203 protein-coding genes, 3 tRNA genes, 1 rRNA gene, 2 pseudogenes and 1 riboswitch are annotated in these 230,686 nt (G+C 61.5%); of the genes and pseudogenes, 100 read left to right on the forward strand and 109 right to left on the reverse strand.

All coding sequences use genetic code 11. From position 1 onward, the window contains the following. Window positions 1-57 precede the first annotated feature (57 nt). The 9 genes from KI617_RS16305 to KI617_RS16345 all read right to left on the reverse strand — a co-directional run bounded on the left by KI617_RS16305 (window position 58) and on the right by KI617_RS16345 (window position 6,367). Window positions 58-133, reverse strand: a tRNA-Ala gene (locus tag KI617_RS16305). Between the two features lie 74 nt (window positions 134-207). Further along, window positions 208-284: transfer RNA gene (locus tag KI617_RS16310), tRNA-Ile, on the reverse strand. Window positions 285-343: 59 nt separating this feature from the next. Next, a 16S ribosomal RNA gene (locus tag KI617_RS16315) occupies window positions 344-1,881 on the reverse strand. Window positions 1,882-2,016: 135 nt separating this feature from the next. Next, entirely contained in the window at window positions 2,017-2,199 is a 183-nt protein-coding gene (locus KI617_RS16320) for a hypothetical protein (protein WP_226448049.1), read from the reverse strand. 288 nt (window positions 2,200-2,487) lie between these two features. Further along, on the reverse strand, window positions 2,488-3,564 hold the full coding sequence (locus KI617_RS16325) for a porin (protein ID WP_226448051.1): 1,077 nt from the start codon (window positions 3,562-3,564) through the stop codon (window positions 2,488-2,490). Between the two features lie 182 nt (window positions 3,565-3,746). Then, window positions 3,747-4,016, reverse strand: a complete 270-nt coding sequence (locus tag KI617_RS16330) for a nucleotidyltransferase substrate binding protein (protein WP_226448053.1) — start codon at window positions 4,014-4,016, stop codon at window positions 3,747-3,749. Beyond that, complete coding sequence (gene trpC, locus KI617_RS16335; protein WP_226448055.1) at window positions 3,991-4,779, reverse strand: indole-3-glycerol phosphate synthase TrpC; 789 nt, start codon at window positions 4,777-4,779, stop codon at window positions 3,991-3,993. Before trpC ends, KI617_RS16330 begins: the two co-directional genes overlap by 26 nt. Continuing rightward, on the reverse strand, window positions 4,776-5,798 hold the full coding sequence (trpD, locus tag KI617_RS16340; RefSeq protein ID WP_226448057.1) for an anthranilate phosphoribosyltransferase: 1,023 nt from the start codon (window positions 5,796-5,798) through the stop codon (window positions 4,776-4,778). The genes trpC and trpD overlap by 4 nt, the downstream gene beginning before the upstream one ends. Next, on the reverse strand, window positions 5,795-6,367 hold the full coding sequence (locus KI617_RS16345) for an aminodeoxychorismate/anthranilate synthase component II (protein WP_226448059.1): 573 nt from the start codon (window positions 6,365-6,367) through the stop codon (window positions 5,795-5,797). Before KI617_RS16345 ends, trpD begins: the two co-directional genes overlap by 4 nt. Before the next feature lie 167 nt (window positions 6,368-6,534). Between KI617_RS16345 and KI617_RS16350 the strand changes: the two genes are divergently transcribed. The 3 genes from KI617_RS16350 to KI617_RS16360 all read left to right on the forward strand — a co-directional run bounded on the left by KI617_RS16350 (window position 6,535) and on the right by KI617_RS16360 (window position 9,844). After that, entirely contained in the window at window positions 6,535-7,995 is a 1,461-nt protein-coding gene (locus tag KI617_RS16350; protein ID WP_226448061.1) for a glycosyltransferase family 39 protein, read from the forward strand. 40 nt (window positions 7,996-8,035) lie between these two features. Then, window positions 8,036-8,743: a phosphatase PAP2 family protein gene (locus KI617_RS16355; RefSeq protein WP_226448062.1), complete on the forward strand. Its 708-nt coding sequence runs from the start codon at window positions 8,036-8,038 to the stop codon at window positions 8,741-8,743. A 90-nt stretch (window positions 8,744-8,833) separates the two neighbouring features. Then, window positions 8,834-9,844 (forward strand): glycosyltransferase family 2 protein, encoded by a 1,011-nt coding sequence (locus KI617_RS16360; RefSeq protein WP_226448064.1) that lies wholly within the window; start codon window positions 8,834-8,836, stop codon window positions 9,842-9,844. 66 nt (window positions 9,845-9,910) lie between these two features. Here the strand turns inward: KI617_RS16360 and trpE are convergent, their stop codons facing one another. The 4 genes from trpE to rpe (KI617_RS16380) all read right to left on the reverse strand — a co-directional run bounded on the left by trpE (window position 9,911) and on the right by rpe (KI617_RS16380) (window position 13,797). Beyond that, window positions 9,911-11,386: an anthranilate synthase component I gene (gene trpE / locus KI617_RS16365; protein ID WP_226448066.1), complete on the reverse strand. Its 1,476-nt coding sequence runs from the start codon at window positions 11,384-11,386 to the stop codon at window positions 9,911-9,913. Window positions 11,387-11,508: 122 nt separating this feature from the next. Next, on the reverse strand, window positions 11,509-12,201 hold the full coding sequence (locus KI617_RS16370; protein ID WP_226448068.1) for a phosphoglycolate phosphatase: 693 nt from the start codon (window positions 12,199-12,201) through the stop codon (window positions 11,509-11,511). 45 nt (window positions 12,202-12,246) lie between these two features. Then, a protein-coding gene (locus tag KI617_RS16375) for an IS5 family transposase (RefSeq protein WP_226445962.1) occupies window positions 12,247-12,998 on the reverse strand; the annotation gives its coding sequence in 2 pieces (ribosomal slippage) (window positions 12,247-12,671 and window positions 12,671-12,998; 753 coding nt in all). A gap of 91 nt (window positions 12,999-13,089) precedes the next feature. After that, a complete protein-coding gene (gene rpe, locus KI617_RS16380; RefSeq protein ID WP_226448070.1) occupies window positions 13,090-13,797 on the reverse strand; it encodes a ribulose-phosphate 3-epimerase in 708 nt (235 codons plus the stop codon). 36 nt (window positions 13,798-13,833) lie between these two features. Here rpe (KI617_RS16380) and apaG point away from each other — a divergent pair, with 36 nt between their 5' ends. Both apaG and KI617_RS16390 read left to right on the forward strand, forming a co-directional pair. Beyond that, window positions 13,834-14,217, forward strand: coding sequence for a Co2+/Mg2+ efflux protein ApaG (gene apaG, locus KI617_RS16385; protein WP_226448072.1), 384 nt, complete (start codon window positions 13,834-13,836; stop codon window positions 14,215-14,217). 7 nt (window positions 14,218-14,224) lie between these two features. After that, window positions 14,225-14,818 carry a class I SAM-dependent methyltransferase gene (locus KI617_RS16390; protein ID WP_226448074.1) on the forward strand — a complete coding sequence of 198 codons (594 nt, stop codon included), beginning with the start codon at window positions 14,225-14,227 and terminating at the stop codon, window positions 14,816-14,818. On the opposite strand, the gene ydiK is transcribed toward KI617_RS16390, so the two are convergent. The 4 genes from ydiK to KI617_RS16410 all read right to left on the reverse strand — a co-directional run bounded on the left by ydiK (window position 14,774) and on the right by KI617_RS16410 (window position 20,956). Next, on the reverse strand, window positions 14,774-15,904 hold the full coding sequence (gene ydiK / locus KI617_RS16395) for an AI-2E family transporter YdiK (RefSeq protein WP_226448076.1): 1,131 nt from the start codon (window positions 15,902-15,904) through the stop codon (window positions 14,774-14,776). The genes KI617_RS16390 and ydiK overlap by 45 nt on opposite strands. Next, window positions 15,904-17,130 carry a bifunctional glutamate N-acetyltransferase/amino-acid acetyltransferase ArgJ gene (argJ, locus tag KI617_RS16400; protein WP_226448078.1) on the reverse strand — a complete coding sequence of 409 codons (1,227 nt, stop codon included), beginning with the start codon at window positions 17,128-17,130 and terminating at the stop codon, window positions 15,904-15,906. The genes ydiK and argJ overlap by 1 nt, the downstream gene beginning before the upstream one ends. Window positions 17,131-17,220: 90 nt before the next feature. Further along, a complete protein-coding gene (secA, locus tag KI617_RS16405; RefSeq protein WP_226448080.1) occupies window positions 17,221-19,935 on the reverse strand; it encodes a preprotein translocase subunit SecA in 2,715 nt (904 codons plus the stop codon). 100 nt (window positions 19,936-20,035) lie between these two features. Next, a complete protein-coding gene (locus KI617_RS16410) occupies window positions 20,036-20,956 on the reverse strand; it encodes a M23 family metallopeptidase (protein WP_226448082.1) in 921 nt (306 codons plus the stop codon). A gap of 12 nt (window positions 20,957-20,968) precedes the next feature. Between KI617_RS16410 and KI617_RS16415 the strand changes: the two genes are divergently transcribed. Next, window positions 20,969-21,403 carry a DciA family protein gene (locus KI617_RS16415; RefSeq protein WP_226448084.1) on the forward strand — a complete coding sequence of 145 codons (435 nt, stop codon included), beginning with the start codon at window positions 20,969-20,971 and terminating at the stop codon, window positions 21,401-21,403. Here KI617_RS16415 and KI617_RS16420 read toward each other — a convergent pair. From KI617_RS16420 to KI617_RS16545, 26 genes are all read right to left on the reverse strand, one after another. Beyond that, complete coding sequence (locus KI617_RS16420; protein ID WP_226448086.1) at window positions 21,390-21,578, reverse strand: hypothetical protein; 189 nt, start codon at window positions 21,576-21,578, stop codon at window positions 21,390-21,392. The genes KI617_RS16415 and KI617_RS16420 overlap by 14 nt on opposite strands. 6 nt (window positions 21,579-21,584) lie before the next feature. After that, complete coding sequence (gene lpxC / locus KI617_RS16425) at window positions 21,585-22,499, reverse strand: UDP-3-O-acyl-N-acetylglucosamine deacetylase (RefSeq protein ID WP_226448088.1); 915 nt, start codon at window positions 22,497-22,499, stop codon at window positions 21,585-21,587. An 83-nt stretch (window positions 22,500-22,582) separates the two neighbouring features. Next, a complete protein-coding gene (gene ftsZ / locus KI617_RS16430; RefSeq protein WP_226448090.1) occupies window positions 22,583-23,779 on the reverse strand; it encodes a cell division protein FtsZ in 1,197 nt (398 codons plus the stop codon). A 35-nt stretch (window positions 23,780-23,814) separates the two neighbouring features. Further along, window positions 23,815-25,044 (reverse strand): cell division protein FtsA, encoded by a 1,230-nt coding sequence (gene ftsA / locus KI617_RS16435; RefSeq protein WP_226448092.1) that lies wholly within the window; start codon window positions 25,042-25,044, stop codon window positions 23,815-23,817. Between the two features lie 4 nt (window positions 25,045-25,048). Continuing rightward, window positions 25,049-25,789 (reverse strand): cell division protein FtsQ/DivIB, encoded by a 741-nt coding sequence (locus KI617_RS16440; protein ID WP_226448094.1) that lies wholly within the window; start codon window positions 25,787-25,789, stop codon window positions 25,049-25,051. Between the two features lie 12 nt (window positions 25,790-25,801). After that, window positions 25,802-26,707: a D-alanine--D-alanine ligase gene (locus tag KI617_RS16445; protein ID WP_226448096.1), complete on the reverse strand. Its 906-nt coding sequence runs from the start codon at window positions 26,705-26,707 to the stop codon at window positions 25,802-25,804. Then, window positions 26,704-28,095, reverse strand: coding sequence for a UDP-N-acetylmuramate--L-alanine ligase (murC, locus tag KI617_RS16450; RefSeq protein ID WP_226448098.1), 1,392 nt, complete (start codon window positions 28,093-28,095; stop codon window positions 26,704-26,706). The genes KI617_RS16445 and murC overlap by 4 nt, the downstream gene beginning before the upstream one ends. 109 nt (window positions 28,096-28,204) lie before the next feature. Beyond that, a complete protein-coding gene (murG, locus tag KI617_RS16455) occupies window positions 28,205-29,263 on the reverse strand; it encodes an undecaprenyldiphospho-muramoylpentapeptide beta-N-acetylglucosaminyltransferase (RefSeq protein WP_226448100.1) in 1,059 nt (352 codons plus the stop codon). After that, complete coding sequence (gene ftsW / locus KI617_RS16460) at window positions 29,260-30,423, reverse strand: putative lipid II flippase FtsW (RefSeq protein WP_226448102.1); 1,164 nt, start codon at window positions 30,421-30,423, stop codon at window positions 29,260-29,262. The genes murG and ftsW overlap by 4 nt, the downstream gene beginning before the upstream one ends. Continuing rightward, window positions 30,420-31,772 (reverse strand): UDP-N-acetylmuramoyl-L-alanine--D-glutamate ligase, encoded by a 1,353-nt coding sequence (murD, locus tag KI617_RS16465; RefSeq protein WP_226448104.1) that lies wholly within the window; start codon window positions 31,770-31,772, stop codon window positions 30,420-30,422. The genes ftsW and murD overlap by 4 nt, the downstream gene beginning before the upstream one ends. Then, window positions 31,772-32,875 carry a phospho-N-acetylmuramoyl-pentapeptide-transferase gene (mraY, locus tag KI617_RS16470; protein ID WP_226448106.1) on the reverse strand — a complete coding sequence of 368 codons (1,104 nt, stop codon included), beginning with the start codon at window positions 32,873-32,875 and terminating at the stop codon, window positions 31,772-31,774. The genes murD and mraY overlap by 1 nt, the downstream gene beginning before the upstream one ends. Beyond that, window positions 32,875-34,245 carry a UDP-N-acetylmuramoyl-tripeptide--D-alanyl-D-alanine ligase gene (locus tag KI617_RS16475; protein ID WP_226448108.1) on the reverse strand — a complete coding sequence of 457 codons (1,371 nt, stop codon included), beginning with the start codon at window positions 34,243-34,245 and terminating at the stop codon, window positions 32,875-32,877. The genes mraY and KI617_RS16475 overlap by 1 nt, the downstream gene beginning before the upstream one ends. Further along, a complete protein-coding gene (locus KI617_RS16480) occupies window positions 34,242-35,720 on the reverse strand; it encodes a UDP-N-acetylmuramoyl-L-alanyl-D-glutamate--2,6-diaminopimelate ligase (protein WP_226451902.1) in 1,479 nt (492 codons plus the stop codon). Before KI617_RS16480 ends, KI617_RS16475 begins: the two co-directional genes overlap by 4 nt. A 70-nt stretch (window positions 35,721-35,790) precedes the next feature. Beyond that, on the reverse strand, window positions 35,791-37,539 hold the full coding sequence (locus KI617_RS16485; RefSeq protein ID WP_226448110.1) for a peptidoglycan D,D-transpeptidase FtsI family protein: 1,749 nt from the start codon (window positions 37,537-37,539) through the stop codon (window positions 35,791-35,793). Continuing rightward, a complete protein-coding gene (gene ftsL, locus KI617_RS16490) occupies window positions 37,539-37,823 on the reverse strand; it encodes a cell division protein FtsL (protein ID WP_226448112.1) in 285 nt (94 codons plus the stop codon). The genes KI617_RS16485 and ftsL overlap by 1 nt, the downstream gene beginning before the upstream one ends. Continuing rightward, window positions 37,824-38,750, reverse strand: coding sequence for a 16S rRNA (cytosine(1402)-N(4))-methyltransferase RsmH (rsmH, locus tag KI617_RS16495; RefSeq protein ID WP_226448113.1), 927 nt, complete (start codon window positions 38,748-38,750; stop codon window positions 37,824-37,826). Further along, on the reverse strand, window positions 38,747-39,193 hold the full coding sequence (gene mraZ / locus KI617_RS16500; RefSeq protein ID WP_226448115.1) for a division/cell wall cluster transcriptional repressor MraZ: 447 nt from the start codon (window positions 39,191-39,193) through the stop codon (window positions 38,747-38,749). Before mraZ ends, rsmH begins: the two co-directional genes overlap by 4 nt. A gap of 307 nt (window positions 39,194-39,500) precedes the next feature. Then, entirely contained in the window at window positions 39,501-41,411 is a 1,911-nt protein-coding gene (locus KI617_RS16505) for a diguanylate cyclase (protein ID WP_226448117.1), read from the reverse strand. A gap of 134 nt (window positions 41,412-41,545) precedes the next feature. Continuing rightward, window positions 41,546-42,247, reverse strand: a complete 702-nt coding sequence (locus KI617_RS16510; RefSeq protein WP_226448119.1) for a DsbC family protein — start codon at window positions 42,245-42,247, stop codon at window positions 41,546-41,548. A 9-nt stretch (window positions 42,248-42,256) separates the two neighbouring features. After that, window positions 42,257-43,420 (reverse strand): UbiH/UbiF family hydroxylase, encoded by a 1,164-nt coding sequence (locus KI617_RS16515; protein WP_226448121.1) that lies wholly within the window; start codon window positions 43,418-43,420, stop codon window positions 42,257-42,259. A 39-nt stretch (window positions 43,421-43,459) separates the two neighbouring features. Next, entirely contained in the window at window positions 43,460-43,837 is a 378-nt protein-coding gene (locus tag KI617_RS16520) for a hypothetical protein (RefSeq protein ID WP_226448123.1), read from the reverse strand. A 57-nt stretch (window positions 43,838-43,894) separates the two neighbouring features. After that, window positions 43,895-44,194: an HU family DNA-binding protein gene (locus KI617_RS16525; RefSeq protein WP_226448125.1), complete on the reverse strand. Its 300-nt coding sequence runs from the start codon at window positions 44,192-44,194 to the stop codon at window positions 43,895-43,897. Window positions 44,195-44,415: 221 nt separating this feature from the next. Continuing rightward, window positions 44,416-45,045 (reverse strand): NapC/NirT family cytochrome c, encoded by a 630-nt coding sequence (locus KI617_RS16530; protein WP_226448127.1) that lies wholly within the window; start codon window positions 45,043-45,045, stop codon window positions 44,416-44,418. Between the two features lie 17 nt (window positions 45,046-45,062). Further along, a complete protein-coding gene (locus tag KI617_RS16535) occupies window positions 45,063-45,503 on the reverse strand; it encodes a nitrate reductase cytochrome c-type subunit (RefSeq protein ID WP_226448129.1) in 441 nt (146 codons plus the stop codon). 62 nt (window positions 45,504-45,565) lie between these two features. Further along, the gene (gene napA / locus KI617_RS16540; protein WP_226448131.1) at window positions 45,566-48,079 is read right to left on the reverse strand and encodes a nitrate reductase catalytic subunit NapA; all 2,514 of its coding nucleotides are present in this window, start codon (window positions 48,077-48,079) and stop codon (window positions 45,566-45,568) included. Continuing rightward, complete coding sequence (locus KI617_RS16545; RefSeq protein WP_226448133.1) at window positions 48,076-48,336, reverse strand: chaperone NapD; 261 nt, start codon at window positions 48,334-48,336, stop codon at window positions 48,076-48,078. The genes napA and KI617_RS16545 overlap by 4 nt, the downstream gene beginning before the upstream one ends. A gap of 306 nt (window positions 48,337-48,642) precedes the next feature. Between KI617_RS16545 and ahpC the strand changes: the two genes are divergently transcribed. Then, window positions 48,643-49,206 carry an alkyl hydroperoxide reductase subunit C gene (ahpC, locus tag KI617_RS16550; protein ID WP_226448135.1) on the forward strand — a complete coding sequence of 188 codons (564 nt, stop codon included), beginning with the start codon at window positions 48,643-48,645 and terminating at the stop codon, window positions 49,204-49,206. Window positions 49,207-49,339: 133 nt separating this feature from the next. After that, window positions 49,340-50,905 (forward strand): alkyl hydroperoxide reductase subunit F, encoded by a 1,566-nt coding sequence (ahpF, locus tag KI617_RS16555; protein ID WP_226448137.1) that lies wholly within the window; start codon window positions 49,340-49,342, stop codon window positions 50,903-50,905. 63 nt (window positions 50,906-50,968) lie between these two features. Here ahpF and KI617_RS16560 read toward each other — a convergent pair. After that, a tRNA-Met gene (locus KI617_RS16560) sits at window positions 50,969-51,045 on the reverse strand. A gap of 135 nt (window positions 51,046-51,180) precedes the next feature. Here KI617_RS16560 and miaB point away from each other — a divergent pair. Genes miaB through lnt form a run of 5 tightly spaced genes read left to right on the forward strand, consistent with a single transcriptional unit; the run spans window position 51,181 to window position 56,210 of the window. Further along, window positions 51,181-52,518: a tRNA (N6-isopentenyl adenosine(37)-C2)-methylthiotransferase MiaB gene (gene miaB / locus KI617_RS16565; RefSeq protein WP_226448139.1), complete on the forward strand. Its 1,338-nt coding sequence runs from the start codon at window positions 51,181-51,183 to the stop codon at window positions 52,516-52,518. Next, window positions 52,499-53,494: a PhoH family protein gene (locus KI617_RS16570; RefSeq protein WP_226448141.1), complete on the forward strand. Its 996-nt coding sequence runs from the start codon at window positions 52,499-52,501 to the stop codon at window positions 53,492-53,494. The genes miaB and KI617_RS16570 overlap by 20 nt, the downstream gene beginning before the upstream one ends. Further along, the gene (gene ybeY / locus KI617_RS16575) at window positions 53,466-53,915 is read left to right on the forward strand and encodes an rRNA maturation RNase YbeY (protein WP_226448143.1); all 450 of its coding nucleotides are present in this window, start codon (window positions 53,466-53,468) and stop codon (window positions 53,913-53,915) included. Before KI617_RS16570 ends, ybeY begins: the two co-directional genes overlap by 29 nt. Before the next feature lie 5 nt (window positions 53,916-53,920). Then, the gene (locus tag KI617_RS16580) at window positions 53,921-54,769 is read left to right on the forward strand and encodes an HlyC/CorC family transporter (RefSeq protein ID WP_226448145.1); all 849 of its coding nucleotides are present in this window, start codon (window positions 53,921-53,923) and stop codon (window positions 54,767-54,769) included. After that, window positions 54,747-56,210 carry an apolipoprotein N-acyltransferase gene (lnt, locus tag KI617_RS16585; protein ID WP_226448147.1) on the forward strand — a complete coding sequence of 488 codons (1,464 nt, stop codon included), beginning with the start codon at window positions 54,747-54,749 and terminating at the stop codon, window positions 56,208-56,210. Before KI617_RS16580 ends, lnt begins: the two co-directional genes overlap by 23 nt. Window positions 56,211-56,258: 48 nt before the next feature. On the opposite strand, the gene msrA is transcribed toward lnt, so the two are convergent. Next, window positions 56,259-56,807, reverse strand: a complete 549-nt coding sequence (msrA, locus tag KI617_RS16590; protein WP_226448149.1) for a peptide-methionine (S)-S-oxide reductase MsrA — start codon at window positions 56,805-56,807, stop codon at window positions 56,259-56,261. An 89-nt stretch (window positions 56,808-56,896) separates the two neighbouring features. Continuing rightward, window positions 56,897-57,577 (reverse strand): transglycosylase SLT domain-containing protein, encoded by a 681-nt coding sequence (locus KI617_RS16595; RefSeq protein ID WP_226448151.1) that lies wholly within the window; start codon window positions 57,575-57,577, stop codon window positions 56,897-56,899. A 373-nt stretch (window positions 57,578-57,950) separates the two neighbouring features. On the opposite strand from KI617_RS16595, the gene glyQ reads away from it, so the two are divergent. The 13 genes from glyQ (at window position 57,951) to KI617_RS16660 (ending at window position 72,090) form a co-directional block, all read left to right on the forward strand. Beyond that, entirely contained in the window at window positions 57,951-58,883 is a 933-nt protein-coding gene (gene glyQ, locus KI617_RS16600) for a glycine--tRNA ligase subunit alpha (protein WP_226448153.1), read from the forward strand. Between the two features lie 121 nt (window positions 58,884-59,004). Next, on the forward strand, window positions 59,005-61,116 hold the full coding sequence (gene glyS, locus KI617_RS16605; protein ID WP_226448155.1) for a glycine--tRNA ligase subunit beta: 2,112 nt from the start codon (window positions 59,005-59,007) through the stop codon (window positions 61,114-61,116). A gap of 16 nt (window positions 61,117-61,132) precedes the next feature. Continuing rightward, complete coding sequence (gmhB, locus tag KI617_RS16610) at window positions 61,133-61,684, forward strand: D-glycero-beta-D-manno-heptose 1,7-bisphosphate 7-phosphatase (RefSeq protein ID WP_226448157.1); 552 nt, start codon at window positions 61,133-61,135, stop codon at window positions 61,682-61,684. Next, window positions 61,681-62,433 (forward strand): lysophospholipid acyltransferase family protein, encoded by a 753-nt coding sequence (locus KI617_RS16615; RefSeq protein WP_226448159.1) that lies wholly within the window; start codon window positions 61,681-61,683, stop codon window positions 62,431-62,433. The genes gmhB and KI617_RS16615 overlap by 4 nt, the downstream gene beginning before the upstream one ends. Continuing rightward, on the forward strand, window positions 62,411-63,130 hold the full coding sequence (locus KI617_RS16620) for a M48 family metallopeptidase (RefSeq protein WP_226448161.1): 720 nt from the start codon (window positions 62,411-62,413) through the stop codon (window positions 63,128-63,130). The genes KI617_RS16615 and KI617_RS16620 overlap by 23 nt, the downstream gene beginning before the upstream one ends. Before the next feature lie 87 nt (window positions 63,131-63,217). After that, window positions 63,218-63,610, forward strand: coding sequence for a lactoylglutathione lyase (gene gloA / locus KI617_RS16625; protein ID WP_226448163.1), 393 nt, complete (start codon window positions 63,218-63,220; stop codon window positions 63,608-63,610). A 521-nt stretch (window positions 63,611-64,131) separates the two neighbouring features. Continuing rightward, window positions 64,132-65,808, forward strand: coding sequence for a PHA/PHB synthase family protein (locus KI617_RS16630; protein WP_404826819.1), 1,677 nt, complete (start codon window positions 64,132-64,134; stop codon window positions 65,806-65,808). Window positions 65,809-65,849: 41 nt separating this feature from the next. Next, on the forward strand, window positions 65,850-66,020 hold the full coding sequence (locus KI617_RS16635; protein ID WP_226448165.1) for a hypothetical protein: 171 nt from the start codon (window positions 65,850-65,852) through the stop codon (window positions 66,018-66,020). Between the two features lie 160 nt (window positions 66,021-66,180). Then, a complete protein-coding gene (locus KI617_RS16640; RefSeq protein WP_226448167.1) occupies window positions 66,181-66,495 on the forward strand; it encodes a DUF2934 domain-containing protein in 315 nt (104 codons plus the stop codon). A gap of 1 nt (window position 66,496) precedes the next feature. Then, complete coding sequence (locus tag KI617_RS16645; protein ID WP_226448169.1) at window positions 66,497-68,434, forward strand: pyruvate kinase; 1,938 nt, start codon at window positions 66,497-66,499, stop codon at window positions 68,432-68,434. Beyond that, window positions 68,415-69,812 carry a sensor histidine kinase gene (locus KI617_RS16650; RefSeq protein ID WP_226448171.1) on the forward strand — a complete coding sequence of 466 codons (1,398 nt, stop codon included), beginning with the start codon at window positions 68,415-68,417 and terminating at the stop codon, window positions 69,810-69,812. The genes KI617_RS16645 and KI617_RS16650 overlap by 20 nt, the downstream gene beginning before the upstream one ends. Beyond that, window positions 69,809-71,416, forward strand: a complete 1,608-nt coding sequence (locus tag KI617_RS16655; protein WP_226448172.1) for an HD domain-containing phosphohydrolase — start codon at window positions 69,809-69,811, stop codon at window positions 71,414-71,416. The genes KI617_RS16650 and KI617_RS16655 overlap by 4 nt, the downstream gene beginning before the upstream one ends. A gap of 59 nt (window positions 71,417-71,475) precedes the next feature. Beyond that, window positions 71,476-72,090, forward strand: coding sequence for an FmdE family protein (locus tag KI617_RS16660; RefSeq protein ID WP_226448173.1), 615 nt, complete (start codon window positions 71,476-71,478; stop codon window positions 72,088-72,090). Between the two features lie 83 nt (window positions 72,091-72,173). On the opposite strand, the gene KI617_RS16665 is transcribed toward KI617_RS16660, so the two are convergent. Beyond that, window positions 72,174-73,295 (reverse strand): glycosyltransferase family 4 protein, encoded by a 1,122-nt coding sequence (locus KI617_RS16665; RefSeq protein WP_226448174.1) that lies wholly within the window; start codon window positions 73,293-73,295, stop codon window positions 72,174-72,176. Then, window positions 73,295-73,711, reverse strand: coding sequence for a diacylglycerol kinase (locus KI617_RS16670; RefSeq protein ID WP_319004122.1), 417 nt, complete (start codon window positions 73,709-73,711; stop codon window positions 73,295-73,297). The genes KI617_RS16665 and KI617_RS16670 overlap by 1 nt, the downstream gene beginning before the upstream one ends. A gap of 113 nt (window positions 73,712-73,824) precedes the next feature. On the opposite strand from KI617_RS16670, the gene KI617_RS16675 reads away from it, so the two are divergent. Both KI617_RS16675 and KI617_RS16680 read left to right on the forward strand, forming a co-directional pair. Then, window positions 73,825-74,508, forward strand: coding sequence for a hypothetical protein (locus KI617_RS16675; protein WP_226448175.1), 684 nt, complete (start codon window positions 73,825-73,827; stop codon window positions 74,506-74,508). Window positions 74,509-74,601: 93 nt separating this feature from the next. Then, on the forward strand, window positions 74,602-74,976 hold the full coding sequence (locus KI617_RS16680; protein WP_226448176.1) for a Crp/Fnr family transcriptional regulator: 375 nt from the start codon (window positions 74,602-74,604) through the stop codon (window positions 74,974-74,976). A 3-nt stretch (window positions 74,977-74,979) separates the two neighbouring features. On the opposite strand, the gene KI617_RS16685 is transcribed toward KI617_RS16680, so the two are convergent. The 7 genes from KI617_RS16685 to KI617_RS16715 all read right to left on the reverse strand — a co-directional run bounded on the left by KI617_RS16685 (window position 74,980) and on the right by KI617_RS16715 (window position 85,403). Then, window positions 74,980-75,174 (reverse strand): hypothetical protein, encoded by a 195-nt coding sequence (locus KI617_RS16685; protein WP_226448177.1) that lies wholly within the window; start codon window positions 75,172-75,174, stop codon window positions 74,980-74,982. A gap of 11 nt (window positions 75,175-75,185) precedes the next feature. Continuing rightward, window positions 75,186-76,367, reverse strand: a complete 1,182-nt coding sequence (locus KI617_RS16690) for a glycosyltransferase (protein ID WP_226448178.1) — start codon at window positions 76,365-76,367, stop codon at window positions 75,186-75,188. 1 nt (window position 76,368) lies between these two features. Next, window positions 76,369-77,172, reverse strand: a complete 804-nt coding sequence (locus KI617_RS16695) for a UDP-2,3-diacylglucosamine diphosphatase (protein WP_226448179.1) — start codon at window positions 77,170-77,172, stop codon at window positions 76,369-76,371. Between the two features lie 237 nt (window positions 77,173-77,409). Then, window positions 77,410-80,559 carry a type I restriction endonuclease subunit R gene (locus KI617_RS16700; protein WP_226448180.1) on the reverse strand — a complete coding sequence of 1,050 codons (3,150 nt, stop codon included), beginning with the start codon at window positions 80,557-80,559 and terminating at the stop codon, window positions 77,410-77,412. 202 nt (window positions 80,560-80,761) lie between these two features. Beyond that, window positions 80,762-82,120: a restriction endonuclease subunit S gene (locus KI617_RS16705; protein ID WP_226448181.1), complete on the reverse strand. Its 1,359-nt coding sequence runs from the start codon at window positions 82,118-82,120 to the stop codon at window positions 80,762-80,764. Further along, on the reverse strand, window positions 82,117-83,211 hold the full coding sequence (locus KI617_RS16710) for a PDDEXK nuclease domain-containing protein (RefSeq protein WP_226448183.1): 1,095 nt from the start codon (window positions 83,209-83,211) through the stop codon (window positions 82,117-82,119). Before KI617_RS16710 ends, KI617_RS16705 begins: the two co-directional genes overlap by 4 nt. Continuing rightward, entirely contained in the window at window positions 83,208-85,403 is a 2,196-nt protein-coding gene (locus tag KI617_RS16715; protein ID WP_226448185.1) for a type I restriction-modification system subunit M, read from the reverse strand. Before KI617_RS16715 ends, KI617_RS16710 begins: the two co-directional genes overlap by 4 nt. A 552-nt stretch (window positions 85,404-85,955) precedes the next feature. Between KI617_RS16715 and KI617_RS16720 the strand changes: the two genes are divergently transcribed. Next, window positions 85,956-86,918: an IS110 family RNA-guided transposase gene (locus KI617_RS16720; protein ID WP_226448186.1), complete on the forward strand. Its 963-nt coding sequence runs from the start codon at window positions 85,956-85,958 to the stop codon at window positions 86,916-86,918. A gap of 134 nt (window positions 86,919-87,052) precedes the next feature. On the opposite strand, the gene KI617_RS16725 is transcribed toward KI617_RS16720, so the two are convergent. Continuing rightward, window positions 87,053-87,880 carry a phosphatase PAP2 family protein gene (locus KI617_RS16725; protein ID WP_226448188.1) on the reverse strand — a complete coding sequence of 276 codons (828 nt, stop codon included), beginning with the start codon at window positions 87,878-87,880 and terminating at the stop codon, window positions 87,053-87,055. Then, on the reverse strand, window positions 87,880-89,520 hold the full coding sequence (locus tag KI617_RS16730) for an ArnT family glycosyltransferase (RefSeq protein ID WP_226448190.1): 1,641 nt from the start codon (window positions 89,518-89,520) through the stop codon (window positions 87,880-87,882). Before KI617_RS16730 ends, KI617_RS16725 begins: the two co-directional genes overlap by 1 nt. A gap of 130 nt (window positions 89,521-89,650) precedes the next feature. On the opposite strand from KI617_RS16730, the gene purT reads away from it, so the two are divergent. Continuing rightward, entirely contained in the window at window positions 89,651-90,850 is a 1,200-nt protein-coding gene (gene purT / locus KI617_RS16735) for a formate-dependent phosphoribosylglycinamide formyltransferase (protein ID WP_226448192.1), read from the forward strand. Between the two features lie 57 nt (window positions 90,851-90,907). Here the strand turns inward: purT and KI617_RS16740 are convergent, their stop codons facing one another. Both KI617_RS16740 and KI617_RS16745 read right to left on the reverse strand, forming a co-directional pair. Then, a complete protein-coding gene (locus KI617_RS16740) occupies window positions 90,908-92,050 on the reverse strand; it encodes a response regulator (protein ID WP_226448194.1) in 1,143 nt (380 codons plus the stop codon). Window positions 92,051-92,185: 135 nt separating this feature from the next. Further along, window positions 92,186-92,962, reverse strand: coding sequence for a bestrophin-like domain (locus KI617_RS16745; protein ID WP_226448195.1), 777 nt, complete (start codon window positions 92,960-92,962; stop codon window positions 92,186-92,188). Between the two features lie 220 nt (window positions 92,963-93,182). Here KI617_RS16745 and chrA point away from each other — a divergent pair, with 220 nt between their 5' ends. Then, window positions 93,183-94,547: a chromate efflux transporter gene (chrA, locus tag KI617_RS16750; RefSeq protein ID WP_226448197.1), complete on the forward strand. Its 1,365-nt coding sequence runs from the start codon at window positions 93,183-93,185 to the stop codon at window positions 94,545-94,547. A gap of 216 nt (window positions 94,548-94,763) precedes the next feature. Here the strand turns inward: chrA and KI617_RS16755 are convergent, their stop codons facing one another. Next, window positions 94,764-95,336 carry a hypothetical protein gene (locus KI617_RS16755; RefSeq protein ID WP_226448199.1) on the reverse strand — a complete coding sequence of 191 codons (573 nt, stop codon included), beginning with the start codon at window positions 95,334-95,336 and terminating at the stop codon, window positions 94,764-94,766. Between the two features lie 59 nt (window positions 95,337-95,395). Beyond that, window positions 95,396-96,064, reverse strand: a complete 669-nt coding sequence (gene rpiA, locus KI617_RS16760) for a ribose-5-phosphate isomerase RpiA (protein ID WP_226448201.1) — start codon at window positions 96,062-96,064, stop codon at window positions 95,396-95,398. Window positions 96,065-96,194: 130 nt separating this feature from the next. Between rpiA and KI617_RS16765 the strand changes: the two genes are divergently transcribed. From KI617_RS16765 to KI617_RS16805, 9 genes are all read left to right on the forward strand, one after another. Continuing rightward, a complete protein-coding gene (locus tag KI617_RS16765; RefSeq protein WP_226448203.1) occupies window positions 96,195-96,767 on the forward strand; it encodes a hypothetical protein in 573 nt (190 codons plus the stop codon). Window positions 96,768-96,875: 108 nt separating this feature from the next. Then, window positions 96,876-97,877 (forward strand): PstS family phosphate ABC transporter substrate-binding protein, encoded by a 1,002-nt coding sequence (locus KI617_RS16770; protein WP_226448205.1) that lies wholly within the window; start codon window positions 96,876-96,878, stop codon window positions 97,875-97,877. An 84-nt stretch (window positions 97,878-97,961) separates the two neighbouring features. Continuing rightward, a complete protein-coding gene (pstC, locus tag KI617_RS16775) occupies window positions 97,962-98,897 on the forward strand; it encodes a phosphate ABC transporter permease subunit PstC (protein WP_226448207.1) in 936 nt (311 codons plus the stop codon). After that, window positions 98,897-99,835: a phosphate ABC transporter permease PstA gene (gene pstA, locus KI617_RS16780; protein ID WP_226448209.1), complete on the forward strand. Its 939-nt coding sequence runs from the start codon at window positions 98,897-98,899 to the stop codon at window positions 99,833-99,835. Before pstC ends, pstA begins: the two co-directional genes overlap by 1 nt. Window positions 99,836-99,891: 56 nt before the next feature. Further along, complete coding sequence (gene pstB, locus KI617_RS16785; RefSeq protein WP_226448211.1) at window positions 99,892-100,671, forward strand: phosphate ABC transporter ATP-binding protein PstB; 780 nt, start codon at window positions 99,892-99,894, stop codon at window positions 100,669-100,671. Between the two features lie 126 nt (window positions 100,672-100,797). Further along, a complete protein-coding gene (gene phoU / locus KI617_RS16790; protein ID WP_226448212.1) occupies window positions 100,798-101,487 on the forward strand; it encodes a phosphate signaling complex protein PhoU in 690 nt (229 codons plus the stop codon). Then, a complete protein-coding gene (gene phoB / locus KI617_RS16795; RefSeq protein ID WP_226448214.1) occupies window positions 101,484-102,170 on the forward strand; it encodes a phosphate regulon transcriptional regulator PhoB in 687 nt (228 codons plus the stop codon). Before phoU ends, phoB begins: the two co-directional genes overlap by 4 nt. Window positions 102,171-102,175: 5 nt before the next feature. Next, window positions 102,176-103,468 carry a phosphate regulon sensor histidine kinase PhoR gene (gene phoR, locus KI617_RS16800; RefSeq protein WP_226448216.1) on the forward strand — a complete coding sequence of 431 codons (1,293 nt, stop codon included), beginning with the start codon at window positions 102,176-102,178 and terminating at the stop codon, window positions 103,466-103,468. Between the two features lie 335 nt (window positions 103,469-103,803). Then, a riboswitch (glycine riboswitch) is annotated at window positions 103,804-103,898 on the forward strand. A gap of 157 nt (window positions 103,899-104,055) precedes the next feature. Continuing rightward, window positions 104,056-104,724 carry a trimeric intracellular cation channel family protein gene (locus KI617_RS16805; protein WP_226448218.1) on the forward strand — a complete coding sequence of 223 codons (669 nt, stop codon included), beginning with the start codon at window positions 104,056-104,058 and terminating at the stop codon, window positions 104,722-104,724. Between the two features lie 72 nt (window positions 104,725-104,796). On the opposite strand, the gene KI617_RS16810 is transcribed toward KI617_RS16805, so the two are convergent. After that, window positions 104,797-106,620, reverse strand: a complete 1,824-nt coding sequence (locus tag KI617_RS16810; RefSeq protein ID WP_226448220.1) for a GGDEF domain-containing protein — start codon at window positions 106,618-106,620, stop codon at window positions 104,797-104,799. 149 nt (window positions 106,621-106,769) lie between these two features. Here KI617_RS16810 and KI617_RS16815 point away from each other — a divergent pair, with 149 nt between their 5' ends. From KI617_RS16815 to KI617_RS16845, 7 genes are all read left to right on the forward strand, one after another. Then, window positions 106,770-108,833 carry an ATP-binding protein gene (locus KI617_RS16815; protein WP_226448222.1) on the forward strand — a complete coding sequence of 688 codons (2,064 nt, stop codon included), beginning with the start codon at window positions 106,770-106,772 and terminating at the stop codon, window positions 108,831-108,833. Further along, complete coding sequence (locus tag KI617_RS16820) at window positions 108,830-109,216, forward strand: response regulator transcription factor (protein ID WP_226448224.1); 387 nt, start codon at window positions 108,830-108,832, stop codon at window positions 109,214-109,216. The genes KI617_RS16815 and KI617_RS16820 overlap by 4 nt, the downstream gene beginning before the upstream one ends. 2 nt (window positions 109,217-109,218) lie before the next feature. Continuing rightward, on the forward strand, window positions 109,219-109,689 hold the full coding sequence (locus tag KI617_RS16825) for a chemotaxis protein CheX (RefSeq protein WP_226448226.1): 471 nt from the start codon (window positions 109,219-109,221) through the stop codon (window positions 109,687-109,689). Window positions 109,690-109,761: 72 nt separating this feature from the next. After that, complete coding sequence (locus KI617_RS16830; RefSeq protein ID WP_226448228.1) at window positions 109,762-110,001, forward strand: hypothetical protein; 240 nt, start codon at window positions 109,762-109,764, stop codon at window positions 109,999-110,001. A 6-nt stretch (window positions 110,002-110,007) separates the two neighbouring features. Continuing rightward, the gene (locus tag KI617_RS16835; RefSeq protein WP_226448230.1) at window positions 110,008-110,457 is read left to right on the forward strand and encodes a GNAT family N-acetyltransferase; all 450 of its coding nucleotides are present in this window, start codon (window positions 110,008-110,010) and stop codon (window positions 110,455-110,457) included. Between the two features lie 126 nt (window positions 110,458-110,583). Beyond that, entirely contained in the window at window positions 110,584-110,754 is a 171-nt protein-coding gene (locus tag KI617_RS16840) for a hypothetical protein (RefSeq protein WP_226448232.1), read from the forward strand. 26 nt (window positions 110,755-110,780) lie between these two features. Beyond that, complete coding sequence (locus tag KI617_RS16845) at window positions 110,781-111,443, forward strand: BON domain-containing protein (protein WP_226448234.1); 663 nt, start codon at window positions 110,781-110,783, stop codon at window positions 111,441-111,443. 148 nt (window positions 111,444-111,591) lie between these two features. Here KI617_RS16845 and KI617_RS16850 read toward each other — a convergent pair. The 12 genes and pseudogenes from KI617_RS16850 to KI617_RS16905 form a co-directional block, all read right to left on the reverse strand. Continuing rightward, window positions 111,592-111,786 (reverse strand): annotated as a pseudogene (locus KI617_RS16850) (IS630 family transposase); the annotation flags it as partial. Further along, a complete protein-coding gene (locus KI617_RS20600) occupies window positions 111,787-112,347 on the reverse strand; it encodes a hypothetical protein (protein ID WP_264180024.1) in 561 nt (186 codons plus the stop codon). Window positions 112,348-112,724: 377 nt separating this feature from the next. Then, window positions 112,725-116,402, reverse strand: coding sequence for an RHS repeat-associated core domain-containing protein (locus tag KI617_RS16860; RefSeq protein ID WP_226451906.1), 3,678 nt, complete (start codon window positions 116,400-116,402; stop codon window positions 112,725-112,727). A gap of 96 nt (window positions 116,403-116,498) precedes the next feature. Further along, window positions 116,499-117,311: pseudogene (locus KI617_RS20575) on the reverse strand (hypothetical protein); the annotation flags it as partial. 318 nt (window positions 117,312-117,629) lie between these two features. Then, window positions 117,630-119,465 carry a TRAP transporter large permease subunit gene (locus KI617_RS16870; protein WP_226448236.1) on the reverse strand — a complete coding sequence of 612 codons (1,836 nt, stop codon included), beginning with the start codon at window positions 119,463-119,465 and terminating at the stop codon, window positions 117,630-117,632. A 3-nt stretch (window positions 119,466-119,468) separates the two neighbouring features. Further along, on the reverse strand, window positions 119,469-120,479 hold the full coding sequence (locus tag KI617_RS16875; RefSeq protein ID WP_226448238.1) for a TRAP transporter substrate-binding protein: 1,011 nt from the start codon (window positions 120,477-120,479) through the stop codon (window positions 119,469-119,471). 25 nt (window positions 120,480-120,504) lie between these two features. After that, complete coding sequence (locus tag KI617_RS16880) at window positions 120,505-121,407, reverse strand: TRAP transporter TatT component family protein (RefSeq protein ID WP_226448239.1); 903 nt, start codon at window positions 121,405-121,407, stop codon at window positions 120,505-120,507. An 81-nt stretch (window positions 121,408-121,488) separates the two neighbouring features. After that, window positions 121,489-123,153, reverse strand: coding sequence for a methyl-accepting chemotaxis protein (locus tag KI617_RS16885; RefSeq protein WP_226448241.1), 1,665 nt, complete (start codon window positions 123,151-123,153; stop codon window positions 121,489-121,491). A 122-nt stretch (window positions 123,154-123,275) separates the two neighbouring features. Continuing rightward, window positions 123,276-123,548, reverse strand: a complete 273-nt coding sequence (locus KI617_RS16890) for an oxidative damage protection protein (RefSeq protein ID WP_226448243.1) — start codon at window positions 123,546-123,548, stop codon at window positions 123,276-123,278. A gap of 31 nt (window positions 123,549-123,579) precedes the next feature. Then, a complete protein-coding gene (gene argA, locus KI617_RS16895; protein WP_226448245.1) occupies window positions 123,580-124,899 on the reverse strand; it encodes an amino-acid N-acetyltransferase in 1,320 nt (439 codons plus the stop codon). Beyond that, complete coding sequence (gene pap, locus KI617_RS16900) at window positions 124,896-126,401, reverse strand: polyphosphate:AMP phosphotransferase (RefSeq protein WP_226448247.1); 1,506 nt, start codon at window positions 126,399-126,401, stop codon at window positions 124,896-124,898. The genes argA and pap overlap by 4 nt, the downstream gene beginning before the upstream one ends. 3 nt (window positions 126,402-126,404) lie before the next feature. Further along, the gene (locus tag KI617_RS16905; RefSeq protein ID WP_226448249.1) at window positions 126,405-127,142 is read right to left on the reverse strand and encodes a 16S rRNA (uracil(1498)-N(3))-methyltransferase; all 738 of its coding nucleotides are present in this window, start codon (window positions 127,140-127,142) and stop codon (window positions 126,405-126,407) included. Window positions 127,143-127,183: 41 nt separating this feature from the next. Between KI617_RS16905 and KI617_RS16910 the strand changes: the two genes are divergently transcribed. The 11 genes from KI617_RS16910 to fba (KI617_RS16960) all read left to right on the forward strand — a co-directional run bounded on the left by KI617_RS16910 (window position 127,184) and on the right by fba (KI617_RS16960) (window position 140,625). Beyond that, window positions 127,184-127,738, forward strand: coding sequence for a thioredoxin family protein (locus KI617_RS16910; protein WP_226448251.1), 555 nt, complete (start codon window positions 127,184-127,186; stop codon window positions 127,736-127,738). Window positions 127,739-127,835: 97 nt separating this feature from the next. Continuing rightward, the gene (locus KI617_RS16915) at window positions 127,836-130,319 is read left to right on the forward strand and encodes an EAL domain-containing protein (RefSeq protein WP_226448253.1); all 2,484 of its coding nucleotides are present in this window, start codon (window positions 127,836-127,838) and stop codon (window positions 130,317-130,319) included. A gap of 33 nt (window positions 130,320-130,352) precedes the next feature. After that, window positions 130,353-131,366 carry a class 1 fructose-bisphosphatase gene (locus KI617_RS16920; RefSeq protein ID WP_226448255.1) on the forward strand — a complete coding sequence of 338 codons (1,014 nt, stop codon included), beginning with the start codon at window positions 130,353-130,355 and terminating at the stop codon, window positions 131,364-131,366. A gap of 43 nt (window positions 131,367-131,409) precedes the next feature. Continuing rightward, window positions 131,410-132,054, forward strand: a complete 645-nt coding sequence (locus KI617_RS16925) for a hypothetical protein (RefSeq protein WP_226448257.1) — start codon at window positions 131,410-131,412, stop codon at window positions 132,052-132,054. A 119-nt stretch (window positions 132,055-132,173) separates the two neighbouring features. Further along, window positions 132,174-134,180: a transketolase gene (gene tkt, locus KI617_RS16930; RefSeq protein WP_226448259.1), complete on the forward strand. Its 2,007-nt coding sequence runs from the start codon at window positions 132,174-132,176 to the stop codon at window positions 134,178-134,180. Window positions 134,181-134,201: 21 nt separating this feature from the next. Further along, a complete protein-coding gene (gap, locus tag KI617_RS16935) occupies window positions 134,202-135,230 on the forward strand; it encodes a type I glyceraldehyde-3-phosphate dehydrogenase (RefSeq protein WP_226448261.1) in 1,029 nt (342 codons plus the stop codon). A 71-nt stretch (window positions 135,231-135,301) separates the two neighbouring features. Beyond that, a complete protein-coding gene (locus KI617_RS16940) occupies window positions 135,302-135,724 on the forward strand; it encodes a hypothetical protein (RefSeq protein WP_226448263.1) in 423 nt (140 codons plus the stop codon). Window positions 135,725-135,751: 27 nt separating this feature from the next. After that, window positions 135,752-136,783: a type I glyceraldehyde-3-phosphate dehydrogenase gene (locus KI617_RS16945; protein ID WP_226448264.1), complete on the forward strand. Its 1,032-nt coding sequence runs from the start codon at window positions 135,752-135,754 to the stop codon at window positions 136,781-136,783. Between the two features lie 20 nt (window positions 136,784-136,803). Further along, the gene (locus tag KI617_RS16950) at window positions 136,804-137,988 is read left to right on the forward strand and encodes a phosphoglycerate kinase (protein WP_226448266.1); all 1,185 of its coding nucleotides are present in this window, start codon (window positions 136,804-136,806) and stop codon (window positions 137,986-137,988) included. Window positions 137,989-138,076: 88 nt separating this feature from the next. After that, complete coding sequence (gene pyk, locus KI617_RS16955; protein WP_226448268.1) at window positions 138,077-139,510, forward strand: pyruvate kinase; 1,434 nt, start codon at window positions 138,077-138,079, stop codon at window positions 139,508-139,510. 50 nt (window positions 139,511-139,560) lie between these two features. Then, window positions 139,561-140,625, forward strand: a complete 1,065-nt coding sequence (fba, locus tag KI617_RS16960) for a class II fructose-bisphosphate aldolase (protein ID WP_226448270.1) — start codon at window positions 139,561-139,563, stop codon at window positions 140,623-140,625. 63 nt (window positions 140,626-140,688) lie between these two features. On the opposite strand, the gene KI617_RS16965 is transcribed toward fba (KI617_RS16960), so the two are convergent. Then, window positions 140,689-141,243, reverse strand: a complete 555-nt coding sequence (locus KI617_RS16965) for an ankyrin repeat domain-containing protein (RefSeq protein ID WP_226448272.1) — start codon at window positions 141,241-141,243, stop codon at window positions 140,689-140,691. Window positions 141,244-141,415: 172 nt separating this feature from the next. Here KI617_RS16965 and hflX point away from each other — a divergent pair, with 172 nt between their 5' ends. Beyond that, window positions 141,416-142,729 (forward strand): GTPase HflX, encoded by a 1,314-nt coding sequence (gene hflX / locus KI617_RS16970; protein ID WP_226448274.1) that lies wholly within the window; start codon window positions 141,416-141,418, stop codon window positions 142,727-142,729. Window positions 142,730-142,747: 18 nt separating this feature from the next. On the opposite strand, the gene KI617_RS16975 is transcribed toward hflX, so the two are convergent. The 16 genes from KI617_RS16975 to KI617_RS17050 all read right to left on the reverse strand — a co-directional run bounded on the left by KI617_RS16975 (window position 142,748) and on the right by KI617_RS17050 (window position 166,078). After that, window positions 142,748-145,924 carry an eCIS core domain-containing protein gene (locus KI617_RS16975; protein WP_226448276.1) on the reverse strand — a complete coding sequence of 1,059 codons (3,177 nt, stop codon included), beginning with the start codon at window positions 145,922-145,924 and terminating at the stop codon, window positions 142,748-142,750. An 80-nt stretch (window positions 145,925-146,004) separates the two neighbouring features. After that, window positions 146,005-147,351, reverse strand: coding sequence for an ATP-binding protein (locus KI617_RS16980; protein ID WP_226448278.1), 1,347 nt, complete (start codon window positions 147,349-147,351; stop codon window positions 146,005-146,007). Beyond that, window positions 147,336-148,814 (reverse strand): contractile injection system tape measure protein, encoded by a 1,479-nt coding sequence (locus tag KI617_RS16985; protein WP_226448280.1) that lies wholly within the window; start codon window positions 148,812-148,814, stop codon window positions 147,336-147,338. Before KI617_RS16985 ends, KI617_RS16980 begins: the two co-directional genes overlap by 16 nt. Window positions 148,815-148,827: 13 nt before the next feature. Continuing rightward, the gene (locus tag KI617_RS16990; RefSeq protein WP_226448281.1) at window positions 148,828-151,656 is read right to left on the reverse strand and encodes a hypothetical protein; all 2,829 of its coding nucleotides are present in this window, start codon (window positions 151,654-151,656) and stop codon (window positions 148,828-148,830) included. Window positions 151,657-151,674: 18 nt separating this feature from the next. Further along, entirely contained in the window at window positions 151,675-154,266 is a 2,592-nt protein-coding gene (locus KI617_RS16995) for a YegP family protein (RefSeq protein WP_226448283.1), read from the reverse strand. A gap of 13 nt (window positions 154,267-154,279) precedes the next feature. Beyond that, window positions 154,280-157,303, reverse strand: coding sequence for a baseplate J/gp47 family protein (locus KI617_RS17000; RefSeq protein ID WP_226448285.1), 3,024 nt, complete (start codon window positions 157,301-157,303; stop codon window positions 154,280-154,282). Window positions 157,304-157,309: 6 nt separating this feature from the next. Beyond that, complete coding sequence (locus tag KI617_RS17005; protein ID WP_226448287.1) at window positions 157,310-157,756, reverse strand: GPW/gp25 family protein; 447 nt, start codon at window positions 157,754-157,756, stop codon at window positions 157,310-157,312. 42 nt (window positions 157,757-157,798) lie between these two features. Then, on the reverse strand, window positions 157,799-158,077 hold the full coding sequence (locus KI617_RS17010; protein WP_226448289.1) for a PAAR domain-containing protein: 279 nt from the start codon (window positions 158,075-158,077) through the stop codon (window positions 157,799-157,801). Window positions 158,078-158,948: 871 nt separating this feature from the next. Then, window positions 158,949-160,673: a type VI secretion system tip protein VgrG gene (vgrG, locus tag KI617_RS17015; RefSeq protein WP_226448291.1), complete on the reverse strand. Its 1,725-nt coding sequence runs from the start codon at window positions 160,671-160,673 to the stop codon at window positions 158,949-158,951. A gap of 3 nt (window positions 160,674-160,676) precedes the next feature. Continuing rightward, window positions 160,677-161,423 (reverse strand): CIS tube protein, encoded by a 747-nt coding sequence (locus KI617_RS17020; RefSeq protein ID WP_226448293.1) that lies wholly within the window; start codon window positions 161,421-161,423, stop codon window positions 160,677-160,679. A 1-nt stretch (window position 161,424) separates the two neighbouring features. Further along, complete coding sequence (locus KI617_RS17025; protein ID WP_226448295.1) at window positions 161,425-161,595, reverse strand: DUF5908 family protein; 171 nt, start codon at window positions 161,593-161,595, stop codon at window positions 161,425-161,427. 13 nt (window positions 161,596-161,608) lie between these two features. Beyond that, entirely contained in the window at window positions 161,609-162,052 is a 444-nt protein-coding gene (locus KI617_RS17030) for a phage tail protein (protein WP_226448297.1), read from the reverse strand. Between the two features lie 23 nt (window positions 162,053-162,075). Beyond that, window positions 162,076-162,516 (reverse strand): phage tail protein, encoded by a 441-nt coding sequence (locus KI617_RS17035; RefSeq protein WP_226448299.1) that lies wholly within the window; start codon window positions 162,514-162,516, stop codon window positions 162,076-162,078. A 30-nt stretch (window positions 162,517-162,546) separates the two neighbouring features. Next, window positions 162,547-164,496: a phage tail sheath family protein gene (locus KI617_RS17040; RefSeq protein WP_226448301.1), complete on the reverse strand. Its 1,950-nt coding sequence runs from the start codon at window positions 164,494-164,496 to the stop codon at window positions 162,547-162,549. A gap of 14 nt (window positions 164,497-164,510) precedes the next feature. After that, entirely contained in the window at window positions 164,511-165,509 is a 999-nt protein-coding gene (locus KI617_RS17045) for a hypothetical protein (protein ID WP_226448303.1), read from the reverse strand. After that, window positions 165,506-166,078 carry a DUF4255 domain-containing protein gene (locus KI617_RS17050; protein ID WP_226448305.1) on the reverse strand — a complete coding sequence of 191 codons (573 nt, stop codon included), beginning with the start codon at window positions 166,076-166,078 and terminating at the stop codon, window positions 165,506-165,508. Before KI617_RS17050 ends, KI617_RS17045 begins: the two co-directional genes overlap by 4 nt. Before the next feature lie 663 nt (window positions 166,079-166,741). Here KI617_RS17050 and KI617_RS17055 point away from each other — a divergent pair. The 7 genes from KI617_RS17055 to KI617_RS17085 all read left to right on the forward strand — a co-directional run bounded on the left by KI617_RS17055 (window position 166,742) and on the right by KI617_RS17085 (window position 180,733). Next, window positions 166,742-167,575, forward strand: coding sequence for a caspase family protein (locus tag KI617_RS17055; protein WP_226448307.1), 834 nt, complete (start codon window positions 166,742-166,744; stop codon window positions 167,573-167,575). Window positions 167,576-167,731: 156 nt separating this feature from the next. Then, window positions 167,732-173,197, forward strand: a complete 5,466-nt coding sequence (locus tag KI617_RS17060) for a CHAT domain-containing protein (protein ID WP_226448309.1) — start codon at window positions 167,732-167,734, stop codon at window positions 173,195-173,197. Next, window positions 173,194-173,871, forward strand: a complete 678-nt coding sequence (locus KI617_RS17065; RefSeq protein ID WP_226448311.1) for a D-Ala-D-Ala carboxypeptidase family metallohydrolase — start codon at window positions 173,194-173,196, stop codon at window positions 173,869-173,871. The genes KI617_RS17060 and KI617_RS17065 overlap by 4 nt, the downstream gene beginning before the upstream one ends. A 7-nt stretch (window positions 173,872-173,878) precedes the next feature. After that, complete coding sequence (locus KI617_RS17070; RefSeq protein ID WP_226448312.1) at window positions 173,879-175,438, forward strand: DUF2339 domain-containing protein; 1,560 nt, start codon at window positions 173,879-173,881, stop codon at window positions 175,436-175,438. A gap of 353 nt (window positions 175,439-175,791) precedes the next feature. Further along, window positions 175,792-177,006 carry a GGDEF domain-containing protein gene (locus KI617_RS17075; protein ID WP_226448314.1) on the forward strand — a complete coding sequence of 405 codons (1,215 nt, stop codon included), beginning with the start codon at window positions 175,792-175,794 and terminating at the stop codon, window positions 177,004-177,006. A 145-nt stretch (window positions 177,007-177,151) separates the two neighbouring features. Beyond that, window positions 177,152-177,538 (forward strand): hypothetical protein, encoded by a 387-nt coding sequence (locus KI617_RS17080; protein WP_226448316.1) that lies wholly within the window; start codon window positions 177,152-177,154, stop codon window positions 177,536-177,538. A 315-nt stretch (window positions 177,539-177,853) separates the two neighbouring features. Further along, window positions 177,854-180,733, forward strand: a complete 2,880-nt coding sequence (locus KI617_RS17085) for a PAS domain S-box protein (protein ID WP_226448318.1) — start codon at window positions 177,854-177,856, stop codon at window positions 180,731-180,733. A gap of 119 nt (window positions 180,734-180,852) precedes the next feature. Here the strand turns inward: KI617_RS17085 and KI617_RS17090 are convergent, their stop codons facing one another. Beyond that, window positions 180,853-181,035: a hypothetical protein gene (locus KI617_RS17090; RefSeq protein ID WP_226451924.1), complete on the reverse strand. Its 183-nt coding sequence runs from the start codon at window positions 181,033-181,035 to the stop codon at window positions 180,853-180,855. Here KI617_RS17090 and nhaA point away from each other — a divergent pair. From nhaA to KI617_RS17110, 4 genes are all read left to right on the forward strand, one after another. Then, window positions 181,019-182,122, forward strand: coding sequence for a Na+/H+ antiporter NhaA (gene nhaA / locus KI617_RS17095; protein ID WP_264180025.1), 1,104 nt, complete (start codon window positions 181,019-181,021; stop codon window positions 182,120-182,122). The two genes, KI617_RS17090 and nhaA, sit on opposite strands and share 17 nt — an antisense overlap. Before the next feature lie 190 nt (window positions 182,123-182,312). Continuing rightward, entirely contained in the window at window positions 182,313-182,618 is a 306-nt protein-coding gene (locus tag KI617_RS17100; RefSeq protein WP_226448320.1) for a type II toxin-antitoxin system RelE/ParE family toxin, read from the forward strand. Continuing rightward, window positions 182,615-182,914, forward strand: coding sequence for an addiction module antidote protein (locus tag KI617_RS17105; RefSeq protein WP_226448322.1), 300 nt, complete (start codon window positions 182,615-182,617; stop codon window positions 182,912-182,914). The genes KI617_RS17100 and KI617_RS17105 overlap by 4 nt, the downstream gene beginning before the upstream one ends. A 146-nt stretch (window positions 182,915-183,060) precedes the next feature. Further along, window positions 183,061-183,720, forward strand: a complete 660-nt coding sequence (locus KI617_RS17110) for a hypothetical protein (RefSeq protein ID WP_226448324.1) — start codon at window positions 183,061-183,063, stop codon at window positions 183,718-183,720. Between the two features lie 95 nt (window positions 183,721-183,815). Here KI617_RS17110 and rpe (KI617_RS17115) read toward each other — a convergent pair whose 3' ends face one another. From rpe (KI617_RS17115) to KI617_RS17140, 6 genes are all read right to left on the reverse strand, one after another. Next, window positions 183,816-184,520, reverse strand: coding sequence for a ribulose-phosphate 3-epimerase (rpe, locus tag KI617_RS17115; RefSeq protein WP_226448326.1), 705 nt, complete (start codon window positions 184,518-184,520; stop codon window positions 183,816-183,818). A 222-nt stretch (window positions 184,521-184,742) separates the two neighbouring features. Beyond that, the gene (gene fba, locus KI617_RS17120; RefSeq protein WP_226448328.1) at window positions 184,743-185,780 is read right to left on the reverse strand and encodes a class II fructose-bisphosphate aldolase; all 1,038 of its coding nucleotides are present in this window, start codon (window positions 185,778-185,780) and stop codon (window positions 184,743-184,745) included. Window positions 185,781-185,896: 116 nt separating this feature from the next. Further along, the gene (gene gap, locus KI617_RS17125; RefSeq protein ID WP_226448330.1) at window positions 185,897-186,916 is read right to left on the reverse strand and encodes a type I glyceraldehyde-3-phosphate dehydrogenase; all 1,020 of its coding nucleotides are present in this window, start codon (window positions 186,914-186,916) and stop codon (window positions 185,897-185,899) included. 108 nt (window positions 186,917-187,024) lie between these two features. Beyond that, window positions 187,025-189,097: a transketolase gene (tkt, locus tag KI617_RS17130; RefSeq protein ID WP_226448332.1), complete on the reverse strand. Its 2,073-nt coding sequence runs from the start codon at window positions 189,095-189,097 to the stop codon at window positions 187,025-187,027. Between the two features lie 112 nt (window positions 189,098-189,209). After that, on the reverse strand, window positions 189,210-190,082 hold the full coding sequence (locus tag KI617_RS17135) for a phosphoribulokinase (protein WP_226448334.1): 873 nt from the start codon (window positions 190,080-190,082) through the stop codon (window positions 189,210-189,212). A gap of 23 nt (window positions 190,083-190,105) precedes the next feature. Beyond that, window positions 190,106-191,179 carry a class 1 fructose-bisphosphatase gene (locus tag KI617_RS17140; RefSeq protein WP_226448336.1) on the reverse strand — a complete coding sequence of 358 codons (1,074 nt, stop codon included), beginning with the start codon at window positions 191,177-191,179 and terminating at the stop codon, window positions 190,106-190,108. 146 nt (window positions 191,180-191,325) lie between these two features. Here KI617_RS17140 and KI617_RS17145 point away from each other — a divergent pair, with 146 nt between their 5' ends. Beyond that, a complete protein-coding gene (locus KI617_RS17145; RefSeq protein ID WP_226448338.1) occupies window positions 191,326-192,090 on the forward strand; it encodes an HAD family hydrolase in 765 nt (254 codons plus the stop codon). 79 nt (window positions 192,091-192,169) lie between these two features. Here KI617_RS17145 and KI617_RS17150 read toward each other — a convergent pair whose 3' ends face one another. Further along, entirely contained in the window at window positions 192,170-193,072 is a 903-nt protein-coding gene (locus KI617_RS17150; RefSeq protein ID WP_226448340.1) for a LysR family transcriptional regulator, read from the reverse strand. 120 nt (window positions 193,073-193,192) lie between these two features. On the opposite strand from KI617_RS17150, the gene KI617_RS17155 reads away from it, so the two are divergent. The 5 genes from KI617_RS17155 to KI617_RS17175 all read left to right on the forward strand — a co-directional run bounded on the left by KI617_RS17155 (window position 193,193) and on the right by KI617_RS17175 (window position 196,292). Beyond that, window positions 193,193-193,690 (forward strand): hypothetical protein, encoded by a 498-nt coding sequence (locus KI617_RS17155; protein WP_226448342.1) that lies wholly within the window; start codon window positions 193,193-193,195, stop codon window positions 193,688-193,690. Next, on the forward strand, window positions 193,674-193,949 hold the full coding sequence (locus KI617_RS17160; RefSeq protein WP_226448344.1) for a hypothetical protein: 276 nt from the start codon (window positions 193,674-193,676) through the stop codon (window positions 193,947-193,949). The genes KI617_RS17155 and KI617_RS17160 overlap by 17 nt, the downstream gene beginning before the upstream one ends. 150 nt (window positions 193,950-194,099) lie before the next feature. Beyond that, complete coding sequence (locus KI617_RS17165) at window positions 194,100-194,561, forward strand: TerB family tellurite resistance protein (RefSeq protein WP_226448346.1); 462 nt, start codon at window positions 194,100-194,102, stop codon at window positions 194,559-194,561. 225 nt (window positions 194,562-194,786) lie between these two features. Further along, window positions 194,787-195,752, forward strand: coding sequence for a TerC family protein (locus tag KI617_RS17170; protein ID WP_226448347.1), 966 nt, complete (start codon window positions 194,787-194,789; stop codon window positions 195,750-195,752). A 174-nt stretch (window positions 195,753-195,926) separates the two neighbouring features. Then, window positions 195,927-196,292 (forward strand): hypothetical protein, encoded by a 366-nt coding sequence (locus tag KI617_RS17175; RefSeq protein WP_226448349.1) that lies wholly within the window; start codon window positions 195,927-195,929, stop codon window positions 196,290-196,292. A 182-nt stretch (window positions 196,293-196,474) separates the two neighbouring features. Here KI617_RS17175 and KI617_RS17180 read toward each other — a convergent pair whose 3' ends face one another. The 4 genes from KI617_RS17180 to KI617_RS17195 form a co-directional block, all read right to left on the reverse strand. Next, window positions 196,475-196,687, reverse strand: a complete 213-nt coding sequence (locus tag KI617_RS17180; RefSeq protein ID WP_226451908.1) for a Txe/YoeB family addiction module toxin — start codon at window positions 196,685-196,687, stop codon at window positions 196,475-196,477. Between the two features lie 47 nt (window positions 196,688-196,734). Then, window positions 196,735-196,968: a type II toxin-antitoxin system Phd/YefM family antitoxin gene (locus tag KI617_RS17185; RefSeq protein ID WP_264180026.1), complete on the reverse strand. Its 234-nt coding sequence runs from the start codon at window positions 196,966-196,968 to the stop codon at window positions 196,735-196,737. A 191-nt stretch (window positions 196,969-197,159) separates the two neighbouring features. Next, window positions 197,160-197,384: a BrnA antitoxin family protein gene (locus KI617_RS17190; RefSeq protein WP_226448352.1), complete on the reverse strand. Its 225-nt coding sequence runs from the start codon at window positions 197,382-197,384 to the stop codon at window positions 197,160-197,162. Further along, window positions 197,381-197,668, reverse strand: coding sequence for a BrnT family toxin (locus KI617_RS17195; RefSeq protein ID WP_226448354.1), 288 nt, complete (start codon window positions 197,666-197,668; stop codon window positions 197,381-197,383). Before KI617_RS17195 ends, KI617_RS17190 begins: the two co-directional genes overlap by 4 nt. Before the next feature lie 67 nt (window positions 197,669-197,735). On the opposite strand from KI617_RS17195, the gene KI617_RS17200 reads away from it, so the two are divergent. Next, window positions 197,736-198,458 (forward strand): trimeric intracellular cation channel family protein, encoded by a 723-nt coding sequence (locus KI617_RS17200; protein ID WP_319004123.1) that lies wholly within the window; start codon window positions 197,736-197,738, stop codon window positions 198,456-198,458. A 146-nt stretch (window positions 198,459-198,604) separates the two neighbouring features. Here KI617_RS17200 and KI617_RS17205 read toward each other — a convergent pair whose 3' ends face one another. Then, on the reverse strand, window positions 198,605-199,141 hold the full coding sequence (locus KI617_RS17205; RefSeq protein WP_226448355.1) for a DUF2242 domain-containing protein: 537 nt from the start codon (window positions 199,139-199,141) through the stop codon (window positions 198,605-198,607). Between the two features lie 213 nt (window positions 199,142-199,354). Here KI617_RS17205 and KI617_RS17210 point away from each other — a divergent pair, with 213 nt between their 5' ends. The 4 genes from KI617_RS17210 (at window position 199,355) to KI617_RS17225 (ending at window position 205,386) form a co-directional block, all read left to right on the forward strand. Beyond that, on the forward strand, window positions 199,355-200,734 hold the full coding sequence (locus tag KI617_RS17210; protein WP_226448356.1) for a ribulose-bisphosphate carboxylase: 1,380 nt from the start codon (window positions 199,355-199,357) through the stop codon (window positions 200,732-200,734). A 706-nt stretch (window positions 200,735-201,440) separates the two neighbouring features. Further along, on the forward strand, window positions 201,441-202,391 hold the full coding sequence (locus tag KI617_RS17215) for a LysR family transcriptional regulator (RefSeq protein WP_226448357.1): 951 nt from the start codon (window positions 201,441-201,443) through the stop codon (window positions 202,389-202,391). Between the two features lie 53 nt (window positions 202,392-202,444). Next, on the forward strand, window positions 202,445-203,758 hold the full coding sequence (locus tag KI617_RS17220; RefSeq protein ID WP_226448359.1) for a DUF3422 family protein: 1,314 nt from the start codon (window positions 202,445-202,447) through the stop codon (window positions 203,756-203,758). Window positions 203,759-204,453: 695 nt separating this feature from the next. Beyond that, entirely contained in the window at window positions 204,454-205,386 is a 933-nt protein-coding gene (locus KI617_RS17225; RefSeq protein WP_226448361.1) for a phosphoribosylaminoimidazolesuccinocarboxamide synthase, read from the forward strand. 236 nt (window positions 205,387-205,622) lie between these two features. On the opposite strand, the gene KI617_RS17230 is transcribed toward KI617_RS17225, so the two are convergent. Beyond that, a complete protein-coding gene (locus tag KI617_RS17230; RefSeq protein ID WP_226448363.1) occupies window positions 205,623-206,336 on the reverse strand; it encodes a tetratricopeptide repeat protein in 714 nt (237 codons plus the stop codon). A gap of 202 nt (window positions 206,337-206,538) precedes the next feature. Here KI617_RS17230 and KI617_RS17235 point away from each other — a divergent pair, with 202 nt between their 5' ends. The 6 genes from KI617_RS17235 to KI617_RS17260 all read left to right on the forward strand — a co-directional run bounded on the left by KI617_RS17235 (window position 206,539) and on the right by KI617_RS17260 (window position 211,643). Continuing rightward, complete coding sequence (locus tag KI617_RS17235; protein WP_226448365.1) at window positions 206,539-207,312, forward strand: DUF2189 domain-containing protein; 774 nt, start codon at window positions 206,539-206,541, stop codon at window positions 207,310-207,312. A gap of 63 nt (window positions 207,313-207,375) precedes the next feature. Next, window positions 207,376-209,430 carry a M3 family metallopeptidase gene (locus tag KI617_RS17240; protein WP_226448366.1) on the forward strand — a complete coding sequence of 685 codons (2,055 nt, stop codon included), beginning with the start codon at window positions 207,376-207,378 and terminating at the stop codon, window positions 209,428-209,430. Between the two features lie 24 nt (window positions 209,431-209,454). Then, a complete protein-coding gene (locus KI617_RS17245; protein ID WP_226448368.1) occupies window positions 209,455-209,943 on the forward strand; it encodes a glutaredoxin family protein in 489 nt (162 codons plus the stop codon). Further along, on the forward strand, window positions 209,940-210,704 hold the full coding sequence (gene xth, locus KI617_RS17250; protein ID WP_226448370.1) for an exodeoxyribonuclease III: 765 nt from the start codon (window positions 209,940-209,942) through the stop codon (window positions 210,702-210,704). Before KI617_RS17245 ends, xth begins: the two co-directional genes overlap by 4 nt. A gap of 6 nt (window positions 210,705-210,710) precedes the next feature. After that, window positions 210,711-211,379 carry a Crp/Fnr family transcriptional regulator gene (locus KI617_RS17255; RefSeq protein WP_226448372.1) on the forward strand — a complete coding sequence of 223 codons (669 nt, stop codon included), beginning with the start codon at window positions 210,711-210,713 and terminating at the stop codon, window positions 211,377-211,379. Window positions 211,380-211,451: 72 nt separating this feature from the next. Next, a complete protein-coding gene (locus tag KI617_RS17260; RefSeq protein ID WP_226448374.1) occupies window positions 211,452-211,643 on the forward strand; it encodes a YgaP family membrane protein in 192 nt (63 codons plus the stop codon). A 66-nt stretch (window positions 211,644-211,709) separates the two neighbouring features. On the opposite strand, the gene rsmA is transcribed toward KI617_RS17260, so the two are convergent. From rsmA to KI617_RS17280, 4 genes are read right to left on the reverse strand one after another with little or no spacing between them, the layout of a single operon-like run. Beyond that, a complete protein-coding gene (gene rsmA, locus KI617_RS17265; RefSeq protein ID WP_226448375.1) occupies window positions 211,710-212,477 on the reverse strand; it encodes a 16S rRNA (adenine(1518)-N(6)/adenine(1519)-N(6))-dimethyltransferase RsmA in 768 nt (255 codons plus the stop codon). Beyond that, entirely contained in the window at window positions 212,474-213,463 is a 990-nt protein-coding gene (pdxA, locus tag KI617_RS17270) for a 4-hydroxythreonine-4-phosphate dehydrogenase PdxA (protein WP_226448377.1), read from the reverse strand. The genes rsmA and pdxA overlap by 4 nt, the downstream gene beginning before the upstream one ends. Next, the gene (locus KI617_RS17275) at window positions 213,463-214,779 is read right to left on the reverse strand and encodes a peptidylprolyl isomerase (RefSeq protein ID WP_226448379.1); all 1,317 of its coding nucleotides are present in this window, start codon (window positions 214,777-214,779) and stop codon (window positions 213,463-213,465) included. The genes pdxA and KI617_RS17275 overlap by 1 nt, the downstream gene beginning before the upstream one ends. Next, complete coding sequence (locus KI617_RS17280) at window positions 214,776-217,322, reverse strand: LPS-assembly protein LptD (protein WP_226448381.1); 2,547 nt, start codon at window positions 217,320-217,322, stop codon at window positions 214,776-214,778. The genes KI617_RS17275 and KI617_RS17280 overlap by 4 nt, the downstream gene beginning before the upstream one ends. A 91-nt stretch (window positions 217,323-217,413) precedes the next feature. On the opposite strand from KI617_RS17280, the gene KI617_RS17285 reads away from it, so the two are divergent. From KI617_RS17285 to hemF, 13 genes are all read left to right on the forward strand, one after another. Beyond that, window positions 217,414-218,439: an aminoglycoside phosphotransferase family protein gene (locus KI617_RS17285; protein ID WP_226448383.1), complete on the forward strand. Its 1,026-nt coding sequence runs from the start codon at window positions 217,414-217,416 to the stop codon at window positions 218,437-218,439. 1 nt (window position 218,440) lies between these two features. Beyond that, window positions 218,441-218,797 carry a hypothetical protein gene (locus tag KI617_RS17290; protein ID WP_226448385.1) on the forward strand — a complete coding sequence of 119 codons (357 nt, stop codon included), beginning with the start codon at window positions 218,441-218,443 and terminating at the stop codon, window positions 218,795-218,797. Further along, the gene (gene murU, locus KI617_RS17295) at window positions 218,794-219,507 is read left to right on the forward strand and encodes an N-acetylmuramate alpha-1-phosphate uridylyltransferase MurU (RefSeq protein ID WP_226448387.1); all 714 of its coding nucleotides are present in this window, start codon (window positions 218,794-218,796) and stop codon (window positions 219,505-219,507) included. The genes KI617_RS17290 and murU overlap by 4 nt, the downstream gene beginning before the upstream one ends. A gap of 13 nt (window positions 219,508-219,520) precedes the next feature. Further along, window positions 219,521-221,614 (forward strand): O-linked N-acetylglucosamine transferase, SPINDLY family protein, encoded by a 2,094-nt coding sequence (locus KI617_RS17300; RefSeq protein WP_226448389.1) that lies wholly within the window; start codon window positions 219,521-219,523, stop codon window positions 221,612-221,614. A 1-nt stretch (window position 221,615) separates the two neighbouring features. Continuing rightward, window positions 221,616-222,914, forward strand: a complete 1,299-nt coding sequence (locus KI617_RS17305; protein WP_226448391.1) for an aminopeptidase P N-terminal domain-containing protein — start codon at window positions 221,616-221,618, stop codon at window positions 222,912-222,914. Then, window positions 222,907-224,097, forward strand: a complete 1,191-nt coding sequence (locus tag KI617_RS17310; protein ID WP_226448393.1) for an FAD-dependent monooxygenase — start codon at window positions 222,907-222,909, stop codon at window positions 224,095-224,097. The genes KI617_RS17305 and KI617_RS17310 overlap by 8 nt, the downstream gene beginning before the upstream one ends. Window positions 224,098-224,164: 67 nt before the next feature. Then, window positions 224,165-225,037 carry a 1,4-dihydroxy-2-naphthoate polyprenyltransferase gene (locus tag KI617_RS17315; protein WP_226448395.1) on the forward strand — a complete coding sequence of 291 codons (873 nt, stop codon included), beginning with the start codon at window positions 224,165-224,167 and terminating at the stop codon, window positions 225,035-225,037. Window positions 225,038-225,105: 68 nt separating this feature from the next. Next, the gene (dusB, locus tag KI617_RS17320; RefSeq protein ID WP_226448397.1) at window positions 225,106-226,119 is read left to right on the forward strand and encodes a tRNA dihydrouridine synthase DusB; all 1,014 of its coding nucleotides are present in this window, start codon (window positions 225,106-225,108) and stop codon (window positions 226,117-226,119) included. After that, window positions 226,116-226,349 carry a Fis family transcriptional regulator gene (locus tag KI617_RS17325; protein WP_011289391.1) on the forward strand — a complete coding sequence of 78 codons (234 nt, stop codon included), beginning with the start codon at window positions 226,116-226,118 and terminating at the stop codon, window positions 226,347-226,349. Before dusB ends, KI617_RS17325 begins: the two co-directional genes overlap by 4 nt. 88 nt (window positions 226,350-226,437) lie before the next feature. Next, entirely contained in the window at window positions 226,438-228,030 is a 1,593-nt protein-coding gene (gene purH, locus KI617_RS17330) for a bifunctional phosphoribosylaminoimidazolecarboxamide formyltransferase/IMP cyclohydrolase (RefSeq protein ID WP_226448399.1), read from the forward strand. 3 nt (window positions 228,031-228,033) lie between these two features. Next, on the forward strand, window positions 228,034-228,333 hold the full coding sequence (locus tag KI617_RS17335; protein WP_226448401.1) for an excalibur calcium-binding domain-containing protein: 300 nt from the start codon (window positions 228,034-228,036) through the stop codon (window positions 228,331-228,333). A gap of 25 nt (window positions 228,334-228,358) precedes the next feature. After that, complete coding sequence (gene purD / locus KI617_RS17340; protein WP_226448403.1) at window positions 228,359-229,636, forward strand: phosphoribosylamine--glycine ligase; 1,278 nt, start codon at window positions 228,359-228,361, stop codon at window positions 229,634-229,636. 69 nt (window positions 229,637-229,705) lie between these two features. Further along, entirely contained in the window at window positions 229,706-230,614 is a 909-nt protein-coding gene (gene hemF / locus KI617_RS17345; protein WP_226448405.1) for an oxygen-dependent coproporphyrinogen oxidase, read from the forward strand. The last annotated feature ends 72 nt before the right edge of the window (window positions 230,615-230,686 follow it).

Here is a 230,686-nt window from a genome sequence, read left to right on the forward strand (position 1 = left end):
CGTAGCAATTGATTGCTCAAAAGCCAAAGATAAACACCACTGCTTATCTTTGGGTTTTGGTGGAGGATAACGGGATCGAACCGTTGACCCCCTGCTTGCAAAGCAGGTGCTCTCCCAGCTGAGCTAATCCCCCGTTTAGTTATTAGTTGTTAGTTATTAGCTGCTAGCAAAAGCTAACGACTATTGACTACCGACTAACCACTGACTTGGTGGGTCTGGTTGGAATCGAACCAACGACCCCCGCCTTATCAAGACGGTGCTCTAACCGACTGAGCTACAGACCCTCGTCTGTTTGCTACTCATGAACAACCGATAAGTTGTGGGTGCCAGGATGCTTCTCTAGAAAGGAGGTGATCCAGCCGCAGGTTCCCCTACGGCTACCTTGTTACGACTTCACCCCAGTCACGAACCCCGCCGTGGTAAGCGCCCCCCTTGCGGTTAGGCTACCTACTTCTGGCGGAACCCGCTCCCATGGTGTGACGGGCGGTGTGTACAAGACCCGGGAACGTATTCACCGTGACATGCTGATCCACGATTACTAGCGATTCCGACTTCACGCAGGCGAGTTGCAGCCTACGATCCGGACTACGATCGGCTTTCTGGGATTGGCTCCCCCTCGCGGGTTGGCGACCCTTTGTACCGACCATTGTATGACGTGTGAAGCCCTACCCATAAGGGCCATGAGGACTTGACGTCATCCCCACCTTCCTCCGGTTTGTCACCGGCAGTCTCGTTAAAGTGCCCAACTAAATGATGGCAATTAACGACAAGGGTTGCGCTCGTTGCGGGACTTAACCCAACATCTCACGACACGAGCTGACGACAGCCATGCAGCACCTGTGTTCCAGCTCCCTTTCGGGCACACCCAAATCTCTAAGGGCTTCTGGACATGTCAAGGGTAGGTAAGGTTTTTCGCGTTGCATCGAATTAATCCACATCATCCACCGCTTGTGCGGGTCCCCGTCAATTCCTTTGAGTTTTAACCTTGCGGCCGTACTCCCCAGGCGGTCAACTTCACGCGTTAGCTCCGGTACTAAATGGTTTTACCCACCCAACACCTAGTTGACATCGTTTAGGGCGTGGACTACCAGGGTATCTAATCCTGTTTGCTACCCACGCTTTCGTGCATGAGCGTCAGTATTGGCCCAGGGGGCTGCCTTCGCCATCGGTGTTCCTCCACATCTCTACGCATTTCACTGCTACACGTGGAATTCCACCCCCCTCTGCCATACTCTAGCCTTGCAGTCACAAACGCAGTTCCCAGGTTGAGCCCGGGGATTTCACGCCTGTCTTACAAAACCGCCTGCGCACGCTTTACGCCCAGTAATTCCGATTAACGCTCGCACCCTACGTATTACCGCGGCTGCTGGCACGTAGTTAGCCGGTGCTTCTTATTCCGGTACCGTCATCCACACAGGGTATTAACCCATGCGTTTTCTTCCCGGCTGAAAGAGCTTTACAACCCGAAGGCCTTCTTCACTCACGCGGCATGGCTGGATCAGGGTTGCCCCCATTGTCCAAAATTCCCCACTGCTGCCTCCCGTAGGAGTCTGGACCGTGTCTCAGTTCCAGTGTGGCGGATCATCCTCTCAGACCCGCTACAGATCGTCGCCTTGGTGAGCCTTTACCTCACCAACTAGCTAATCTGATATCGGCCGCTCAATCAGCGCAAGGTCCTAAGATCCCCTGCTTTCCTGCTCACAGAATATGCGGTATTAGCGTAACTTTCGCTACGTTATCCCCCACTGAAAGGTACGTTCCGATATATTACTCACCCGTTCGCCACTCGCCACCAGGATTGCTCCCGTGCTGCCGTTCGACTTGCATGTGTAAGGCATGCCGCCAGCGTTCAATCTGAGCCAGGATCAAACTCTTCAGTTTAATCCAACAATATAACTCGCATTCTCACTGACGGTAGATTGCTCTACCTGAATGGATTTCTCCATCCTTACTTCAGTGCGTTTGCCTTTAATGCTTTTTTGTGACCAAAGTCACTTCGCATCAAGACACCCACACTTATCGGTTGTCCAATTTGTTAAAGATCAATTCCACCGCGCCAAACCAGAAGTCCGTCAGCAGCAGAGAGGCAAGATTATGAAGCAAACCCCTCACCCCGTCAAGCACTTCAGCAAAATTTCTTGCTTCGCCTGACTCTTCCACACCGCCGAAAAACCCCGGCACTGCAGAAGAGGTGCGCATTATATAGAACCAAAACCCGCCGTCAACACCTTTACAAAAATAACCACAAAAAAACAGCAACCCAACGAAATCAGGCGACCATCATCTTGGCAAATTTTCGCTCACCCACCTGCAGCACCACTTCTTCACCAGCCACGACGGGGAGCACACTATCGGACACCTTGTCACCCCCAAAAAAAGCAATCCTTCATCGCAGACCCGCCGGATTTACGCAACCTTGCCCGGGCACACAAAAGAAAACGGGAGCCGAAGCTCCCGTTTTTGTTTCTAAATCTGGTTTAAGCCAGATTAGAAGGTGTGACGCAGACCGAAGGAAACGCCGGTGTAGTTGGAACCAGCACCAGTGGCAACACCATTGTTAACCGGCATGTTGTAGAACGTGTAGTTAACATTGTCGTTGTTGCTCAGGCGGCTCAGGCGAGCGTGCAGCATGGTGCGCTTGCTGAGCGTGTAACCGTACTGGAGGGTCCAGAGGTTAGCTGCAGTCTTATCCAGGGAACCGGTTTCGTCCTTGGTCTTGAAGGCGTGAGCGTACTGCAGACCAACGGTGTTCTTACCGAAGGACTGGGCAACACCCAGGGACAGAGCCTGGCGCTTATCGTAGGCGCTACCGTTTTCAACCTTGGTGTTGTCGTACAGAGCGGTCAGCTTGGTGTTGGACGGCAGGGTGTAGGTACCAGCCAGACGCCAGACGCGAGCTTCAGCATCAGCAACGCCACTGATGTTGTCAGCCTTGTGGTAGCCAACGCCAGCAAAGGCCGGGCCGTTTTCGTACTGACCAGCCAACTGGTAAGCACGAGCTTCGCCAGTGTTAGCACCGTTCGGCTGGGTTTCGCCATTGATGTAAGCAGCAGTACCAGAGAAGCCACCGAAGGACGGGGAAACGTAGGCAACAGCATTGGAAGCACGGTCGTCAGCACCGGTCTTGGTGCCAGCGATTTCGCCGGTCAGGGAAGCGGTGGTACCGAAACCGGCAGCACCCGGCAGCAGATCAACCTTGGCGCCGAAAGCGCGCAGCGGGTGGGTCAGGTTACCAGCAACTACAGTACCGAAACCGCCGGTCAGGCCGACGTAGGCATCACGACCACCAGCCAGACCGCCGCCGTTGTCGGCGTACAGAGCGGACTCGTACAGGAAAACAGCCTTCAGGCCGTTGCCCAGATCTTCAACACCCTTGAAACCGATGTAGTTGCCATGGGCATCCAGACGGCTAACGGTAGACTGGTTGACACCGTTGGTGGCGCCAGAAGACTTGACGAAAGCTTCTTGAACGTCGATGACACCGTAGATGGTGACGTTGGTTTGGGCGAAAGCGGCGGAAGAGGCCAGAGCGGCAACTGCCAGAGCAATAATCTTCTTTTGCATCAGAAAAATCTCCTTAGTGGTTAGTTTTTAATCCGTCCCGTAGGCCGGACTAAGCTTTACCTCTCGGATCGAGAAGTTGCAACGATTGTCGCAAAGAGCAAAACGCCCTAGCAACCTGTGTTTGCGTTAGTGCGACGCTTTTGGCTGGTTTTGTTGTTTCGGCGCAACAGCAACCGAGTGGTCTAGTTAACGTTCTGCGAACCGGCAATGGCGGCATTACCCGGACAGTAGAAATAGTCCTTCATGACATTCCAGGCCAGTTCGTGGGTGAACTTGGGGGGCTGAATCAGCCCTTGTTGCTCCAGCGGCGTCAGGGGACGCAGCCTCGACAGTTCGACGGTATCTGTCAGATGGCGCAAGGCAAGCGTGTAGATATTGAGGCGCTGCCGCCAGCGAGCATCCTGACCGGGAATGCTCGCGCTCGCTTCAGGCGAATAACCTGCCGAGTTCAAGACCGGGCTCCGGGGCGCGCATGAAGGCTTCGCCGACCAGGAAGGCATTGACCTTGCTGGCACGCATCAAAGCAACGTCTTCCGGCTTAAGAATGCCGCTTTCGGTGACCACGATACGGTCGGCCGGGATACGCGACAACAGACCGAGCGTCGTATCGAGCGTCACATCGAAGGTGCGCAGGTTGCGGTTGTTGATGCCGAGCAGCGGGGTTTTGAGCTGCAGGGCGGCGTCGAGCTCTTCACCGTTGTGCACTTCGACCAGCACGGCCATGCCGTAGGCGTTGGCCTGAGCTTCGAGGGCTTGCATTTCTGGCAGGCTCAGCGCGGCGGCGATGAGCAGGATGGCGTCGGCGCCCATGGCGCGGGCTTCGGCGACCTGGTAGGCATCGACCATGAAGTCCTTGCGGAGTACGGGCAAGGCGCAGGCGGCTCGGGCGGCTTGCAGGCATTCCGGGCAGCCCTGGAAGTAGTGGCGGTCGGTGAGCACCGACAGGCAGGCGGCACCGTGTTGCTCGTAGCTGCGGGCGATGTCGGCCGGGTGGAAGTCCGGGCGGATGACGCCTTTGGACGGGCTGGCCTTCTTGATCTCGGCAATCACTGCGGCTTGAGCATTGGCGATCTTGCTGCGGATGGCGCCGACGAAATCACGCGGGGCGGCTTGCGCGGCGGCTTCGGCCTCAACGACGGCCAACGGTTTGATGAGCAGCGCCGCTGCGACTTCTTCGCGCTTGGTGGCGATGATCTTGTTGAGAATGTCGCTCATGCGAATTGCTTTGTGGCGTTGATGAATTGATCGAGTTTGGCCCGTGCGGCACCGCTGGCGATGGCCTCGCGGGCCTTGGCGATGCCATCGCCAATACTGTCGGCCACATTGGCGACATAGAGCGCAGCACCGGCGTTGAGGCAGACGATTTCGCGGGCCGGGCCGGGCTGGTTGGCGAGCACGCCGAGCAGCATTTCCCGGGACTCTGCGGCGCTACCGACGCGCAGCTTGCGCAGCGACTGCATCTGCAGGCCGTAGTCTTCCGGGTGAATTTCGTATTCGCGGATTTCGCCGTTGTTCAATTCACCGACCATCGTGGCGGCACCGAGGGAAATTTCATCCAGGCAATCCTTGCCGTGCACAACTAGCACGCGCTCGGCGCCGAGGCGTTGCATGACGCGCACCAGGATGCCGACGAGGTCGGGATGGAATACGCCCATCAGCGTATTCGGCGCGCCGGCCGGGTTGGTCAGCGGGCCGAGGATATTGAAGATGGTGCGCACCCCCATCTCGCGGCGCACCGGGGCGACGTGCTTCATGGCGGTGTGATGATTCGGGGCGAACATGAAGCCGAAGCCGGTTTCATCGATACAGGCAGCTACTTGCTCAGGCGACAGCATGATGTTGGCCCCCAGCGCCTCCAGCACGTCAGCCGCACCGGAACTTGAGGAAACGCTGCGCCCTCCATGTTTGGCAACCTTGCCGCCGGCCGCGGCGACGACGAAGGCCGCGGTCGAGGAAATATTGAAGGTGTGCGCCGCATCACCACCAGTGCCGACGATGTCGACGAAATGCCTGTCGTAGGGAATCTTGACCGGCGTTGCCAGTTCTCGCATGACGCTGGCGGCCGCAGCGATTTCGCCGATGGTTTCCTTCTTGACACGGAGGCCGGTGATGATGGCGGCAATCATGACCGGCGTGACTTCGCCGCCCATGATCTGGCGCATCAGGGAGACCATTTCGTCATGGAAGATTTCGCGGTGTTCGATGACACGCTGCAGCGCGGCTTGCGGGGTCATTGCTTGTGTTCCTCGAGGAAGTTCTTGAGCAGGTCGTGACCGCATTCGGTCAGGATGGATTCCGGGTGGAATTGCACGCCTTCGACGGCCAGGGTCTTGTGGCGGACGCCCATGATTTCGCCATCGTCGGTCCAGGCAGTGATCTCGAGGCAGTCAGGCAGCGTGGCGCGCTCGATGGCCAGCGAGTGGTAGCGGGTACAGGTCAACGGGTTGGGCAAGCCTCTGAAAACGCCGATATCCTTGTGATGGACCGGGGAGACCTTGCCATGCATCAGCTGCTTGGCGTGCACGATCCTGCCGCCGAAGGCTTCGCCGATCGACTGGTGACCGAGGCAAACGCCGAGCAAGGGAATCTTGCCGGAAAACTCCTTGATCGCCGCCAGCGAAATACCGGCCTGAGCCGGGGCGCAGGGGCCGGGAGAAATGACCAGATAATCGGGCTTCATCTGGGTGATTTCGGCTAGCGAAATCGCGTCATTGCGGAAGACCTTGACATCCTGACCCAGCTCACCGAAGTACTGGACGAGGTTGTAGGTAAAACTGTCGTAGTTGTCGATCATCAGCAGCATGCTGGCGATTCCTTGATGGCGTGGATTTGCAGGCCTGAAATTTTACCTGTAAAGGCAGCGAAACACTCGGCATTCAGAATTCGGGAAATTTCTCCGAAAGTCCTGATGTCCGCCACCTCACGCTCCTTCCAATCCGGCGCCTTGCTTAGTCTCGAAAGGCAAGCAGAATGAGCCTGTCGACCAGGCCGCTTGGCCAAATCGGCACGCTGCTGGTTCTGTCCGTTGTCGTGCTTGCCTGGCGCTCGCTGGCCTTTTCGCTGTCGAGTGCGACGCTGTACGTGGATGAGGCGCAATACTGGTTCTGGGCGCAGCATCTGGAGTGGGGATATTTTTCCAAACCGCCTGGCATTGCTGCACTGATTCGCCTGTCGACGTCACTGTTTGGCGACGGCCCGCTCGGCGTCAAGGCGCTGACCATGCTCTGCTATCCGCTGGCAGCCCTTGCCTGCTGGCTGATCGCCCGGCGCCTGTACGACCATGGCGTCGCCCTCTGGTCGGCCATCGCTGTCCTGACGCTACCGATCTTTTCCTGGCTGGGCCTGTTCGCCTCGACCGATGCGCCTTTGACGCTGTTCTGGCTGCTCGGCCTGTGGCTCTACCTGCGCGCTCTCGACCGCGGGCACTGGATAGACTGGCTGATGCTTGGCGCCGTGTGCGGATTGGGCCTGCTCTCGAAATACACGATGGCGGTGTTCATCGGTGCGCTTTTCGTGCACCTGCTTTGTTTCCACCGTAGCCGCCTGGCCGGCGCCAAGCCCTGGGCCGCTGCCGGCCTGAGCCTGGCGCTGCTCGCCCCCAACCTGCTCTGGAACATCGCCAACGATTTCCCGACGCTTCGCCACACCGCCGACATCACGGTAAATCGGCACAGTGCCGGCGGCTTGAAATCGCTGGCGGAATTCTGGGCGGCCCAATGGATCGCCTTCGGGCCGGTACTCGGCAGTGTTGCCGCGCTGATCCTGTTCCGGGTGCGCGAGAATTGGCGCGACACGCCGGCCCGCCTGCTGCTCTGGATTTCACTGCCGCTATGGGCCGTCGTTTCGGCCCAGGCGTTCCAAGGCAGCGCCAACGCCAACTGGGCTGCCCCGGCATTCGGGCCAATGACCATTCTGGTTGTTGCCTGGCTGCGGCAACGCGATAAACAAAAATTGTTATTGGCCGGACTGGCGAGCAACCTGCTGCTCATCGGCACGCTCTACCACGCACCCAGCCTGCTGGCTGCGGCCAATGCGACAAGCCAGGCCAAGCTGAACCCGTTCATCCGCGCCACCGGCTGGGACGACCTTGGGCTGCAGCTTCGCCCCCACGTTCAGGCCCACCCCGATGCGGTGCTGATCGCCAACAACCGCACCCTGCTTGCGCACATGGCTTACGAACTGCACGACCTGCGCCCGGCCATCGCCAGCTGGAACCCGGAAGGGGTGGCCGGTGACCACTTCAAATTGACGACGAACCTCGGTGCCCACCGTGGCGCCGATGCGCTGTTGCTGGCCGAGGAAGCCCCGGGTCCGGAATTCACTCAAAGGTTCAAACGTGTCGAAAAGCTGGCCTCGCTGAAGACGCCACTCGACGCCGCCACTTCACGCCACATCGAGGTTTATTTACTCCATGAATTCCAGGGATATTGAGTTCCGGATCGCCGTGATCGCAGCCAGTGCGCTGGCCCTGTTGTTCGTCGCCTTCCCGGAGACGGACCTGTGGGTCGCTGGCCTGTTCCACCAAAACAATTGGCAATGGCTGCTGGCGCAGGACAACCCGCTGATCAGAATTCCTTACCACGGGCTGCCCCATCTCGGACGCGCCCTGATTGTCACGCTGCTGCTGCTTTGGTTGGGCAGCTTTGTTTACCGGCACTCGAAGCTGAGATCGCGACGCTTCCTTTTCGGTTTCCTGCTGACGGCAGCACTGATTGGCCCGGTCCTGCTTGTCGACGCCGGCCTGAAAAATCAGGTCGGGCGGGCTCGCCCGGCACAAATAGAAACATTCGGCGGGAGCATGGTGTTCACGCCGGCGTTCACACCAAGTAATCAATGTGAACGCAACTGCTCCTTCGTCAGTGGACATGTCGCCACGACGGCCTTTGTCATGGCCTTCGGATGGCTGAGCAGCGCAGCAATCCGAAGGCGCTGGCTGGTGGCCAGCATTGCGGCTGCCGGCTTCATGGGGCTGGTTCGCATGTCGGCCGGCGGACACTTCCTGTCCGATTGCGTCTTCGCCTGGTTCGCCACCTATTTCAGCCTCTGGCTGACCGAGTGGATCTTTCTGCAGATGGCCTGGCATCGCGATGCGATCCGGTCGTGGCGACGCTTCCCACCCCTTGCTTCCTGGCTTCAGCTTCCGGCTGCAAGATCGGGCATTCAGCAGCCAGGGCGCTGACCCGGCACGAGCCACGGAGGCTGAGCGCCACTAGTTCAGCCTTTGGCTTCCTTCTCGATTAAAATGCACGCTTTCCTGCCGGACACCCCCATGAGCGCAGCCATTTCGATTCCTCCGCACAGCCTTTCCATCGTCGTTCCGTTCTACAACGAGGAAGACAACATCGCGCCACTGGTCAAACGGGTGCACGAGGCACTGGTCGGCTATGAGCATCCGTGGGAGTTGGTACTGGTCGATGATGGCAGCAGCGATGCGACTGTTGACCGGGCGGTGCAATGTGCCCACGACTACGGCCCGCATGTTCGCCTGGTCGAGCTGACCCGCAATTTCAAACAGACGGCTGCCATGCAGGCCGGCATCGACGCCGCCCGCGGCGACGTGATCGTGACCATGGATGGCGACCTGCAGAACGACCCGATCGACATCCCGCGGATGGTGGCGCGCCTGCTGAACGAAGACCTTGATCTGGTCGCCGGCTGGCGCCAGAACCGCCAGGACGGTCTGTTCCTGCGCAAGATTCCGTCCAAGATCGCCAACCGCCTGATCGCCCGGATGACCGGCGTCCATCTGCGCGACTACGGCTGCAGCCTGAAAGCCTTCCGTGGCAGCGTGATCAAGAGCGTCCGCCTGTATGGCGAAATGCACCGTTTCATCCCGGCCTGGCTGGCCACGGTAACGACGCCGCGCCGCATCGCGCAGGAACCAACGACGCACCATGCCCGGACGGCCGGCGTTTCGAAATACGGCATTTCGCGCACCTTCCGCGTCATCCTCGACCTGATCGCCGTCTATTTCTTCATGCGCTTCCGCGCCCGCCCCGGGCACTTCTTTGGTGGCATCGGCCTCGGCCTCACCGCGCTCTCCGGGTTGGTCCTGGGCTGGCTGGCCTGGGTCAAGTTCGGCCTGGGCGAATCGATTGGCGGCCGGCCGTTGCTGATCGTCGGCATCGGCGGGCTGATCGCTGGCGTGCACTTCATCACCACCGGCGTTCTGGCGGAGTTGCTGGCCCGCATCTATTTCGAATCGGGTACCGTACGCTCCTACTCGGCCCGGCTGGCGGCACCGCTGGCAACCGACGAAGCCTGGCACAAGCCGAACTGATCTTGCATTAGCCACAAAAAAGCCGCTCATTTCGAGCGGCTTTTTTGTTTGGGCAAGGTGCGGCGATCAGTCGATCCGCGTATCCAGCCCCTGCTCGGCCAACTCAGCGGCGCGCAGCACGGCACGCGCCTTGTTCAGGGTTTCGGTCCATTCCGAATTCGGATCGGAATCAGCAACGATGCCGGCACCGGCCTGAACGTACAGTTTCTTGTCCTTGAGGACGGCCGTGCGGATGGCAATGGCCACATCCATGTCGCCGTTGAAACCGAGATAACCGACCGAGCCGGCATAGATGCCGCGCTTGACCGGCTCCAGTTCGTCGATGATTTCCATTGCCCTAACCTTGGGCGCGCCGGAGACGGTACCGGCCGGGAAGGTAGCGCGCAGCACATCGAGTGCATCCAGCCCCGGCTGCAGCTTGCCTTCGACGTTCGAAACGATGTGCATCACGTGCGAGTAGCGCTCGACGATCATGTTCTCGGTCAGCTTGACCGAACCGATGCGCGCGACACGACCGCAGTCGTTGCGGCCAAGATCGAGCAACTGGGTGTGTTCGGCCCGCTCCTTTTCGTCGGCCAGCAACTCGACAGCCAATGCCGCATCCTCTTCCGGCGAGGCCCCGCGCTTGCGGGTGCCGGCGATTGGCCGCACCGTGACGCGCTCGCCTTCGAGGCGAACCAGGATCTCCGGCGAAGCACCGACGACGTGGAAATCCTCGAAGTCGAAGTAGAACATGTAGGGCGACGGATTCAGGCTGCGCAGGGTACGGTAAAGCGCCAGCGGACTCGCCAGGAAGGGCTTGGTCATGCGCTGAGAGAGCACGACCTGCATGATGTCACCTTCGGTAATGTAGGACTTGGCCTTGAGCACGGCCTGCTTGAAAGCCGCTTCGCCAAAGACGGAAACGGCTGCCTCCGAATGCACCGGCTGTTCGCTTGGCAGGGTGACCGGCGTGCGCAGCTTCTGCAGCAACTCCTTGAGACGGGCACGAGCCTTCTGATAGGCACCGGGGAAGCCGGGTTCGGCATAGACGATCAGCGTCAGCTTGCCGGACAGGTTGTCGACCACCGCGATTTCTTCGGAAAGCAGCAGGCCGATGTCCGGCGTACCGATTTCATCCGGCTTGTTGGTACGGGTCAGACGGGTTTCGACATAGCGCACGGTGTCGTAACCGAAGCAGCCGACTAGGCCGCCGCAGAAGCGTGGCAGGCCGTTCGCCGGCGGCGCGCGGAAGCGCTGCATGAACTTGCCGATGAACTCCAGTGGGTTGGTGTCGTTTTCACGTTCGGCGATGCGGTTGCCGGTCAGCACCAGCACCTGGTGGCCATTGACGACGATCCGCGTCTGGGCCGCCAGGCCGATGATGGAATAACGACCGAAGCGCTCGCCCCCCTGCACGGACTCGAGCAGGTAGGTGTAGGGCGTGTTGGCCAGCTTCAGGTAGATGGAGAGCGGCGTGTCGAGATCGGCAAACGTCTCCAGTGTTACGGGAATACGGTTGTAGCCTTGCGCGGCAAGCGAATTGAATTCGGTTTCAGTCATGGGGAAGCCTCGAAAATGACAGGTATGTAGCGTTCTGGGCGCGCCGGTCAGGCGCAAAAGCGAAAAGGGTTATGGACGCCAGGGGCGCCAACCTTGCCAATCGTTCCAGAGTCGCTGAGTTGTCATTTGTGGTGGAGGTCTTTGAAAGTAAGGGCTTGCTGGTAGGCCGCAAGCAAATCCGATACTAGCGCATCGCAATCGGCACTGTCCACCGGCTTGCCTTCGTTGTAGCCATAGGGCACACAGAAGGTGGGCGAGCCGGCAGCGCGGGCGGCGTGGATGTCGTTTTCGGAATCACCGATGTGCAGATTGCGGTCCGGCCGTACATTGAACAGGCGGCAAGCGTGCAGGATGGGCTCAGGATGCGGCTTCTTGTTCGGTGTCGTATCGCCGGAGACGATCACGTCAAAGTAGTCAGCCAGCCCCATGCGCTCGATCAGCGCTTCGGTGAACATGCCCGGCTTGTTGGTGACAACCCCCATTTTGAGACCGCTGGCTTTCCAGGCTTGCAGGCCTTCAATCACGCCAGGATAAATCTGGGTGAATTTTCCGTTAACCACGGCATAGTGGCGCTTGAAGGACTCGATCGCCGCGTGCAACTGCTCGGCACTGGGCGGATGCTCGTGGGTCAGGCAGCGCTCAACCAGCACGGCCATCCCCTTGCCGACGAAGCTGTGCACCTCGGCCTGCGTGCGCGGCGGGGCGCCAATCTCATCGAGCATCAGCCGACAGGCCTCGGCCAGATCGGCGATGGTATCGAGCAGCGTGCCGTCGAGATCGAAGGTAACGGATTGGAAAGGAAAGTTGTTAGTCATTAGTCGCTCGTTGCTAGGGGCTGTTAACAATTGGGTTTTTGGCGATCATGCCAGCCAGATATAGGCGGAAGCGAGGTTGAGCATGGACATGAAGTTCTGCGCTAGCTTCTCGTAGCGTGTGGCGATGCGCCTGAACTGCTTGAGTCGGCAGAAAAAGCGTTCGACGAGGTTGCGGTCTTTGTAAAGGTGACGATCATAGGCACGCTGAGTCAGGCGATTACCGCGTGGCGGAATCACCGCCTGTGCGCCCTGCGCTTCAATGGTGTCGACGAATGCGTTGGCATCGTAGCCCTTGTCGGCGATGACGCTCTGCGCCTCAATCCCCTCGATGAGAGCGGCTGCTTCGGTAATGTCGGCGATTTGCCCAGCGGTCAGGCGCAAACGCAAGGGATTACCCAGGGCCTCAACCGCCGCATGAATTTTGGTACTCAGTCCGCCCCGGCTACGCCCGATGGCTTGATCGCCCGCTTTTTTTGGGCGCCAGTCGCGTGTTGGTGGGCTCGCACGATGGTCGCGTCGACAAACAACTGCTCCAGATCGGCGTCGCTCTTGAGTGCTTCGGCCATCCGCGCCCAAACCCCTTTCTTGCTCCAGCGGGAAAAGCGCATGTACGTCGTGTGCCAAGCTCCGAAGTGCGTGGGCAGGTCGCGCCACGGCGAGCCCGTGCGGGCGATCCATAGCACCGCTTCGACAAAGAGTCGGTTGTCGCGCCCAGTTACCCCGCGCTCGTTGGCTCTGCCTGAGCACAGGGCTTCGATTCGCCGCCATTGGTCGTCTCGCAACATCTTCCGGTCCATCCTCGCAGACTCCAAAAAGCGAGAATGTACATAGTTTCGTCATTTGTGAACAGCCCCTAGTAACGGCATGGGGTTCATGGTTTGCTAACGACTAGCGACCAACCGCCAGCAACTCGGCGCGCAGCGCCGCGATGATTGAGTCATAACGATGCGGATCGCTGTCTTTACCAGCACCGTAGACAGCTGAACCGGCGACGAAGGCATCAACGCCGGCGCGGGCGATTTCGGCGATGTTGGCGGTGTTTACGCCGCCGTCGATTTCGAGGCGGATGCGGCGGCCGGTTTCCTTTTCATAGGCATCGAGCTTGGCGCGTGCCTGTTTCGCCTTGGCCAGCGTGCCGGGAATGAATTTCTGGCCGCCGAAACCGGGGTTGACGCTCATCAACAGAATGACGTCGATCTTGTCGAGCACGTAATCCATGTAATCCAGCGGCGTCGCCGGATTGAAGACCAGACCGCCCTGGCAGCCGGCATCGCGGATCAGCGACAGGCTGCGATCGACGTGTTCGGAAGCTTCCGGGTGGAAAGTGATGATATTCGCCCCGGCTTTGGCAAAATCGGGGATGATGCGATCGACCGGCTTGACCATCAGGTGCACGTCGATCGGCGCCGTGGTGCACGGGCGGATTGCCTCGCAAACCAGCGGCCCGATGGTCAGGTTGGGAACATAATGGTTGTCCATCACGTCAAAGTGAATCCAGTCAGCCCCCGAGGCGATGACGTTGGCCACTTCTTCGCCCAGCTTGGCGAAATTGGCTGAAAGAATACTCGGTGCGATAACGAAATCTTTGGCTGACATGATGCTTCCCTGAACAATAACAGACGAAATTATCCCATGCCCGACACCAACAAGTACCGAATCGAAGTGCAACCCATGCCGCAGTTCATTCCGGAGCAATCTGACCCGGAAAACGACCGCTACATCTTTGCTTACACCATCACCATCAAGAATATCGGGGAAGTACCGGCCCAACTGGTGTCCCGGCACTGGATCATTACCGATGGCAATAACGAGGTCCAGGAAGTGCGCGGCCTCGGCGTGGTCGGCAAGCAGCCGCTGCTCCAGCCCGGCGAAAGCTTCCAGTACACCAGCGGCTCGTCGCTAACGACAGCGATCGGGACCATGAAAGGCACCTACCAGATGGTGGCCGAGGACGGAACGCATTTCGAGGCTGAAATTCCGGAGTTCGTCCTGGCCAGCCCGCGCGCCCTGCACTGAGAACCGCTTGAGCCTGAAGTACAGCTACACGCTGATTGCCCCCTTTTACGACGCGGCAATCGATCGGGCGACGCGAGCGGCACGCAAACGCAGCTTGGCAGCCCTGGCGGAGACTCCGGGACGCGTGCTGCTGGCCGGTGTCGGCACTGGACTGGATTTGCCGCACCTGCCGCCGCAGCATGATTACGTTGGCCTCGACCTGAATCAGGCCATGCTGCGCCGTGCCCTGCCGCGGGTCGGCAGCGTTGAATTCGTGGCGGTTCAGGGCGATGCGCAGCGCCTGCCTTTTGCCGACGCCTCGTTCGACAGCGCCGTGCTGCATCTTATTCTGGCCGTCGTGCCGGAACCCGCTCACTGCTTTGCCGAAATTTCCCGCGTACTCAAGCCGGGTGGGCAAGTGCTGGTTTTCGACAAATTCCTGCGTCGTGGTCAGCCGGCATTGCTGCGACGAATGGCCAATCCGCTGGTGCGTCGCATCGCGACCCGACTCGATGTGGTGTTTGAGGATTTGCTCGCCGAAGCGCCCTCTTTGGCGCTGGAGCACGACCAGCCTGCCCTAGCTGGCGGTTGGTTCCGGATGATCCGGCTCAGAAAGCTCTGACGGCAACGCTTCAGGGATGGGCTCAGGCTCATCCTTGCCCAGCGCATCCTCGATCCAGGCCAGGGTCAGTGTGTAGGTCACGGCCAGCACGACCGGGCCGACGAAGATGCCGATCAGGCCAAAGCTCAGCATGCCGCCGATCACGCCGGCGAAGATCAGCAACAGCGGCAAATCCGCGCCGCGCTTGATCAGCATCGGGCGCAGGAAGTTGTCGAGGCTGCCAACGATGAGGCTCCAGACCAGCAGGAAAGTCGCCCAACCGCTATCGCCCATCCAGTACATCCAGCCCACGGCCGGCAGCAGCATCAGCATCGGCCCGATCTGGGCGATGCACAGCATCAGCATCACGGCCGAGAGCAGCGATGCAAACGGCACCCCAGCCACCGCCAGCCCAAGTCCACCAAGCACGGTCTGAACGATGGCGGTGACGCCAACCCCTAGCGCCACGCCACGAATCGCCTGCCCGGCCAGGATGATCGAGTTTTCACCCCGCTCGCCGGCCAGACGACGGCCAAAACGCCGCGCCATGCGCGCCCCTGTTTCACCGCCTGAATACAGGATGGCGGCAATGGTCACCACCAAAAGGAACTGGATCAGCATGCCACCAACACTACCGACTTGAGCGAGCACCCACTTACCAGCATCCGCGGCATAGGGCGTCACTTTGGCAACGATACCGGTCGTCCCCGCCGCATCCAGCTGCGCCCAGGCAACAGACACGCGCTCGCCGACCAAGGGCAGGGATTTGACCCACGACGGCGGTGGCGGAAGGCCATTTGCGGCGAAGGACTTGCCCGCCGCAGTCAACTGCGCGGAGTGTTCAAGAATGGTATCTACTGCCATCCACAAGGGCAGCACCAGCAGCAACAGCATGGCCAGCGACATGATCGCCACCGCCGGCGCACGTCGGCCGCCCAGGCGCAACTCCAGCGAGTTGAACAACGGCCAGGTCGCCACAACAATCATCACCGCCCACACGGTCGCTGCCAGAAACGGCAGCAGCACCCACACCGACAGGCCAATAAGCCCAAGGATGCAGAGGATGGCCAGGGTATTCCTAGCCAGGTCGCGGCGAATGTCAGTCATCAGGACCGGTAGTCTGCGTTGATCTTCACATAATCGTAGGAAAAATCGCAGGTATAGACGCTGGCTTTGGCACCACCACGCCCAAGATCGACGCGCACGGTGATTTCGGCCCGGGCCATCACACGTGCGCCGTCCTCTTCCTTGTAGGCGGCTGCACGGCCGCCCTTTTCGGCGACCAACACATCGTCGAGCCAGACCCTGACGCCATCGACATCCAGATCGGTAATGCCGGCATAACCAACGGCGGCCAGAATGCGGCCGAGATTGGGATCGGAGGCAAAGAAAGCAGTCTTGACCAGCGGCGAATGGCCGATGGCGTAGCCGACCTTGCGGCACTCTTCAATGTCCTTGCCGCCTTCGACGGCAGCGGTGATGAACTTGGTCGCACCTTCGCCATCGCGCACGATGGCCTGCGCCAGTTCGACGGAGACAGCAATGATCGCTGCCTTGACTTCAGCCCAGCCGGCATCGGTTTCAGCCGAAAAGCTGGCGCCCGACTGGCCGGTGGCGATCATCACGAAGGAATCGTTGGTCGAGGTATCACCATCGACGGTGATGCAGTTAAACGAGGCATCGGCCGCCTCTTTGACCAGCTTGTCGAGCATGACTTGGGCGATACCGGCATCGGTGGCCAGGAAGCCGAGCATGGTCGCCATGTTCGGCTTGATCATGCCGGCGCCTTTGGACACCCCGGAAATGCTGATTTTCTTGCCATTGACCGTGACTATGCGTGAAGCCGCCTTGGCAACGGTGTCGGTAGTCATGATGGCGTGAGCAGCGGCGTGCCAGTTATCCGCCTTCAGGTCGCCCTTGGCGGCCGGCAAGCCGGCTTTCAGGCGGTCGACCGGCAAGGGTTCGAGGATGACGCCCGTCGAAAATGGCAGCACCTGCTCGGCCTGGATGCCAAGCAGTTCGGCCACCGCCTCGCAGCTGGCCTGCGCCGTCTGACGGCCTGGCTCACCGGTCCCGGCATTGGCGATGCCGGTATTGATCACCAGCGCGCGGATTTCCTTGCCGCCGGCCAGGTGGTTACGGCACAACTGCACCGGAGCAGCGCAGAAGCGGTTCTGGGTAAACACGCCAGCCACTGTGCAGCCTGCGTCGAGCGCCACCAGAGTCAGATCGCGACGATTTTTCTTGCGGATTTCGGCTTCGGCAACACCGAGGCGGACACCCGCCACCGGAAACAGTTGATCGGCGGCCGGGGTAGCGTAATTGACAGGCATATGAGTATCCAGGATCGAGTTGATAAGATCGAGGCCAGCTTATGGCTGGCCTCCGGATTTTTCAAACAGCTAACAGCTAACGACGAATAACTAGCTCAGTTTTCCGTGACAGTGTTTGTATTTCTTGCCCGATCCACAAGGACAAGGATCGTTGCGGCCGACCTTAGGCCCGAGATCAGCGGCTTGCTGGCCTGCGGCTGATGCGGCTTCGCCCTCACCCAGCGCCTCATCAAAACCGGCGTGCTGATACTGGACGTTCTGCACTTCGGCACGCGGCGCGGTTTCCTCGACATCTTCCGGCGTACGAATCTGCACCGTGAAGACAACACGGGTCACTTCGCGGCGGATCAGATCCAGCAAGCCTTCAAACAGCTCGAAGGCTTCGCGCTTGTATTCCTGCTTCGGGTTCTTCTGGGCATAGCCACGCAGGTGGATGCCCTGACGCAGGTGATCCAGTGCCGCCAGATGCTCACGCCAGTGCGAGTCCAGGCTTTGCAGCATCACATTGCGCTCGAACTGATGGAAGGTACCGTCGCCCACCAGATCAATCTTGGCCTGATAGGCTTCGTCGGCTTCCTTGGTAATCCGCGCCAGGATTTCCTCGTCGGACAGGGTCGGCTCGTCCTTGAACCACTGGGCGACCGGTGCATTGATCTGCAGATCAGAAGCCAGGGCGCGTTCAAGCCCTTCCATGTCCCACTGCTCCTCGACCGATTCAGCCGGCACGTAGGTGCGGAAGGTTTCGGCGATGACGCTCTGGCGCATGGCGGTGATGGTCTCGGAAATATCGTCCGTTTCCAGCAGTTCGTTACGCTGCTGGTAGATCACCTTGCGCTGGTCGTTGGAGACGTCGTCGTATTCGAGCAACTGCTTGCGGATGTCGAAGTTGCGAGCTTCGACCTTGCGCTGCGCGGATTCCAGCGAGCGGGTAACGAGCGGATGCTCGATCGCTTCGCCTTCCGGCATTTTCAGCTTGTCCATGATGGCGCGCAGACGCTCGCCAGCAAAGATGCGCAACAACGGATCGTCCAGCGACAGGTAGAAGCGTGAGGAACCGGCATCGCCCTGACGACCGGCGCGACCGCGCAACTGATTGTCGATACGGCGGGATTCGTGACGCTCGGAACCAATGATGTGCAGGCCGCCGGAAGCCAGCACGGCATTGTGCACTTCCTGCCACTCGGCCTTCATCTCAGCCGCCTTCTGATCCCGTTCGGCCGCCGGCAGCGACTCGTCGTCGCGAATGGCGGCCAGTTGCTTTTCAATATTGCCACCGAGCACGATGTCGGTACCGCGACCGGCCATATTCGTAGCGATGGTCACCATGCCGGGACGACCAGCCTGGACGACGATCTCGGCTTCACGGGCATGCTGTTTGGCGTTCAGCACCTGATGTGCCAGCTTTTCCTTGTCGAGCAGACCGGACAGCAGCTCGGACGCCTCGATTGAGGTCGTACCGACCAGCACCGGCTGGCCGCGCTTGGCGCAATCCTTGATGTCGGCAATGATCGCCGCGTGTTTCTCGTCGGCCGTCTTGTAGACCAAGTCGTTCATGTCCTTGCGGACCATCGGCCGGTGAGTCGGAATGACGACGGTTTCCAGACCGTAGATCTGGTGGAATTCGTAGGCTTCGGTATCGGCCGTGCCGGTCATGCCGGACAGCTTGTTGTACATCCGGAAATAATTCTGGAAGGTGATCGAGGCCAGCGTCTGGTTCTCGGCCTGGATCTGCACGCCTTCCTTGGCCTCGACCGCCTGATGCAGGCCATCGGACCAGCGACGACCTGCCATCAGACGACCGGTGAATTCGTCGACGATAACTACTTCGCCGTTCTGCACGACGTAATGCTGGTCCTTGTGGAACAGCGTCATGGCGCGCAGGGCGGCATTCAGGTGATGCAACAGCGTAATGTTGGCAGCGTCGTAGAGGCTGGTGCCTTCCTTGAGCAGGCCGTGCTCGGCCAGCAGTTGCTCGGCGTGCTCGTAACCGGCTTCGGAGAGATGGACCTGATGCCCCTTCTCGTCGACCCAGTAATCGCCTTCTTCCTTCTCTTCCATCGCCCGCGTCAGGTTGGGAACGACGTCCTTCATGCGCAGATAGAGGTCGGTATGATCTTCAGCCTGACCGGAAATGATCAGCGGTGTCCGCGCTTCGTCGATCAGGATCGAGTCCACTTCGTCGACGATGGCGAAATTCAGACTGCGCTGAACCCGCTCGCCGGCCGTATAGACCATGTTGTCGCGCAGGTAATCGAAGCCGAATTCGTTATTGGTGCCGTAGGTAATGTCGGCCGCGTAGGCAGCCTGCTTGGCCTCGTGATCCATCTGGGACAGATTGACACCCACAGTCAGACCGAGGAAACGGTGCAGTCGTCCCATCCAATCCGAGTCGCGAGTCGCCAGGTAGTCATTGACCGTGATGACATGGACGCCCTTGCCGGAAATGGCATTGAGGTAGGCCGGCAGCGTGCCGACCAGCGTCTTGCCTTCTCCTGTGCGCATTTCGGCGATTTTGCCGTCGTGCAGCACCATGCCGCCGATCATCTGGACATCGAAGTGGCGCATGCCGAGGGCGCGGACGCCAGCTTCGCGAACCACCGCGAAGGCTTCAGGCAACAGGTCGTCAAGCGATTCGCCATTGGCGTGGCGCTGGCGGAACTCGTCCGTCTTGGCGCGCAAGGCTTCATCGCTCAGGGCCTGTGTGGCCGGTTCGAGCGCATTGATACGCTTGACGGTCTGGGAGTATTGCTTGATCAGCCGGTCATTGCGGCTGCCGAAAATCTTTTTGAGTAGGCCGGATATCATCGCGATGTAGTGTGGTTCCGCGGGTGGCGGCAAAGCGGCGATTCTAACACGCCCCCATGACCCTACGATGACGACCTAAATCAAGGCATCAGATATTGCATTATCGGCGCTTGACCTGCGCGAATTCGTCACCCTGCCTGAGGAAATGCGCCGGATTCTGCGCCACGCCCAGCATGCGGACTTCGAAATGCAGGTGCGACCCGGTCGAGCGTCCGGTGTTACCGACTGCACCGATGCGCTCACCGCGCTTGATCAAGGCACCGGCCTTGACATCGATACGTAACAAGTGAGCGTAGCGCGAAGTAAGGCCATCACCGTGATCGACGTCGATCAAATTGCCGTATTCAGGGTGATAACTGGCCGACAACACTACCCCATCGGCCGCGACCACCACCGGGGTACCAACCTCAGCAGAAAAATCGAGGCCCTCGTGCATAGCTCGCAAGCCGGCAATCGGGTCGGCCCGATGGCCAAAAAGCGACCCCAGCGCAGCATCCTTGACCGGCAGCGTGGTCGGCAACAGCCTGTCCTTGACCCGCTTTTCAAGCAACTTGAATTCCAGATAGACCAGATCGTCGCTGTGGCGCTCTACATCTCCGGACAAACGATCTATTTCGGCCTGCAATTCGCTACTGGACATCGGCGCCGGCACGTAAGGACCGCCTTGCCCTGGCTTGAGCGCCTCAGGCACAGACTCCCGTTTGACACCAGCCAAACCGGAAACCCGATCACCCAGAGCATCCAGTTGCAGCACCCGCCCCTGCAATTCGCCGAGGCGCGTCGCCATCAGCTGCAGATTGTTGTCGAGGTAACTCTTGGTTTTCCTGGCCTCCTGCAAATGCAGGGAAACCAGCAAGTCCTCAACCAGCGGCAGACGGAATTGCACCGACAACCAGGAAAAGAGCGCCGAGGTCGAAAAGACCAGCGCGAAGAAGACAAGCACCGTGATAACCAGATGCCGAGGCATAATGGTGATTGTCCGCGCCGCCTTCAGGTGACGCGAAACCAGAATAATCTGCACGAAACACCTCCTATGTACCAAGGGCCTGAGCACTACCTCGACAAAGACGCCGCCGCTGGCCGGGTCATGGCCCACGCACGGCTGCTGCTCAAGCTGACACGTCGCTTCGAAGCGGTTGCCCCGGCAGGGCTGCGCCACTCGGCACACGTTGCCAATTACAAGTCGGGGAGAATCATTATCCACGCCGATAACGGCGCGGTCGCCGCCAAGATTCGCCAGATGAGTCAGCGATTGAGCGACGAGTTATCTAAGGGAGGTGCGGAGTGTATCGGCATAGACGTAAAAGTTCAACCCCGCCAAATTCCTTATCAATCAACGAGTTCAACCCAGAAGCCGCTCTCTGACAAGGCTTGCGGGGCGCTACAGTCGACCGCAGAAAATCTGCCCAAAGGCCCGCTCCGGGATGCTCTGGATAATCTTTTGAAGCGCGCCGCTAGAGCGGAATAATTGCCAGGCGCTCGATGAACATCAGCGCAAAAACGAGCAGGGCGAAGACGATTCCGTATTTGAACAGGCGCCAGCTCAGGGCAAGGTAGCTGCGGTTCCCGGTAAAAGCGTAGATCAGGAATCCGGCACCAATCGTCACGACAAGAATCACTGCCAGCAGACGCAGCAGCCACATGGTGAATCAGGCCGCCTGAGCCAACCAGCGCGTGACGCCGCTTGGCGCGTGTTCCGCTTCCTCGAAGGTGGCGATTTCCCAGCAATTCTGCTGGTCGAGCAGGGCGCGGGCCAGCTGGTTGTTCAGGGCGTGGCCGCCCTTATGCGACGAATAAGACGCCAGCAGCGGATGACCGAGCAGATAGAGATCGCCGATCGCGTCGAGAATCTTGTGTTTGACGAACTCGTCGCCATAACGCAGGCCATCCTGATTGAGGACGCGGAATTCGTCGAGCACGATGGCGTTTTCCAGGCCGCCACCGAGGGCGAGGCCGTTTTCACGCAGGTATTCGACTTCCTGCATGAAACCGAAGGTGCGGGCACGGGCCACTTCACGAACGTAGGATTGCTCGGCGAAATCGATTTCGGCCTTCTGGGCCGACTTGTCGATGGCCGGATGATTGAAAACAATGGAGAATTCCAGCTTGTAGCCGTCATAGGGCTCGAATCGCGCCCACTTGTCGCCATCCTTGACTTCGATGGTCTTGGTGACGCGAATGAATTTCTTGGCGGCGTTCTGTTCCTCGATGCCTGCCGACTGGATCAGGAACACGAAGGGTGCAGCCGAACCGTCGAGGATGGGTACTTCGGGTGCATCCAGATCGACCCAGGCATTGTCGATGCCGAGACCGGCCAGGGCCGACATCAGGTGTTCGATGGTACCAACCTTCACTCCGTCCTTTTCGAGACAGGAGCACATGCGCGTATCGCCGACCATGAAAGCCTTGGCGGGAATATCCACCGGCTCCGCCAGATCGACGCGACGGAAGACGATGCCGGTATCCGGGGCAGCCGGGCGCAGGGTCATGTTGACCTTGACGCCGCCATGCAGCCCAACGCCCGAGGCGCGGATGACGGTCTTCAACGTGCGTTGCTTGAGCATGCTAAGTACTTGAATGATTGGGGAAGGTGACGGATTGTAACACAAGCCGTCACCACCCTTTTTCAGAGAGAGCTTTTGTTACATCAATCCGCCTGTTTGCGCAGGAAAGCCGGAATGTCGTAACGATCGACACCGCTGTTGGCCAGGGCCTCGACGGTGACATTGCTGCCGCCGCGCTGACCGCGACCGCGCAGCACGGCCGGTACATCCAGATGCGAATAATCCGGGGCCGAACCGAAGGCCACGGCATCGTGCGTACCCGTTGCCTGAGCCTGGACCAGCACCGGCTGGGTAAATACTTCCGGCTTGCTACGCACGGCGGCAGCCGCCTGGCCGAGGCCGGTGGCAACAACGGTCACGCGTAGGGCATCACCCATCAGTTCGTCGTACACGGCACCGAAGATGATGTGGGCATCATCGGCCGCGAAGGCCTTGACGGTGTTCATCACTTCGTTGACTTCCTTCATCTTCAGGTTGCCCTTGGCAGCGGTAATGTTCACCAGCACGCCCTTGGCACCGGACAGGTTGATGCCTTCAAGCAGCGGCGAGGCGACGGCCTGCTCGGCGGCGATGCGGGCGCGGTCGACGCCGGCAGCGGCGGCGGAGCCCATCATGGCGCGGCCCATTTCACCCATCACCGTGCGCACGTCTTCGAAGTCGACGTTGACCAGGCCCGGGTAAGTAATGATTTCGGCGATGCCGCCGACAGCATTTTTCAGCACGTCGTCGGCTGCCTTGAAGCAATCGTCGACATCGGCGTCGTCGCCCATGACTTCCATCAGCTTGTCGTTGAGGATGACGATCAGCGAATCGACATGCTTGGCGAATTCGGCGATGCCGGCTTCAGCCGACTTCATGCGCTTGCCGCCTTCAAAGCTGAACGGCTTGGTGACCACGCCAACGGTCAGGATGCCCATTTCGCGGGCGATTTCAGCGACCACCGGAGCAGCGCCCGTGCCCGTACCACCGCCCATACCGGCAGTGATGAAGGCCATGTGAGCGCCTTCCAGGGTGGCGCGAATTTCGTCGCGGTGCGCATCGGCAGCGGCCTTGCCGGCTTCCGGCTTGGCACCGGCACCGAGGCCGGTCTTGCCGAGCGACAGCTTGCTCGATGCAGCATTGCGGCCCAGAGCCTGGGCATCGGTATTGGCGGCAATGAATTCAACGCCGCTGACACCTTCGCGAATCATGTGCTCGATGGCATTGCCACCAGCGCCACCGACCCCGAACACCTTGATGATCGTACCGGTTTCTTCGTCTTTCTCGATGATCTCAAACATGACTACCTCCTCTGAAAAAACTGTTCAATGACAAATCAAAAATTCTTGGCAAACCAGGATTTCATGCCGTCGAAGACGTCCTTGAAACCCTGCTTTTCCTGGATCTTCTGGCCGCGCTTGCGCTGGGCCTGGGCTTCGAGCAGCAGGCCGAAGGCCGTCGAGAAGCGCGGGCTTTGCACGACGTCGGCCAGGCTGCCGGTGTATTTCGGGTTACCCAGGCGAACCGGCATATGGAAGATTTCCTCGCCCAGTTCGACCATGCCCGGCATGACGCTGGCACCGCCGGTCAGCACGATGCCGGAGGACAACACTTCCTCGAAGCCGGCGCGGCGCAGTTCGTTCTGGATCAGCTCGTAAAGCTCTTCAACACGCGGCTGGATGACATCGGCCAGGGCGCGACGGCTCAGCTTGCGGCTCGGACGGTCGTCAACACCGGCAACTTCCATGTTCTCGGCAGCATCGGCCAGTTGCGACAGGGCACAGCCGTACTTGCACTTGATGTCTTCGGCTTCGCGGGTCGGCGTACGCAGCGCCATGGCGATGTCGTTGGTGATCTGATCGCCGGCGATGGGAATAACCGAGGTGTGGCGAATGGCGCCCTGCGTCCAGACAGCGATGTCGGTCGTGCCGCCGCCGATGTCGATCAGGCAGACGCCGAGATCCTTCTCGTCTTCAGACAACACGGCGTAGCTGGAAGCCAGCGGCTGCAGGACCAGATCATTCACTTCCAGACCGCAGCGACGCACGCATTTGACGATGTTCTGGGCGGCCGAGACGGCGCCGGTGACGATGTGCGTTTTCACTTCAAGACGCATGCCGCTCATGCCGATCGGCTCGCGGATGCCGTCCTGGCCGTCGATGACGAATTCCTGGGTGAGGATGTGCAGGATTTCCTGATCGGCCGGGATCGGCATCGCCTTGGCGGTTTCGATGACGCGTTCGACGTCGGTCTGGGTGACTTCCTTGTCCTTGATCGCCACCATGCCGTTCGAGTTGAAGCTCTTGATATGGCTGCCGGCGATGCCGGTATAGACGTCCCTGACCTTGCAGTCGGCCATCAGCTCGACCTCCTGGACGACCCGGCTGATGGTGTGCACGGTGTCCTCGATGTTCACCACGACGCCCTTCTTCAAGCCGCGCGAATCCTGCGAGCCCACGCCAATCACGTTCAGGTTGCCTTCCTGGTTAATCTCGGCGACCAGCGCGACGATCTTCGACGTCCCGATATCCAGACCGACGACCAGATCCTTGTTGTCCCTGCTCATATGCTTACTTTCCCTTTACTTCGGCTGCGACTCTCATCGCAAAACCGTTCGGATACCGCAAATCCACGACTGCCGGCCGGACCGCCCGTTTGGCGACCGTTTCCGGATAAATTTCTATAAAGCGCTGCAGACGCACACCCACCGGCGATTTCGGCTGCTCGCGGCCGATATCCACCAGCATGCCGTTCTGCAATTTCAACTGCCAGGCCAGGCGCGGCGACAGGATGACCTGCACCGGTTTTTCGTCCACTGCCTGAAACGAACCAATAAATTCGCCGTAATGCTTGAGCACTTCCTGTGCCGTGCCCTGCGGCCCGAACAACAGCGGCAGCCCGGAGCCATCCTCGGCCGGCAGCACGGCGGCAAACACCTCGCCGTAGCTGTTGACCAGTTCGCCCCGCCCCTCGCCCCAGCGGGCCACCGGCTTGTGCTCCTCGATGCTGATTTCCAGGCGATCCGGCCACTGCCGCCGGACTTCCACCTTGCGCACCCAGGGCAGTTTTTCCAGCGCCCCGCGCACCGACTCCAGATTCAGGCTGAAGAAATTGCCCTTCAGCGCCGCCGGCAACACCTGCTCCACCTCGCCGCGCTTGGTATGGGGCAAAGCCTCGGCAAAAACCACATGCCGCACCGGCAGGGACGGCACGCGCACCAGCCAGACCGCCGCGGCGGCCAGCAACGCGGCAGCGGCGACCAGCATCAGCAGGTCGGCAAGCGCGTTCAGCAGGTGCGGTTTGTTCCACATTCATTGGCTCGTTTAGTCGTTCGCCGCGAGTTCAAGGACGCGTCGAACCAGCGTCGGGTAGTCCATGCCGTTCACCCGGGCTGCCATCGGCACCAGCGAGTGGTCGGTCATGCCCGGCGCGGTATTCACTTCCAGGAAGTAATGCTTGCCGTCCTCGTCCATCAGAAAATCGACCCGGCCCCAGCCACGGCCGCCCAGGATGCGGAAAGCTTCCAGGGCGCCCTTGCGGATTTCCATTTCCTTGGCTTCCGGCAGGCCGCAGGGGCACAGGTATTTCGTGTCGTCGCGGTTGTACTTGGCTTCGTAGTCGTACCACTCGGTGGCCGGCTCGATCTTGATGATCGGCATAGCTTGGTCGCCGATGATGCCGACCGTGTACTCGCCGCCCATCACGCCCTTTTCGGCGATAACCAGCGGATCGTGCCGGGCTGCCTCTTCGTAAGCGGCCTTCAGCGCACCGCGCTCCTTGACCTTGGTGACGCCAATCGACGAGCCTTCGCGGGCCGGTTTGACGAACAGCGGCAGGCCAAGCTCTTCCTCGATCTCGGCAAAATCGGAATCGGCGGTCAGCAGGGCGTATTCGGGAATGGCCAGGCCAGCCGCCTGCCACATCAGCTTGGTGCGGAACTTGTCCATGGCCAGCGCCGAAGCCAGCACACCGGACCCGGTATAGGGAATGTGCATCACTTCCAGCGCGCCCTGGATGGTGCCGTCTTCGCCATGGCGGCCATGCAGCGCGATGAAGGCGCGGTCGTAACCCTTCAAGTCATCCAGCGTCTGGCTGGCCGGATCGAAGGCGTGGGCGTCGATGCCCTGCCCTTGCAACGCTGCCAGCACACGCGAACCGCTGTTCAGGGAGACCTCGCGCTCAGCGGACGTGCCGCCGAAGAGGACTGCGACTTTTCCGAAACCGCTCATTTGAACTCCACCACCTTGCCCGGCACGGCACCGATCGAACCGGCGCCCATGCACAACACCACATCGCCATCACGGGCGACATCCATAATCGTTTGCGGCATGGCCGCGATATCCTCGACAAACACCGGCTCGACCTTGCCGCTCACCCGCAGGGCGCGGGCCAGCGAACGGCCGTCGGCGGCAACAATCGGTGCTTCGCCGGCGGCGTAAATCTCGGCCAGGCACAGCGCATCGACGGTGCTCAGCACCTTGACGAAGTCTTCAAAGCAGTCACGCGTCCGCGTGTAACGGTGCGGCTGGAAAGCCAGCACCAGGCGGCGCCCCGGGAAGGCGCCCCGAGCAGCGGCCAGCGTCGCTGCCATCTCGACCGGGTGATGGCCGTAGTCATCGACCAGCGTGAAGCTGCCACCGGCCGGCAGAGCCACTTCGCCGTAGCGCTGGAAGCGGCGGCCAACGCCCTTGAACTCGGCCAATGCCTTGACGATAGCGGCATCGGACACCTGCACTTCAGTCGCCACGGCAATCGCCGCCAGCGCGTTGAGCACGTTGTGCATGCCCGGCGTATTCAGTGTGATCGACAGACGCGAGGTCGTGCCATTGACGCGGACACAGTCGAAGCGCATTTGACCGTTATCGGCAACGATATTCTCGGCGTAGAAATTGCACTCGTTGGACAGTCCGTAGGTGATGATCTGCTTCGGCACACGCGGCAGGATGTCGCGGATATTGGCGTCGTCACCGCAAACCACGGCCACGCCGTAGAACGGTAGGCGATTGAGGAAATCGACGAAGGCCGACTTCAGGCGCTCGAAGTCATGGCCGTAGGTTTCCATGTGGTCGGCATCGATGTTGGTGACCACCGAAATGACCGGAGACAGGAAGAGGAAAGAGGCATCCGACTCGTCCGCTTCGGCGACCAGGAAGTCACCGCTGCCCAGACGGGCGTTGGCGCCGGCGGCATTCAGGCGGCCGCCGATGACAAAGGTCGGGTCGATGCCACCTTCGGCCAGGATGCTGGTCACGAGGCTGGTCGTCGTCGTCTTGCCATGGGTACCGGCAATGGCGATGCCGCTCTTCAGGCGCATCAGTTCGGCCAGCATCTGGGCACGCGGCACGACCGGGATTTTCTTTTCGCGGGCGGCGATCACTTCCGGGTTGTCGGCCTTGACTGCGGTCGAGATGACCACGGCATCGGCACCGGCAATGTTCTCGGCAGCGTGACCCACCGTCACTTTGACGCCCTCGCCTTCAAGCCGGCGGGTCGTTGCGCTGGCCGCCAGATCGGAGCCGGTCACGGTGAAATCGAGGTGGGCCAGCACTTCGGCAATGCCGCTCATGCCCGAACCGCCAACGCCGACGAAGTGGATGTGTTTGACCTTGTGTTTCATTTCGCCCTCGCGATAACGCGTTGGAAGTTGTTTGAATATTTCAGAGCACGAGGGCCGGCGGCATTTGCCGTACTCGCATCCCCGCAGCGCGGGGCCCCTGCTCGGTAGCTCATTTCGCCCCCTCTGCACAGATATGCGCCACTTCTTCGGCGGCATCGGGTTTGGCCAGACTGCGGGCCTTTTCGGCCATTTCCAGCAGCTGGCTACGGGAGTAATTGCGGATCAGGGAGATGGCATCCGGCGTCAGGTCGGTTTGCGGCAGCAGGAAGGCGCCGCCGGCATGGACCAGGAATTTCGCGTTGCCGGTCTGATGGTCATCAACCGCATGCGGGAAAGGCACCAGGATGCTGGCCACGCCAGCCGCTGCCAGTTCGGCAATGGTCAGCGCGCCGGCGCGGCAGATGACCAGATCGGCCCACTCGTAGGCACCCGCCATGTCTTCGATGAACGAAACACAGTGGGCCTGGACGCCGACGGCAGCGTAATTGGCCTTCAATGCCTCGATATGCTTTTCGCCCGCCTGATGGACGATCTGCGGCTGGTCGCTTTCTCCGAGCAGCGCCATGCCCTGCGGCACCATTTCATTCAGCGCCTGTGCGCCAAGGCTGCCGCCGATGACCAGGACGCGCAAGGCGCCGGTCCGCTCGGCAAAACGCTCGGCCGGCGGGGCGATGTTGGCGATTTCCGGGCGCACCGGATTACCGACCCAGTCGCCTTTCTTGAACACTTCCGGGAAGCCGGTCACGATGCGATCAGCCACACCAGCCAGCACGCGATTGGCCAGACCGGCCACCGAATTCTGTTCGTGCAGCACCAGCGGCACGCCGGTCAGCGCGGCCATCATGCCGCCCGGGAAAGTGATGTAGCCGCCCATGCCGAGCACGACATTCGGCTTGACCTGACGGATGGCCTTGAGGCCCTGCCAGAAACCGCGCAGCAGATTGACCGGCAGCAGCAGCTTGCGCAGGATGCCTTTGCCACGCAGGGCGGAGAACTTGACCCAGACCATTTCGAAACCGTGCTGCGGCACCAGTCTGGCTTCCATGCCTTCCGGATTGCCCAGCCAGACAACGCGCCAGCCGGCATCGCGCAACTTGTGGGCAACGGCCAGCGCCGGGAAGATGTGGCCACCGGTACCGCCAGCCATGACCAGGATGGTCTTGCTCATAGCTTGCCTCCGCGCATCAATTGCCGATTTTCCCAATCCACCCGCAGAAGAATCGCCAAGGCCACGCAGTTGGCCAGAATGCCCGATCCGCCGAAACTCATCAGCGGCAGGGTCAGGCCCTTGGTCGGCAGCAGGCCCATGTTGACGCCCATGTTGATGAAGGACTGGACGCCAATCCAGATACCCATGCCCATTGCCACCAGCGCCGGATAGAGGCGGTCGAGCTGGACGCACTGGCGGCCGATGGCGAAGGCGCGCTGGACGACCAATGCGAACAACGCGATCACCGCGACGACGCCGAAAAAGCCCAGTTCCTCGGCGATGACGGCGAGCAGGAAGTCGGTATGCGCTTCCGGCAGGTAGAACAGTTTCTCGACGCTGGCGCCAAGACCGACACCGAACAGTTCGCCGCGACCGAAGGCAATCAGCGAATGCGACAACTGGTAACCACGACCGAAGGCATCGGCCCACGGGTCCATGAAGCCGAACACCCGGTCGCGCCGGTAGGGCGAGACGACGATCATGATCGTGAAGGCGATCAGCAGGCCGACGATCAGCATGGCGAACAGCCGGGCCTTGAGGCCGCCAAGAAACAGGATGCCCATGGCGATCGAGATGATGACGACGAAGGCGCCGAAGTCCGGTTCTTTCAGCAACAGCATGCCGACCACGGCCATCGCCCCGAACATCGGCAGGAAGGCCTGCTTCAGGTCGTGCATCACGTTGATCTTGCGCACGGTGTAATCCGCGGCGTAAAGCACCGCGAACATCTTCATCAGCTCGGACGGCTGCAGATTGGCAAAGCCGAGTGACAGCCAGCGGCGGGCACCATTGACATCCTTGCCGAGGCCGGGAATCAGCACGATGGCAAGCAGGGCGACGCCGATCATGAACAGATAAGGCGAATATTTTTGCCACAGCGACAGCGGCACCTGGAAGGCAACGGCGGCAGCGACCAGGCCGATGCACAGGAAGATGCCCTGGCGAATCAGGTAGTAGGCCGGTTGATGGCCGGTCGACCGGCCACCCTCGGCAATCGCGATCGAAGCCGAGTAGACAAACACCATCCCGGCGAACAACAGGATCAACACGCTCCACAGCAGCGCGTAGTCGATCTCGGCCACCTGGCGGCGCGGGGAGTCGAGGGCGCCGATCATCATGCTGACAGCCCCTTCACCGCATCGATGAAAGCCTGGGCGCGGTGCGCGTAGTTGCGGTACATGTCGAGGCTGGCGCAGGCCGGCGAGAGCAGCACGCAATCGCCATATTGAGCCTGGGCGGCCAGCCAAAGAACGGCATCTTCCATATCGCCGACAATCCGGGTCGGCACGCCGCTGCCTTCGAGGGCCATGCCGATGGCAGCGGCATCGCGGCCGATCAGCGCCACGGCACGAGCGTGCTTTTCCAGCGCCGGCTTGAGCGGCGAAAAATCCTGCCCCTTACCGTCGCCGCCGAGGACGATGGCCACCTTGCGGCCCATCCCTTCGATGGCGGCCAGCGTGGCGCCGACATTGGTGCCTTTGGAGTCATCGACATAGAGCACGCCGCCGATTTCAGCCACCGTCTCGACCCGGTGCGGCAGACCGGAGAAGGTTTTCAGCGGTTCGACCAGGCGTGCCACCTGGACACCGACCGCCTCACACAGGGCCAATGCGGCCATCGCATTGGCGGCATTGTGCAAACCGGACAGCTTCAGGGCGTCAATCGCAACAATCTTTTCCTTGCCACGGCCGATGGCGCCGTCGGCATAGCCGTAATCGACACCGCGCGGCGCGGCGTTCAGGCCGAAAGTCACCATAGCTCGACCGCAGCGGCCATTGGCCATCGACCAGTCGTCGTCGCGGTTCAGGACCATGACGCCCTTGCCCTGAAAAACGCGCGACTTGGCGGCGGCGTAGTTGGCCAGGCTGCCCTCGTAACGGTCGAGGTGATCTTCCGAGATGTTGAGTACCGTGGCTGCTTCGGCATTCAGGTGGTGCGTCGTTTCGAGCTGGAAGCTGGACAGTTCGACCACCCAGACTTGCGGCAGAGTGCCGGCATCCTGCGCGTCCATCAGGGCATCGAGCGCCGACGGCGAAATGTTGCCGCAGGCGATGGCCGGCACACCGGCACCGTTGAGTAGATGGGCGGTCAGCGCCGTGGTTGTCGTCTTGCCATTGCTGCCGGTGATGGCAATGATCTGCGAGCCCGGCACTTGTTCACGCACGCCGGCAGCGAACAGTTCGATTTCCGAAATCACCGGCACCGCAAGCGCGGCAATCGCCGACGTCGCCTTGGGCACGCCCGGCGACAGCGCCACGAAATCGGCGCCAGCGAAAGCCGCTTCGGCAAAAGCCCCGGCCACCAGTTCGGCACCCGGCGCAACGCGCTGCAGCGCCTCGACATTCGGCGGATTGTCGCGCGAATCGGCGACCCGGACAACCGCGCCCTGACGATGCAGCCACTTGGCCATCGCCAGTCCGGACTCACCGAGCCCGACAACCACAACGCGTTTGCCCTTGAGTTCCATTAGCGCAGTTTCAAGGTGGAGAGCCCGACCAGCACGAGCATGATGGTGATGATCCAGAAGCGGACGACGACTTGCGTCTCCTTCCAGCCGGTTTGTTCGAAGTGGTGATGCAGCGGCGCCATGCGCAGGATGCGCCGGCCCTCGCCGAATTTTTTCTTGGTGTATTTGAACCAGCCGACCTGCAGCATCACCGACAGGGTTTCGACGACGAAGACGCCGCCCATGATCAGCAGCACGATTTCCTGACGGACGATCACGGCCACGGTGCCGAGCGCGGCACCGAGCGCCAGCGCGCCGACATCACCCATAAACACTTCGGCCGGGTAGGCGTTGAACCACAGGAAGCCGAGTCCCGCCCCGGCGATGGCACCAAGGAAGATGCACAGTTCGCCGGCGCCCGGCACGTAGGGAATCAGCAGGTACTTGGCGTAAACCGCGTGACCGGTGACGTAGGCGATCAGCGCGAAGGCGGCGGCGATCATCACGGTCGGCATGATCGCCAGGCCATCGAGGCCATCGGTCAGGTTGACCGCGTTGCTGGTGCCGACGATCACGAAGTAGGTCAGCGTGATGAAGCCGACGACGCCCAGCGGGTAAGCCATGGTCTTGAAGAAGGGAATGATCAGTTCGGTCTGGGCCGGGCTTTTGGCCGAGAAGGCGATGAAGAGCGCGGCACCGATGCCGAGCACCGACTGCCAGAAGAATTTCCAGCGACTGGCCAGGCCGTTCGGGTCGCGATAGACCACCTTCTTCCAGTCGTCGTACCAGCCGACGATGCCGTAGCCGAGCGTGACGACCAGCACCGTCCACACGTATTTATTCGACAAGTCGCCCCAGAGCAGGGTCGTGATGCCGATGGCGATCAGGATCAGGACGCCGCCCATGGTTGGCGTGCCGGATTTGACCAGGTGGGTCTGCGGGCCGTCGTTGCGCACCGCCTGGCCGATCTTCTTGGCCGCCAGCCAGCGGATGACCGCCGGGCCGGCCGCCAGCGACAGCAGCAGCGCCGTCATCGTCGCCAGCACGGCGCGCAGCGTGATGTAGTTGAAGACGTTGAAGAAGCGAACGTCCTGGGCGAGCCATTGGGCCAGTGCGAGCAGCATCAGTGTGCCTCCTCGGGAGCGACGGGTGCTGCCAGCGCATCGGCCACCCGTTCCATTTTCATGAAGCGCGAACCCTTGACCAGCACGGTGGTTTCGGGGCCCAACTCCTTTTCGACGGCGGCAATCAGCTTGTCGACGTTGCAGTAATGCTTCGCCCCTTCGCCAAAATTGCGCACCGCCAGTTGCGCTGCATCGCCGAGCGCGAACAGGCGGTCGATGCCCTGGCTCTTGGCGTAGCCGCCGATTTCATCGTGGTACTGGCCGCTGGCCTCGCCGATCTCGCCCATGTCGCCGAGCACCAGCAGCTTGCGGCCGATGGTGGCGGCCAGCACGTCAATGCCGGCCCGCACGGAATCCGGATTGGCGTTATAGGTATCGTCGAGAATCTCGGCACCGAGCTTGCCAACACGCCGTTGCAGGCGGCCCTTGACGCCCGAGAAGGCTTCCAGCCCGGCAACCACGGCGGTCATCGGGATACCGGCGGCGAGGCAGGCAGCGGCCGCTGCCACGGCATTGCGGGCGTTATGGCGACCGGGAATGGACAAGGTCAAGGAAGCACGGCCTTCCGGGGCGGCCAATTCGATGGCGATTTCCAAACCGTGCTGACGTACCTTGCCGGAGACATCTGCCGTATGGTCGATGCCAAAAGTCCGCACCGGACGCCCCTCGGCCATGCTGCGCCACAGACCGGCGTAGGCGTCGTCAGCATTGATCACGGCGACGCCATTCGCCGGCAGACCGCCGAAGATGGCTCCTTTTTCACGCGCCACTTCATCCAGATCGCCCATGCCCTCAAGGTGGGCACGTTGGGCGTTGGTGACCAGCGCCACGGTCGGCGCGCCGATCGGCGCCAGATAGGCGATTTCGCCCGGATGATTCATGCCCATTTCGATCACGGCCGCACGGTGCGAGGCACGTAGGCCAAGCAAAGTCAGCGGCAGGCCGATATCGTTGTTGAGGTTGCCCCGGGTCGACAGCACCGCCGCACCGAACGCAGCCTTGAGAATGGCAGCGACCATTTCCTTGGTCGTCGTCTTGCCATTCGAACCCGTCACGGCGATCACCGGCAGATTGAATTCCGCACGCCAGGCAGCCGCCAAACGCCCCAGGGCGAGGCGCGTGTCATCCACAATGACGGCGGAGACCCCGGCCGGCACCTTGCTCTCGTCCGCCACCAGCAGCGCTGTTGCGCCAGCGGCCAGAGCCGGCGCCAAAAAGTCGTGAGCATCGAAACGCTCGCCGGCCAATGCGACGAACAACTGCCCATCGGCGATGGCACGCGTATCGGTGGAAACGCCGTTGATCGGGACATCGGCGCCAATCAGGCGCCCCTGCACCGCCTGTGCCACTTGCGAGAGCAACCAGTTCATGCTGCCTCCTCCTGTTTGCTTTGCCGCAGGGCCAATGCCGCTCCGGCCTGTTCGACATCGGAGAAAGGCAGGCGAACGCTGCCCATATCCTGATAAGGTTCATGGCCCTTGCCGGCGAGCAGGATCACATCGCTGTCGCCAGCCTCGAGTACGGCGCGCCGGATGGCCAGCGCACGGTCAGCCTCGACTTCGGCCTGTTTCATCCCGGCAGTAATCTCGGCGATGATCGTCATTGGCGCTTCGCTGCGCGGATTGTCACTGGTGACCAGCACGCGATCAGCCAGGCGCTCGGCCAGTTCACCCATCTGCGGCCGCTTGCCCTTGTCGCGATCACCACCGCAACCAAAGACGACAGTCAGGCGGCCGCCTCGCGTGGCAGCCACGTCCCGCAAGGCGGCCAGGGCGTTTTCCAGCGCATCGGGCGTATGGGCGTAGTCGACGACGACCAGCGGCTCGCCGTTGCCACCGACCCGCTCCATGCGTCCCGGCGGCGGCGTCAGCTCGGACAGGCGGAGCGCCACATCGGCCGCGGCCAGACCGGCATCGTGCAGCACAGCCGCCACGGCCAGCAGGTTGGAAATGTTGTAACGACCGACCAGCACCGTATCCACGGTGGCCCGACCGTTCGGCAGGATCAGGCTGAAGCGCTGACCAAAGGGGGTATCGACCAGATCCTCGGCCCGCACCAGCGCCGGGAAATCGCGCCGGGCTTCGCCGATGGCATAACCAAGAACGCGCATGGCCGTCGTGTTGCGCATCAACTGAAGCCCGAATTCGTCATCCAGATTGACAATGGCAGTACGCAGGCGCGGCCAGTGGAAGAGCTTTTCCTTGGCATCGGCATAGGCTTCCATCGTGCCGTGGTAATCGAGGTGGTCGCGGGTGAAGTTGGTGAATACCGCGACATCGACCCGGGCGCCATTCATCCGGCCTTCTTCGATACCGATCGAACTGGCTTCCAGTGCACAGGCGGCGGCATTCCGGGCACGAAAATCGGCCAGATAACGCATCAGCGTCGTCGCTTCCGGCGTCGTAAAGCCGGTTTCGACCAGGGAATCCGGGAAACCCGCGCCCAGCGTACCGATGATCGCGCAGGGTTTCGGGTAGACCTGCGCGATGCACTGGCTGATCGTCGTCTTGCCATTGGTGCCGGTAATGGCGATCAGCGACAGGCCTTCGCTCGGATAAGCATAGACGGCATGAGCCAACGGCCCGGCCAGCGGACGCAGGGCATCGACCGGCAAGTTGGCAATGGCCAAGGCCGAATCCCAGGAAAAATCCGCGCTTGGCTGCCACAGCACAGCCACCGCACCACGCGCCAGCGCGTCAGCGATATAACGACGCCCATCGGCCATGTCGCCCGGATAAGCCAGGAAGAGGTCACCCGCCTGAACCTGGCGGCTGTCATCGGCAACGCCGGTAGGCTGGATGCCCATCGCATCCAGACGATCAAGCAGTTCGCGCGGCGTGCTCATGACGACACCCTTGGCGCTACGCGCCGTCCCGCCAAGCGGGAGCCTTCGCACTTGGGGCGGCCCTGCGTGCTCATAGCTTGCCCTTTCCGGCCTCGGCCGCGGCTACCTGGATCGGCGCATCCGGCGGGATGCCCAGCGTGCGCAGGGCGCCGCCCGTAATCTGCGAGAAGGCCGGACCAGCGACGTCGCCGCCGAAATGGCCGCCAGCTGTTGGCTCGTCAATCATCACCGCGACCACCAGACGCGGATCGCTGATCGGCGCGATGCCGACAAAGGAAGCCACGTACTTGCGGGCATAGACGCCGCCCTCGACCTTGTAGGCGGTACCGGTCTTGCCGCCGATGCGATAGCCCGGTACGCGCGCCTTGGGCGCGGTCCCCTCCGGCCCGGCCGCCATTTCCAGCATGGCGCGCAATTCGCGCGCCGTTTGCGGCGAGAAGATCGGCGTACCGCGCGGCGGTGCATCTTCGATCTTGGTCAGCGACAGCGGCATCAGCTCGCCCTCATGGGCAAAGACGGTATAGGCCCGCGCCATCTGCACCAGGCTGACGGCAATGCCGTGGCCATAGGACATCGTGGCCTGCTCGATCGGCCGCCAGTTCTTCCACGGCCGAAGACGGCCATTGACCTCGCCCGGGAAACCAAGATTCGGCGCCTGGCCAAAGCCGACGCTATCGAACAGATCCCACATTTCCTTCGGTGTAAAGCCAAGGGCCATCTTGGCCGTACCGACGTTCGACGATTTCTGGATCACCTGCGCCACGGTCAGTGCGCCGTGCGGGTGAGCGTCGGAAATGGTCGCCGGGCCAATGGTCATCTTGCCCGGGGCACAATTGATGATCGTATCGAAACGCACCTTGCCTTTTTCGAGGGCCAGCGCCGCCGTAAACGGCTTCATCACCGACCCCGGCTCGTAGGTATCGGTGATGGCGCGGTTGCGCAACTGAGCGCCGGACAGGCGCTCGCGATTGTTCGGGTTGTAGGTCGGCCAGTTGGCCAGGGCCAGGATTTCACCATTGCGCGCATCGATCACGATGGCGCCGCCGGCTTTGGCGCTGTGCTTCTCGACCGCCTCCTTGAGCTGGCTGTAGGCGAGGTACTGGATCTTGGAGTCGAGAGCCAGGCGAACATCCTTGCCATCCTGCGGCGGCTTGGTCGCGCCGACATCCTCGACGATGCTGCCGCGCCGATCGCGAATCACGGTGCGGCTACCCGGGCGACCGAACAGGCTGTTCTGGAAAGCTAGCTCGACGCCCTCCAGACCCTTGTCGTCAACGCCGGTAAAGCCGACGATGTGGGCCGTCATGTCGCCGGTCGGGTAGAAGCGGCGATATTCCTTTTCCTGATGAATGCCGGGAAACTTCACGGCGGCGATACGATCCGCGGTTTCCGGAGACACCTGGCGCTTTACATAGGTGAAGGTCTTGTCGGAAGCGAGCTTGCCGTCGAGCTCCCGCACATTCATGTCGAGCATTTCGGACAACTGACGCTTCTGTTGCGCATTCATTGTCCGGGCGTCACCCGGAATGGCCCAGATCGACTTCATCGGCGTCGACACTGCCAGCATGTCGCCATTGCGATCGACGATCTTGCCGCGCGAAGCAGAAATCTCGATGTCGCGGCGATAGCGGGAATCACCCTTTTCCTGCAGGAAGTCGTTGTGGATCACCTGCAGGTAGAAGCCACGCGCCACCAGGGCCAGAAACGCGGCCATCAACAACAAGCCGACCGTGCGCGAACGCCAGCCCTGCAAGGCCAATTGCAGCACCGGGCTTTCGGTAAAGCGATGTCCACGCTGGGGGCGACGACGAACAACCATCAGCGCGCCCCCTTCTTGATCGGCGCCTGCGCCTGAACCACTCGCCCGACCGCGTCCGGCGTCACCATATGCAGACGATCACGGGCAATCTTCTCGATGCGCGGATGCGTCGCCCAGGTCGACATCTCCAGCTGCAACTGGCCGTATTCCACATCAAGCTGGCGCACCCGCTCCTGCTCCGTTTCCAGGGCCTGGAAAAGCTTGCGCGCGCGGTGCTGGGAGGTCACCACACCCAACGCGCAAACCACAACGGCCAAGAGAAGGATCATGTTGAAACGGAGCATTTACAGCTTCTCGGCAATCCGCATGACGGCACTGCGCGCCCGGGGATTGGCATCGATTTCAGCGGCGGACGGCTTGATGGCCTTGCCGACCAGGCGCAGCTTGGGCTTGGGCAACTGATCGGCCCGCAAGGGCAGATTCTTGGGCAGCGCATCGGCGACTGACTGGTCACGCATGAAATTCTTGACGATGCGGTCTTCCAGCGAATGGAAGGAAATCACCACCAGTCGGCCACCCGGCTTGAGCAACTCAAGCGCTTGCGGCAGGGCTACCTCCAGCTGGCGGAGCTCTTGATTGATATGAATCCGTAAAGCTTGAAAGCTGCGCGTCGCCGGGTCCTGCCCTGGCTCACGGGTGCGCACGGTCTCGCGTACGAGGGCCGCGAACTGACCTGTTGTGACAATTGGTTGTTCGAGCCGAGCAGCCACAACCTTCTTTGCAATCTGGAAAGCAAACCGTTCTTCGCCATAGTTTCTAATGACCTCCGTTATGTCTCTTATCTCCGCACGCGCCAACCACTCGGCCGCCGTCTCGCCCTGCGTCGTATCCATACGCATGTCGAGCGGCGCGTCGTAGCGAAAACTGAAGCCGCGCTCCCCGTCGTCGATTTGCGGCGACGACACCCCTACATCAAACAAAACCCCATCGACATCGCGAACACCTGCCTCGCGCGCCGCCTCGGCCAATTCGCCGAAGGCGCGATGGACCAGCAAAAAACGGGAATCATTGATCATCGCGCCCGCCGCTATGGCTTGCGGGTCGCGGTCGACCGCCACCAGGCGGCCTTTTTCGTTCAGTTCGGAAAGAATCAGGCGGCTGTGGCCGCCGCGCCCGAAGGTGGCGTCAACGTAGGTGCCGTCGGCTTTGATCGCCAGGGCACCCACCGCCTCCTCGAGCAGCACCGTCACATGGGCGGCACCGCGGGTCACAGGACAAGGTCTCCGAAGCCCGGTGGCAGGTCGCCGGACAGCACCTCCGCCGCCAGGTCATTCTGTTGCTTCCAGCCCGCCTCGCTCCAGATCTCGAAGTGCGTCCCCATGCCGACCAGATAGACGGTCTTTTCAAACTTGGCGTACTCGCGCAACTCGGGGGCAATCAGGATACGGCCAGCGGAATCAAGCTCCTCGGTACGCGCGTTACCTACCAGCACGCGCTTGATCGGCGCTGCTTTCGGGTCAAGGCTCGATGCCTTGAGAATCTGGTCGCGAATCGGCTGCCAGGCCGGCGATGGGTATAGCAGCAGGCAACGATGCGGGTGCGCGGTCAGGACCAGCGAACCCTCACTGGCGGCGAGCAGGGCGTCACGGTGCCTTGCCGGTATGGCAAGCCGTCCCTTCGCATCCAGATTAAGTGCTGCCGCCCCTTCGAACATCCCTCGTCTCGCTCCCCGTTTACCCACTTTTCAACACGTTTACCCACTTTAGAGGAACATCTCCCCTCAGTCAATAGTGGAATCACGAATTTTTTCTTATGCAACAAGGACTTACGGATACTTTTCTCGACAATATTTGGAGAAAATTTCCGTTAAAAATCAATGCAAGGAAATAGAGACTTAAAGTGACTTATCAGGAGTTGATGAAAGTCAAAAACATTCCATTGCGCGGCATGCCGACGTGGTAAAAAGTGGAATGAATTGAGGGCAAGCCCTCTCGACCGGCCCAAGGCCGGTCACCGCCGAATCAGCCGAAAAAGACCGAAACCTGGTTGCGGCCTTCGTGCTTCGCCCGATAGAGCGCCTGATCGGCGCAGCGCGTCAGATCATCCGGGGTCTTGCCGTGTTCGGGGTAAGCCGCAACCCCCAGCGAGATGGTAAAGCTAATCTGGAAATTGCCATGCGTCACCCGCAGCGCTTCAACCGCGCTCCGCCAACCCTGGGCACGCAGCATGGTCGTTTCCAAGGGCATGTTGGGCAACAGGATCAAAAACTCCTCGCCGCCATAGCGACAGGCCACGTCCTCGGTCCGAATGTCGGCCAACAGCGTCGAGGCAAGCATGCGCAACACTTCGTCGCCCACTTGGTGGCCGTAAGTGTCGTTAACCCGCTTGAAATGGTCGATATCCAGCATGACCAAGGAGAGCGGAATGCCTTCACGACGCGCCCGGGAAACCTCGCGCTCCAGGGTTTCATCGAGATAGCGCCGGTTATACAACCCGGTCAGGCTGTCGCGTACCGCCAATTCCTGCAGCGCAACCTGCAAGCGGCCAATTTCCTCGATCCGGGCGTGCAACTGGCGATTGGTTTCCCGCAAGGCACTTTCCACGGCCTTGCGCTCACTCACGTTGCGCGTAATGCCAAGAATTGTCCGCGCCACACCATCGGCATCCAGCAAGTAGCTGGAAACCACCTCGGTGGTGATGACATCACCGCTCTTGCACACCTGCTCCAGTTCGCTGACGACGACACTGGCCGCCTTGTCCCCCGCTGCAATCCGCCGCAGACGCTGGTCAATATCCCGCGCCGCGCGCGCCGCCGAATCCGGCGTCAGCCGCACATCCACCGGCTGCCCGACCATTTCTTCCGGCAAGTAGCCGGACAGTTCCTTGATGGCAGGACTGACGTAGGTATAGGTCCGACTGGGAATATCGAGCGTCCAGATCACATCATGACTATTCTCGGCCAGCATGCGGTAGCGGGCCTCGCTCTCCATCAATCGACTGGCGGTCAACTCTTCTTCCCGCTCGGCGCGCATGAGACGGATCAAAAGCAAGGACAATGACAAGAAAAGAAGAAGCGCCGCCACGCCCGCCATGGCAAAGGTCTGATGCCAGCCCGCCAGGTAATCCGCGGTCGCCAGGCCGGCTGTCACGTACAGCGGATATTCACCAACACGCCGAAACCCGTAAAGGCGCTCCACGCCGTCGGTGGTCGCTTGGAACCGGATAGTCCCAAACCCTTCCCCGGCCTCCAGCCTCATCTGCAACGGATTGTTTAGTAGCGCCCGGTTAACCTGCTCAGGCGCAAACGGCCGGCTCAGAATCAGCTTGCCCGCATCGGTACGGCGAACCGAAACGACCCCATTCTGGCCAATACCGGGCGCATCCAGCATTTGCGACATATGCGCAATGTCCAGCAGCGCCACCACCGCACCAAGCAGACCTCCCGAAGCATCACGTATCGGCAGCGCCGCCACTAGCGAAGAACGCCCGGACAGGCGATCGACGAGGACCTCCGAGAGGAAAAGCGAAATGTTCGAGCCTTCGGCAAAAAACCTGAAGTAGCTACGGTCACGAAAGCCCACCGACGGCGGCGAGGCATCCGGGGCATGGAGCAAATGGCCCGAAGCGTCGATCACGCGAAAACCCTGAACCTCCGGAAAGCGCCCTGAGTAATGCCGAAGCTCGCTGATGACGCTCTGGCGGAAACGCGCATCAGCGCCCGGTTTAAGGGCATCATGGGGCAAGGATGCGGCCAGACGCTCCAGATCGCCGTGCACCCGCCGCATTGTCAGCGCCAGTCGTGCCTCAAGAAGAGCGGAGGCTCCCAGCACCTCCGATTCAGCCTTTCGCTCTGCCTCCTGGCGTCCTTCCTGCAGCAAAAAAACCAGCAACGAGGCAATACCGAGCCAGGTCAATGCAAAGAATAGAAGCAAGCGCACCCTGGGAGGACCGAAAGTCCGAATGATCCATCCGCAGGAAGATTGCGAATCCATCAGGGAATCAGACCCCAGAAATTCCAGAACCAGCGAGAAATGGCCCGAGCGGAAAACCGCCGAGCCAGCAAGTGCTACTTGCTCTGACCAAGCTTCTGCTCGATGCGCGCCAGCGGCATGGCGCCTGGCACGCGCTCACCATCACTGAAGAACATGGTCGGCGTACCTGAGATGTTCAGCTTGCGACCGAACTCCTGATTCTTGGATACAGCGGACGTATCGCAATCTTCACGGCCCGACGGTGCCTTGCCCTCGACCATCCAGTCATTCCATGCTTTGGCGCGATCGGATGAGCACCAGATCTGCTTGGATTTGCGCACGGAGTCTTCGGAAAGAATCGGAAGCAAGAAGGTATAGACCGTAACGTTTTCCAGCTTCAACAAATCCTTGGCCAGGCGCTTGCAGTAGCCGCAGTTGGGATCCTCGAAGGTGGCCATCACCCGCTTGCCATCGCCGCGTACCTGCTTGATCGCCCGATCCAGCGGCAATTCGCTGAACTTGATCGCAGTCAGCTTTTTCATGCGCTCTTCAGTCACATTCTTCATCGTCTTACCATCGATCAGCGGCCCGACGATGATCGCCGTTCCCTTTTCGTCGGTATAGACAATGTTGCCATCTGCAAAGACTTCATACAGGCCAAGGTAACCAGACTTGGTCACACTCTCGACCCTGGCACCAAGCTTGGACTCCATCGACTTCTTGATATCAGCCTCGTCAGCCACGGCTTGCGCCCCAAAAGCAACGGCCAACACGAGAGGCAAGAACTTCTTCAACATTCGATTCTCCTAAAGGGCACCCAGCGCATATCGCGCCAAGGCATTTTTGACGAAGGGCAAGCCATTCGTCAGATTGAGACCAAAATTGCGCAACGGGCGCAACCCAGGCTGCGATTCCCGAAACAAGCGGCGCAAATTATCGGTCATTGTCTGCATCAACACGGTCTCTTCACGCCGGGCGCGCTGATACTTCTGCAGCAAACGCACCTCGCCAATATCTTCCCACGGTCGCGTTACAGCCAGCAGACAAGCCAACTCCCTGGCATCCTGAAAGCCGAGATTGATGCCGTGCCCGGACAAGGGATGAATACCATGCGCCGCATCGCCGACCAAAGCCAGGCGCGGAGCAACAGTCTGAGGCACACGCATCAATCGCAACGAAAAGGCCGCCGGAGACGTTAGCAACTCAAGCTTACCCAGAACTCGCTCACCAGCATCGGCAACTCTCTCGCAAAGCAATTCGGGAGGAAGGGCGCAAAGCTCGTCAGCATGTTGATCCGGCGTAGACCACACAATGGAAATGCGGTTTCCCGGCAACGGCAAATAAGCCAGCACGCCATCGTCCCGGAACCATTGAAAGGCCGTATTGCGATGTGTTTTCTCGGTGGAAAAATTGGCCACCAGGCCTTTTTCGCCATACGGCGTATTCACCGCCGAAAGCCCAGCCGCTGCGCGCACCCAGGAATCTCGACCATCGGCGCCAACCAGCAATCGAGCCGATAGCGTTGCACCGTCATTCAGTCGCAAAACGGCTGCATCGTGCCGGAACTCAAGCTGCTCGGGCCGAGCCGGACAAAATAGCGTGAGATTGCTTTGGCGCTTGGCGCTCTCCCAGAATTCACAGGCCATCAAGGCCGACTCCAGGATACAACCCAATTCGGCAACGCCAGTTTCAAAAGCCGAGAACTCCAGCTTGCCGCCACCATCGCCGCAAATCTGCATGGCGCGAATCGGCGCCATGCGCTCGGGGTCGAGATGGCGCCAAGCTCCGATCGAATCGAGGAAGGCCACATTCGCAGGGCTGATCGCGTAAATACGCGCATCCCACCCCTCGGGCCGACGTGGCGGCTGGTTTTCGACCAAGGCAATACGCAGCCGCGTGTCGCGCAGGGCCAAGGCCAGACTGGCTCCAGCCAAGCCACCACCAACAATAATCAGATCAAACTGCTGCATGCCGGCAATTATGCCGATTCAGGGAAATGTAACAAGCGCTCAGGCAGCAGGATTGCCGCCACCGCTACCGGACTGCGGCTTGTTTTGACGCGGACGACGATTGTTGTTCGTGCGCGGCCGATGCTTTTTCTGCTGAGGAGCACCGCCTCCCCCCGGATTGCCACCGCCCGGCTTGCTATGCTGCGAAGTATTACCTCGCCCGTGGCTGCCACCACCGCCGTGCGGCTCATTGCCGGAAATGCGGTTACCCGGCGCAAGCTGAATTTCCAGCTCGATAATTTCATCCCACTGCTCGTCAGTACGATCACGCTCCGGAACAGACAGGAGTTCGCGCAGACGGCGGCGGGTATCTACCTGCGGCGCGACAGCAACAGCAGGCGGGTTTTCTGGGGGATTTTCTGGATTGGAATCGTTCATTGGAAACCGAAAAAACGGAGTCCGTCAAAAACGAACTCCGCATTCATTAACATCGAATTACTTCTTCTTAGCAGCGCTTTTCTTGGCAGCAACGGAAGCCTTGAAAGCCGTACCTGCGGTGAACTTCGGCACCGTGGTCGCAGGAATCTTCAACGTTGCGCCGGTCTTGGGATTCTTGCCGGTGCGCGCTGCGCGCTTTGCGGACTTGAACGTACCGAACCCGACGAGAGTAACAGACTCTCCCTTGGTGACGGTCGCAACCACCGCGCCGATAATGGCAGACAACGCCTTGTCAGCAGCAGCCTTGGTGATACCAGCTTCTTTTGCAGCAACTTCGACCAGCTCGGATTTATTCATCTAAGTGCCTCCTGTTACCTATCAATGTTTAAGAAAACTGGCCGTCGGAACGGCAGCAGAGTAAAAGTAGCATACCTTTTTGAATAAGTGTTGGCCCCAAAGGGCCTATTTACGGGCAACTACGTGAATATTTGTATTATTCATACGCCCGCAACAATTCTGCGCGGAATAAACAAACCCGGCGCGGAGCCGGGTTTGTAGTAAGGCCTTTCAAAAAGCGATTACTTGCTCTCTGCTTTGGCTTCTTCCTTGACTGGTTCAGCCGATTTTTCACCGTGTGAAATCTCAAGCGCGCCCTCATTCTGCTTGCCGATATGCTGGTCGATCTGCGGCAACTGGTGGGCGATACCCTTGTGACAGTCGATACAGGTCTTGCCTTCGTCAAACGCCTTCGGATGCATGCGGGCCGGACGGTCGCCCTGCTCGGTGTAGTCCATGTAAGCGAAGTTATGGCAATTACGGCACTCGCGGGAATCAGACTTCTTCATGCGCGCCCATTCATTCTGGGCCAGCTCATGACGTTTCTTGTTGAACTTCTCCGGCGTATCGATAGTGCCGAGGATTTTGTGCAACACCTCGTTGGAAGCCTGAATCTTGCGAATCATCTTCGGCCCCCACTCCTTCGGCACGTGGCAATCCGGGCAGGTGGCACGGACGCCGGTACGGTTGGTGTAGTGCACCGTGTTCTGGTACTCCCGAAACACGTTCTCTTCCATCTCGTGACAGGAAATACAGAAGGATTCCTTGTTGGTAGCCTCCAGCGCCCAGTTAAAGCCGCCCCAGAAAACGATACCGGCAACAAACAGCAACAGGGCCGTCGTCACGCCAATGCGTTGAACCCAGGTGGGCATAAGATTCTTCAGACTCATCATTCCCCCTTCTTGGCGGCTGGTTTATAGGTATTCTCGACCAGCGGCTTGGCGTCGAACTGCGGCACATGGCACTGCATGCAGAAGTAACGGCGCGGCGAGATGTTCTTCAACTTGTTGTCCTCGCGGTCGAGGTAATGAGACTTGGCCACCTTGGTTGCACCGGTTTCCTCGGCGCGCTCCTTGGAGTGGCAGTCCATACACTTGTTGAAGTTCTGCGTGATGTTGTAGCCCTTGACGCTGTGCGGAATCAGCGGCGGCTGCTTCTGGAAGTTGCGCTGGATGTTGGACTGGTCCTTTTCCGGCTTGAACATATTGACCTTGGAGTTCCCCTCGATCGTCACGCCACCAATTTCGTTGACCAGTTCCTGTGCGCTGACCATGCCGATGCCGCCCAAGGCGATGCCGGCGGCCAAGGCCAGAGTGGTAATCAATTTCATCTTTTCACCTCCGAGAGGCGGCCGGCTTGCTGTGCCGACCGCTGTTCGTTGTTATCGTTGAATCAGGCCTTGGTCACCTTGACCGCGCACTTCTTGTAGTCCGTTTCCTTGGAAATCGGGCAGGTCGCATCAAGGGTCACCTTGTTAACCAGACGGCCGGCATCGAAGAATGGAATGAAGACCAGGCCACGGGGCGGCTTGTTGCGACCACGCGTTTCGACACGCATGACCACCTCGCCACGACGGGAGGCGATCTTGACCTCCATGCCGCGCTGCAGGCCACGGTCGCGAGCATCGTCCGGGTGCATGAATACCACGGCATCCGGGAAGGATTTATAGAGCTCCGGAACGCGGCGAGTCATCGAGCCGGTGTGCCAGTGTTCCAGAACGCGACCAGTACACATCCACAGGTTATATTCGGCATCCGGCATTTCTGGGGGATCCTGGTACGGCAGCGCGAAGATGACTGCCTTACCGTCCTTGTGGCCGTAGAACTTGATGCCCTCACCCTTCTTGACGTAGGGGTCGTAGCCTTCGCGGAAGCGCCACAGGGTTTCCTTGCCTTCGACCACCGGCCAACGCAGGCCGCGCGCCTTGTGATACTGATCGAATGGTGCCAGATCGTGACCATGACCACGACCAAACTTGGCGTACTCCTCGAACAGACCCTTCTGAATGTAAAAGCCAAGCATCTTGGAATCGTCGTTTTCGAAACCCGGCGCAGTTTCAGACAGCTTGTACTTGTTCACCACGCCGTTGGCGTAGAGGATGTCGAACAAGGTCTTGCCCTTCAGCTTGGCATCCTTGGCGATCAACTCGGCCGGCCACACTTCCTCAACCTTGAACCGCTTGGCAAATTCCATCACCTGCCAGACATCGGAGCGAGCCTCGCCCGGCGCCTTGACTTGCTGGCGCCAGAACTGGGTACGACGCTCGGCGTTACCGTAAGCACCTTCCTTTTCGACCCACATGGCAGTCGGCAGGATCAGGTCGGCGGCCATGGCGGACACCGTCGGGTACGGGTCGGACACGACGATGAAGTTCTCCGGCTTGCGCCAGCCCGGATACAGTTCTTCGTTGATGTTCGGACCGGCCTGCATGTTGTTGTTGCACTGCTGCCAGTAGAAATTGACCTTGCCGTCCTTCAGCGCACGGGCCATTGCGACGGCATGCAGACCAACCTTCGGGTTAATGGTGCCGTCCGGCAGCCCCCAGATTTCCTCGGTGTGCTTGCGGTGCTCCGGATTGGTAACGACCATATCGGCTGGCAGGCGATGGGAGAAGGTACCGACTTCGCGTGCCGTACCGCAGGCAGACGGCTGACCGGTCAGCGAGAACGGGCTGTTGCCGGGCTCGGAAATCTTGCCGACCAACAGGTGCACGTTGTAGATCATGTTATTGACCCACGTACCGCGCGTGTGCTGGTTGAAACCCATGGTCCAGAAGGAAACGCACTTGACCTTCGGGTCGGCATACAACTCGGCCATGGCGATCAGGTCTTTGGACGGCACGCCGGACAGCTTGGACACCTTGTCAGCCGTGTAGTCGGAGACGAATTTCTTGAATTCATCGAAGGTAATCGGCGTCGACTTGCCAGTATCCCCCTTCGGCTTACCATCTTCACCCGGATAACCGTTGCTGGTCGCTTTCTTTTCCAACGGATGGGTCGGACGCAGGCCGAAGCCAATATCGGTTTCGCCCTTCTTGAAATTGACGTGCTTGCTGACGAAGTCCTGATTGACCTTACCCGTCGTGATGATGTGATGACAGATGAAGTTCAGGATCGCCAGATCGGTATTAGGCTTGAACACCATCGGGATGTCAGCCAGTTCGAACGAACGGTGCTCAAAGGTGGACAGCACACCGACCTTGACGTTCTTGCTCGACAGCTTGCGGTCCGTAATGCGCGTCCACAGGATGGGGTGCATCTCGGCCATGTTCGAGCCCCACAGGAAGAAGGCATCGGCATGCTCGATGTCGTCGTAGCAGCCCATCGGCTCGTCGATACCGAAGGTGCGCATGAAGCCTGCAACAGCGGAGGCCATGCAATGGCGGGCATTGGGATCGAGATTGTTGGAGCGGAAGCCAGCTTTCCAAAGCTTGGAAGCGGCATAACCTTCCCAGATCGTCCATTGGCCCGAACCGAACATGGCGATACCGTCCGCTCCCTTGGCCTTGAGCGTCGCCTTGCACTTCTCTTCCATAATGTCGAAAGCCTGCTTCCAGGAAATCGGCTTGAAGTCACCGTTCTTGTCGAACTTGCCATCCTTCATGCGCAGCATGGGCGTCGTCAGACGGTCGGAACCGTACATGATCTTGGAGAGGAAGTAGCCCTTGATGCAGTTCAAGCCGCGGTTAACCGGCGCATCCGGGTCACCCTGAGTAGCGACCACACGGCCATCCTGAGTGCCCACCAGCACGCCGCAACCGGTGCCACAGAAGCGGCAAGCCGCCTTGTCCCAGCGGATATCGTCCTTGCCTTGGGCCAGCGCCGTTCCAGGAGCAGCCATGCCGGCCGCCGACATGGCTGCCGCGGCCGCATTGGCCTTGATAAAATCGCGTCGATTGAGTTTCACGCTTGTACCTCCTCGGTTTCTACTGATTCGTCGTCACTGTACTGATAGACCATGGCAACCGATGCGACACCGGGCAAACCGTGCAGGGTCACATACTTGTTGGCGGCCGACTCAAGATCGTCATCTTCCAGCACGACGACCATTTTCCCTTCCGGGGTCTCGGCATGAATCTCCAGGCCGGAAAGCTTGAGCAAAGCCTCGCGCGCCTCAGCCAGGCGACCGGGCGTTATATGCAAAATGGCACTGGAAATATTCATGCGGGACAACCTCCTGAAAATGCAGACGGCAGAACGAACTGCCACGGGGCGTAATCTCTCCGATTAGTAGGGGTATTCAATTGATTTGAGTCAACTCCACTCGCACGGATAACTCAATCTAGTACCAACGCCAAGAATTTGTTAATACTTTTTAACTACGCACCACAGGCAGAATCCGGCGAATCACGATTCCGATCAGCTATCGGCGGTATTAATGCAATCAATTGGAACAATCGCGAAGTCTTACCTATCATTCGATCTGTCTTCACCGCACAACTCACCCAAACCCAAGCAAGGAGAAACCCGATGTCGCTTATCAACACCCAGGTTCAACCGTTCAAGGCCCAGGCTTTCCATAACGGGAAGTTCATTGAAGTCACCGATGCCAGCCTGAAGGGCAAGTGGTCCGTGCTGATTTTCATGCCGGCCGCCTTCACCTTCAACTGCCCGACTGAAATCGAAGATGCCGCCAACAACTACGCCGAGTTCCAGAAGGCCGGCGCCGAGGTGTACATCGTCACCACCGACACCCACTTCTCGCACAAGGTCTGGCACGAAACCTCCCCGGCTGTCGGCAAGGCCCAGTTCCCGCTGGTCGGCGACCCGACCCACGCCCTGACCCGTGCCTTCGACGTGCATATCGATGAGGAAGGCCTGGCCCTGCGCGGCACCTTCGTGATCAATCCGGATGGCATGATCAAGACCGTTGAAATTCACTCCAACGAAATCGCCCGCGACGTTTCCGAGACCCTGCGCAAGCTGAAGGCCGCCCAATACACCGCCAGCCACCCGAACGAAGTCTGCCCGGCCAAGTGGAAGGAAGGCGAAAAGACTCTGGCTCCGTCGCTGGACCTGGTCGGCAAGATCTAAGCCCCAACCGCCAACAGAGATAAACAACAAAAAGAAACCCGCCGCTACCTGGCGGCGGGATTTCAGCGAAAAGCTGCGGCGCACCGCAGTTTTTCAGTGAAATTCAAAAACAGTTTCAAGGGAGAACAGCACCATGCTCGACACCGCCATCAAAGGCCAATTAAAGGCCTATCTCGAACGCCTGCAACGCCCCATCGAACTGGTCGCCACGCTGGACGACAGCGCCAAGGGCCAGGAAATGCGAGCACTGATCAACGACATCCTCGAATGTTCGAACAAGGTCAGCTTGCGCGAAAACGCCGGCTTCGCCCGTGTCCCCTCGTTCGCCGTCGGCCTGCCCGGCGAAACGCCGCGCATCCATTTTGCCGGCCTGCCGATGGGCCACGAATTCACCTCGCTGGTGCTCGCCCTGCTGCAGACCGGCGGCCATCCGCCCAAGGTTGAACAATCGGTCATTGACCAAATCAAGGCCCTGCCCGGCAGCTTTGACTTCGAGACCTACATCTCGCTGTCCTGCCACAATTGCCCGGACGTTGTGCAGGCACTGAATCTGATGGCCGTACTCAACCCCGGCGTCACCAGCACGATGATCGACGGCGCCATGTTCCAGGACGAAGTGAACTCTCGCCAGATCATGGCCGTGCCGACCACCTACCTGAACGATGCTGAATTCGGCGCCGGCCGCATGCTGATCGAAGAAATTCTGGCCAAGGTCGACACCGGCGCCGCCGCCCGCGCCGCCGAAGAACTCGGCAAGAAAGAAGCCTTCGATGTGCTCGTCGTCGGCGGCGGCCCGGCCGGCGCGGCAGCATCCATCTACGCTGCCCGCAAGGGCATCCGCACCGGCATCGTGGCCGAGCGTTTCGGCGGTCAGGTCATGGACACGCTGGGCATCGAAAACTTCATCTCGGTCAGCCACACCGAAGGCCCGAAGCTGGTCGCCTCGCTGGAGCAACACGTCAAGGAATACGACGTCGATGTGATGAACCTGCAACGCGCCAGCAAGCTGATTCCGGCCAGCGAAAATGGCGGTCTGATTGCGCTCGAACTCGAAAACGGCGCGAAGCTGCAGGCCAAGACGGTCATCCTCTCCACCGGCGCCCGCTGGCGTGAAATGAACGTACCCGGCGAGAAGGAATACAAGGCGAAGGGTGTCTGCTTCTGCCCGCACTGTGACGGCCCGCTGTTCAAGGGCAAGCGCGTTGCGGTCATCGGCGGCGGCAACTCCGGCGTCGAAGCGGCCATCGACCTGGCTGGCATCGTTGCTCATGTGACCCTGCTCGAATTCGCCGATACCCTGCGCGCCGATGCCGTGCTGCAAAACAAGCTCTACAGCCTGCCCAACGTCACGGTGATCAAGTCGGCGCAAACCACCGAAGTGACCGGCGACGGCCAGAAGGTCAACGGCATCACCTACAAAGACCGCGTTACGGAAGAAATCAGGCATGTCGAGCTCGAAGGCATCTTTGTCCAGATCGGCCTGCTGCCCAACACCGACTGGTTGAAGGGCACAGTAAACCTGTCGCGCTTTGGCGAAATCGAGATCGATGCCAAAGGTCACACCAGTGTGCCTGGCGTTTTCGCCGCCGGCGATTGCACCACCGTGCCCTACAAGCAGATCATCATCGCCATGGGGGCTGGCGCAACGGCTTCGCTGAGCGCTTTCGACCACCTGATCCGGACGTCGGCACCGACCTGATCCTAGCCGCTGCCAGAAAGACAAAAGGCCAACTCGCTGAGTTGGCCTTTTGCTTTTTTTGCGTGGTGGTGATGGGCAGAATCGAACTGCCGACCTATGGGTTATGAATCCATCGCTCTAACCGTCTGAGCTACATCACCACGCTCAGAGCAGAGGGCGCGGATTATAGTTGGCAGACGCTTGGCCGGTCAACCAAATTTCCAGTCGGTTATAATTCGGGACTTTTCCGCCGCCTGACTACCGAAGCGGCACCCACTGATTTATAAAGTAATTCCATGCCCAAAAAACTGTTCATCCGCACCTTTGGGTGCCAGATGAATGAGTACGACTCGGACAAAATGGCCGACGTACTCAACGCTTCCGAAGGTGTCATCAAGATCGACAACCCGGAAGAAGCCGACATCATCCTGTTCAATACCTGCTCGGTGCGCGAGAAAGCACAAGAGAAGGTTTTCCATGACCTCGGCCGTGTTCGCCACCTGAAGCAGCTGAATCCCAACCTGGTGATCGGCGTCGGCGGTTGTGTCGCCAGCCAGGAAGGCGATGCCATCGTGGCGCGCGCTCCCTATGTCGATATCGTCTTTGGTCCGCAGACGCTGCACCGTTTGCCGCAACTGATCGCAGAGCGCAAGGCCAAGGGCAAGGCGGCGGTTGATGTTTCCTTCCCGGAAATCGAGAAATTCGATGCCATGCCGCCATCTGAAATCAAGGGCGCCTCGGCTTTTGTCTCGATCATGGAAGGTTGCTCCAAGTTCTGCACCTTCTGCATCGTGCCCTACACCCGTGGCGGCGAGGTTTCTCGCCCGTTCAACGATGTGCTGACCGAAGTGGCCGATCTGGCGGCCCATGGCGTTGGCGAAGTGACGCTGCTCGGCCAGAACGTCAATGCTTATCGTGGCGACATGGAAGGCACCGAGGAAAAGGCTGATCTCGCCTTGCTGATCGAGTACATCGCCGAGATACCGGGTATCGAGCGCATTCGCTACACAACCTCGCATCCGCGCGAAATGACGCAGCGGCTGATCGACACCTATGCCACCCAGCCCAAGCTGGTCTCGCACCTGCACTTGCCGGTGCAGGCTGGCTCAGACCGTGTACTGGCAGCAATGAAGCGTGGCTACACAACACTCGAATACAAGTCGATCATCCGCAAGCTGCGTGCAGCACGGCCTGACATTTCGTTGTCGTCCGACTTCATCATCGGTTTTCCCGGCGAAACAGACGAGGATTTCGAGAAAACCATGAAGCTGATCGAGGATGTCGGCTTCGACAATTCCTTCTCCTTCATCTACAGCCCACGCCCGGGGACTCCTGCTCTCGATCTGGAAGACGCGACCCCGCCGGAAGTGAAATCAGCCCGCCTGAGCCGTCTGCAGAAGCGCATTGATGAAATGGCGCAAGTTATCAGCCAGGCCATGGTCGGCAGCATCCAGCGCGTGCAGGTCGAAGGCACCTCGAAAAAGGATGTGCACGAACTGGCAGGACGAACCGACAACAACCGCATCGTCAACTTTGCCGGCAACCCACGTCTGATCAATACCTTTGTCGATGTCCGCATCACGTCGTCCTTGTCGCACAGCCTGAGGGGCGAAATTGTCATCCGAGAAGACTAAACCGGCGCCGAAGCAGAAGCCGGTCGAACTGGCGCTGACACCGGTTGACAATGGCCAATTAGCCAATCTGTGCGGGCCACTGGACGAAAACATCCGGCAGATCGAAACCGGCTTTGACGTAGTAATCCGTCGCCGCAACGAACGCTTTTCGATCCTGGGCGAAAAGGCCCGCCTGACGGCGGATGCCATCCGGCACTTTTACGCCATGTCGCGGGCGCCGCTGTCGGTAGATGAAATCCAGCTCGGCCTGATCGAACTGACCAACGCGCCGGTCCGTCGGGTTTCGCAGCGCTCCGAAGGCCCAGTCGATGGCCCGCAACTGATCACCCGCAAGACAGACCTGCATGGCCGTACGCCACGTCAGGTGGCTTACCTGAAGGCCATTCAGGAACACGACATCACCTTCGGCATTGGCCCGGCCGGCACTGGCAAGACCTATCTGGCCGTTGCTTCCGCCGTCGATGCCTTCGAGCGCGACCTGGTCGAGCGCATCATCCTGACCCGGCCGGCCGTCGAAGCCGGCGAGCGCCTGGGCTTTCTGCCTGGCGACCTGACGCAGAAAATCGACCCCTATCTGCGCCCGCTCTACGACGCGCTGTATGACCTGATGGGCGCTGACCGCGTCGCCAAACTGTACGAAAAGCGCGCCATAGAAATCGCCCCGCTGGCTTTCATGCGCGGCCGCACCTTGAACCACGCCTTCATCATCCTCGACGAGGCGCAAAACACGACGCCGGAGCAGATGAAGATGTTCCTGACCCGCATCGGCATCGGCGCCAAGGCCGTCGTCACCGGCGACATCACGCAGATCGACCTGCCCAAGGGCCACAAGAGCGGCCTCAAGGAAGCGATCGACATCCTGGATGGGGTGCGCGGTCTGTCTTTCAACCACTTCAAGAAGGAAGATGTGGTGCGCCACCCGCTGGTCGCCCGCATCGTCGACGCCTATGAAAAACGCAGCCAGCCAACGACTTAATCTTTCGGTGCAATACGCCTGTAACCGTGAAGGGCTACCCTTGCGGGCGGATTTTGTGCGCTGGGCCCGGGCCGCACTGGTTGGCGGCGGCGAAATCACCATTCGGCTGGTCGACGCCGACGAAGGCCAGTCGCTGAACAAGGAGTATCGCAGCAAGGATTACGCGACCAACGTGTTGTCCTTTCCCTACGATACCGAGCCGGTGGTAATGGGCGACCTGGTCATCTGCCCGAGCGTCGTGGCGCGTGAGGCGGCCGAGCAGAACAAGCCGCTGGACGCCCATTACGCGCACCTGACGGTGCATGGTATGCTGCATTTGCAAGGCTGGGATCACGACAACGACGACGATGCCCAGGCAATGGAAGACGAAGAAAAGGAGATTCTCGCCGCCATGGGTTATCCAGACCCGTATGCGGTTTAAACATCATGGATAGTGACAGTAAACCGAGTTTTATCGAACGCCTGACCTCCCTGCTGCTGCGCGAACCTGAAGACCGCGAGCAGCTGATCAAGATTCTGCACAGCGCTTACGAGCGCAACCTGATGGACGCCGATGCGCTGACCATCATCGAAGGCGCGCTGGCCGCCTCCGAAACCCGCGTAACCGACGTGATGATCCCGCGAGCCCAGATGGACGCCATCGACATCGACGACCCGTTGGACGAAATCATTCCCATCGTCATCGAAGCCGCCCACTCGCGTTTTCCGGTCGTCGATGGCGACCGCGACAACGTCCTCGGCATCCTGCTGGCCAAGGATCTGCTGCGCGTCCACACCGAAAAAGACTTCACCCTGCGCGACTGGCTGCGCCCGGCCGTGTTCATTCCAGAATCCAAGCGCCTCAACGTGCTGCTGCGTGAATTCCGTGTTTCGCGCAACCACATGGCCATCGTCGTCAACGAATATGGCGGTGTCGCCGGCCTGGTCACCATCGAGGACGTGCTGGAACAAATCGTTGGCGACATCGAAGACGAATACGACTTCGACGAAGCCCACGACAATATTCGCCTCGATGCCTCCGGTCGTTACCGCGTCAAGGCACGCACCGAAATCGAGGATTTCAACGAGGCTTTCTCGACCAAATACTCCGACGACGAATTCGACACGGTGGGCGGCCTGATCCTGCGCCACCTCGGCCGCATGCCAAAGCGCAACGAAATCGTCGACATCGACGGCACGCGCTTCCAGGTGCTGCGTGCCGACAGCCGTCGGCTCTACACCCTGCTCGTCGACCAACCCAAACTACAGACCGGTGCCGACAAAGCGACTGCCTGACCGGTCGCTGCACCGCTTGGGCCTGGCGGCACTTGTCGGTGCCGCCAGCGTCCTGTGTTTTGCCCCATTTGGCCTGTTCTGGCTGGCCCCATTGGTCTGGTTTGGCTTGTTCACCCTGCTGCAGCGCACCGAATCCTCCCGCGAAGGCCTGCTCACCGGCCTGAGCTTCGGCCTCGGTTTCTTCCTGTGCGGCGTCTCCTGGGTTTACGTCAGCCTGTCGGTATTCGGCGGCATGCCGTGGTGGCTGGCCGGCCCGGCTGCCTTCCTGTTCTGCACGGTGATGGCGCTGTTCCCGATGTTGGCCGGCGGAATTTTCAAACGCTGGCAACCAGCCGATTTTTGGCAACAAGCACTGCTGTTCGCCGCCCTGCTCGCCGCCGGCGACTGGCTTAGAAGCTGGATTTTCACGGGCTTCCCCTGGCTGGCGGTCGGCTACTCGCAGGCGCCCCCCAGCCCCCTGGCCGGATTCGCCCCGCTACTCGGCGTATATGGTCTGTCACTGCTGGTCGCCCTGGCCGGCGCCCTGCTGCTGCGCTGGCGCATCGGCCTGGCCGGTATCGCGCTGCTCTCTCTCTCCGGCCTTGGCTTGCAGCAAGTTGAATGGACCCAGGCGCAAGGTGAGCCGGTCAGCGTGGCGCTGATCCAGGGCAACATCCCTCAGGAAATGAAATTCCGGCCGGAAGCCTTCATCCGCACACTGAACCTCTATCGCGAGCTGATCGACACCAACCCGGCCCAACTGACGCTGCTGCCTGAAACCGCCATGCCGGTCTTCATCGACCAGTTGCCAGGCGACTATCTCGATGCCCTCAAGGCCCTGGCCCAGCGCCAGGGCGGCGACCTGATCTTCGGCACCCTGACCGGCGACGGAAGCGCCTACTACAACAGCGCCGTCAGCCTCGGCAGCTCGCCGCTGCAGGTCTATAGCAAGAGCCATCTGGTGCCCTACGGCGAGTTCATTCCGCCCGGCTTCGCCTGGTTCATGGCCTACGCCAACATCCCGGCCTCGTCCTTCACCCGCGGCCCGGAAAAACAGGCGCCGCTCGCCGTGGCCGGCCAGAAAGTAGCGATCAACATCTGCTACGAAGACGTCTTCGGTAACGAGATCATTCGCCCCCTGCCGGAGGCCGGCATCCTAGCCAATCTGTCGAATACCGCCTGGTTCGGGCACTCGCTGGCTCAGCCCCAACACCTGCAGATCGCCCAGATGCGCGCCCTGGAAACCGGCCGCCCGATGCTGCGCGCCACCAACACCGGGATGACCGCCATCGTCGACGCCCGCGGCCGGATCAGCGCAGTGCTGCCGGCCTTTGAAACAGCTGTGTTGCGCGGCGAAGTTCGCGCCCACACGGGCATGACGCCCTACGGACGCTTTGGAGACTGGCCCGCAGTCGGCTTGATTGCGCTGATGCTTCTGCTAAGTCTGAAACGGAAGCGCTGACCACTCAAGGCTCAGGCGGCCAGTCGGGCGGCCCTGAAGCAAGGCAGACTACGCCGCCTTGAGGCGCTCAGCAAAAATCTGCCGCAGCTTCATCGCTTTGGGCGCAACCACTGCCATGCAGTAACCCTGGTAGGGATTCCGCCGAAAATACTGATGGTGGTAATCCTCAGCCACGAAGAAGGTAGTCGCCGGCGTGACCTCGGTCACGATGGGCGCACTCCAGACGCCTTCGGCATTGAGGCGGGCAATCATCGCCTCGGCCACGGACTGCTGGCCTGCATCGTGGAAATAGATGGCCGAGCGGTATTGCGTACCCACGTCATGCCCCTGACGATTCAGCGTTGTCGGGTCGTGAATGGTGAAGAAGGCGGTCAGCAAGGTTTCGAAATCGATGATTGCCGGATCGAATTCAATCTGCACGACTTCAGCATGGCCACTGTCGCCACGACAGACGGCTTCGTAAGTCGGCCGGGGGTCGTGCCCACCCATGTAACCGGGCAGCACGGCCACTACGCCTTCGAGTTGTTCGAAGGCGGCCTCCAGACACCAGAAGCAGCCACCGGCCAGCGTGGCGAGAGAATGAGCAGATTGCGACATGGGCTTCCCTGAATCCTAACGATGCCCTTCGGACCACGCGCTATGCCGATTGTTCCCTGGCATCGCTGGCGGCCAGGCCGCCGCAAGGATCAGGCGGCGCGAAGACGCTGTACCGCCTGCTCCAGGCGCTGCTTCTCAGCCAGCACCTTGCTTGAGTAGCGGCGACTGGCATCATTGGTTGCGCCGCCGAATTGCTGCAAGCCGTCTTCCAGACCGCCGTTGCGGCTGATCGATTCCTTGAGGACGCGGGCGCCGACCTGGACGTTGGTCACCGGATCAAGGAAAGAGGCTGCGTCTTCCGGCAACTTGTCGTGATGGAAACGCGGCACGACCTGCATCAGGCCCTGTGCCCCGAAAACGCTTTGCGAGAAGGGATTGAAGCCGGATTCGACACCAATCACCGCGATGATCAGCAGGGGGTCGAGATGCAATTCGCGACCAACCGCCTGGGCTGTGGCAAAAATTGGCATCAAGGCCTCGTCGGAGACGCGATAACGCCGGGAAACATAGTTCATGGCACCCCGCATGCGGGCGTTGAGCGAAGCTTCTTCAGGTTCAGGCTCTTCGGCGGATACTTCTTCCACCACGGAGGCTTCGGCATTGGGCAGAAGCGACTTGAAATTCTCGACCAGGTCGAGACGGCCGGTTTGTACGCCGATCAAGCCAACGATGAAAACAAGGCCCGCGATCATCAGGAACTTCTGGAGAAAATCGAGAGCTACGGTAGAGACGCGCTGCAGAGCAGACGGGAGAACGGTCGAAGCGATCATGTGACCTCCTTCACTGTTGCCACTGCGGAAAAAGACTCCGACAGCGAACGGTTACAGGGGGATACGACATCGGTCGGGCACAGAATGTCTTGTCGCCCGAATCCACAGAAAAGGCACGTTTGCGCCGGGAAATCCGATGTTGCACCGCAACATAAATTCCAGTTTATTGATTACATTGAATTAAGTCAAAACAAAGCCGCCAAATCGAAGGCAACAGTGTTGCACAGCAACAACACTTGATCAAAAACGGACCCCTGCCCAGGCGGCAAAATGCACGGCCCAAACGCGGCCAAAACCCAAGCTGGCGGGGCTCTGCCGAATCATGGCAAAAGCTAGTAAAATCACGGGTTTCCGCTTACACCGAGTGCGTCCGATGACGACCAGCAAGAAACCGACCTTCCAGGAAATCATCCTGCGTTTGCAACAGTACTGGAGCAACAAGGGCTGTGCCCTGCTTCAGCCCTACGACATGGAAGTTGGTGCCGGCACCAGCCACACCGCCACCTTCCTGCGCGCCATCGGCCCCGAGCCATGGAAAGCCGCCTACGTGCAGCCTTCCCGCCGCCCGAAGGACGGCCGCTACGGCGAGAACCCGAACCGCATGCAGCACTACTACCAGTTCCAGGTGGTGCTCAAGCCGGCGCCGGACAATATTCTCGAGCTCTACCTCGGCTCGCTCGAAGCCCTCGGTTTCGACCTCAAGAAGAACGACGTCCGTTTTGTCGAAGACGACTGGGAAAACCCGACGCTCGGCGCCTGGGGCCTCGGTTGGGAAGTCTGGATGAACGGCATGGAAGTGACGCAGTTCACCTACTTCCAGCAGGTCGGCGGCATCGACTGCAAGCCGATCACCGGCGAAATCACCTACGGTCTTGAGCGTCTGGCCATGTACCTGCAGGGCGTCGAGAACGTCTTCGACCTGACGTGGACGGAAGGCCTGACCTACGGCGACGTCTATCACCAGAACGAAGTCGAGCAATCGACCTACAACTTCGAGCACTCCGACGCCGATTTCCTGTTCACCGCCTTCGGTGCGCACGAAAAGCAGGCCCAGCACCTGATGGGCGCCCAACTGGCGCTGCCGGCCTACGAGCAAGTGCTGAAAGCCGCCCACACCTTCAACCTGCTCGACGCCCGTGGCGCCATTTCGGTCACTGAGCGCGCCGCCTACATCGGCCGCATCCGCAACCTGGCCCGTGCCGTGGCGCAAGCCTATCTCGACAGCCGCGCCCGCCTCGGCTTCCCGATGGCGCCGAAGGAATGGGCGGCCGAAGTGCTGGCCCAGATTGAAAAGAAAGCTGCCTGATGACCCCCGGTCACGTCATTCCCGCACCCCAAGGGCACTTCCCTTGGTGCACAAAAACGGGAATCCAGACGCCCCGAACAACCATGGATTCCCGCCTGCGCGGGAATGACAGGAAACAAGCATGAGCACTACGAAAAACCTTCTCGTTGAACTGTTCGTCGAGGAACTGCCGCCCAAGGCGCTGAAGAAGCTCGGCGAAGCCTTCTCTGCCGCGCTGGCCAACTCCCTGAAAAATGCCGGTCTGGCCCCGGCGACGGCCAGCGTCACTGCCTACGCCTCGCCACGGCGCCTGGCCGCCCACGTCACCGAAGTTGCCGCTGTGGCGGCCGACAAGCCGGTCGCCCAGAAGCTGATGCCCGTTGCTGTCGGCCTCGACGCCGCCGGCAATGCCACACCGGCCCTGCTCAAGAAGCTGGCCGCCCTGGGTGCCGATGCCTCCGTGGTCGCCAGCCTGCGTCGTGAAAACGATGGCAAGGCCGATGTGCTGTTCTTCGACAGCCTGGCCAAGGGAGCTACGCTGGCGGAAGGCCTGCAGAAGGCCATCGAGGCCGCATTGGCCGCGCTGCCGATCCCCAAGGTCATGACCTACCAGTTGCAGGATGGCTGGAGCAGCGTCAATTTCGTCCGTCCGGCGCATGGCCTGGTCGCCTTGCATGGCAGCGATGTCGTGCCGGTCGCCGTACTCGGCCTGAATGCCGGCCGTGAAACGCGCGGTCACCGCTTTGAAGCGGCCGTCGATCCGGTCGTCTTTGGCAATGCCGATGAATACGCCGCCAAGCTGGCCACCGATGGCGCCGTGATCGCCTCGTTCGCCGAGCGCCGGGCCGAAATCGCCCGCCAACTTGAAGCCGCAGCCGCCCAGGCCGGCGGCAAGCCGATCGACGACGACGCCCTGCTCGACGAAGTGACTGCACTGGTCGAGCGCCCTAATGTGCTGATCGGCCAGTTCGAACAGGAATTCCTCGCCGTGCCGCAGGAATGCCTGATCCTGACCATGAAGGCCAACCAGAAATACTTCCCGCTGCTCGACGCCACCGGCAAGCTGACCAACAAGTTCCTGGTCGTCAGCAACATCAGCCCGGAAGATGCGTCGGCCGTGATCGGCGGCAACGAGCGCGTCGTCCGCCCGCGCCTGGCCGATGCCAAGTTCTTCTTTGACCAGGACCGCAAGAAATCGCTAATGGACCGTATTCCCGGTCTGTCCAAAGTTGTGTATCACAACAAATTGGGTACCCAAGGCGAACGTACGGAACGTGTTGCAGCAATTGCACGCGCCATTGCAAACGAATTATGCGATGTTGAGTTGGCCCACAAAGTTAACGAAGCAGCCCTGTTATCAAAAACTGACTTGCTGACCGACATGGTCGGCGAATTCCCGGAACTGCAGGGCATCATGGGGCGCTATTACGCTCTGAACGATGGCCTTCGCCCCGACGTCGCCGATGCCATAGAAGACCACTATAAGCCACGCTTTGCCGGCGATTCATTGCCGCGCAACCTAGTCGGCACCGTCGTCGCCCTCGCCGACAAACTGGAAACCCTGGTCGGCATGTTCGGCATTGGCCAGATCCCGACCGGCGACCGCGACCCGTTCGCGCTGCGCCGCCATGCTCTGGGGGTCATCCGCATGCTGGCCGAGAGCAATCTCAACTTGCCTATCGACAAACTGTTCAATTGCGTCTTTGCCCAGTTCAACGGCATTGAGGGCTTCCAGCTCAACATCAACGCCCTCTACGATTTCATCTACGACCGCCTCGCCGGCAACCTGCGTGAGCAGGGTTACACGGCACAGGAAGTTGATGCCGTAGTCTCGCCACAACCCAAACGTCTGGGCGACATTCCAAAGCGCTTGGCTGCCGTACGCGCCTTTGCCGCGCTGCCGGAAGCCGCCGCGCTGGCCGCCGCCAACAAGCGGGTTAGTAACATCCTGAAAAAACTCCCCATTTGGCCGCAAGCAGACATCGATAATGCATTGCTCGTTGAAGCTGCCGAAATATCCTTGTATGCCGCACTATCGAACGTCGTCCCGCAAGCAGACATCGCCTTCAACACCGGCGACTACACCGAGTCGCTGCAGGCTCTGGCCGCGCTGCGGGCGCCGGTCGATGCCTTCTTCGATGACGTGATGGTCAATGCCGAAGACCCGGCCCTGCGCGCCAACCGTCTCGGCCTGCTCGCCAAGCTGCATGCGGCGATGAACCAGATCGCCGATATCTCCAAGCTGTCCGCCTAAAAGCAGGAAGGCCGCCATGCCCACAAAACTCGTCATCCTCGACCGCGACGGCGTCATCAATTTCGACTCGGCCCAGTTCATCAAGAACCCGGCCGAGTGGAAGCCGATTCCCGGCAGCCTGGAAGCCATCGCCCGCCTCAGCCAGAGCGGCTACAAGGTGGTCGTGGCAACCAACCAGTCGGGGGTTGGGCGGGGTTTGTTCGACATGGAAACGCTGAACCAGATCCACACCAAGATGCACAAGGCCGTGGTGGCGCTGGGCGGGCGGATCGATGCCATTTTCTTCTGCCCGCACGCCGCCGATTCGCAGTGCGATTGCCGCAAGCCGAAACCCGGCATGTTCAAGCGCATCTCCGAAACGCTGAATATCGACCTCAAGGGCGTCCCCGCCGTCGGCGACTCGCTGCGCGACCTGCAGGCCTGCGCCGCAGCCGGTTGCCTGCCGATGCTGGTACTGACCGGCAAGGGCGAGAAGACCAAGGCGGATGGCGACCTACCGGAAGGCACGCTGGAATTCCGCGATCTCTCCGCCGCCGTCGATGCCATCCTCAAGGAAACCACGGCATGAAGACCCTGCGTTCCAGCGTCTTCATGGCCTATGCCATCGTCTGGTCGATCCTGACCGCACCGCTCGTCGTCATCGCTGCACTGGCCCTGCGCGGCCTGTGGGGCTACCGCTTCGGCAAGCTGTGGCGCCTCGGCATCCAGTTCGGCGTCGAGAATATCCTCGGCATCCGCCCCAAGGTCATCGGCCTCGAAAACATGCCGCAGGAGCCCTGCGTCATTCTCGCCAAGCATCAGTCCGCCTGGGAAACGATGACGCTGCAGGACACCGTGCCGAACGGCGCCTACTGCGTTTTCGTGCTAAAGAAGGAATTGCTCAAGGTGCCACTGGTCGGCTGGGGTCTGGCTGCGATGAAGATGATCTCCATCGACCGCACCGCCGGCAAGGATGCGCTGGACCAGGTCGTCATCCAGGGGCGCGAACGCCTCAAGCAAGGCTTCTATGTCATCCTCTTCCCGGAAGGCACGCGTGTCGCGCCGGGCCAGAAGAAACGCTACAAGCCGGGCGGCGCCTATCTTGCCACCCGCGTTGGCTGCAAGGTCGTGCCGATTGCCCACGATGCCGGCGAACTCTGGCCGCGTCAGGCCTTCCTGAAAACGCCAGGCACCGTCACCGTCAGCATCGGCCCGGCCTTCGACGCCACCGGCATGACCGAGGCCGAGGTCAACCAGAAGGCCGAAGCCTGGATCGAAGAAGAGATGCACCGCATTTCGCCGCACCGTTACTCGGATGCCCAGCACAACGCCACCTGAAACGAGCCACCGCATCGCCATTGGCGGTGCGGACGTATCGTATCAACTGCGGCGCAGCCAGCGGCGCACCATCGGCCTGAGCATCGACCACCGCGGCCTGCGGGTCGGCGCCCCGACCAGGGCCCGGATCGGCGATATTGAAAAACTGATTCACCAGCACGGCGACTGGGTGCTCGACAAACTGGCCGCGTGGCGCGACCGCCCGGCGCCCGGCAAACTGGAAATCACCGACGGCACGATCATTCCCCTCCTCGGCGAGCCGCTGACCATTGCGCTGACCAGCGTTGGTCGCTCCCGCTGGCAGTTCGGCCCCGGCACCCTCTACCTCCATCCGGTCAATGCCGGTGCCACCAAGGCTTTACTCGAAAAGGCCCTGCGCGAGAAAGCGCGTGCCGTCTTTGCCGAGCGCCTGCAAATCCACGCCCCCCGGCTCGGTGTCGCAACGCCGCCCTTGCGGCTTTCCTCGGCCCGTACTCGCTGGGGCAGTTGCAACCACCGAGGCGACATTGCGCTGAACTGGCGGCTCGTCTTCATGCCGCTGCCGGTGATCGATTACGTCGTCTGCCATGAATTGGCGCACCTCAAGGAAATGAACCACAGCCCGCGTTTCTGGTCTGTGGTGGAACAACTCTGCCCGGACTGGAAAGCGCGCCGCCTCGAACTGCGCCAGCAGGCAAAGCTGGTGGCCAGTTATTAGTCGCCAGTCTTTAGCCAAACCACCGGGCACCACGGCGTCCCAAACTTCGCTAACATCTGACGACCACCTACTACCGACCAAAAAACCATGCGCATTCTGCACACCATGATCCGCGTCGGCGACCTCGACAAATCGATCGCCTTCTACACCGAAATCCTCGGCATGCAACTGATTCGCCGCCAGGACTATCCGGAAGGCCGCTTCACGCTGGCCTTCGTCGGTTACGGCCCCGAAGACAAGGAAGCCGTGCTCGAACTGACCCACAACTGGGATACGCCATCCTACGAACTTGGTAACGGCTTCGGCCATGTCGCCCTTGCGGTGCCCGATGCCGCCGCGGCCTGCGCCGGGATCAAGGCCCGTGGCGGCAAGGTGGTCCGGGAGGCCGGGCCGATGAAACATGGCAGCACGATCATCGCCTTCGTCGAAGACCCGGACGGCTACAAGATCGAGCTCATACAAGCGAAATCGGTCTCCTGACCGACAAGGCGCCGCTTCAAGCGAATGCTGTTCAGTTAGTGGAAAACCTCTGGGGTTTGTCGTTCCCGCGGCCTCGACACACCTGGGACTCCGCTTCGCGGCGGGCGAAGCGGGAACCCAGCAAATGTGTGATGCCTGGATTCCCGCCTGCGCGGGAATGACGCTTAACTGAACCGTATTGACCGCCTCAAGCACCTGTTTGCCAGCACCGCGGCCAAGCTGCGGCGCCTGCCTCAGCCATCGACAGCAAGACCGGGGACCGATTGCCCCTTGCCATCCCCGTCGAGCGCCAGACAGCAATACAGCCAGCGATGTCACGCAACTGAAACATGATCGTCATCGTGTCGGCGTATCGTCAGTCTACCGGCCAATCCATCACGGCCGGTTGAAATGCGGAAATCCTCCGCATGCGAAGGGACTGAACGATGGCCACAAATTCGCGCAAGAATTCCGGTGTTCGGCCTACGGGAGAACGCCGCCAGAACGCTCACAGCATCGACGCCTATAGTCACCTCAAGGAGATGGGCGAGGGAATTGCGGGCACCCTCGACCCCTTCGGCATGAGCCACCCCATCCTGCATGCGCAGGCCGCCTGGCTGCTCCACCCGCTTGAGCTCGGCCAGCATCTGGCACAACTGTCATCCGACCTTTGGCTCTTGCAACAGCACACGCTGAAGCGCGTCGCCGGCCAGGCGAATCCCGACCCGGTCAGCCCACAAGCCGATGATTCCCGTTTTGCCGATCCGGTGTGGACCGAATCGCCGACCTGGGACGTGGTGAAGGAGTGGTACCTCGCCCTGACCCACCATATGCAGGACATGCTCTACGACACGCCGGGACTCTCCAGCGGCGAGCGCCGGCGCGCCGCATTCTGGTGGCGCAAATGGCTGAACGCCGTGGCGCCGACCAATTACCTCTGGCTCAACCCGGTAGCCTTGCGCAAAGCGGTCGAAACGCACGGCGAGAGCCTGTGGCACGGATGGCGCAACATGCTGGACGATGTCGAGGCCGGCAATGTCCGTATGACCAACCCGGATGATTTCAAGGTCGGTGAAAATCTGGCCACCACGCCAGGCAGCGTCGTGCATCGGAATCGCCTGCTCGAGGTGATCCATTACGCGCCGACCCAGCCCAGGGTTCACGCCGAGCCAATCGTCATCATCACGCCGTGGATCAACAAGTTCTATGTGCTCGATCTGGTGCCGAAGAAAAGTATGGTCCGCTTCCTTCTCGATCAAGGCTTCGATGTCTTCATCACCAGCTGGAAAAATCCGGATGCCGGGATGCGCGACGTCAGCTTCGATGACTACCTGCTGGAAGGCATCGATACCATCGTTCAAGTCGCCAAGGAAATCAGCGGTGCGGCGCAGGTGCATGCCGCCGGCTACTGCATCGGCGGAACGGCGCTGGCGATATACATGGCCTGGGCCAATCGCCATTACAAAGAGGCCATGCCGGTTGCCGATTGGACCCTGTTTACCACCCTGGTCGATTTCAGGCGGCCGGGCGATATCGAAGTCTTTATCGACGAACACAGCATCGAGTACCTGATCGAGCAGATGGCCCAGAAGGGCTACCTGGACGGCCGGGAAATGGCCGCATCATTCCGTCTGCTGCGCTCCAACAGCCTGATCTGGCATTACGTCGTGCACGGCTGGCTGTATGGCGAGGCGCCATCATCCTTCGACGTGCTCTTCTGGAACATGGACACGACACGCATGCCCTACGCAATGCATGCCTGGTACCTGCGCGAGCTTTATCTCAAGAACCGGCTGATTCAGGGTGGAAGCCTGACCGTCGCCGGCGAGCCGATCGATCTGTCGGCGATCTCCCAGCCGCTCTATGCCGTTGCGGCCGAAGACGATCACATCGCCCCCTGGATGCAGGCATTCCGAACCATGAACCTGATCCCGGGCGAACGACGTTTCGTGCTGTCGAGTTCCGGTCACATTCTCGGCATTGTCAATCCGCCAACGCGGCCGGCCAAGCGGACCTACTGGGCCGGCCCGGCCCATCGCAAAGCCGATACGCCCAGTGCCTGGCGTGAGACGGCCCACGAACATCAAGGGAGCTGGTGGGCAGACTGGATGCAGTGGCTGAAGCCTCGTGCCGGCGACCTGGTGCCGGCACGCCCGGCCCATGACGAGCGCCACCCTGAACTCGCGCCGGCGCCGGGCACCTACGTGCTGGAGAGCTGAACGGAACAGACGGAGACGCCTGTCATTCGGGAATTTGAACCTTGCTTGAATCCAGGATGCAATCCGGCACGCTGCGCCGACATTTAGCCCAGCAACTGGTCGCTTGCCTGGGCGACCCCGTCCGTCGCCGCATCCTGGGCATGGTGATCCTGATGACGGGGGCCGGCCTGCTGTGGATCGCCGGGGCACCGGGCCCCGACCTCCGGCACTGAGGCGCCGTACCCGGCAAAGCTTGAAGCAGTAGCGCAAACATCTGCCCTGTCATTCAACTGAAATACAAGCGTCATCAATCTGGCGTAGGTTTTGGGCAGAGGCGTTGCCAGACTTGCATCGACCTCTGCAAATCCATCCAGCTCACTCAGGAGAGGCAAAATGCCCGACACATCTTCACCGGCGAGCGCTACGGTCAAAAAAACAGTCGTCCGCAAGCGCACAACGGCCAAGAAAGAGGCGCCGGCCCAGGAAATTCCAGTGGTGCAGCCGAGCGCAACGCCCAAGAAAAGAACAACGCGCAAGGCCGGCGCCGCGTCGGTCATTTCACCCGAAGAAAGACATCACCTCGTTGCGGTGGCCGCCTATTTCATCGCCGAGCGGAGATCGTCTGCGGACAGCTCGCCGCACGATGACTGGTTGCAGGCTGAGCAGGAAATCGACGCGTTGATCGCCGCGGGAAAGATTGCCGGCTGAAGTGACTGCACAAACGAAGGCAAGCGCTTCCGGTCGCACTGACACGGAAGTCAAAACAGCGCATCCAGCAGCGAGCGCCGATACCTGGGATGACGGGGTCTGCAAAACGCTGATTGATCAACTGTGGGCGCTTCGCCGAAACATGCTGGACTACGAGCGGAAGCTGGGGGCGCTGCTCGAATGCACCTCGCCGGACTATCAGTCCAGCGCCCGCAACCTGGCCCACTATCTGGCGCTGCGCGAAACCGACCAGCGGAGCCTGCAACAGACGCTGGCCAGTCTCGGCGTTTCCTCGCTCGGACGCTCGGAATCCAACGTCCTGGCCAACCTCGACAAGGTGCTCGGGATTCTGCATCGCCTGACCGGGCAAGCCTGGCACGCCCAGTCGAAGGATGAACCGGCCGGGATTTTCACCAGCCGCAAGCTGCTTGAGCGGCACACGGCAGCGCTCTTCGGGAAGCCGCGGCCGGACCGGTCGGTGCGCATCATGGTGACCCTTCCCGCCGAAGCTGCCGACGACTACGGTCTGGTCCGGCAACTGGTCGCCTCCGGGATGGATGTCGCCCGGATCAACTGCGCTCACGACGGGCCGGAGGAATGGACGCGAATGGCCGAGCATGTGCGCCGTTCGGCCAAGGCCGAGGGACGGACAGTCAAGATACTGATGGACCTGGGCGGGCCCAAATTGCGGACCGGTTTCATCGCGTCCGGCCCGGCCGTCGTCAAGCTTCACCCTTTGCGCGACGATCTCGGCCGCGTACTGAAAGCGGCACGCCTGGGTCTTCGGCCAATCGGCAGCACCGCCCCGGTCGCGACAGCCCAGGCGCATGTGGGCGTAGACAAGGACTGGCTTGCCCACATCGAGCCCGGAGACCATCTTGATCTGAGCGACGCCCGGGGCGCCGATCGCAGCCTGCTGGTGATACACAAGGATGAGTCTGGCGTCCTGGCCGAATGCGCCAAGACGGTTTACCTGACGCCTGAAAGCCGCCTCAAGCGGCGACGCAAGTCCGGTCGCGCCCACAAGGCCGGCCCGATCGAGGTGCCGCCGCGGGAGGGCATCCTCTATCTGGCGCGAGGCGACATGCTGCGCCTCGTCCGGAAAGGCGTTGGTCAATCGATGCCAGCGCGCTGGAGCAATGGCGGCCATGCCCTGCCCAGTGTGGCCTGCACCCTGCCGGAGGTATTCGAGCAGGTTTGCGTCGGCGAGCGGATATGGTTCGACGATGGTCGCATTGGCGGCGTCATCCGAGCAGTCGAAGCGAGCGGAATGGAAGTTGAAATAACCCATGCCAGGGACGGTGGCGAGAAACTGCCCGGCGACAAGGGGATCAACCTCCCCGACAGCCAGCTCAATTTGCCCGCCTTGACCGCGAAGGACATTCAGGATCTGACCGTCGTCGCGAAACTGGCCGATCTGGTCGGCTTGTCATTCGTGCAACGGGCCGCCGATGTTGAAACCCTGCGCTCACATCTGCGCGATCTCGGCGTACCGGAGCTCGGCATCGTGCTCAAGATCGAAACCCGGCGCGGCTTCGAGAACCTGCCCGAGCTGCTGTTTGCGGCCATGGCGAGCAAGACGGCGGGGGTGATGATTGCTCGCGGCGACCTGGCCGTCGAATGCGGTTATGAGCGGATGGCGGAAGTCCAGGAGGAAATCCTCTGGGCCTCCGAAGCGGCCCACATGCCGGTGATCTGGGCCACCCAGGTGCTCGAGACCCTGGCCAAGACCGGTTTGCCTTCCCGGGCCGAAATCACCGATGCGGCGATGGGCGTGCGGGCGGAATGCGTCATGCTCAACAAGGGGCCGTACATCATCGAGGCCATGCGAACGCTCGACGATATCCTGCAACGCATGCAATTCCATCAAGCCAAGAAGCAACCCCTGCTGCGGGCACTGCACGCCTGGGATGGAACGCGTGACAACTTTAGCGACTGATGCCGTGTCACCGGCAGCCGAGCACCCGGTGGGCCACCGGGAAACGCCCCTCCCCGCTGCTGAAACCGATCCGCCGAGCGGTGTCGCGCTGCAGCTCTGTGGCCGAGGCGAGATCACGCTGGAGAGCACCGTTGGCGAATTGCTCTCCCACGAATGCACGCTGTCGCCCGCGGTCAATGGACAGGAAGTCGACGAGCTCTTTCGCGAACGGCCTGAACTGCCCGGCGTGATCATTGCAGAAGGCAGCGCCGTGGTCGCGGTGATCTCGCGCCAGCGCTGGCTGGAGGAGCTCTCGCAGCCATTTCGCGCCGAATTGTATTTGAACCATACGGTCGAGCGCGCCGTCGCCAAGATGAGTACCGACTACCTGCTCCTGAGCGCCGACACCCCCGTCCATGCGGCAGCAGATCGGGCCCTGGCACGCAACAGCAGCGCCCTGTTCGCCCCCATCGTGGTCGACTTCGGCGATGGCCGGCATCGCCTGCTGGATTCGCATCTCCTGTTCATGGCGCAGTCGAGAATGTTCGCCCTCTCCCGCGAACGTTCGGACTCGCTACGGCAAGATGTCGAGGCTTACGCCCGGGAACTCGAACAGACGCTCGCCCACCTTCGGGAAGCCCAGAACGACCTGGTCGAAGCCCGGCGCATGGCGGCGCTGGCCAGGATGGTGGCGGGCATGTCCCATGAAATCAACACACCGGTAGGCATCGCCTTGACCGCCGTCACTCACCTTGAAGAATCCATTGCCGGGCTGAAACAGACGGTGCAGGAAGGCAAGCTGCGTCGCTCTGAAATGGAGCGTTTCCTGGCCAGCGCCGGCGAGAGCATCGTTCTGGCGCGCGCCAATGTGCAGCGAGCCGGCGAGCTGGTGCGGAGCTTCAAGCGGGTCGCCGTTGATGAGTCGAGCGAAGCTCGCCGCCAGTTCGATCTTGCCAACTATCTTTCCGAGGTCATTCTGAGCCTGCGCCCGCTGCTCAAGCGCCTGCCCCATCAGGTCGTGGTCGATTGCCCTGCCGGTATCGCGCTGGACAGCTACCCCGGCGCACTGGCCCAGGTGCTTTCCAACTTGATGATGAACGCGGTCGAGCACGCCTTTGCAGAAGGGCAAGCAGGCGTCATCAGCATCGAATGCCGGAAATTTGACGACAGTGTCGAGATCACTTTCAGCGACGACGGCAACGGCATACCCGAAGCCGATCAGGAACACCTTTTTGAACCGTTTTTCACCACCCGCGGCAATACCGGCGGCTCCGGCCTGGGGCTTCACATCGTCTTCAACCTGGTCAGCAAGGTACTGAAAGGAACGATTGCCTGCTGCAGCCGACCGGGCCAGGGCACGTCGTTCCACATACGCATCCCCCTTTCGGCCACTTCATGACCTCTCTCGATATCCATCCCGCCCGCGAATCGGCCAGCGCACCATCGGCGAACGAATTGTCGGCGCTTCCAGAGGACGACTTCATTCTCGAAGACGACGAGCCGGGCGAAGCCATCCCGCCGAGCGCCCGGTGCTGGAAGCTGCTGGTGGTCGATGACGAACCGGATGTGCATGCCATTACCAAGGTGGTCCTGGCGGATCTGCGCTACGACGGCAGCCGACTGGAAATCATCAGCGCCTATTCGCGCGCCGAAGCCGAAGCCTCGCTCAGCCAGCATGCGGATGTCGCCCTGGTGTTGCTGGACGTGGTGATGGAGGAGACCGATTCCGGCCTGCGTCTGGTTCGCTTCCTGCGTGAAAAACTCAAGAACACCCTGATCCGCATTGTTCTGCGCACCGGCCAGCCCGGCTACGCCCCGGAACGCGAAGTGGTCATTCGCTACGACATCAACGACTACAAGGAAAAAACCGAACTCACGACCCAGAAGCTGTTCACCACGGTCATTGCCTCCTTGCGCTCCTACCAGCATTTGGCCCGACTCGAACACCAGCGCGCCGGGCTTGAGCAGATCGTCAAGGCAAACCACGAACTCGCCGGCCATCAAAACCTGGGCACTTACAGCACCGGCGGACTGGCCTTTCTCGCCGCCCTGATCGGCGCGAGAAGCGGCTTGATGTTCCGCTGGGCCGATGAAGAAGTCGAAACCCTGGCGACGCTTCAGGAAATACCGGAAATATCTGCCGCGACAAGCCTGGCCAGGCGCCACGCCGGAAGAGGGATGCAGATAGACGGCGACCTGATGCTGATTCCCGTGCCCTCCCGAACGGGGATACCGGTCTTCGCCTGCCTGGGCGGCATGTCGTTCATGTCGCAAGGGGATCTCACGCTGGCCGGTGTCCTGGCCGAAGGGATCGGCGCCGGGCTGGATACCGTGCTCCTGCTCGGGCGCTTGCAGGATGCCCAAAAAGCGATGGTGTACGCCTTGGCGCGGATGGCCGAGTTCCGGGATGCCGACACCGGGCGCCATGTGCGTCGGGTCGAGCAACTGGTCCGCGCCCTGGCGCTCGAGCTGCGCGATCTGGACGAATTCGCCTGCCTGCGTGATGACGATTACCTGGAGCAACTGGCCCTGGCCTCGATCCTGCATGACGTCGGCAAGGTCGGCATCCCGGATGCGGTCCTCAACAAACCCGGGGCGCTGGACAGTGCCGAGCGCGGAATCATCCACGAGCACGCCGCGATCGGTGCCGAGATTCTTGAGGACGCAGCGCGCATGGTGCCCGGCATGAGCTACATCTCCCTGGCGGCTGAAATAGCGGCCAATCACCATGAATGCGCGGATGGCTCGGGATACCCCAATCACAAGACACTGGCGCAGATTCCCCTGTCGGCCAGAATTGTCGGGGTCGCTGACGTCTATGATGCCCTGGTGTCGAAAAGGCCCTACAAGGGCGGATGGCAAAAAGAGGCCGCCATCTCCTGGTTGCGCGAGATGGCGGGACAGCGCTTCGATTCCCGCGTTGTCGAAGCCCTGGCGGCGGTCGTCCTGAAAAGTCCGGAAGCGGCCACGGGATCGGGCTTGGGGTCGCCCAGCTGCGAATGATCGACATCAAGGCTCCAAGGCAAGGCAGCCCACAAAATGCAAGCCAAAGGAGATTACCCATGCTGCTGCCAGAATTCTTTGCCCGAATCCCGACGATCACTTTACGCGACCCGCTGGCCGAGTTGCTTGGTGCGGCCGAAGGCGGGCTGATCGAATATGCCTTTGCCGATGCCGTCAAACTGGCCGGGCATTCCTGCCCTACCGTGGCCGGGGCGTGGCTGATGAGCGTCCGGGCGCTGCGCGAACTCTACGGCAGCGAAACGCCGGTTCGCGGCAATATCGCCGTTACCCTGCACGAGAATGTCGACAGCGGCGTGGCCGGCGTGATTGCCAGTATCGCCACGCTATTGACCGGCGCGGCCGGCGACGGGGGCTTCAAGGGACTGGGCGGTCAACATGTGCGGCGCGGCCTGCTCAAATTTGGCGCTGCCGATGTTGCCGGCCTGCGTTTCAGACGCCTCGACACTGGCGCCGCGGTCGACTGTGCTTTTCGGCCGCAACGGGTCGCCGCCGATCCCCGGCTCGGCGAATTGATGTCGGCCGTCATCAGCGGCGTAGCCAGCAACGACGAGCGCGAACTGTTCGGCAAGCTCTGGCAGGCGCGGGTCCAATCCCTGCTGCTCGAACACGGCGACGATCCGGCCGTTATCGAAATTCAGCGCCTCCCCGCTTAAGGGGAACGACCACCGGCGGGGCTGAGCTTCCCGCCGCCGGTCATATCGTCAAACGCTTCGCCCGAACAGCGCTGCAGCCGGCCTCAGGCCATCGCTTCCCGCATGACGGTTTCGAAGCGCTCGACGACCACCGCCCAGTGGTGGGGCAACATGGAATCCCGGGCCGCCGCACCGAGTAGCGGCAGACGCTCCGCATCCGAAACCATATCCAGGGCGACACGTTTGTAGCCGTCTTCATCACCCGGCGCCACCAGGCGACCGTTCTCGCCATCAACGATCAACTCGGCCGCCGCCGCGCTGCGGTAGGCCAGCACCGGCAAGCCACTGGCCATCGCCTCGGCCACCACGTTGCCATAGGTTTCGGTCAGGCTCGGGAAGAGGAAGAAATCGGCACTGGCGTAGTGGGCAGCCAGATCCTCGCCGAGCCGCATGCCGGCGAAATGATGATCAGGGTGGTCGCTGGCCAGTTGTTTGGCCGAAGGGCCATCGCCGACCCAGATCATTTTTGCCTTGGGATGCCAGACCTGGATGGCGGCAAAGCTTTTCTCGACCAGGGCCAGGTTCTTTTCGGCAGCCATTCGCCCGACATAGAGACAGGCCGGACCTTCGCCCGCCACGCCCCAACTGCTGCGCAAGGCGGCGCTGCGCCGGGCCGGGTCGAACAGCGTGGTATCGACGCCGCGACCGACGACACGCACACCGCTCAGCCCCTCGCCGGCCAGATCGGCGGCCAGCGCCGCGGTCGGCACCATTGTCGCCAATGTCCGCCGATGCAGGGTGCGCAAATAGGCGGCCAGGGCCGGGCGCATCCAGCCCAGGCCGTAATGCACGCTGTAGCGGTCGAAATTGGTATGGAATCCGGAAGTCACCGGAATGCCCAGGCGCCGGGCGACACTGACGGCTGACCAGCCGAGCGGCCCTTCGGTCACCACATGAACCAGATCGGGCCGGTTCTGCCGCCATTGCCGCGCCAGCCGGCGCCCGGCCGGCAAGCCGAAACGCAGGCCGGGATAGCCCGGCAAGGGGAAGCCGGGCAGGGTCAGTTCATGCTCGCTGCTCGCATCGGCCTTGCCCTGGCTCGGCCGGATGACGCTGACCCGGTGGCCGCGCTCGCGCAGGCCGCCGACCAGGCGGCCGACAGTCATGGCCACGCCGTTGACCTCGGGCGGAAAGGTTTCAGTCACGAAGGCAATGGCGATGGACATCAGACCTTCTCCAGCAAGACGCAAACCCAGACCACGATGACCATGAGCAGGGAAATAAGCACGGCGGCGCTGCCGATATCCTTGGCCCGCTTGGCCAGCCGGTGGTTTTCCAGGCTGACGCGGTCGACCACCGCTTCGATGGCCGAATTGAGCAGTTCGACGACCAGCACCAGCAGCACGGCAGCGATCATCAAGCCACGCCCGAGCCACGACACCGGCAACAGGAAGGCGGTCGGAATCAGCAGTACGGCCAGCCACACCTCCTGGCGAAAAGCGTCTTCGCAAAGATAGGCCGCCTTCAGGCCGGCCATCGAGTAACTGAGCGCATTCCAGACGCGGCGCAGACCGGTCTTGCCCTTGAAGGGGGATTCGTTGGCCGGATCGAGGCCCAGATCGTGCGAAGAGGGTTCTGGCATGACATCTCCGTAAAAGCACTTACGTTAGTCACGCTTGGCTAAGCTTTGATGACAAGCAGCGTCACGGAGATGTCACAATCACGCCCTAACCTTGATCGGCTATGCCTTTTCCCATGCGCCTGACACCGCTTCTTTTCATTCTGCTCGCCGCCATTCCGGCCGCCCATGCCGCCCGGCCGATGATCACCGACGACGCCCGGCTGACCGATGCCGGCGCCTGTCAGGTCGAATCCTGGGTGCATCTGCACGGCAAGCAGCGCGAACTGTGGACCCTGCCCGCCTGCAACCCCGGTGGCAATTTCGAACTGACCCTCGGCGGGGCGCTGGCCTACACCAACAGTCATCAGGACAGCGGCGCCACGGTGATCCAGGGCAAGACCCTGTTCAAGCCGCTGGAGACCAACGGCTACGGCATCGGCCTGGCCGCCGGTTATTCGACACAGCCGGGCAACAGCCATTCGGGAAACCCGTATTTCTACGTGCCGGTCAGTTTTTCACTGGCCGACGACCGCCTGGTCATCCATACCAATCTCGGCTACACCCGCGAGCGTGAAAACAAGGAAAACCGCCTGACCTGGGGCCTCGGCAGCGAAACGCAACTGGCCGCGCAAACCTGGCTGATCGCCGAGAGTTATGGCCAGGACAAGGGCAACCCGTTCTTCCAGGTCGGCATCCGCCACTGGATCGTGCCCAACCACGTGCAGATCGACACCACCTACGGCAGCCAGTTTGGCCATGTCAGTGAGCAGCACTGGTTTTCCATCGGCCTGCGGCTGATCTCGCCGAAATTGTTCTAAACCCACTGTCTCCGATTTGTAATAAAACCGAAAAGAGCCTGGCCCGGGCGCCGTGATAAAACAGCGGCCTGCATTTACTCAGGATCCTGAACCATGATTTTCTTCGAACTCTTCGCCCACAACCCGACCATGATTCAAGTCCCGGCCGGACAAGCCCTGTTCCGCGAAGGTGAAGAAGGACGCATGATGTTCGTGCTGGCCACCGGCTCGGCCGAGGTCGTGGTCAATAACCGGGTCGTCGAAACCCTGCAGCACGGCAGCATCGTCGGCGAAATCGGCATCGTCATGCCCGGCCCCCGCTCAGCCAGCGTCGTGGCAGCGACCGACTGCGAATTTGTCGCCGTCGATGAAAAACGCTTCCAGTTCCTGGTCCAGCAAACCCCGTTCTTCGCCACCCAGGTCATGCGCGTCATGGCTGAACGCCTGCGCAACCTGAATCACCTGATCGAACCGGTCGAAGATATCTGAGCGTCAGCCTTCAGTCTGCGCCCGGAATTCACCGCACCAGGCGTGCAGGCTGACAATCGGGAAACGCCAGTGGTGGGTTTCCTTCGGCGAGCTTTCGCCGGCAAAGATGGGCGGAAAACGGTGGCAGGCGCCGGTCAACGCATCAACCGCCCGGAAGTAGCGGCAAGCGCTACAAGCTTGTTCAAATTGTTCGCTCATGACCCATTCAATCACGCCGTTGCGGTGAGTGGCGTTTCCTCGGCAAAGTTTACCCCGGCCAGTTGCCCGTAAAGCCGGGCCAGCCGCTCCGCCATGGCCACATCGGTCCATTCGCGAGCGTAGATCGGCGCTTCGTCATTGAGGTGGCGCCAGGCCGCCGGATGATTGAGGAAATGGCCGAGCGTTTCACCGAAGGCTTTGGGCTCGGCCGGCGGCGAAAAGGCGCCGCGCCCGGGTGCCAGGATGTCCGTCGTCCCCATTTCGGAGAGAGCGATCACCGGCACCCCGGCGGCCATGGCCTCAAGCAGGACCAGCCCCTGCGTTTCGGTACGCGAAGCGAAAACGAAGACATCAGCGGCCGCGTAGCAGTCCGGCAAGGCCTGCTTGCGATCGAGATAGCCGATGAAAATGACCGAGTCCTGCACGCCCAAGGCCGCTGTCTGCGCCTTCAGGTCGTGCATCGCGGGGCCTTCGCCGGCGATCACCAGCAGGGTGTCGGTCCGCATCTGCCGGGCGTGAACCAGGGCTTCGAGCAGGAATCCGATGTTCTTTTCATGCGCCACGCGCCCGACGAACAGCGCCACCGGCCGCTCCTCGGCAATCCCATGCCGGCGGCGGAAGGCGAGGCCGTCGCCCCCGGCAAACTGGGCCATCGGGATACCGGTCGGCAGCACATGCATGGGCGAGGTCACGCCATAGGTATCCAGTCGCTGGCGCATGGCCGTCGACGGCACGATCACCGCATCGAGTTGGTTGCATTGCCGGCGCGAGAAGGCACGCGCCTGACCGCGCAGCCAGCCCGAAGGAATGAAGCGGGCGTAATGCTGCAGATATTCCTCGAACAGCGTGTGATAGGTGGCCACCACTGGCAAACCCAGTGTCCGTGCGGCTTTCAGGCCGGCATAGTGAGCAATGAAAGGGGTCTGGACATGGATCAGATCGCAATCCCTGGCTGCCTCCAGCACCGCCCGGTGCATCGCCCGCCAACCGACCAGACGATCTTCCGGGTCGCCCAAAACCGGCCGGCCGGGGACACGAATGATGCCAGCCTCCTCGGCTTCATCGCCATAGCGCGGCACGACCAGCCGGACCTCGACGCCCTGCGCCGCCAGCGTCCGCCGGAAGGTTTCGATGGAGGTTGAAACGCCATTGACACGCGGAAAATAGACATCAGAAACCATCAGTACGCGCATCTCACGCCTCCACTGTTTCAGCGACGGGCTCCGCCGCCGGGGCTGGCGCCGCCAGCATGCGGACCGGCTGCGACTCAACCCAGGTGACCAGTTCCAGCCGGCCGTCGAAGTGCTCGACGATGGCCGTGCAGGAATCGACCCAGTCGCCGCAATTCACATAAGTCAGGCCATCGAGCTCGCGGATCGTCGCCCAATGGATGTGGCCGCAGATCACACCATCCAGCCCGCGCTCCCGGGCGTGGTGAATGGCCGATTCCTCGAAATCGAAAATGAAGGTCAGCGCCGTTTTGACCTTGCGCTTGGCATAGCCGGCCAGCGACCAGTAGCCGGGAATGCCCAGCTTGCGCCGCCCCCACGACAACAGCGTGTTGATGCGTACCAGCAGTTCGTAGGCGTGGTCGCCAAGTACGGCGACCCAGCGATGATGGCGCGTCACCTGATCGAATTGGTCGCCGTGGATGAGCAGGAAGCGCCGGCCATCGGCGGTTTCATGGACCAGTTCATCGACGACTTCGACATCGCCGAAGACGATGCCGCAATACTCGCGCAGCACCTCGTCGTGGTTGCCGGGAATGAACACCACCCGGTCCCCATGCCGCGCCCGGCGCAGCAGTTTCTGGACCACGGTATTCTGGGCCTGCGACCAGTTGATGCTCCGGCTCATCGCCCAGAAATCGACGATATCACCGATCAGATAGGTCTGTTCGGCCGGATGCTCGCGCAGGAAATCAAGAAGTCTGTCCGCCTGGCACGCCCGCGTGCCAAGGTGGATGTCGGAGAGAAAAACGGATCTGACCTTGGGCATGTCCGCAAGATACGAACTGCCCGTGACCCGGAAGTTACGGCTTTGTTAAGGTTTTGTTTCGACGGCGGCGGGTTGTCAGAACAGCAAGACGGGCGGAATTGCAGCATTCAACAATATTGAGTCCGGCAAACGGCTGCGGTGTGCCCATAACAGCCTGATACGACTTACAAGTTAAATGGCCGCTTCCTGACCCTCAAGCGGCCACTCTCTCGTTGCAACTTGTGATTCACCCCGTGTTCATTCAGTGGGGTGCGCTGCGCGGATAGCGTCAAAAATCTCACGCGTCAATATCGGGAAGGCGGTGCGCTGGAAATCGCTGTCATCCATGTACCGAGTGACGATTTTGTCGTTCTCGGTCATCCGCTGAATCATCAAATCTTCGATCAGCTTGCGCACCCCCAGCTGGAACTTGTCCAGTGGGTTGGCCATGGCAGTTTGAACCACCTGGCTGTTGCTGGTGGCCCGTGCCTTGATCTGGTCGAAGAACAGCCGATCCTCATCGGTGAAGGTCGTACCGAAACGCTCGTTGAGCACCTGGATGATCTCGGACAGCGGCGCCTTTTCTTCCTTGGCCTTGCCGGTGCCGACATCGGTGGGACTGTAGACGCCTTCCGGCTCGCCCACCTTGAGTTCAATCGGCCCGCTGGCTACGCGCTGCAAGCGGTAGTACTGCAACTCCACTTCGTTGCCGATCTTGACCACCGTGTTGTCATGGTCCAGCGGCAGGTGCGGCAGCAGGAAGCGCCCGTAGCTGTAGAGCATTTCCAGGTCCTGATCCGCGTAGGGCAGGATCTGGCTCAGGAACGAGTACATCCGCACATAGCCGCCCAACTTGTCGCGGAAGCTAGCACGCACCTCGTCATCCTCAATAGCCTTGAACCTATCCACCGCCGGTTGCAGGTGATGTTGCATATGGGCGTGATCGGCCGGGTTCTGCCGATCCGGCTGGCGGTAAAAAATGCGCGCAAAGGCCTCGACCTCGCTCCAGTGGTAAATCTGAAGCAGATCGAGCTCGTGCTTGATGCCGGGCAGCATGTCGGGATTGGCGGATTCCTGCAGGCTGGTGGAATCGAAATACGGCTTGAACGCAGCGTAGATCTCGTCGGGCTTGTTAACGAAGTCCAGGACGAAGGGTTCGTCCTTGCCGGCGATCTTGCGATTCAGGCGCGAAAGAGTTTGCACCGCCTGCACGCCGTCCAGCCGCTTGTCCACGTACATCGCGCACAGCAGTGGCTGATCAAAGCCGGTCTGGTACTTGTTGGCCACCAGTAGCACTTGGTAATCGCTGGAGCCAAAGCGCTCTGGCAGTTGGCTTTCCGGAATGGGCTTGCCGGTGACAGCATCCGGGTTCATGCCCGGTTCGGTGTATTCGATGCCAGTGTCCGGGTCTTTCACCGTGCCGCTAAAGGCCACCAGCGAACGGATATCGGCGTAACCCTGTTCCTGAATATAGCGCTCGAAGGCCAGCTTGTAGCGCACCGCCTGGATGCGGCTGGCCGTTACCACCATCGCCTTGCCCCGCCCGCCGAGCCGATGCCGCACATGCTCGCGGAAGTGCTCGACCATCACTTCGGTCTTCTGCTCGATGTTGTGCGGGTGCAGCTCTTTGAACTTGGCCAGCGCCTTGGCGCCTTTCTTCTTCGGGATGGCGGGGTCGTCCTCCACCGTCTTCACAAACTTGAACCAGGTGCTGTAGGTCGTGTAGTTGCGCAGCACATCGAGGATGAAGCCTTCTTCGATGGCCTGGCGCATCGAATAGGTGTGGAAGGCCTCCGGTTTGCCGCTGCCACCTTCACGCCCGAACAGTTCCAGCGTCTTGCCCTTGGGTGTGGCGGTGAAGGCGAAGAAGCTCAGGTTCTGCTGCTGGCCACGCGAAGCCATGATCTGGTTGAGGTGATCTTCCCAATCCAGCGCGGCATCCTCATCCGTCACTCCCGCGTAGGCGGGAGCCCAGCTTGCCCCTCCTGGATTCCCGCCTGCGCTGGAATGACGTAAAGAATCGCCCAGAATGCTCTTCAGCTCGCGCGCGGTTTCTCCGGTCTGGCTGGAATGCGCTTCGTCCACGATCACCGCGTAGCGCCGGGCCGCAATAGCTGCCTGCCAAGCCTTGGCCTGTGCTTTCTCTTCGTCGCTGGCCTTGTCCTGATTCTCGGCTCCCGCCGCATGCAACAGGCCGCGCAGCACGAAGGGAAACTTCTGCAGCGTGGTGATGACGATCTTGGTCCCGTCGATCAGCGCATCGGCCAGTTGCTTGGCATCCTGATCGATAGCCTTGACCACGCCCTGCGCGTGCTCGATCTGGTAGATCGCATCTTGCAATTGCTTGTCCAGCACCTTGCGGTCGGTGATGACGATCACGCAGTCAAATACCTTCTGATCCTGCGCGTTGTGCAGGCTGGCCAGCCGGTGCGACAGCCACGAGATGCTGTTGGTCTTGCCGCTGCCCGCCGAGTGCTGGATCAGGTAATTGTGGCCAGCGCTTTCGGTGCGGGCCGCAGCCACCAGGGCGCGCACCGCGTCCAGCTGGTGGTAGCGCGGGAACACCATTTTTTCAGTGGTGACCAGCTTCTTGCCGCCCCGGCCATCGTCCACCTTCTGCTCGTCTTTTTCGATGAACAGAAAGTGCCCGAGGATGTCGAGAAAGCTGTCGCGTTGCAGCGTTTCCTGCCAGAAGTAGCCAGTCCGGTAGCCGCTGGCGTGTTGCGGGTTGCCCGCACCGCACTGAATCTGCCCCGGGTGGCTGCCCCGGTTGAAGGGCAGGAAGAAGGTCTTTTCCTTGGCCAGCCGAGTGGTCATCCACACTTCATCCGGGTCGGCGGCGAAGTGCACCAACGCACGCTTCTTGAAATCGAACAGCGGCACGCGCGGATCGCGGTCGCTCTGGTATTGCTTCACCGCGTGCCGCCAGGTCTGGTGCGTGCCCGGGTTCTTCAGCTCGATGGTGGCCACCGGCAAGCCGTTGACTGCCAGCAACATGTCCACCGTGCTGTGGTCGCCGGGGTGGCAAGGCACCTGCCGCGTCACGGTGAGCTGGTTTTGTGCGTACAGCGCCAAAACATCCGGCGACAGCGCGTGCGCCGGCTTGAAATAGGCCAGCCGGAACAGCTTGCCGTAAAACTTGAAGCCGTGGCGCAGCACGTGCAGACTACCCTTGATCTCCAGCTCCTTGCCCAGCGCATCGAGCAACATGGCCTGCAAGTTGCCGCCGTGCTGCGCGGCCATCTCTGCCCATAATTTGGGCTGGGTGGCTTCGATGAAAGCGAACACCCGTGCCGGAAACAGCGCCCGCGCCTTGTCCCACTCGGCGTTGGTGCCGGGCTGCCAGCCGCCTTCGGTGAGCATCTGTTCGAGGTAGCTCTCGAAGGCTTTTTCGTTGGTTGTGCTCATGGAGTAGGCCACAGAATCAAATAGAGAGCGAGTTCCAGTGGTGATTCGCCTCTTTGATTTGTATGGATTTTTTTCATTATCTCGCCTCTCGGCAGGGGATTCAGTCAAATAGCCGTCAAATAAGAAGCATCAACCCCAAAACGGCAAGTACTTGGCATGTTGCGGACCAAGCCTGCCCAACAATCCTGATTGCGGTCTACGGTCATGCGGCCTCCAATTCAGATTGCCAGTCGCGCACGTCGATCTTGCCGGTGACGGCGGAGGTGATGATGGCTTGGCGGTATTCTGTGAGGCGGGCGATAGCCGTCTCAACCTCGCGCTGCAAGTGAGCGATCTTATCTGTCTCACATTGCAGGTATTGCACTATTGCTTGTTGTTCGTTTTTCGGCGGTTTCGGGAACCGATACTTCCTGAGCTGTTCTCCGGTTAGGTGGGCAATTGTTGACATGCCCCCTGCATTGAATACTCCTGTTTGAGCCGCCCATTCCAAGATGAAGCACATGAAGCGTTGATCTTCATCACCGCGTAAAGCACGCAACTTATGCAGAGCCTTTTGATAGCCGATCACGCCATCAAACTTACCAACAATCGCGGCGCGACCAACTTCGCCACCTTCGCAAACCAGTAGGTCGCCTGTGCGGATTGTGTAGCGCGGATATTCTGCCGGTGGAATATCCATTTCCGGCAAGTCTTGATAGTTGATGACGTTCCACTGAACATCAACATTTCTCAAGTATGGGATTAAATATTCGCCGGTAATTTTTGCCTCGCTCAGCATTTTTCCAAGCTCGACTGAATATCGTGCGTACAAAGGCGGTGTTGCCCAATGAGCAGGAATTGCCGCCAGCCAACCTACTCCCGAATCCTTCATCTCCGGATTCGGTTCCAGCCCCGCTGCCTTGGCGGCTTCGGGCGGCAGGCCACGGGTGACGGTACGGGCGATCAGGGCGCTGCGCTTTTCCTTGAGTTTGGCGATGAGCTGCCACTTCTGCGCCAGCAGCGCATCGATCTGCGCGGTCTTGGCATCGAGAAAGCGGGCGATGGTTTGTTGTTCGTTGAGTGGCGGTAGCGGTAACTCGATGCACGAAACGTCGGTCGGGTTTGTGGCGGGATAGCTCACACCCACTGATCGTGAAACAACGGTTTCAATGAAGTACGACGAGCGCAGACTGTAGGCGAGGTAGTGTGGGTCAATGCCCTTAGGCCGAATGACGGCAAAACCGGTTGAAACGATCAAGTTTTTTTCCGGATTTTGAATAGGCGCAACCGCCCGCAGATAGGTGCGTACCGTTGAAAGAATGGTGTCGCCATGTTGAACGATGCGCCGCGCTCGGGACGGAGCTGTCTCGAAAATCATCGGCTCTTTCTTTTGTATCCCTTCTGTAGCATCCACGCTTCCAATGTCTACGTAGAGCATTTCGTAGTCTGGATCTGTGGCCTCTGGCAAAGTCTCGTCGTTGATCGTGCTAACGTATTTCAGACGTTTGGTGGCCCAACCATTGGGCAACTCGCCAAGCCAGTTCTGAGGCGTAAAATTTCCTTCTTGTACGGCGTATTTCATGCCGTCGTCTCCTGCCCGGCATCACCCTCTTTGGCTTCTATCCGCGCCCGTGCCGTTTCAATCGCTTCATGCAGCTTGCGGTGCAGCACGTCTGGCGGTGGCAATACGGTCAGGTATTCGGCGACGTGGATGCCCGACGCATCCAACTCCAGCAGTTCAATCTGTTCGTTGTTCTTGCCGGCGCACAGGATGATGCCGAGCGGCGGGTTTTCGTCGGCTTCGGTCTCAAACTTGGCCAGCCAGCGCAGATACAGCTCCATCTGGCCTTTGTATTCGGGCTTGAAATTGCCTTGCTTGAGTTCAACGACGACCAGACGTTTGAGCTTGCGGTTGTAAAACAGCAGGTCGATGTAGAAATCGTCGCCATCGAGCTGGATGCGCTTTTGCCGGGCGACAAACGAAAACCCGGCACCGAGTTCCAGCAGAAAGTTTTCCAGCTCGCGCAGGATGGCGTCTTCGAGGTCGCGCTCAAGAAAGCGGTCGGTCAGGCCGAGAAAATCGAGCAGGTAAGGATCTTTCAGCACCAGCTTCGGGGCGATTTCGCCTTTGCTGCGCAGGGTAGTCAGCTCTTGCTGAATCAGGGCATCGGGCTGTTTTGAAAGCGCGGTGCGCTCGTAGAGCATGGCGTCGATGCGTTCCCGCAAGGTGCGCACGCTCCAGCCTTCGAGACGGCACATCTCGGCATAGAAGTCGCGCTGAAAGGGTTTGTCTAGCGGCAAAAGCTCCCGAAAATGCGACCAGCTCAATTGTCGCCACAACGTGGCGACAATCTGCTCGTCGGGGAAGGCTTGCGCAAACTGCACCATGCGCCGCAAGTTTTTCTCGGCAAAGCCGCGCCCGTACTCCTGCACCAATTGTCGCGACAGCGTCGCGACAATCTGGGCGCCATAAGCAGCACGCTCACCGCCAAGCAACTCGGTATGAATGCGCTGGCCGATTCGCCAATACATGTAGGTTTGACTGGCGTTCACCGCCGTGAAGGCTTGCTGGCGGGCGCGCTCGATGACCGCGCGGATGTCCGTCAGCAGGTTATCCACAGGTGCTTGTCCGTCAGGCCCGGTGGTCGCCGTGACAGGCTTGCCCGGTTTCATGCCGTCACCTCGCCCAGCAGGCGCACGATGTCGGCTTCCAGTGCCTTGATTTCACCCTCGATGATCGACAGCTCACGCGGTGGCTCGTAGCGGTAGAAGTGGCGGTTGAGCGGGATTTCGTAACCGACCTTGGTCTTGCTGTGGTCGATCCAGGCATCGGGCACGTGGGGCAGCACTTCGCGCTCGAAGTAGGCCTGAATGCTTTCTTTCAACGGCACGTTTTCGGTGTCGCGCAGTTCGGCATCCGGCTCGGCTTCGCCATCGCGGTTGCGGCAGATTTCGGCTTTTTCGTCGCGCTCGCCCAATGCATTGACCACCGCCTTGAGCTCTGGGGCGGACAGGCGCGCGCTCAATTCGCGGTCAACCGGCTTGAGGCTGTCGAGAAACGCTTTGCGGTCGTTGATCTGCTCGGGGTGGCGTTTGGCAAACTCGGCCAGCAGGTCGCGGATCTGCTGCTGGCGTTGTTCACCGGCGGCGATGTCGATGAGGCGCGCGGCTTCGTCCTTCTTGGCGCTGCTGGCCAGGTTCCTGAAGGCGGTTTCGTCTTCCAGCCGGGCCAGGCGTTCTGGCGTGGCGTGGAAGTTCAGGCGCAAGGGGCGCTCAACGGTGATCTTGTGGTAGCCGAAATCCTCGTTGTCGAAGACCTTGCTGACCGCTAGTTGCTTCCACTGCTGGCCTTCCGGGGCATCGCCCGTGGGCGCTCTGGCGGCGACGGTGACCACCTTGCCATCCTTGTCGAACAGCACCCAGCGGCTGGCACCTTCCTGAAACTGGCCGTGCAGGCCGGTAATGTCGCCGATGTAGTCCGGGTCTTTGGGTTTGTCCGACGGGTCCCCAATGCGACGTCGCTTGTTGCCCAGGCTTTTTTCCATCGGCACCCAGTGGTTGCGGGCATCGATGAGCTGCACCTTGCCCTTGCGGTGCGACTCCTTGCGGTTGGTGAGCACCCAGATGTAGGTGCTGATGCCAGTGTTGTAGAACAACTGCTCGGGCAGCGCGACGACGGCTTCGAGCCAATCGTTTTCGATGATCCAGCGACGGATTTCCGATTCGCCACCGCCGGCATCGCCGGTGAACAGCGGCGAGCCATTGAATACGATGCCGATGCGGCTGCCGCCTTCTTCGGCGCAGCGCATTTTGTCGATCATGTGCTGCAGGAAGAGCAGCGCCCCGTCGTTGATGCGCGGCGTGCCGGCACCAAAGCGGCCTTGATAGCCAAGGCTGTCGCGCTCGTTCTCGATGTGGCGTTGCTGCTGCTTCCACTCCACGCCAAACGGCGGGTTGGCCAGCATGTAATCGAAGCTGCGCTTCTGGCCTTGCTCGTCGTACCTGTGAAAATCTTTGGTGAAGGTATCGCCCATGGCGATGTTGTCAGCGTCCTCCCCCTTGATGAGCATGTCGGAGCGGCAGACGGCCCAGGCTTCGTCGTTCCAGTCTTGCCCATACAGATGCGGCTTGGCATCGCTATTGAGATCGCGAATGTACTTTTCGGCCACGGACAACATACCGCCGGTGCCGCAGGCCGGGTCGTAGATGGTTTTGACGACATGGCTACGACGCAAATCCTGCTCGGGCGACAACAGCAGGTTGACCATCAGCTTGATGACTTCGCGCGGGGTGAAGTGCTCCCCGGCTTCTTCGTTGGATTGTTCCGCGCCGATCCGGATCAGCTCTTCAAATACATAGCCCATCTGCATGGCGGCCTGGTCGGCCGACAAACCGGCAAAGCTGAGATCGAAGGTGGCGAACTTCTGCACGACCTTGAACAGCAGGTTTTTCTCGCTCATGCGCTCGATCTGCTCGCCAAACTTGAAGCGCTCGAAGATGGCGCGGATGTTGGGCGAGTAGCCGTTAATGTAGCTGTTGAGATTGGGGGCGAGGTTGCTGGGGTCGTCCAGCAACGAGTTAATGTCCTTTCCTGAAGGGCGCAGCTCTAGCTTGGACAGGTTGTAGAACGGATAGCTCGTGGCCGCCTGCATCTTGCTGCGGATGATGCTTTCGGGTTTGCTCTTGAATTCGTTGAAGGTAATCAGCGCCTGCGCCTTGGTGGGCGCCAGCAGGCAATCGAATCGACGCAGTACTGTGAGTGGCAGGATGACCTTGCGGTATTCGTTGCGCTTGTATGGTCCGCGCAGCAGGTTGCAGATACTCCAGATGTCATTGGCAAGCTGGCGGTGGGTTTCTGTATTCATTCAATTGTTCCGCATTTCGTAGTGGCTATCGGCATCAAAGCGCAACACCGCGCTGGCTGGGGGCGATTGTATCAACCTCAAAAACCCGGCATCATTTTTATAGCGTTCCGGAACCTGATTCATGCATTGGCCGAGCGCTCGTGAATTTCACTCTGACTGACTGCAGCGTAAGCCAAACGAAGTTCGGGCCGAAGCTCATCTGAGTCAAACGGCTGGTGAGCGATTCGTTACCGGCCGTTCACGGCACCCAAATTTTCCATGATCGTAGGTCTCTTCCTGGCCGACTCCCTCCTGAGTCACAACACCTAAGGAGACACTGAAATATTCGTCATCCCCTATACGCCCAACAGAGGTTTTATGATTTCCTAAGGACGCTTGGGAAAGAGGGGTAGGACAGGCCGAGTCATCCCCAAGGCTTCGAGCCTGATCCGCAGATGGGCCGTCCTGCCTCAACTTGCTGAAAGAATGCGAACGGTATCTGAGGCTTCGAGCCTGTGTACATAAGGATGCATGTAGCAAGGTACCAGCGGAACTTGGCGATAAGGAGGCAACATGAAATGGCTTGGTATTGATATAGCAAAACGGAAATTTGATCTTGCCGTACTCGACAACGGGAAGATACGGAGCAAGGTTTTCGAGAACACGGTAACCGGGCATGAGTTGCTGCTGGCGTGGCTTGCGGCGCGTGGCTACGAGATTGAAGAGCTGCATGCCTGCATGGAGGCGACCAGTCAGTATTACGAGAAGCTGGCCGTTTTTCTGCACGACGCCGGGATGCGGGTAAGCATGGTTAATCCACTGCAGATCAAAGCCTTTGGCGAGTCCCGGCTGAGCCGGCAAAAGACGGACCGAGCCGATGCGAGATTGATCGCGCACTTTGCTGAACAACAATCCCCGGCGCTGTGGCACCCGGCGCCGCGCGAGATACGCGAATTGCAACGCCTGCTGGCGAGGCTTCAAGCTGTGCAGCAGATGAGTGTCCAAGAGCAGAACCGGGCGTATGAAGCCGAAGGTGAGGCGTTGGAATCGGTCAGCCGAACCCTGGTTCACCTGAAGGCGGAAGAGGAAAAGCTCAGGAAACTGATTCGGGATCACGTTGACCAGAACCCGCATTTGAGTGAGCAACATGCCTTGCTGACCAGCATTCCTGGCGTCGGCGATCAGGTCAGCAGCCACTTCATGGCCTGGTTGCGTCCGGAACGGTTTGACGACGCCCGGCAGGCAGTAGCCTTTGTGGGGCTGTCGCCGCGTCATCGGCAATCTGGCGACTCGGTGCGAGGCAAAGCCCGCCTGTGCAAGGTGGGGCACGCCCGGCTGCGCAAGATCCTGTATTTCCCGGCGATGAGTGCGATGCGCTACAACCCGGCCGCCAAGGCCATTGCAGAACGCCTCAAGGCCAGCGGCAAAACCGGCAAGGTCGTCATTGGCGCCGTCATGCGAAAGATGATTCATTGGATGTTTGGCGTACTCAAATCCGGGCGACCCTTTGACCCGAAATTGGCGCTTACAAAGTGAGGTTGATCACGGTATCTGCGAAAGCGGGGATCCAGTTCGTTGATTTTTCTGGATTCCCGCCTACGCGGGAATGACATTTCCGAATAAATCAGCAGCTACCTAATCCCAGTCAGGGAAATTAAGACTCAGACCAATCAGCGTTCCGTCACCAACCCTGCCAGCGGCCGGTTCACCGCCTGCCAGCCACCGCGCAGCAGGGGCAGCAGGTAGAAGAGTACGAAACCGCCGAGTCCCCACAGGCAGGCGACGATGCGCCAGGGCAAGGAGCCTGGGTAGCCTTGGCCATCGAAGGGCAGGGTCGCTACGGCAATCACCGAGATGGCGATCAGGAACCAGTGGGCGCGAATGCCCAGCCCCCAGCGGAAATGGCGGCTCAGGCGCAAGCCGGCCCAGCCGCCTGCGATGCCGATCAAGGCCCCTGCCAGCACGTCGACCGGCCAGTGGGCGCCGACGGCAATGCGCGAGAAGCCGGCCAGCGCCGCCAGCACGACGATGGGCAGGGCGCGCCACCAGCCGAGCAGGGCCAGCCACGCGACAATGAAGGAGAAGGCCGAGACGGTATGGCCGGAGGGGAAACTGTGTGCCGTCAGACGGGCGCCGATGATGGTGATCTGGCTGGCATCGAGCACGGCAGCCGGACGCGGCAGGGGCACCCAGAATTTGAAACCGCGACTGATCAGCGCGGCCATGATCGAGCCGAGAAACAGCGCCCAGAAGACCCGTGGGTAGCGCAGGCAGAAAGGCAGCACCAAGGCCAGCTGGATGCGGCCATCACCGAGCGTGGTCAGCGATTCCCAGAGAACAGCCGGCAAGGCTTTGCTGACTGCCTGGGCTGGAATGAAACCGGTGTACCAGTCGCCGCTCAGGCCAAGCGCTGCCAGCCCCAAGGCAAACAGCAGGCACAGGCCGAGCATGGAGGCGTCGAAACGCGGATTCCGGGCGTGCAGGGCCTGATCGTTCATTACGGCTTCCCGGGTTCGACGCGAGCCAAGGTGACGAAGCTACGTTGATAAACCTCGCGCAGCACCAGGTTCGGGGCGATCAGTTTCTGCACTTCATGCTGGCGGTCGGTACGGGTCAGCACCAGCTCACCCTCGACAGGTATCCGGGTCGGCGTGGCAGATTGCCGATAGACGCTGAAGCTGGGCATGATGATGCGCCAGGCCACCACCGTTCCACCGTTGTCCCGAGCGACCTTGGCCGCCTCGCGGATCGGCCCTTGGGTGACTCCGATCACGCGCGGCGCGATGACCGCGGCGACGACCAGTGCCTGCAGCAGCCCGGCGATGACCAGCCCCTGCCAGACCGGCAAGGTGCGCCACAGGGCCAGCGCGATGACGGCCACGGCCAGCAGGGGCAGCAGCCAGCGCGCCTCGTCGGAGAAGGCGGCAACCAAGCCATCGAGCAGCGTCTTTTCGTAAGGCTTGCCGGCCTTGGCGGCGGCAAAGACCAGGACTTCCGGCAAGGCGGCGAGCAGCAGGGCGAAGGCAATCAGCGGGACATAGGCCAGCCAGCGCCGCTCGAACTCCGGCCGATAGCAGGCAAGCAGGATGAAGACCGGCGTGCAGCCGTAGAGCAGGTAGTGCGGCAGTTGCGTGCCGGAGAAGGAGAAGAAGCCGAAGACGACAACGAACCACAGGATCAGGTAACGCTCCATTAGGCCTTCACCACTAGAAACGCCAAGCGGCACCGAGCGCAGCTTCTTGAGCAGCTTGCCGGCGATGGCGAGCAGCCAGCCGGTGAAGGGCATCAGCACGAAGGGCAGGACAACGAGGTAGTAATACCACTTGCCGCCATGCCCCTCGAAGGTGTTGGAGTAGCGGTTCAGGTTGTGCTTCAGGTAAAAACCGCGGAAGAAGGCGTCGCCCTGATCGAGATAAACCAGCACATGCCAGGGCACGACGATGACCAGGAAAAGCAGCCAGCCCGGCCAGAAAAAGGCGGCCTTCAGCCAGTCGCGCCAGGCCCCGGCTGAGACGAAGAAAATGCCGCTGATCAGCAGCGGGAACATCACGGCAACCGGCCCCTTGGTCAGGAAGCCGAGGCCGAGCATGGCATAGGCGAAGAACAGGAGGCGGCGGATTTGTTGCGGGCTCTTGCCATCCCGACAGGCACAGAAGAAGTCGTAGATGCCGAACATCGACAGGGCGATGAACAGGTTGAGCAGGGCATCCGAAATCGCCGCCTTGGCGATGAAGCCAACCGCCAGCGACAAGGCCATGACCAGCGAGGCGACCTGCGCGGTTCGCCGGTCGGCATGGCGCAGACAGAAGCGGTAGAGAAAGACCAGCCAGAGGATGCTGGCGATGATCGAGGGTAGGCGGAAACCGATTTCGCTGACGCCAAGCACGCTGACCGACACGGCCTGCGCCCAGTAGATCAGGATCGGTTTGTCGTGGCGCGGCGCATCGTTCAGGGTCGGCGAGATCAGGTTACCGCGCGCCATCATCTCGCGCGTCGCTTCGGAAAACGCCCCTTCGTCGACATCGGTCAGCGGCAGGCTGTAGGCATTGAGCACGAAGGCAATGACGATCGCCAGCACCAGGCTGAACGGCGACAGCAGGAAGCGCTCGATGGCGTGAAGGAGTGGTCTGGCTTGCATCGCGGCATTATAAGGCAGGGCAGCCGGCTTCCCCGACCGCCGGCGTTACGGCACGGTTACAGCGACTTGACGTTGCTGCGGCCGGCGCCTAAATTCGCCCGACTTTCTCCATCGACCTTCGAGGCAAACCATGAAAATCGGCACCCCGCTTTCCCCCTCCGCCCTGCGCGTCATGCTGCTCGGTGCCGGCGAACTCGGCAAGGAAGTGATCATCGCGCTGCAGCGCCTGGGCGTCGAAGTGATCGCCGTCGACCGCTACGAAAACGCCCCCGGCCATCAGGTCGCCCATCGCGCCCACGTCATTTCGATGACCGATGGTGCCGCACTGCGCCAGTTGGTCGAACAGGAAAAGCCGCACCTGATCGTGCCCGAAATCGAGGCCATCGCTACCGACATGCTGGTCGAGATCGAAGCGGCCGGCCTGGCCGAAGTCATCCCGACCGCTCGCGCCACCAAACTGACCATGAACCGCGAAGGCATCCGCCGGCTGGCTGCCGAGGAACTCGGCCTGCCGACCTCGCCGTACCAGTTTGCCGATTCGCTGGCGGAACTTCAGGCCGCCATCGACGCCGGCATCGGCTACCCCTGCATCGTCAAGCCAACCATGTCGTCCTCAGGCAAAGGCCAGTCGCTGCTGCGCGGTCCGGACGATGTGCAGAAAGCCTGGAATTACGCCGCCAGCGGTGGCCGGGTCAATCAGGGCCGGGTCATCGTCGAAGGCTTCATCGACTTCGATTACGAGATCACCCTGCTCACCGTCCGCGCCCGGAATACCAGCGGCGAAGTAGTCACTCACTTCTGCGAGCCGATCGGCCACGTGCAGGTGGGCGGCGACTATATCGAATCCTGGCAGCCGCAGGCGATGACGCCGGCCGCCCTGCACCGGGCGCAGGAAATCGCCGCAGCCGTCACTGGCAACCTTGGCGGTCGTGGCTTGTTCGGTGTCGAGTTATTCGTTAAGGGCGACATGGTCTGGTTCTCGGAAGTCAGCCCACGGCCGCACGATACCGGGCTGGTCACGCTCTGTTCGCAGCGCTTTTCGGAGTTTGAATTGCACGCCCGCGCCATCCTTGGCTTGCCCGTCGATACGGGCATGCGCGAAGCCGGTGCTTCGGCCGTCATCTACGGCGGCATGGAAGAAAAGGGCATTGCCTTCGAAGGGCTGGAGCAGGCGCTGGCCGTGCCGCGCACCGACCTGCGGCTATTCGGCAAGCCCGAATCCTTTACCAAGCGGCGCATGGGCGTTGCCGTCGCCAATGGCGACAACACCGATCAGGCCCGGGAACGCGCCAAGCTGGCGGCGAGCAAGGTTCGGCCGATCAAGGAGTGAGATAGGACATCGGGTGGGCGGCGCTGCCGCCCGGCGTTGCAGGCAGGAGCACCCTGATCAGGTGCTGCGCATCCGTTCGATCTGACGCGTCTTTTCCTCGATATCCTCGTCGCTGTCGGCGTAGCGCTGGCTGATGGCGTAGAACTCGTCCTGAAGCTCGACAAAGGCATCGACCATATCGGGGTCGAAGTGGCTGCCTCGCCCGTCGATGATCATCTGCACCGCCTTGTCGTGCGGGAACGGATTCTTGTACGGGCGACGGCTGATCAGCGCGTCATAGACATCGGCCACGGTCATGATGCGGGCCGAAACCGGAATCGCATCACCGGCCAGCCCCTCCGGATAGCCGCTGCCGTCCCATTTTTCCTGGTGGCTGTAGGCGATTTCCTTGGCGTAATTCAGGAAATCGACACTGATCCCGAGTCGGCGCTCGGCGTTGATGATCGCGTCGCGCCCCAGGGTGGTGTGCGCCTTCATGACCTCGAACTCTGCCGGCGTGAAGCGACCGGGCTTGAGCAGGATGTGATCGGGGATGCCGACCTTGCCGATATCGTGCAGCGGCGCCGACTTGAACAGCATGTTGATGGTCCGCTCAGTCAGGAAATTCGAAAACCGTGGATGCTTTTTCAGCTTATCGGCCAGGGCGCGCACGTAAAACTGCGTTCGGCGAATGTGATTGCCGGTCTCGTTATCCCGCGTCTCGGCCATCGAAGCCATGGCGAGGATGGTCACATCCTGGATCGCCTCGATCTCCCTCGAACGCCGGGCCACCTCGTTTTCGAGGAAAGCTGCCTTGTCCTCCAGAAAATCCGCTGACGCCTTGAGCTGAAGGTGCGTCTTGATCCGGGCCAGCACCACCCGCTGCCGGATCGGCTTGGTGATGTAATCGACCGCCCCCAGTTCGAAGCCTTTTTCTCCATCGTCGCTGGAGACGTTTGCCGTCAGAAAAATCACCGGGACATTGGCCGTGGCGGGATCGGCCTTGAGTTGGCGACAGACCTCGTAGCCGTCCATGCCGGGCATCATGATGTCGAGCAGGATGAGGTCGGGCAAGTCCCCCGAGCGAACCATCGCCAGGGCTTCCGGGCCGGAAAAGGCCTCCCTCACGTTGTAGTGCTTTTTGAGGACGGCCGACATCTGTGTCAAATTGAAGGGCGTGTCATCAACGACCAGAATGGTCATTTCGTGTCGCTGAATCATCGGGGTCTGCATCGCGTATCCCTCCCAAATTTTTGCGGCCTGTCGGCGCCGAAAAATATATCAAATACGCCATTTTTGTCAATGACTACCCTGCCTTGCGCTTAATCAGGCCTATCGACAAGCTCACGCCACCCCTCAATGCTGGCCGCTGACTGCCTCGATAATCGGCGCCGGATTGACCGAAGTAGGCTGCTGGAAGGGGTTGCCCTGGATCAGCACGATGGCAGCGGTCGGAGCGGCCGCCAAGGCAAAGAGGATGACCGCGACCATCGCCGCCCGGGGCTTGTCGACATGCACGACCGAGACGGAGAGCAGGGTGAGGAAGCCAAGAAAAGCCATGCCCAGCCACTTGAGCGGATTGACGTGGGTCTGGCTGAGGCCGATGCGCAAATCGCGCTCATCGCGGATTTCGACGGCCTTGCGCAGCATCAGTGCCTGCACATTCTCTCCGGCGCCGGTGGCCACTTTCTGGCTGGCCAGCAGGGTCAGCAGCGCATCGGCCAGCGCGGTCACCTCGGGACTCGACTGCCGGGCGGCCAGCATCGGCCATTCGTTGGCGCTGGCCTGGCCGTAGCGGGTGACGGCCTGGCGCACTTCGCCCCGGAGCGGCTCGGCGAGTTGTTCGGACAGCACACGAATGCTGCGCAGCGAATCGGCTTCCTTGAAGACGGCGTTCATCGCCCGGTCATGGGCGCTCCACGTGTCATTGGCCAGAAAGGCCAGGGTCAGGCCGAACAGCACCCCGATAATATTGATGAAAGGCGGCGCCACGCCCTGCAGGGAAGCGATCCAGCCCGCCCAACGCGGTCGGTTCAGCGCCCACTGGACAGCCGCCACGGCAGCAAAGGTGCCGGCCACGGCGAGAAAGGCGTAACCATAGTGATCGTAGATATGCCAGTTGCTGGTGGGCATGGTGGGAAGTCCGCTTATCAATTCAACTGGATGAGTCTGGGCGATGGCGCCCCGTGGCGTCAATCCTTGCGCGGCGTTGCAGCAAAGAAATTCGGCGCCACCCGGTCCGCCGGGGCATGGCAAAAATCGCGCAGCCCCCGAAACCAGCTTGGTGACGACGCCTGCCGCCCGCCCCGCTGCCTTGTTTGTGATTTGCCCGGTGTCTGGGTAGAGTTCGGCCATGAATACCGCCCCTACCTCCGCCAGCAATCCAAATCCGGACACGCCCCCGACCGCGGTCAGCTTCCGGGAAGCCTTCATTTTCTGGCTCAAGCTGGGTTTCATCAGCTTTGGCGGGCCAGCCGGGCAAATCGCCATCATGCATCAAGAGCTGGTCGAGAACCGGCGCTGGATTTCGGAGCGGCGCTTCCTGCACGCCCTGAACTACTGCATGGTCCTGCCCGGGCCGGAAGCGCAGCAACTGGCCACCTATATCGGCTGGCTGATGCACCGCAGCTGGGGCGGCATCGTCGCCGGCGCCCTGTTCGTGCTGCCTTCGCTGTTCATCCTGATCGCCCTGTCCTGGATCTACATTGCCTTCGGCGAAATGCCGCTGGTCGCCGGCTTGTTCTACGGCATCAAACCGGCGGTGACGGCCATCGTGGTTCAGGCAGCCCACCGCATCGGTTCCCGCGCCTTGAAGAACAACCTGCTGTGGGCAATTGCGGCAGCTTCGTTCGTGGCCATCTTCGCGCTGAATGTGCCCTTCCCGGCCATCATCGCCGCTGCCGCCCTGATCGGTTACCTCGGCGGCCGCATTGCGCCGGACAAATTCAAGGCCGGCGGCGGGCATGGCAAGGCCGGCAAGACATTTGGCCGGGCCTTGATCGACGACGACACACCAACCCCGGAACACGCCATCTTCAAGTGGCGCCGTCTGCTGCAGGTGGCGGCCATGGGCAGCCTGCTCTGGCTCATCCCGATGGGCCTGCTCATCGCAAGCCAAGGCTGGGATCACACGCTGACGCAGATGGGCTGGTTCTTCACCAAGGCGGCACTGCTGACCTTCGGCGGCGCCTATGCCGTGCTGCCCTATGTCTATCAGGGCGCCGTTGAACATTATCAATGGCTGACGCCGCTGCAGATGATCGATGGCCTGGCCCTGGGCGAAACCACGCCGGGGCCGCTGATCATGGTCGTCGCCTTTGTCGGTTTTGTCGGCGCTTACGCCAAGGCCGTATTCGGTCCGGAAAGCCTGTTCCTGGCCGGCGCCGTGGCGGCCAGCCTGGTTACCTGGTTCACCTTCCTGCCCTCGTTCATCTTCATCCTGACCGGCGGCCCGCTGATCGAAACCACGCACAACGACCTGAAATTCACCGCGCCACTGACAGCGATTACCGCCGCCGTGGTCGGCGTCATCCTCAACCTGGCGATCTTCTTCGGTTACCACGTGCTATGGCCGCAGGGCTTCAACGGCAGCTTCGACTGGATTTCAGCGCTCATCGCCCTGGCTGCGGCCATCGCACTTTTCCGCTTCCAGCGAAACGTCATCCATGTCATTGGCGCCTGCGCGCTGGCCGGCCTGCTGATCAAGACAATGCTTTGATACTCCGGGTTTTCCGGATAGACGAAAAAAAGCCCGGCTCGAAACCGGGCATCCATCGAAAACGAAGTCTATTCGTTTGGGGAAATGCTGATTTATTCGGAAATGTCATTCCCGCGCCCCGCAGGAAGTACCCTTGGGGTGCGCAGGCGGGAATCCAGAAAAATCAACGCACTGGATCCCCGCCTGCGCGGGGATGACGAATTAATCAGCGCCTCCTTAGGAAGATTGCTTGCTGCGCTTGCGAACCGCCGGGGCCTTGCTGACCACCGGCTCGCTTTCGGCCAGTGCCTCAACCGCCTGATGCGCTTCGTGCTCGGCCAGCTCAACGGTCTGGATGGCGGCAGCACTCATGGTGTGCAAGGTTTCTTCAGCCCCCTGCAGCGTGGTTTTCATCGTCCGCAGGGCAATTTCAGCCTCCCACGGGCTGGAGCGGGAAGCCCGGTTGATGCTGGCAAAAACCATTTCATCGAAGACCCGGATCTGCGCTTCGGCGCTGCGGATCATCGCCTTCTGGGTTTCGCCGAGAATTTCCAGCGAACTATCCAGCAAGCGACGAGCCCGGACCGTGTTTTCCAGCCAGGCAGTGGCCGGCAATTGCGGCATGGCTTCGCCCTGGCCATCACCGACCAGGGTCAGGTGCTTGCTGCCATGGTGAAGCGCATCACGGCTGGTGGAAGAAAGCAGTTCTGTCAGGCGCTGGCTGGCTTCGATGCAGGCGGCCGACAAGCCGAGAAGGTTGCTCAAGGCGCGTTCGCGACTCTGGGCAATTTCCTGTGAAGAAAGAAACATGGGGTCTCCGGGCTGAATTATCGGGGCAGCTTAGCGCCCCGACGTGACAAAACGGTGAATCAACGGATGGTTTTGACGCCCTCGGCCGTGCCGAGCAAGAGCAGGTTGGCCGGACGCACGGCGAACAGACCGTTGGTGACGACGCCGGTGATCTGGTTGATCTGCGCCTCCAGGCCTTTCGGATCGGTAATCGACAGGCCTTTGACGTCGAGAATGATATTGCCGTTGTCGGTGACGAAACCCTCGCGCAGCACCGGCGTACCGCCCAGTTTGGCCAGTTCGCGAGCCACCTGGGCGCGAGCCATCGGGATGACTTCGACCGGCAGCGGAAACTTGCCCATCGTGTCGACCAGCTTGGAACCGTCGCAGATGCAGACGAACTCGCGGGCCACCGCCGCGACGATCTTCTCGCGCGTCAGCGCTCCGCCGCCGCCCTTGATCATGTTGAGGCCGGCGTCGATTTCATCGGCGCCATCGACATAGACCGGGATGTCCTCGACATCATTGAGGTCGAAGACCTGAATGCCGTGCCCTTCGAGGCGCTTGCGGGTGGCTTCGGAACTGGCGACGGCCCCCTTGTATTTATCCTTGAGCGGGGCCAGTGCGTCGATGAAGAAATTGGCTGTCGAGCCGGTGCCAACGCCGATGATGCTGCCGGCCGGCGCGGTTTGCGCCACGTAGTCGGCGGCGGCCTGGGCCACGGCCTGCTTGAGTTCGTCCTGGGTCATGATGATGCTCCTGAATGGTTTGGAGCGCATTTTAAACCCGTGGCGCCTTTGCCCAAATGGTCATAAAAGCTTAACTTTGCAGCGATCATAAATCGCTAAACTCGTCATGCCGTTTTTCCGGGAGAACAAGATGAGCGAACAAAAAAAACCAACCCCTGCAGCCAAGCAGCCTGCCTCACCGAAGCCACCAAAAAAACTGATTCCGCGCACCGCGCCCAAGGCGGGATTGACTGCTGAAGCCAAGCCAGCCGTTGCTGCACCGGCCCCCGCTGCGCCTGCCGCAAGCAAAGCCCCGGCGGCAAGCACCGCTGCCGCCAAAAGACAGCCGGTTCGCAAGCCGACCCAGGTCCAAGCAACCGTGGCCAGACACCAGAAGGTGTTGGCCGATGCACTGATCAAGGCGCAGGCGATCAAGTATGACCAGCCGAAGACCATGAAGCAGGAAGCCGCGCCGGCCAAAAAGTCGGACAAGCCGGTCAAGGCGAAGAAAATCAAGCTGGTACGCGACAGCTACGCCATGCCGGAAGCTGAATACGCAAAGATCGCCGAGCTGAAGAAGCGGATGGCCGCACTCGGCAGCGAAGCCAAGAAGAGCGAACTGCTGCGCGGCGGCATCGCCCTGCTGGCCGTACTCAACGATGACGAGCTCAAGGCCGTCATGGCGCGCATCGAACGCATCAAGACCGGACGTCCCGCCAAATAGGCCAAAAGTAAGTATTCCTGCCCGTTTATTACAGCCTGTCATCTCGCTGTAATAAACGGCCGGTAACCTGCATGGTGTTAATCCCCAACCCTGTGCAGGAGTTACTTAATGTTCAAGCATTCCAAGCTCGTTTCCGCTCTGGCAGTCGCCGGTGTCGCCTTGTTTGGCGCCCAGGCTGCCCAAGCCCAGGTCATCAAGATCGACGGTTCTTCGACCGTTTATCCGATCACCGAAGCCGTCGCCGAAGAATTCCAGAAAGCCAAGAAGAACGCCATCAAGGTGACGGTCGGCATTTCCGGTACCGGCGGTGGTTTCAAGAAGTTCTGCCGCGACGAAACCGATATCTCCAACGCCTCGCGCCCGATCACCAAGAGCGAAATGGACCTGTGCAAGGCCGCCGGCGTCGAGTACATCGAAATGCCGGTCGCCTTCGACGCGCTGACCGTCGTCATCAACCCGAAGAACTCCTTCCTCAAGCAGGCCACCGTCGCCGAGCTGAAGACCATGTGGGAACCGGCCGCCCAGGGCAAGATCACCAAGTGGAACCAGGTCAACCCGGCCTGGCCTGATGCCCCGATCAAGCTGTTCGGCGCTGGCGCCGACTCCGGCACCTTCGAATACTTCACCGAAGCCACCGTCGGCAAGGCCAAGTCCTCGCGCGGCGACTACACCGCTTCCGAAGACGACAATGTGCTGGTCCAGGGCGTTTCCCGTGACGTCAATGCCATCGGCTACTTCGGCTACGCTTACTACGCCGAGAACAAGGCCCGCCTGAAGGCCCTGCCGATCGTCAATCCGAAGACCGGCGTCGCCGTCGAGCCGTCTGAAGAGTCCGTGATCAAGGCCACCTACCAGCCGCTGTCGCGTCCGATCTTCATCTACGTCAAGGCCAAGTCCCTCGACAAGCCGGAAGTCAAGGAATTCATCGAGTTCTACATGAAGAACGGCGCCAAGCTGACCAAGGAAGTGAAGTACGTTCAGCTGCCGGCCTCTGCCTACACCGGCAATATCGAGCACATGAACAAGAAGAAGTACGGCACGGTGTTCGGTGGCCACAACGAAATCGGCATCACCATCGAAGATCTGATGAAGCGCGAAGCCAAGAACTGATTTTCGCTACTGTCGCAAAAAAAGCCCGATCCCTCCCGGGTCGGGCTTTTACCATAGGGAATTCCACACGTGAATTCACAAACCATGACTGCAAATAACGCTTCCGACCTGCCAGTGGTCAGCGAACGCCTCTCGAAGAACGCCATGCGCCATGTCAGCGAACGGCTGATCGAATCGCTGCTCTTCGCTGCTGCCGCTGTTTCGGTGCTGACCACCATCGGCATCGTCTATGTACTCGTTTCCGAGTCCATCCAATTTTTCCAGAATGTCAGCATCGTCGACTTTCTGACCGACACCCAATGGACGCCGCTGTTCGATGATGCCCACTTCGGCATCATGGTGCTTGTCTCCGGTACGGTGGTCTCCTCGCTGGTCGCTCTGGCCGTGGCCATTCCGATGGGAACGATCATCGCCATCTACCTGTCCGAGTTCGCCAACGGCAAGGTGCGCGAGATCGCCAAGCCGATTCTCGAACTGCTTGGCGGCATCCCGACCATCGTTTTCGGCTACTTCGCGCTGCTCATCGTCACCCCGCTGCTGCAGAAGATCTTTCCGGAACTGCCGGGCTTCTCGCTGCTTTCCGCCGGCCTGGTGATGGGCATCATGATCGTGCCCTACATCGCCTCGCTGTCCGAGGATGCCATGCGCGCCGTGCCGATGAGCCTGCGCGAAGGCTCCTACGCCATGGGCGGCACGCGTCTCTACACGGCACTGCACGTCGTCGTGCCGGCTGCTTTCTCCGGCCTCGCCGCTTCCTACATCCTGGCCATTTCGCGTGCGGTCGGTGAAACGATGATTCTCGCCGTCGCCGCCGGCATGCAGCCGAACCTGACCTGGAACCCGGCCGAACCGGCTGCCACGATCACCTCCTTCATCGTTCAGGTGGCGCTCGGCGACTTGCCGCATGGCTCGATTGGTTACCAGACCATCTTCGCGGCCGGCCTGACCCTGATCCTGATCACCCTGATGTTCAACATTCTCGGCCAGTGGCTGCGCCGCAAATTCCGGGAGAATTACTAATGCAAGCCAATTCCCTTACCACTGAACAAATCCGCGCCCTGATCGCCAAGGGCAAGCTCAAGGACAGCATCTTCAAGGCCATGGGCATTGCTTGCCTGGCTTTGGCCCTGCTCGTCATCGTGATGCTGATCTCCGACATGGTGATCAAGGGCTCGGAGCGTTTCACGCTCGATTTCTTCACCAACTTTGCCTCGCGGCATGCCAACAAGGCCGGCATCCTGTCAGCCTGGGTCGGCTCGCTGCTGGTCATGTTCGTGACCGCGCTGGCCGCCGTGCCGATCGGTGTCGCGGCCGGTGTCTATCTCGAGGAATACGCCAAGCGCAACTGGATCACCGAGATCATCGAGATCAACATCACCAACCTGGCTGCCGTGCCGTCCATCGTCTATGGCCTGCTCGCCCTCGGCATCTTCGTGTACCAGTTCGGTTTCGGCCAGAGCATCCTGTCGGCCGGCCTGACCCTGGCGCTGCTGATCCTGCCGATCATCATCGTGTCGACCCGCGAAGCGATCCGCGCCATTCCGGCGATGATCCGAGAAGGCTCGATGGCGGTCGGTGCGACGCGCTGGCAGACCTGCCGTTACCACATCATTCCGTATGCCATGCCCGGCATCCTGACTGGCGTGATCATCGGCCTGGCCCGCGCCATCGGTGAAACGGCCCCGATCATCACCATCGGCGCGCTGACCTTCATCGCCTTCCTGCCGCCGGTGCCCTACACCGAAGTCAGCGAAGGCGTGACGGCCGGCCTGTTCGACTGGGTCATGTCGCCCTTCACCGTGATGCCGATCCAGATCTTCAACTGGACCTCGCGTCCCGACCCGGCCTTCGAAGTGAACGCTGCTGCCGCCGGCTTCGTGCTGATGGCCATGGTCCTGACCATGAACGGCATCGCCATCTACCTGCGCTACAAGATGCGCAAGAACATCAAGTGGTAATGACCGCGCCAAGCGCTGGTCCATCACCCAAAACGAAACTCGAAATGGAGTCGCAAATGCAGATTCACGACACACCGACCCTCAAGGCCGAAGCCCGCAACCTGAACTTTTACTACGGTGAAGCCAAGGCACTCAAGGGCATCAACATGCCGATCTACGACAAGAAGGTTACCGCCCTGATCGGTCCTTCCGGTTGCGGCAAATCGACCTACCTGCGCAGCTTCAACCGCATGCACGACCTCTACCCGGGCAACCGTTACGAGGGCGAAATCCGTTTCTTCCCGGACAACACCAACCTGCTGGCGCCGGAAGTCGATCCGATCGAAGTCCGCATGCGCGTCGGCATGGTTTTCCAGAAGCCGAACCCCTTCCCGAAGACCATCTACGAAAACGTCGCCTACGGCCTGCGCGTTCGTGGCGAGAACAACAAGCGCGCCCTCGACGACAAGGTCGAGCACGCGCTGAAGGGTGCCGCGATCTGGGACGAAGTGAAGGATCGCCTGCAGGACATGGCGCCGAACCTCTCCGGCGGTCAGCAGCAACGTCTGTGCATTGCCCGCGCCCTGGCCACCGACCCTGAACTGCTGCTCTTCGACGAGCCGACTTCCGCCCTCGACCCGATCGCCACCGGCGCCATCGAGGAACTGGTGCACGAACTGAAGAAGCGCGTCACCATCCTGATCGTGACCCACAACATGCAGCAGGCCGCCCGCGTCTCCGACTACACTGCCTACATGTATCTGGGCGAGTTGATCGAGTTCGGCAAGACCGACGAGATCTTCATCAAGCCGCAGGACAAGCGCACCGAAGACTACATCACCGGCCGCATGGGCTAAGGAAGCAGCCATCCAATCAATTTCGTCGTTCCCGCACAGGCGGGAACCCAGGAAGCTCGACAAGCTGGATCCCCGCCTGCGCGGGGATGACAAATTCATCAGCGCATCCCTGAGGGAACACACGATATGAACGAAAGCCAACACCTGTCCAGCCAGTTCGACGAAGAACTCAGCCGTCTGCGCACCCACGTGCTGCAGATGGGCGGCCTGGTCGAAACCCAGATTTCCGCGGCTATCGACGCCTACTCGACCGGTGAAATCGCCAGCGTCAAGACCATCGTCGAGACCGACCGCAAGGTCAATGAACTCGAGAAGGCCATCGACGACGACTGCGCCCACGTCATCGCCAAGCGCCAGCCCACCGCCTCCGACCTGCGCCTGATCCTCGGCATCAGCAAGATCGTCACCGATCTGGAGCGAGCCGGCGACGAGGCCAAGAAGATCGCCAAGGGCGTTCGCCGCATCTATGAAAACGGTCACCTGCCCAGCCAGTACGGTGTCGGCATCCGCCATCTGGCCGAAGCCGCGCTGATCATGGTCCGTCAAGCACTCGACGCCTTTGCCCGCCTCGATACGCCGCAGGCCGCCAAGGTCATTCGCGCCGACAGTGACGTCGACGCCGAATTCAAGTCGATCATCCGCCAGCTGATCACGCACATGATGGAAGACCCGCGCACCATCACCACTTCGATCGACATCATCTCGATCGCCCGCGCCATCGAGCGCATTGGCGACCATGCGAAAAACATCTCCGAGCAGGTAGTCTTCGTCGTCGAGGGCCGCGACATCCGTCATACCAAGGAGAAGGCTCAGTGACACCGACGATACTGGTCGTTGAAGACGAACCGGCTATCCAGGAACTCGTCACGATCAACCTCAAGCATGCCGGCTTTCTCGTCGTTCGCGCCAGCAGCGCCGAGGAGGCCGAGTCGGCCATCCGCGCTGCCCTGCCCGACCTGGTGATTCTCGACTGGATGCTGCCCGGCCAGTCCGGCGTCGCCCTGGCCAAGAAAATCCGCGCCGATGAGCGCACGCGCGAACTGCCGATCATCATGCTGACCGCCCGTGTCCATGAAGAAGACAAGGTCCAGGGCCTCGAAGCCGGCGCCGACGACTACATCACCAAACCCTTCTCGCCGAAGGAAATGGTCGCCCGCGTCCGCGCCGTGCTGCGCCGCCGCGCCCCGCATCTGGCCGGCGAAGCGGTCGAGATCGGTACGCTGGCACTCAACCCGGCGACCCATCGCGTGCTGGCCAGCGGCCAGCCGATCGAACTGGGACCGACCGAGTTCCGCCTGCTCTTCTTCTTCATGACGCATGCCGAACGCGTTTACACCCGCGCCCAGTTGCTCGACGAAGTGTGGGGCGACCATGTCTTCATCGAGGAGCGCACGGTCGATGTGCACATCCGCCGCCTGCGCGCTGCCCTCGAAGCCTCCGGCAACCACGAGCGCGTCGAAACCGTACGCGGCACCGGCTACCGCTTCCGGGGAGCCTGAGCGAGGTGTCATCGCAACTGATGCGGGCCCTGTTGCTGGCACTGCTATCAACAGTCATTGCACTACCCGTCGGCTATTTTGTTGCCCACTGGGCGGGATGGACGGTTTTCTGTCTGGGCCTGGCCCTGCAGATGGCCTTCCACTTCCGCAACTTCGCCCGCCTCGACCGCTGGTCGCACAACCCGGTGGTCGATCCCAGCCTGGAGGGCGAAGGCGCCTGGGATGGCATCTTTGGCCGCCTCTATCGGCACGAGAAAGACCTGCGCGAGCAGATCGCCGAGCGTGACCATCAAATTGCCATGCTCTTCGCAGCCGGACAGGCCCTGACTGATGGCGTCGTGCTGCTCGATACGCACAACCAGATCCTGTTCTGCAACAGTACCGCCGAAGATCAGCTCGGGCTGGTCATCCGCACCGACCGGGGGCAATCGGTCGCCAACATCGTTCGCCAGCCGGAATTTGTCGCCTATCTAGAAGAAAGCGATTTCAGCCGGCCGCTGACCATGCGCACCGAACGCAAAGAGGACCGCGTCTTCTCGATCCACATCATCCCCTACGCTGGCAGCCGGCGCCTCATGCAGGTCAAGGATGTCACGCAGACCGAGCGCCTCGACCGCATGCGCCGCGATTTCGTCGCCAACGTGTCGCACGAGTTGCGCACACCGCTGACCGTGCTTGCCGGCTTCCTCGAAACGCTGCAGGAATTCGATGTCGACCGCGAGGAAAGAAACCGCTATCTCGAGATGATGGCCGACCAGTCGAAGCGCATGCAGTCTATCGTTCAGGACTTGCTGACCCTGTCCTCGATCGAATCGGCGCCGCCACCGGACAACGAGCCGGTGGACATGGCCAGCCTGCTCGACAAACTGCATCGCGATGCCGATGGCCTGTCCGCCGGTCGCCACACGATCATTGTCGAAAACGACGGCCATAATGACCTGCGCGGCTCCGAGCCGGAACTGGTCAGCGCCTTCGGCAACCTGGTCGCCAATGCCGTGCGCTACACGCCGGCCGGCGGCAAAATCCGGATCAGCTGGCGCGCTTCCCCGCAAGGCGGCGAATTCGCCGTGCAGGATTCCGGCATCGGCATCGAGGCCAAGCATATCCCCCGCCTGACCGAACGCTTCTACCGCGTCGACCGTGGCCGCTCTCGCGATGCCGGCGGCACCGGCCTCGGCCTGGCCATCGTCAAGCACTCGCTGAACCGCCACCAGGCGCAGCTCGATATCAAGAGCACCCCGGGCGTCGGCAGCTGCTTCACCGCCAAATTTCCGGCCAGCCGGGTGAGTAGCCTGTAAGCCGGCAACACCGGGCACACCACGGCTTCGACCCGGCAACTCCGTTCTGTTAAGCGGAAAACCCTTCGAATTAGTCGTTCCCGCGCGGGCGGGAACCCAGGGATTTCAAAGTACTGGATTCCCGCCTGCGCGGGAATGACGCTTAACTGAACGGCATTCGCTCCGACTGACCCTTGTCGCCTCTGCCTCGGCAGCCAAACCGGCGCAGGGGCCGCTCTATCCGCGAGGCTGCTTCGTGCTCGGCAAGAATCTTGCCGTTGGCATGAGGCTCGCCACCGCGTTTCAAGCGCTGGCCTGTCACTGATTGACAAGCAATCCGCCGAATCACGATAATCCGCCCTTCTGCGGGAGAGAGAGTTCCAAATTTGCGAACTCCGCCGAAGGCGCAAACTCCCATAATCGCTCAGGTACATTGAACCGCAGAAATGATTCGCCGGCTGGAGAGAAGTTGCAGGTGCCCTGGCGCCTGGCAACTCACCGAAGGGGCAGGCTCACAGCGAGCTGAAACTCTCAGGTAAAAGGACAGGGGGAGAGGCGTCACGGAAGACTCAATTCGAGCCTTCCGATTTTTGACGGAGTCTGTCCTGATGTTAGAAACTCTTATCCACGTTTTTCAGCCGCTCGCCACCAAGCAATTCGACCTGCTACTGGTCATCTATCTGGTCGCCATCGCGGCCGAAGCCATGTCTGGCGCGCTGGCGGCAGGGCGTCGCAACATGGACATTTTCGGGGTGGCCGTGATTGCCTTCGTCACCGCCCTGGGTGGCGGCACGATCAGGGATGTCATTCTTGGCAATTTCCCGATTGGCTGGACGCAACATCCCGAGTACGTCTATCTCGTCATCCTGTCCGGTCTGGCGACAACCTTGCTTGCCCGCTTCATGCACCACATGAAAAACATCTTCCTGATGCTGGATGCGATGGGTCTGGTCGCCTTCTCCCTGATTGGCTGCAATGTCGCCCTGCAACTCAATTACCCGGTCGTTGTCGTCATCATGGCCGGCATGCTGACCGGCATCTGCGGGGGCATTCTGCGCGATGTGCTTTGCAACCAGGTCCCCGTGGTTTTCTGCCGGGAGCTTTACGCCAGCGTGTCGCTCTTTGTCTGCGCCCTCTTCCTGGTCTTGAAATCAACCGACATCGACGCTGACCTCAATACGCTGGCGTGTTTTATCGCCGGCTTTGGCTTTCGCATGCTGGCGCTCCGTTTTGGCTGGAAGCTCCCGACCTTCTCTTACCAGCAGCGCTGGGACTGAACAAACGGGGCGCGTTCGCTTCAGCGCCAGGCTTGCCGGGCCTGCCAAGGAAATCCCGGCAGGCCGGCGGCGTCAGTTCAAGGCCCGCGCCACGGACAAAACGGCATCGCCGGCGCCCAAACGGCGGCGCTCGATGAACAGGCTGCCGCCCAGGGGTTCATTGGCGGCCGCCTTGGCTTTTTTCTTGGCCTGCTTCTTGGCGGCCGAAGCGGCAGCGGCGACTTCGCGATGCGATTCGCACTCCCCCAGGCCAATGCGAACGGCACCGATGGACAAGGTCGGCAAGCCCTGGAAGCTCACTTCACCGCGCCGGTTTTCAGCCATGTAGCCGCCTTGCAGGCGTTCGTCGATCGTCAGCAGGTTGCCGACCGCCTCGGCAAAGCTGGCGATGATTTGCCAGCAGCGCATTTCCCAGTCGGGGCTGCGGAAGATCACGAAAAAGTCGTCGCCGCCGATATGGCCGACAAAGTCCATGCGCTCGTCGGTGGCCTCGCAGAGCAGGCGGGCCAGCGTCTGGATGACGTCATCGCCGCGCCGGTAGCCATAGGTGTCGTTGTAGGGCTTGAAGTCGTCGATGTCGATGTACGCGGCCACGAACTGCTCGCCGGACGACAGCATGCGGTCGACATGCTCGTTGATCGGTACATTGCCCGGCAACTGGGTCAGCGGATTGGCGTAACGGGCGGCACTGATCTGCATTTCGGTAATGGTTGCCATCAGGTCATGGCTGGTCCCGACGCCGAGGTACTTGCCCTCGCCGGTGACGATGAAGCCATCGAACAGGTAATGCTTGGGCGCCATTGACAGCATCATCGCCAGTTCCTGGATGGTGGCGTGCTGGTCGACGATGAGCGGAGCGTGATCCATGAACAGATCGCAGGTCCGGCGCCCGAACAGTTCCTTGCGAAACGGCCGGGCGAAGCGGTCGATCATGCTGTGCCGGTTGATCATGCCCACCGGCTGCGTGCCCTGAACAACAGGCAGCACATCCAGATCGGGATCGGCTTCGAAACGGGCAATCACCTTCTCGTTGGTGGCATTCAGCGCCACGGGCTGGATCGTCCGGAGCAGGCTGCGCGCCGTCGGCAACTTGCCGGGGCCGCCGGTCATCGGCGACAGGGCCAGCGATTGCTGGTCGAGCGCTATCACCGTCTGACCCGGCAATTGCCTCACCGGATGGCTTTCCGGCCGGGCGATGAAATAGCCCTGGCCGCAGGCGATGCCCATGTCGCGCAGGCAGACGAAATCCTGATTGCGCTCGATGCCCTCGGCGACCAGTGAGGCATTGCAGATTTCGGCCAGATCCTGCATGGCCCGGACAAAATGAAACTTGATCCGGTCTTCGGCGATGCCGTGAATGAAATGCTTGTCGATCTTGACGAACTCCGGGCGCAACTCCGACCACATGCGCAGGTTGGCAAAGCCTTCGCCCAGGTCGTCGATGGCGATCTGGAAACCGCGCCCGCGATAGTGCTGCAGTGCCTCCAGGATGCCGGGCATGTCAGTGATCTGCTGATTCTCGGTCAATTCAAGCACGATACGGTTCGGGGCGATGCCGAGCGCGTTGAGCAGATCGCGGGTGTGGCCGTTCATCAGGCGTGGATCGAGCAGACACCCCGGGGTGACATTGAGAAACAGCCGGCCAGCCAGGCGCTGTGCGGCAAATGCCCGCAAGCTGGCCTGCCGGCAGAGGTGCTCAAGATCATTGGTCAAACCAAGCCGCGCCGCGGCTCCGAACAACTGGTCCGGCCGATGCAGCGGGCTCCCCTCCGGTCCCCGCATCAACGCTTCGTAGCCAAGGATGGCGCGCAGGCGAAAGTCCATAATGGGCTGAAAGACCGGGAACAAAAGCCCCTCGGTCATGATTCGCTGTAATTCCGCTGCTTCATCGATCATTGCGCACGCTTCCTGAGAACTGACTGTGCAGTTTAGAAAGCGAAGATTGCAAAGCCGTGACAGGAAAGTCGACCTTCGCAATTTTACCAATTCACAAACCTGTAACAGTCCTGCAGCAAGATAGCCGCCCCGCTTCGCGTCAGGTTGTCATGAAAACGCTGCTTGCCCCGCTCTTTGGAAAATATCGTGACCTTGTCCTGGCCATCGGCCTCTTCCTGGTCATCGATGCCGGCGTCTCGGCCATCAACATCTACACCTCGCGCCAGATCGAAACCGATACCCGGCTGATCAACACCGCCGGCCTGCTGCGCACTTACTCGCAACAACTGACCAAGGGCCTGCTGACCCTGGACATGGATCTGCGCAACGAGGCGCTGACCCAGTCCAGCCTGGCTGAAATCTCCGAAGCCCGGCTCGGCTTCGACGACGCACGCCAGGCGCTGCTGAGCGAACTGTCCAAACCGCCCGCCCTGACCCTGATCGAACCAGCCACCCTGCGCGAGGAGGCGCTGGAGAAGCTCAAGCAGGTCGTTCACACCTGGGAGCCGATCGAACGTGAAGTCGGCCCGCTGATCGTCAACGCGGCACCGGATAGCGAAACCACCGCCCGCGCCGTACAAAAGGCGGTCACCCGCAACAATCGCCTGACCCAGCAGGCAGATGACCTGAGTCATAGCCTCGAGGATATTGCCCGCCAGAAAACCTCGACCGTTCGTGTCATTCAGGCCGTCGCCATTTCGCTGGCTTTCCTCAACTTCGGCTTCATTGTCTTCACCTTTATTGGCCGACTTCTCGCCAGCGACCGCCAGATCACCCGGGCCCGCGAGGAGTCGGAACGCATCCTCGGCGCAGTTCACGAAGGTCTGTTCCTGCTCACCGCTGAGCGGACGGTCGGCCACCAGCGCTCAGCCTCGCTCGAGCGCCTGTTCGACAAGCCGCTGCTGCCCGGCACCCCGTTCAACGATTTTCTGGCGCTCATCACCTCGACGGAGAACTCGACAGCGGCCGAGGATTACATCGACCTGCTGTTCAATCCGAAAATGAAGCAGAGCCTCCTGAAGCAGCTGAATCCGCTGCAGGAGATCGAATTGCTGGGCAAGGCGGGGGCAAAACAGGGGCCGACCCACCTCAGTTTCGAGTTCGATCAGATCCGCGAAAACGGCCAGGTCGTTGCCCTGCTGGTCAGCGTTTTCGACGTTTCCCAGAAGCTCAGGCTGGAGCGCGAACTGGCCGGCGCCGAAGCCCGGGCCGATAGCGAAATGGCGCTGCTGCTCGGCGTCCTCGACCACAACCCGAACGAAGTGGCGGCCTTCCTCCATCGGGCCAAAGACACCCTGCAATTGATCAACGGCGAGTTGCAGAACATCCAGCCCTCCCGTCAGGCCTACCCGCAACTGGTCAACCGCATCGCCCGTACCGTGCATGGCATCAAGGGCGAAGCCGGGACACTGGGTTGCGCCAGTATCAGCCGGGTCGCCCACGAATTCGAGGATGAGCTGCAGCCGATGCGGCAGCGTACCGACCTGGCCGGCGATGACCTGATTCCGGTGGCGGTCGCGCTGAGTCGCCTGCTGGGCGAAATCGCCAAGGTGGAGGCGGTGATCAAGCGCATCCAGAAATTTGCCAACGATCGTCGCGATGAGCCGCCGGGCGGTTCGCTCGGCGAGAGCCTGCAGCGGATCGAACAGTTTGCCCTGAAGATCGCCGAAGACCTCAACAAGCAGGTGCGTTTTGAAGGGCTCAGCGAGATCGACGAGATCCCGCCGTCACTGTCCCGCCTGCTCGGCGAAATCGTTCCCCAGTTGATCCGCAACGCCGTCGTGCACGGTATCGAGGCACCAGAGCAAAGGCGCAAGCTCGGCAAGCCGGAGAGCGGGCTGATCCGTGTCGAAGTTTCCAGCGAAGCAGATGGCGCGCTGACCGTGGCGGTCCATGACGACGGCTGCGGCCTGTCGCCGCAATACTTGCGCCAGGTGCTGAGCGCCCGCCAGCGCTACCCGGCCGAACAGATCGCCGCCATGAGCGACGACCAGATCATCGCCACACTGTTCGAACCCGGCTTCAGCTCGCTGGATGCTGCGCACGAGCACGCCGGGCGCGGCGACGGCTTGTTCGTCGTCAAGGAAGCCCTGCGCGAACTGGGCGGCCGCCTGCGCATCAGCTCCCGCCCGAACTCCCATACCCGTTTCATCCTTCAGTTCAAGACCGCATGACCATAACCAACAGATTCCACAGCATGCTGATCGTCGATGACTCGATGACCATCCGCAATCGCATCAGCCGCCTGATCGCCAGCCCGCGCCTGCCGCACATCAACATTGCCGGGCTCGCCGCCAATGGCATCATGGCGATCGAACTGGCCCGCGAAACGCGGCCCAGCCTGATCACCATGGACCTGACCATGCCGCAGCTGGATGGCGAGGCCTGCATCGAGCAGATCGCCGAACTCCTGCCCGACACCCGCATCCTCGTCGTCTCCGCCCTCTCGGACAAAGCCACCGCCCTGCGTGCCATCAAGAAAGGCGCCCACGGTTTTCTGCACAAGCCGTTTTCCGATGAAGACCTGCTTGACTCCCTGCTTGAACTGATCGACTGAACATGCGCAACAATCTCCGCAGCGAAGACATTGAAGTCTTCTCCGAAGCCATTACCCACTTTTTCAACGTCTACACCGGCGAGGCCGCCCAGGTCCGTTCGGCCTACCTGGTCGAAGCCGACACCCCGGTGCAGTGGAACGATTACATCGGCCAGATCGAAGTCAGTGGCGACTATGTCGGCCAGATCTGCTTTTCCGCGCCGCGCGCCCTGCTCTCCCATGTTCTGCTCAAGATGGGCGAATCGGTTTTCACCGATGAAAAGCATGGCGACATCGTCGGCGAAATCGCCAATACCCTGTCCGGCCGGGCCCGCCGGCACTTCGGCGAAGGCCTGGAAATTTCGCCGCCCCGCCTGGCCGATCCCGCTTCGGCGAGTATCGAAACAGCCTCCGGCCACCGTCCCTACGCCATTCCGCTGCTCTGGCACGGCTATGAAGCCAGCCTCCTGGTCCAGCTCATCCCGAAGAACTGAGCCGGCCGTCACGCTGCGGTAACACAGCGCCCGCATTCTGCCCGCAGAGCCGAATTTTTCTGCGAGGTCGTGATGACGGAAACACTGTTCTGCTACTGCTGCCGGGTGCATCACCAGAAGGACCAGATGCGCCTCTTCCCCACCCGACAAGGCTACCGCTGGCGCTGCGTGCGCAGCATCGAAGCGGCTTTCCGCAGCCGGCGCGAGCGCGACAATTTCGGTCGGCAGCAAACCGAAATCAATCGCCAGGAAGCGCAACGGGCCGCCGAAAATACAGCCCAGCTGCGCCGGGCGCTCGCCCTCGTCACCTGAGTCGCCATGCCCAGGATTCGCATCGACACGCTGGATGTCAGCAGCGCAGTGCTGGTCGACGCGAGCGTCACGCTGATCGTCAATGCTTTTGGCGACCCTGAGCGCTACAGCGCCAAACGGGTCACCCAGGAGCTGCTGACCAGCGATCCGGTGTTCTACCGTCAATTCTTCGTCGCCATGGACGCCGGCGAGGTGATCGCCGTCGGCGGCGTCAAGGCGGCCGACTGGTCTTCGAAGACGCATATCCTCTACCTCTCCGCCGTGGCCCATGAACGGCGCGGCAAGGGCATCGGCCGCGCTTTGATCAAGGCACGTATCGAATGGCTGGAAAAGAACTTCAAAGCCGGCCGGATTCTGGTTTCGGCCACCAAGACCCGGCGTTTTCGCGATTTCGGTTTCGTCGAAGTACGCAACAGCAACCTCGATGGCCGGCACTTGCTGCTGCGCCGTTTCTGAAAACCGGCCAATCATTTCTGGCGAGCCGGCACAGGACGGCAGCATGCGAAATACTTTAACGCCCCTGCAACAATGACTGGCGATAGTGACGTCTGAGCCTCACAGGAACAGCCCACGGAGTTTCACATGGAAAAACAGGATCGCAACGACATCGCCACCTTCCCGGAATTGTTCGACGGCATGGAGCAATTCATCGAAGAACAAGCCCGGGGCATCAAGAAGACCAGCGCCATCGTCGCCATGATTGCCCTGCCTTGCGGCATGCTGATCGCCTGGCTGCTCAACCGGGTCGCCTGAAGACCTTCCTGCCGCAAAGGTCGAGCATGCAAGCCCCCATCTCCTTTCGCGCGACGCTGCTGATTCTGGCGCTGATGCCAGCCCTCAATGCCTGCGTCCCGGCCCTGCTCGTCACCGGCACCGCGGCCACCATGATCAGCTTCCATGATCGCCGTTCAACCGGCAATCAGGCCGATGACGAAACCTCGGAATGGAAAGGCAGCAACCGCCTGCCGGCCGAGTACCGGGATCGCTCTCACGTCAATTTCACGGCCTTCAACCGGAATATGCTGGTGACCGGCGAAGTGCCGAGCGAAGAAGCCAAGCAGGCCATCGGTGCGATGGCCGAAAAGATCGAGGGCGTGCGCCAGGTCCACAATGAACTGGTCATCGCCCCGCCGGCCTCCTTCTCATCGCGAAGCAACGATGCCTTTGTCTCGTCCAAGTTCAAGGCCCGCCTGATCGACTCAAACCAATTGTCAGCCAACCACATCAAGCCGATCACCGAAAACGGCACGCTGTTCCTGATGGGCCTGATCAACGAGCGCGAAGCCAAAGTCGCCGTCGCCATCGCCCGCACCACCGACGGCGTGCGCAAGGTGGTCAATGTGCTCGAAATCATCCCGGAAGAAGAAACCCGCCGCATCGACAACGCCCTCCTCGGCGCCCGCACCCCGCCCCCGCAGGCCGCACCAGTCGAGAACCGCTAAGGCCGCCAGTCATCGCCGCACCGACGGCATCCAGAAAATCAGATATCCGGATTTTCAGGTGAACGGAGCCTGTTGATCGCCCAAGCGCGGTGCGTCCGCCGTTTACGTTGCGTCGCCATCATCGCTATTGCTCCGGCCCGATGAAGTCTTAAGCAGCATACTTGACGCGGCGGTCTTGGAAGTAACTCATGACGCGCTCAGGGTTTTGCTCCAACATCATCATGTGAGCGCTGGCTGCGTCACGTAGTTTTGCTTTGGCACGAACAGGGACACGCTTTCCCACCTCTTACTTCAGATCAGCGTTGAGGCGCTCCTCCGGATTGAACTGAGGGCTATAGCTGGGCTATTTCGTGGTCGATCCCGGTTTTCCACGCAAATTTTCAACTTCGATTTCAGCAAGGCTACGATACCAACGCGAAGGGCAAACACTTATAAACATCTTCAACGCAATCACGCCATCATCCGTTTTTCCTGCCTCAACTTCACGATAGAACCTATCCAATGCCTCCCCAAGTGCGTGATTCCATTTTGTATCTTCGCTGGCAAGCAGATAAATGAGCTCGTGGAAATTGTCCTCGTCAAATTCAGTGCTTGGTAATAAATCCGCCGAGAGAACCTGCACTAACCGTAACTCTTCTTCCGACAGCATCCGCCCTTCCGTAAGTTTCCCTTCCTTGAATTCACGAAGAAGGTGAAAAGCTAATTTAAGGTCTTGCTCAGCGTGGTGATGGTGCCGTTGGGGTCGGTGATCGACAGCGGGCGGCCGTTCGGGTCGTAGGCGGTGTATTGCGTCAGGTGGCCGAGGGCATTTCTTTTTTTTGGGATTTTTGCGGTTGACCGTGGTGAGAAGGCAATTGTTACGGTCGACCGGGAAAAATGACTGAAATCGAAGAACGTTGCTCATCCGCTAGTATCGGATGGCAGGCTTGGCCTCGTTTCATGTGGGTCAAACGGCTAAGCGTGGTGCGTCCGCCGTTTACGTTGCGTCGCCATCATCGCTAACAACTCCCCCTCGACCGCCCTTGGAGATCGATTCAACTTGGTACCAGTATCGAAACAAGAGAAAACCAAGAGCCCCAAGCAAGACCGCGTCGATGATTGCATTAACAATATCGCTTTCGGAATCCAAGAAACTACCAATCGGCCAAATAACAAGTGATAGCACCGAAGCAACCAACCAGAGTGTCTGCTGGTTATCGCGATACCGACATCCGCACTTTTTACATTGCCCCTCTTCTCCCAACAACCGAAACGGAATTGAAGCGTTACATTCCGGGCATTTCATTGGTTTGTTCTCTCGGTGCATATCGACTCGCAGAAATTGTTTGATGCTTTTTCCATGTACCTGTTGCAAAGCCTGGATAGCGGCCTAATTTCACGCGTGGCAGCAAAACACATGCCCTTATCAAACGCCTTGAAAAAGGTAGCACACTCATCGTACGTTGGAGGCTCACAAGCGCCGTACGCACAAACCATCGGCTCACACCTCCCCGACTGATTTGGCACCTGCCCAGCTGGGCACCCTGCAAGAAGCCCCTTGGGATCCGTCCGATTCAACGGATTCTGATTCGCGTAGGTGTAAGGGTTTGGTCCCCCCGCCAACCCAATCGGATCCGGCGAGATATACCCGATCTTCGGACTGTAATACCGATGCCAGTTGTAATGCAGCCCTGATTCCCGGTCAAAGTATTGGCCCGGGAACCGGACGTTCAGCGTCAGCTTCTTCCCGTCCCCATCTGGGTCTTCGTTCGGCTGTGTCCGCCCATACCCATCCGGCTCCCAGCGCCAGACGATCTTGCCATCCAGCGTTCTGACCTGGTAGGGCGTACCCAGATGATCGACCTGCACGGTATAGACCGTGCGTTGGGGTTGATGGACGATGATCCCGGTCAGGATGTCGCCGTTCCAGACGTAGGTCATCAAAGCTTCGCCCGAGCTGCCCATTTCGGCCAGCAGGTGATCCCATTTGTCGTAAATGTAGAAAGTGGTACCGGCCCCTTGCGGCGCGGCGACAGTGGTCACCTTGCGCGTGCGTCGGTGGCGGTCATCGTAGTAGTAGGTAGCGATCAGCGTGTTGTCGGCCTTGCGTAGTTCAGTCAGATCACCGAAGTCGTCCCAGACATATTTGTACGTGCCGTCAGCGGTCAGGTTGCCGGCCGCGTCCAACGTGACGCTGACCCCGTTGATGGTCGCCACCCGGTCGGTGTTGGGGGTAAAGGTCGCCGTGGTGCCGGCCCCGTCACTCGTCCGATTGCCGTTGGGGTCGTAGGCGTGGTCACGGTTGCCGGGTGGGCCGGCCTCGGTGTCGAGGCGGTCGAGTTTGTCGTAGGTGTAGGCCGTTGTGCCGCTGGCGGTGGTCTTGCTGATGACGTTGCCGTTGGCGTCGTAGTCGAGATCGAGGTCGGCGGCTTGGGCGGGCGGCACGGCCAGGAAGAGCGTCAGAATGCACGCGGCGAACAGGGAAAGCGTTGCCCCGGCCGGCCGGGGCCGGGTGAGGCCGAACAGGGTGGCGCCGAGGACGGCCAGGGCCCAGCCGGGCAAGGGGACATCGCCGTTGGATGAGGCTTCGGCCTGGATGGTGGCGGTTTCGCTGTCCACCCGCCCTGCGCTGTCATAGTTCACCGTCAGCCAGGTCAGGCCGAGTTGCTGGGCGGTGATTTGCCCGGTGGCGCTGTAGGCGATGGCGCTGGCGATAGCCGTGGTCGTGCCTGCTCCGGTGGCGCTCAGGGCTTGGGTCTTGCCGCCGGGGTCGAGCGTCGGGATAAGGGTTTCGCCGGTCGGGGCGATGACGTCGGTGGGGCGGTCGGCGGTGTTGTGGGCGTAAGTGGTGGTGAAGCTGCGCCCGCCTTCGCTGCGCGTTTCGCTGGTCAGATTGCCTCGTGTGTCATACGAATAGGTCGTGCTGCCCGCCCCGTCGGTTTTCTGGCACAGCCGGCCGATGCCGTTGGCGCAGCTGGTGTCCCAACTCAGGCTCTGGGTCTTGCCGCTACTGGTGGTGATTTGGGTCGGCCGGTTGAGAGCGTCATAAGTGGTGGTGACGGTCAGCCCTCGGGCATCCTTTCTGGTTAGCACATTGCCGGCGGCATCGAAGGTGCTGTCCACACTGCCGCGGTCGGCTGAGCTTTCTTTCAGGGTGTTGCCCAGGCCGTCGATGTCAAAGGCGGTGACGGCGCCGTTCGGGGCGGTGAGGCGGGTGAGTTGGTCGAGGCGGTCGTAGGCCATCAGGGTCGGTTTGGCGCTGCCGTTCTCGGGGTCGGTGCGCTTGACCGGGCGGCCCAGCGGGTCGATGTCGTCGGTGGTGGTGTCGCCCTTGGCGGTGATGCGGTAGCGCGGTTCGCCGTTGGCGGTGTAGCCGAGGGTGTGCGGCGGACTGTTGCCTTCGATTTCGTCTTTCAGGCGACCGAGGGCGTCGAAGATGCGGCTGACTTGCCGGGCCGGTGAGCCGTCGGCGTTGCGGTAGTCTTCCTGGAGGCGGTGGCCGGCGGGGTCGAGGGTGTAGTGCACGCCCCGCCCGGCGCTGTCGACGATCGCGGTGAGACGGTGGGCGGCGTCGTGGGTGTAGCTGATGCCGCTGCCGTCGGGGTAGCTGACTTGGGCAAGGCCGCCCCAGGGGGTGTAGTCGTAGGTGGTGGTCTGGCCGGCCACGCTGCGCGTCTTGAGCCAGCCGCGCGGGGTGTAGCTCAGCGTGGTGACGGTGCCATTGGGGTCGGTGATCGACAGCGGCCGGCCGTTGAGGTCGTAGGCGGTGTAGCGGGTGAGATGACCGAGGGGGTTGGTGACGGTGGCGATGTTGCCGCGTTTGCCGAGGTCGGGGTCGTCGGCGGCGTAGTACGTGGTGGTGGTGACATCGGCCACGTCGGTGCGCGGGCCGTTGGCGGTGAGGACTTGGCCAAAGGCGTTGTAGGTGTAGCGCCAGGTGCGGGGCGCACCGGTAGTCGTGGCAGCAAGACCGGATGTGCCGGTTTCATCGGTGGTGGCTTGTTCGGTCTTGGAACAGACGACGCCGATGGGCTGGGTGCCGCCATTGAGGCTGGGGACGGTGGCCGTGGTCGGGGCGCAGTAGGCGCCGCCGTCACCGTTATAGACCCAGGTGGTGCGTTTCTTGGGTTCGGCGCGCTGGGCGGGCTGGCGCCAGGTGGCGTGCCACTGGGTGGAAATGGTCCGCGCTTCGGGTTTGCCGGCGGCTTCGATCCGCTGGGTTTCGAGATTGCGGGTCAGGTCGTAGGTGTAGGCGGTGGTATTGCCGTTGAAGTCGGTGCGCGTGGCGACGTTGCCGTTGGCGTCGTAGGTGAGGGCGCTGCTCGCGGCTCCGCAGCCAGAACCGCCCGGCTGACTCTGGCCGGCACTCTTTGTTACACCCAGAATCGTGGTGAACGTCATGGTTCGCTGCGTGCCCAGAGGATCAGTGATGGTCGCGTTATTGGTGCCGTAAGTCAGAGAATATTGATCGGCCCCGTTGGCATGGCTGGTGGAAATTGCTCCACCCTGCGCGTTGTACTGGAAGATGGCGTACCGGGTCCCATTCTCGTCCGTAATGCCTGTCAGGGCGTTCGGGAGGTTGGCTCCGCCGGTATATTGGGATTCGTTGTAGTGGTAGATCCTGGTCTTGCCATCCGGGTAAGTCACCGATGCGAGATTGCCTACCGCGTCATACACGTATGAAATTAATTCGCCACTGGGTGTGATCACGGCGGATATGCGGTTCTGTGCGTCGTGTTTCAGAATCAGCTGGCGACCGTAGGCATCACTTACTGCGTCGAGAGTTTCGGCATCGGCATCGCCGCCGTTTGCCGCTGGCAGGTCGTAAATGAGGCTCTGTACACGCCCGGAGCTATCTGTAATGCTGAGAAGCTTGCCGGTAGCACTATAGGTTTCGACCGAGCTATCCGCAGCGACGAGGTAACGCCAGCCAGAACGAACTCCTGCCACGTCTTTGAGTTCAATGAGGCGGTCGGCCACATCGGCTTCGGGAAGCCAAGCGTTGCCTGCAAGGTTAAAAAATACGGCTCTGCCGTCGGGGCGCGCTATCGTGACAGTGGACAGGGTGCCACTTTGATCTATCTTCAGGAATAAAAAATGATTGCGTCGCCAATTGATGCCGATGCTTCCCGCCCTGCGCAATAAGCCATAGGCGCCGTTGTATGAGCTCAGGCTCGTCTCCATGGCGACCGCTCGGCTGTTGTAGGTGCGTTTGAAAGCTAGGCTACCGCCGCCATGCTCATAATCCGTCTGGCTTTCATATTTGTTCTGAAAACCCGGATTGATCGGGTTGCCAACGCAAATCAGCGGCCCTTGGTTCTTCTCAAAATCCGGCTGCGTGTCAGTGCGACGGCAGACTACGCTGTCACCTGTGTAGCCGCCAGCGTAATACGCGCTTAACCCAAAGCAACTATCGTTGTCTCCAAGGGAGCCAATTCCTGTGAAACCAGATGGACAAAAACTCCGTTGCCGCGGCCAGGAGATTGCATATCTCCCACCGTTTGCAGTTGCTTCCGGAATCCAACAGGCACCATATCCGAAAGGCCCTTCTTTAACAGGCTCGTAAGTCGAAGGCGGATAATTAATTAACTTGGATCTCGCGTCACAGACCTCTTGCCCCGATTGATAGAGACCCGGTACGTTTGCGCAATTCTCCCAAAAACGACTGGGCGCGCGGTCGGCAGCATGACAATCGATGCTAGCCAACAGAAGAAGTACGACCAAAATTTTCTGGGCAATATCCACCGCAGGTTTGTACTGAGCAAGTGTTGGCCGGCAACTTTCCGATTGCTGAACCTCAAGACCTGAGGCTGAAAGTAGTCGAGCCATTTCCTCTTCCCAATTGGAGTGATGTTCAAGCATTAAATGCAAAAAGCATTTCAAAAGCATGACATTGGAAATAAAAATGACACTCGGCGGGCCGCCCTAGCACAGGCCAAGCGGCAGGTACCTGATGAGTTACCTTCCGTTTAATCTGCTCTATTTTCCCGGGGCGCCACATCCGCTCCTGGCCGAACCCCGACCTACAGCATCGACGCATTTTTAATGACGATGCAATTGTGCGTTATAGCAACGCCGCTCGTAACGATCGCTCGTCCACCCGATAACCCTAAGTCCGCAAGCGATTGACACACTCAGCAGGTTGAAGTCGCCCCCCGATAATACGGATTCCCGCCGGCGCGGGGATGACGAATATTGCAGAGCCGCTCAACCCGCCCCCAACCCGAACAATCCCGGCAGCCAGGTCGCCAGGAAAGGCAGCGCCGAAATCGTCAGGGCACCGAGCAGCATGGCGAGCACGGCCGGCAGCACCGAAACGGCCACGTAGCGGATCGACTTGCCGAACATCGCCGAGGCGAAATAGATGTTCATGCCGGCCGGTGGGCAGAGGAAGCCCATTTCGATATTGGCCAGGAAGATAACCCCGAAGTGCACCGGATCGATGCCGTAGGCTATCGCCACCGGTAGCAGCAGCGGCACCAGCACGACGATGGCGGCGTAGATTTCCATCAGCGCCCCGGCCAGCAGCAGGAAGAGGTTGAGGGCGATCAGGAAGGCGAACTTGTTGGGCAGGACCGATTGCACCCATTCGATGGCCGCATCGGGAATGCCGGCATCGACGAGGTAGTTGGTCAGGCCGAGCGCCATGCCAAGGATGACCATGATGCCGCCGATCACTTCAGCGCAATCGGCCAGGGCCCGGCGGATGTGCGGCCAGTCCAGTTCGCGATGGGCCAGCGCCTGCGTCAGCAAGGCATAGGCCGCCGTCAGCGCGGCGCTTTCGGTGGGTGTGGCGATGCCGCTGACCAGCGAGCCGATAGCGACCACTGGTGCCAGCAGTTCCCACTTGGCCGCCCAGAGGGCCGGGCGGACGGCGCTGAAATTGTGTGGTTCGGCAGCGATGGTCGCGGCCGTTGCGCCGCGGCGCAGATAGCCGCCAACCAGCAGCAGAAAGACGACCATGACCACCGCCGGCAGCACGCCAGCGAGGAACATGGTGTTGATCGGGACACGGGCGATGATGGCGTACATGATCAGCGGCACCGACGGTGCCAGCAGCACACCCAAGGCGCTGGCGCTGGTCACCAGACTGATGCCGCGCTGCTCGGGAAAGCCGGCCTTGGTCAGCAAGGGCAGCAGCAGGCCGCCGAGGGCCAGGATCGTCACACCGCTACCGCCGGTGAAGGCGGTAAAGAAGGAGCAGAGCACCGCTGCAGCAATGGCCGTGCCACTGACGCCATTGCCGAACAGGGCGGTGAACAGCGCCCCCAGCCGCGCTGCGGCGCCGGTCCGGGCAAAGAGCAGGCCGGCCAGCGTGAATAGCGGCAGGGCGGGCAGCGAGGGATTGACGGTAATTTGGTAATGACTGAGCGGCACCGAGGCGAGCGGCTGGCCTTCACTCCAGAACAGGGCCAGCGCCAGCCCGCCGAGCACGGCGAAGATCGGCGCCCCGCAGAGCAGCACGGCGGACAACCAGAGAGCAAACGGCCAGAAGGGCAGCGTACTGCCGTCAAAATGACTGGCGAACAGGAACCCGGCCGCCGGCAACAGCAGACCGAGCGCGATCCGCCCGGCCAGATGGCCCGTGATCCGCCCAGCGAGCTTGAAGCCAAGCAGCGCAAAACCGATGGGCATGGCAATCTCGACCATCCAGCCGGCGATACCGTAGGCGATGTCGCGCGGCGCCTCCATCTCGCTGGCCACGAAGGTCCAACTGGTCTGGGTCAGCATGCCGCACAGCACGGCGGCACTGGCGCGGGCGAAGGTCTGGGCGATGGCGCGGACCAGCGGATTGCGGGCAGCGGCAAAGCCGGCACCGAGCGAACTGAGATGCTGGCCGCGCTCGGCGACCAGCGCCCCGAACATCGCCAGCACCAGCCCGAGATGCTGAACGAGCACCGGGGCATTCTCGATACCCCGCCCGAACAGCGGCCGCAGCCCGATTTCGAGCAGCGGGATGAGCAGCATCAGGGCCAGTGCCCCGCCGGCGGTCAGCGCATCTAACTGACCAATCATCGCGCCCAGCCGGCGCAGCGCAGCCATCGCTTACTTCTTGCCGGCGCGGTAGGCCTTCAGATGGCCAACGACCTCGTCGAAGGTGTCGGCCGGCACCATCTTGCCGCGGATGCGCGGGTAGAGGTTGTCGGCCAGCGTATTCCACTCCTGCATCTGCTCGGCATTCGGCTTGTTGACCTTGAGGCCGCGCTTCTTCATGGCGTCGACCGCGTCGTCCACCTCCTGCCGGGCCTTGGCGCGCAGTTGCACGCCGGCCTTGGCGCCAGCCTCGCGCACGGCGGCCTGCCCTTCCGGCGTCAGGTCGTCCCAGGCCTTCTTGGTGATGATCAGCGCACCGACGATGGGTGCCCAGTTCAGCTCCAGCATGTTGCTGGCCGTGGTGTAGATCTGCGTCGCCAGCGCGAAATACGGCGTCGACGGCACGGCGTTGATCATGCCGGTCTGGATCGACGGCAGGATGTCGCCGGTCTCCAGCGGCACCGGGGTGTAGCCCAGGCTCTTCATGATCTCCTGCTGCTCGACCTCGCTGCCCCAGGCGAAGAACTTCATCTTCTTGAAGTCGTCCGGGCGCACGGCCGGCTCCTTCGAGAAGAAGCGCACCCAACCGGCGTCGCCCCAGGCCAAAACCACGAAGCCCTTGTCGAGAAACTTTTTCTCCATGGCCGGGCGCATCTTCTCGCGCACGTAATCGACCTCTTCCCAACTCTTGAACATCAGCGGCATGTTCTGCAAGGCGGCAATCGACGGTTCGATTTCGCGCAGGCCGACCACCGACAAGAGGCCGCCCTGCAACTGGCCGATGCGCATGCGGCGCACCATGTCGGTTTCGCCGCCCTGGCTGCCATCGGGATAGACGAGATACTTGGCGTTGCCGCCCTGCGCCGTGCGCCAGGCTTCGCCCAGTTCCATCAACTGGCGGTGGTAGAGCGAATTCTTGGTGGCCAGCGTGCCGATGCGCAGTTGCTTGTCGGCGGCCAATACGTTCAATGCCAGCACGCCGCCAAGAAGCAGCGCGGCCAGTTTGCCCAGTCTCTTCATCATTCTCTCCCTTGTCTTGGTCCGTGGCTCAGAACAGGTCGTCGGCCTTGTCCAGCAGCCAGCGCGCCCGGCGGCGCATCACTTCGTTTTGCAGGGCCTGCGGGCTGCCAGCTTCATCCTTGATGGCCAGCGCCTGCCTGAGCAGGCTTTCAAACTGTTCACGATCGCCGGCCGGCTGGGCGTGGCCCTCGGCCTTGGCGAGCAGCGCCCCGGCGCTCTTGCCAGCGGATTGCGCAATGGACTGGTCGAAATAGGCCAGCGCCTGCTGCTGGCTGCCGCCCGGTCGCGCCGCCTCGAAAGTGCCAAGCAGGCCGGTCAACGTCCCTTGCCCCCAATCCGGATCGACCGCCCAGGCACGCTGGGCCAGACGCACGGCCAAAGGCAGATCGGCGACGACGCCCGGATCATCCTTCGACAGCGAAATCCAGCCGCCCCAGGAGGCAGCAGCCCAGTAGGCGAGCCCCACCTGCTCCGGCCGGATGGCCGGCCAGTCCTTTGCCTGCGCACCGGCCAAGGCCTTGGCAAATCCCGGCGAGGCGGCTTCCAGACCGCGCATGGCATGGCGATGCGCCCGTTCGTAAAGTCTGGCGGCACGCTGGCGCAGGCGCTCGGCGGCCTTGGCATCTTTGGCCTCAACCTGCTCGGCCTCGAAGGCAACGAAGGCGTAGGAATACTGGGTAAAGCCCGCCGCCACCGACTCGGCCAGCCCGCGGTGCCCCGGGTCCTGGCGCAGGATGGATTCCGAAAGCTTCAGGTGAAAGGGTGCGGCATCGCGCAGCAAATCGAGATCGGTCTCGCTGCCTTGCCCCTGCGCAGCCAATTCGTCGGCCAGGCTGCCGACAATCATCTGGCGCGGCGAACAGGCACCGAGCTGCAGCGCGAGAAGAACAACAGAGATTGCCGGCCCGGCCCTGCGCATAAGTAGGTGCAATTTAATTCCGCCGTCACGAATCAGTTGGCCGGCACACTAGCCGGCTGATGTTACAGAGGGATGACTACAACCCAGCCCCGGCTAAACGCTGAACTGCAACGTGGATGCGCGGAGCCGGTCAGCCAGCGTCGCCACCTCATGGGCCGAGGCCGAAGATTCGGCAGCGGCCTTGGCGCCTCGTTCGATCATCTGTGCCATGCGTTCGGTATTCTGGGCGATCTGTTCGGCTGCCAGTCGCTGCTCGCCAAGCACATCGACAATCTCGCTGGCCGCTATGGCCGAACGCTCACAGAACTGCTCGATCTTCTGGGTGGCGAGTTCGGCCTCCGAAGCCAGCTTGGTGCCGCGCTGAGCCCGCGCCGCAGTCGCTGCGACGACTTGCGTCGTCTGATCGGCTGCTTCGCTGAGCTTGGTCACCAGATTTTCTATCTTGTGGGTGGTTTCCGAGGTGTGATTGGCCAGTTTGCGCACTTCGTCGGCAACCACGGCAAAGCCGCGTCCCGCCTCCCCGGCCCGCGCCGCCTCGATGGCGGCATTCAGGGACAGCAGGTTGGTCTGCTCGGAGATTTCCTTGATCTCCTGGGCAAACCGGGAAATCTCCAGGGTATGCGTTTTCAGATCGAGCATCGAATTCGACGAGGCATTGGCCTGATCGGAGATGGCAGCAATTTCGCTGATGGTCTGATGAATGACCCGGCTGCTTTCGTTGGCGGTCTGGCGAGTCACTTTCGCCGCATCGGCTGCGCTGCCGGCACTTTCGGCCATCACCGAAATCGCCGTGGTCAGCTCTTCGATGGCCGCCGTGATCATCGCCGCCGCATCGCTCTGCAGGCCGGTCGCGTTGGCGACTTCAAGCGCTGAATGGCGCAGCGCCAGCGCGTTGCTGGAAGTTTGCTCGGCGCCGAGTTTGACATCGCCGATCAGCGTGCGCAGCCGGCTTTGCATTCTTTCAATGGAAACCACCAGCGAGTTGGCTGCCGCTTTTCCGGTGTGCAGGCTTTGCGTCAGATCGCCCGCGGCCACCCGGCTGGTGGCCAGCACCACCGGCTCCAGCTCGCCGCCAAGTCGGCGCAGGATGTGCCGGGAGAGGTAAGCCGCCAGCGACAGGGAAATAAGCGCTCCGGCAATGCCAACCACCAGCACCAGCAGGACGTTTTCTTCAAACCGCCGATCGGCCACCACGGCGGCCTCACCGACCGTTTGCGTCGTTGCCTCGCTGATGGCAGCGAATGTTTCGGCCAGCGCGGTGACCAGCGGCGTATCGGCATCGCGCAACGCGGCATCGACCATCACCGTGTATTTGGGCATGCCGGGTTCGTTCTCGGCCAGCACCTGGTCATAGAGCTGATTCAATTCGCCAGCCAGCTTGCGGATATCGCCGACCTTTTCGCCGGCCTTGAGCGGGCTGGTCTTCTGGATGGCCTCCAGCGCTTCCAGTTGCTGCCAGAAAGCGCTGCGGCCGGCCAGAAATTCGGCCCGCCCCTTGTCGAATTCTGCCGCCATGAAATTGCGCAGCAACATATTGTTCAGGCCTCGCTGCTGCGCCTGCAGCGAACTCTGAACACCACTGACCAGGGTCAAGGCCTTCGTGGCATCGGCGACATCGCCAGAGACCTGTCGAACATCGCCGCGAAACCCGCTGAAAGAGATCAGGGCGGTCAGCAGCAAGAGCAGCCCAAAACCGGCACTGACACCAACCATCAGCAACAGGCGACTACGAATCGATAGCGAATCAAGCATTTTCATGTGTAAATATACCGAAATCATCAAAAGTAAAAACAGTTTATCTACACATTGTTTCAGGCTTCTTACCAAACCTCGGCGAAAAAAAACCCCGCCGCAGCGGGGTTTTCATGAGCCGGGAAAAATCAGGCGGCCGGTGGAACGTAGCCCTGGATCTGATCGGCACCTTCACCGAAGAAATGCTTCTCGACCTGTTCGGCCAGGTATTTGCGATGTTTGGCATCGACCAGATTCAGACGATTCTCGTTGATGAGCATGGTCTGCATCTTGATCCACTGCTGCCAGGCTTCCTTGGAAACTTGTTCAAAGATGCGCTGCCCCAGCGGGCCCGGATAGGGTGGGTGGTCGAGACCTTCAGCCTCGCGGCCGAGCTTGATGCAATTGACGGTACGTGCCATTTGAAACTCCGTGAAATTAGGTTTGGGGAAATTATAAGGTTTTGAAAAGCACCTTGGAGCGCCGTTGATAGTTGTACATGTCGCGCTTGTTGGCCGGCAGGTCGTCTACCGTGCCGAGCTTGAAGCCGCGTTCGACGAACCAGTGCTCGGTGCGCGTGGTCAGCACGAACAGCCGCTTGATGCCGGCCTTGCGGGCCCGCTGCTCGATGCGGATCATCAGTTGTTCACCGTAGCCCCACTCGCGGTGCTCCGTACTGACAGCCAGACAAGCCAGTTCGGCCTCGTCTTCGGAATGCATGTAGAGCGCCGCGCAGCCGACGATGATGCCATCGTGCAGCATGATCGAAAAACGATCGATTTCGCGTTCGAGTAGTTCGCGTGGCCGGTGCACCAGAATGCCTTCCTGCTCCATCGGCTCGATCAGGGCGATCAGCGCCGCAATATCGTCCGGCTTGGCTTCGCGGATGTTTTCCAGCGATTCGCGGGTGACCACCGTTCCAACGCCGTCGTGCGTGAAGAGTTCGCGCAACAGGGCGCCATCCTGCTCGAAGCCGATCAGATGGACGCGCCCGACGCCGGTCCGGCTGGCCCGCACCGCGCAGGGCAGGTAGCGCTTGATGTCGGTCGTCAGCCAGTCTGCATCGCGCAGCAACTGCGAGGCTTCGTCAGCCGTCATCGCGTCCAGCATTTCGCCGTTCTTGTCGGTGACCCCGGTACTGTCCGTCAGGTAAACCAGCTTGTCGGCCTTGATTGCCGTCGCCACGGCTTCGGCCGCCTCTTCCATCTGCAGGTTGAAGATTTCACCGGTTGGCGACGGCCCTTCGCAATTGAGCAGCACGATATTGCCCAGCCCGAGCTGGGCATTGATGCCATCGGCGTCCACCTTGCGCACCTTGCCGGCGTAATGCATGTCGATGCCGTCGAGCACGCCGATCGGCTGGCCGGTGATGAAGTTGCCGCCGATCACCCGGATGCGGCTGTTGGCCATCGGTGTATTCGGTAGCCCCTGCGACAGCATCGCCTCGATTTCAAGATAGACACTGCCGACCGCATCGAGCACGCAATCGAGCGCCGCCGCATCGGTGACCCGGTAGCCGCGGTGGTACTTCGACTCGAGGTTTTTCTCGGCGAGCTCCTCCTCGATCTGCGGTCGGGCGCCATGCACCAGCACCAGGCGAATGCCCAAGCTGACCAGCAGATTCACGTCATAGGCCAGCGTCTTGGCAAATTCGCTGGCCACCGCCTTGCCACCGAAGGCAATGACGAAGGTCCGGCCGCGAAAGGCATTGATGTAGGGCGTGACTGCCCGGAACCAGGAAACGAAATGCTCGTCGTAAGGGGTATCGCTCATTTTTCGGTGTATTTTCCTTCGTCTTTCAGGGCTGTTTCGATGCGCTCGCACAGGGTTTTCAGCACTTTAACCCGGGCGAAGTTCTTGTCGTTGGCTTCGACCAGCGTCCACGGCGCCAGGCCGGTCGAGGTGCGATCAACCATGTCGCAGACGGCCGACACGTAGTCGTCCCATTTGTCGCGGTTGCGCCAGTCTTCCTCGGTAATCTTGAAGCGCTTGAATTCGGTATCCTGACGCTCCTTGAAGCGCCGCAACTGCTCGTCGGCGCTGATCTGCAGCCAGAACTTGACGACGATGGCACCGGAATCGACCAGCTGGTGCTCGAAATCGTTGATCTCGGCATAAGCGCGCAGCCAGTCAGCCTCGGCGCAGAAGCCCTCGACCCGCTCGACCAGTACGCGGCCATACCACGAACGGTCGAAAATCGCCGCCCGGCCGGTCCGCGGCATATGTCGCCAGAAGCGCCACAGGTAAGGCTGGGCGCGCTCTTCCTCGGTCGGGGCGGCAATCGGGATGATCTGGTACTGCCGGGCATCCATCGATGCCCCGACTCGCCGGATGCTGCCACCCTTGCCGGCCGCATCGGCGCCCTCGAAGACCAGCACCAGCGAACGCTTGCCGACAAAACGCGGATCGCGCACCAGCTCGGAAAGCCTGGCCTGATACTTGGCCAGCTGCGTCTCGTAATCTTTCTTCTCCAGTTTCTGCGTCAGATCGAGTTCGCTCAGGACATTCTTCTCGTCGATCGGATGGACGATGGGCGGCGCCACCGGCACCCGCTGCAGGCCTTCCTGATTCAGGCGGCGTTTCATCGCGTCGAGCACGATGCGGCCGACGGTCAGCGAGCGGTATTCGTCGTCGGTGCCTTCAACGATGATCCACGGCGCATGCGCCGTGTTGGTCACGCGCAGCACATGGCCGGCCACCTGCTGCAGGCGGCCATAAGTCTTCAGGCGATCGTAGCTTTCCTTGGTCACCCGCCAGGCCGTGCGTGGATCATTCTCCAAGGCCTTGAGGCGAGTCTTCTGGCCATCCTTCGAGAGATGGAACCAGAATTTCAGGACCAGCGCCCCTTCGTTTACCAGCATGGTCTCGAAGCGGTTGATGTCGTCGAGACGCTCATCGAGATCGGAACGGCGTATATCGCCATTGATGCGGTCGGTGATCGGCTGCGAATACCACGAGCCGGCGAAGATGCCGACCTTGCCCTTGGGCGGCAGGGCGCGCCAGTAGCGCCACATGTAGGGGCGCGACACCTCTTCGTCGCTCGGCGCCGAAAAGGCCAGCGTCGAAATGTGGCGCGGGTCCATCCACGAATAGAGCAGGTTGATGGTTTCGCCCTTGCCGCTGCCGTCGACCCCGCTTATCAGGATGACGACCGGAAATTCCTTCTTTTGCAGCATGTCGTACTGGACGTCGAGCAACTCGGCGCGCAATTTCGGCACTTCGGCCTTGAAAGTTTTCTTGTCGACCTTGTGGCCCAGTTCTGCAGATTCAAACATCGCCTACCCCTCCCTGAAATCACCCCACAAGGCCTGCATCGCTGCCAATGCAGCCAGGCCCGCCGTTTCCGTGCGCAAAACACGCGGCCCCATGCGGACCGCCTGAAAACCCGCCTGCTTTGCCGCCAATACCTCCTGCGGATCGAGCCCCCCTTCGGCCCCGATCAACAGTTGTACCTGACCAACCGGCTGGATCGAGGCAAACGACGCCTCGGCATCCGGCGCGAGCATCAGTCGCAACACGCCATTGGCCGGCCTGGCCAGCCAGTTTTCCAGTTTTTCCAGCGGCGCCACCAAGGGCACCTGATTCCGCCCGCACTGCTCGCAAGCCGAAGCGGCGACGCCTTGCCAATGCGCCACGCGCTTGGCGGCCCGATCACCGGCCAGACGGATGACGCTGCGCCGGCTTTCGACCGGCACGATGTCGCGCACACCGAGCTCGACCGCCTTCTGGATGGTGAAATCCATCTTGTCGCCAGCCTGCAAGGCTTGCACCAGCGTGATCGACAATGGCGATTCCCGCTCGATTTCGCGCCAGGCGCCGAGCACGGCAAACACCCGGTCGCGTTCGATGCGTTCGATATGCGCCGGATACTCGCCGCCGCGTCCGTCAAAGAGCACCATCGGCGCCCCGGGCGGCAGGCGCAATACACGCACCGCATGGCGCGCCACCGGTTCGGGAAGTTCAACATGCGCCCCCGGAGAGAGGGCTTCTCGGCAGTAAAAACGGGGTGAATTCATCGGTGCTATTATGGGCGAAATGCCTTTTGGAGTGGAGAAACATGGTCGCCTTGAACCCTCCCGTGTGCGATTTCGGCCAGGCAGCCATCGATTTCGATCTGCCGGGCACCGATGGTCGTCGCCACACGCTCGCCACTTGCCGAGGCCCGAACGGCTTGCTGGTCATGTTCATCTGCAACCACTGCCCCTACGTCAAGGCGATCATCGACCGCCTGATCCGCGACTGCCGCGAACTCGCCATCCACGGCATCGGTTGCGTCGCGATCATGAGCAATGACATCACCGCCTATCCGGACGACGCGCCGGAAAACATGAAGTGCTGGGCCGAGGAACTTGACTTCCCTTTCCCCTACCTTTACGACGAAACCCAGTCGGTCGCCCGCGCTTATGGTGCCGTGTGCACGCCGGACTTTTTCGGTTACAACAACCAGCTTCAACTGGAATACCGTGGCCGGCTCGATGCCTCCGGGCGCAACCCCGCGCCGCCCGATGCCCGCCGGGAGTTGTTCGAGGCCATGTGCGACATTGCCCGATGCGGCCAGGGGCCAAGCCAGCAAACCGCCTCGATCGGCTGCTCGATTAAATGGAATTTATAACAAATATTCAACAGAATTGAAAAATCCAACTGAACCAATAGCCTCTCTTTGGGGCCTGAGCTATCATTAAACATCACAAGATCGACCCACCATCCCATTGACATCACCAGACGCATCCTCGCTGCCTTCGGGCGACATCGGTCGCCAGTTAGCCTACCTGCAGGCGGTGGTTTCGAACATGCCGCAGGGCATCAGCGTCTTTGACGAGCAGTTGCGGCTGCGCGTCTGGAATCAGGGGTTCATCAAGGTATTGAACCTGCCGGCCGAGGCCGTTTACGAGGGCGTTCACTTTTCCGAGTTGATTCGTATCCCGGCCCGGCGCGGGGAATACGGCCCCGGCGATATTGAAATGCATGTCGAGCGCATCACGGCGCTGGCCAACAAATTCGAGGCACATTGTTTCGAGCGGACTCGCCCGAATGGGCACACCCATCTAGTCCAGGGCGAACCGCTGTTCGTTGATCAGCAACTGGTTGGCTTCATTACCACCTACACCGACATTACCGAGCGCAAAGCGGCTGAAACAGCGCTCCGGACGCAGCACAACCAGTTGCAGACGGTTATTGAGAGCATTCCCAGTGCCGTCAGCCTGTTTGATAGCGACGGAAATCTCGTTCTCTTCAACACCCAGTTTCCGTACCTGCTGGACCTGCCGGCCGAGCTAACCAAGCCTGGTGTATCCATAGAAGCGATGTTCCGCTTCAACGCAATGCGCGGGGAATACGGCCCCGGTGACCCGGAAAAAATCGTGGCCACCATGATGGAACGAGCTCGAAATCTGAGCCCGCACTCGTTCGAACGCACCCGACCAAACGGAAAAACGCTCGAAGTCCGCGGCGTACCCCTGGCCGAAGGCGGATTTGTCACTGTTTATACCGACATCACCGAACGGCGCACCAGCGCCGAACGCGAGCAACTGGCGCAGAAGGTCTACAGCCACACCCCAGCCGGCATCATTTTCACCGACGAAGAGCACCGCATCCTGTCGATCAATCCGGCCACCACCCAGATGACCGGCTACGAGCCTTTCGAACTGAACGGCCAGAGCGTATTCGGGCTGATCAGCCTGAGCGAAGAGCTAACGCAGAAAGAGTTTCAGGCGCAAATATCCCTGCGCGGCTCATGGAGTGGCGAACTCGAAGTCACCCAGAAAAACGGCAGCAACTTCCCGGCCGGGGCACGAATCAACCGTGTCGATGACCCGCAGAGCGGCCAGCCAGCCCACTACGTCTGGATTCTGGCCGACATTACCGAGCGCAAGCAGGCAGAAGACCGCATGCGGCATATCGCCCAGCACGATGCACTGACCGGCCTGCCGAATCGCCTGGCGCTGCTCATGCGCCTCGCCCAACTGTTGCCGGAAGCGCGCCGGCACGGCTGGATGGTGGCGATCATGTTCATCGACCTCGACCGCTTCAAGGTCATCAACGACACGCTGGGCCATCAGGTGGGCGATGAACTGCTACGCGAAGTCGCCTGCCGCCTGTCGAACCTGATCCGGGAAACCGATTTTGTCGCCCGCCTGGGGGGGGACGAGTTCGTCATCATTCTGCCCGGCATCACCTCGCCGGCCGACGCGGCCATCATCGCCGGCAAGATCATCTCGGCGCTGTCCACGGCAATCGAAGCCGAAGGCCACGAACTGCATACCAGCCCGTCGATCGGCATCAGTATCTTTCCGGACGACGGGCCCGACGGTGACGTCATCGTCAAGAATGCCGACACCGCGATGTACCACGCCAAGGCGGCCGGCCGTAACAACTACCAATTCTTTGCCGCGGACATGAACCGCACGGCGGCCGAGCGCCTGAACATCGAGCGCAAGCTGCGCCACGCCATCGCCCGCAACGAATTGAGCCTGGTCTTTCAGCCCCAGTTCTGCGCCAAGGACACCACCCCGACCGGCGTCGAAGCCTTGGTCCGCTGGCACCACCCGACCGACGGCATGATCTCTCCGGCCCGCTTCATTCCGGTCGCAGAGGAAACCGGCATGATCGTCGAAATCGGCGACTGGGTTTTGTCGACCGCCTGCCACGAGATGGCGCGCTGGATCAACGCCGGCCTGAAACCCATCCGTATTGCCGTCAACGTCTCGGCCCGCCAGTTGCGCCGCCGCGATTTTTGCGAAACCGTCGCCAATGCGCTGACCACCTCCGGCTTGCCGGCAGAGTTGCTGGAACTGGAAATCACCGAAAGCTCGGTGATGGAAAATCCGCAGGAAGCCATCCACATCCTCGAACGCCTCGGCCACATGGGCGTCACGCTGGCCATCGACGACTTCGGCACGGGCTATTCGTCGCTGGCCTATCTGAAGCTGTTCCCGATCGACCATCTGAAAATCGACCGCTCCTTCGTCGCCGACATCGAGCACGATCTCAACGACCGCGCCATCGCCTTCGGCACCATCGCCCTGGCTCACTCCCTCGGCCTGAACGTCATCGCCGAAGGCGTCGAAACCGAGGATCAGCACCAACTGCTGCGCGCCAATGGCTGCGACGAAGTCCAGGGTTTCCTGTTCAGCAAGCCGCTGACCGGCGCCGCCGCCTTCGCCTTCCTGCACGCCTGCGACGCGGCAGAGTAAAATCCTGCTTTTGTCATTGATGCAGGAGTCACCATGGCACAGCGCACGCTGGCTCGCTATCTCACCGAAGAACAACGCAACAAGGGCGTCATCACCGGCGACCTCAAGCTGCTGATCGAAGTCGTTTCCCGCGCCTGCCAGGCCATTTCCATCGCCATCGGCAAGGGCGGCCTGGGTGGCGTTCTGGGCGAAGCCGGCAGCGACAACGTGCAGGGCGAAGCCCAAAAGAAACTCGACGTGCTGTCCAACGACATCCTGCTCGACGCCAACGAATGGGGCGGCCACCTCGCTGCCATGGCCTCCGAGGAAATGGACCTGCCGCACCTGGTGCCGCACCGCTTCCCCAAGGGCGAATACCTGCTCACTTTCGATCCGCTCGACGGCTCATCCAACATCGACGTCAACGTCTCGATCGGCACCATCTTCTCGGTGCTCAAGTGCCCGGAAGGCGCCGACCTGAGCACGCCGGAAGCCGCCGAACAAGCCTTCCTGCAACCGGGTACCGCGCAGGTGGCCGCCGGCTATGCCGTCTATGGCCCGACCACGCTGCTCGTCCTGACGGTCGGCGACGGCGTCGTCGTGTTCACCCTCGACCGCGAGCAGGGCCAGTTCATCCTGACCCAGGAAAACGTGCAGATCCCGGCCGATACCAAGGAATTCGCCATCAACATGGCCAACCAGCGTTTCTGGGAAGCCCCGGTCCAGCGCTACGTCGCCGAAATGCAGGCCGGCAAGGAAGGCCCGCTCGGCAAGGACTACAACATGCGCTGGGTCGCTTCGATGGTGGCCGACGTGCATCGCATCATGACCCGCGGCGGCATTTTCATGTACCCGGTGGACAGCAAGCTCAAGGGCCAGGGCGGCAAGCTGCGCCTGATGTACGAAGCCAACCCGATGGCCATGCTGATCGAGCAGGCCGGCGGCGCCGCGACGACCGGTCGCCAGCGCATTCTCGACATCGCGCCGGAAAAACTGCACCAGCGCGTGCCGGTCATCCTTGGTTCGAAAAACGAAGTCGAGCGCGTCACTGGCTATCACAGCGCCTGACCTGCTACATTTACCCATTCAACATTGCCATAGGACGACCGTGATGCCCAAGATCACCCTCGCACTGCTCTTCGCTGCCGGCGCCCTGATTGCCGGCTGCAAGAGCAACGAAACCAAGCCTGAAGAAACTGCCCCGGCACCGACCGCAGCTGCCGCACCGGAGCCCGCCCCCGCCGCCAAACCCGTTTGCCCGCCGGAGCCGACCGCAAAGAAGAAGACCACCAGCAAGTCGAAGACAGCGAAAAAGGCCGACACGCCGCCCGCCGACTGCGAGCCGGCCAAGCCCAAGGCCACCACCAGCACCAAGGCCGCCGAGCCAGCCAAGCCCGAACCCGCCGCCGCGGCCGTCGCTGGCAGCACCGCCGGCAAGGCCTGCAATCCCTGCGCCATGAAGTCGAAGGACGGCACTTTCGAGGGCGAGGTGTATGGCACCATTCCGCCGGGCAGCAAGTGGTCCAGGCTGCAGATCGGCATGCACCAGTCCGAAGTCGAGCGCATCCTCGGTGTCACGTCGAACATTCGCGCCTACGTCACGGCCAAGGCCTGGATTCCCTTTTATTTCGGCGGCGACAGCCATCGTTACGAAGCGGTCTATGCCGGCCAGGGCAGCGTCGCCTACACCGGCGGCAGCTTCGGTGGCGGCCAGGGCATCCTGATGATGATCAACTACGACCCAAAAATTCAGTAAGCATTGCCAGACACGCAGACGGCAGGCCACCCTGGCCTGCCGTTTTGCCATATTGCCCTACCCAAGAGAGGGCATTTACCGGATAATTTAGGCTTTTCAGCAGGCTGGATTTCCGGATCATGAGCGTCAGCAATCTCCCCAAGTTTTCTCCCCTGACTGGCGCCATCCGCGCCCTCGCCATGGACGCAGTCCAGCAGGCCAATTCCGGGCACCCCGGTGCACCGATGGGCATGGCTGAAATCGCCGAAGTCCTCTGGCGTCGCCACCTGCGTCACAACCCGGCCAACCCGCACTGGGCCGACCGCGACCACTTCGTGCTGTCGAACGGCCACGGCTCGATGCTGCTCTACGCTCTGCTGCACCTGACCGGCTACGACCTGTCAATCGACGATCTGAAGAATTTCCGCCAGTTGCACGCCAAGACCCCGGGCCACCCGGAATACGGCTACACCCCCGGCATTGAAACGACCACCGGCCCGCTCGGCCAGGGCATCACCAACGCCGTCGGCTTCGCGCTGGCCGAAAAGGTGCTGGCCGCCGAGTTCAACAAACCCGGCCACGAAATCGTCAATCACCACACCTACACCTTCCTCGGCGACGGTTGCCTGATGGAAGGCGTGTCGCACGAAGCCTGCTCGCTGGCCGGCACCCTCGGCCTCGGCAAGCTGATTGCCTTCTGGGACGACAACGGCATTTCCATCGACGGCCACGTCGAAGGCTGGTTCACCGACGACACTCCGAAGCGTTTCGAATCCTATGGCTGGCACGTCATTCCGGCCGTCGATGGTCACGATTCCGATGCCATCGAACGCGCCCTGCTCGCCGCCAAGGCGGTCACCGACAAGCCCAGCCTGATCTGCTGCAAAACGACCATCGGCGCCGGTTCGCCGAACAAGCAGGGTTCGCACGATTGCCACGGCGCCCCGCTCGGCAAGGACGAAATCGCCGCTGCCCGCGAATACATCGGCTGGAACCACCCGGCCTTCGAAATCCCGGCCGACATTTACGCCGCCTGGAATCGCAAGCCGGCCGGTGCCGCCTTCGAGGAAAACTGGAGCAACCGTTTCGCCGCCTACCGCGCGGCCTTCCCGGCCGAAGCTGCCGAGTTCGAGCGCCGTGTGATGAAGAACGAACTGCCGGCCAACTGGGCAGCCACCAAGTCCGCCTACATCGCCACCTGCCGCGACAAGGCCGAGAACATCGCCACCCGCAAGGCTTCGCAGAACGCCATCGCCGCGCTGGTTCCGGCCGTCCCGGAAATCTTCGGCGGCTCGGCCGACCTGGCCGGCTCCAACCTGACCTTCGTCAAGGGCAGCAAGGGCGTCACCCGTACCGAGGGCGGCAACTACTGCTACTACGGCGTCCGTGAATTCGGCATGACCGCCATCGCCAACGGCATCGCGCTACACGGTGGTTTGGTGCCCTACACCGCGACTTTCCTGGTTTTTTCCGACTACGCGCGCAACGCTATCCGCATGGCCGCGCTGATGAAGCAGCGCCAGATCATGGTCTATACCCATGACTCCATCGGCCTTGGCGAAGACGGCCCGACGCACCAGCCGGTCGAGCACATCCCGTCGATGCGCATCATCCCGAACCTGGATGTCTGGCGCCCGGCCGATGCCACCGAAACGGCCATCGCCTGGACCGCTGCGATCGAGCGCAAGGATGGCCCGAGCATTCTCGCCCTGTCGCGCCAGAACCTGCCGACCGTGACGCAGAAGGTGGCCGACGCCGATATCGCCAAGGGTGGCTACGTGCTGGCCGAAGCCGATGGCGAAGCGCAGATCACCTTCATTGCCACCGGCTCCGAAATCAAGCTGGCGCTCGACGCCCAGGCTGCGCTGGCCGGCGAAGGCATCAAGACCCGCGTCGTCTCGATGCCATGCACCAATGTTTTCGACCGCCAGAGCGCCGACTACAAAGCCGCCGTGCTCGGCAGCTGCAAGAAACGCATTGCCATCGAAGCCGCTCACCCGGACTTCTGGCGCAAGTACGTCGGCCTGCATGGCGCCGTGATTGGTATCGACCGCTTCGGCGAGTCGGCACCGGCCGGCCAGCTGTTCGACCTGTTCGGTTTCACCGTCGCCAACGTCGTCAAGACGGCCAAGGCACTGTTGTCCTGATTATCTAAAGAGGAGAAGTTCATGGCTATCAAGGTTGCAATCAACGGTTTCGGTCGTATCGGTCGCTGCACGCTGCGCGCCATTTACGAGCAGGGTTTGCAGAATGAGTTTGAAGTGGTTGCCATCAATGCGGCCGGCGACCTGAAGACCAATGCCCATCTGCTGAAGTACGACACCACGCACGGTCGCTTCCGCACCTCGGTCGAGACCGACGGCGAGAACTGCATCATCGTCGACGGCAAGCGCATTGCCTTCTACTCGACCAAGAACCCGAAGGACATCAACTGGGCCGACCACGGCGTTGAAATGCTGCTCGAGTGCACCGGCGCCTACACCACCAAGGCCAAGGCTCTGGCCCTGCTCGAGCAAGGCGCCAAGCGCGTGCTGATCTCCGCTCCGGGCGGCGACGACGTCGATGCGACCATCGTTTACGGTGTCAACGAAGGCCTGCTCAAGTCCGACATGACCGTTGTCTCCAACGCATCGTGCACGACCAACTGCCTGGCCCCGGTCGCCAAGATCCTGTCCGACAGCATCGGCATCAAGCAAGGCCTGATGACCACCATCCACGCCTACACCAACGACCAGGTCACCGTCGACGTCCGCCACAAGGACCTGCGCCGCGCCCGTGCCGCTGCTGCCAACATCATCCCGACCAAAACCGGCGCTGCCGCTGCCGTCGGACTGGTGCTGCCGCAACTGAAGGGCAAGGTCGATGGTTTCGCCCTGCGCGTGCCGACCATCAACGTCTCGCTGGTCGACCTGACCTTCACCGCCGGCCGCAACACCACCAAGGACGAAATCAACGCCCTGATGACCGCTGCCGCCAACGGCCCGCTGAAGGGTGTGCTCGACGTCAACAACGACCCGCTGGTCTCGTCCGACTTCAACCACACCACCGTTTCCTCCACCTTCGACGCGACCCAAACCCGTGTCATTCAGGGTGAAGACGGCAGCACGCTGGTCAAGGTCCTGGCCTGGTACGACAACGAGTGGGGTTACTCCTGCCGCATGCTCGATGCCGCTCGTGCCTGGATGAACGCCAAGTAATTGGCCTGGTATTAAAAAGGGGCCGCAAGGCCCCTTTTGTTTCACCCCGACCGACTTCAGGAGGAATCAAGATGCCGAACAACGCACCCCGTATTGCCTTCACCACCCTGAGCATGGCGCTGGCCATGACCGGCACCTGCCTTGCGGCCGACGAGGCGGCAAAGACCGATGAAGCCGCCGCTCCGGCCATCGTCGGCAACCCGCCGGCCGACCATCCGTTCGGCAAGCTGAAGATCGGCATGAGTTACGAAGAAGTCCTCGCCATTGTCGGCAAGCCGACCAGCGAATCGAGCTGGTGTACCGGCAAGCAGCACATTCCGTTCTACTTCGGCGACGATAAAGGGCGGGCCGAAGCCCAATTCAAGGGCATGGGCAAACTTGATTTCAATGCCGGCGTGACGATGTTCCCCTTCCGTATCTGCAAGGGCAGCACGCCAACCAGCCTCATCTATATCGAGTACAACCCGGAAGCGACCGGCGAAGCCCCGAAATAACCAGCCACGAACAACGACCGACACCCCATGCCCCTGCATCTTGCCATCAACGGCTATGGCCGTATCGGTCGCTGTTTCCTGCGGGCGCTGCTGGAATCCCCGGTCGCGCACAATCTCCAGGTCGTCGCCATCAACGAGCCGGCCAATCTGGAGAGCATGGCCTACCTGACACGTTTCGACTCGACGCACGGCCGCTTTCCCGGCAACGTCGAAGTCGCCGGCAACAAGCTGCTGATCGATGACCGGCCCGTTCGCGTCAGCCATGCCCGGACACCGGAAGACGCCGACTGGACCGGGATCGATCTGGTCGTGGAATGCTCAGGTATCTATGGTCGCCGTCCGGAACTTAGCCGTTTCCTCGATGCGGGCTGCTCGCGTCTGCTGTTGTCGCACCCCGGCTCCAGTGCCGAAGATGTCGATGCGACTATCGTTGCCGGCATCAACCAGAACACGCTGAGCGGCGACGAGCGCCTGGTTTCCGCGGCTTCGTGCACGACCAATGCCATCGTGCCGCTGCTCGACCTGCTCGACCGCGAAGTCGGTATCGAACAGGCCATGCTGACCACGCTGCATTCGGTCATGAACGACCAGCCGCTGATCGACGGCTATCACCACGATGACCTGCGCCGCACCCGCTCGGCCATGCAATCGATCATCCCGGTCTCGACCGGCCTGGCCCGCGGCGTCGAGCGCCTGCTGCCGCAACTGGCCGGCCGCGTCCAGGCCAAGGCCATCCGTGTGCCGACGACCAATGTCTCGGCCATCGACCTGACGATCAGCACTCAGCGCCCGGTTTCCGCCCACAGCATCAACGCCCTGCTGGCCAACGCCGCGCGGGGACCGCTGCAGAAACTGATCGCCTATTCCGAGGCTGCGCACGCCTCGATCGATTTCAACCACGACCCGCATTCGGCCATCGTCGATGGCAGCCAAACACGGACCAGCGGCACGCACCTGGTCAATCTGTTCGTCTGGTTCGACAACGAATGGGGCTTCGCCAACCGCATGCTCGAGGTCGCCGACCACTGGGCGCGCCGCTGGCCACAGAATCGCATTTAATCAAAACCAAGGAGATAGACATGAACGTTATCAAACTCACCGACCTCGACGTTTCCGGCAAGCGCGTTTTCATCCGCGCCGACTTGAATGTGCCACAGGACGAAGCCGGCAACATCACCGAAGACACCCGCATCCGTGCCTCGCTGCCGTCGATCAAGTATTGCCTGGAAAAGGGCGCTGCCGTGATGGTTACCTCCCACCTCGGCCGGCCGACCGAAGGCGAACTGAACGCCGAAGACAGCCTGACCCCGGTTGCCATCCGCCTTGGCCAGATGCTCAAGCAGCCGGTGCGCCTGATCACCGACTGGGTCGAGGGCAATTTCACGGTCAAGCCGGGCGAAGTCGTCCTGCTCGAAAACTGCCGCGTCAACAAGGGTGAAAAGAAGAACAATGACGAACTGGCCCAGAAGATGGCCAAGCTGTGCGACATCTACGTCAATGACGCTTTCGGCACGGCCCACCGCGCCGAAGCCACCACCCATGGCATCGCCAAATACGCCCCGGTCGCCTGTGCCGGCATGCTGATGGGCGCCGAAATCGATGCCCTCTCCAAGGCCCTGCACGAGCCGAAACGCCCGCTGGTCGCTATCGTCGGCGGCTCCAAGGTCTCCTCCAAGCTGACCATCCTCAAGTCGCTGGCCAGCAAGGTCGACCAGCTGATCGTTGGCGGCGGCATCGCCAACACCTTCCTGCTCGCCGACGGCAAGCGCATCGGCCACTCGCTGGCCGAGCCGGATCTCGTCAAGGAAGCCCACGCCATCATGGACATCATGAAAGAGCGCGGCGCCGAAGTGCCGCTGCCGACCGACGTCGTCGTTGCCGACGAAGTCTCCGCCCTGGCCCGCGCCAACAAGATTGCCGTCGAGGACGTGCACGCCAACGACCGCATTCTCGACATCGGCCCGAAGAGCGCAGCCAAGCTCGGCGAAATCATCGCCAACGCCGGCACCATCGTCTGGAACGGCCCGGTCGGCGTCTTTGAACTGCCGCAGTTTGCCGGCGGCACCAAGATGCTGGCCTCCGCCATCGCCCACTCCGAGGCCTTCTCGATCGCCGGCGGCGGTGACACCCTGGCCGCCATCGCCAAGTTCGACATTGCCCCACAGGTTGGCTACATCTCGACCGGCGGCGGCGCCTTCCTGGAATTCCTCGAAGGCAAGACCCTGCCGGCGATTGCCATCCTCGAAGAACGGGCGGCAGGGTAAGGAAAAATTCCGGGTTGACCTAACAACTGTCACGGCCAACCCGGAAAATCGGCCAAGAATTCAAATAACAATCAGGGATAGAGAAGACATGTCACGCCATACCAAGATCGTTGCCACGCTGGGCCCCGCCTCTTCGACGCCGGAAGTTCTCGACCGCATGGTCCTGGCCGGCATTGACGTCGTCCGGATGAATTTTTCGCACGGCACCGCCGATGACCACAGGGCGCGGGCCGAGGGCATTCGCGCGGCGGCGGCAAGACACGGGCGTACCGTTGGCATTCTTGGCGATCTGCAAGGCCCGAAGATTCGCGTCGGCAAGTTCGAGGCAGGCAAGATCACGCTCGTTCCCGGCGAGAAATTCATTCTTGACGCCCAGTGCACGATGGGCAATCAGGAACGTGCCGGCCTCGACTACAAGGATCTGCCGAAAGACGTTGTCAATGGCGACATCCTGCTCCTCGACGACGGCCGCCTGAAGCTCGAAGTGACCGGTGTGCGTGCCCACGAGATTCATACCCGCGTCATCGTCGGTGGCGAACTATCGAACAACAAGGGCATCAATCGCCAGGGTGGCGGCCTGACCGCGCCGGCGCTGACCGGCAAGGACATGGACGACATCAAGACCGCAGCCGACATCGGCGTCGATTTTGTGGCCGTCTCCTTCCCGAAGAGTGCCGCCGACATGTACATGGCCCGCCAGTTGCTGCGCGCCGCGGGCAGCACGGCCGTGCTGATCGCCAAGATCGAGCGCGTCGAAGCCATCACCAATCTCGAGGAAATCCTCGATGCTTCCGATGGCGTCATGGTCGCCCGCGGCGATCTGGCGGTCGAAGTCGGCGACGCCTCCGTCCCCGCGCTGCAGAAAAAGATGATCCGCATGGCGCGGGACAAGAACAAGCTGACCATCACTGCGACACAGATGATGGAGTCGATGATCTCCTCACCTGTGCCGACCCGCGCCGAAGTTTCCGACGTCGCCAACGCCGTACTCGACGGCACCGATGCGGTGATGCTGTCGGCCGAAACGGCGAGCGGCAAGTACCCGGTCGAAACCGTCGAATCGATGGCCCGCATCTGCGTTGAAGCCGAGCGCTCGGCCGAAGTCACGCTCGACCGCGAATTCCTCGACCGCATCTTCACACGCATCGACCAGTCGATCGCCATGGCGGCGATCTGGACGGCGCATCACCTCAAGGTCAAGGCCATCGCCGCCCTGACCCAGTCCGGCTCGACGGCGCTGTGGATGAGCCGGATGAACTGCGGCGTACCAATCTACGCGCTGACCCCCGATGCCGAATCGGTCGGCCGCATGGTGCTTTATCGCGGCGTTTCCCCGCTGCCGATGAAGCAGCAGCACACCGACCGCGACCGCCTGCTGGCTGAAGCCGAGCAACTTTTGATCGATCGCGGCGTCGTCGAAAAGGGCGACCTGATCGCCCTGACCATCGGTGAGCCGATCGGCACCACCGGCGGCACCAACACCCTGAAGATCGTCCGGGTCGGTGAGCATCAGCTCGACTAGGCGAGTAAAATAGACCAATCAGCTAAACACGTTAACGAACAGGAGTCACCATGCCGCTCGTATCCATGCGCCAACTGCTCGACCACGCCGCCGAAAACGGCTACGGTCTGCCCGCCTTCAACGTCAACAACATGGAACAGGTCTGGGCCATCATGGAAGCGGCCGCCCAGGTCGACGCTCCGGTCATCATGCAGGCCTCGGCCGGCGCCCGCAAATACGCCGGCGAGCCCTTCCTGCGCCACCAGATCCTGGCCGCCCTCGAAGCCTACCCCAACATCCCCATCGTCATGCACCAGGACCACGGCCAGAGCCCGTCCGTCTGCATGGGCGCCATCCGCTCCGGCTTCTCGTCGGTGATGATGGACGGCTCGCTGCTGGCTGATGGCAAGAGCGTCGCCAGCTACGAATACAACGTCGAAGTGACCCGCAAGGTGACCGAATTCGCCCACGCCATCGGCGTTTCCGTCGAAGGCGAGCTCGGTGTGCTCGGCTCGCTGGAAACCATGAAGGCCGACAAGGAAGACGGCCACGGCGCCGAAGGCCACATGACCCGTGAAGACCTGCTGACCGACGTCGAGCAGGCCGCCGACTTCGTCAAGCAGACCAACTGCGACGCGCTGGCCATCGCCATCGGTACCAGCCACGGCGCCTACAAGTTCACCAAGAAGCCGACCGGTGACATCCTCGCCATCGACCGCATCGCTGAAATTCACGCCCGCATCCCGAACACCCACCTCGTCATGCACGGTTCCTCTTCCGTGCCGCAGGAACTGCTGGCCGAAATCCGCGAATTCGGCGGCGACATGAAGGAAACCTACGGCGTGCCGGTCGAGGAAATCGTCAAGGGCATCAAGCACGGCGTGCGCAAGGTCAATATCGACACCGACATCCGCCTCGCCATGACCGGCGCCATCCGCCGTTACTTGGCCGAGCATCCGGACAAGTTCGATCCGCGCGACTACCTCAAGCCGGCCCGCGAAGCTGCCAAGAAGATCTGCCTAGCCCGTTTCGAAGCCTTTGGCACCGCCGGCAACGCCAGCAAGATCAAGGCCATCGGCCTCGACAAGATGGCCGAACGTTACGCCAAGGGCGAACTGAACCAGATCGTTCGCTGAGCCCTGCACTCAGCCACAAAAAAGGCCGCGTCATGCGGCCTTTTTGCTTTGAAGGCACCCTATTTAATCGCGGATACGCTCGAAGACCAGCGATGCCTTCTCGGCATGGTGATCGGGCTGCGGCTCAGCATCCATTTTGGTCAGCGACTGGGAAAAATAGGTTTCCCACTGGAATTCGGACAGTTCGACTTCCCGAACGTAGGTGACCCGCCGATCCAGCATCCGGCGCCTCTCCTTGAGCCCCTTGGGCGGGCCGTAGCTGTGCTTCCGTCGCTCACCCCGCTTGCGCCGCTCGCCGGTGTCGGTGAACTCCTTTTTCATGTCCTGCGGCAGCTCGGCACCGTGTTCGATCAGCAGGCGGACAATCCCGTCGTGCCTGGCCCTGGCCGCCATCCGAATCGGCGCGCCGGCACCGTGGGCGTTGGGTGACCGAATGTCGGCGCCGCGTCGCAACAACTCGACCACGATATCGGCATTTCCCTTGAAACAGGCCAAGCGAAGCGGCAGACCGCGGTCGCCGTGCACATCCGCATGTTCAATTTCTGCACCGGCATCAAGCGCCAACATGACAGCCGACAGGCTCCCTTGCTCGATGGCTTTTCGCAGTTCGCTATTCATTTAAATCGTCCAACCAGAGCTGGCTCGAAACGAGCCAAAATAATTCCCGAAGCATTGCTACACAACGCTTTAGCAGAGTATCCGGATTGCCGGTTTCACGATGTTAAATGCTTCACGAACCGATTGCCGGTTACTATCCGCTTTTGCCAAAAAGTCGAGAAGCCGTTCAGCAATGCGAAGCGAAGTCAAAGAAAAACCCATCTACGCCGTGGCGGCGGCCGTCCAGTTGCCGCACGTCAGCGATCTCGAATTCGAGGCCTCACTGGCCGAGTTGCGCGAACTGGCCAAGACACTGGGCTTCACGGTCATCCACACCTTCATCCAGAAACGGGCCGGCTTTGACGCGACGGGCTACCTGGGCATCGGCAAGCGGCAGGAAATCGAGCACTACGTTAACCACGAAGCCGAGTGCGAAATCGAGGCCATCCTCGTCGACCACGAAATTTCGCCATCGCAGGCGCGTAATCTCGAAAAGGAAACCGGCTGCGGGGTGATGGACCGCACCATGGTCATCCTCGAAATCTTCCACAACAACGCCCGCTCGCGCGCGGCCAAGGCGCAGGTGGAAATCGCCCGCCTCGGCTACATGGCGCCACGCCTGCGCGAAGCCGCCAAGCTGGCCGGGCCGCAGGGCCGCCAGCGCAGCGGCGTCGGCGGCCGGGGTGCCGGCGAATCGCACACCGAACTGGATCGTCGCAAGATTCGCGACCGCATCGCCGAACTGCAACTCGAAATCGTTGCCATGGATGCCGAGCGCCAGACCCAACGCGCCCGCCGGCATGAACGCCAGGGACTGGCCAGCGTCGCGCTGGTCGGCTACACCAATGCCGGCAAATCGACGCTGATGCGCGCCCTGACCGGCAGCGAGGTGCTGGTCGCCAACAAACTGTTCGCGACGCTCGACACCACGGTACGCACTCTGCACCCGGAAAGCATGCCGCGCGTGCTGGTCAGCGATACCGTCGGTTTCATCAAGAACCTGCCGCACGGCCTGGTCGCCTCATTCAAATCAACGCTCGACGAAGCGCTCGATGCCGGCCTGCTGCTGCATGTAATCGACGCCAGCGATCATGGCTTCGAACGTCAACTGGAAGTCACCGACAAGGTGCTGGAAGAGATCGGCGCCGACACCTTGCCGCGCCTGCGCATCTTCAACAAGATCGACCACGTGGGTGACGAGACGGCGCAGGCCGAATGCGAAGCCGCCCTGCGGGCAAACTACCCGGATTGCGTCGTGATGAGCGCCCGCCGTCCGGACGACGTGGCCAAACTGCGCCTGGCGATCATCGCCTTCTTCCAGCAAGGCCTGGTCGAAACCGAACTGTTGCTGCCGTGGTCAGCTCAGCAACTGCGCAAGGATATCTACGCCAGTTGCGAGGTGCTGGACGAGCGCGCCGATGAGGCTGGGGCTGTCTTCCATCTGCGTGGCGAACCGGAAACGCTGGACAAGCTGCGCGAACGGTTCGCTTCGACTGGCCCCCAATAGCTCGCCAACCAGCTCGAATCAGCGCACCTGGAACACCCGCGCATCGTTACGCACCCGATAGGTCGAGGTGATGGCGGTCATGTAGTTTTCGCGCTCGGTGCCGTCGTCGTCCTTGAGCACGGCGCGGCAGTTGAAGGTGGCGTTGACGTAGTTCTGGGTGACGTCGCTGGAATTTAGTCTCGAGCTGATGCCATCCACTGTCACCTCGTAGAACACCCAGTTGGCCGGCACATCGACCCAGCGTTTGACGCGGCTTTCGGTCGAGTGCAGGTGGCGGCTGTTGGCGTTGCCGGTGATCGGGAACAGGTTGGTGGCGTCGCCGACGCCGCCGATGTGCTCGTTAAGCAGGTGGCCACGGATGTATTTATCGGGGCTGGATTCGCCGGGATCGGTTTCGAGCTTGCTCATCAGCGTGCGTTGCGCGCCAGAGCGTGGCGGACTGCCGGGGTGGCTTTCGCGCCAGGCATGGTTCAGCCAGTCGATGGTCATGCCGACGCCAACCGTATCGCCGCCGAGCGATCGGGTGCGCGGCTGGTAGCGGGTGACGCGCGGCGTCGAGGGATCGTCGAAGATGCCGAACAGGGTGCGCAGGTTGGTAACGACGATGGGGTCGTCGGCATTGGCGCGCAGGGCTGTTCGGGTGGTGCCGATCAGCGGGATGGCGTTGCGCTTGCGGGCCGGAGCATTGGCGATGTTGGCCGCAGCAAGAAAACGGTCGAGGCGTGTTTCGACTGGCTGCGGATCGCGGCTGGCGACCATCGGGCGCGGATTCCGTTCATCGCCGACAAAATAAACCTCGTGGCTTTCGCCGCCGGCGGTGCGGAAGGGTTTGCGCTGCCGCCACCATTCGGCGACGCGCCCGGCCGCGCTGCGGGCGGCGGTCATGAAACGCCGGCCAAGATTGACGATCCATGCCACCACGCGGTCCAGCGCCCGATCAATGGGCGCGCGGATGCGGTTGATGATATTGGTCACCGCATCGCTGACCCGGCCAAGGCCGACCAGACGGGCAAGGAAGCTGATGACAAGCGTCAGCAGACCGGCCATGGTCTGCTCGACGCGGTTGGCGGCGGCCGCGATGACGCCGCCGGCAATGGCGGCAATCGAATCGATGAAGGCGGCCGCCACCAGGGCGATCTGGCGCAGGCGTTCGACGAAGAACATCACCGTGTTATAGATGGCGATGATGGCCTGAATGAAGGCGCCGGCCGGATTCAGCATGCTGACCAGCCGGGTCACGGCGGCCATCACGATGTTGTTCTGGACGAAGGCCATGATCTGCTCCATGACCATTTCGCGCAGGTTGGAGAGGCTTTCGCGGATGCGCTCCCAGGCGGCGGCCGGCCCATCGCGAACCAGCGTGACGACGATATCGAAACCGGTTTCCATGGCATTGACCGCTGTTTCGCCGACGGCACGGACCAGCTTGCTGCGAATGTTCTGCCAGGTCAGTCCGAGCACGCTGAGCACGAACTTGATGATCTCCTGCAAGGTCAGCGCCTGCGGAATGTAGATATTGGCGCCGCCCATCGCCCCGGTCAGCCAGCCGATCAGCGCCGCGCGCAGGTGGGTCAGGATGTTGCTGGCGAACTGGCGGAAGCCCTGAATGGCGGCGCGGACCAGATTGCGGACAAAATTGACCGGGTTGGCGACGATGGTCCGGAAGGCCCCGGCGGCCCGGCGGATGTAGGGCATCACGGCCGGGGCCACGACATCGAAGATGATTTCGAGCAGGCTCATCACCTGCGCACCGGCCCAGCCGACGAAGCGCCCGGCGAAATCGCCGAAGACGCGGACGATGCGCCCGAAAGTCTGGACCGGTGTCAGCAGGTCGTTGATACCGAGGCTGCGCAGGGTATCCATGAACAGCCCGGGCAAGGCAGTGACGAAGCCCATCAGGCCGGCCAGCGCGCCCTGGAACCAGGCCATCGCCCGCGGCACGGCACGGCTTTCCTGCAAATTGCGCCAGACCTCTTCCTGACCGATCAGGCGCATGAAACCGCCGATCAGCGTTTCCGCCGTGCGTGGCACCGCGTCGCCGGTGATCGGGTTGCGACCGAGTACGGCGCAGAGCAGATCCCAGCCGCGCGTCCCTTGCGCCAGACCGGCCAGCGGCCGCAGCACGGCATCGCGGATGAACTGGAGGATGCCGGAGACCAGGTTGCCGACAAAGCTGGTGATGCGCGCGATTGGTTCGGTAACGATGCGCTTGGCGCGTTCCCAGACGCCGCCGAGGTCGAAAATATCGGTCCAGCTCAGCGAGTCGAGGAAGCGGTCGACGGCCTGCCGGATACTGCTGGCGACCAGCCCGAGGCTGTTCATCTGCTGCTGCACCCAGCCGGCAACGCGGTCGATGATGCCGTAGCCATCCAGCGCCCGGGTGATCAGCGCGCCGCCCGGCATCAGCTCGACGACAGCGCGCAACAGGTTGCCCGGCGAGCGGTCGACGGCCCGCATGTTGATCGGATTGACGCCGAGCACCAGCGTGAACATCCGGAAGCCGGGGATGAAATTGGCGTGCTCGGCAAAGTAATTGAGTGCGTCGCCGAGGCCAAGCCGCTGCACGGCCGGGGCGCTGCGCTCGACGACCCGCGGGGCCGGGCTGCGCTGGATCTGCCTTTGAGCTTGCGGTGCGGCGCCCTGCTGGATGGTGTGGGTCAGTTCGTGAGCGATCAGCTCGCGGCCTTCGCCGCTACCCGGGTTGAACTGGCCGGCGCCGAAATGGATCTGGTTGCCGACCGTGAAGGCCGCCGCGTTGAGGGCACTGCTGGCCTGCGCGGCGCGGGCATCGCGATGGATGCGCACGGCGCTGAAATCGGCGCCAAAGCGCAACTCCATGTCCTGGCGAACCGCCTCGGGCAGCGGCTCGCCACCGCTGGACGTTGGTTTGGCGGCCGTTTGCTGCGGCCGGGTGGGCGCGGCAACCGCCGGCCCGCGCACCGGATTGGCCCGATGCAGCGTCGGCGGACTGACCACGCTGGCCGGCCGCGCTGCCGCAGTCGCCGGCATGCTGACGATGCTGCGCGCGACGTGCCGGGCCTCGACCTCGGCCGCATCGCCGGGTGTAGAAACGCGCAGGCTCTGGCACTGGACGCGGGTCGGCGTGGACTGCAAAACCACCGGCTCGGCCACCTTGACCGCAGCCGCCGGCATCGGTGGCGACGGGCGATTGACGAGGCGGGCGGCGGCTTCCATGGCGTTCGGCTTAGTCGGGAGCGGGCGTGGGCGCGGTCAAGGCAGTGAAGGCAGGCAGGTGGCGCATGTCCTGTCCGGGCTCAGAAACCCCGGCCCTCCTTGAGCAATTCGCGACGCAGGCCATCGTCGATGTCGTCGGTCGCTAGCCGGCGGTCGCCACGGACCAGCGAACGCAGCGCGGCGTAGCGGATGACGTTGATGATGGTGCCGCCGGAAACCTCGTACTTTTCGGCCAGCCGGACGAAGTCGAGATCGCCATCACGTTCCAGCAGGGCCGGTATCGACTCGGTCCACAACCGGTAGCGCTCCTCGACGGCCGGCATCGGGAAGGCGACCACCGACTGGAAGCGCCGGGTAAAGGCATCGTCGATATTGCCGCGCAGGTTGGACGACAGAATGACGACGCCGGGGAAATCCTCGATGCGTTGCAGCAGGTAGCTGACCTCCTGGTTGGCGTAGCGGTCGTGGGCGCTATCGACGCGGGTGCGCTGGCCGAACAGGGCGTCGGCTTCGTCGAAGAACAGGATCCAGCCCCGCTGTTCGGCTAGATCAAAGACACGGGCGAGGTTCTTTTCGGTCTCGCCGATGTACTTGGAAACGACCATCGACAGGTCGACGCGATGCACCTCGCGCTCGCACAGCTTGCCGAGCAGGCAGGCCGACAGGGTCTTGCCGGTGCCCGGCGGGCCGTAGAACAGGCAGGTGTAACCGGGGCGCATGCGGGCAGCCATGCCCAGCGTGTGCAACAGGGTGTCGCCGTGAGCCAGCCAGTCGCGCACTTCTTCGAGCTGGGCCAGGGTTGCCGGCGGCAGCACGAGATCGGCCCAGGCCAGGCCGGTCGTCACCCGTTGCGCCGGCAGGGCATCGGCCTCGCCGCCTGGCGCATCGAGACCGAACAGGGCGAGCAATGCGGGCGCCGGTTGCAGGCGGGCGGCGAGCATGCCTTCACCGGGAGGCGGGGCCAGGGGCAGCAACACATCGCCGGAGAGCAGGCTTTCGCGCTCAGCGAGCAGGTGGATGACACGCAGACGCTCCGCCAGGTGATCACCGGCCAGCAGGAAACAGGCCGTCTCGCCGGTCGGGATGAAATGCCCGGATGAAGCCCCCTGCACGCCGCCGAATTCGCTGTAGCCGCGCTGGTTGGCGGGATTGCGCGCCCACAGCACGTCGAGCAGTTGCGGCCGGAGCGACGGTGCCAGGGCAAGCAGCAGCACCGCCCGCTCGTCGGCCGTCAAGGCGTGGCGGCGCAGGAACTCGGCATAGGGCGAAGGGCTGTCATCGAGCAGCGGCGGCGGACGCTCGCCGGGCAGGGCCGGGCAGGCCGGCTTTTCGGCAAAGTAGGTATCGAGGCGATACTGCAACAAGGCCGCCAGCCAGGCCAGGTCGGCTTCGACATCGCGGGCGGTGGCGTTCAGGTGCTCAGCCATTCGGTGTGGAGACAGCCAGGCATCCAGGGCAGGCGAATGATGGACAAGCCCCAGGGCAGGCGGTCGAGCAGGAGGTCGAAGGTTTCGCCTTGCGGCCGCAACAGCCAGCCGTCAGGCGCCGGATAAAGCAGGCCACCGCGTTGCAGGAAGGCGACGCGCAGGCCATCGATGCTGGTCTGGCCGAGTGCCGACCAGTGCTGGACGACGGCGCCGAGCAGGGCCTCGCCCTCTTCCCGCTCGGCATCGCCGATCAGGCCGGCGGCTACCGGCAGCGGGGTGTCCGGCGGCAGGCCGAGCAGCAGCTTGGCGGTGCCGAGTTCGAATTCGAAAGGCTCGTCGCGGCCGGTGGCCAGCCAGTTGAGCAAGGCGGCGGCATGCGGCAACCTGGCCCAAGGAAAAGGCTCGCCCGGCGGATGGCTGGCGCTGATCCAGCCGAGTGCGGCAAAAAGGCGCGGCAGGTAGGGATGGAGCAGGATCAGGCCGGCCGAGCGGAGCGGCAGGCCAAGGGCCTGCTCACGGTCGACTGAAAAATTCGCCGATTTTTCGAATCTCCCCGCATCCGGTGCCGGCTGGCTAAGCTCGTTTGTTGCCGTGCTCCGGCCGCTAGTGTCCGGATCAAGCGTTGGCAACCCGCTCTCGCCGCCGAGCCAGCTTTCGATTTTCAGCCAGTTTTTCCGGTCGACCACGGCAAACGTTTCCAGCTGCCCGGCGCAGGTCTGGGCGACCCGCAAACACTCGCTGCGATGGCCGGAAGAACGCGCCGAGTCGGCCGACAGGGCCAGCAAGCCGAGCGCCTGCAGACGCAGCGCATGGTCGGCCGGGCGCGTCGCCGCCATCTGGCGCAGCATGCCCAGCCGGGCCGGCGATTCGCCGTCGTGGGCTTCGGCCAGACGGGCGGCGAAATCCCACCAGCGCAGGCGGTCGGCGACATCGAGTAGTTGCAGAAAGCGGAAGAAGGCATCGGCCCGCGCTTCTCCGCCGGCTGGCAGATCGGCCATCAGACAGGGCCAGGCGGCGGCCGGTGAGGCGCTCCACTGGCGGGCTTCTTCGGCCAGTTGCTGCTGCAGTTCGGACTGCTCGCGATCGGCATCGAACCAGTCGACCTGGCCGCTGCCCAGGTAGCGGCGCAATCGGTCGCCGGGCGTCAGGCTGCGCGGTATGGCAGCCGGCCCTGACGGCGATGCTTCGACGGCCTCGGCCAGCGCCTGACGGGCCGCCTCGGCCAGCCTGGCCGGCAACTCTTCGGCCAGCCGCTCGGGCGATGAAATGCGGATAGCCAGTTCGAGACGCGGCAAATGGATTTCCCGCTCGCCGTTGTCGAGCGCGGCAAAGGCGCTTTCCAGCGCCGGCAACAGGCTGAGTTCGTTCTCCTGCCGCAGGGCCGTGCGCACTGCAAAGGCATCGGCCGGGCTGGCAGTGCGAACCTGCCAGCGCTGGCGACGGATGCGGTGCGTTGCGCTCATGAGGGTGCCTCGTTCAGCCGATACGGATGCCAACCTTGTTCATCATCTGCTCGGCGACCATGGCCGAACTGCCGGTCGGCACCTTGTTGGCGGCGATGGCCGTTTCCTTGAGGTTGGTCTGCAGCCTGGCGCTGGCATCCTTGTCGGTGACCAGATTGACGGCCGAACCGACCGTCTCGTAAACCGCCGCCTTGTCGGCTTCGAAGCGCACGGTTTCCGGTGCGGCAACGGCAAAGTATTCGACCGTCGTGCCGACCGAAACAGCCAATTGGGCCTCGACCACCTTGGCCTGTTCGAGTGCCTTTTCGCGCGTTGCCGGCGTCATCCGGTCGTCGCCGGCCACTTCGCGCAGACCCTTGATCTGCTCCTGCTGAGACTTGACGATGGCCAGCATCTGTTCCATGTACTTGTCGCCGGTCGCTGCCTTGACGCCATCGTTTGCCACGGTGGCCTTGGAGGTCTTCAGCACCTCGCCGAGGCTGCCGAGCGAGGTCTGGAAGAACTTGCTGTAGTTTTCCTGAATCTTGATCTCGGGTGCGATCTTGGTCACCTTGAAGTCATCGAAGCTGAGGTCGAGCGGCTTGATGAACTTGATCGGCACCAGATCCTTGGGCAGACGCAGGTTGATGTCGGGCAGCGTCAGTAGCGGCTCGTCGAAATCGCTCTCGTCGTTGTCGTCGATCCAGTAGGGCAGCATCAGGTCGCCGATGACCACGCCGGCATCGTTGTAGACCAGCACGAAGGTACCGCCGGGCACGACGCCGCCAGCATGCTCGAGACCCGGATGCTCGTTGAGCATGTTGGTCAGCAGCAGCTTGTCCTTCTGGTCGTCCTCGCGTTTTTTCAGGATGTCGCCCAGCCAGTCCACCCACAGGTGGCTCTTCGAGCCGGCAAAGGCGTCAAGCGGCGAGATGATGTCGTTGCGCGTGACCGGGCCGATATTGGCCTTGGCGCCGGCAGCGCTGACCACGACACTGCTCAGGCGCTCGCGCAAGGGGCTGGCCTGCGCGACAAAGGCCTTGTAGCTGCGCGCCGCCAGCGGCCCCGGCTGCGTGGCACTGCCGACCAGATCCTGATCGGCCAGTTCGAGCTGGGCCTTGGCGTTTTCGAGCGGTTTCGCATAGTCGATATTGAGCGCCGGCTGCGGCGTGAATGCCCCACCCGCCTTGACCTTGAGATCCTCGTCGCGCGCCCAGTTGATCTGGGCTGTTTTGACATCGGCCACCAACCGGCCGCTGTAGGCAATGTTGTCCTTGAGGTGGCTGGTCAGGTCCTGGCGCAGCAGGTAGTGCAGGCTGTGCAGGCTGGTTTTCTTGAACTTCGGGCCACGGATGATCCATTGCCGCTGGTTGTGGGTCAGCGCACTGATCACCGAAATTGGCAGGTTGCGCTGGCGAACCAGTTTTTCGATGGCAGGTTCGGCGACGTCGGCCTTGAGGCCAAGGAAGCCCTCGATGCGATAGAAATCGTTGCTGCCCTGATCGGTCTGGAAGGGATCGGGCAACTGCTTTTCGGCCGCTGGCGGCTCGGGCAGGAAGGGCTTCAGGTCTGTGGCCTGCGTCCAGTGGTAGCCGGTGTTGTCCTCGCTCTCGCCGCGTTGCCGGCGGGTATCGTTCCACAGTTCGCGCAGGCTGGCGTCGGCCTTGTAATAGACCGGGATGGCCCGTTCGTCGAGCGCCGTACTCTCGCGCCGGCTAGGGATGATCTTGGGGATCTGCGCCTTGGGCAGTTCGAAGGCTTCGAGCAACAGGGAAAACTTTCGCATCAGCAGGATCACGCGCTGCCGTTCGACCATGCCGCCGGCCAGCCACGGCGCCGGGTAGCAGCCAGTACGATCGACCGCCGGATCGGCCAGCGCACCGAGCAGCAGATGCTTGGAAAAGGCCTCGCTGGCCGGGCATAGCACACCGTCGTCGGCGAACAGGGCGGCGCGCAGGTCGTTCCAGACCGCCACCAGATCCTTGGCATGGTCGTGGAAATACTGGATGCCGCCGACCGTGCCGGGCAAGGCCTGCAGACGCTTGTCCAGGCCAGCCGCCCAGCCAACCGGGCTGGGCAAGCCGAGGGCGGCACCATCGCCGATCCGGTCGATCAGTTGCTTTACTGCCCCGTACAGTGCCTTGAAGCTGCTGTTCGCGGCCGTGCGATAACGGGCGGCGAACAGTTCGGCCGAGGTGACATCGACCTTGGCATCGCTGCCGGTGCCGAGGTCGACACGGCTGGCGCGGACCCGCGGCAACGCCTGAGCCAGCTCGGCGCCAGTGCTGAATCTTGCAGCCAACCCGATTTTTCCGGCAATTTCGCGATTGATCAGCAGCAGACGCTGGGTGTTGCGGGCGGTGCGGCCACGGTTGTCACAATCACCACCGGTGCACAGGTCGGGGTCGTTTTCGTAGCTTTCCATGAAAGCGACAGCCACCATTTTTTCCAGCGATTCGGGCATTTCGGCCAGCGGCTTGCCCTCACGCTTGTCGTCGGCAGCCAGCAATTCAATCAGCGGCAACATCTTCTCGCCGTCGTAGAACAAATCGTAGGCCGGGGCGCTTTCGTCGTAGGTCAGCCAGCGGTCGAAAACCGTGTCGGCGGACAGGCCGATCAGGTCACCATCGCTGGTGACGCCAACGCCCTTGCTGACAACCAGTTGCTCCTTGCCAAGCGACGGCCACAGGCCGCCGACAATGCCGATGCCGAGCAGTTGCGTGCGCGTCAGGCGACTCTGGTCGTCGAGGTATTCGACCACACTGTTCAGTTGCGTCTCGGTCAGCACCTGATCGCGCTCGAACACGGCGTAATCGGTGGTGACTTCGTTGAGGCGGCGGATGATCTTGAGCGGTTCGGCCATGGTCGTGCTCCCGGACTACTAAACAGGGGCCTCGTCGGCACTGCCCAATGCAGTGCGACCGAGGACGAAAGGTGGCGGCTCCATCTGGCCGCAGGGGTGCAGGCCGCTGGAGGGGTAAACGTTCTTGGCGCGGGTCAGCGCGTCGGTCAGCGCCTTGATCTTCACGGCCCGGTCAGCCGTGGCGGTGCCGGCCCGGATGGCCAGCCAGTCGCGATAGGCCTTCTCGATCTCGGCCAGGTCGTCGCTGTTCACCCAGCAGATGCGCGGCAATATGTGGGCCGGCGTTTCCTGGCGCAGGGTTTCCTCGACAAAGTTGCGGAAATCGAAATCGCGGAAGCGCCCGGTAAAGGCGGGCAGGACGATGGTGATGCGGTCGCTGTAGGGATCGAGATCGGCACAGTCGGTGCAGCCGGAATCGACGCAGATGTCCATGAACGGGTCGCCGCTCTGCTCGGGCAGGAGCAGCAGATGCTCGATGACGTACAGGCCCTCGCCGCTGTAGTAGTTGCGGAGATGAGCGATCAGGCTGGCGATGGCCAGCTCCATCGCCTCGGCGCTGGCGAAATACTCGATGCGCCGGGCGATCACTTCGCCGCCGGCATCGACGATGTTGAAGTAATGGCGACCATCGCTCGTCGTCTTGCGTGAATAGCCCTCGGGGCGCTGGGCGCGGGCGATGGCCTGTTCCATTTCGTTGCGCGCCTTGGCCTTGGTCGTGTAGTTGGTACTGCTCGACAACAAAATCTTGGCGCTGACCGGATGGCGGACGCGGAAGCGGAATTCGTCGTTCGGCGTCGCATCGACCTCGGCATAGGTGTCGTAGGCCACCTCGGACAGGTTGCGCCGCTGCCAGTTGCCGATGTCGAGCAAGCGGGCGATGCGGCGTTCGAAGCCGGAGACGTTGTCGCTGTTCCACAGGTCGGCGTCGCCCTTCAGCGCCGCGTTGTAGGCCTGCCCGCGCTGGCCGCCGAGACGCGGATATTCGTCGAGGAAGACGCATTTGGCACTGGCCGCCTGGGCCGGCCCCATGCCGAAGCGGGCTTGCATCACGGCGGTGTATTCCTGGAAATCTTCGGCGTAACGCGCCAGCAGATGATCGAGGAAGCGGTTGCGGCGCACCAGCCCGCTACCGGCTGGTTCGACGACTTCGCCCAGCTTGCCGGCATCGAAGCCGGCGCCGTAGACCTTTTCCCAATCCGGGAAGCTGTCGACCAGCTGGCTGAAATAGCTCTGCGCCAGTTCGGGCCGGGTCGAAAACAGGTCGCGGGCATGGGCCAGTTGCGACTGGTAATTGGCCATCATCTGGTCGAAGAAGAGCAGCCAGGCCTTGAACTGCAGCGCCTGTGCCGCGCGCTGCGGTGAGGCGCCGGGCGGCAGACCGAATTCGGAGATGCCGTAAGTCGCCGGGAAATGCGTCTGGAAGGAACGGTAGTTTTCCGGGTTGCGATAGCGGCCGAGTGGAATCGGCAGGTCTTCGAGTCGGCCGTCTTCCAGCTTGAGGCGTTCGGCCAGCCGCAGATCGCCGAGCAGGTGGGCAACGCGCTCGGCATTCGGCGGAATCGGCAGGTTCTTCTTGTAGAAAACCAGTCGGCCACGCGTTGCCGAAAGCCGCGGCTGCATCCCGGCCGGGACCGGCAGACGCCACTTGTCAGCTGGCTCGACGGCCTTGCCGGCGCTATCCAGCGCATTGAGCAGGATGTCGCGGATGGCGACGACGCCCGGAATGTCCATGATCACGCTGATCACGTCGGAGAGCCGGACTTCGCTGCGCAGACTGGCGGCGGCGAGCTCCTCGTCGTCGATGAAGCCATTGACCAGCTTCGGGCCTTCGAAGATTTCCGGGATGCTCCACAGCGAGCCATCGGCGCGGTGGCGGGCGCGCATTTCGTCCAGCGTGTAGTTGAGCACCGGCGGCGCCAGGAAGCGATCAACGGCAAAGGCGATGTCGGCAGCAACGCGGTCGGCATCAGCATCCGGCTGCAGGTCAATTTCGGCGCACAGGCTGAACAGCTGCTGCCCGACCCGGTCGACACCAACGAAATCGGTGCACAAGGCGCGATTGGCATGCAGGGTGGCCAGCACGTCGCGATCGACGCCCTGCCGCAATTCGGCAGTGTCCTTGTCGTCCATGTAGTCGAGTAGAACACGGTAGCGGCCGCGCACGGCTATCGGGCGCTCGGTCTTGCTGCCGGTCGGTTTGGCGGCCAGCGTGCCTTCGGCCGGGTCGGCGTAGAGCGTCTTCGGCACCGGATGCAACCAGGCGTTCTTGACGCCGGGCAGGTCGATCAGCAGCTTGCGGTAGTCGGCCTCGGTGACCGGCATGCCGGGCAGGATGCTGCCTGCGCTGTCGAACAATTTGGCCATTTCGACGGCGTTGTCTTCCGATGCGGCGAGCAGGTCTTCGATCGGGAAACGGGCCCGATAGGCGAGATCGGTCAGCGCGTAGGCGAGCAGCTCCAGCGTCGTGATGCCGGGGTCGTGCGTATTGTGGTCGGTCCACTGGCGGCGCGACAGACGGCGCACGCTGTCGAGGCCGATGCCGGCCAACTGGCGCTGGTCGAGCGCCGGATCGGCGGGGGGCAGGGGCGAGATTTTGGGTTGCAGCAGCATGGCGTTTCTCGCGTCAGTCGGTGGCTTCGGCAATCACGTGCCGGGCCGCCGAAACGAGGATGGTGTCGGGCCGTTCGGCGACGATCTCGGCGACATCGTTGAGCAACAGGTCGCCGCTGCCGGCCAGACCGCAGCGGAAGTCGGTGACGAAATCGACGTAGGGCAGTTCCTCGATGAAATCGAGCAGCACCGAACGGTAGATGCGGCCGCCGAAATCGAGCTGCCGGCCCGCCGTGAAAGCCCATGGTGACAGCGCCTGGACGATGGCTTCGTGCAGTTGCCGGCGGGTGTAGTCGAAGGGATATCCGGCCCGGAAACGCACCTTGAAATCGAGCCGGATGGCCTGGTAAGCCGGATTGCGAACGCGCACCGTGACCTGCGGCGAGGCATGCGCCTGGGCCAGTTCAGTCATTTGCGTCAGGGTGTCGAGATCGACCTTGGGTTGCAGCAGGTCGGGCAGGTTGCGGTTGCGCAGGTCGGGAATGGCGACGATCAGCAGGTGGCCGGGCGCCATCCATGAGGTTTCGCTGGCGTGCGGAATGCACTTGACGCGATGCACGCCGGGGAAGTTTTCGAGCAGCAGGCGCTCGTAATCCCAGGGCGTGATGCAGCGCTGGCGATGGCGCAGGCGCTCGGCCGCCCGGCGGTTGAGCATGGCGGCGTTTTCGCCGGCCCTCCCGCCAAAGCTGGCGTAGGGCTGGGCCACCTGCTTGAGCGCGGCGGGCGGTGCCAGCAGTTTGGCGATGCTGCCCGGGGCCAGCGTTTCAACGGCCGGAGCCGCGGCGGCCGACCAGTCACGCACCACTTCAACGCCGTTGGCGTGCACGGCGAGCAGCTTGCAGGCCGCCGCACTGTCCTTGTTCACCGCCGCCTTGAGCCAGACGGGCCCGGCCGGCAGCCAGCTGTTGTCGGTCGTCGTCGAACGCGACAGCACCAGGCCGACGAGGCCGCTGGCGCGCAATCCACGACTGGTGTCGAGGGCGATTTCCTCCGGCGCCGCGGGGCGCCAGTGGTTGTCGCACAACACCGACCATTTGACCGGCTGCGCCTGCAGTTCGGGATCGGCGCTGCCCTCGGCAACCTGCAGCAGCAGGTGAATGCTGTCGCCGGCCCCGACGCCAGCAACGCCGACGATCAATTCGCCTTCGTCGGGATAGGCCGGCAGCAGGCTGATTTTCTTTTCGCTGACCCAGCCGAGCTGGCGGCGCAGGAAGGGGTGCTCGCGGCGCGGGCCGAAGGCACCGACATGGAAGAACTGCAGGTCGAGCGAGGCGGCGAAGCTGTCCTGATCGTCAAGCGTCAGGTCGACAACCGGCGATTGTGCGGCATAGGCCAGCGTGATTTCCTGCACCACCGGCGTATAGGGCTCGTTCAGCACCTTGGGGTCGCGCGTCTTGCGCGCCTCCTCCATCGTTTCGCGGCGGAAGTCAGCGTGCAGGAAATCCTCGATCAGCGCGACGGTGACGAAGCCGCTGCGCACGGCCGGTGGCGGCACGTTTTCCTGCTGATAGACCGGCTGCGCCTTCATGAAGCGCTTGCCAAACAGACGGCTGATCAGACTGCCGCCGCTGAGCATCGAATAGACGAAATTCTGCCCGACGTAGAGTGGCATGAAGACGGTCGCCGGCGCATTCGGGCTCAGCGTGCTGACGCCATCGACGCGGTTCATCAGGTTCAGCTCGCGCGAGGTCTCGCTGCCGCCGGCATCCTGATAGACCAGCCGGGCGGCGATCCCGTTGCTGACGGCGGCGACGTTCTTGTAGCTGGCATACCAGCCGGCGAAGTCGCCGGGCGCACCCTGCCAGCGCAGTCGAATCTTCAGGTCGGTCAGCGGTTTGCTCAATGCCTCGGGGCAACCGACCATGAAACGCGACCCCTTGACCGGTTGCGGGCCGAAGGGCTGGAAGGCTTTTTTCGGGTTGAGGGTGCCGAAATCGTTCTCGAGATCCAGCGTTTTCATGCCATCGACCGTGACACTGAGGCGGGCCTTGTCGAGGCGCAGTTGCGACAGCCCGGCATAGGCGGCAGCGGCTTCCGGCCGGAGCAAGAGCTGGACGACCGGCAGCGCGGTGGCGAAGGCCGAACCGTGCAGTGCGGCGTCGTAATCGACCACGGCCGGTTCGCCATCGGGCACGGTAAAGGCCAGCTTCAAATGGCCGGCGGCCAGCGTACCGGTCAACGAATACGGCCCGAGCCAGCCTTTTTCGCCACTGACAAAAGCCTGCAGGCGGTCGGCGATGGCCTGCCCGGCCAACCCGACGCTATCGGCAAAGGCGACATCCAGCGTTGCAGTCACCTCGCGGCGCCCTTCGCGCAGCCGCAGCAGCGACGAGGCCAGCGCAAAGCCGAGCGGCGCCGCAGCCAGCCCGGCGTGGCCGAAAGCCGACCAGTGCGGCTTGGCCGGATCTAGCGGCGTGCCGAGACCATCGGCCGAATTGGCCACCGGGGCGAAACGCACACCGCCGGCATCGCGATAGACACTGTGCAGCGCGGTGATCTTGCCTTGGCCGATCAGGGTTTCGCGCAACGGGGCGTAGAGGCGTTCGCTGCCATCGGCGCCCTTGCCGGCCGTGAAACGATGGGCCGGTGTGATGGCAAAGGGCGCCGTGCCTTTCTTCAGTTCCAGCGTCAGATGGGCGTGTTCGGGTTCGGCCGGCAGCGGCTCGAAACCGAGCACCCGGCGATACTGGAAATCGAGGTGGCGGGCGGTCAGGTCGTTCAGCGCATCCTTGGCCGGCGCCAGCATGTCGAGGAAGGCACCGAACAGGCCAAGATGCGGCGGCACGCTGCCGTCGTCGCGAGTGAGCATTTGCTCCGCATCGGCCGGGAAGTGGCCTTGCCAGTCGCCATCGGCCTGCGCCGGATCGAAACCGTAGTAGCGCAGCTGGGCGGCCAGCCGACGTGCTTCGGCGATGCGCTCGGCCGGGCTGCGGCCATCGACCGGGGCAAAACCGGGGTCGAGCGCGACCGGCGAGCGGTCTTCCTGGCTCTGCCCGAGCCGGGCAATTTCGTTTTGCAGGATGCGGTCGCTGGCCATGGTTTCCTAGCGCCCTCCGCCCGGTACCATCGCCGCGCGCAGCTCGTTGCTGTCGGTTTTGTAGAACGGGAAAACGAGGTTGAAGCGCGAGTTGGTGGCGCGCACTTCGTAGTCGAGCTGGATGTTCAACTGGCCGGTATTGGGGTCGGGGCTGTCCACGCTCAGCGTGATCACCTTGATGCGCGGTTCGTGGATCAGGATGGCCGTGCGCACGCGGTCGAGCAGCAAGGTACGCATCGTCGTGCTCATCGGTTCGAACATCATTTCGTGCATGTCGAGGCCGTACTTCGGCTCGAACAGCCGCTCGCCGGCCACGGTGCCAAACAGGATGACCAGGCTTTCATGGATGTCGGCCTCGTTGGAAACCATCACCGCGCCGCTGCGCGAAAAGCGCGGCGGAAAACTCCAGCCGGTGCCGAGGAAGGATTCGTAGCGGTCGCTGGCGTCACTCATGCCCCTGCTCCTTCGACCAAAAATAGCTTGTCATCGCGCGCCTCATCCGATCATCACCGTCGGGCTGCCCACCGCAGCCGAGGCGCCGCACAGGCAGGTGTCGCCAACGCGCAGGGCCGGCCGGCCGGCGATCATCACCGTCGTGCTGCCCATGGGAAACGGACTGACCGTCGGCACATGGCCGGGTGGCGGGATCGGGCAGACATGCATGTCGCCCACCACTGCCGCCGGCATGCCGCCAATCAGCACGGTCGGCACGCCCGGCCCGGTGATCGTTCCACCGTGGTTGCTGAGGTCTCCGACGCGGGCTGCTGCGGGCATGGGTTAGTTCTCCTGAAACTGTGTTAACCAACCCAAGACACTCGCTATTGATCCGGCCCGCAGATGTTCGTACTCGCCACCCCGGCGAAGGCCGAGAGCCAGAAGTTCAGGGCCAGCCTGTACTGGACATCGGCTTTCGCCGATATAACGGTAGGTTTGTACTTCATCGGGCCGGATCATTAACGGTACTCCACTGGCTGAATATCGCTCTTGAACCAATACTGCAGTTTCACTTTGCGTGTGAGGTCGTGGCTCCAGTTGCTTACAACCACACAGACTGCTTGGTCGCTCACGGTGTGCGGAAATGCGCGAGAGAATCCAGAGCCAGAACATTGCGAGCCAGGCTGACATTGGTTTAGTTGTCCTGGGGCATTCCACGACTCTACGTATAGACGAATTGCCGTTAAGGTTGCGCCCTTTGGCATAGCCCCACAGACAGCAGAACACCTGGCACGCTGCTGTTCATTTGCTCCAGCAAAGTCCATTAGTATCTTCTTAACATCGCCTCCAATACCAAGTGCGTTTGCGACCGGAAGAGCCGCGCCAGCGGCCTTTTCCGAATCCGATTTATTCGAGGAGCTTATCTTCGCACTAACGCCAGAGGCGGTGCCTGTTCCGTCCAAGCATGGAGGATCATCAACGTAGACATATGTTCCTGGAGGAACCGAGTCGAAGACAGTTTGTAGATACTCTCCTGACCTACAAGAGTCACACGCGGGCTCTCCATATTTTGCAAGTTGTGCCGTAGATGTATTCGAGAAAACGGCGCAGAGCATCACAACAGCAAGAAAACCAATCCGGAATCTAAGACATTTCATTTTGACCTTCCTTTCTATCGTGGTGAGTGAGGTACTAGGTGCCAGGATGAGTACTAATTAATCTGAACCATGGCGCCGGACAACTTGGCCATGCCGCCACCCTTGAGCTCAGCGCTGGCGCTGCCCTCAAGTTTCAGTTCGCTGCCGGCCTTGATTTCGAAACCGGCCGTCGCTTCCATCTTGGTTTCCGTCCCGGCCTTCATTTCGACCGCCTTGGCGCTCTCGAAATGGATGCCGTCGCTGTCCATCGTGATCTTGTTGCCGTTCTGGTCGGCCAGCGTCAGCGACTGTTCGTCCTCGTTGAGCACAATCGAATTGCCGGCCGGCGTCGACAAGGTCATGACGATCTTGTCGTCGTCGAAATGCACGGTCATGCCGGAACGGGTCTTCAGCATCTTTTCGTGGTTGTCGTCGCTGCCTTCAAGTGGCGCCGGCTTGGCGCTGCTGTGCAGCATGCCGAGGATGACCGGATGGCGCGGATCGTCGGCCAGAAAACCGACCGTCACCTCGTCACCGATTTCGGGGCGGAAGAAGAAGCCACGGTCGTCGCCGGCATCGAGGCTGGCCACCCGCGCCCACAGGCCGTCGCTGGCCAGACCGAGGAGCGGCAGTTTTACGCGGACGCGATGTTCGCCATCCGGGTCTTCGTTGCTGGTAACGACGCCAATCTGCAGGCCCGATACGCCGGGCAGCAGGGCATCGGCCTTCGATTTTCCGGGCGTCTCAAGATCGACGCCACCGAACTGCACATGCGTTTTCCAGCCCTGGACCAGACTGAACTCATGGCGCACGCCGGTGACCAGCACCTTGCCGTTGAAGCGTCGGCCAAGACCGGCCAGTTCGACCACCACGCCGGGTTTGACCGTGGCAATGCCCTCGCACTTGCCGCGGCCGGAAACCTGATCGACCCGGCGATACAGTGCGATGCCATCGACCCAGGCCTGCGTTTCGGCTTCCGGCAACGCAGGGTGGCGCACATCGAAGGCCTGATCGGCGACACCGGCCAGATCGTCGCTGCTCAGGTTGCCGGGTGGCGTGAAGGATGGCGTTCCCGCCTGAACCTCAACGGCTTCCTGGCTCGCCGCATCCCAGCTCGTTCCCTTGACTTCGGCGTGCTGCAGACGGGCGTCGATTTCGCCTTCGAATTCGAGCAGCGTCGCACCGTACTGCAGTGTGCAGAGCGTGGCGCCAGTCAGCGCCGGTTTGCGAACCACGACCTTGTCGCTCTCGCACCAGACCAGCTGGCCGTTGGCCCGCGCCCGGGCAAGGATGAAATCCCAGTCCGTACTCTGATACTGCAGCACCTGCTTGTGCGACAGCGAGCTTGCTTCGACATCTGCGCCCACACCGGCCGCGCTGAGCACGGCTTCGATGATGTCGCTGTCGGTTTTGTCGAAATAATCGGTCGAGCGCTCAGTGACGGCCAGCTTCATGGCGGCATGCCGGCAATCAACCACCAGTTGCGAGGCCGCCGCTTCACGCACCCGCGCACCCTGGCGAACCACCGTGCCGACGAACACCGAGGTACTGTCGCGCCCGGCCCCGGCCAGGATTTCGATGCTTTGCCCCGGCGTAAACAGGTCGCCATCGCTGAGCGGGAACTGCCCGGTCGACGCGGCGCCATCGACATAGACCAGCCGGGCCGAGGCGATGCGGTTGGCCGAAACCGTGACGCTGACCGAGAGTAGCTGGTGCTCGCGCGGCACCGCCTGGCCACCGGCCTTGATGGTGAATTCGCGATGTTCGGCGGCGATGGGCAGGGCGCGGGTTTCCGGCACGGTCTATTTCTCCAGTGGCGGAAAGAAGAGCTCGGTGCCCGGCTCGATGTGCCGGAAATCATCGAGCCCGTTGGCTTCGGCGACACGCAGGTAGAGCCGCGGGTCGCCGTAAATGGCATTGCACAGCGCCGGCAGCCGGTCGCCGGCCTTGAAGATGCGGCGGTGCGTCAGGTCCGGCGACTGATCCTGCGCGGTCGCAACACGCGTCTGGTCGTCGGAATTGTCGGTGAATACCGCCGTGATCACGGCGCGCAGCGGCACGCCATCGGCCCGGAACAGCTTGTAGGCAATCGAGGCGCTCTTCAGCACGCAGCGCTTGACCTGCAGCGTGCCCCAGACGACTTTCAGGTAATTCGGACGGTGGATGTCGCCGTTGTAGCCGGTCACCGTCTGGAACTGCTCGACTTCGGCCTGCACCTCAGCCTTGACGCCATTGGCGCCGGTGCCGTCGATGAAGAAGGTCAGCGTCAGGTCGCCCGGCTTGACCTTCTTGAACTCCATGCGGCTACTGGTCGTCCCGGAACCTTGCGCGGCGTCGTACTCGATTTCGTAGGACTGCGTGATTTCGGCCGGATTGACGTAGGCAGCAAAGTGGGCAATCGACTGGTCGCTGTAGTCCGGCTGGGCGTGCGCCAGGATGGTCAGCTTTTCCAGCGTCCCGTTCGGCGTGCCGCCGATGTCGATCTGGCCCATGCCGGCACCACCGATCACCGACCCGGCTCCCATGCCTGATGCGGGCCCGAAGCTCATCTCACGGCTCCTCGCGCTCGCGCAGGATTTCCAGCACGCGGGCGACGCACTCCTCGACCAGCGCCTGCTTGTCTTCGGCCGACGCAGCGCCCGAGCCAGTCGCTGCGCTGCCGCCAGCCTCGCTGTTGCCGACTTCGACGGAAATCACCACTTCATCGACGATGATGGGCATTTCGTTTTGCCTCCTAACTCTTGTCGACCGTGAAGTACTGGTAGGCCAGCTGCATCGACTCGACGGCGTAGGTGTTGTTGCTGGCGTTGAGGTCGCCGACCACCCATTTCGTTGGCCAGGCACCGATGACATGCCAGGTCATCAGCGCCGAGTGCGTCTCGTCGAGCAGCATGATGTCGACGTTGCGCAGCTCGATCTTGTAATCGACGATGCAGTCGCGAACCCAGTTCCAGACCGCCGAGCTTTTCAGCAAGCCGCGCTTGAGCACCAGTTCCGGATATTTGGCCCGGGTCGGGTACTTCTGCACGAAGCGGTTTTCGCCACCCTCCGGCACTTCCTCGCTACCCATCTCGACCGACAAGCCGCCAACCTCGGTAAAACGCGTGTCGGCCTGATCGGAGAAGCCGACGAAGCTCACCGAGAAGTGAAAGCCGACCGGCGGGTAGTAAAGGGCCATGGCCTGCTGCTCCAGTCGCCTTGCTACTTGTTCTCGACTGCCAGCCCTTCGTGGGCCAGTTCGATGGACTCGATCGCCACTTCGTTGCCCGCCGCCTTGAGCTGCGGCCCCTCGACCTTGACCGGGAAGGCGGACTGTATCTTCCAGGTCATCACCGGCTCATGATTCTCGTCGAGCAGGCTGATGGTCAGGTCGCGGCGTTCGATGGTGTTCAGCTTGACCGTCGACAGCCAGTTGAAGAAGTCGTTGTCGGACTTGACCACGCCGCGCTTCAGCGTGATGTTGCTGTACTTGCGCAGGCCGGGCATCTTGATCGACGAATATTCCGGAAAACTGCCATCGCGGTATTCGATGGCCTGGATTTCCTGCGTCAGGCCGGTGACCTCGGAGAAACCGATACGGATGCCGCCCCACTCGACACGGAAGTGGAAGACCGGCAGCGGATATTTGGATTGTGCAGCCATGGTGAATGTCCTTTCGCGTCAGGGTTCGGGTCAGCTGGTTTGCAGCTTGTGGGAGAACTTCAGGATGATGAATTCGGCCGGCCGCACCACCGCCATGCCGATCTCGACATTCATCCGCCCTTCCAGGATGTCCTGCGCATTCATCGTCACGCCCAGGCCGCAGCGAACGAAGAAAGCATCTTTCGGCACCGCGCCGGCCAGCGCCCCTTCGCGCCATTTCTGCGTCAGGTAGTTCTCGATCATGCCGCGCACCTTGACCCAGGTATTGGCGTCGTTCGGCTCGAAGACGGCCCAGTAGGTCGATTTCTTGATCGATTCCTCGACCATGTTGAAGAAGCGACGCACCGAGACATAGCGCCATTCGTTGTCGTTGCCGGCCAGCGTGCGGGCACCCCAGACCAGCGTCCCCTTGCCGACGAAGGCGCGGATGGCGTTGATCGACTTGCCGCCGGTGACATCGACATTCAGCGCGTCGGTTTCGCTGGTCGTGAAGCTGGCCGCCGGGGCGATGACGCCGTTCAGGCTGACATTGGCCGGTGCTTTCCAGACGCCGCGCTGGTTGTCGACCAGGGCATAGATGCCGGCGATGGCGCCGCTCGGCGGGCACAGGGTCAGCGTCGAGCCGATGCCGTTGATCACGTTGCGGTAAGGCAGGAAGTTCTCGAACAGCGTCTGTTCATTGAGGCCGCGATAGTTGGCAATCGCCGTGACGATGCCGGCAATGGCGCCGCTGGCGGCAGAAAATCCTTTTTGCAGGCCGCCCAAGGCGCTGTCCATCACCTCCTTGACCGTCGCGCCGCTGGTATTGCCGCTCGACGCCGCCGGTGCGCTGGCCCCGAAGATGGCGCCCCAGGCGGCGGTGGCGGGCGGGGTGTTCTGGTCCCATTCGACGGTGTAGGCGCCGCCGGCAGTGACGATGTCGGCCGCCATTTCCTTTTCCAGCGCGATCAGGCTGGAGAAGGCGGGGGCCAGCGTACCGGCGATCATCGTGTTGATGTCGGCCACCAGTTTGAGGTTGCTCAGTGGGCTGGCATCGACGAAGCCATCGACCACCTTGGCGATGCCGAAAACGTATTCGAAAAGCAGTGCGGCATCTGCCGGCACTGGCGCCGCCTTGGCCTTGTAGGTCGCCAGTTTCTTGGCGAAGGCGCTGGACAGCGTTTCACCGACCCCGGCATGGGTGCTAACGGCGTCGGCCAGTGCCGTGCTGTCGGCGGTCAGTTCATCGAGTGCGCTCAGGGCGGCGAGCAGTTGCGGCTCGGTGGTCAGATCCTTGAGCGGCACCTGAATGCCGTTCTTGAAAACCTTGTCCTTGACCTGGGCGTAGCCAACCGGCTTGCTGTAGTTGAGCTTCAGCCAGGGCGTGTAGGCGGCGCCGTATTTCAGGTTGTTGATGCCGATCTTGTCGCGGAAGCTGGCGCCATTCGGGTCGCCCTGGCGCAGGTCGAGCACCGCAACGCGGTCCTTCAGTTCGCCGCATTGCTTCAGCGCTTCCTGCTGGACGGCAGCGAGATCGTCGGCATTCAGCGTTGCGGCGTCGGGGAAGAGCAGGATGGTCGGCTCATCCACCTTGGCTACGGCCTGTACGCCAGCCTTGATTTCGTCGCGCAGCACCGATGCACCGCTGGTCTTGTAGGTGCCGACCGAGACGATGTAGCAGTCGCCGCCGCCGTTGTCGTAGAACAGCCGCAGGCTGTCGTACATGAAATAGCTGTTGCTGATGACGGCCGACAGGAAATTGCCGGCCTCATCGATATTGGCCGCCGTCACGGTATAGCTCGGACCCTTGCCGTAATAGGCCTCGAATTCGAGCAGGGACTTGATGCGGCGCGGCACATTGAGCAGATCGCTGGCGGAGATCAGCGTGGTGTTGGCGGTGTAGCCGACAAAGGCTGGAATCGCAGTTTCCACCTCGGCAACCGAGGGCGGGAAGACCGAAATTTCCTCAATGTAAACATCCGGAGTACGGTAGGTTGGCATGGACTGACCCCCTTCTAAGGTTTGGCGAGGTGGACGATGAAACGCGCCTGCGCCCGGTCGGAACCGGCCTGGGGCAGATGCTGGACGAGAACTTCGGCATTGCGCCTCAGTTGAAGCTTGCGATAGCCGCCAGCCCGCCGGGCGACCGGCTGCTGCGACTGGAAGAGGACGATGCGGGTGCCGGCATCACCCAGGGCCGAGGCCGGCAGATCGTTGTCGGTGAAATTGTCGGTGGTGATTTTTTCGAAACTGAGCGCTGTCCGACCCTGTTCGCCAGCGCCGGCATCAGCCAGCTGCAACTGGCCGAATTCGGCGGCACCGAAATTGCGCGCCACGACGTAATACTGCAGCTGCTCGCTGCGGGCCTGCAGCGCGATGCGGAAAACCGGCGGATTGGCGTAGAAGCCACGATCCACCGTCAAGGCCAGAACACCCCATAAAGCTTCGTCCGCCAGCGCTGGCGAGTGCAGCCAGTGCGAGGTCTGCGCGGGGCCACCGGCCGTTTCAAGCAAGGCATATCGCCCCGTCGGCCAGTCGCGGGTTTCAAAGGCGGCCTCGTCCTGCCCGGCGCTCAGCGTCTGTCCGACCAGCGGGACGTCAGCGTACTGCCAGCTCAGGGTCAGCGGCCGGCCGGCCTGAACCGGTGCGACACGCTGGCGCGGCGCGATGAATGTGGCAGGCAGGGCCGGATCGAGACTGCGCGGGGCGTTCTGGTTGCCGTAAAGGACCAGCCCACCGGAAGCGACCGGCGCTTCGGTGAAATTGGCGAAGTAGGGATTGACCACGCGCAGACCAATCAACAGGGTCGTGCCATGAATGTCACGCAGGGCATTGTCGGCATCATCGGCTTCGAACAGCACGCGCAGGCGACCGTCCCGCACCCGTGTCAGCAACTTACCGGCGGCCAGCGCCTGCTCCGCGCCCGGCACCACGAAATCGATGTCGGCACAAAGTCCCCGGTAGTAACCGTGCTCGACTTCAACTTCGCAAAGGGTGCGGAAATGGATGCTCATTTTTCGTGCAACTCCAGCCCGATGTCGGTGATCGGCGCACCCGGCATGAAGGGCTCCTGATCCTGGATGGTCACCAGCCGCGCCCGGTAGAGCACCGAGGGCTGGTACTTGGCACCGACGCTGGCCCAGATCTGGTTCAGGGTTTCCGGCGTCACGCTGTACAGCTCCATGACGATCTTGCCGATGCGGGAATCGAGTGCCGGGTAATCGTCGGCACTGAAGGCCGGGTGCGACTGGAAGAAGGTCAGCACGTTCGACAGGGCTTTCAGCGTCAGCGGGTAGTCATTCATCCGGGCCGCGAAAAGCAGCGTCAGGTTCAGCTTAAGTTCCGGCTGCAGCACCATCTCGCGACCATTGCGCATGATCCTGGCCGGCACCTGCTCGCGCAGCACGCGCTCTTCCTCGATATTGACCAGACAGAGCCTGACCGTACCGCTGGCGATGGCCAGATTGCCTTTTTCATCGAGGATGCCGCCCGGCACGACCTGGCCCAGCGAAGCCGAGCCCGTCCGGCGCAGCAGGTAGGCATTGAATTGATCCGCCAGGAAGGTCACCGCCACATCCAGCATGCCGCCTCTTTCATCGATTTGAACCTGGCGCCGGCGACCCAAAAAAGAGGGCCAGCACACAGACGAAACAAACTTCCGATTTGCGTTGCAGAAACGTAAATTTCAGTAAAGCACAGTAAATATTTTTTGTCACCGGGATTTTCAATATGCATATTTTCTGATGCACCATGAAAATACCCCATCGCCGAATTGACAAATTCAACAGCAGCAATTAAAACGATTGTATTCTTTTAAACTGATCAATGAAGGATTGTTATCCGCACGTTGTCGGATTTTAGCGACACATAACAAAACCAACTTTCTCGGCAGCCAGGCTTGAACTAAACCTCAAGATGACATGTCGATAGTAGAATGTGCTTCAAAAAAGACCGGTCTCGCTTCAAAAAAACTGATCGCCACATTGTTTCGCCAGCAGTAAAAAACACCGCGTAATGTCCTGAAAGGTGAGTCATGCAGCCTGTTTTTCGCACAGCCATGCGACAGCGAATCGCCCAGGCGCGAAGCTTTGATGACCTCGGCTGCCTGCCGGACAAAATCCTTGATCAGCCCCCTCCTGCCAGCAAGCCGACCGCCCGGTCGATCGGCAACCCCGCGCCCGATTCATTGCCGCCAGCCTGTCGGCAATCCAGCTGCACCAACGACTGAACCGTAAGGAGACCCACCATGGCCAAGAAAGCCCTTTGCATCGGCATCAACAATTACCCCGGCACCCACATGGACCTGCAGGGCTGCGTCAATGACGCCAACGACTGGGCCGGCGTGCTGACTGAGCGCGGCTTCAAGGTCAGCAAGCTGCTCGACGACCAGGCCACCAAGGCAGCGATGATCGATGCCATGGCCGCGCTGATCGGCAAGGGCGCCAAGGGCGACACGCTGGTCATCACCTTCTCCGGCCACGGCACCTACCAGCCGGACACCGACGGCGACGAAGCCGACGGCCTCGACGAAGCGCTCTGCCCCTACGATCTGCAGACCGGAGGCGAAGCGCTGACCGACGACGAAATCCGCAATCTGTTCCTGACCCGCAAGGCCGGCGTGCGCGTCGTGCTGCTGTCCGACAGTTGCCACTCCGGCACCGTGACCCGCGCCGCCAAGGCCGAGAAGGATGCCGACACCCGGCCGCGCTTCATGCCGATGGGCAACTGGCTACCGGAAAAACTGCTGCCGAAGAACCGGGCCGGCAAGGTGGCCACCACGATGGTGGGCGCCGCCGGCACCACGCCCTTCTTCGGTGCCTATTCGAACAAGCTCGGTGACCTGCTGATTTCTGGCTGCAAGGAAGGGCCGAACAATTTCAGCTACGACGCCCGGATCAACGGCCGCTACAACGGAGCCTTCACCTATTACGCGCTGAAGGCGCTGAAGAGCCTGAAGGCCGGCGCCACCTACGCCGACTGGCACAAGGCCATCGCCAAGTACCTGCCCTCGGCCAGCTACCCGCAGGCCCCGCAGATCGTCGGCAGCGCCACCGCTCGCAAGGGCAAGATTTTCGAATAAACCGCCCGCCGCCCCCAACGCCGTTCAGTTAATGGAAAAACGCTTGCGTTTGTCGTTCCCACTTTCGCACCCCAAGGGTACTTCCTGCGGGGCGCGGGAATGAGGCTTAACTGAAGCACATTGGCCCGCCGCCCCAGCCCTGACAAGGAGACTCGCATGTCCCAGCGCCTCTACAAGATTCGCGGCAGCCGCGAAGATGCCATTCGCCGCGCTGCCGGCGGCCCGCAACCGCTGTTCCGTTTATTGCCGGGAACCGCCCGGGATGGCAGCGGCGATCAAGTCGAGGTCAGCGGCGACACCGTGGTTCGGGTCGAACTCGACAACGGTTTCGTGCTGTGGAGCCGGGTCGACGACCTGTCGCGCGATTTCGGCACGCCGCCGGCCCGCGACGGCAGCGAGGCCTGGGACTTCAGCCGCCTGACGCCGCGCCACACGGCGAGCAGCGAGCGCGGACTGGGCGGATTGGCCATTCGCGTACTCGAATTTTTCGGCGTCGACCTGGCCGAAAAAGCCGCCGGCAAACTGGGCAAGCACTTCGAGGAAAAGCTGCTCGGCAAGCAAGCCCCCGGCCTTTACCGGCTTGATCTGGCCGGCGACTTCGCGCTCAAGCCAATCGCCGACAACGAAGCGCTGCCCGCCACGGCCGGCCCGTTGCTGATCTTCCTGCACGGCACCGCCTCGTCCGGCCAGGGCAACTTCGGCAAGTTGTGGGATGCCGGCAATGCCGAAGGCGCCCGCCTACGGGAATCCTTGCTGCCCAGCTATGGCGACCGCGTCTTTTCGCTGGAGCACCGGACGCTGACGGAGAGCCCGATCGACAACGCGCTGGCCCTGGCCAAACGCCTGCCGGAAGGCGCCGAAATCCATCTGGTCAGCCATTCCCGTGGCGGCCTGGTCGGTGAAGTGATGGCCCTGTCAGGCTGTGCCGACCTCGGCAAGACCTTGAGCAAGGAACACGTCAAGACACTGTTCGCCGCCGACCGCACACTGGCGCCGCAACTCGGCCTGCTGCCGCTGTCCGATGCCGAAATGAAGGCGCGTGACGCCGCCTACGACGGCGACCGCAAGCGCCTGCTCGAACTGATCGACGTCTTCGCCCAAAAGAAACTGCGCATCGGCCGCTTCGTTCGCGTCGCCTGCCCGGCCCGCGGCACGACACTCGCTTCCGGTCGCCTCGACCGCTGGCTGTCGGTGCTCGATTACGTCGCCACCGCCGCCACTGGCGACGGCCTGTTCGCCGATGGCCTCGATTTCCTGCTCGCCGTCGTCAAGGAGCGCACCGATCCGCGCACTCTGCCCGGCGTCGAAGCGATGATGCCCGGCTCGGCCCTGACCCGCCTGCTCAACAACACGCCGGAACTGGTCAGCAGCGCCGACCTGTCGGTGATCGCCGGCGACATCGAAGCCGGCGACGGCCTGTGGAACACGCTGAAGGTGCTCGCCACCGACTGGTTCTACAAGAACGAACACGATCTCGTCGTCGATACCGCCTCGATGAGCGGCGGCCTGCCGCGCCTCGGCAATGGCGCCCGCGTCCGTCAGGACCAGGGGCCCAAGGTCAATCACTTCCGCTACTTCACCAACGAGCAGAGCGTGCGCTGGCTGCGCGCCGGCCTGACCCGCAGCGACGGCGACAGCGGCGGCTTCCTGCCGATCGCCGCCAAACCCTACGTCGGCCCGCGTTGCGCGGCGGCCGTCAGCCGCAGCCGTGGCGGCAACAAGCCACGGCCGATTGCCATCATGCTGCCCGGCACCATGGGCAGCGAACTGAAGGCCGGCGACGACGAAATCTGGCTGAACTACTGGGCCCTGCTCAAGGGCGGCCTGAAAAAGATCGCCATGGGCCGCGACGAAATCACGCCAGTCGGGTTGGTCGACGAGTTCTACGGCCCGCTGGTCGAATTCCTGGCGCGTAGCCATCAGGTTGAAATCTTCCCCTACGACTGGCGTTTCTCGGTTCGCAAAGCAGCGGCGAAACTGGCGGTCACGCTTGAACCTTTGGTCAGCCAGGCCGAACGTTCCGGCCAGCCGTTGCGCCTGGTCGCCCACTCGATGGGCGGTTTGGTTGTCCGCTCGATGATCGCCGATGGCGCTGCCGGCACGGCGCTGTGGAAGCGCATCATACGCCTGCCCGGCAGCCGTTTCCTGATGCTCGGCACGCCCAATTTCGGCTCCTACGAAGCCGTGCGCTGGCTGACCGGGTTCAACCCGACCGAGGGCAAGCTGTCGCTGCTCGACATCACGCACAGCACCGACGACATCATCGGCCTCGTTGCCCGCTACCCCGGCCTGCTCGAACTGCTGCCCTTCGCCCCGGACGATCCGGATTTCGCCGACCAGTCGCGGTGGACGGCGCTGCGCAAGGAAATCGGCGCCCGCTGGGATACTGCCGAAAGCAAAGACCTGCAGGAAGCCGCCGCCACCTGGAGCTTCCTCAAGGCGGCCGCGCCCGATCCGCAGCACATGGTCTATGTCGCCGGCAGCCAGCCGGCCACGGTCATCGACTATCAGCTGAGCGCCGGCGACATTCCCTTCCGCCCCGACCTCAAGCGCCTCGAATTCATTGCCACCCGCGAGGGTGACGGCACCGTTGCCTGGGCTTCTGGCCGCCTGCCGGGCGTACCGGTCTGGTACGTCGACAACACCGCACACGACATGCTGTGCGCCCAGCCCAAGGCCTTCCCCGGCTACCTCGACATCCTGGTCAATGGCCAGACCAGCCTGCTGCCCAGTGCCCCCCCGGCCCGCAGCCGCGCCGCCGCCGGCGAGGAACGTTTCGTGCTGCCACCGGCCCCGCCGGCCGATGGCATTCCGTCGCCCGACGATATGGCCGGCCTCGGCTTCTCCGGCCAGTTGCCCGAAAGCATCGAGAGCGAACGGCAATCGCCGCCGATCGAGGTCAGCATCCGTCACGGCAACCTGACCTACGCCCGCCATCCGGTCGTCGTCGGCCACTACCAGGGCGACACGGTGATCAGCGCCGAAGCGGTGCTCGACCGCCAGCTCGGCGGCCACCTGACCCGCCGCCTTGATCTCGGCATCTACCCCGGGCCGCTCGGCAGCCACACCGTTTTCCTCAACGACTCACCGACCGCCAAGCCCAAGGGCGCCATCGTCGTCGGCCTCGGCCAGATCGGCGGGCTCAGCCCCGGCCTGCTTGAATCCTCGGTGCGCGATGCCTTGCTCGATTTCGCGCTGAAGGTCGCCTACTGGCCCGATGCCCGCTTTGGCGAGGAAGGCCGGCCACGGTCGGCCGCCGTCACCTGCCTGCTCGTCGGCACCGGCGCCGGCGGCCTGCCGATCGGCGATTCGCTCGAAGCCATCCTGCGCGCCGCCATTGCCACCAACGCGGCGCTGGCCGAACACGAACTGGAAGGCCGCGTCCTGATCGACCGCCTCGAACTGCTCGAACTGTACGAGGACGTGGCCATCACCGCCGCCGAAGCGCTTGGCCGCATCCTGCAGAACGAACAGCTGGCACCGGCCATCCGCTGGCCGGCCGGCTGCGTTGAAACCGCCCAGGCCGGCCGTCGCCGGGTGCGTTTCGACACCCCCAACGAGTGGTACCAGCGCCTCGAAATCGTCCGCCAGGAAGATCGCCTGCGCTTCCTCTTCCCGACTGATCGGGCGCGTGCCGAAGAAACCCTGGCCACCGGGCAACTGGCGCTGGCCGATGCCTTTGTCAGGATCGCCAGCCGCGACACTGGCCAGAACTCCGAAGCGGCCAAGACGCTGTACGAAATGCTGCTGCCGCTGCGCCTGCGCGAACTGGCGCCGCAACAGGGCAACCTGGTCGTCATCGTCGACCGCCAGTCGGCCTGCTACCCCTGGGAGCTGCTCGAAAACCGCTGGAGCGTCGGCGAACGGCCGCCCTCGGTCGCCGCCGGCTTCGTCCGCCAGTTCCGCACCGCCGACTTCCGTCAGCGGCCGGCCCACGGCTTCGCCAACACGGCGCTGGTCATCGGCGACCCCGATCTGCAGAACGCCCCCGACTTCTGCGACCTGCCCGGCGCCCGCGACGAAGCGCAACTGGTCGCCGAACAACTGGCGGCCGAAGGCTACGAGGTCACCGACTGCATCGAGCAGACGGCAACGCCGATCATGGAATCGCTGCACAAGAACAGCTGGCGCATCCTGCATCTGGCCGGGCACGGCGTGCATGAATTCCCGGTGCCGGCTGGCAAGGATGCCGACAATGCAGCGAAAAAGCCCACCGACAAGGCCGTAAGCAAGGTTTCCGGCATGGTCATCGGCCCGAACAATTTCCTGACCCCGGGCGACATCGCGCAGATGCGTTTCGTGCCGGAACTGGTCTTCGTCAATTGCTGCCACCTTGGCCGCGTAGATGGCAATCGCGACCTCGACCGCCTCGGCCTGGCGGCCAACCTCGGAGAGGAATTCATCCGCATGGGCGTGCGCGCCGTGATCGCTGCCGGCTGGGCGGTGGATGACCGGGCCGGCCAGGCCTTTGCCGCCACCTTCTATCGCGGCATGCTGGCTGGCGAAACCTTCGGCGAAGCGGTCCGCGTCGCCCGCGAGGATGTCTGGCAGCGCTTCCCGGACGTCAACACCTGGGGTGCCTACCAGTGCTACGGCGACCCGGACTTCCGCTTCCACCGCGATGGTTCGGCCCCGCAGCACATCGTCACGCCGTTTGCCACGGCCCACGAACTGGTCGCTGAATTCGAGAACATCGCCGCCGACCAGCGCGCCGGGGCAACTGACGACGCCTGCGGCAAGATCGAACGCCGTTTGGCGCGCATTCCCGCCAACCAGAAAGCCAGCTGGCTGGCCCGGGCCGACGTGCAAGCTGCACTCGGCCTGGCCTGGGGCGAAGCCCGCTGCTGGCCGGAAGCCATCGCCTGCCTGGAAAAGGCGCTGACGGCCGACAAGGGCGACTGCTCGATGCGGGCGCTGGAGCAATACGCCAATTTCCGCGTGCGCTACGCGGCCGAACGCTGGCAAGGCGCCAGCCACAAGGCGGCCAAAACGCGTGAAAAACTGCGGGTCGAACAGGCTGAGTTGATCGAGTCGGCCATTCTCGATCTCGACACCCTGTGCCAGCGCGCCCCCACCGTCGAACGCCTGAACCTGCTGGGCAGTGCCTACAAGCGACTGGCGCTGGTCGAGGCAGAAGGGCCACGCCGGATGGATGCGCTGGTCAACATGGCCCAGCACTACCGCCTGGCTTACGAGCGGCGGCGCGATGCCTATGCCTTCACCAACTGGCTGGCCGGCGCCCTGCTCACCGCGCAACGCGGCGAATCCCCAGCTGCGGCTGATCCAGTCGCCATGCAGCGCGAACTCGATGCCTTGCTGCGCGAACTGGCCCAGCGCAACGAAGCCGATCCGAACTTCTGGGATAGCGCCAGCCTGGCCGATCTGCAACTGATCAAGCTGCTGTCGCAACCGGCGGCACCACCACGAAAACGGGGCGAGGCGGCGTCGCCGGCCCCCGGCGTTGCCGTGCTGCACGCCTACCGCCACGCCATCGCCCGTGGCGCCAGCCCGCGCGAAGTCTCGTCGGTGGCCGAGCACATCGACTTCCTGCTCACCCTGTGGGCGCCGGATGACAAGGCCAACCGGCGCATCCTCGAACAGATTCAGGAGAACCTGTCATGAGCCCGCGCCAGAGCAAGGCCGCCCCCCAGGCGGCAGCAGCAACGAAAGCACTGAGCCGGCGCCGGAGCGTCAGCCATTCCGCCCCCGCCCCGGTCAGCCGCGACGCAGCGCCTGATTTCTCGAAAACGCCGCTCGACCAGATTCCATTGAGCGACCTCTCCCCCCGCGCCCTGATCGCCCCCAACTTCCGGGTCTATGAACTGACCCGCTCCGACCTGGCGGCGCGTCAGGGAATCGACAACAGCTTCGCCAGCGACGCCGAACTGCGCGCCGCGATTCATCTCGCCCGCCATGTACTGCAGCCGATCCGCGACAAGTTCGGCTCGTTTTCGCCGAACAGCGTCTATCGCAGCCAGAACCTGGAGCGCTCGCTGAAGCACAAGCCGGCAACCTGGCTGAGCACCAGCCAGCACGCCCGCGGCGAAGCCTGCGACATCGAGATCGTCGGCATGGCCACACTCGAACTGGCCGCCTGGGCCCGCGACCACCTGGCCGATTTCGACCAGATCATCTGCGAATGCTACGACCCGGCCAAGGGGCCAAATTCCGGCTGGGTGCATATTTCGCTGAAACCGCCCGGGGCCAGCGCCAATCGCCAGCAATGCCTGAGTTATGTGCGCGACCCGGCAACAGGCCGCCTGGTTTATGTGACCGGCCTGACAGCAATGGCCTGAGCCCGGCATGCTGCCCGGCAAAATCGCGACGCTGCTGGTTATCTCTGCCATCCTGTCGGTGATCGGTGCGCTGCTGGTCGCCTGGCGCTACCGGGTGGCCATGCAGGCGCTGATGACGGCACCGCTCGCTGCACCGAGCACTGGCCAGGCCGCGCCGAGCCGGCCCCTGCCCTGTACGGCCGATGCCCCGGCCAGGCCGGTCAGCCTCGCCGACAACCGTCGTGCCGAACGTCAACTGATTGTCGCCTTCCTCGGCATCACCCTCGTGATGTCCCTGGCCCGTACGCTGCTGATGCAGGTGCTGGCCAACGGACCAATCACGATCATCACCGTCAGCACCTTGTGCGCCGCCTACGCCTGGCCGGTCGTGCCGGTCGTTGCCATCATCCGCCGCTGGTCGCGCCGGCGCTTCGCTACCTCCCTGCTGCTCTGGTTCGTCGCCGCCGTCGCCTTGCTCAGCTGGCGAACCACTGAAGACGTCCAGTTCATTCAGGTGCTGAAATGGATGTCCTTCGACATCGGCCTGCCGCTGGTCGTCGTCAGTGCCCTCTGCCTGGGCAGCGCCACACGCGCCGTCGCCCCCTGGCTGGCACCGCTCTTCTTCCTGCTCGCCTGGGCCTCACTCACGGGAATCGACGTGCTGGAGGCGCTGGTAGGATCGAATAGCCCCATCGCCTTCTGGTTGGCCAGCCTTTTCGGCGCCGTCACGGCCATCGTGCTCTTCGCTTTCGCCTTCGTTTTCATCGCCTGGTGGCCGGCCCGCGCGCTCGGCCGCTGGCTGGGGCGAGCCTACGCGGCCCGCCAGATTTCGGAACTGTTCTACCTGTTCTCTGCCGTCTGGGTCATCGCCCTGACCGGCCCGGCACTCGGCGCCATCGCCAGTGAAGGCTGGCGCGCCCTGCTCTATTTCCTGCCCCTGATCTGCATACCGTTCGGTGCCCGCTTGATGCAGGCCACCACCGGCCAGCGCCAGCCCGGCCGGCCGCCGACCCTGCTCGTGCTGCGCGTTTTCCAGCAGGACGCCAATGTTCAGGATCTGTTCAACCGCGTCATCGAACGCTGGCGCCTGACCGGCAACACCGTGCTGATCGCCGGCACCGACCTGCTCACCCACACCACCGACCCCGACGACATTTTCACCTTCCTCGACGGCCGTCTGGCCGAGCGTTTCATCCACAGCCCGGCCGATGTGCCGCGCCGGATCGCCGCCTTTGAATGGCAGCCCGATGTCGAAGGGCGATACCGTGTCAATGAATGCTATTGCCACGACACCACCTGGCAGCTGGCGCTGGCCGAACTGCTGCGCGTCAGCGACGTCGTGCTGATGGACCTGCGCAATTTCATCGCCGCCAACAAGGGCTGCCTGTATGAACTGGAAACCCTGTCCTCGGCGCCCGGGCTGAACCGCGTGGTGGTGCTGGTCAACGACCGCACCGAACTGGCCGCCGCCCAGGCCGCGACCGCCAAGGCCCCGGCTAGCCGCTTCGTCTGGGTGCCCCAGCAGGGCGATACCCCCCCGGCGACCGAACAGGTGCTGGCCCCCTTGCTGGGCACGCCCTCAAATTGAGGCGATGGAGCTCTGTTTTGCTGGCAAGATTTGGCTGGGCGTCGTTGGCAACCTGAATGGATTCCAGCGACTACGCACAGCAAATTGTGTAGCGAATCATGCATCTGTCAGCTAAAAAACCGACACATTGTGGCAGACTATCCTCCTGATCGGCGAGCCAAGCCGCGGCACCGATTCTCCGATAATCCCTGCAAAAATATTCAGTGACATAGCTCAATATTGAACAGGCACGATCCTGGCGTTGTCACACACGTTCGGCCGCATTAAATTATTGAGGCCCGATCCATTGTTTGGAAATTTCCTTAGTGCATAGCCCCACGCTTCTCATCCTTGCCGCGATCCTGATGGGAATCATGACCATGATGCTAATGGCTGCCTGGCGATTTAATCGGCAAATTGCCGGATTTGGCTTTTGGGCCACTTCCTATTTTTTCGGCACCCTGTTCTGCGTCAGCCTGCTGGTACGGACAGCGGTGCCCGAGATCTGGTCAGTGATCGCAACGCAAAGCATGCTCTTCCTGATGGCCTACCTGAATCTGAGAGGGACGCGGGCCTATATCGGTCAGCCCCGACTCTCGCCCGCCTACGCCGCTGTGGCGCTCCTCCTGCTCATCGCCGTCTCGGGCTACTTCACGATGGTTCACCCCGACCCGGGTATTCGCTTCACGCTATCGAGTCTGATGGCGGGCGTCATCTTTCTGCTCTGCGCCAGAACAATCGCCAAAGGGAAAATGCAGGAATACCCGGCCCGCTACCTATTTGCCATGGCTTGCGGCGGCCATGGGGCCTTCCTGCTGATTCGCCCCTGGTTGTTCAGTTTGGGTAATGCCGGCCTGTTCGATGCAGCACAGGCAATCGCCGTCTCCCAGTTCGTCATGGTCGAAGCCATCGCCGCTATTGTCCTGATGGCTTTTGGCATCGTGATGCTGGCCAATGAACAAGTGACGCTCGAACTGAGAAATATCGCCGAAAGAGATCCACTGACCGGCGTTTTCAACCGCCGCTCCTTTCTGACTTTGCTCGACAAGTGCATCAGTCATTCGGCGCGAATGACTTCATCGTTATCCATCATGCTGATCGACCTCGACCATTTCAAAAGGATCAATGACACCTGGGGGCACAAGAGCGGTGACGAAGCCTTGCGCCATTTCGTTGCGGTTGCCGCTCCCTGCATCCGCAACGGCGACATCATCGGCCGAATCGGCGGTGAAGAGTTTGCGATTCTGCTGCCCAATACCAGCCTGACTGAGGCAGAAACTGTGGCAAATCGCCTGCGCCATGAAGTGGCGGAAAGCCCTGCCGAACACGAACATGGCGACATTACCTTGACGGTCAGTATCGGGGTCACTCACTACATCAAGGGCGAGGCACCTGAAGTCACGCTCCATCGTGCCGACAACGCCATGTATATGGCCAAGAAGGATGGGCGCAACCAGGTCAAAGTGGCTCTATGTCAGTACAACGCGGACAAATCTGATTTATCGGAAAATAGCGCTGAACCAGATCTGCAAAGCGAAGGACACAGGGTCAATAGCCTCAAAACGAGCTTTAGCCAGTCAGGGAGTTGAACCCTCGTTTTTTTCGGTCATCACAGTCAAAAGTGACCGTCCCGCCCGCGCCTTAAATCAGCCGGATGCCCCACCGAAACACCTGATATTTGATGCAAATATCAAATATGCGATGATTGTCCAGCAAACAAATTTTGGAGCATTCATGGCTTACACCTTCACTTGGGAAACGAAAGGCGTCTACAAGTACTTTTCCGGCGTGCTGACTGCCGCCGAGTACCATCGTAGCCAGGTCGAGCTGACCGGCGACGCAAGGTTTGACAGCACGCGCTACGTCATCAATGACTTCTCCGCAATTGAGCGCTTTGTCATCACACCCGAAGAAGCTGAGTACATGGCCGCCTACAGCCAGGGGCCACACATGGCAAACCCGACTCTCCGGGTCTGCTTCATCACGACCGCTCCCAGCGTTCTGGCACTGATCAGCGGCTCAAGAGATATTTCCATATTCAAGCTGGAAGCCTTCCCGACCTTGGCCGCAGCACGGGAGTCGCTGAGTCAAGGCCGCAAGCCCGTCATGGCAAGCGCCTAAATCCGGATTCGCTCGCGCGGCGCCAGCTTTTGCCACAAGCCCAATTTTTGGCGACTTCCCCGATTGCTGAACCCTGGAGAGGCTCTTTGAAGCAAGCTTTCACGCCGCTTCAAGCGGATCACAGATCCCGCTACCCGAACCTCGGAGCCACCAAAAAATGACAAATAATTCACAATTGAAATATTTTTCATATTTTAACGAATTAAATTAACCTACAATTGCCGGTGAATACTTGATTCATCAGCCCATGTAGTACCTCGCCAGGACAGTGATGCAAGCATTGTTCGCGGTCGAGCCAGTGAAGGAATAGTTGGGATGTATCGCAGTTTCAACTACCAATCGTTGAAAACCCGAATCACGCTCGTGACCTTCGGCATTTTTCTGCTGGGCACCTGGTCACTGTCGTTTTACGTCGGTCGAGTCCTTGAGCGCGACATGACGCAATTGCTGAGCGATCAGCAGTTCTCCTTGGCCAGGCTGCTGGGCAAGGAAATCGATCAGGAATTGTCCACTCGCCGCACTGCGCTCGAGTTGGCCGCTCTGTCCTCCGAGCAGGCGATGCACCAAGGCCCTGCCGCGATGCAGACATTCATCGAACATCACCCTTTCCTGCTCTCCATGTTCAACGGCGGCCTCGTCGCCATCGGACGGGACGGGGTGGCCATTGCTGAAGTTCCGCTGTCAGCCAAGCGGATCGGGACCAATTACCTTGACCGAAAAGTCGTTGTGACAGCCCTCGAACAAGGGCATGCCAACATCGGCAGCCCTGTCCTCGGCAAGACGCTCAAGGCCCCTGCTTTTGTCATGGCCGCCCCCATTCGTGACGAACACGGGAGCGTCATCGGCGCACTGGCCGGGGCGGTTAATCTGGGCCAGCCCAACTTCCTGAGCGAGATCATGGATAGCCGCTTCGGCAAATCCGGCGGTTTCCTGCTGATCGACCGGGCTGGCCGCCAGATCGTGATGGCGACCGACAAGCGTCGCGCCCTGGAGAAACTGCCCGAACCGGGAGTCAATCCGCTCATCGACCGTTTCCTTGAGGGCTACGAAGGCTCGGCCATCATGGTCAATCCGCTCGGCCAGGAAATTCTTGCCTCGGACGTCGGCTTGCCGTCGGCCAACTGGATCGTCAGCGTGGTCTCGCCGACTGATGAGGCGTTTGCACCGATCGTCAGCATGAAGCGGCAAATGCAGATTGCGGCGCTGGTTCTCACCTTCCTGGCGGCCGGGCTGACCTGGTGGGCCTTGCGGCGGCAGATGAAACCGCTGGATATGGCGATAGCCCGGCTGCAGCAGATGAGCGCCCCGGCGCAGAAACTGGCGCCATTGCCCATCGAGCATCCCGACGAAATTGGCCGGCTCGTGAAGGCCTTCAACGTCCTGGTCGACACCGTCGACGCCCGCGAGCAGGCGTTGCGGGAGAGTGACGAGCGCCTGCGCAATATTCTGGAAACAAGCCTTGATGGCTTCTGGCGAGTCAGCCAGGAAGGGAATCTGCTGGAAGTGAACGAGCGGTACTGCCAACTTTCCGGGTACACGCCAGCGGAAATGCTCGGCCGGTCGGTCATCGAATTTCTGGGTAAGCAGGACCTTCAGTTGGCCATGGCGCGCCACCATCAAATACTCGCCACCGGCCGTGGACTGTTTGAAGACACCCACCGCCGCAAGGATGGGACGACCTGGCATGTCGAAGTCAGTGCGACCTATCGTTCAGGCGGGGCAGACGAAGTTGTTTCATTCATTCGCGACATTTCGGAGCGCAAGCGGCATGAGGCGGCCTTCCTGGAGGCCGAGCACAAATTCAATGCCCTGGTCCAGCAGTCCCTGGTCGGCGTCTATATGATTGCCGCCGGGCGCTGGCTGTACGTCAATCCGCACTTCGCCACGATGTTCGGCTATGCCAGCCCGCAAGAACTGATCGCATCCGCCCAGGTCAGCGATCTGGTCGCCCCGGAGGACAGGGAACTGGTGGCCAACAACCTCCGGCGTCGCGAGGAGGGAGCGCTCGATCAAATCAATTACTCGTTTTCCGCACGGCGCAAGGATGGCAGCCTTTTCTCCGTCGAGGTCTATGGCAGCCGGATCGAGTTCGAAGGCCAGCCGTCGATCATGGGGGTTGCGCTGGACATCACGAAACGCCGGCAGGGCGAGTCGGCGCTGGAGAACCAGCGTAACCTTCTGGAGGACCAGGTGCTGGCGCGGACGCGGGAGTTGGCCGAAGCCCGGGACAGGGCAGAGGCAGCCAACCGCGCCAAGACGGCTTTTTTGGGCAGCATGAGCCACGAACTTCGTACGCCGCTCAACCACATATTCGGATTTGCTGCCCTGCTCGGCAGCGACATCGAAACCCCACGCGGCAAAGAGCGCCTGAACAAGCTCAAACTGTCGGCCGATGCCTTGCTGACATTGATCAACGACCTGCTCGACTATTCCCGCCTGGAGTCCAACCAGATTGTCATCGACGATCAGAATTTCGAACTGGCCGCCTTGCTCGACCAGATCGAACTGGCCTACCGGGAGGTTGCCGCCAGCAAGGGACTGCTTCTGCAGCAGCTGACTTCCCCCCTGCTGCCGAAGCGATTGCGCGGCGACCCCATCCGCCTCGCCCAGATCATCGGCCACCTGGTCGACAATGCAATCAAGTTTTCGCAACATGGAATGGTCAGCTTGCGAGTCAGCCAGGAAGAGGGCGACGGCACCCAGCGCCCCTTGCTCCGCTTCGAGGTTGAGGACCAGGGCCCCGGTGTGTTGCCGGAAATCCAGGGCAGTCTGTTCACGCTGTTCCAGCAAGGTGACAACTCGACCACCCGCCGCTTCGGTGGAACAGGATTGGGCCTGGCCCTGTGCAAACGAATGGTCAGGCTGATGGCTGGCGAGATCGGCTTTTCATCGGTCCCGGGTCAAGGCAGCACCTTCTGGCTCGTCGTTCCGCTGCTGGCGGCTGACAGCCGAGAGGCGGCACCAATCGACATGGAACCCGGCGAGGCCCCGGCCGCCACGCTGAACATTGCCGACCTTGCCGGATTGCTGGCCGCCGGAGATATCGAGGCCAAGACGCTTTGCGATCGGCATCAGGCAGACCTGGAGCGGCTCTTGAAAGACAGAACCCCAGCCTTCCGGGAGGCAGTGGCGGACTATGATTTCGAAACGGCTCACCGGCTGATGCAGGAAGCAATCGGCAATCCGGCGCCCTAGAGAGCCGTTGATTGTTGCCATCCCCGCGAAAGCGTTGATTTTCTGGATTCCCGCCGTGGGAAAATTACGTTTTCGCATTTTCTCCGCCTGATCATGAAACCCGACACGGGCTTTCATGGTCACACCAGCCCTGAAAACGAAAGCTGTGCCGGCTGGCGGAATACTGTAGTAATTTCCGGACAATCCAGCCCAAGCCCCCACCCGCCCATGACATCACGCCCCCCGATACTCACGCTCAGCAAAACCTTCACCGCCTTTTTTGAATCAGAGCGGTCGAGCGGCATATTGCTGATTGCCTGCACGCTGCTTTCCCTGGCCATCGCCAACTCGGCACAGGGGCCGGCCTATCTCGGTTTCTGGCACAACAACGTGGCCGGCCTGAGCGTCGAACACTGGATCAATGATGCCTTGATGGCCATCTTTTTCCTGTTTGTCGGGCTGGAACTGGAGCGCGAACTATACGTCGGCGAGCTGTCCAATTTCCGCAACGCGCTGCTGCCGATTGTGGCCGCCGTCGGCGGCATTTGCGTGCCGGCGCTGATCCATTTCGGGCTGAATGCCGGCACGCCAACGCAAAACGGCATCGGCATTCCGATGGCGACCGACATTGCCTTTGCGCTCGGTGCGCTGGCCTTGCTGGGCAGCCGGATTCCCGCTTCGCTGAAAATATTCCTGACGGCGCTGGCCGTCATGGACGATCTGGGCGCCATCATCGTCATCGCCATCTTCTACACCGCCAAATTTTCGCTGGCCTACCTGCTCGGCGCCCTCGCCGTCTTCGCCGCACTACTCGTGCTCAATCGCGTCTTCCGCATCATGGCGCTGTGGCCCTACCTGCTGGGCGGCGCCGGCATGTGGTTCCTGATGTATCAGTCCGGCGTCCATGCCACCATCGCCGGCGTGCTGCTCGCTTTTGCCATCCCGTTTTCCGCCACGAGCGAAGATGAACATTCCCCGTCGCACCGCCTGGAGCATTTCCTGCACAAGCCGGTAGCCTTCCTCATCCTGCCGATTTTTGCACTGGCCAACACCGGCATCGTCATCGGCAGCGGCTGGCAGAGCGACCTGCTCAGCGCCAACAGCGCCGGCATCATGGCCGGCCTGGTGCTCGGCAAGCCGCTCGGCATAACGCTGCTCAGCCTGCTGGCCGTCAGCATCGGCCTCTGCCGCCTGCCGGGCGACCTGCAGTGGCGCCACATTTTCGGCGCCGGGCTGCTCGGCGGCATCGGCTTCACGATGTCCATCTTCATCACCAACCTGGCCTTCACCGGCAACCCCGACGTAATCAACGCCTCGAAAATGGCCATCCTCCTCGCCTCCTTCACCGCCGGCCTGCTGGGCTTCATCTGGCTGCGGCTTTGCAGTCAGCAGACGGTAGCCAACACCTGACGCAAGGCGCCAATGATCGAGTCGTAGCGATGCGGGTCGCTGTTTTTCCGGCCTGTAGCTGGCGCAAAACAGACCGCGGCTTTTAGCCAACCCCGTCAAGAAACCGTGTTGCTGAGGCTTCAAACAGGGCTCTTGCCCCAAACGCCTCGCTCAACTTGACCACGTGTAGCCACGCGGCTACACTTGTCCAATGATTGAGATTCGCAAAACGGACGTCTTCGCTCAATGGCTTGATAGCCTGCGCGACATTCAGGCCCGGGCTCGCATTCAGGTTCGGATCGAACGACTGGCCGCTGGCAATGCCGGTGATGCCGAGCCTGTCGGAGAAGGCGTGTCGGAGTTGCGAATCAACCATGGCCCCGGCTACCGGGTGTATTTCAAGAAGCGAGGGCAAGAGCTGATCATTCTGTTGGCCGGGGGAGACAAGAGCACCCAGGCCAAAGACATCAAAACAGCCCTGCGCCTCGCTCGTGATCTTTCGGAGCAAGCACCATGACCAAAACCGCTACCACCCGCTACGACGTTGCCGAGCACCTCAGAACCCAAGAGGAAATGGCCGCCTATCTTGAAGCCTGCCTTGAAGAAGCAAACGGCGACGCGGCTTTTATCGCCAAGGCGCTGGGTGACATCGCTCGCGCCAAAGGCATGTCACAGGTCGCCCGAGATGCCGGGCTATCTCGCGAGAGTCTCTACAAGGCGCTTTCCGGCGACCGCAGCCCCGGCTTCGACACTATTCTCAAGGTCGTCGGAGCGCTGGGGCTGAAGCTGCATGCGCAGGCTAACCATGGGTGAGTCGTAAAAAGGGCGCGCACAGTTTCATGTGTTGGCACGGACTCCTGTTCTGTCACCATTTTTCTACTTATAGTTAAATTGCCATGCCTTGCGCACTCTGCCTCTCGGATGCTCCGCTCCGTGATTCCCATATCATTCCTGAGTTTATGTACGAATATCTTTACGACGATATTCATCGATTTCACGTGCTACATCGAGCGGAAGGCGAACGAAATCGCTACGAACAGAAAGGACTCCGACAGAAATTATTGTGTGATAACTGCGAACAGCAGATTGGTCGATATGAGAGGTACGTAAGCCATGTATTCGGCGGCACGATTGAGCTGGAATACGAGACACATGGGCGATTGGTTATCGTAAAAAATATCGATTACAAGGCCATGCGCCTTTTTCAGCTCTCAGTACTGTGGCGTGCAGGTATCTCCTCCCTCCCGTTTTTCTCCCAAGTGGATCTGGGCCGCCATCAGGAAACTCTGCGCCAATTGATTGCGTCAGAAAATACAGGTAACGAGTGGCAATATGGTTGCATGATGTTTTCGCTGTTGCATGATGGAAAGCTGCAATCTGACCTTATTGTTGAGCCGACACCGAGCAAGGTTGAAGGCACTCGTGGATACCGCTTTGTCTTTGGGGGTCATCTGTGGTTTTTCTTTGTCGCGAATCATCGCAGTAGCAATAAGCTGGAAACCCAATCACTCGCCCCAACTGGTGAATTGCGCCTTTTAAAGAGCGACCTTACATCGGCAAAATTTATTACGGAAATCGCAAACGACCTCGTGCGACACGGGAAATTTTCTGCGCGATAACTCTTGGGTTCAGAAGCAAAAATGGGCAGAGCCAATTTAGAAGTTATCTAACCCGCTCTCGCTTTTTGGCCATTTTTCCCCGTTGACCGTAGCAATCAGCGCACACCCTGCAACTCGCTGCGTAGCGCACTGATGATCGACTCATAGCGATGCGGATCGCCGTCCTTCCCCGCCCCATAGACGGCCGAACCTGCGACGAAGGCATCGACCCCGGCGCGGGCTATTTCGGCGATGTTGGCGGTGTTCACGCCGCCGTCGATTTCGAGGCGGATGCGTCGGCCTGTTTCCTGTTCATAAGCATCGAGCTTGGCGCGCGCCAGTCTGGCTTTGGTCAGCGTGCCGGGGATAAATTTCTGGCCTCCGAACCCGGGGTTGACGCTCATGAGCAGGATGACGTCGATCTTGTCGAGGACGTAATCCATGTAATCGAGCGGGGTGGCCGGGTTGAAGACCAGGCCGCTTTGGCAGCCGCTATCACGGATCAGCGACAGGCTGCGGTCGACGTGGTCGGAGGCTTCCGGATGGAAGGTGATGATGTTGGCGCCGGCTTTGGCGAAGTCGGGGATGATGCGGTCGGCGGGTTTGACCATGAGGTGCACGTCGATGGGTGCGGCGGTGCACGGCCGGATGGCGGCGCAAACCAGCGGGCCGATGGTCAGGTTGGGGACGTAGTGGTTGTCCATCACGTCGAAGTGAATCCAGTCGGCGCCGGAGGCGATGACGTTGCTGACTTCTTCGCCGAGCTTGGCAAAATTGGCGGAGAGGATGCTTGGGGCGATGACGAAATCAGGTTGGCTCATGGTGCCTCCGAAAAAAGGCGGCCCCAGACTTCGGGGCCGCAAACGCAAGGTACAGCAGAGTAAAACGGTGTCGTCATTCCCGCGGCCTCGACACACCCGGAACTCCGCTTCGCGGCGGGCGAGGCGGGAATCCAGTAAATGCGTCGCGCCTGGATTCCCGCTTTCGCGGGAATGACGGTTAACTGAGCCGCATTGCCGCCTTGGCGAGGATGACGAATTTGGTCAGCGGTAGGCGGCAGCCATTTTTTCCAGTGACACGGGTTTGATGCGGCAGGCCTGACCGGCGCAGCCGAAAGCGTCGAAACGCAATTTGCCGATGTCGCGCGCCGCCGCTACGGCGGCTTTGAGGAAGGCGCGCGGATCAAACTCTTCCGGATTTTCGGCCATCGCCTTGCGCATGGCGCCGGTCATGGCGAGGCGGATATCGGTGTCGATATTGACCTTACGCACGCCGTGCTTGATGCCCTCGACGATCTCCTCGACCGGCACGCCGTAGGTTTCCTTCATCGCGCCGCCGTACTGGCGGATAACGGCCAGCCATTCCTGCGGCACGCTGCTGGAACCGTGCATGACCAGATGAGTATTCGGGATCCGCGCATGGATGGCCTTGATGCGGTCGATGGCGAGAATTTCGCCGGTCGGCGGCCGGGTGAATTTGTAGGCGCCGTGGCTGGTGCCGATGGCGATGGCCAGCGCGTCGACGCCGGTCCGGCTGACGAAATCGGCGGCCTCTTCGGGATCGGTCAGCATTTGCGAGTGATTGAGCTTGCCAGCGGCGCCGATGCCGTCTTCCTCGCCCGCCTCGCCGGTTTCCAGCGAGCCGAGGCAGCCCAGTTCGCCTTCGACCGAAACGCCGATGGCGTGGGCCATCTCGACCACCTTGCTGGTCACCAGGACGTTGTAGGCGTACGGGGCCGGCGTCTTGCCGTCCGGGCCCAGCGAGCCGTCCATCATCACGCTCGAAAAGCCGCTGCGCATCGATTGCTGGCAAACGGCCGGCGAGGTGCCGTGGTCCTGGTGCAGGCAGACGGGGATGTCCGGGTATTGCTCGATGGCGGCTTCGACCAGCTTGCGCAGGAAGGGCTCGCCGGCGTATTTGCGGGCGCCGGCCGAGGCCTGCAGGATGACCGGGCTGTCGCAGGCTTCTGCCGCCTGCATGATGGCCTGGATCTGCTCCATGTTATTGACGTTGAAGGCGGGTAGACCGTAGCTATGCTCGGCGGCGTGGTCGAGCAGTTGGCGCAGGGAAATGAGGGCCATGGCGTGTCCTTAATGTTTTGGGGAAGCGGTAACAAAATGAAGCGCAGCGGTTCTGGCTAGGCGCGCCGCCGCAGGCAGTACAACGGGTACGACAAGTCGGCGCAACGACGCCAGAATCATTTTGTTGGCGCTGCCGAGATGTGGCGCACGAGGCGCAGCAGGTTGCAGGTATAGCCGTACTCGTTGTCGTACCAGGCGACGACCTTGACGAAGGTCGGGTCGAGCGCGATGCCGGCGCCGGCGTCGAAGATCGAGGGCAGACGGCAGCCGCGGAAGTCTGTGGAGACGACGCTGTCGCTGGTATAGCCGAGGACGCCCTTGAGCGGGCCGGATTCCGAAGCGGCCTTCATGGCGGCGCAGATCTCCTCGTAGCTGGCGGGACATTCCAGCTCGACGGTCAGGTCGACCACCGAGACATCGGAGGTCGGCACCCGGAAGGCCATGCCGGTCAGTTTCTTGTTGAGCGCCGGGATGACCTTGCCGACGGCCTTGGCTGCGCCGGTCGAGGACGGGATGATGTTTTCCAGGATGCCGCGCCCGCCGCGCCAGTCCTTGCCAGACGGGCCGTCGACGGTCTTTTGCGTGGCGGTGGCGGCATGCACGGTACTCATCAGGCCGCGCTTGATGCCGAAGTTGTCGTTGAGCACCTTGGCCACCGGGGCCAGGCCGTTGGTCGTGCAGGAAGCGGCCGAAACGATGTCCTCGCCGGCGTAGGTATGGTGATTGACGCCATAGACGAACATCGGCGTGTTGTCCTTGGCCGGTGCCGACTGGACAACCTTGCGGGCGCCGGCATGGACGTGCTTCAGGCAGCCTTCGTGAGTCAGGAAATGGCCGGTCGCCTCGATCACCACGTCGGCTTTGACCTCGCCCCAGTTCAGTTGCTCGGGATGGCGCTCGGCGCTCAGGCGGATGAGCCGGCCGTTGACCAGCAGGTCGTTGCCGTCGACCAAAACCTCGCCGTCGAAATTGCCATGCACCGAGTCGTACTTGAGCATGTAGGCGAGGTAGTCCGGTTCGAGCAGGTCGTTGATGGCGACCACCTCGATGTCGGCGAACTCCGCCTCCTTGGCGATGGCCCGGAAAGCCATGCGGCCGATCCGGCCGAAGCCGTTGATTGCCACCCGTATTGGCATGGTGTTGTCTCCTTGGTAGTTGCTAGTAGTTAGTTATTAGTTGCTAGCAGGGCGGTCGTTGTTGGGGGTTGTCGCTTTTGCTAACAACTAACGACTACCGACTCGCGACTAGAAGTCGCCATCGCTGCCCCCGGCGCTGACAATGGTGCGCAGCACCGTTTGCGCCAGGTTGTCCGCCGTCAGGCCGTAGTGGTCATAGAGCACCGGGGCCGGGGCCGAGGCGCCGAATTCGTCGATGCCGAGCACGTCGCCGTCGAGGCCGACGTACTTGTGCCAGAAATCGGTCTGCCCGGCTTCGATGGCGACGCGGCAGACGTCCGTCGGCAGCACGAGCTTTTTCCAGGTCGACGACTGCTGGTCGAAGCGCCGCGTGCAGGGCATCGAGACGACGCGCACGGCGACGCCGCCGGCTTTCAGGATGGCCTGCGCCTGCATGGCGATGGCGACTTCGGAGCCGGTCGCGATGATCACCGCCTGCAGCTGGCCATCGGCTTCGGAGAGCACGTAGCCGCCACGGCTGGCACCTTCCGCCCGGCTCGTCGCGCCGCCGTATTGCGGCAGATTTTGACGCGACAAAAAGAGGGCGGAAGGTCCGTCTTGGCGCTCGAGCGCAGCGGCCCAGGCGATGGCTGTTTCCAGCTCGTCGCAGGGGCGCCACAGGTCGAGGCCGGGAATGATGCGCAGGCTGCTGGCGTGTTCGACCGGCTGGTGGGTCGGGCCGTCCTCGCCAAGGCCGATGGAATCGTGGGTGAGCACGTGGACGACGCGCTGCTTCATGAGCGCGCTCATCCGGATGGCGTTGCGGGCGTAGTCGGAGAACACGGCAAAGGTGCCGCCGTAGGGAATCAGCCCGCCGTGCAGGGCGACGCCGTTCATGATTGCCGTCATGCCGAATTCGCGGACGCCGTAGGAAACGTAGTTGGCCTGCCGCTCACCGGCGCCCCGAAGGAAGTGCCCTTGGGGTACCTCGTGCAGGGCGACGCTGCCCTTGCCGGCGGTCAGGTTGGAGCCGGTCAGGTCGGCCGAGCCGCCGAGCAGTTCGGGCACGCGGTCGACCAGCAGATCGAGGCAGTTTTGCGACGATTTGCGGGTAGCGACGGCACCTTCCTTGCGGCCCGCCGCGGCGAGCAGTTCGCTTTTGATTTCGGGCCATTTTTCCGGTAGACCGTGGGATTGGGTGCGTTCGAACTCGGCAGCCAGTTCCGGGTATTTCGAGCGATACACCGCAAAGCTGGCCCGCCAGACCATCTCGGCTGCCTCGCCATCGGCGCGGGCATTCCAGGCGACGCGCAGGCTGTCCGGCACTTCGAACGGCTCATGCGCCCAGCCGAGGGCGGCGCGGGTGGCGGCCGTTTCATCGGCGCCGAGCGGCGCGCCATGGACGTCGTGAGAACCGGCCTTGTTCGGCGAACCCCAGCCGATCTGCGTGCGGCAGACGATCAGCGTCGGTTGGCCGGTGACCACCTTGGCCTCGGCGATGGCGGCGGTCAGTGCGGCCGAATCATGGCCGTCAATCGGCCCGACGACATGCCAGCCATAGGCGCGGAAGCGGGCCGGGGTGTCGTCACGGAACCAGCCCTTGACGTGACCGTCGATGGAAATCCCGTTGTCGTCGTAGAAGCAGGTCAGCTTGTCGAGGCCCCAGACGCCGGCCAGCGAACAGGCTTCGTGGCTGATGCCTTCCATCAGGCAGCCGTCGCCGACGAAAACCCAGGTCCGGTGATCGACGATGTCGCAGCCCGGCCGGTTGTAACGCTGGGCCAGCAGCTTTTCGGCCAGCGCCATGCCGACGGCGTTGGTCAGGCCCTGGCCGAGCGGGCCGGTGGTCGTTTCGACGCCGGGCGTGTGGCCGACTTCCGGGTGGCCGGCGGTGCGGCTACCGAACTGGCGGAAGCTCTTCAGGTCGCCAATGCTCAGGTCGTAGCCGGTCAGGTGCAACAGCGCATAGAGCAGCATCGAACCATGGCCGTTCGAGAGCACGAAACGGTCGCGGTCGGCCCACTGCGGATTGGCGGGATTGTGCTTGAGATGGTCGCGCCACAGCACTTCGGCGATGTCAGCCATGCCCATCGGCGCGCCGGGGTGGCCGGATTTGGCCTGATTGACGGCGTCAATGGCGAGGAAGCGGACGGCGTTGGCCAGTTCGCGGCGGAAGGTGGTTTCGGTCTGGTTGCGATCCATGGTTGTCTCCATTCTTCAAATTCAGTTTGCAGATCGCCATCCCCGAGCGAGCGGGGATGGCGTTCCTTGCATCTTTTGGGTTCGTTCCCGCTCGTGCAGGAACGACGAATTCCTAGGCCCGACGCTTGTGATCCATCAGCCGCAAAACCATCGGCGTGAAAATCATCTGCATGGCCAGACCCATCTTGCCGCCGGGGACGACCAGCGTGTTCGGGCGGGTCATCATGGCGCCGTGCAGGATGTTGATGAGGTACTGGAAGTCGATGCCCTTCGGGTTGGCGAAGCGGATCACCACCATGCTTTCGTCGGCCGTTGGGATGTCGCGGGCGATGAAGGGGTTGGAGGTATCGACGATGGGCACACGCTGGAAATTGACATGCGTGCGCGAGAACTGCGGGCAGAGGTGGCTGACATAATCCGGCATGCGGCGCAGGATGGTGTCGGTGACCGCCTCCTGCGAATAGCCGCGCATTTTCTGGTCGCGGTGCAGCTTCTGTATCCATTCGAGGTTGATGGTCGGCACGACACCGACGCAGAGATCAACCTGCTTGGCGATGTCGATCTTATCGTCGGCATAGGCGCCGTGCAGGCCTTCGTAGAACATCAGGTCAGTGGTCGCGGTGATCTCCTGCCACGGCGTGAAAGTGCCCGGCTGCTGCCCGAAAGGCTCGGCCTCGCCGGCGTCGTGCAGGTATTTGCGGAACTTGCCAGTGCCGTTCTGGCCGTAGGCGATGAACAGATCCTGCAACTCTTCAAGCAGATTGGCGCCGGGGCCGAAGTGACTGAAGTTGCGATTGCCGGCCTCTTCCTGCGCCTTCATTTCGGCGCGCATGGCCATGCGGTCGTAGCGATGGAATGAATCGCCTTCTACGATCTGCGCATTGAGGCACTCGCGGCGGAAGATGTGCTGGAAGCTCTGCATCACCGTGCTGGTGCCGGCGCCGGACGAACCGGTGATGGCAATGATCGGGTGTTTGATGGACATTTTTCTCTCCCTTTGCTTTGAGTTCAGGCGTGCGATTCGTCGCGGAACAGCGAGCGTTCCGAAAACAGCGGCGAAACAAACGGCCGATCAGCCCCGGTGTCGTATTCGTGGTGATAGCGCTCGAGCCGCTCGACCTCGTTCCTCGAGCCGAGGATGACAGGCACGCGCTGGTGCAGGGCGTCCGGCGCCACGTCGAGGATGCGCTGGCGGCCGGTGCTCGCCGCGCCGCCGGCCTGTTCGATGAGCATGGCCATCGGGTTGGCTTCGTAGAGCAGGCGCAGACGACCCGGTTTGCTCGGATCCTTGCTGTCCTTCGGGTACATGAAGATGCCGCCGCGGATCAGGATGCGATGCACTTCGGCCACCATCGAGGCGATCCAGCGGGTATTGAAATCCTCACCCCGAACGCCCGTCTTGCCGGCCTTGCACTCGCTGACGTAGCGTTGCACCGGCGGCTCCCAGAAGCGCTCGTTCGAGGTATTGATGGCGAATTCACGGGTATCTTCTGGGACGCGAATATTGGCGTGGGTCAGGATGAAGTTGCCGCTCTCGCGATCCAGCGTGAAGCCGTGGGTGCCGTTACCGAGCGTCAGCACCATCATCGTCGATGGGCCGTAGATGGCGTAACCGGCGGCGACCTGTTGGCTGCCCGGAAGGAGGTAATCGCCAAGCTGGGCGTCGCCTGCGGTCAACCGCGAAAAGATCGAAAAAATGGTGCCGACCGAGACATTGACGTCACTGTTCGACGAGCCGTCGAGCGGGTCGAAAACCAGCAGGTAACGACCGCGCGGGTATTCGGCTGGGATCGGATACGGGTCGTCCATTTCCTCCGAAGCCATGCCGGCCAGTTGGCCGCCCCACTCGCAGTGACGCAGGATGGCTTCGTTGGTCAGCACATCGAGCTTCTTCTGCACTTCGCCCTGGATATTGGTACTCTCCAGTGCACCGTGATGCCCGGCCAGTGCGCCTTTAGCGACCATCGCCGAGATGGTCTTGACGGCGGCGGCGACGTCGATGAGCAGGGCGCCGAGTTCGCCGTGGCTGGAACGGGTGTTTTCAATAACAAACTTCGAGAGGGTCGTACGGCCGAATTGCATGGTGTCTCCAATCATTCTTGTGTTACCGCATTGGCAACAAAGATAAGTGACTTCTTAATTAAGTAACAGTCAGAGTTTCTTATCACCTGAGTAAGTCATAGATTATTAACGCAGCGCTTACCGGCCACTTCAGAAATCCTGACTGGATGCCCGAATCACCCCCGGTTATCGTGCGGCGCATGCACCCACTCAAAGCCCTGATCTTCGACGTCGACGGCACGCTCGCCGACACCGAGCGCGACGGCCATCGCCCCGCCTTCAACCACGCCTTCGCCGATCTCGGGCTGGACTGGCACTGGGACGAAAGCCTGTACGGCGAATTGCTCACCATCACCGGCGGCAAGGAGCGCATGCGCCACTACGCCGAACGCCACGCGCCCGACATCGCTGCCCGGCCCGGATTCGACGCGCTGGTTCGCGACCTGCACGCTGCCAAGACGCGCCACTACCTGCGCCTGGTCGACTCCGGCACCCTGCCGCTGCGCCCCGGCGTCGCAACACTCATCCAGCACGCCCGCCAGCGCGGCCTGCGCCTCGCCATCGCCACCACGACCACCCCGGAAAACGTCACCGCCCTGCTCCACGCCACGCTCGGGCCGGACGCACCGGGCTGGTTCGAGGTCATCGGCGCCGGCGACATCGTGCCCAACAAGAAACCGGCCCCCGAGATCTACCGCTGGGTGCTCGACCGCCTCACCCTGCCGCCGGAAAACTGTCTGGCCATCGAGGACTCTGCCAACGGCCTGCAAGCCGCCCAAGCCACCGGCCTGCGCTGCCTCGTCACGCCCAACGACTACACCGCCGGCGAAGACTTCAGTGGGGCATGGCGGGTACTGGCAGACTTGCGGGAGTTCGACCTCGACGCCATCGCCGACCTGGCAATTTCAAATTTGGCTAATATTTCCAGTTGACCGTGGCAAGCCTTCCGGAGGCTGCCGTACTTGTCGTGCTGACATCAACGGTCAGCCTGATTGTTAGCGGCCCGGCGATTCAAGCCTGGCCAAGCCCTTCGTTGAGCAATTCATCGAGGAATGCCCGGGCCGGCAGCGAGAGGATCTTGTTCCGCAGGTAGACCACGTTCCACACCTGTTTCACCGGAAATCCATCGACATTCAAGATGGCCAGTCCATCGCGGGCAAGGTCATTGCCCAATGCATGCCGGGAAAGCACCGACAAGCCCATGCCGCTGGCGACCAGATCACGAATTGCCTCGTTGCTGGCAAGTGCCAGACGCACCTTGAGCTGCGTGCCCGTCTCATGCATGTGCTGATCGATCACATGGCGAGACCCGGAGCCCTGCTCGCGAAAAAGGAAGGGCTCCGCGGCCAGATCCTGCAGAGAAACCGGCTTGCCGACAGCCCAATGCGCGGCAGGGGCGACGACCACGTAGTCGTTATCGAGAAAGGGTATCCGGACGATATCCAGATCATCGGGCGGGTAGGACATCACATAGAGATCGTCCTGATTGCTGCGCAGGCGCTGCACTATGTTCGCGCGATTGGCGATTTCCAGTTCGAGGTCGATATCGGGGTAGCGCTTGCAGAAAGAACCCAGCATGCGCGGTAGAAAATACTTCGCCGTGGTGACCAGTGCGACGCGCAATTTGCCGCGTTTCAAGCCTTTCAGCTCATCGATCGCCGACTCGAAGCGATTCCAGATGTCGTCAAGGCTGCGCACCGTCTGTAGCAGTTCCTCTCCTGCCGGCGACAGGGCGATATCGCGCCCGTTCTGCTCGAAAAGAGGCAGGCCTATGGTGTCGGCGATCTGCTTGATCTGTATCGAGACGGCGGGTTGGGTCAGATGCAAGGCGTCTGCTGCCTTGGTAAAGCTGTTCAGGCGACAGACGGCAGCAAAGGTTTCCAGCTGACGAAAGGTAATACGGCGACGCGGCATATATAAGCCTCAGCAAATCCAATAGCACAGATTGTTTAATTGGATTTTATATGTTTCACCATCGATAGTGGACTTGGAAGCACCCGAGACATCGCCCCTACTTTTGCAAGGAGACCTGAAGTGCGCAGATACACCAACAACAGTCCTGAAGCTGCCGCCCGCATCGTGGCGCTGGCATTGATGGCCGACGGGGCCGTTGATCGCAATGAAATCCTGTTGCTCGAGCGGCAGAACGTGGTCACTCGCCTCGGCCTGGACAACGACCGGTTCGACTCGATTTACTACGAATACTGCACGGACATGCTGACCAGCGCCAAGCGCAATGCGTCGGGCCTGCTTGAACTGGATGAACGCCGCATCAAAGCGATTCTGGACGAAATCAGCGATGCCGGGCTGCAGCGAAAAATCCTGGGCATCATGCTCGACATTGTTCATGCCGACCATCGCCTCAGTGCCGGAGAAGCCTCTTTGATTGCGCAGGCGCTTGAGCGCTGGGACATGGATTTGTGCGTGAAGGCCGAATCATCCATCCCGCGCCATTGCCTGCCAGCGGAGATGCCGAGCAATCGCAGCTCGGCAATTGGCGACAGAGGAACTCATCGTGTTGCCACTGGATAGACTGCCCTCTTCATCCACCGCAACACCGCTGCGCAGTGGCGTTCTACGTGAGTTCGCAATGCGCCAGGAGCGGCCAGCCCGCGACCAACGGGTCGATCTGCCCGAGATTCAGGAGTCCTTCCGCGTCAGTTTCAGCGATGCCGCCCTGGCTGCATCCACCGAAGGGGCGCGGACCGTTCTGCAGAAAGCCAAGCCGAGCGATGAACAGGGCGCAACCGAGCTGCAGTTACGCGCCTATCTGGCCATTGCGGCGCTATGAACATTGGCCCGGAAGACACATAAGCATTAATTAATGAATAGCTCTAATTTGTTTAATTGGATCAAATAAGCATCTGCCCGCATAGTGGTCCCGTCCCCGCAGAAAAGGGACCAAACAGAAACACCAACCCGACTTTCAAGGAGATTCAAGATGCGCCACTACCCATCCGACAGCCCCGAAGCCATGGGCCGCCTTGTTGCCCTGACCCTGATGGCTGATGGCGCCATCGATGCGAGTGAACTGAAACAACTCGATCACACCGACACCATCCGCCGCCTGGGCCTCAACGAGGCAAGCTTCGACAGGGTGATCCATGAGCTTTGCGACGACATGCTGGCCAGCGCCCATCGCACCCCGACCGGACAACTGGAACTGGATGTTGAAAACATCGACCTCCTGCTCGCCGAAGTTAAGCACCCCCTGTTGCGAAAACAGGTGTTGCGCATGATGCTCGACGTCGTCAATGCCGATAGCAAGCTCTCCGGTGGCGAGGCCGTGCTAGTGGCAGAGGCGATGAAATTCTGGGGTATCGACCTGTACGAAGTCTCTGACTGCTCGATACCCTCGCTGCGCCTGCGGAGTCAGGGTCGCCATGAGCATGTCCGCGCCTGATCGTTGAACAACACCAGACTTTTGCAGTCTGGAGCGAAGACAAGGGGGAGTAGCTCTCCGCCGCGGCGTCGTCAGCACGGAATGATTCACTGGTTCCCGGCGTCACGGGTGGTTCTGGCAACAGGGCCGCGAGCAAGACCTTTGCAGCACCGCAAGAGTGGCGTTTTCCGAAAGGAGCACTTGCCGGGCGCTGTTTGAAGGTTTTCTGACCGGGAGAGAATTCTCATGGAAACAATCGGCACCTGGTGGATGTGGTCCGGGTTTTTAGTCATCGTCCTCATCATGCTCGCCATCGACCTCTTCGTCGTCGGCGGCAGCAAACAACACCGCGTCACCCTCAAGGAAGCGGCCACCTGGTCAGGCATCTGGGTCAGCGTCTCCTTCCTCTTCGCCGGCGCCCTGTGGTGGTACCTCGACAGCACGGCCGGGCGGGAACTCGCCAATCAGAAAACGCTGGAATACATCACCGGCTACCTCATCGAGAAATCGCTGGCCATCGACAACGTATTTGTCTGGCTCATGCTGTTCAGCTTCTTCGCCATACCGCTCGAACTCCAGAAACGCGTGCTCATCCTCGGTGTGCTCGGCGCCATCGTCATGCGCACGGTCATGATCTTTGCCGGCGTCTGGCTCATCACCCAGTTTCATTGGCTGCTCTACCTGTTCGGCGCCTTCCTGCTCGCTACCGGCATCAAGATGTGGTGGTTCGCCGACGCCACCCCGGACCTTGCCAACAACCCGGTCATCAGCTGGATACGCCGGCATATGAAGGTGACCGATGATCTCCAGGGCGAACGCTTCTTCGTCATGAAAGAGGACGCCGGCAAGCTCGTGCGCTACGCCACGCCGCTGCTCCTCGTGCTGATCCTCGTCGAATTTACCGACCTGATCTTCGCCGTTGACTCGATCCCGGCCATCTTCGCGATCACTACCGACCCGTTCATCGTCCTGACCTCAAACATCTTCGCCATCCTCGGCCTGCGCGCCATGTACTTCCTGCTCGCCGACATGGCCGACCGCTTCTCACTGCTCAAGTACGGCCTGGCCGTCGTGCTCATGTTCATCGGCGTCAAGATGCTGCTCATCGACCTCTTCAAGATTCCGGTGGCCGTCTCGCTCGGGGTGGTCGCGGCGATCATCGCCACCTCGATCGTCCTGTCCCTGAAAAAATGCCCGCGAACGGTCCAGTAAAATTGGAATGAAGGAATCGAAAGCACAATGACGCACAACAATATGTTCGGCGCAGGCGAGGAAAGACAGGGTCAACCGTAGCAAGCCCGATTGCCCATCCCGCCACGAAATATTCAAGTTCGCCCCCACATCAGCCGTAATGGTTGATATACCAAGCAACCCGGGAACGAGACCATGAGCGAAAAAGAAAGCAAAGACAGCCAGGAGCATCCCGCCAAGGCTCGATCACTTGAAAAACCGATAATGATCCTCGTCGCCGTCGCCCTTGTGCTGACGCTGGCCAACACCGCCCTGATCGTCATGAACCCCACCGCCAAAAAGGTCGAGCAATTCAACGAAGAGCTCAAGACCGACCTGGCGGAAAGCATCGCCACCCTGCACAAGAAAATCGACGGCCTGCGCTCGGCCGAAACCGAATGGCAGTCCGTACTCAAAAAAGCCCAAGCCAAGCCCGACGCCATCTACAAGGTTGTCAACACCAAGGATGGCTACCTGACACTGACGGAAATCGAGAAAACCGAAGCTGCACCGGCACAGTAAATTGCCAGGCCGGTAGAAGGATGCGGATTTTGGCCAATATTCCAGCCGCCCCTCAACGGCGCCGTTGGCGACCGAAACAAGCAGCATAACGAGCCAGGCAGCGAGATGCAGGCTGGCTCGGGTGTTCAACGCAAGGGGGGAAGCGCTTGCGCCAATGAAAGTAGCGCACGTGCCTGACGGCATTACTCGTAGTGAGACCACATCCTGAGCACTTTGACCACACCTTGCTCTTCAAGCACTTGATAGACCAGCCGCTGCTGAATGTTGATTCGTCTTGAATAGGCGCCAGCCAAGTCGCCGATCAGCTTCTCGTAGGCGAGCGGGTTCTGGAACGGGTTCTCGGTCAAAATGGCCAGCGGGGCCTTGGTTTTCTCTTTCAGCCCAGCCGAGGCCAGTTTTTCCGCATCCTTTTGGGCGTGTTTCGCAAAACCAAACTACCAACTCACCAGGCCAGTTCCTTGCTGCACGCCTCAATCGGCGTCTCCATGCCTTCGCGAATCGACTCGCGCATGCCAGGCACGGACAGCAGGTACAAGGTTTCCTGAATCGCTGCCCAGTCATCGGCGGACACCAGCACGGCATTGTTCCGCTTCCCGGTAATGAGGACAGGCTGGTGATTCTCACTGGTTTCGTCGATCAGGCGATAGAGACTGGCCCGCGCCTCACTTGCTGTCAATGTAGTCAGCTGTACTCCTTTACCGGAGGGCAAGCGTACGCCATGCCGTACGCTCAGCCAATCAGGTGCAGCAAGCCTCCCTGTGGCAGAAAACAGGGGGAACTTATTCCAAATTTGGGGGTTGTATCCTGTTGACCGTGGAAGTCAGTCCGCCAAACATCTGCCGTACCCGCCCTCTTGGGCACGGCAAGTCAGGACTTGGCTGGCCAGGCGATCTGAACCTGCCGATGCTGTGTCACGCAGTCGCGGAGATAAAGATTGATAAGGCTCTGGTAAGGAACACCGGCATCAGCAGCCATGCTCTTGAAGTAAGCAACAACATCTTCTGAAAGACGCATGGTCACGGGCTTCTTCAGCTTCGATGCGTAAGGATTCCGACGCGACTTCATCTTGGAAAGGTCGTACTCAGCTTTCATGACATTCCACTTCCGTAAAAAGAGCTTTCACGCCTAGTAGCCTTGCGGGCCGAAATGATGCGGATGATAGTGCCCGCATCTCGTTCGCAATGACAGACGAGAAGCAAGTTTGCCTCCGTACTCATGCCCAGCAACAAAAACCGTTCCTCGTCCCCCGAGTGTTCGTCATCGAAGAACTGAACCGCAAACTCATCGTAGAAAACAGACTGCGCCTCCTCGAAGGAAACCCCGTGTTTTCTGGCGTTGGCCGTGGCCTTGGCTGAATCCCACTCGAACTTAATCATACGTACAGTGTATTGAAGAAACGACGTATGTCAAGGTAGCTCCCCTACCGTCACATCGAGCCATTTGATGAACATTGCCGAGGCTGTTTTCCCGCTTGAGCATCAGGGTCTTCCCGGCAGCCAACTGGCGGCGCAAACCGCTACACTTCCGACTCCCGGCACTTTCAATCACCGCATGGAAAACCTGCTTTACTGGATCGGCCTCGCCGCCGTCGCTGTCAGCGCCCTGACTGGCGTGCTCGATGCCGGCCGCAAGAACATGGACCTGGTTGGCGCCGTGATGGTCGGTAGCGCCACGGCGCTGGGCGGCGGCACGGTGCGCGATGTGTTGCTCGACCGCCCCGTGTTCTGGATCAGCGACCAGACTTACCTGCTGGTTGCCTTCGCGTCGACGCTGATCATTTTCTTTGCCGTACGCGGCCTCAAGCTCTCCCAGCGGCTGTTCCTGATTCCCGATGCCATCGGCCTGGCGCTATTCACTGTCGCCGGCACGCAGATCGCGCTGGAATGGCAGGCGCCGTGGCTGGTTGCCAGCCTGCTCGGCGTCATTACCGGAGTGGTGGGCGGCGTTTTGCGCGATGTGCTGTGCAATGAAGTGCCGCTTGTCTTCGTGCGCGGCGAGCTTTATGCCTCGGCAGCCTGGGCTGGCGCGCTGACGCTGGTCGGCCTGCAGCACATCGGCGTTTCGCCGGTGATTGCCGCCTGGGCCGGCATGGCGATCATCCTCGCTGCGCGGCTGCTGGCGATGACTTTCCGCATCACGCTGCCGACCTACTCCGAGCGGAAATAAGGCCGCTGCAACCAGGCGGCCGGGCCTTGCCTGCTAGGGAGGCGCTGATTCAATCCGATTAGTCATTCCCGCGAAAGCGGGAATCCAGAAGATTCAAGGCACTGGATCCCCGCTTTCGCGGGGATGACGATTTGTTCAGCGTTTCCCTAGTTGTCGAGCGACTTGATCAGGTCGAAAAACCGCTGGTAGAAATCCGGCGCGATCACCGTTTCCTCGCCGACCTTGACCAGTGTGTCCTTGTCGATCGCCCAAGGCAGGGAAACCGAGCCCAGCGCTGAAACGCTGACCCCGGCACTGCTGCCCTTGGCTTTCATTTCGAACTGGGTTTCCAGGGCGCTGGCGTAGATGACGGCCCCCAGACTGCTGGGCAGGCAGACCAGGGTGATGCTCAGCCGGGTCGCCTCGTCGGGTCTCGGCCGAAAATACTTTTCGCCACGAATATTGCGCGGCTTTTCGTCGTCGATCTGATAACCCTGGCTGAGCAAGGCCCGCTTGCCGACCTCGCAGGCGCCTTCCGCTTCCCGGCTGCTGTAGTACTGGAAAGGCGTCTCGCTGGTGAAGGTTTCCGATTGATAGGAACGCGGCGCTTTCGTCGAGCCGCAGGCGCCCAGCACCAGGCAGGAAAGCAGAACCGGCAAAAGGGAGCGGCATCGCTGCAACATCAAGGTCGGGGCTGATTTCATTGCTGCGTATTCTAAGTAATTTGGCGGTCAGGCGTGTGTCAAAGCCGCGCAGAGAACGCCCGCCGAGACTGGTCACGCGTTTCAGAGCCCGAGAAAACATCAGCAATTACTGAAGCATTCAATAAAAATACGTGACTATTATTTATCAATTACCACGCCTAGCATTCAGTCCATCGCAGCACGCCTTCCGAACACACCCAAGGAGACAAGACGATGGACCAGTCAAACCGCTACGCCGACCTCAGCCTGACGGAAGCCAACCTGATCGCCGGCGGCAAGCACATCCTGTGCGCCTACAAGATGAAGCCCAAGGCCGGCCACGGCTATCTGGAAGCAGCGGCCCACTTCGCCGCCGAATCCTCGACCGGCACCAATGTCGAGGTGTGCACCACCGACGATTTCACCAAGGGCGTCGATGCGCTGGTTTACCACATCGACGAGGCGAGCGAGGACATGCGCATCGCCTACCCGCTCGACCTGTTCGACCGCAACATGATCGACGGCCGGATGATGATGGTTTCCTTCCTGACCCTGACCATCGGCAACAACCAGGGCATGGGCGACATCGAGTACGCCAAGATGGTCGATTTCTATGTGCCGCGCCGCGCCATCGAACTGTTCGACGGCCCGAGCAAGGACATTTCCGATCTCTGGCGCATCCTCGGCCGCCCGGTCAAGGACGGCGGCTACATCGCCGGCACCATCATCAAGCCCAAGCTCGGCCTGCGCCCCGAACCCTTCGCCCGCGCTGCCTACGAATTCTGGCTGGGCGGCGACTTCATCAAGAACGACGAACCGCAGGGCAACCAGACCTTCGCGCCGATGCAGAAGACCATCCCGCTGGTGTACGACGCCATGAAGCGCGCCATGGACGAAACCGGCGAGGCCAAGCTGTTCTCGGCCAACATCACGGCCGACGATCACCACGAGATGGTCGCCCGCGGCGAATACATCCTGCGCACCTTCGGCCCCGATGCCGACAAGGTCGCCTTCCTGGTTGACGGCTACGTCGGCGGCCCGGGCATGATCACCACAGCGCGTCGCCACTTCGCCAACCAGTACCTGCACTACCACCGCGCCGGCCATGGGGCCATCACCTCGCCCTCGGCCAAGCGCGGCTACACGGCCTATGTGTTGGCCAAGATGAGCCGCCTGCAAGGGGCATCCGGCATCCACGTCGGCACCATGGGCCACGGCAAGATGGAAGGCGACAAGGACGACCGCGCCTGCGCCTACATCATCGAACGCGACAGCTACACCGGGCCGGTCTATCACCAGGAGTGGTACGGCATGAAGCCGACGACGCCGATCATCTCCGGCGGCATGAACGCCCTGCGCCTGCCCGGCTTCTTCGACAACCTCGGGCATGGCAATGTGGTGAATACGGCGGGTGGCGGGGCTTACGGCCACCTCGACAGCCCGGCTGCCGGGGCGCGATCGCTGCGGCAGGCTTATGAATGCTGGAAGGCGGGGGCTGATCCGGTGGAATGGGCGCGAGATCACTATGAGTTTGCCCGGGCGTTTGAGTCGTTTCCGCAGGATGCCGACAAGATTTATCCGGGGTGGCGGCAGAGGTTGCGATTGGCGGCGTAAGCGCGGTTATCAAGCGCTGCTTTCCGCCTTGAGGGCGGGCGTACTTTCTTTTGCTTCGCCAAAAGAAAGTAGCCAAAGAAAAGGCGACCCCGAGGTTGGCGCCGGGCAAGCCCGGTCCCTTCCGCTACTCGGCAGGCCGGGCGGCTGCGGAACTCGGGCTGCGCCCTCAGACAGTCCTCGCCGACAGCCCCCGGCCCGCCTGCGTTGCTCAGCGCCGCCCAAGGGGGCCAAAAGGCGTCGCGGAACCAAGCGACAGCCTGACTTTTGACTTTCACAGCCAATCCGAAAAAAAGCCAAAAAATGCAATCCGGTCACTGATTCTTCCCTCCCTAACCCCGCCACTCCCGCGCAGGCGGAAGTCCATCCCCTGCCTGGATTCCCGCCTACGCGGGAATGACGCTACCCAACCATGAGCGCGGCCGGTTTTCCGGGCCCCTTGGAAGGTGCCGAGCAACGCAGGAACGCCGGGGGCCTTCGGCTGGCGTTGTCTGAGCCGAAGGCGAGTTTAGCCAGCCGCCCGGCGTTTCGAGTAGCACAGGGAACCGGCGCAGCCGGCACCGCCCCAGGGTCGCCTTTTCTTTGCTTACCTTTCTTTTGGCGAAGCAAAAGAAAGTAAGACGCCCCGCAAGGGCGGAACCCCAAGCTAAACAAAGCATGATTAAACTACCGCTTACCAAACAATCATCCAACCAAAGCCCCCCTGACCATGAACTTCATCCGCACCCTGACCCTCCGCCAGTTGCAGATCTTCGTCGTCGCCGCCCGCCACCTGAGCTACGCCCGCGCCGCCGAGGAGCTGCACCTGACGCCGCCGGCTGTCTCGATGCAGTTGAAGCAGCTCGAAGACAACGTCGGCCTGCCGCTGTTCGAACGCATGGGGCGCGGTGTGGCGCTGACCGATGCGGGCGACATGCTGATGCACCACGCCCTGCGCGTGCTCGGCGAGATCAAGGACGCCGAGGCCAACCTGCAAGGACTGCTCGGCGCCGAAGCCGGTCAGCTCTCGGTCGGCCTGGTCAGCACCGCCAAGTATTTCATGCCCCGCCTGCTCGCCCAGTTCTCGCAGGCGCACCCTGGCATCGAGGTCCAGTTTTCGGTGGGCAACCGTGAAAGCCTGCTCCAGAAGCTGCAGGACAACGCCATCGACCTCGCCGTCATGGGTCGCATCCCGGTCGAGATCGACGCCCATGCCGAGCCGATGGCTAGCCATCCTTACGTGCTGATCGGCCCGTCCGACCACCCGCTACGCGAGGCCCGCCGTTTCGATTTGCAGGAGCTGCGTCACGATACCTTCCTGCTCCGTGAGGAAGGGTCCGGTTCGCGCCGCGTCGCCGAGGAAATGTTCAAGAACCACCTGTTCACGCCAGCCCGAACGATCAGCATGGGCAGCAACGAGACGATCAAGCAAGCGGTGATGGCCGGCATGGGCATCGCGCTGATTTCGCTGCACACCCTGCCGCTGGAGCTGAAGACGTCCGAGGTCAGCGTTTTCGATGTCATCGGCACGCCGATCGAGCGCACCTGGTACGTCGTGCACATGAACAGCAAGCGCCTGCTGCCGGCTGGCCAGCGCTTCCGCCAGTTCCTGCTCGAACAATCCGCCCCCGCCCTCGACCACGAATTCGGCCGCTACCTTTTGCCGCGCGCGGCAAGCTGAATCCGATACGCTACAATCTGCTGCACTGCAACATGCCCACATCGACAACGATCATGCATCCTCGCCTAGCGCTCTCCGAGCTGCAGGAGCATCCGCTCCGCCAGCGCCTGAACAACGAATTCCACGCCCGGCCGCCCGTGCCGCTGGTCGGGGCGATGCTCGTCTCGCATCTGGTCTTCAAGCACAGCGCCGAGAAAGCACCGGCCGCCCGCGACAATCTGAGCAAGCTCTGCCAGGGCCACGTCTGCAACTCGATCGAAAGCTCGGATTCGCACCTGATGATCGACACCGGCGCCTTCCGCATGCGCTGGGAGCTGCACACCGAATTCTCCAGCTACACCTTCTTCCGCCCGCTGGCCAGCGGCGAGGAGTTGCACCCGGACGTCACCGCCTTCGATGCCGTGCACCCGAAGTGGATTTCCGGCATCCCCGGCAAGCTGATCGTCGCCACCCATGTCGAACTGCGCTCGACCGACGAGATCAGCCCCGATTCAATCCTCGCCAGCCTGACGCCAAACGGCCGCACCATGGTCGCCGCCAAAGTGGCCGATGAAACCGCCTGGATCTTCACCGACTTCAAGATCGACAACGGTTTCTCGCGCTTTCTGGTGCTCAATGCCGGCATGACCCAGCGCCAGACCGGCCGCACCGTGCAACGCCTGGTCGAGATCGAAACTTACCGGATGATGTCTCTGCTCGGCCTGCCGGTCGCCAAGGAAGTCGGCCGCTGGCTGTACGACGGCGAGAAAAAGCTGGCCGACATGATGGACCGCATCGGCCAGGCCCGCAGTGCGCAAGACGAACGTGACGTGCTGGCGGCCCTTTCCGCCCTCGCTGCCGACGTCGAACATTCCGTCGCCCGCACGACCTTCCGCTTCGGCGCCTCCCGCGCCTATCACGGCTTGGTCATGCAGCGCATCGAAGAACTGCGCGAAACGCGCATCTCCGGCCTGCCCACCTTCTTCGAATTCATGCAGCGCCGCCTGATGCCGGCCATGAACACCTGCGAGGCGATCAGCCGCCGGCAGGAAGAACTCTCCGCCCGCGTCGCCCGCAACAGCCAGCTACTGCGCACCCGCGTCGATATCGAACTGGAACGCCAGAACCAGGAACTGCTCGGCCAGATGAACAGCCGAGCCAAGCTGCAACTGCGCCTGCAGGAAACCGTCGAAGGCCTGTCCGTCGTCGTGCTGACCTACTACGGCTCGCAACTGGTGCAGTATCTGGCCAAGGGGACGAAAGAGCTGCATCACTTGAATACCGATGTGATCACCGCCGTTTCGATTCCGGTGATTGCCGGGATGGTGGCCTGGGGGACGCGCCGCATGCGCAAAAAACTGGCGGCAGAGGAAGCCGGCGCGGCTTGAGGCGCCACTAGTTTTCTGAACCATCGCTTTCCGCCTTGAGGGCGGGCGTACTTTCTTTTGCTTCGCCAAAAGAAAGTAGCCAAAGAAAAGGCGACCCCACGGTTGGCGCCGGCTTCGCCGGTTCCTTGCGCTACTCGTCGGACCGGGCGGCTTGCCTGAACTCGCCTGCGGCTCAAACAAGGCAAGCCGAAATCCCCCGGCCCGCCTGCGTTGCTCAGCGCCGCCCAAGGGGGCCGAAAGGCGTCACGGAACCAAGCGACAGCCTGATTTTTGACTTTCACGTCACCCCGAAAAGAAGCCAAAAAGGAATCCACACGTTCAGCGTGGACGCCTTACCGGGCCCCTTGGAAGGTGCCGAGCAACACAGGGTCTGGCGGATAAAGGGCGAGGACTGTCTGAGGGCCAAAGGCCCGAGTTCCGCAGCCCCCGCCAGTCCCGAGTAGCGCAGGGAACCGGCGCAGCCGGCACCGCCCAGGGTCGCCTTTTCTTTGCTTACTTTTCTTTTGGCGAAGCAAAAGAAAGTAAGACGCCCCGCAAGGGCGGAACCCAAGGTTCCCCAAACACATTTTCCTGAAAAGCGAACCTCACCATCAACGCGGAAAACAGCGCTTGAAAACACCGCAACACTTCAAGTGCAGAACCCAAACCCCAGCTTAATTTATAATCCACGTTTTGCTCATTTCGGGAACCCGATCGTGACCGCTCCGCTCTTCGAATCCACCATCACCAGCCTGCCGCTCCTCAACAAGGGCAAGGTCCGCGACATCTACGCCGTCGACGCCGACAAGCTGCTGATCGTCACCACCGACCGCCTGTCCGCCTTCGACGTCATCCTGCCGGACCCGATTCCGCGCAAGGGCGAAGTCCTGCAGGCTGTGGCCAATTTCTGGTTCGACAAGCTCGGCCACATCGTGCCGAACCAACTGACCGGCATCGATCCGGAAACCGTCGTCGCCGAAAATGAGCGCGAGCAGGTTCGTGGCCGTGCCGTCGTCGTCAAGCGCCTGAAGCCGCTGCCTATCGAAGCCGTCGTCCGTGGCTACGTCATCGGTTCCGGCTGGAAGGACTACCAGCAGACCGGCGCCATCTGCGGCATCGCCCTACCGGCCGGCCTGAAAATGGCCCAAAAGCTGCCCGCCCCGATCTTCACGCCGGCCACCAAGGCCGCTGTCGGCGATCATGACGAAAACGTCTCCTTCGCTACCGCCCAGGCCCACTGCGCCGCCGACCTGGCCGAAGCGCTGACCGGCACCGGCAAGAACGGCGCCCAACTCGCCGACGAAGCCCGCATCGCCGCCATCCGCCTCTACGAAGAAGCCTGCGCCTACGCCAAAGGCCGGGGCATCATCATCGCCGACACCAAGTTCGAATTCGGTATCGACGCCGCCGGCACCCTGCACCTGATCGACGAAGCCCTGACCCCGGACTCCTCGCGTTTCTGGCCGGCCGACCAGTACGAAGAAGGCAAGAACCCGCCCTCCTACGACAAACAGTTCGTCCGCGACTACCTCGAAACCCTCGACTGGGGCAAAGTCGCCCCCGGCCCCAAACTGCCGGCCGACGTCATCGCCAAGACCAGCGCCAAGTACATCGAGGCTTACGAAAAGCTGACTGGCAAGACACTGTAAACGACCGTCGCTTCAACAAAAACGCCCGCGCAATGCGGGCGTTTTTGTTTTGCGGTTCGGAACTGGGAATAGGAAAACCACGAGGGCGATGGGGCTTTTGAGAGGCTGGGTTGTGCTTTTTACTGTCGGTCGGCCATGTAGAAAGCAAACTTTCAATTCGAGGAATACAGCCTCCAAATGAAATCTGCAGGCACAGTTTCTATGCGGAGCGATTGCCCAAGATGCTTTGGATAAGGCTATTGGCTGAGCCGATACAAAGCGGATACCGCTGGTTCGTAGTCTTGCTTTGCTGAAGCTTCATAGGCAAGTAATGCAGCTTCCAAGTCTTTCTCAGTGCCAATTCCCTGCTCCAAATACAGCCCCTGCATATACTGACCAACCTTATGCCCCTGCTTTGCAGCTAACTTGTAGAAGCCGAAGGCGATCTTGCTCCTGCTCTCGCGAGGCTTGTCTTTTGCCAATCCTTCTGGCGCTTGCAACATTTCAGCGATCATAATCATGGCATTTGGGTTGCCGAGCTTCACCGCCTTTTCGCACCAGCGGTAGGCAATGGCGTCATCTTGGTCTACACCGTATCCATAGTGGTACATGTTGCATATATTGCTCATCGCCATACCCGAACCTAGTTCTGAAGCTTCAACATACAGCGCTAGGGCTCTTTGGCGATCAATCGTGACTCGTTCCCCAAGAAAGAACTCATAGCCGAGGACCAACTTGGCATTCGACTCGCCCCGCGATGCAAGTTCTTCAAGATTTGCAATTGGCAATTTCCTGAGCTCTTCGAGATTGGAAACACCATCATCGGCCAGAGCACCCGCGATGAGTAGAACAAGAGCCGCAACAGCAACAGATAACCGTTTCCTATGCATAACAGTATTTACCCAGATACGTAATTGTTCACGACAATTGAATTCAGTGACATGGGAAATATTGTAAAGAACCCATACCATTCAGGCGGTTGAGACTTTCTAAGTCTGAATAATAACTTAGATATGTCATACGAATTTTGATATTCCCCCAGACGGAAAAAATGATTCTGAGCGACCGCTTTGGAGATCGATTCCCGACAGGCAGATCCCGGACCCACCCTTCAACTGAACCCCGCCCCTTCCCCCCGGTCAAATGTCCGTGATCCTGACCGACGAGGCTGCCATGAACCCGCTTTCCGATTTCCATACGCAAGGGGTGCCCTTACCCCACATCCGGCGCATTGCCGCTGACCGCCCCTTGCACTGGCTGCGCGCCGGCTGGCAGGACCTCAAGGCCAATCCGCTGCCCTCGCTGGCTTATGGCCTGCTCTTTGCGCTGGGCGGCGACCTCATCATCCTCGCCTTGCTCCAGAGCCCGCATCTGGTCACCGTCTCGATCTCCGGATTTTTCCTCGTCGCGCCGCTGCTCGGGGCTGGTCTTTACGAGTTGAGCCGGCGCACTGAAACCGGCGAGAAAATCCTGTTCATCGACTCACTCAAATGTTTCGGGCGCAACGGCCAGTCGCTGGCCTTTTTCGGCCTGATCCTGGCCCTCATCATGTTGATGTGGGAGCGTTTTTCCGCCGTTGCCTTCGCCCTGATCGACGCCACTTCGGCGCCGATGGCCAGTGCCTACCTCAACGAAATCCTCTTCGACGGCCAGCACCTCGCCTTCACTGCCACCTGGTTCCTGCTCGGCGGCGTATTGGCGCTTTTCGTCTATGCGCTGAGCGTCGTTGCGGTACCGCTCATGCTCGACCGCGACGCCGACGTAGCTACCGCCATGATGACCAGCCTGCGCGCCTTCGTGCGCAATGCCGCGCCGCTGCTGCTGTGGGCGGCCATGCTCGTCGGCCTGACCATGTTCGGTTTCGCCACCCTGCTCTTCGGCCTGGTTCTGATCATGCCGATTCTCGGCCATGCCTCGTGGCATGCCTACCGCGAGCTTGTAGAATAGGGGTTCTGCCCCCAGATCCAACGGGCGGCCTGACCGCCCGTTTTTCTTGCCTGGAATATAAAAATGACGACCGCCAATCCCCTGCTCGACTTCTCCGACCTGCCGCGTTTCGATACCGTTCAGCCCGAACACGTCAAACCGGCCATCGAATCGCTCTTGACCGCTGGCCGCGAGCTGATCGAGCGCCTGACCGCCGACACCACCCCGGCCACCTGGAAGGACTTCGCCGGCGCGCTGTCCGATGGCCTCGAGCCTTTCGGCCGCGCCTGGGGCATCGTCGGCCACCTGCATTCGGTCAATGACATCCCAGCCTGGCGCGAGGCCTACAACGAAATGCTGCCCGAAGTCTCGCGTTTCTACGCCGAACTCGGGCAGAACCTCAAGCTGTTCGAGAAGTACAAGGCGCTGCGCGACAGCGCCGAATACGCCACGCTGAGCGTCGAACAGAAAAAGGTCGTCAACAACGAAGTACGTGATTTCCGCCTGTCCGGCGCCGAATTGCCGGATGACCAGAAGCCGCGCTTCCAGGCCATCATGGAAGAACTGTCGCAGCTTTCGGCCAAGTTCGCCGAAAACCTGCTTGACGCGACCAACGCCTTTTCCGAAATCGTCACCGATGAAACCCTGCTCGCCGGCCTGCCCGACGACGCCAAGGAAGCCGCCAAAACTGCCGCCGATAAAGCTGGCGTCGAAGGCTGGCGTTTCAGCCTGCAAGCCCCGTCCTACGGCCCGGTCATGCAGTACGCCGACAACCGCGAGCTGCGCGCCCGCATGTACCGCGCCTACGCGACGCGCGCCGCCGAATTCCATGACGGCTCGAGCAAGCCGGAATGGGACAACACGCCGATCATCCAGCGCATGTTGGAACTGCGCGTCGAAGACGCCAAAATGCTCGGTTTCAACAATTTTGCCGAAGTCTCGCTCGCCCCGAAAATGGCCGACACGCCGGCCCAGGTGCTGGCTTTCCTGCGCGAACTGGCGGCCAAGGCCAAGCCGTTTGCCGAGAAGGACATCGCCGAACTGCGCGCTTTCGCCAAGGATGAACTCTGCCTGACCGACTTCCAGCCCTGGGATGCCGCCTACGTTTCCGAAAAGCTGTTGCAGGCCCGCTACGCTTTCTCCGAGCAGGAAGTGAAGCAGTATTTCACCGAGCCCAAGGTGCTCGGCGGCCTGTTCAAGGTCATCGAGAGCCTGTTCAACGTCAAGGTCAAGCCGGACAGCGCGCCGGTCTGGCACGAGGACGTCCGTTTCTACCGACTGGAATCACCGACCGGCGATCTGGTCGGCCAGTTCTACCTCGACCTTTACACCCGCGAAACCAAGCGCGGCGGGGCGTGGATGGACGAAGCACGGTCGCGCCGCCGGGTGCTCAACGGCATCCAGAAGCCGATTGCCTACCTGAACTGCAATTTCTCGCGCCCGAACGGCGGCAAGCCGGCGACCTTCACGCACGACGACGTCACCACGCTGTTCCACGAAACCGGCCACGGCCTGCACCACCTACTGACGCGCGGCGAAGAACTCGGCGTTTCGGGCATCCATGGCGTTGAATGGGATGCCGTCGAACTGCCGTCGCAGTTCATGGAAAACTATTGCTGGGAATGGGAAGTCGTCGAAGGCATGACCGCACACGTGGACACCGGCGCCACGCTACCGCGCGAACTGTTCGACAAGATGCTGGCCGCCAAGAACTTCCAGAGCGGCATGATGGCCGTTCGCCAGATCGAGTTCTCGCTGTTCGACATGCTGATCCATTCCGATTTTGACCCGAAATCCGGGTTGACCGTGATGGACGTGCTCAAGGACGTGCGCAAGGAAGTTGCCGTGCTACTGCCGCCGGAATGGCACCGTTTCCCGAACAGTTTCTCGCACATTTTCGGCGGCGGCTACGGTGCCGGCTATTTCAGCTACAAGTGGGCGGAAGTGCTGTCGGCCGATGCCTACGCCGCCTTCGAGGAAGCCGGAAATCCGTTCGACGCCACCGTCGGCAAACGCTTCCTCGACGAGATCCTGTCGGTCGGCGGCTCGCGCCCGGCCATCGAGTCGTTCAAGGCCTTCCGCGGCCGTGAACCGAGCGTCGATGCACTGCTTCGTCATAGCGGTATGATTGCGGCCTAAGCAGCTCAAACGAGGGAGAGAACAATGCGTTACCTGCTCATGCTTTGCCTGGCTGCGGCCAGCGCCTGCGCCCAGGCCGATACCTACCGCTGGGTCGATTCAGCCGGCCGTACGGTCGTTTCCGATACGCCTCCGCCGGGCAAATCCAAGGGCGTCGTCACGGCTGGCGGCAAAGCCGAAGCCGGCGACAACACGCCGTTTGCCACCAAAAAGGCTGCCGAAGCATTCCCGGTGACCCTGTACACCTCGGCCGATTGCGTTGCCGAATGCAAGCAGGCCCGTGACCTGCTGAACAGCCGCGGCGTCCCGTTTGCCGAGAAAATGGTGCAAACGCAGGAGCAAATTGACGAATTGAAACAACTGGTCGGCGATATCTTCGTACCGGCCCTGAAGGTTGGCAACCAGCGTTTCCGCGGTTTTGAGGCCGGTGCCTACAACAATCTGCTCGACTTGGCCGGCTATCCGAAGACCGCCGCCTACGGCAGCAAGCCTTCCGGTGGTTTGAGCCAGTGAAGATCGCCAGCTGGAACGTCAACTCTTTAAAGGTTCGCCTGCCGCATCTACTCGACTGGCTAGCCTCAGCAAAACCCGATGCGCTGTGTCTGCAGGAACTGAAGCTCGAAGACCACAATTTCCCTAAAGCCGAAATCGAGGCGGCCGGTTATCAGGTCGCCTTTTCCGGGCAAAAGACCTACAACGGCGTCGCCCTGCTCGCCCGTGAGCCGATCACCGATGTCATTTGCGGCAACCCGCATTTTCCGGACGAACAGAAGCGTCTGATCAGCGGCACGGTCGGCGACACCCGCGTCATCTGCGCCTACATGCCGAACGGCCAGGAAGTGGGCTGCGAAAAATACGACTACAAGCTGCGCTGGCTTGACGGTCTGGCCGTCTGGGTTGGCGAAGAGATGGCCAAATACCCCAAACTGGCGTTGTGCGGCGACTACAACATCGCGCCGGATGACCGCGATGTACACGACCCGAAACGCTGGGCCGACTGCATTCTCGTCTCGCCGCCCGAACGTGCCGCCTTCCAGCGTTTCATCGGCCTCGGCCTGAGCGACAGTTTCCGACTGTTTGAGCAGCCGGAAAAGACCTTTTCCTGGTGGGATTACCGGATGCTCGGTTTCCAGAAAAACCTCGGTCTTCGCATCGACCACGTCCTGCTCTCCGCCCCCTTAGCCGAGAAATGCAGCGCTGCCGGGATCGATCGGGCACCGCGCAAGCTGGAACGTCCATCCGATCACGCGCCGGTCTGGGCTGAGATTTCCTGACGCCTGATGTCGACGACCATCTCCCCCGATCGACTGACGACGCTCTACCCGGCGCTGGCCGGCTTGCCGGCCGAGCGGCTCGCCGCGCTCCTTCCGTCGCAAGCCATCATGCATCTGCCGGCCGGTACTCAGGTTTTTGCCGAACACCAGCCCTGCCAGGGCTTTCCGCTGCTGCTCGAAGGCAGCATCAAGGTCATCAAGCTGGCTGCTAACGGTCGCGAACTGATGCTCTATCGCGTCGCGCCGGGCGGCTCATGCATCATTTCATCGAGCTGCCTGCTCGGCCACACCGACTACAACGCCCGCGGCATCGCTGAAACACCGCTCACGCTGCTTGCACTGCCAGTCAGTGCCTTCACTGCTCTGATGATCGAACATCCGCCCTTCCGCGATTTTGTCTTTCACCTGTTTGCCGATCGAATCGGCGAGCTGATGCAACTGGTCGAGGAAGTTGCCTTCGCCCGCCTCGACCAACGTCTGGCCAAGCTGATCCTGGCTCGCAATGAGACAGCGCTCAACGTCACTCACCAGCAACTGGCCGACGAACTGGGCAGCGTCCGTGAAATCGTCAGCCGCCTGCTCAAGGGCTTTGCCGCACAAGGCCTGGTCACATTGGGCCGCGAGCAGTTGACGGTCACCAACCGGGATGGTTTGCAAAAACTTGCCGCTGTGTGACCGAGGTTACATACGCTATCCGGCCAAGCCGTTACATTGGCGCTGTACACATAACCTGACGGAGAACACACCATGGCTGCAAATGTTGGCGGTATCGACAAAATCCTTCGCATCGTTGCTGGCGCCGGCCTGATCGGCGCAACCGCAGCCGGCATGCTGCCGGTCTGGGGCTACATCGGCATCGTGCCCCTTGCAACTGGACTGATGGGCTGGTGCCCGGCCTACACGCTGCTCGGCATGAACACCTGCCCGATGAAGAAGTAATTCAGCATCTGGCCCGTAAAAAAACCCGCTTCGGCGGGTTTTTTCTTTGGTGAACACCCGCCTCGATCAGCTCAGGTAATTGGCGATCCGCACGTAATCCTCAACCGGAACATCCTCTGCCCGCAAGGTCGGATCGATGCCCAGCTCGGCAAAGGCAGCTTCGCTGAGCAGGCTCTTCATGGTGTTGCGCAGCATCTTTCGGCGCTGCGAGAAGGCGGTCAGCACGACCTGCGACAGCTTCTCCTGGCTCTTGGCATTCAGTTCCGAGACCGGCTTGGGAATCAGCCGGACCACTGCCGAATCGACCTTCGGCGCCGGATTGAAGCTTTCCGGTGGCACATCGATCAGCCACTCGAGATAAAAGCGGTACTGCAGCATCACCGACATGCGGCCGAAATCGGCGTCGCCTGGCTCGGCGACCATCCGCTCGACGACTTCCTTCTGCAGCATGAAATGCATGTCGCGAACGATGTCGACGTATTCGGCCAGATGGAAAAGCAGGGGTGTCGAGATGTTGTAGGGCAGATTGCCGACCAGCCGCAGATCCTTGCCGATACTGGCGAAGTCGAAAGCGAGCGCATCGCCTTCGTGGATGGTCATGCGGTCCGGGGCGTGCTGCTTTTTCAGGCGGGCGATCAGGTCGCGGTCGATTTCGACGACATGCAGATGATCGACGCGGGCCATCAGCGGCTCGGTGATCGCGCCCAGACCGGGGCCGATTTCGACGACCGTCTCGTCACGCTTGGGATCGATGGCCGAGATGATGGCGGCGATGATGCCGTGATCGACCAGAAAATTCTGGCCGAAGCGTTTGCGGGCGACGTGGCCTTTCATTGGATACTCCTTTTGGCCATGCGAGCCGCTTCGGCAATCGATTCGAACAGGCTGCCCGGGTCGGCGCGGCCGGTGCCGGCCAGTTCCAGGGCAGTGCCGTGATCGACCGACGTCCGAATGATCGGCAGGCCGAGCGTGACGTTGATGCCTTTGCCGAAAGTGGCGTACTTCAATGCGGTCAGGCCCTGATCGTGGTACATGGCGAGCACAGCATCGCCCTGGGCAAGGATGGGTGGCGTAAACATCGTGTCGGCCGGATAGGGGCCGGACAGCGCCATGCCTTCGCCGCGCAGCTTGTCGAGCACGGGCGTAATGACTTCAATTTCTTCCATGCCAAGATAGCCGCCTTCACCGGCATGCGGATTGAGGCCGGCAACAAGGATGCGCGGCGCGGCCAGACCATACTTGGCTCGCAGGTCGGCGTTCAGGATGCGCAGGGTCTTTTCAAGTACCTCCTGCGTAATGGCGGCCGGCACGTCTTTCAGTGGCAGGTGCGTGGTCGCCAGCGCGACGCGCAACGGGCCGCGTTCGGTCTCGCCGGCCAGCATCATGACGACGAGCGGCGTGCCGGTTTTCTCGGCGAGATATTCGGTATGGCCGGTGAAATGCACGCCGGCTGCGTTGATGACGCCCTTGTGAACCGGCGCCGTCGCCATCGCGGCAAACTCGCCGGACTGGCAGCCGGCCAGAGCGCGGTCGAGCAGGGAAAGCACATAGGGCCCGTTGGCCGCATCCAGCCGCCCAGCCTGTGATGGAACGGCGAGCGGGATGTGCAGGACATCGAGTCGCCCCACCGCCTGAACTTGGCCCGCAATGTAATCACGAAAACCCACATCCACCCCGAGTTGAGCCGCACGGGCTGCGAGCAGGTCGCGATCGCCAAGGATGACCGGATGCGCCTCGCCGTCGTACTCGGCCAGTCGCAAACACAACTCCGGTCCGATGCCGGCCGGTTCGCCGCTGGTGACGGCTATGAGCGGATGCATCACTGTTCGTCGAGGCGGTTTTCGACGTAGGTTCGATCGCGCAACTGACGCAGCCAATCCTGATAGGCATCGTCCAGTTTGCGCTCACGCAAGGCCTGGCGTGCCACAGCGCGCTGGCGCTCGGCGGAAACGTCGCGCTCGCGGCGCTCTAGTACCTGGATCAGATGCATGCCGAAGGGCGACTGGACGACCTGACTGACTTCATTGATCTTCAACCCATCCATCGCCCGTTCGAACTCGGGGACCGTATCGCCAGGATTGAGCCAGCCCAGTTCGCCACCCTTGGCGGCTGAACCATCCTGCGAGTAAAGACGAGCCTGCTCGGCAAAATCACCCCCATTGGCGATACGTTCGCGGACGGCCTCCAGCTTGCGCCGTGCCTCGGCCTCGGATACAACTTCATTGATGCGGACCAGGATATGGCGGGCATGGGTCTGTTGAACCGAAGCCGGGGCGCTGCCGCCGCGCTTGCCGACCAGCTTGACGATGTGAAAGCCGGCCGATGAGCGCAGCAGTTCGCTCACTTCGCCCGACTGCAGGCGGGAACCTGCTTCAGCATAGAGTGCAGGCAAACGGGCCAGCGGACGCCAGCCGAGATCGCCGCCCTTCAAGGCATCCGGGGCATCGGAAAAAGCAGCTGTCAGTTCGGCGAAATTCTCGCCGGCCCGCGCCCGCTTGAGGGCTTGCTCGCCGCGCAGGCGCAACTTCTGCAATTGCTCGGGTGTGGCCGATTCCGGGGCGCGCAGCAGGATGTGCGCCAGTTGATATTCCTCTTCGCTGCCCGTGGCTGCCTGATTGGCCAGATAGTTGTCGATTTCGCCGTCTGAAATGACCAGCTTGCTGTCCACCTCCCGCTCACGCAGCCGAACGGTGACCATCTCGTTGCGAATTTCCTCGCGGAACTGGGCGTACTGCATGCCATCTTTTTCCAGCGCCTCGCGGAATTGCGGCTGTGTCATCTTGTTGCCAGCCGCAATCCGGCCAATGGCCGCGTCCAGTTGGGTATCGTCGATCTTCACGCCAGTCTCGCGTCCATACTGCAGCTGCGCCCGCTCCATGATCAGGCGCTCGAGCATCTGGCGTTCCAGGACGTCCTGCGGCGGCAAGGGCGTTCCCTGTTTTTGCAGTTGCCTGAGAGCCGCTGCCAGGCGGGTACGCAGTTCGAAATGGGTAATCACATCGCTGCCGACCACCGCCACGATGCGGTCGGCTTCAACGGGATCCTGCGGCGCGGCCGAGAGGGGTTGGGCCAGCAAGCCGCCGAGGCAACAAATCAAGAGGATCAGGTGGCGAATATATGGGGTCATGGTCATCATTGGGTGGTAAGCAGGCTGCTGCTGGTGGGCAGTTCGTTGATCTTGCCGTAGCCGGGAATGCTGCGTCGTAGCAGGCCGATCGGATTGGAGCCGATGCTGCCGAAGTCGTTCAGTTCAAGCTGGAAAAATACCGAGTTGTTCGCCGTACCGGAGATAGCCCCCAAATGTTGGCCAACAAGGCGAACCGCCCAGCAACCGGCGTTGTACTCCACGCCGGCAATCGATTCAAGTACTTGCTTGTCGCGCAACGAATAATTGTAGCGGCCAACCACATACCAGTTCGATGAAATCGGCCACTGGCCGGCCACATCGAACTGATCGACCGTCGACAACGTGGTCAGCGGGTCACGCGTGTAGCGATAACTGGCCGACAGCACCTTGCCAAGTTCCGGCTGAAAACGCACCCCGGCGGCAAAACGCTCGCTGACGTTCTCACGGTAGTTGTACTCCCACGCCACATCGGCATAGGTTTTTGGCGCCACCAGTCCATTGACCGCTGCGACCAGATTCGAGAAATCTGCCTGACGGGTCGTTTCGCCGGCAATTGAAACGCGTTGCGGCTTGAAGTAATAACGCTGACCGACCATGGCCTTGAAGCGTTCGACCCCGGTTTCGCCGTCGAGCAGGCGCGTTGTCACGGCTGCCGTCAACTGGTTGGCATCGTTGATCCGGTCATAGCCGCTGTAACGGTTCTCGGAAAATATCTGGGCAAAATTGAAGTCAGACAAGCCGGAGTCGAACAAGGGAATCTGGCTCTGGTCCTTGTACGGAATATTGACGTAGTAAAGACGTGGCTCCAGCGTCTGAATATAACCACGACCGAACCAGTCACCCTCGCGCTCAAAAATCACCGTTGAGTCCAGCGAGAACGTCGGCAAAACCCGCGAAACGCTGTCAGGCAGGCCGGCCGCCTGCCGATCGAGCGTGTATTTGCTCATATGCAGGCCAACCTTGGGCGTGACCTGGAAGGCCGGATGGACAATGGGCAGGGAAAGTTGCGGGTAGAAGACCATGCGGTCACCCTGCACCTTGCCGGCATCGACATGCGTGAAGCGCGAGAATTGCCCGACCATGCTGAAATCGGTTTTCCAGATATTCGGCTTGTAACCAATCAGATTCAGTTGCGGCTCAAGAAAATAGGGCCTCGCCACCGGATTGGCCGGGTCGATCTGCAGCGTCTGATAGCGCAAGACCTGTAAATTGCTTTGCAACCAGGGCGACGGTGAATAGCCCAGCGTCACCTGCCGCGGCAACTGCGTCTGCGCAGTTTGCAACAAGCGAGACGACAGATCCTGCCAATAGAGGTCGTCCGAAACCCCACTCCAGTTCAGGGCGGCGGAGACGCCCTGCCCGAGGTTGTGTCGATGCTCCACGCGATAGCCGTACCGGCTGCGCCCGAGCACCTCGTCGTTAGGCAGGTACTCGAAGCGAGCCTGTCCCTGATAATTGAAATCAATGTAACGAGCATCGGCACCAAGCTGCGTTCCACGCTTGCTCATGTAACGAGGAATGAGTGTCAGATCATAGTTCGGTGCCAGATTCAGGTAATACGGCACCGAAATATCCAGGCCGCTACGGGTCGATGCCGAGAAATGGGGATGCAGGATGCCCGTGCGACGTTGAGTGCTCAGCGGGAAGGAGGCAATCGGCGTGTAGATAATCGGCACACCGCCAAACCACAGCGTCGCATTCTTGGCCGTACCTTCGCTACGATCATAATCAAGATGCGTTTCCGAGCTTTTCAAATACCAGTCGGTTTGTCCCGGCTTGCAGGTCGAATAGGTATTCGAAAACAGCGTCATCTGGTTTTCGCCTTCAAACTCGATGCGCTCGGCGTAACCATTCCCCTCGGAAGGGCGTGGTGGCGGCAACTTCGTCGGCAACCCATAGCTATTGGAGACATTGAGCATCATCGGGGCACCGGAGGTGCTCCCATTACTACTCGCTACCGTGACGACGGTCTGCTGCGGGGCATAAAAGCGACTCGGCACCTCCTTGACGATATGGTAGGTCACCTCTTCGGCCGAGCCAATCTGCTCAGCCAATCGCATCCGCATGTGCGGCCCGCTGATTTCAGCACCATCCTGCAGCATACGAACGGAGCCAGTTGCCTCGACCTCATCCTCAAGCGGCCGATACGTCAGGCGATCAGCAAAAATCAGCGTTCCGACCTTGCGTAGCTCGACATCACCTTCGGCTTGGGTAATCTCATCAGCCTGCCCCTCGATCTGATCGGCCACGATGAACAACGGGTAAGCGTCATCCCTCTTCAGTTCTATCGGTTTTTCCTGGGCGATCATCGGCGCCACCGGCTCGGCTGGCTGCTTTTTCTTGCTCAGCACATCAAACTTGCGTTCTTTGCGCAAATTCAACGGCAAATCGCTGACTGCTGCCAGTTGAATGACCGCAGAAGGCACTACAGCAGGGGCGGCGCCACGTTGCTCCACCGCGCGCCCAATATCAGCAGCCGCGAGCCCGGTCTGCACCCCGGCAAACAGGCAACAGACGAAAACGGCAAGCGGACGGCGGGCGAAACCGGGCATCAGGGCAATCAGTGAAGGTCCGGGACCGGAACGGCCGATGCCCGAGTGTTAAAATCGCGCCATTTTACAACGAACCGAACCCTGCCCGCCTATGCAAGCCACGCCGCGCGACCAACTTGTTACCGACTGGGTGGCCAGTCGCTTTCCCGACCAATCCGTCCGGATCACCCCGGCCTCGGCCGACGCCAGCTTCCGCCGATATTTTCGCCTGACCTGGCCGGACGGTAGCACACGCATCCTGATGGACGCGCCACCGGAAAAAGAGGACTGCAAACCCTTCATCCACGTCGCCGGCCTGCTCGCAAAGGCTGACTTGGCCGCACCGCGCATTCTCGACAAGGATCTCGACAACGGTTTTCTGGTGCTGACCGACCTCGGCCGCATCGGTTATCTCGACGCGCTGAACGCTGATCTTTCGTTGGCCGACATGCTGATCCGCCCGGTGCTCGACACGCTGATCAAATGGCAACTGTCGTCCACCGCCGCCACGCTGCCCCCCTACGATGGCACCCTGCTGCGCCGCGAACTAGATCTCTTCCCGGAATGGTTCATCGGCCGTCACCTCGGCATTGAGCTAGCCGACGAAGACCGGATCATGCTCGACCGTACCTTCAAGTACCTGATCAATTCGGCGCTCGGCCAGCCCAAGGTCTTCGTGCATCGCGACTTCATGCCGCGCAACCTGATGCTCGTCGAAAGCGCCGAGCGCCTAACCCCGGGCCTCATCGACTTCCAGGATGCCTTGATGGGCCCGATCACCTACGATGTGGTCTCGCTGTTCCGCGACGCCTTCATCTCCTGGGACGAAGAGCAGGAAATCGACTGGGTCGTTCGCTACTGGGAAAAGGCCCGGGCCGCCGGCCTGCCGGTGCGCGAGGACTTCGGCGTCTTCTGGCGCGAATACGAACTGATGGGCCTGCAGCGCCACCTCAAGGTACTCGGCATTTTCTGCCGTCTGAAATACCGCGACGGCAAGGAAAAATACAGCGAAGACCTGCCACGCTTCATCAACTATGCCCGGAAGACGGCCAGCCGCTACATCCAGCTCAAGCCGCTGCAGAACCTGCTCGACCGGCTGGAAGGCAACACCGAGCAGCTCGGCTACCGCTACAAATAAAGTGCGACCCAACAAAGTACGCAACAAGCACTACCGACCAGCCCTGACCTCAGGGCTGTGGCTGAGCCTGCCCGCTCTTGCCGTCACAACGGCGGTCCGGCTCCTCGGCATTGGTCGCCCCGAAATGTACGTACTGATTGTTGCGGCAGCACTTTCTCTGCCATGGAGTTTGTTCGGCGGTTTCATCGTTTGGCTGGCGCTGTCGGCGCTTGCCCAAACAATCAATTTCGACACGTTCGCCGGCCTGTATTGGGGAATCAGCGGCACCGCCATTCTTGGCGCACATCTGAACGGGTTCCTGCTCTTTTCCCGCCGCCAGTCGGCTCAGCCACCATTCGCAACGACGGTGATGCAATGAAAGCCATGATCCTCGCCGCCGGCCGTGGCGAACGCATGCGGCCGCTGACTGACCACACGCCCAAGCCATTATTGATGGCCGGCGGCAAGCCGCTGATCGCCTGGCATCTGGAGCGACTGGCAGCGGCGGGGTTCAGGGAAATCGTCATCAATCACGCCCACCTCGGCTCTCAAATCGAGAAAGCACTGGGCGATGGCTCGAAATGGGGACTCAATATCGCTTACAGTCCAGAACCACCGGGCGCGCTGGAGACAGCTGGCGGCATCGCCACTGCCTTGCCTCTGCTGGGCGACGATCCCTTCCTGGTGGTCAATGGCGACGTCTATTGCGACTGGGACTTCAACCGCGCACGGCAATTGCAAACCAGGAATGCCCATCTGATCATGGTCGCCAATCCGGCGCATCACACCGGCGGCGACTTTTCCCTACTCCCCTCCCCCGCAAGCGGGGGAGGGGCCGGGGGAGAGGGCACCCTGCACGTCGTCTACGCCAGCGGTGAGCAAACACTCACTTATGCCGGCATTGGCGTATTTTCGCCAGCCTTCTTCGCCAACGTAAAGCCTGGCAACGTGATGAAACTCCGCCCTCTGCTCGACGATGCAATTCGCCTCGGCACGCTGACCGGGGAACACTTCACCGGCCGCTGGGTCGATGTCGGCACGCCGCAACGCCTGGCCGAACTCGATGCCAGCCTGACCAAACAGCCCTGACCAGCCTCGTATCGTGGATTCGCAAACCCTCATCCGTCACATCAACAACGCCCATGCCGCCAACAGCATCGGTGACTACGAGGCAGCCCTGACCCACTGCCGCCGGGCACTCAAACAACAGCCCGAGCTTGTCGAAGCCCTGTACAACCAGGGGCTTGCCCTCGGTGGCCTGGGGCAAACGGCCAAGGCCCTGGATTCGCATCGCCGTGCAGCAACGCTGAGCCAACAGTCACCCGAAGCACTTAATGCCATCGGCCTTGAACTCGGCAAGCTTGGCGCCCAGGCTGAAGCGGAACAATGCCTGAATCGGGCCCTCGCCCTCGCTCCAGGCCACGCCCTGGCCCTCTCGAACAAGGCCAATCTACTGCAACAGCAGCAACGTTTCGGAGAGGCAGAGAAATGCCTTCAGCAGGCAATCGCCCAGCGCCCCGGCTTCACCCCATTGCTCAGCAATCTTGGCGCCGTCCTCAACCGACAAACCAGATTTGCCGAGGCCGAAGGGGTTCTTAGACAAGCCGTTGCCCACTCTCCGGAGCAGGCGGAGGCCTGGAACAATCTGGCCAACGCCCTAGCCGGACAGCGGAAGTTTGGCGAAGCTGAATCCGCGTTCCAGCAAGCCATTGCCATTGCCCCCGATTTGCAGGAGGCCTACGCCAATCTCGGTGACATTTTTCGTGAAATGCGCCGCTACCCAGAGGCTTACGAGATTTACAGCAGTCTTTTCAAGCTCAACCCACGCTTCGATTTTCTCAAGGGCCGCCTGCTCTACAGCCAGATGCAATGCTGCGACTGGCGCCAATTCGAAGAACTACGTCACAGCATCAATCAGGATGTTCGCAAAGGCCGCAAGGTAGCCGACCCTTTCGGCTACCAGGCACTTGCCGAATTGCCGCAAGACCTTCGGCAATGCGCCGAAACCTATGCGCTCGAATGCTTTCCGCCCCGCGCCAAAAATATCCAGACAGCTAACTGGCCGAGACACGAGCGCATCCGGGTCGGCTATGTATCAGGCGAATTCCACACGCAGGCAACCGCCATCCTGATGGCCGGCCTTTACGAGCAGCACGACAAATCCCGCTTTGCGATCATTGCATTCGACAATGGCCGAAGCGACGGGAGCGCACTTCGTGGCCGACTGGAGAACGCCTTCGACGAAATCATCAATATCTCCCTGTTGAACGATGACGAGGCCGCCGCCGCCATCTCTGCCCGCGAAATCGATATCCTCGTCAATCTCAACGGCTATTTCGGCAAGGGGCGACAAGGTGTATTCGCCCGTCGCCCAAGCCCAGTCCAGGTCAATTACCTGGGTTTTCCCGGAACCTTGGGCGCTGGCTACATGGACTATCTGATTGCTGACCGTCACGTCATCCCGGAAAAAGAAACCAGCGCCTACGTCGAAAAAATTGTCTGGCTACCCGACTGCTACCAAGCCAATGACAGCACCCGTCCACGCCCCGGCACCACGGATACAACCCGCACTGCCGCCGGTTTCCCCGAGAGCGGTTTCGTCTATTGTTGCTTCAACAACAGCTACAAGATCACCCCTCACCGCTTTGCGCTGTGGATGGCCATACTGCAGCAAGTCCCCGGTTCGGTCCTCTGGCTGCTTGAGGACAATGCCACGGCCAGCACCAACCTGCGCAGCGAAGCGTGCAAACATGGAATCGCCGCCGAACGCCTGGTCTTCGCCCCCCGCGTTCACCAAGACGAACATCTGGCTCGCCACCAACTGGCTGACCTGTTTATCGATTCGCTCCCCTACAACGCGCACACCACCGCCGCAGACGCTCTGTGGTCCGGCCTGCCCGTTCTCACCCAGACCGGGAGCACATTCCCCGGGCGTGTAGCAAGCAGTCTGCTGCAAGCAATCGGCCTGCCTGAATTGATCACCCATGACGATGCTTCGTATGTTGCATTGGCCGTAGAACTGGCAAACAATCCAGCTCGCCTTGCCGCAATACGCAAGACGCTGGCGGAGCAACATGACAAAGCCCCCCTGTTCGATACCAGGCGCTTCACGCACCATATCGAAACGGCCTACGCCACGATGTATCAACGACAACAAGCCGGACTGCCTCCCGAACACTTTGCCGTAGACTCCTGAGATGCCCCACGCCCACTTTCTTGCCCGCCGCAAGCGCCTGCTGAAGACCATCGGCGACGGCGTCGCCATCGTGCCGACCGCGCCGGAAGTCATCCGCAACCGCGACGCGCATCACCTTTACCGCTTCGACAGCTATTTCTGGTACCTGACCGGCTTTCCGGAACCGGAAGCGGTTGTCGTATTGATCGGCGGCAAGAAGCCCAAGTCCATTCTCTTCTGCCGCGAGAAGCATGAAGAGCGGGAAATCTGGGACGGCTATCGCTATGGCCCGAAAGCGGCCAAGCTCGCATTCGGCTTCGACGCGGCCTACCCGATCGAACAGCTCGACAAAAAACTGGCCGAATTGCTCGTCGACCGCGACACGCTGTGGCACGCCATCGGCCACGACGCCGCGTGGGATACCCGGATCGCCAAGGCGCTCAACGAAGTGCGCGCCCAGACCCGGGCTGGCAAGCGGGCGCCGCGCGCCATCCACGACCTGCGGGCCGAGCTTGACAGCATGCGCCTGGTCAAGGACGCGGCCGAAGCCGGCATCCAGCAGCGCTCGGCCGACATTGCCAGCGCCGGCCACGCCCGCGCCATGCGCGCCTGCCGCCCCGGCCTGGCCGAATACGAACTCGAAGCCGAGCTGACCTACGAATTCCGCAAGCGCGGCGCCGACGCCCACGCCTACACGCCCATCGTCGCCGGCGGCGCCAACGCCTGCGTGCTGCACTACGTTTCCAACGACAAGATACTCAACGACAACACGCTGGTGCTGATCGATGCCGGCTGCGAGGTCGAAGGCTACGCCGCCGACATCACCCGCACTTTCCCGGTCAATGGCCGCTTCAACGCCGCACAGAAGGACGTCTATGAAATCGTCCTCGCAGCCCAAGAGGCCGCCTTCGCTGCCACCGCGCCCGGCCGTCATTTCATGGAAGGCCACGACGCCGCCGTGCGTGTCCTGACGCAAGGCATGATCGACCTCAAGCTGCTCAGCGGCGACCTCGACAACCTGATCGACAAGGGCGACTACAAGCGTTTCTACATGCACCGCACCGGCCACTGGCTCGGCCTCGACGTGCACGATGCCGGCGAATACAAGGTCGGTGAAGAGTGGACGAAGTTGCAGCCCGGCATGACGCTGACCGTCGAACCCGGCCTCTACATCCGCCCCGGCGCCGACATTCCGCCGGCGCTGGCCGGCATCGGCATCCGCATCGAGGACGATGTTCGCGTCACCGAAACTGGTTGCGATATCTTCACCACGGCACCGAAGACGGTGGCCGAAATCGAGGAAGTGATGCGCCATGACTGAGCCTGTCATCGAACATGTCGACATCCTGATCATCGGCGCCGGCCCGGTCGGCATGACATTGCATCTGGCGCTCGCCGCTTCCTATGCTCCCCTCGCCCCGGCGGGGAGAGGGGCCGGGGGAGAGGGGGGCCTAAAATCCCTGCTCGTGGATCGTCGACCGCAACAGTCGCAACAAGGCGATCCGCGCGCCCTCGCCCTGTCGCACGGCACCCGCCAGTTACTCGAACAGATAAACAGCTGGCCAACCCGCGCCGCAACCCCAATTGAAACCATCCACATCTCGCAGAAAGACGGTTTCGGCCGGACGCTGATCGATCATCAGGAATACGACCTGCCCGCCCTCGGTTACGTCGTTCGCTACCGTGACCTGGCCGGTGCGCTAGCCGCCAATCTGGCGGCCGACTCCGTGCTCGCCGAGGCAGAAATCCTCGACATCACACCGAACGACGACGGCATCACGGTAGCGCTGCGCCATGCCGGCCAATTGCGTACCATCCAGACCAAGCTGCTGGTGCACGCCGAAGGTACGCCCGGCGACGACCCGGCCGTCAAGGTCAGCGACTACGAACAGCACGCGGTCATCTGCGAAGTCACGCCGACGCCCGGCCACAACAAACGCGCCTGGGAGCGCTTCACCCCCGACGGCCCGCTCGCCCTGCTCCCGCTCGGCGACGAATACTCCATCGTCTTCACGTTGCCGCCAGCCAAGGCCGACGCCGTGATGGCGATGGACGACGACGCGTTCATCGCCGCCCTGCAAACCCAGTTCGGCCAGCGCATGCGCTTCGCCAAACCCGGCAAGCGCAGCCGCTTTCCGCTCTTTCTTCGTCTGCGCGACACCCTGGTCAAGGGCAACGAAGTGTGGATCGGCAACACGGCGCAGACCCTGCACCCGGTGTCCGGCCAGGGCTTCAATCTCGGCATCCGCGACGCCTGGCAACTATCTGAAATTTTGCTCAAAAACGGCGTTGACCGTAGCAATCTGGCCAGCTACGCCGCCAGCCGCCGCCTCGACCGCCGCGGCAGCGCCTTCTTCACCGACCAGATCGTCCGCACCTTCTCCAACGATTTCGGTCCGCTCAAACTCGCCCGCGGCCTCGGCCTGCTCGCCCTCGACATTTTTCCACCCGCACGCCACTTCGTCGCCAAGCGCATGATCTGGGGCGCCCGCGCCTGGCCTTGATCCAGCCCAAAGGCGGGAACCTCGGGCATCGGTTACAGTGCCGGGCCGCTCAACCGCCAACGACCGCATGAAGACAAGCACCGCCTGGTTCCTCGCCTGCCGCCCGAAGACGCTCTCCGTCTCGTTGTCGCCGGTCCTCGTCGGCACCGCCGTCGCCTGGCACGATAGCGGCACGCTGCTCTGGCTGCCACTGCTCGCGGCGGCATTGGGGGCCGCCTTCATCCAGATCGGCACCAACCTGTTCAACGATGTCGGCGATTTCCTGCGCGGCACCGACACGCCCGGCCGTCTCGGCCCCAAACGCGCCACGGCCGAAGGCTGGCTGACGCCGGGCAAAGTCAAAGCCGGCGCCTGGCTCAGCTTCGCGCTGGCCTTCCTGTGCGGCATTTATCTTGTCTGGCACGGCGGCTGGCCCATCGTCGCCATTGGCCTCGCCTCGCTGGCCGCCGGTTGGGCCTATACCGGCGGCCCGAAACCGATTGCCTACGGGCCGCTCGGTGAAGTTTTCGTCTTCATTTTCTTCGGCCTGGTCGCCGTCGGCGGCAGCTATTACCTGCAAACGCTGGCGCTGATGCCGCTGGCCTTGATTGCCGCGGCGCTGGTCGGCATTCACGCGGCCGCAGTGATCACCGTCAACAACTATCGCGACCTCGACGGCGATGCAAAAAGCGGCAAGAACACACTGGCAGTTCGCCTGGGGCGTCCAGCTACCCGCCACATCTACGCGCTGGAAATGCTTGCTCCTTACGCGCTGCTGCCGCTCCTCGGCAGCCTCGGCTGGCTGGCCACGTTGCCGCTGCTATCGCTACCGCTCGCCCTGAAATTGATCCTGCGCTTCCATCGCGAAGCACCCGGCCCGGTCTTCAATAACATCCTCGCCGCGACGGCTGGACTGCAGCTGACTTTTGCCCTTCTGCTTTCACTCGCTTTTACAATTTGACTATTTTTTAAGCGCCGACTCGGGTAAAATGCGCGGCTCCCCACGATTTGCCCGCCGCCCCTACGCCTATGGATTTTGTCGGTTTCCAGCTTCGCAACAACCTGTTCGTCGCCCCCATGGCTGGCGTAACGGATCGCCCTTTCCGCCAGTTGTGCAAGAAGATGGGCGCCGGCCTGGCCGTGTCCGAAATGGTCACCTCAAACTCGCTGCTCTACGGCAGCGCCAAGACGCTGCGCCGGGCCAATCACACCGGTGAAGTCGCACCGATCTCCGTGCAGATCGCCGGCGCCGACCCGAAGATGATGGCCGAGGCGGCCAAGCACAACGTCGATAACGGCGCCCAGATCATCGACATCAACATGGGCTGCCCGGCCAAGAAGGTCTGCAACGTGATGGCTGGCTCGGCGCTGATGCAGGATGAACAGCAGGTTGGGCGCATTCTTGATGCCGTCGTTGCCGCCATCCCGAACACCCCGGTGACGCTGAAATTCCGTACCGGTTGGAACCTGGCCAACAAGAACGCGCCGACCATCGCCCGCATTGCCGAATCGGCCGGCATCCGTGCCGTCGCCATCCATGGCCGGACGCGCTGCCAGCAATACACCGGCGAGGCGGAATACGACACCATCGCCATGGTCAAGACGCTGATCAACATCCCGGTCATCGCCAACGGCGACATCACGACGCCGGAAAAGGCCAAGCACGTGCTTGACGTGACCGGTGCCGACGGCGTCATGATCGGCCGCGCCGCCCAGGGCCGTCCCTGGCTGTTCCGCGAGATCGAACACTATCTGAAGACCGGTGAGCACCTGCCGCCGGCCGAGGTCATGGAGATCCACAGCATCCTGCTGGCGCATCTCGAAGACCTTTACGCTTTCTACGGCCCGGAAACGGGGTTCAAGGTCGCCCGCAAGCACATCTCCTGGTACACCAAGGGATTGGTTGGCTCGGCGGCCTTCCGCAAGGAAATGAACGTCCTGCCCAGCATCGATCAACAGATGCAGGCAGTAAACGATTTTTTCTGCCGCCTGGCGGCAGAACATCAACACCTAAAATATTCAGAGGAGGCGTTGGCAGCATGAGCCAACAAGACATTTCCGCTTGCGTGCTGGGGGCACTCGAGCAATATTTCCGCGACCTGGATGGCGAGAAACCCTGCGCCATCTACGATATGGTGCTGAAAAGCGTCGAAAAACCGATGTTGGAGGTTGTCCTCTCCAAAGCCGGCGGCAACCAGACAATGGCAGCCGACATGCTGGGCATCAATCGTAATACCTTGCGCAAAAAGCTCACCGAACATCAATTGCTTTAGTTGCTAGTTTTTAGTCGTTAGTTATTAGCTAACGGCGAAAACCAGGCACCCGCGGCTACCGACTAACCACTAACGACTACCGACTAACATGTCCATCAAACAAGCGCTGATTTCCGTCTCCGACAAGACGGGTGTTCTCGAATTCGCCCAGGGCCTCGCTGCCCAGGGCGTCAAGCTCCTGTCCACCGGCGGTACTGCCAAGATGCTGCGCGATGCCGGCCTGGCCGTCACCGAAATCGGCGACTACACCGGCTTCCCGGAAATGCTCGATGGCCGCGTCAAGACCCTGCACCCGAAGGTGCACGGCGGCATCCTGGCCCGTCGCGACTTGCCGGAACATCTGGCGACCATCGAACAGCACGGCATTCCGACCATCGACCTGGTTTGCGTGAACCTCTACCCCTTCGCCGCGACCATCGCCAAGGCCGGCGTGACGCTGGAAGACGCCATCGAGAACATCGACATCGGCGGCCCGGCCATGGTTCGCTCCTCGGCCAAGAACTACAACGGCGTGGCCATCGTCACCGACCCGGAAGACTACGCCCCGCTGCTCGCCGAAATGAAAGCCAATGGCGGCGCCCTGCAACTGGCTACCCGCTTCGGCCTGGCCAAGAAGGCCTTCACGCATACCGCTCGCTACGACAGCATGATCGCCAACTGGCTGACCGGCCTTGATGAAGGTGCCGAAGCCAAGCCGGCCGAAGCTGCCCCGGTGCCGGCCATCTTCCCGGCCAAGCTGCAACTGGCCTTCGACCGCACCGAAATCCTGCGTTACGGCGAAAACTCTCACCAGTCCGCCGCCTTCTACCGTGAACCGAACCCGGTCGCCGGCAGCATCGCCGCCTACACCCAGTTGCAGGGCAAGGAACTGTCCTACAACAACATCGCCGACTCCGACGCCGCCTGGGAATGCGTCAAGTCCTTCGACGCCCCGGCCTGCGTCATCGTCAAGCACGCCAACCCGTGCGGCGTCGCCATCGACGGCAGCCTGCTCGGCGCCTACGAGAAGTCCTTCAAGACCGACTCCACCTCAGCCTTCGGCGGCATCATTGCCTTCAACGGTGAAGTCGGCATCGACATAGTCAATGCCATGAACGAGCGCAAGCACTTTGTCGAAGTGCTGATCGCCCCGTCTTTCACAGCCGAAGCCAAGGCGGCTCTCGCTTCCAAGCAGAACCTGCGCGTGCTGGTCGTGCCGATTTCGCGCCAGCTCAACACGCTTGAATACAAGCGCGTCGGTGGCGGCCTGCTGGTCCAGACCCCGGATAATTTCACGGCCCAGGCCTCCGGCCTGAAGATCGTTACCAAGGTCCAGCCGACTGCCCAGCAGATCGAAGACCTGCTCTTCGCCGAGCGCGTCGCCAAGTTCGTCAAGTCCAACGCCATCGTCTTCTGTGGCAACGGCATGACGCTGGGCGTCGGTGCCGGCCAGATGAGCCGCGTCGACTCGACCAAGATCGCCAGCATCAAGGCCCAGCACGCCGGCCTTGAGCTTAACGGATCGGTCGTTGCGTCTGATGCCTTCTTCCCGTTCCGCGATGGCGTCGACGTGCTGGCTGCTGCCGGTGCCAAGGCGGTCATCCAGCCGGGTGGCTCGATGCGCGACGAGGAAGTCATTGCGGCGGCCGACGAACATGGTCTGGCAATGGTCTTCACCGGCGCAAGGCATTTCCGTCACTAAGCGATGAAAAACCTGATCGTCCTTCTGATACTTGCCAGCCTCGGATGGTATGGCTATGGCAAGTACCAGACGGCGGCTAATCAGGCTCGTGCCGAGCGGGCACCTGTCGCAGAGCTGCCCAGCGAACGCCCCTTGGTCAGACCTGAGCGGCCTGCAAGCAGTACATACAGCTGTGACGGACGAACCCACTGTTCGCAAATGACCTCCTGCGAAGAAGCGACCTGGTTCCTAAAGAACTGCCCGGGAACCAAGATGGACGGCAATAACGATGGCATTCCCTGCGAAAAGCAGTGGTGCAAGTAACCCACAGAAGGACAAGGAAACACTCATGAAACTTCTCGTCATCGGTTCCGGCGGCCGCGAGCACGCCATGGCTTGGCGCCTGGCGCAGACGCCCGGCATGCAGAAGGTGTTTGTTGCCCCGGGCAACGCCGGCACGGCACGCGAGCATGAGCTGGAAAATCTTGACATCACCGACCCGGTAGCCTTGGCTGATTTCGCCGAGCAGAACAAGATCCATCTCACCGTGGTTGGCCCGGAAGCGCCGCTGGCGGCCGGTGTGGTCAACGTATTCCGCGCTCGTGGCCTGAAGATTTTTGGCCCGACCAAGGAAGCCGCCCAGCTCGAATCCTCCAAGGATTTCGCCAAGCGCTTCATGGCCCGCCACAACATTCCGACGGCCGGTTTCGGTACTTTCACGAATGCGGCCGAAGCACATGCCTACATCGACAAAATGGGCGCTCCGATCGTCATCAAGGCCGATGGCCTGGCGGCCGGCAAGGGCGTCGTCGTCGCGATGAACCTTGAAGAAGCGCACGCTGCCATCGACGACATGCTGTCCGGCAACAAGCTCGGCAATGCCGGTGCCCGCGTCGTCATCGAGGATTTCCTCGACGGCGAGGAAGCCAGCTTCATCGTCATGGTCGATGGCAAGAATGTGCTCGCCCTGGCCTCCAGCCAGGATCACAAGCGCATCGGGGATGGCGATACCGGCCCGAACACTGGCGGCATGGGCGCTTATTCCCCGGCCCCATGCGTCACCCCGGAAGTGCACGCCAAGGCGATGCGCGAGATCATCCTGCCGACCGTGCGCGGCATGGCGGCTGACGGCATCCCCTTCACCGGTTTCCTCTACGCCGGCCTGATGATCAACAAGGACGGCTCGGTCAAGACGCTGGAATTCAACTGCCGCATGGGCGACCCGGAAACCCAGCCTATCCTGATGCGCCTGAAGTCCGATTTCGTCGATCTGCTCGAACACGGCATCGACGGCACGCTCGATCAGGTCGAGGCCGAGTGGGATCGCCGCATTGCGCTGGGCGTCGTACTGGCTGCAGCCAACTACCCGGATACCCCGAAAAAGGGTGACGTCATCCAGGGCCTGCCGGCAGGCAACAGCTTTGGCGACGACGCACACGTCTTCCATGCCGGCACCGCCGAACTGGATGGCAAGGTGGTCACCAGCGGCGGCCGCGTGCTGTGCGTCACGGCGCTCGGCGAGAACGTCAAGCTGGCCCAGAAGCGGGCCTATGAAGCCGCTGTCCAGATCAGCTTCGACGGCATGCAGTTCCGCAAGGATATTGGCCACCGCGCCATCAGTCGCTGAACCATTCAGACCGATTGCACTCTGACGGGCGGCTGATTTGCCGCCCGTTTTTCATGACCCGGAGATTCAATGGATACCACCCGCCTCAAGGACTATTTCACCGGCCTGCAAAGCCGCATTGTCAGCGAACTGGAGGCCTTCGACGGCCAGCCCTTCCGCACCGACAGCTGGGTTCGCCCGGAAGGCGGCGGCGGCGCCTCACGCCTGATCGAGGAAGGCAATTTCTTCGAGCGCGGCGGCGTCAATTTCTCGCACGTCACCGGCAAGTCGCTGCCGGCTTCGGCCACTGCCGTCCGTCCGCAACTGGCCGGGCGATCCTGGGAAGCGATGGGTGTTTCGCTGGTGCTGCATCCCCGCAGCCCCTACTGCCCGACCGCGCACATGAACGTCCGCTGTTTCGTTGCCAGCAAGGAAGGCGAGGAGGATGTCTGGTGGTTTGGTGGCGGCATGGACATGACGCCCTATTACGGCCAGCGCGAGGATGTGGTCCATTTTCACCAGACCTGCCAGGACGCACTGACGCCCTTCGGCGCTGAGGTCTATCCAAAATACAAACAGTGGTGCGATGAGTACTTTTTCCTGAAACATCGCAATGAACCGCGCGGTGTTGGCGGCGTGTTTTTTGACGACCTGAACGAAGGTGGATTCGAACGTTGTTTCAGCCTGACCCAGTCAGTCGGCAACGCCTTCACCCAGGCTTACCTGCCGGCACTGGCCAAGCGCCGCGACACGCCCTACGGCGAACGCGAACGCGACTTCCAGGCTTACCGCCGCGGGCGTTACGTTGAGTTCAATCTGGTCTGGGATCGCGGCACGCTGTTCGGCCTTCAATCGGGCGGGCGCACCGAATCGATCCTGATGTCGCTGCCGCCGATCGTCAAATGGCGCTACGACTGGCAGCCGGAAGCCGGCACACCGGAAACCGAACTGTACGAAGTCTTCCTCAAGCCGCAGGACTGGCTGGAAGGCAGTTGCTAGTCGCTAGTTACTAGTTGTTAGCAAAAACGCTGGGCGCCAAGGCGCCCCCTCAAATATCCGCTAACAACTAAC

Origin of the sequence: Ferribacterium limneticum, from assembly GCF_020510625.1 — a bacterium.
Lineage (GTDB): Bacteria > Pseudomonadota > Gammaproteobacteria > Burkholderiales > Rhodocyclaceae > Azonexus > Azonexus limneticus_A.

Bases quoted from the DNA above. Each gene is read 5' to 3' on its own strand.
- KI617_RS16320 (WP_226448049.1), bottom strand. From the start codon at position 2,199: ATGCGCACCTCTTCTGCAGTGCCGGGGTTTTTCGGCGGTGTGGAAGAG.
- KI617_RS16325 (WP_226448051.1), bottom strand. From the start codon at position 3,564: ATGCAAAAGAAGATTATTGCTCTGGCAGTTGCCGCTCTGGCCTCTTCC.
- trpC (WP_226448055.1), bottom strand. From the start codon at position 4,779: ATGAGCGACATTCTCAACAAGATCATCGCCACCAAGCGCGAAGAAGTC.
- trpD (WP_226448057.1), bottom strand. From the start codon at position 5,798: ATGACCCCGCAAGCCGCGCTGCAGCGTGTCATCGAACACCGCGAAATC.
- KI617_RS16345 (WP_226448059.1), bottom strand. From the start codon at position 6,367: ATGCTGCTGATGATCGACAACTACGACAGTTTTACCTACAACCTCGTC.
- KI617_RS16350 (WP_226448061.1), top strand. From the start codon at position 6,535: ATGAGCCTGTCGACCAGGCCGCTTGGCCAAATCGGCACGCTGCTGGTT.
- KI617_RS16360 (WP_226448064.1), top strand. From the start codon at position 8,834: ATGAGCGCAGCCATTTCGATTCCTCCGCACAGCCTTTCCATCGTCGTT.
- trpE (WP_226448066.1), bottom strand. From the start codon at position 11,386: ATGACTGAAACCGAATTCAATTCGCTTGCCGCGCAAGGCTACAACCGT.
- KI617_RS16370 (WP_226448068.1), bottom strand. From the start codon at position 12,201: ATGACTAACAACTTTCCTTTCCAATCCGTTACCTTCGATCTCGACGGC.
- rpe (WP_226448070.1), bottom strand. From the start codon at position 13,797: ATGTCAGCCAAAGATTTCGTTATCGCACCGAGTATTCTTTCAGCCAAT.
- apaG (WP_226448072.1), top strand. From the start codon at position 13,834: ATGCCCGACACCAACAAGTACCGAATCGAAGTGCAACCCATGCCGCAG.
- ydiK (WP_226448076.1), bottom strand. From the start codon at position 15,904: ATGACTGACATTCGCCGCGACCTGGCTAGGAATACCCTGGCCATCCTC.
- argJ (WP_226448078.1), bottom strand. From the start codon at position 17,130: ATGCCTGTCAATTACGCTACCCCGGCCGCCGATCAACTGTTTCCGGTG.
- secA (WP_226448080.1), bottom strand. From the start codon at position 19,935: ATGATATCCGGCCTACTCAAAAAGATTTTCGGCAGCCGCAATGACCGG.
- KI617_RS16415 (WP_226448084.1), top strand. From the start codon at position 20,969: ATGTACCAAGGGCCTGAGCACTACCTCGACAAAGACGCCGCCGCTGGC.
- KI617_RS16420 (WP_226448086.1), bottom strand. From the start codon at position 21,578: ATGTGGCTGCTGCGTCTGCTGGCAGTGATTCTTGTCGTGACGATTGGT.
- lpxC (WP_226448088.1), bottom strand. From the start codon at position 22,499: ATGCTCAAGCAACGCACGTTGAAGACCGTCATCCGCGCCTCGGGCGTT.
- ftsZ (WP_226448090.1), bottom strand. From the start codon at position 23,779: ATGTTTGAGATCATCGAGAAAGACGAAGAAACCGGTACGATCATCAAG.
- ftsA (WP_226448092.1), bottom strand. From the start codon at position 25,044: ATGAGCAGGGACAACAAGGATCTGGTCGTCGGTCTGGATATCGGGACG.
- KI617_RS16440 (WP_226448094.1), bottom strand. From the start codon at position 25,789: ATGTGGAACAAACCGCACCTGCTGAACGCGCTTGCCGACCTGCTGATG.
- KI617_RS16445 (WP_226448096.1), bottom strand. From the start codon at position 26,707: ATGAGCGGTTTCGGAAAAGTCGCAGTCCTCTTCGGCGGCACGTCCGCT.
- murC (WP_226448098.1), bottom strand. From the start codon at position 28,095: ATGAAACACAAGGTCAAACACATCCACTTCGTCGGCGTTGGCGGTTCG.
- murG (WP_226448100.1), bottom strand. From the start codon at position 29,263: ATGAGCAAGACCATCCTGGTCATGGCTGGCGGTACCGGTGGCCACATC.
- ftsW (WP_226448102.1), bottom strand. From the start codon at position 30,423: ATGATGATCGGCGCCCTCGACTCCCCGCGCCGCCAGGTGGCCGAGATC.
- murD (WP_226448104.1), bottom strand. From the start codon at position 31,772: ATGGAACTCAAGGGCAAACGCGTTGTGGTTGTCGGGCTCGGTGAGTCC.
- mraY (WP_226448106.1), bottom strand. From the start codon at position 32,875: ATGCTGCTCGCACTGGCCCAATGGCTCGCCCAGGACGTTCGCTTCTTC.
- KI617_RS16475 (WP_226448108.1), bottom strand. From the start codon at position 34,245: ATGAACTGGTTGCTCTCGCAAGTGGCACAGGCGGTGCAGGGGCGCCTG.
- KI617_RS16480 (WP_226451902.1), bottom strand. From the start codon at position 35,720: ATGAGCACGCCGCGCGAACTGCTTGATCGTCTGGATGCGATGGGCATC.
- KI617_RS16485 (WP_226448110.1), bottom strand. From the start codon at position 37,539: ATGGTTGTTCGTCGTCGCCCCCAGCGTGGACATCGCTTTACCGAAAGC.
- ftsL (WP_226448112.1), bottom strand. From the start codon at position 37,823: ATGCTCCGTTTCAACATGATCCTTCTCTTGGCCGTTGTGGTTTGCGCG.
- mraZ (WP_226448115.1), bottom strand. From the start codon at position 39,193: ATGTTCGAAGGGGCGGCAGCACTTAATCTGGATGCGAAGGGACGGCTT.
- KI617_RS16510 (WP_226448119.1), bottom strand. From the start codon at position 42,247: ATGTTGAAGAAGTTCTTGCCTCTCGTGTTGGCCGTTGCTTTTGGGGCG.
- KI617_RS16515 (WP_226448121.1), bottom strand. From the start codon at position 43,420: ATGCAGCAGTTTGATCTGATTATTGTTGGTGGTGGCTTGGCTGGAGCC.
- KI617_RS16520 (WP_226448123.1), bottom strand. From the start codon at position 43,837: ATGAACGATTCCAATCCAGAAAATCCCCCAGAAAACCCGCCTGCTGTT.
- KI617_RS16525 (WP_226448125.1), bottom strand. From the start codon at position 44,194: ATGAATAAATCCGAGCTGGTCGAAGTTGCTGCAAAAGAAGCTGGTATC.
- KI617_RS16530 (WP_226448127.1), bottom strand. From the start codon at position 45,045: ATGCCCACCTGGGTTCAACGCATTGGCGTGACGACGGCCCTGTTGCTG.
- KI617_RS16535 (WP_226448129.1), bottom strand. From the start codon at position 45,503: ATGAAATTGATTACCACTCTGGCCTTGGCCGCCGGCATCGCCTTGGGC.
- KI617_RS16545 (WP_226448133.1), bottom strand. From the start codon at position 48,336: ATGAATATTTCCAGTGCCATTTTGCATATAACGCCCGGTCGCCTGGCT.
- ahpC (WP_226448135.1), top strand. From the start codon at position 48,643: ATGTCGCTTATCAACACCCAGGTTCAACCGTTCAAGGCCCAGGCTTTC.
- ahpF (WP_226448137.1), top strand. From the start codon at position 49,340: ATGCTCGACACCGCCATCAAAGGCCAATTAAAGGCCTATCTCGAACGC.
- miaB (WP_226448139.1), top strand. From the start codon at position 51,181: ATGCCCAAAAAACTGTTCATCCGCACCTTTGGGTGCCAGATGAATGAG.
- ybeY (WP_226448143.1), top strand. From the start codon at position 53,466: ATGAAAAACGCAGCCAGCCAACGACTTAATCTTTCGGTGCAATACGCC.
- KI617_RS16580 (WP_226448145.1), top strand. From the start codon at position 53,921: ATGGATAGTGACAGTAAACCGAGTTTTATCGAACGCCTGACCTCCCTG.
- msrA (WP_226448149.1), bottom strand. From the start codon at position 56,807: ATGTCGCAATCTGCTCATTCTCTCGCCACGCTGGCCGGTGGCTGCTTC.
- KI617_RS16595 (WP_226448151.1), bottom strand. From the start codon at position 57,577: ATGATCGCTTCGACCGTTCTCCCGTCTGCTCTGCAGCGCGTCTCTACC.
- glyQ (WP_226448153.1), top strand. From the start codon at position 57,951: ATGACGACCAGCAAGAAACCGACCTTCCAGGAAATCATCCTGCGTTTG.
- glyS (WP_226448155.1), top strand. From the start codon at position 59,005: ATGAGCACTACGAAAAACCTTCTCGTTGAACTGTTCGTCGAGGAACTG.
- gmhB (WP_226448157.1), top strand. From the start codon at position 61,133: ATGCCCACAAAACTCGTCATCCTCGACCGCGACGGCGTCATCAATTTC.
- KI617_RS16615 (WP_226448159.1), top strand. From the start codon at position 61,681: ATGAAGACCCTGCGTTCCAGCGTCTTCATGGCCTATGCCATCGTCTGG.
- KI617_RS16620 (WP_226448161.1), top strand. From the start codon at position 62,411: ATGCCCAGCACAACGCCACCTGAAACGAGCCACCGCATCGCCATTGGC.
- gloA (WP_226448163.1), top strand. From the start codon at position 63,218: ATGCGCATTCTGCACACCATGATCCGCGTCGGCGACCTCGACAAATCG.
- KI617_RS16630 (WP_404826819.1), top strand. From the start codon at position 64,132: ATGGGCGAGGGAATTGCGGGCACCCTCGACCCCTTCGGCATGAGCCAC.
- KI617_RS16640 (WP_226448167.1), top strand. From the start codon at position 66,181: ATGCCCGACACATCTTCACCGGCGAGCGCTACGGTCAAAAAAACAGTC.
- KI617_RS16655 (WP_226448172.1), top strand. From the start codon at position 69,809: ATGACCTCTCTCGATATCCATCCCGCCCGCGAATCGGCCAGCGCACCA.
- KI617_RS16660 (WP_226448173.1), top strand. From the start codon at position 71,476: ATGCTGCTGCCAGAATTCTTTGCCCGAATCCCGACGATCACTTTACGC.
- KI617_RS16665 (WP_226448174.1), bottom strand. From the start codon at position 73,295: ATGTCCATCGCCATTGCCTTCGTGACTGAAACCTTTCCGCCCGAGGTC.
- KI617_RS16670 (WP_319004122.1), bottom strand. From the start codon at position 73,711: ATGCCAGAACCCTCTTCGCACGATCTGGGCCTCGATCCGGCCAACGAA.
- KI617_RS16675 (WP_226448175.1), top strand. From the start codon at position 73,825: ATGCGCCTGACACCGCTTCTTTTCATTCTGCTCGCCGCCATTCCGGCC.
- KI617_RS16680 (WP_226448176.1), top strand. From the start codon at position 74,602: ATGATTTTCTTCGAACTCTTCGCCCACAACCCGACCATGATTCAAGTC.
- KI617_RS16685 (WP_226448177.1), bottom strand. From the start codon at position 75,174: ATGAGCGAACAATTTGAACAAGCTTGTAGCGCTTGCCGCTACTTCCGG.
- KI617_RS16690 (WP_226448178.1), bottom strand. From the start codon at position 76,367: ATGCGCGTACTGATGGTTTCTGATGTCTATTTTCCGCGTGTCAATGGC.
- KI617_RS16695 (WP_226448179.1), bottom strand. From the start codon at position 77,172: ATGCCCAAGGTCAGATCCGTTTTTCTCTCCGACATCCACCTTGGCACG.
- KI617_RS16700 (WP_226448180.1), bottom strand. From the start codon at position 80,559: ATGAGCACAACCAACGAAAAAGCCTTCGAGAGCTACCTCGAACAGATG.
- KI617_RS16705 (WP_226448181.1), bottom strand. From the start codon at position 82,120: ATGAAATACGCCGTACAAGAAGGAAATTTTACGCCTCAGAACTGGCTT.
- KI617_RS16710 (WP_226448183.1), bottom strand. From the start codon at position 83,211: ATGAAACCGGGCAAGCCTGTCACGGCGACCACCGGGCCTGACGGACAA.
- KI617_RS16715 (WP_226448185.1), bottom strand. From the start codon at position 85,403: ATGAATACAGAAACCCACCGCCAGCTTGCCAATGACATCTGGAGTATC.
- KI617_RS16720 (WP_226448186.1), top strand. From the start codon at position 85,956: ATGAAATGGCTTGGTATTGATATAGCAAAACGGAAATTTGATCTTGCC.
- KI617_RS16725 (WP_226448188.1), bottom strand. From the start codon at position 87,880: ATGAACGATCAGGCCCTGCACGCCCGGAATCCGCGTTTCGACGCCTCC.
- KI617_RS16730 (WP_226448190.1), bottom strand. From the start codon at position 89,520: ATGCAAGCCAGACCACTCCTTCACGCCATCGAGCGCTTCCTGCTGTCG.
- purT (WP_226448192.1), top strand. From the start codon at position 89,651: ATGAAAATCGGCACCCCGCTTTCCCCCTCCGCCCTGCGCGTCATGCTG.
- KI617_RS16740 (WP_226448194.1), bottom strand. From the start codon at position 92,050: ATGATTCAGCGACACGAAATGACCATTCTGGTCGTTGATGACACGCCC.
- KI617_RS16745 (WP_226448195.1), bottom strand. From the start codon at position 92,962: ATGCCCACCAGCAACTGGCATATCTACGATCACTATGGTTACGCCTTT.
- chrA (WP_226448197.1), top strand. From the start codon at position 93,183: ATGAATACCGCCCCTACCTCCGCCAGCAATCCAAATCCGGACACGCCC.
- KI617_RS16755 (WP_226448199.1), bottom strand. From the start codon at position 95,336: ATGTTTCTTTCTTCACAGGAAATTGCCCAGAGTCGCGAACGCGCCTTG.
- rpiA (WP_226448201.1), bottom strand. From the start codon at position 96,064: ATGACCCAGGACGAACTCAAGCAGGCCGTGGCCCAGGCCGCCGCCGAC.
- KI617_RS16765 (WP_226448203.1), top strand. From the start codon at position 96,195: ATGAGCGAACAAAAAAAACCAACCCCTGCAGCCAAGCAGCCTGCCTCA.
- KI617_RS16770 (WP_226448205.1), top strand. From the start codon at position 96,876: ATGTTCAAGCATTCCAAGCTCGTTTCCGCTCTGGCAGTCGCCGGTGTC.
- pstC (WP_226448207.1), top strand. From the start codon at position 97,962: ATGACTGCAAATAACGCTTCCGACCTGCCAGTGGTCAGCGAACGCCTC.
- pstA (WP_226448209.1), top strand. From the start codon at position 98,897: ATGCAAGCCAATTCCCTTACCACTGAACAAATCCGCGCCCTGATCGCC.
- pstB (WP_226448211.1), top strand. From the start codon at position 99,892: ATGCAGATTCACGACACACCGACCCTCAAGGCCGAAGCCCGCAACCTG.
- phoU (WP_226448212.1), top strand. From the start codon at position 100,798: ATGAACGAAAGCCAACACCTGTCCAGCCAGTTCGACGAAGAACTCAGC.
- KI617_RS16805 (WP_226448218.1), top strand. From the start codon at position 104,056: ATGTTAGAAACTCTTATCCACGTTTTTCAGCCGCTCGCCACCAAGCAA.
- KI617_RS16810 (WP_226448220.1), bottom strand. From the start codon at position 106,620: ATGATCGATGAAGCAGCGGAATTACAGCGAATCATGACCGAGGGGCTT.
- KI617_RS16815 (WP_226448222.1), top strand. From the start codon at position 106,770: ATGAAAACGCTGCTTGCCCCGCTCTTTGGAAAATATCGTGACCTTGTC.
- KI617_RS16820 (WP_226448224.1), top strand. From the start codon at position 108,830: ATGACCATAACCAACAGATTCCACAGCATGCTGATCGTCGATGACTCG.
- KI617_RS16825 (WP_226448226.1), top strand. From the start codon at position 109,219: ATGCGCAACAATCTCCGCAGCGAAGACATTGAAGTCTTCTCCGAAGCC.
- KI617_RS16830 (WP_226448228.1), top strand. From the start codon at position 109,762: ATGACGGAAACACTGTTCTGCTACTGCTGCCGGGTGCATCACCAGAAG.
- KI617_RS16835 (WP_226448230.1), top strand. From the start codon at position 110,008: ATGCCCAGGATTCGCATCGACACGCTGGATGTCAGCAGCGCAGTGCTG.
- KI617_RS16840 (WP_226448232.1), top strand. From the start codon at position 110,584: ATGGAAAAACAGGATCGCAACGACATCGCCACCTTCCCGGAATTGTTC.
- KI617_RS16845 (WP_226448234.1), top strand. From the start codon at position 110,781: ATGCAAGCCCCCATCTCCTTTCGCGCGACGCTGCTGATTCTGGCGCTG.
- KI617_RS20600 (WP_264180024.1), bottom strand. From the start codon at position 112,347: ATGAGCAACGTTCTTCGATTTCAGTCATTTTTCCCGGTCGACCGTAAC.
- KI617_RS16870 (WP_226448236.1), bottom strand. From the start codon at position 119,465: ATGGCTGCGCTGCGCCGGCTGGGCGCGATGATTGGTCAGTTAGATGCG.
- KI617_RS16875 (WP_226448238.1), bottom strand. From the start codon at position 120,479: ATGATGAAGAGACTGGGCAAACTGGCCGCGCTGCTTCTTGGCGGCGTG.
- KI617_RS16885 (WP_226448241.1), bottom strand. From the start codon at position 123,153: ATGAAAATGCTTGATTCGCTATCGATTCGTAGTCGCCTGTTGCTGATG.
- KI617_RS16890 (WP_226448243.1), bottom strand. From the start codon at position 123,548: ATGGCACGTACCGTCAATTGCATCAAGCTCGGCCGCGAGGCTGAAGGT.
- argA (WP_226448245.1), bottom strand. From the start codon at position 124,899: ATGAGCGATACCCCTTACGACGAGCATTTCGTTTCCTGGTTCCGGGCA.
- pap (WP_226448247.1), bottom strand. From the start codon at position 126,401: ATGTTTGAATCTGCAGAACTGGGCCACAAGGTCGACAAGAAAACTTTC.
- KI617_RS16905 (WP_226448249.1), bottom strand. From the start codon at position 127,142: ATGAATTCACCCCGTTTTTACTGCCGAGAAGCCCTCTCTCCGGGGGCG.
- KI617_RS16910 (WP_226448251.1), top strand. From the start codon at position 127,184: ATGGTCGCCTTGAACCCTCCCGTGTGCGATTTCGGCCAGGCAGCCATC.
- KI617_RS16920 (WP_226448255.1), top strand. From the start codon at position 130,353: ATGGCACAGCGCACGCTGGCTCGCTATCTCACCGAAGAACAACGCAAC.
- KI617_RS16925 (WP_226448257.1), top strand. From the start codon at position 131,410: ATGCCCAAGATCACCCTCGCACTGCTCTTCGCTGCCGGCGCCCTGATT.
- tkt (WP_226448259.1), top strand. From the start codon at position 132,174: ATGAGCGTCAGCAATCTCCCCAAGTTTTCTCCCCTGACTGGCGCCATC.
- gap (WP_226448261.1), top strand. From the start codon at position 134,202: ATGGCTATCAAGGTTGCAATCAACGGTTTCGGTCGTATCGGTCGCTGC.
- KI617_RS16940 (WP_226448263.1), top strand. From the start codon at position 135,302: ATGCCGAACAACGCACCCCGTATTGCCTTCACCACCCTGAGCATGGCG.
- KI617_RS16945 (WP_226448264.1), top strand. From the start codon at position 135,752: ATGCCCCTGCATCTTGCCATCAACGGCTATGGCCGTATCGGTCGCTGT.
- KI617_RS16950 (WP_226448266.1), top strand. From the start codon at position 136,804: ATGAACGTTATCAAACTCACCGACCTCGACGTTTCCGGCAAGCGCGTT.
- pyk (WP_226448268.1), top strand. From the start codon at position 138,077: ATGTCACGCCATACCAAGATCGTTGCCACGCTGGGCCCCGCCTCTTCG.
- fba (WP_226448270.1), top strand. From the start codon at position 139,561: ATGCCGCTCGTATCCATGCGCCAACTGCTCGACCACGCCGCCGAAAAC.
- KI617_RS16965 (WP_226448272.1), bottom strand. From the start codon at position 141,243: ATGAATAGCGAACTGCGAAAAGCCATCGAGCAAGGGAGCCTGTCGGCT.
- hflX (WP_226448274.1), top strand. From the start codon at position 141,416: ATGCGAAGCGAAGTCAAAGAAAAACCCATCTACGCCGTGGCGGCGGCC.
- KI617_RS16975 (WP_226448276.1), bottom strand. From the start codon at position 145,924: ATGGAAGCCGCCGCCCGCCTCGTCAATCGCCCGTCGCCACCGATGCCG.
- KI617_RS16980 (WP_226448278.1), bottom strand. From the start codon at position 147,351: ATGGCTGAGCACCTGAACGCCACCGCCCGCGATGTCGAAGCCGACCTG.
- KI617_RS16985 (WP_226448280.1), bottom strand. From the start codon at position 148,814: ATGAGCGCAACGCACCGCATCCGTCGCCAGCGCTGGCAGGTTCGCACT.
- KI617_RS16990 (WP_226448281.1), bottom strand. From the start codon at position 151,656: ATGGCCGAACCGCTCAAGATCATCCGCCGCCTCAACGAAGTCACCACC.
- KI617_RS16995 (WP_226448283.1), bottom strand. From the start codon at position 154,266: ATGCTGCTGCAACCCAAAATCTCGCCCCTGCCCCCCGCCGATCCGGCG.
- KI617_RS17000 (WP_226448285.1), bottom strand. From the start codon at position 157,303: ATGGCCAGCGACCGCATCCTGCAAAACGAAATTGCCCGGCTCGGGCAG.
- KI617_RS17005 (WP_226448287.1), bottom strand. From the start codon at position 157,756: ATGAGTGACGCCAGCGACCGCTACGAATCCTTCCTCGGCACCGGCTGG.
- KI617_RS17010 (WP_226448289.1), bottom strand. From the start codon at position 158,077: ATGCCCGCAGCAGCCCGCGTCGGAGACCTCAGCAACCACGGTGGAACG.
- KI617_RS17020 (WP_226448293.1), bottom strand. From the start codon at position 161,423: ATGAGCTTCGGGCCCGCATCAGGCATGGGAGCCGGGTCGGTGATCGGT.
- KI617_RS17025 (WP_226448295.1), bottom strand. From the start codon at position 161,595: ATGCCCATCATCGTCGATGAAGTGGTGATTTCCGTCGAAGTCGGCAAC.
- KI617_RS17030 (WP_226448297.1), bottom strand. From the start codon at position 162,052: ATGGCCCTTTACTACCCGCCGGTCGGCTTTCACTTCTCGGTGAGCTTC.
- KI617_RS17035 (WP_226448299.1), bottom strand. From the start codon at position 162,516: ATGGCTGCACAATCCAAATATCCGCTGCCGGTCTTCCACTTCCGTGTC.
- KI617_RS17040 (WP_226448301.1), bottom strand. From the start codon at position 164,496: ATGCCAACCTACCGTACTCCGGATGTTTACATTGAGGAAATTTCGGTC.
- KI617_RS17045 (WP_226448303.1), bottom strand. From the start codon at position 165,509: ATGAGCATCCATTTCCGCACCCTTTGCGAAGTTGAAGTCGAGCACGGT.
- KI617_RS17050 (WP_226448305.1), bottom strand. From the start codon at position 166,078: ATGCTGGATGTGGCGGTGACCTTCCTGGCGGATCAATTCAATGCCTAC.
- KI617_RS17055 (WP_226448307.1), top strand. From the start codon at position 166,742: ATGGCCAAGAAAGCCCTTTGCATCGGCATCAACAATTACCCCGGCACC.
- KI617_RS17060 (WP_226448309.1), top strand. From the start codon at position 167,732: ATGTCCCAGCGCCTCTACAAGATTCGCGGCAGCCGCGAAGATGCCATT.
- KI617_RS17065 (WP_226448311.1), top strand. From the start codon at position 173,194: ATGAGCCCGCGCCAGAGCAAGGCCGCCCCCCAGGCGGCAGCAGCAACG.
- KI617_RS17070 (WP_226448312.1), top strand. From the start codon at position 173,879: ATGCTGCCCGGCAAAATCGCGACGCTGCTGGTTATCTCTGCCATCCTG.
- KI617_RS17075 (WP_226448314.1), top strand. From the start codon at position 175,792: ATGACCATGATGCTAATGGCTGCCTGGCGATTTAATCGGCAAATTGCC.
- KI617_RS17080 (WP_226448316.1), top strand. From the start codon at position 177,152: ATGGCTTACACCTTCACTTGGGAAACGAAAGGCGTCTACAAGTACTTT.
- KI617_RS17085 (WP_226448318.1), top strand. From the start codon at position 177,854: ATGTATCGCAGTTTCAACTACCAATCGTTGAAAACCCGAATCACGCTC.
- KI617_RS17100 (WP_226448320.1), top strand. From the start codon at position 182,313: ATGATTGAGATTCGCAAAACGGACGTCTTCGCTCAATGGCTTGATAGC.
- KI617_RS17105 (WP_226448322.1), top strand. From the start codon at position 182,615: ATGACCAAAACCGCTACCACCCGCTACGACGTTGCCGAGCACCTCAGA.
- KI617_RS17110 (WP_226448324.1), top strand. From the start codon at position 183,061: ATGTACGAATATCTTTACGACGATATTCATCGATTTCACGTGCTACAT.
- rpe (WP_226448326.1), bottom strand. From the start codon at position 184,520: ATGAGCCAACCTGATTTCGTCATCGCCCCAAGCATCCTCTCCGCCAAT.
- fba (WP_226448328.1), bottom strand. From the start codon at position 185,780: ATGGCCCTCATTTCCCTGCGCCAACTGCTCGACCACGCCGCCGAGCAT.
- gap (WP_226448330.1), bottom strand. From the start codon at position 186,916: ATGCCAATACGGGTGGCAATCAACGGCTTCGGCCGGATCGGCCGCATG.
- tkt (WP_226448332.1), bottom strand. From the start codon at position 189,097: ATGGATCGCAACCAGACCGAAACCACCTTCCGCCGCGAACTGGCCAAC.
- KI617_RS17135 (WP_226448334.1), bottom strand. From the start codon at position 190,082: ATGTCCATCAAACACCCGATCATTGCCATCACCGGTTCGTCCGGCGCC.
- KI617_RS17140 (WP_226448336.1), bottom strand. From the start codon at position 191,179: ATGCAATTCGGCCGTACGACCCTCTCGAAGTTTGTTATTGAAAACACC.
- KI617_RS17145 (WP_226448338.1), top strand. From the start codon at position 191,326: ATGCCCGAATCACCCCCGGTTATCGTGCGGCGCATGCACCCACTCAAA.
- KI617_RS17150 (WP_226448340.1), bottom strand. From the start codon at position 193,072: ATGCCGCGTCGCCGTATTACCTTTCGTCAGCTGGAAACCTTTGCTGCC.
- KI617_RS17165 (WP_226448346.1), top strand. From the start codon at position 194,100: ATGCGCCACTACCCATCCGACAGCCCCGAAGCCATGGGCCGCCTTGTT.
- KI617_RS17170 (WP_226448347.1), top strand. From the start codon at position 194,787: ATGGAAACAATCGGCACCTGGTGGATGTGGTCCGGGTTTTTAGTCATC.
- KI617_RS17175 (WP_226448349.1), top strand. From the start codon at position 195,927: ATGAGCGAAAAAGAAAGCAAAGACAGCCAGGAGCATCCCGCCAAGGCT.
- KI617_RS17190 (WP_226448352.1), bottom strand. From the start codon at position 197,384: ATGAAAGCTGAGTACGACCTTTCCAAGATGAAGTCGCGTCGGAATCCT.
- KI617_RS17195 (WP_226448354.1), bottom strand. From the start codon at position 197,668: ATGATTAAGTTCGAGTGGGATTCAGCCAAGGCCACGGCCAACGCCAGA.
- KI617_RS17200 (WP_319004123.1), top strand. From the start codon at position 197,736: ATGAACATTGCCGAGGCTGTTTTCCCGCTTGAGCATCAGGGTCTTCCC.
- KI617_RS17205 (WP_226448355.1), bottom strand. From the start codon at position 199,141: ATGAAATCAGCCCCGACCTTGATGTTGCAGCGATGCCGCTCCCTTTTG.
- KI617_RS17210 (WP_226448356.1), top strand. From the start codon at position 199,355: ATGGACCAGTCAAACCGCTACGCCGACCTCAGCCTGACGGAAGCCAAC.
- KI617_RS17215 (WP_226448357.1), top strand. From the start codon at position 201,441: ATGAACTTCATCCGCACCCTGACCCTCCGCCAGTTGCAGATCTTCGTC.
- KI617_RS17220 (WP_226448359.1), top strand. From the start codon at position 202,445: ATGCATCCTCGCCTAGCGCTCTCCGAGCTGCAGGAGCATCCGCTCCGC.
- KI617_RS17230 (WP_226448363.1), bottom strand. From the start codon at position 206,336: ATGGTATGGGTTCTTTACAATATTTCCCATGTCACTGAATTCAATTGT.
- KI617_RS17235 (WP_226448365.1), top strand. From the start codon at position 206,539: ATGAACCCGCTTTCCGATTTCCATACGCAAGGGGTGCCCTTACCCCAC.
- KI617_RS17240 (WP_226448366.1), top strand. From the start codon at position 207,376: ATGACGACCGCCAATCCCCTGCTCGACTTCTCCGACCTGCCGCGTTTC.
- KI617_RS17245 (WP_226448368.1), top strand. From the start codon at position 209,455: ATGCGTTACCTGCTCATGCTTTGCCTGGCTGCGGCCAGCGCCTGCGCC.
- KI617_RS17255 (WP_226448372.1), top strand. From the start codon at position 210,711: ATGTCGACGACCATCTCCCCCGATCGACTGACGACGCTCTACCCGGCG.
- KI617_RS17260 (WP_226448374.1), top strand. From the start codon at position 211,452: ATGGCTGCAAATGTTGGCGGTATCGACAAAATCCTTCGCATCGTTGCT.
- rsmA (WP_226448375.1), bottom strand. From the start codon at position 212,477: ATGAAAGGCCACGTCGCCCGCAAACGCTTCGGCCAGAATTTTCTGGTC.
- pdxA (WP_226448377.1), bottom strand. From the start codon at position 213,463: ATGCATCCGCTCATAGCCGTCACCAGCGGCGAACCGGCCGGCATCGGA.
- KI617_RS17275 (WP_226448379.1), bottom strand. From the start codon at position 214,779: ATGATGACCATGACCCCATATATTCGCCACCTGATCCTCTTGATTTGT.
- KI617_RS17280 (WP_226448381.1), bottom strand. From the start codon at position 217,322: ATGCCCGGTTTCGCCCGCCGTCCGCTTGCCGTTTTCGTCTGTTGCCTG.
- KI617_RS17285 (WP_226448383.1), top strand. From the start codon at position 217,414: ATGCAAGCCACGCCGCGCGACCAACTTGTTACCGACTGGGTGGCCAGT.
- murU (WP_226448387.1), top strand. From the start codon at position 218,794: ATGAAAGCCATGATCCTCGCCGCCGGCCGTGGCGAACGCATGCGGCCG.
- KI617_RS17305 (WP_226448391.1), top strand. From the start codon at position 221,616: ATGCCCCACGCCCACTTTCTTGCCCGCCGCAAGCGCCTGCTGAAGACC.
- KI617_RS17310 (WP_226448393.1), top strand. From the start codon at position 222,907: ATGACTGAGCCTGTCATCGAACATGTCGACATCCTGATCATCGGCGCC.
- KI617_RS17315 (WP_226448395.1), top strand. From the start codon at position 224,165: ATGAAGACAAGCACCGCCTGGTTCCTCGCCTGCCGCCCGAAGACGCTC.
- dusB (WP_226448397.1), top strand. From the start codon at position 225,106: ATGGATTTTGTCGGTTTCCAGCTTCGCAACAACCTGTTCGTCGCCCCC.
- KI617_RS17325 (WP_011289391.1), top strand. From the start codon at position 226,116: ATGAGCCAACAAGACATTTCCGCTTGCGTGCTGGGGGCACTCGAGCAA.
- purH (WP_226448399.1), top strand. From the start codon at position 226,438: ATGTCCATCAAACAAGCGCTGATTTCCGTCTCCGACAAGACGGGTGTT.
- KI617_RS17335 (WP_226448401.1), top strand. From the start codon at position 228,034: ATGAAAAACCTGATCGTCCTTCTGATACTTGCCAGCCTCGGATGGTAT.
- purD (WP_226448403.1), top strand. From the start codon at position 228,359: ATGAAACTTCTCGTCATCGGTTCCGGCGGCCGCGAGCACGCCATGGCT.
- hemF (WP_226448405.1), top strand. From the start codon at position 229,706: ATGGATACCACCCGCCTCAAGGACTATTTCACCGGCCTGCAAAGCCGC.